Source organism: Duganella sacchari, from assembly GCF_900143065.1.
Classification (GTDB): Bacteria; Pseudomonadota; Gammaproteobacteria; order Burkholderiales; family Burkholderiaceae_D; genus Rugamonas; species Rugamonas sacchari.
The window spans coordinates 391,557-571,931 of the sequence record NZ_FRCX01000004.1; the positions used below are offsets into that span (position 1 = coordinate 391,557).

Consider the following 180,375-nt stretch of genomic DNA (forward strand, 5'->3'; position numbering starts at 1 on the left):
CCGGCGTGGCGGTCGCCGGTGCGGTGTCAGATACTGGCGCAGGCGCTGGAGCGGTCACCATATCCGGCAGGCGCAGGCGCTTGAAGCCAGCCGTCGGCGCTGCAGCTTGTGCCTGCACTGGCGGCGGCGCGGTGCCGATGATCTTGAGATTGGCGGTCACGGAGACGCCCGAGTTATCCCAGGTCAGTTCGAACGCGCCATTGTCCTTGCGTTTGCGTTTGGCCGCATCGATCATCTTCTTGAGGCCAAAGTGACCCGATTCGTTGAACACCACAATGCTGCGGCCTTCTGGTGTGATGGCGGTAATGCGCGCGCCGGGCACACCTTGCGGGTTAGGCCACGCCATGTGCACCCAAGGCTGCGGCTGGCCGCGCCAGCGCAGGGCCTGGCCATCGATCTCGATGGTGAACTCGGTGGCGCTGACAGCACCCAGCGCCTGCAGGTCGAAGCTGGTCTGGCCTTCGCCGCCGCTGGAGGCCGCGGCATTGGCGACACCGTTGGCCGCCAGTGGCGCTACCCAGCCCGGGAAACTGGCGACGACAGGCGGCGCCAGATTGATGCCCATGTTGGCCCAGGTCTTGGTGCTCAGCGTGTCGCCACGGCGTACCACCAGTGGGCCGATGGTGGTGTTGAAGAATTTGGCGATGGCGCCGTCCGGTCCAAACACCGTGCCGATTTCCGCATTGCTGGCTTCCGCGCGCGATTCGGTGGCGAAGGGATATTTGGTCGCCAGCGTCTGACGGAACGGTTGCAGCACCTGCGCTGCCCACACCTTGTTGATTTCCGCCTCGGTAGGCTGCACGATCACGGCGAACGATTGTATCAATGGACGCACCAGCAGCGGACGGATGGCGGCTTTCTGCGCGTCGGTCATCCCGGTCAGCATTTGTTCATCGACGTATTTCAGTGCGTCCGCCAGTTCGGAGCCGCTGCCATCCAGCGTTTGCTGCATCAGCTGCTTGGCGCCAGGGCCTGGGTCGCCCTGGTTCTTGATCTGATTGAAGCGGCCGCGCAGCTTGGCCAGTTGGTCCATATAGCCACGCATCAGCGACGCATCCTTATCCTTGGCGACCACCAGTTTCGCCACGCCCGAGAATTCGCGGCCGACCGGGCCAAGCGGCATCGCGGCGTTCTGTACGCCGCCAGTGTTCACGTTGACGTTGATCTGCGATGGCTTCTGGCGCAGGATGGTTTCCTTGAACCAGCCGGTGACGCCGCGCTGCGCACGTTGCAGGCCAGCGTCCAGCAGCGACGGGTTGTCCCACGAGGTCTGTTCGTAGACGGTGTTCATCAACTTGTTCAGCGGCGAGACTTGTGGATCGCCGAGACGGTTCATGGCGCCCGCTGCCTGGTCAAAGTTGGACAGGTCCTTGACGGTCACGCCCTGGACGAATTTCTGCCATTCGCGTGCGTAGTCGTTTTTATACAGGTCCACCAGTGCCTTCTGGATTTGCTCTGGGCTGCCTTCCAGCGTCAGGTCATCCTTGGACGAGGTTTTCAGCACCCAGTCGGCGCTTTGCAGTTCTCGGTTGGCGGCTTCGCGGAACGCGTCCTGCACAAAGCCCTGCCATGCGGCGCGCGTGAAGCTGCCCGGTACGGCGTAGCTGCCCAGCACCAGTTCCTTGTCCTGATCGCCGACGATGGAGGCCACCGTCACGGCCGGGAAGCGGGTTGCCGCACGTGCTTTGACGTCGGCGTAGACGCGTTCGCGCGCCGGCATGCCACGCACCACGCGGCGCAGGTTGTCGCGGGTCTGGTCAACCAGTGCCAGGCGCGAATCGATCTGCGGCCAGGAGGTATCGTTGATCTGCGCCAGGTAGAAGGAAATCATGCGTTCGGCGCTGCGTATCATCTGCTCGCGCGACATGGTGCCACGGTTGGTGTCGAGCCACACACGCCAGAAGCGCGTCAGCTGATCGTTCAGATGGCCCGCTTCGGCGCGCGACTTATCGCTCAGCATCAGGTAGGTCTTGAGCGCGTTGTAAGCGTCTTCCGCGTCGGTTGGCGACGCATCCTTGAATTGCTGGGCGCTGTTATTGATGGCCGCCGCTGCTTCGGCCTGCGTTGCGTTGGCGGGCGCCACGTTGCCGACCGAGGCGGCCGATACCGGTTTCGCCATCGGCTGCAGTTGGCCCGCGTTGTTGTTGACTTCCGCCAGGAAGGCCTCCAGCGTCTGGCTCACCGGCTTGAGCATGACTTCACGCACGCCGTTGAAATACTCTTCGCGCAGCTTGCGGTCCAGCAGCGTGCCCTGGTACAGGCCCAGGCTCAGCGACAGTGGGCGGTTCTGCTCATACTTGTCCAGCTGTTCGATGCGGTCCTGCAGGATCTCCAGCGCAGCAAAGCGCGATTGCAGGTCCATGGATTTCTCCTGCACCTTGATGGCCTGGTCGAGGTCAGCCTGAACGTTGGCCACCAGCTGGCGGTTGTTCATGTACGACCAGCTCCAGCCGGCCAGGGCCAGGCCGGCCAGCGCCACGGCGCCAAAGAAGGCGGCGTAGCGCACGCGCAGCTTGGCCGGACTGGCGTATTGCGCCACCAGGTCCTTGTCGGCAAAGATCACTTTGCGGAACAGGTTAAGCAGGAAGTAGCCTTGCTGCTGGTGGGCTTCTTCGTGATCGGCAGGCTTCAGTTGCAGATCGAAGCGCTGTGCCACGCGTTGCGACGAGGCAGAGACGGATTCGCCTTCCTGCAGCGCGCTGGTGAAGTAGAAGCCACGGAACACGGGCTTGAACTGGAATGGGTTCTCTTCAAACATCGTGGCGATAAAGGTGCGCAGCGACGGTTTGATGGAGCTGAACTCCAGCGGGAAGGTGAAGACGCCAGGCGGCATGCGCTCGCGCCATTGCAGCGCCATGTTGGCGGCGCTCAGGTCTTTCAGGCCCTCGTACAGTTCATCGAAGCGGGCGTCGAACTGGCTCAGGACTTCTTCGCTGGTGGTGCTGCGGCTGTAGGGCAGGGTAGCGCCCCACACCTTGTCGCGTTCACCGCGTTCGCTGTCGTGGAAGAATTCGTTGAAGCCGTTAATCAGGTCGGCCTTGGTGAACAGCACATACACCGGCGCATGCACTTCCAGCCGCTCGGTCAGCTCCTGCACGCGCTGGCGCAGGTTCTTGGCCAGGTTGATGGCGAACTCCGGCCGGTTGCGGGTCAGCTCGGCCACGCTCACGGCGATGATGATGCCGTTGATCGGCGCCTTCTTGCGGTATTTTTTCAGCAGGTCGAGGAAGCCGAACCACTCGCCGCGGTCTTCATCGACCACCGAATAGCGGCCAGCCGTATCGAGCAGGATGCCGTCAGTGGTGAAGAACCAGTCGCAGTTACGCGTGCCGCCAACGCCTTGAATGATTTTGCTGTCGGCGAAAGGGAACTGCAGGCCGGAGTTGGCCACCGCCGTGCTCTTGCCGGCGGCCGGGTTCCCGATAATCATGTACCACGGCAGCTCATACAGCGCGGCATTGCCGGAGGTCTGGCCCAGTTTGGAATTCTTGATGGTGCCGATTGCGTCGAGCATGCGCGTGCGCAGCGCTTCGGTTTCCTGGCGCTGGGCCGGATCGGCCTTCACCGGTTTGGACGCCTGCTGCTCGAGCATGTCGCCCAGTTTGCCGGCGGCGCGCTGGCGTTTGCGGTAGCGCCAGTACCAGACGATGGCGCCAAAGGCCAGTGTAATCGCCAGGACGGTCCAGGGCACGGAGGCGGGCCATTGCAGCAGCGCGGCTGTAATGAACAGCAGTGCGGCAAAGGCCAGCCAGCCAATGACAATCAGCGTGCGGCGTTGGGTCAGGAAGAGCCAGAATTTTTGCATCATGATAGGACTCGGTTGCTTGGAGTAGTCAGGCCGCCAACGCCGGGCGTAATAGCGCGGCGTAGCGGCGGTAAGGATCTTCGTTACTTATGCAGAGCACAGGACCGCCGCGGTCCTGTACTTCCGCATCCGCCACTGCGAGGGCGGTTAACCAGGTGACGGCGCCACAGCTGCCGCAGCTGCTGCCGATGCTGATGACGTCTGCGCCGGGATCGAGCTGCGGTGCGGCAGCGGTGACCACGTGCATGAGTTCTGTGACACGGCTGGTGCGGTGGCCCGTGTCGGCGGTGACCAGGGTGACGGCCGCGCCGTCCAGCCGGGCGTTGTGCAGCGCCTGTTCGGCGGCTTGCGCCAGGCTGGTGTCGGTGTCGCGTTTGGCGTCGTCGGCGGATGCACTGCGGCGGCCGCTGGCGATGGTCTGCAATATGCTGCCGCTGTCATCGCGGCCGGTGATCAGGCTGGCGTGGGCGGCGTCGGCCAGCAGCAGCCCCGCTGCGCCTTCGCCGGGAATGCGGCCTTGCGGATGCGTGGCAGAGAACAGGCCATTCTGCGCCGACAGGCTTGCGATGCTGTTCTCGCTCAGATGGGAGGCGGCGGCAAGCACGATGGCCAGGCAAGGGTGCTGGCTGTCGCCGCAATGGCCCAGCAGTTTCGACAGCGCCGGGCCGGCGTCGTCCGCATCACTTGCTGGCGCTGGCGCCGCAAGACGCTGCTGTGGCCAGCCCGCCTGCACGGCGACAGTGCGCAGCCATTGATCGGCAATCTCGCGCTGTGGCGCGGTCCACTCCGCAGGCCAGACTGCCAGCAACTGCAAGGATGGCGGTACGGGCACCGGCACTGCGTTCGGCGGCAGGCGGCCCTGCTGGCGTTCGTGTTCCTGTTGCAGCCATGGCGCCACATACATATGGCTGGCCGCCTGCGCTGCCAGTTCGCTGACCGCGCTGGTGGCAGCATCGAGCGCGCGCCATTGTGCGGTGTCGAAGTGCGGGTTTGCCAGTTGCAGTTTGTCGCGCCAGGCTTCCAGGTCGTGGCGCAGTGCGTCTTCGTCGATATCGCGCAGGCGTGCGCTCATGACGGGATAGCCGTCGTCGTCCTGCAGTTCGCTGTCGAGGTTAGGGCGGGCCTGATTGCCGGCCAGGGCGGCGCGCAGCTCGTCAACCGATGCGCCGTGCGGCACGCGGATGGCGCTGGCGGCGATGCTCAATGCTGCCGGCAGCGGTGCGGCTTCCGGCGCGGCATCGATGGATGGCGTGGCGGCAGCGGTGGCGCCCGCCGTTGCCGGCATGCTGATACGCGCCCAGGCCTTGCGGCCCAGCCATAAAGTGGTGAGTAACACCAGCGGCAGCACCAGCATGTACAAGGCCAGTTCGCTGGTCGCGGGCATGCGGTTGGTCTCGCGCCAATACCAGATCGCGCCACCCCAGCTGATGCCGAAGGCGGCGCCGGCCAATGCCAGTTTGCGCAGCCAGTTCATTATTTATTCCCTTGTTTGTGCATGACACCGGGCTGACGCAGCTCCGTGTGTCCGAAGTCCATCATCTTCCAGCGGCCGCCCCAGGTCAGGCCCAGCGACTCCGCCACTTCGCCATACAGCTGGTAGCCGCGCATGGCCCATGGATCGCGTTCGGAAATCACCAGTTTGCCGTCGCGCAGGAAGGCGCAGTCGGCGGCCAGGCCGTATTGGTGCCAACTCTGGAACGCGGCGGCATTGGTCACGCCGGAACCCATGGCCGCCAGCGTGTTCTGGCGCTCGGGGCTGCGGTAGCCTTCCAGCAGCGCCATGTCGTAGCCGTATTTTTCTTTCATGATGCGGAAGGCCATCAGCAGGCGCTGGGCGTAAGCGCTGTCCAGCATGGCCCAGTCACGGCTTGCGGTCGACAGCATTGGACGTTCCAGCTGCACTTCGGCGGTGGTAAACACCAGCGGCGGCAAGGCCGGCGGCGGCACCAGCTGTTCGCCTTGCAGCAGACCGGCGACCTGGGTATTGACCTCGCGCGTGGAGGTTTCGTAAGCGCTCAGCGTCGGTTTGCCGGCCAACAGCAGGGCCAGCAGCGGCGGGATGCACAGCAGCGCCAGGCCGCCGAGGCAGAATAAATAATGGTCGGACCAGAATGCGCGCAGGCCGCCCATCGATGCGCGACCGCTGCGCGCAAGCGCGCCCATGTCTTCGCGGCGGCGATGGGCCAGCCGCCCCAGCGTGTGCTGCAGGCGAGTGCCGGCGCCAGCCAGTGCGGCTGCCACAAACTCACGGCCGGATGGGAAGAGCAGCATCCAGCTGATGAGGCAGGCGAGCAGGAAATATAGGGTTACCGCCAGTAGGAACACGTCGACCTCGATTAATACTAATGTCTAAAAAGCATTGCTCTGGAGTATATATTAGAGTTCTGACAATCCGCGCACGATTGAATTGCCGAGTTGTGCGGCATGTTTTTCTTGAATGTCGTAAAGTCATGCGAAATTTACAAGGGAGCTTATTTTGCAACGTGAAGATGAACGCCCGTCGCCCAGCGGCCGTCCCAGTCTCCTGTCGACGGAGCCTGCGGCGGAGGCTGGGCGCAGCGGCATTCTGGATGGGCTGGAGCGCAAACCTGCCGCTGCTGCGGTGGGCAAAGCGGCGCCCAGGAAGACGGCTGCCATGGTGGCTGTCGCCGGTGTTGGCGTGCTGGGTCTGGCAATTGCCGCTGTGGCGCTGTGGCCAAGCACAACGCCAGAACCCGAATTGACGCTACCTGTCGCGGCGGCCACGCCGTCAGCGTCCAAGTCTGATACGGCCGTCACCGTCGCTGCTCCCGCTGCGGTGGCGCCCGCCGCCACCATTGTGGACGACACGGCAGCGTTGAGTCCTGCCGTGGACAACTCACGCACACTCAAGCAGATATTGAACGACACCCCGGCCAAGCCGCAGCATGATGAGTTGACGGCGGCGTTCGATCATCCGCATGTCGCGCAAGCCAAGCCCAAGCCGCCTGCGAAAAAACCGGTGCAGGTGGCGAAAAAGGCTGAACATCCCGCCAAGAAGCCTGCCCCCGCCGACAATGACGTCACGCTGCTGGCTGCGCTGATGGCGCATGTGCAATCCAACCGCCAGTCCAAGGAAACCTCGTCGCCCGCTTACCAGCTCAAACAATGCAAACGCATGAACGAAGCCGGTGCGACGCAATGCCGTGAACATTTGTGCTCGACCAGCGCGCGCAACGAGCCCGAATGCAAACAGCAGCCTGTGGCGGTGAAGACAGCGTCGGAATCATGAGCACGGCGTTGATCGAGCAGGTCACCACAGCGCTGGCGCAGTTTTCCAGTGCTACCCGCCTGTATGCGCTGGCACTGGAGGCCGGCGACGGCGACCTGGGTTCGGGGGGCTTGCTGGTTGAAGCATTTTCCGCAGATGACAGCGTGCAGGGCGTCGGCCCGCGCGATGTGATCGTCCTGTCCACCAACGCCATGGTCGACCTGCCGTCGTTGATGGGCCAGCGGGCGGGGCTGACCGCCAGCCTGGCCGATGGCAGCCGCACCACGTTTTATGGCGAAATCACGCAGGTGGCAATGCTGGGCAGCGAAGGCGGCCTGGCGCGCTTTCGCCTGCGCCTGACGCCATGGCTGTGGCGCTTGAGCCAGGTCCGCAACAGCCGCGTATGGCAGGACAAGACCGTTATTGAAATCGTTGACGACGTCTTCAACACCTACGCGCCGCTGGCGCAGTGGCGCTGGAGCGAAGAAGCGACGCCGTTCATGGCCGATGCGGTGGCGCGCAGCTACTGCTGCCAGTATCGCGAATCCGACCTGGAATTTGTCCAGCGTCTGCTGACCGAAGAAGGCCTGGCCTGGCGCTACGAACAACTGGAAGACAGCGTCGGCGTGGTGCTGTTTGCCGACAGTAGCCAGGAAAGCGCAACGCCGGAAGACGCCAGCAGCAAGGCTGGCGGGGGCATCCGCTTCCATGGCGTACGCGCTGGCGAGGCGGCAGACACAGTGCAGGTATTGCAAGCGCGCCGCATGGTCGCGGCGTCGGTCAGCACCTTGCTGAGCTATGACTACAAAGCCAAGCGCGCGGTCAGCGCCAGCGCGCCGTCCAGCCTGAGCGCGGGCAAGCTGCCGCCGCTGGAAAGTTATGATGTGCCGGGCCAGTACAGCTACGCCAATAGCGCGCAGGCGCAGCGCTATGCCGAGATTCAGATGCAGGGCAGGGAGGCGGCCGCGCAGCTGTGGCGCGGCCGTTCCACGGTTCGCACCATGCAGGCTGGCACGCGATTCACGCTGACGCAGGGACCATTGTCGCTGGGCGGCGATGCGCCGCCAAACAGCGCGCCGGCCTACGTGCTGCTGCGCGTGCGCAGTGTGGGCATCAACAACCTGCCGTCGCCCGCGCAGCAGGCGCTGGCCGAGTTGTTTGGCCCGATTCCGGAACTGCTGGAAGAAACCGTGGCCGCGCCATCGGACGACTTCCCGCTAACCATCGCCCAAGCGCGCAAAACCGGTTATGCCAACAGCTTTGACGCGGTGGCCGCCGATGTGGTCTGGCGTCCGCAACTGCCCGGCAGCGATGGCCGCAGCCATCCGAAGCCGACCGCGCGTGGCACCCAAAGCGCCATCGTGATCGGCGCCGATGGCGCGGCACAGGCGGCGGGTGCGGATGAACTGTATTGCGACAAGCTCGGCCGCGTACGCATCCGCTATCACTGGCAGGACAATGGCGACGCCACGTGCTGGGTGCGCGTGGCGCAGCGCTCGGCCGGCGGCGGCATGGGCAGCCAGTTCTTGCCGCGCATCGGTCAGGAAGTGCTGGTGCAGTTTATCGAGAACGACATTGACCGGCCCATCATCATCGGCGCGCTGTACAACGGCCAGGGCGAAGGCGGCGTCACGCCCACGCCCGCTGGCAAGACCAGCGAAGCCAACGCCGCCCAGCCGTTCAATCCGGCCGGTGACCAGTCGCCATCGGCCCAAGGCAATCTGGCCGGTGGCAATGGTCCGCTGTGGCACGGCGCATCGACCGATACGGCGGGACATCGCAATGCCGCCGCGCAGTGGGGCGTGCGCAGCAAGGAGTTTGGCGGCATCGGCTACAACCAGCTGCTGTTCGATGACACCGATACGCAAGGCCGCGTACAGCTGCGTTCCACGCACGCCGCCAGCGAACTGAGTCTGGGCCACTTGATCCACAGCGCTGATAACTATCGTGGCAGCTTGCGAGGACAGGGCGCCGAACTGCGCACCGACACATATGGCGCAGTGCGCGGCGGTGCCGGTCTGCTGATTAGCAGCTACAAAATCAATCATGGTGCCGATGCACGCGATCCTGCGGGCGACAACGCGGCGGGGATTGCGATGCTCAAGCAGGTCGCCAAGATCGGCGAAACTTTCAGCGACGCCGGCAAAACCCACCAAACCGTCGCCCTGGCAGGACACATCGGCGCGGCCAAAGCCAATGCCAGCAAGCTCGATGAAAATACGGCGCCGCTGAAAGCCATGCTGACCGCCGTTTCGGGCATGGTCGGCAACAAGAATCTGGACACGGCACGTGCCGATGTGGGTGAGAAAAAGACAGCGCCAGGCGACGATCAGCTGCCACATGCCAGTTCTCCCATCATTGCGATCAGTGGCAAGAGCGGCATCGGCGTGACCTCTGGCGCGGCGGTGCAGTTGTCGAACGGTGAAGCGATCGCGCTGGTGAGCGGCAACGACAGCCAGTTCGTGACCGGCGGCCAGTTGCGCGCGCAGACCGGCCAGGCCATTGGCGTGCTGGGTGGCGCAATGGCGCCTGGCGAAAACGGTTTGGGCCTGCAGCTTGTCGCTGCCAAGGACACCGTTGACATCCAGGCGCAGGCCGACCAGATGAAGCTGCAGGCACGCGATGACATCAAGATCACCAGCGCCAACGCTGAGATGGATTGGGCGGCGGCCAAGCGCATTACGCTGTCGACAGCGGGTGGCGCCAATATCACGATTGATGGCGGCAATATCACGGTGCAGTGCCCGGGCACGTTGACGATCCACGCAGCCAAGAAGAGTTTTTCCGGACCGGAGCGCCAACCATATCCGATGCCTGCGATGCCGAATAGTATCTGCGTCGAATGTCTCAAGAAATCGCTGGCGGCCGCGCCAGCATTTACCTCGGTGGAGTGAGCATGATGATCGACGCTTATGTTCCTTCATTGTTAGCTGAGTTGCCCCGACGGGCTGCACAGGCCATGCCTGGTCAGCAGCTCTATCTGCTGATCGACGGTGTGTTTTTGCCCGGCTTCTATCGCCGGGTTGGCGCAGTCGTGCCGCACGACGCACTGGCGCTGCTATTTGACGTTTTACCGGGCAGCACGGATCAGGTGCTCGCAGTCTCTCCATTTCTGGTCAGATATTCTGCGGACCTGCCGAGGCTGCATGTCTTGCTAGAACAATGCAGTGGCTGGCCCATGTTGAGCGTGATCCAGACGACGGAGACATTGCCCCAGCTGAAAACCAGGCTGGCTGTGTGGTGCGTCATTCAGGCAGATGGCCAACGATTTAACTTCCGCTTCCCTGACACGCGCCGCTTGCCTGGCATATTTCAGGCCTTGAGGGAGGAGCAGCGGGCGCAGATGGCTGGTCCGGCAACGCGCTGGTCGTATGTGGACCGAAGCGGGCAATGGCAAGAGTTGGCCGTGACGGGTAAAGCGCTCGCCGCGCCTGGCGATAAGCCTGAGCTAGAGATGCAACAGTTTGGCGACATGGTCGGCGATAGCGAACCAGATGAAATGCTGTTGCGCCTCAGCGACCGCGGCCGCAACTGGGAATTCAGTCTCTCGCAGCAGCATGCGGTGGTCTTGCAAGCGCTTGCCATTGCAGATAGCGCTGGTCTGGAGACTGACCTGCGGCTGGAATGGTGCGAGGCCTGCCTGGACGACGCCCGCCAGGCCGCTCATCCGCTTAGCGGCGAAAGGCTGGCACGCTGGCGTGATGCCCAGGTGTTGACCTGATCGAATGGAATGGAAATGACGATGAAACAGCGGTTTATGGCCCGGTGCTGCAGTGCGATGGTGATGTGTTTGCTCTCCCTGCCTGCATTGGTGGCTTGCGCGAAAAATACAGTGCCCGTCAGCGTGCACGGCGTGAATTACAGCGGCGACGATTTCAGCTATGTCGTGATCGACCCGGCAAATGACAAGAATGCGGCTGGCGGTGAAACGATAGGACCCTACGCGGCAGGCGGCACCATGTGCTGCTACGACCTGCCGACCAAATGGCGCAGCGGCATCCAGATCAAGGTGAAAGCCAAGCACTGGTTAGCCGAGAAGGCGAATGGCGATATCCCTGAAATTGCAGAGACCAGGCTGCTTGATGTACCGGCCTATGTCGATGGCAAGCCCGGCGAGCTGTGGGTGCTGCGTATGGCAGATGGTCAGCTCGGCATCGTTTCAAGCGACTACCAGCCAGACCATGCCAAGTGGCCGGGCAAGATCAAAGGCTGGCCAGTGCCGTCATTGGCGTATCAACGTGCACAGATGGATTTACATATCCAGCAAGAAGAAGGCGCTGTACAGCTGAACGAGAATTTTTTGAGAGACATGCGCAAAGACCCGCTTGTAGTGGCGACACGGGTATGGAATTACTCAACGAAGCGTGATCCCCAGTCTATTGCCGGTTTTAGCGGCCCGGAAGATAAAGCATATCAGGCTTATCTGTTGAAGGATTTTGAGGCAGCCTATGCCCGTGCGCAGAAAAATCTTAAAGAGCTGAAGGAGCGTCGTCCATGAGCGCTATTTTAATTCCGCCTATCCCTGAGACCTTCGTCAAAGCTGATGCGATGAAGGGCTTTTTCGATGACCTGGAGGAGCGGGATATTCGTAAAAAGCACGAAGTCAGAGAGCAGCCGATTCTCGGTGTGCCGGGCGAATCCTGCAAGACCAATCTGTTTTTTGGTTTCTTTTTTGATGGGACCAAAAACAATTACGTGCAGGCGGAGGCGGGGCAAAACCATTCGAACGTGGCGCGGTTGTACGACTGCTACCCGGGACTGAGTGTTCCTGGCGTGCTGCCGGCCAGCACGGACTGGACCTATAACGCCGCGCGTTATCAGCACTTCTTCAAAGTCTACGTTCCCGGCGTTGCATCGCCGTTCAAGGAAATCAATGACAGTGGAACGGGTCTGGAACTGACGCGGGGTGCTGCGATGGGGTACCGTGGCGAGTCGCGCATCATATGGGGGCTGCTGCAGGCCATCAATAACGTGCACCGCTATTTTCTCAAGACGCCGCTGTTATCGCCGTCGGAAACACTGTCTCTGGTCTACCGCCTCGACATGACCAAAGAGCATCGCCGTTACATGGGCAAACAAAGCCAGCGCGCTGGTTTGTTCAGCCGCTCGGACCGCAACGAAGAAAAGGATGAAAAAACGCGCCTGGAATTTGAGAAAGTGTTGAAACGCCTGCATGCGGCAGTGAAGCAGCATTGGCCGGACAAGAAGACCGGCAAGCCTGCAAAAATCGACCCGGCGCAAGTCAAGAAAATCTATATTTCCATTTTTGGCTTCTCCCGTGGGGCGACGCAGGCGCGCGCTTTTACCAATTGGCTCATGGCGGTATGCCGCTTGGATGCGAAGCTTGCTGGCCGTACCGGCATGAGCCTGGGCGGGTTTGACGTGCAGTTCGATTTTCTGGGGCTGTTTGATACGGTAGCGTCGGTGGGCGCTGGCAATACCATGGGCAACAGTATCCTCGGACGTTTTTTTGACGGTCACGGCGGCTGGGCTGATGCGGAAGAAAGCTTGCGGATACCGGAAGGCATTCGTTGTGTGCATCTGGTCGCCGCGCATGAAATCCGGCGTAGCTTCCCGCTCGACTCTATTTCGGTGGGACAGACTACCCCGCCTAACAGTGAAGAGATTGTGCTGCCTGGCGTTCACTCGGATATTGGTTGTGGCTACTGTCCGCTGGAGCAGGGACGGGGAACCGATCCCTCCGGCGCGGATATGCTGACCCGGGTGCCCCTGCTGTATATGTACCGCGAGGCGAGGCTGGCTGGTGTGCCGCTCAAGCTTGAGCTGGCGAGTCCGGCGGTGAAAAAGAAATTCAAGATCATGCCTTCGACGATCAAGGCATTGAATAGCTACCTGGCCAACTGTCAGGTCAAGAGCGGCACGCTCACGGCGATTATGCGGGAGCAAGCGAAGAACCACATCTTGTATCACAAAACCCGTCGGCCTACCGGAAAAATGCCGTTGGAATCGACCGCCAGCTTTGGCCGTGCGACTAACTTCGACAAGAATGATCTGCACAGCGCGAATCTGGAGCTGGAGGCAGAGATAGGGAAATTCGAGGAGTGGCTGAAAGAGGAAGGAAAAGGGTTTAAACCACGTGCGCAGGAGCCCGGTTTCGATAACGAGCATAAAAGCGAATGGGAAGAGATCGCTACCTGGTGGAGCAGCGCGCCGCCGGTGCCCCAAACGACATTGGACTTCTTTGATAACTATGTCCATGACTCACGTGCATGGTTCAAGTTGACCGGCGACTACCCGGACAATGAACCTGAGCTTGAGGAAAACCTGAAGAAATGGGCCGCACAGTTGCGCAGAGTCGCCGAGTACAACGAGAGGAAAGCAAAAGCTGCGGCGCTCAATGAGGAGCGCATGACCAAGCTGTACGGGAAAAACTCGGGTATGCAGCAGCCGCCATTTGTACCTATGAAGGATAATCTCGACGACAACAAGCGCCAGGCTGCGCTGGAATATGATCGCACCGGGAAAATTCCGCGCATGAAAACGGATGGCCGCGAACCGTATGAAAGCTGGGGACTGTCGCCGCTGGCGGGCTATCTGCGCTTCCGGAAAGTATATGCAGGACGCGACAGCGTGCTGATTTCCGAAGTACATCAGGAAGAAGATAAGCAGGTTGCGTAATCTGCATCGACTTCGCATGGTCGCGCGCACGACGGGTATTTTTCCACCGTGCCAGGTGCCGACCGGGCAAGCTGACCGTGCCCAGGAAGATTAAATGCTGGCGTAAATGCCCCGCGCGCTGAGCAGCGCCGGGGCATGGGAAGGATCAGGCTTGCTTAGTGGCTGACCGCTTGCTCCAGCAGTTCAGGATCCTTGATGGTCGAACCTGGGTTCGCCAGCTCGGCCTTCATCTTGTCGCGGTCCAGTTCTTTTTCCCAGTTCGACACGACCATCGCTGCGACGCCGTTGCCGACGAAGTTGGTCAGGGCGCGGCACTCGGACATGAAGCGGTCGATACCCAGGATCAGCGCCATGCCGGCCACTGGAATATCCGGTACCACGTGCAGCGTGGCCGCCAGCGTGATGAAGCCGGCGCCGGTGATGCCTGATGCGCCTTTCGAGGTCAGCATTGCCACGCCCAGAATAGTCAGCTCTTGCAGCAGGGTCAGTTCGGTGTTGGTGGCTTGCGCCACGAACAGCGCGGCCATGGTCATGTAGATGTTGGTGCCGTCCAGGTTGAACGAGTAGCCGGTGGGGACCACCAGGCCGACCACCGATTTCGAGCAGCCCAGGCGCTCCAGTTTGTTCATCAGCGAAGGCAGGGCCGATTCCGACGAGCTGGTGCCCAGCACGATCAGCAGTTCTTCCTTGATGTAGCTGATGAAGCGGAAGATCGAGAAGCCGGTCAGGCGCGCCACGGTGCCCAGCACCACGATCACGAAGATGCCGCAGGTCAGGTAGAAGCAGCCCATCAGGCTGGCCAGCGGTTTCAGCGAGGCGATGCCGTATTTGCCGATGGTGAAGGCCATAGCGCCAAAGGCGCCGATCGGGGCCACTTTCATGATGATGTTCACGACGCCAAAGATGGCGTGCGAAGCGTCGTCGATCAGCTTGACCAGCGGCTTGCCGCGCTCACCGAGCAGGGAGATGGCAAAGCCGAACAGGATCGCGATGAGCAGCACTTGCAAGATGTCGCCTTTGGCAAACGCGTCCACTACCGTATTCGGGATGATGTTCATCAGGAAGTCGGTGGTGGTCAGCGGGTGCGCCTTGGTGGTGTACTGCTCGATGGACTTGGCGTCCAGCGTGGCGGCGGTGGCGTTGAAGCCGGCGCCTGGCTTGGCGATATTGGCCACGAACAGGCCGATCACCAGTGCGAAGGTGGAGATCACTTCAAAATACAGCAGCGCCTTGCCGCCGACGCGGCCGATTTTCTTCACGTCCTGCATGCCGGCGATGCCAGAGACCACGGTGCAGAAGATCACCGGTGCAATAATCATCTTGATCAGCTTGATGAAGCCGTCGCCGAAGGGTTTCATGGCGACGCCGCTGTCCGGGTAGAACACGCCGAGCAGGATGCCGCAGGCGATGGCGAAGAGTACCTGTACGTACAGGACTTTATAGAATGGTTTTTTCACGGGGTCTCCTCGTGTTTCGGGTGAGGAGTGCATAATCGCTCAGGGCGAGAGATATCACTATTGTGGAAAGCCGCAAATCACGGCCAGTGATATCTCTGCTGGCTAAGGGATACTACGTACCATCCGGGGTCAGTTCTTGCAATCCAACACGAGCTCAGCCGTAGTGGGCGCTACGGCTGAGCTCGTGTTGGATTGCAAGAACTGACCCCGGATTGGTTTATTGGGCGACCCAGCCGCCGTCCATATTCCAGGCCACGCCGCGTACCTGTTTGGCGGCGTCGGAGCACAGGAACACGGCCAGTGCGCCCAGCTCTTCCGGGGTGACGAAGTCGCCTGACGGTTGTTTGTCCGCCAACAGTGCCTTTTTGGCCTGCTCGTTGCTGATGCCGTCGCGCGCGGCGCGGTCGTCCACCTGTTTTTGCACTAACGGTGTCAGCACGAAGCCGGGGCAGATGGCGTTGACGGTGACGCCGGTGGTGGCGGTTTCCAGCGCGTTGGCCTTGGTCAGGCCGAGCAGGCCGTGCTTGGCGGCGACATAGGCGGATTTGCCGGCCGAGGCCACCAGGCCGTGGGTCGATGCCAGGTTGATGATGCGGCCCCAGTTGTTGGCGCGCATGCGTGGCAGCACCAGGCGCGAGGTGTGGAAGGCCGAGGTCAGGTTGATGGCGATAATCGCATCCCACTTTTCGACCGGGAATTCTTCCACATTGGCGACGTACTGGATGCCAGCGTTATTGACCAGCACATCGACGCCGCCGAACTTGTCGCCGGCGAACTGGATCATGGCTTCGATCTCGGCCGGCTTGGTCATGTCGGCGTTGTGATACGCCACCTGCACGCCGTATTCCCGGGCCAGATCCGCCTGCAGCTGCTCGATTTCCCCGGCATCGCCAAAACCGTTCAACAACACATTGGCGCCTTCGGCCGCCAGCGAGCGGGCGATGCCCAGACCGATGCCGGAAGTCGAACCGGTTACCAGCGCGGTTTTGCCGCTCAAAGTCTTGTTTGCCATACTGTCCTCTATAGGGTTGGTGATTGAAGGCGCGCTGCGCTACACTTCGGTAGGATTTTGTCACAACGCGGTAAAATGGTACTTCTGAACATCATTACATAAAAACCATTGAGGAAGCCGCATGCTCGAAGCAAAAATAAAGTCTGTTCAATGCCTGTCGCTGGCGGGCTTGCATCGCATGTCCTACAAAGAATGGGGAGATGAGAGCAACCCGAATGCGCTGGTCTGCGTCCACGGCGTGACCCGCGTGGCGGATGACTTCGACAACATGGCCCGCGCGCTCGCCAACGATTACCGTGTGATTTGCCCGGACATCGTCGGCCGCGGCCGCTCGGACTGGTTGAAAAATCCGCAACTGTACCGCATTCCCCAATACGTGAGCGATATCGTAACCCTGTTGGCGCGCGTGCTGCCAGACGCCGAAAGTCAGAAGGTGGACTGGTTCGGCACCTCGATGGGCGGCCTGATCGGGATGGGCCTGGCGTCGTTGCCGGGCAACCCGATCCGCAAGCTGGTCCTCAACGATATCGGCCCGGTGCTGGCGCCGATGGCGATGCAGCGCATTGGCGATTACATCGGCCAGGACTTGCGGTTTGAAACGTTCGAGGCCGGCGCCAAGTTCATCCGCGACGTCTCGCTGTCCTTCGGCGAACACACCGAGGCCGAGTGGCACAAGCTGGCCACCGACGTGCTGCGCCAGGACAAGGATGGCAAATGGGTGCGCCATTACGATATGGGCCTGGCGCTGCCGTTCCGTTCGGCCACGCCGGAGTCGGCCGATGCTGACCAGGCCATGCTGTGGGCCGCGTATGACGCGATCACCTGCCCGACGCTGCTGGTGCGCGGCGCCGAGTCCGACCTGCTGTCGCCGGAAACGGCCAAACTGATGACGGAGCGCGGCCCGAAAGCCACGCTGGTGGAAATTCCGAGCGTGGGCCACGCGCCGACCTTCATCCACGACGATCAAATCGCGATAGCAAAGCAATTCCTGTTAGGTTAAGAAGAGTATGGAAATCAAACGACTGTATGTAGGCAAGCGCCTGTCCGAGGTGGCTATTCACAACAACACCGTGTACCTGGCCGGCCAGATCCCGGACGACTACTCGCTCGACATCCGCGGCCAGACGCGCCAGGTGCTGGGGCACGTGGACCGTCTGCTGGCCGAATCGGGCAGCGACAAGACCTGCATCCTGAGCTGCACGATCTACGTCAAGGACATGGCCGACTTCCCCGGTATGAACGAGGAGTGGGACGCCTGGGTGCCGCAAGGCCACACGCCGCCGCGCGCCACCGTGGAAGCCAAGTTGTTCGATCCCCAAGTGCTGGTCGAAATCGTCGTCGTCGCCGCACAGCGTTAGGAGCACCATGGTTTCCACCACTGCGCTTAACAGCGCAACGTCGGAGCAGCTGGTTCACGGGCTGTCACCGGATGACAGCGCGCGCATGCTGGCGGCGCTGGAATTCGCCGACGCCGCGTATGCCGGCAAGACCGCCAGCAGCGGCCAGCCGGCAGCGGAGTTTGCGGCTGGCGTGGCCGGCACGCTGGCTTCGCTGAATACCGATGTCGAGACCCGCATCGCGGGCCTGATGTTTGAACTCACCCTGCTGGAACCTGAACTGGCGCCGATGATCGAGCCACGTTTCGGCGCGGGCGTGAATGATCTGGTGGCTGGCGTGCGTCAGCTGATCCGTCTGCGCGAGCTGACGCAGGCGCAGAACGCACCTGCGGCACGTGGCCGCAATGCCCAGCAACTGGCGGTGGCGCAGGTTGAAACCCTGCGCAAGATGCTGCTGGCGATGGCCTCCGATATGCGTGTGGTGCTGGTGCGCCTGGCCTCGTGCGTGACGTCCTTGCGCTATTTTGCCGACATCAAGCTGTTTGACGATATGACGTGCGCCTATGGGCGCGAAACGCTGGACCTGTATGCGCCGCTGGCCAACCGCCTGGGGATCTGGCAGCTCAAGTGGGAGCTGGAGGATTTGTCGTTCCGCTTCATCGAGCCGGAAACGTACAAGCGCATCGCCAAGATGCTGGAAGAGAAGCGCGTGATGCGCGAGGGCTTCGTCACCAGCGCCATCGAGCGTCTGCAATCGGAAATGGCGGCCGCCGGCATTCAGGCCGAGGTGTTTGGCCGGCCCAAGCACATCTACTCCATCTGGAGCAAGATGAAGGGCAAGGAGCTGGACTTCACCGACCTGTACGACGTGCGCGCGTTCCGCGTGATCGTTGCCGACGTCAAGACCTGCTACACGGTGCTGGGCGTGGTCCACAATATCTGGACGCCGATTCCGAAAGAGTTCGACGACTACATTTCGCGTCCCAAGGCGAACGGCTACCAGTCGCTGCACACGGTGGTGACGGCGGAAGACGGCCGCCCGCTGGAGGTGCAGATCCGCACCCAGGAAATGCACAGCTTTGCCGAATACGGCGTGGCAGCGCACTGGCGCTACAAGGAAACGGGTGGTTCCACCTTCACCGCGCAGCAGTACGATGAAAAAATCGCCTGGCTGCGCCAGCTGCTGGCGTGGAAGACTGACGTGGCGGATGTCGTGGTCGGCCAGGAAGAACAGCAGCGCGAATGGGTCGAGAAGCTCAAGGCTGCCGCGCTGGACGACCGCATCTTCGTACTGACGCCGCAAGCGCGCGTGATCGAGCTGCCGGTCGGCGCGACGCCGGTGGACTTTGCTTACCATCTGCATAGCGACGTTGGCCACCGCTGCCGCGGCGCGCGTGTCGATGGTGTGATGGTGCCCCTGAATACGCCGCTGAAAAACGGCCAGACCTGCGAAATCATCACCGCCAAAGGTGCGCCTGGTACGGCCGGACCATCGCGTGACTGGCTCGGTGACGATTACACGGTGGCGACGCGCACGCGTTCCAAGATCCGTGCATGGTTCCACGCCATCGACATGCAGGAAACGCTGTCGCATGGCCGTGCCGTGGTGGAGAAGACCTTGCAGCGCGAGGGCAAGACCGCCGTCAATCTGGAAGCGCTGGCCAATAAGCTGGGCTTTGCCAAGGTCGATGATCTGTTCCTCTCGGTTGGCAAGGATGAATTCAGCCTGCGCGCGATTGAGAATGCGCTGCACGACAGCGGTGAACCGCAGGAGCCGGCGGACGAGGTCTTCCTCGGCAAGAGCCGCGCTTCCAGCGTGGAGCAGGGCGCCAAGTCGGGCGTGCTGGTGGTGGGGACCGATGGGCTGATGACGCAGCTGGCCAAGTGCTGCAAGCCGGCGCCGCCGGATGGCATCGTCGGCTTTGTCACGCGCGGCAAGGGCGTGTCGATCCACCGCGCGACGTGCAAGAACTTCGCCGAAATGCGCGCCAAGGCGCCGGAGCGGGTGATCGTCACCGAGTGGGGACGTGCCGGTTCGGATACGGTCTATCCGGTCGATATCTTCATCCTGGCAAATGACCGCCAGGGCCTGCTGCGCGATATCTCCGAGATTTTCTCGCGCGAGAAGATCAACGTGATCGGCGTGAACACGCAGTCGGCGAAAGGTTTTGCACGCATGACCTTCACCGCCGAAATCGGCGCGACGGCGCAACTGCATAAAGCGCTGCTCTCCATCTCCGAAGTCACCGGCGTGCAGGAAGCGCGCCGTGCATAGGGCCTGCGTATGACGGTACTCGAAACACCACGTCTGTCGCTGGTGCCGTTTAACGATAGCCATTTGGCGGGTCTGGCGGAGCTGAACAGCGATCCTGAGGTGATGCGCTACATCGGCGCCGGCCTGCCATTTACGGTAGCGGAAAGCCAGGCCATGATCGACCGCGTGAAAGCGCGCTGGATCGAGCATGGTTATTCCTGGTGGGCGGTACTACGTAAAAGTGACGGCATGCTGATCGGCGCTGCCACCTTGCAGCCGCTGGAGGGCGTTACCGGCGCGGCACCCGAAATCGGCTGGCGCTTCCGGCGCGACAGCTGGGGGCAGGGCTATGCCACCGAGGCCGCACGTCGCGTGGTGGCGTATGCGCAGCAACTGCGCATACCGCAATTGCTGGCGGTTGCACATCCGGATAACACCGCCTCCACGGCGGTGATGCAGCGGCTGGGGATGCGCTATCGGGGCATCGAAACGCACTACAAGGTTCCCTGCGCAACCTACGAGATCGAGATCTGAACCTGGCGTTTGCTGATCACGCCAACGACGACTTGCTCCAATCAATTATGTGCCATTAGCGCCGCCTGGACTGACGGACGCTCTGCCACGCGCTTGTGCCAGGCAGCGACGGCTGGCCATTGTTCCAGACTGATTTCGAAGAAGGCAAACCAGCCCAATACCGTGTACAGGTAAGCGTCTGCGATGGTGAAGGCGTCGCCCATGACATGCTTGTGGTGTTGCAGTGCGCTCATACGGCGCAGCAGGCGCTCACGGAATATGGCCTGGGCGGCTTCCGGCAATGCCTGGTTGAACAGCGGCGCAACGCCCGCGTGGATTTCACTGGTGATGAAGTTGAGTGTCTCTTGCAGGCGCACGCGTTGCCAGCTGCCTGGCGGCGGCGCCAGTTTTGCCTCCGGCTTCAGATCCGCCAGATACTGAACGATGGCCACGCCTTCGGCCAGTACTTCACCATTGTCCAGTTCCAGTGCTGCGACGTAGCCTTTCGGGTTGATGTCGCGGAAGTCGCGGCCATCGGCGGTGCGCTTGGTCTGGTTGTCCACCTTGATTAATGCGTGTGGCAGGTCGAGCTCTTTGAGTACGATCAGCGGCGAGAGCGAGCAGGTATGTGGTGCGTAATAGAGCTTCATTGGCGACTCCGGGATAGTGAGGAGCTGCCACTGTATGCGGCACGCCGATGCGCTGTAAAATTAATGCTCCAGAAACGAGCTATCAGTTTTTCTAATGATGAATTTGACCCATTGGCGTCTGCTGGTTGCGGTAGCGGGCGTCGGCAATATTTCGCGGGCGGCGGAGCAGGTCGGCATCACGCAATCGGGCGCGAGCCAGGCGATTACGCAGATTGAGTCTGCGCTGGGCAGCAAGCTGTTTGTGCGCGAGCGGCGCGAGGTCAGCGTGACTGCCTTGGGCGAGCAGGTGCTGCAGCATGCGCGCGCCATGCTGGCGCAGCTTGATGCGATCCGCGCGCTGGCTGACAATGCGCAAGGACTGCACGCAGGGCGTATCCGTCTGGCGTCTTTCCCGTCCGTGCTGGCGACAGTGCTGCCGCAGATGGCGCAAGCGTTTCAACGGCGCCATCCCGGCATCGCGGTAGTGGCGCTGGAAGGCACGGACACAGAGGTGGAAACCTGGCTGGCGGAAGATACGATAGAACTGGGCGTGGTGCTGAATCCCGCGCCTGAACGTGAGGCCGTTATCGTCGGCCGCGATGCATGGGTTGCGTTGCTGCCGTCCAATCATCCATTAAGCCGACGCTCCAGTGAGCAGGGCGTGGCGCTGAGCGAGCTGGCCGCTGAGCCGTTTGTGCTGGCCACGGGCGGTTGCGACGTCCACGCGCGAGCGCTCGCAGAGGATGCCGGCGTGACGCTTTCCGATATCCGCGTAACGGTGCGCGACCTGTTGAGCGCAGCGGTGCTGGTGCGCGAGGGCATGGGCGTGTCCGTGGTTCCCGAATCCGCGTTGCCGGAGGACCAGCGTAGATTGCGCGTGATGCAGCTGCAACCACGCGTGTATCGCGAATTTGGCCTGGTGTGTTCGCGGTCTGGCCGTGCGTCGGCTGCAGTGCAGGCCTTCCTGCGCGAGTTATGAGGCAATCGTTTTTGCGATACCCGCTGCAATCGCTTGCGCCAGCAGGTGGATGTGGTAGCCATCCACGAAGCCGTGATGCGCCTGCACCGACATATTCATCGTCAGCTTGCCGTCGTCGCGCGCATCGCTGAAACGGCCCCAGGCCAGCGATGGGATATCGTAGGACTTGTGTTCGTAGATAGGATGCTCGATTGACGACAGCTTCAGCCACGGCATGCAGGTGATGTGGATGTTGCGGCGTTGATCGTACTCGCTCAGTTTAGCGGTGGTGTTGACGATTTTCTCGCTGGCTTCGGCGAACTCCTTGGCTGCTACGCTGCGGGCGATGAACTCTTTCAGATCTTCGGTCATTTCAAAGCGCGCAAAGTTCAGGTTCTGATCCTGGTTGAGCACTGTGTACGAAGCCCAGAAGTCGTCGATCTTGATTACCTCACCCTTGTGGATGCGGTACATGAAATTGTCGATGCCCTGTAGCGCGTGCAGCACGTGATACAGGAAGAAGTGAAATGGCGGCAGGCCATGCTGCTTGCAGTAAGGCCGGAATTCCGGCACTTCCAGCTCAAAGCTCAGGTTGACGAGAGGGTTTTCGAACGATGCGAAAGCATCGTAGCGGTCACGGCGTTTTTCAAAGTTCTGCATGATGGTGAGGCGTTAATTCTTGCTACGTTGAAGGATGGTGCGTGCCGCTTTCGCGGCGGTGAGGTTAATTTTCTGTCTCGCCCAGCGGGTCATGTGCGTCCTTGTGGGGCGACTTCCGCTTGCAGGGTGATGTGGTCGATGCCGTGTTTTTCCAGCAGCATGGCCTTGATGGCGCGCAGGATGTCGGGCCAGTGTTTCAGGTCGGTGATTTCAACGTGGCCTATCAGTGCGGGCTGGCCGGGCGACATGTCCCACACGTGCAGGTCATGGACCGAGCACACGCCTTCGATCTGTTCCAGGTCTGCGCCGACTTGAAGGTAGTTGATTTCCTCGGGCACGCCGCCCATCAGGAAATGATAGGACTCGCGCAGTACGCCGACGGTTGAATGCAGGATCAGCGCTGCCACGAACAGGGAGAGCAGCGGATCGATCTGCATCCAGCCGGTGTAGTAGATCACGGCGCCGGACACCAGTGCGGCCACGGAGCCGAGCAGGTCACCCAGCACATTGACCAGGGCGGCGCGGGTGTTCATATTGCTCTCGCCACGCGACAGCAGCCAGGCCAGTAGCAGGTTAATCACCAGGCCGATGCCGGCCACAATAAATACGGTGGCGCCGTGCACTTGTTCCGGATGCGAGAAGCGGCTGATGGCTTCGTAGGCAATCCATGCCACCAGCACCATCAGCACCAGGCTGTTGACAAACGCTGCCAGCGCTTCCGCGCGGCCAAAGCCGAACGAGTGGCGCGCGGAAGGTGGGCGTTTGGCGATCAGTTGCGCCAGCAGGGCCAGGCCCAGCGCGGCGGCGTCCGTCACCATGTGGCCGGCGTCGGAAATCAGTGCCAGCGAATTGGACATGAAGCCGGTTACCACTTCCACAATCGCAAAGCCCAGCGTGAGTACCAGCGACCAGGCCAGCACGGACTGGCTGCGCTGCACGGTGTAGTGCTTGTAGTGGGCGTCGCCTGCGCGGTGTTCGTGCAGGTGGGCGGAAGGCGACGATGGTGCGGTGGTGTCTGCTTGCATGGGCGTGATCGAGAATGGGATTAGCGTTAGTTTAATGCAAGCCAGAAACGCCTGCGTTTCAGCCTCATAGCGGAATTTGAAATGTTTCCTTTCATTACCCTTGTTTTTCTTCCGGGCGCTCTCTATAATGCTGGTCTTCGGGCGGTTAGTTCAGCTGGTTAGAATACTTGGTCGACATCCAAGGGGTCGGGGATTCGAATTCCTCACCGCCCACCAGAATACGCAGTAAAGCAGTACAATTTAAGGCAGTACCCACGGGCGGTTAGTTCAGCTGGTTAGAATACTTGGTCGACATCCAAGGGGTCGGGGATTCGAATTCCTCACCGCCCACCAGACATCTGTAAGAGCGAGAAAGGCAATCACGGTTATGACACCGCGAACTACTACCAAGTTTTGGGAGTGACGCTAGTCAACGGGATTCTTTTGCTTGTCAAAAAGAGAAAAACGCGGCTAGCCCGCGTTTTTTTTCGTCCGCATTTTTTAAACTACTTTTTTAATCACCGGCCCGCGCGCCGACATGGAGATCACAATGATTTCAGTTCGCCTTCCTGATGGTTCTGCCCGTGAATTTGACGGCCCAGTCACCGTTGCTCAAGTGGCGTCCAGCATTGCTACCAGCCTGGGCAAGGCTGCGCTGGCTGGCAAAGTCGACGGCAAAGTGGTGGATACTTCCTACCTGATCGACAAGAATGTCGATCTGGCCATCGTCACCGATAAAGATCCGGAAGGTCTGGACGTGATCCGTCACTCGACCGCCCACTTGCTGGCGTACGCAGTGAAAGAACTGTTCCCGGACGCGCAAGTCACCATCGGCCCAGTCATCGAAAATGGCTTCTATTACGACTTCTCGTACAAGCGTCCGTTCACGCCTGACGATCTGGTGGCGATTGAAAAGAAAATGGCCGAGCTGGCCAAGAAGGACGAGCCAGTCACCCGCAAAGTGCTGCCGCGCGATGAGGCGGTGGCCTACTTCAAATCGATCGGCGAAGCCTACAAGGCTGAAATCATTGCATCGATCCCCGCGGATCAGGATGTGTCGCTGTACAGCGAAGGCGGCTTCACCGACCTGTGCCGCGGCCCACACGTGCCATCGACCGGCAAGCTGAAGGTATTCAAGCTCATGAAGCTGGCCGGTGCTTACTGGCGCGGCGACAGCAAGAACGAAATGCTGCAGCGCGTGTACGGCACCGCCTGGGCGAAGAAAGAAGACCAGGAGCAGTACCTGTTCCAGCTGGAAGAGGCGGAAAAGCGCGACCACCGCAAGCTGGGCAAGCAGCTGGACTTCTTCCACTTCCAGGACGAGGCGCCAGGCCTGGTGTTCTGGCATCCGAAAGGCTGGACCATCTGGCAGCAGGTTGAGCAGTACATGCGCAACAAGTACCAGGTCAATGGCTATCAGGAAGTCAAGGCGCCGCAGATTCTGGACTCCAGCCTGTGGGGCAAGACCGGCCACTGGGATAACTACCGCGAAAACATGTTCGTGACCGAGTCGGAAAACCGCTCGTACGCGCTGAAGCCGATGAACTGCCCGGGCCACGTGCAGATCTTCAACAGCAATATGCGTTCGTACCGCGACCTGCCGTTGCGCTACGGCGAGTTCGGCCAATGCCACCGCAATGAGCCGTCGGGCGCGCTGCACGGCATCATGCGCGTGCGTGGCTTCACCCAGGATGATGGTCACATCTTCTGCACCGAAGAGCAGATCGAGCCGGAAGTCGTGTCTTTCCATACGCAAGCGATGGAAGTCTACAAGGATTTCCATTTCCATAATATCGACGTCAAGCTGGCGCTGCGTCCGGACAACCGCATCGGTACCGATGAGGTCTGGGATGAGGCGGAAGAGGCGCTGCGTTCCGGCCTGCGTGCCTGTGGCGTAACCTGGACCGAGCTGCCGGGCGAGGGCGCGTTCTACGGTCCGAAGATCGAGTACCACCTCAAGGATTCGCTGGGCCGCCCGTGGCAGGTCGGCACCATGCAGGTTGACTTCTTCATGCCGGAGCGTCTGGGCGCCGAGTATGTTGCGGCCGACAATAGCCGTAAAGTGCCGGTCATGCTGCACCGCGCCATCGTTGGTTCGATGGAGCGTTTCATCGGCATCCTGATCGAAAACTATGCGGGCGCGCTGCCGGCCTGGCTGGCGCCGGTGCAGGTTTCGGTGCTGAACATCTCGGATGCGCAGGCGGAATATGTGCAACAAGTGGCTGAAAAGCTGCGCCGCTGCGGGTTCCGCGTACAGACCGATTTGCGCAACGAGAAAATAAACTATAAAATACGTGAACATTCCGTCCAAAAACTGCCTTACATTCTGGTTGTGGGTGATAAAGAACGGGATGCCAACACCGTCGCCGTGCGGGCACGGGGCAATGTCGATCTGGGCGTCATGTCCGTCGATGCCCTGATAGAGCGACTTCAGCAAGACGTCGCCACCAAGGCCTGATCGCACTGGCATTCATTAGATTTTAAAAGGAATCACCATAGCTACTGACAAGTCGCATCGCATCAATGGCGAAATCACTGCCCCTGAAATGCGTTTAAGTGGGGTCGATAACGAGCCTCTCGGTATCGTGAGTTTGGCCGAAGCCTTCCGCCTGGCGGAAGCGGCGGACGTCGACCTGGTCGAGATCGCACCTACCGCGGTCCCACCGGTCTGCCGTCTGATGGACTACGGCAAGTTCAAGTATTCGGAGCAGAAGAAGGCTCACGAAGCGAAATTGAAGCAGAAGGTCATCTCCGTGAAGGAAGTCAAATTCCGTCCGGGTACTGATGATGGCGACTACAATATCAAGCTGCGTAACCTCATCAAGTTCCTGGAAGACGGTGACAAGACCAAGATCACCTTGCGCTTCCGTGGCCGCGAGATGGCGCACCAGGATATTGGTTTCCGTATGCTGGAACGCCTGAAAGCCGATCTGGAGCCGCATGGCCAGGTCGAGCAGTTCCCGAAAATGGAAGGCCGCCAGATGATTATGGTGCTGGCACCGAAGAAAAAGAAGTAAATTGCTATAGTGGCAATCAAAAAAAGGGCGCAACAGTGCCCTTTTTTGTTTTTCTGGGCTATAATTGTCGGCTGTAGTAAATGTAGTGGACTCGCATCCGCTGCACAAACAAGTGAGAGCAGGCATCTAAGAGCGACGTAGTGTTGCCACCTGTAATCCTGTTTAATAGGAGCTGTCCGAGAGGACAGAATATCTATGCCAAAAATGAAAACCAAGAGCTCCGCGAAAAAACGTTTTCGCGTGCGTCCAGGTGGTACCGTTAAATCGGGTATGGCTTTCAAACGCCACATCCTGACCAAGAAGACGACGAAGAACAAGCGTCAACTGCGCGGCACCCGTAACATCGATGCGACCGACGTCCAGCGCGTCTACGCTATGATGCCATCCGCTTAATCTCACACTCAATTAAGGAGCTAATATGCCTCGAGTAAAACGTGGGGTTACTGCGCGTGCCCGTCATAAAAAAGTACTGAATCTTGCCAAAGGCTACCGCGGTCGTCGTAGCAAGGTATACCGTATTGCCAAGCAAGCAGTGATGCGCGCTGGCCAGTACGCATACCGTGACCGTCGTAACAAGAAGCGCGTCTTCCGCCGCCTGTGGATCGCCCGTATTAACGCTGCTTCCCGTGAGCACGGCGTTACCTACAGCGTATTCATGAACGGTCTGAAGAAAGCTGCTATCGAACTGGACCGTAAAGTCCTGGCCGATATGGCTGTTATGGACAAGCCAGCATTCGCTGCGATTGTCAACGTCGTGAAAGCTAAAATCGCTGCTTAATGCATTGATTTAAGATTCGCTATGCCGGCAACGGCATACGTTAGGAACGGGGCAAAGGTGTGAACCTGTGCCCCGTTTTTGATTCAAGGATAAGAAAAACGCATGGACTCCCTGGAACAACTCGTTGCCTCTGCAGTGCTGGATTTCGACGCGGCCAAAGATGACGCCGCCGCACTGGAAAACGCCAAAGCCAAATACCTGGGCAAGACCGGCCAGATTACCGAATTGATGAAGGGCCTGGGCAAGCTCGAGCCTGAGGCCAAGAAGGCGCAGGGTGCGCTGATCAACGCCGCCAAGCAGCAGATCGAAGCCGCGCTGAATGCGCGCCGTGATGCGCTGGCCGAAGCCCAGTTGCAAGTCCGCTTGAATGCCGAGGCGATTGACGTCTCGCTGCCTGGCCGCGGCCGCGCCGGCGGTGGCATCCACCCGGTGATGCGTACCTGGGAGCGCGTGGAAGAGATCTTCCGCTCGATCGGTTTCGACGTGGCCGACGGCCCGGAAATCGAAAACGACTGGACCAACTTCACCGCGCTGAACAGCCCGGAAAACCATCCTGCGCGTTCGATGCAGGATACCTTCTACGTGGACGGTAACGACAGCGAAGGCAAACCGCTGCTGCTGCGCACCCACACCTCGCCGATGCAGGTGCGCTACGCGCGCAGCCACACGCCGCCGATCAAGGTGATCGCACCAGGCCGCACCTACCGCGTGGACAGCGATGCCACCCACTCGCCAATGTTCCACCAGGTTGAAGGCCTGTGGATCGCCGAGAACATCAGCTTTGCCGACCTCAAGGGCGTGTACCTGAACTTCGTCAAAGCCTTCTTCGAGACCGACGACCTGCAAGTGCGTTTCCGTCCGTCCTACTTCCCGTTCACCGAACCATCGGCCGAAATCGACATCGCGTTTGGCAGTGGTCCGCTCAAAGGCCGCTGGCTGGAAGTGTCTGGCTCAGGCCAGGTGCACCCATCGGTGGTGCGCAATTTCGGCCTGGATCCGGAAAAGTACATTGGTTTCGCGTTCGGCTCCGGCCTGGAGCGCCTGACCATGCTGCGCTACGGGATCAACGACCTGCGCCTGTTCTACGAAGGTGATCTGCGTTTCCTGAAGCAGTTCAATTAATTCGGCCCCGATAACAAGAAAGTTCGAACGAATATGCAATTCTCCGAAAACTGGCTCCGTACCATGGTCGATCCGAAGATGACTTCGGATGAACTGGCCCATCTGCTGACGATGTCCGGCCTGGAAGTGGAAGAAGTGGAAGCTGTCGCGCCGCCGTTCTCCAACGTGGTGGTTGGCCACGTGCGCGAAATGATGAAGCACCCGAATGCGGACCGCCTGAACGTCTGCCAGGTCGACGTCGGCACCGGCACCTTGCTCAACATCGTCTGCGGCGCGCCGAATGTGCGCCCGGGCCTGAAGGTGGTGTGCGCCATGGCTGGCGCCGTGCTGCCGCCAGGCGCCGATGGCAAGCCGTTTGAAATCAAGGTGGGCCAGCTGCGCGGCGTCGAGTCGCAAGGCATGCTGTGCTCGGCCAAGGAACTGAAACTGTCGGAAGAGGGCAGCGGCCTGCTGGAACTGCCGGACGACGCGCCGATCGGCAAGAACTTCCGCGACTACTACGCGCTGAACGATCTCAAGTTCACCATCAAGCTGACCCCGAACAAGGCGGACTGCCTGTCGGTACTGGGCGTGGCGCGTGAAGTGTCGGCGCTGACAGGCGTGACGCTGACGGCGCCGACCTTCCGTGCGGTGACGGTCAACAGCGATGAAAAACTGCCGGTGAAAATCTCGGCGCCGGACCTGTGCGGCCGTTTCTCGGGCCGTGTGATCCGCAACCTGAATGCCAAGGCCGTCACCCCGGACTGGATGAAGCAGCGCCTCGAGCGCAGCGGCCAGCGTTCGGTGTCGGCGCTGGTGGACATCTCCAACTACGTCATGCTGGAGTTGGGCCGTCCGACCCACGTGTTCGATCTGGCCAAGATCCACGGCGGCCTGGACGTGCGCTGGGGTCGCAAGGGCGAATCGCTCAAGCTGTTGAACGGTAACACCATCGAGATCGATGAGTGGGTTGGTGTGATCGCCGACGACCAGGAAATCGAATCGCTGGCCGGCATCATGGGCGGCGATGCCACGGCCGTGTCGCTGGACACCGAAAACATCTATCTGGAAGCAGCGTTCTGGTGGCCAAATGCCATCCAGGGCCGTGCCCGCAAGTACAACTTCTCGACCGACGCAGCGCACCGCTTCGAGCGTGGCGTGGACTATGCCACCACCGTGGAGCATATCGAGCGCATTACCGCACTGCTGATCGAAATTTGCGGCACCGCGACGACGCAAGTGGGTCCGGTGGACGACCAGATTGTCAATCTGCCTCAGCCTCAGCCAGTCAAGCTGCGCACCGCGCGTGCGCAGAAGGTGATCGGCGTGGCGCTGGACGACCAGGTCATCGCGGACATCTTTACCCGTCTGGCGCTGCCGTTCACGCTGGAAGACGGCGTGTTCAGCGTGAACGCACCCTCGTACCGCTTCGACATCGAAATCGAGGAAGACCTGATCGAGGAAGTGGCGCGTGTCTACGGCTTCGAGAACATCCCGACCGTGGCGCCTGTGGCGGCCAACACCATGATTATCGCGCCGGAAAACACCCGTTCGCTGTTCGCGGTGCGCCACCAGCTGGCCGATCTGGGCTATCAGGAAGTGGTCAACATGAGCTTCGTGGAAGCGGCATGGGAAGCGGACTTTGGCGGCAACACCAATCCGATCAAGCTGCAGAACCCGATCGCCAGCCAGCTGAGCGTGATGCGTTCGACGCTGGTCGGCAGCCTGGTGGCCAATGTGCGTTACAACCTGAACCGCAAGACCAGCCGCGTACGCGCGTTTGAAATCGGCGCGACCTATCACCGTGACGACAGCGTGGCCGATGGCGCGCTGACCGTGGCCGGTTACCACCAGCCTAAGCGCGTGGCAGGCATTGCCTACGGTCCGGTGGCGGACGAGCAGTGGGGCCAGGCCACCCGTGCCGTGGACTTCTTTGACGTCAAGGCCGACCTGGAGAATCTGTTCGCGCCAGTACAGCTGCGTTTCGTGAAGGCGGAACACCCGGCGCTGCACCCTGGCCGCTCGGCCCACGTGCTGCTGGACGGCAAGGTCATCGGCTTTATCGGCGAGCTGCACCCGCGCTGGCTGCAGAAATACGAGCTGCCAAACGCCCCCGTTGTGTTTGAAGTTGAGGCGATTGCCTTGCAGCAACGGCCTGTGCCAAAATATGACGAAATTTCCAAGTTCCCGGGCGCCACCCGTGACCTGGCTGTGGTCGTCAAGCAGGCGGTCCCAGCACAGGATTTGCTGGATGCGTTTAATGCCGCTGTGCAAGCAAGTCCGCAAGGCAAGATTGTGCAAGCCATTGTTTTGTTTGACGAATATCGTGGTAAAGGGTTGGAGGCGGACGAAAAATCGCTTGCTTTCCGCTTTAGCTTGCAAGATACTCAAAACACGCTGCAAGACGATGTAGTGGAAGCTGTGATGGCTGCCGCCGGCGACGCTGCGAAGCAAAAACATGGTGCTCGCCTGCGTTCTTAAGCGTTGCATTTTTGACTAATCGGGAGTCCGGCCTGTGCCGGACTTGTTCATTTTTGATATAAGGCAGGGCTGGAAAATTAATAACAACGACGTTGATTCCGCCGTACTCCAATCCGCATTGGCTGCCGATCTGCACCGGGCCATGCAGGTTGCCAAAGTGCGCCAGGATGCGGAAAAAGATTTGCCGACGCTGACCAAGGCAGAGCTGGCCGAACTGTTGTTCGAGCAAGTCGGTCTGAATAAGCGTGAGGCCAAGGACATGGTGGAAACCTTCTTTGACGAAATCCGCAACGCGCTCGAGCGCGGCGAGGCCGTCAAACTGTCCGGTTTCGGTAATTTCCAGCTGCGCGACAAGCCGCAGCGCCCGGGCCGGAATCCGAAGACGGGCGAAGAAATCCCGATCACGGCGCGCCGCGTCGTGACCTTCCACGCCAGTCAAAAACTCAAGGGCATGGTAGAAGAGAGCAATCCGATGGCGCGCGCCGCCTGAACGGGAGCTAAGCAGCGATGAACGATCGACTCGCCAAGTCCGAACTGGTCGTCTTGCCGCCGATTCCAGCCAAACGCTATTTCACCATCGGTGAGGTCAGCGAGCTGTGCGGCGTCAAGCCGCATGTGTTGCGTTACTGGGAGCAGGAATTCACCCAGCTCAAGCCGGTCAAACGCCGCGGCAACCGCCGCTATTACCAGCATCATGAAGTGCTGCTGATCCGCCGTATCCGTGAGCTGCTGTATGAACAGGGCTTCACCATCAGCGGTGCACGCAACAAACTCGATAGCCGTGCTTACGACGGCGCCGCCGCGGAGTATGATGGTGGAGCAGTCAACGGAGTGGATGCGGTAGCCGTTGAACCTCCGCTGGACCGCGAAATGATACGCAGCGAGTTACTGGCCATCCTGGGGTTGCTTAAGCAGGACTGAAGAGCGACAGCAGAGGCGCGCACCGCAGGCGCAAAGCGCGGTCCGGGAATTGATTGCTGCTATACTTTCAATGTTATTCGATTATCAGCGACGCTGATGCACGGTGGCGGATAGCCCGCTATGTACGGGCACGACGAGAGGAAACAATGATACGCGTTGCCATTTGTGACGACCATCAAATTGTAAGAGCAGGCTTTAAACAGATTTTTTCATCGTCGGATGATTTCGACGTCGTGGCGGAAGCCGGTACCGGCCGTGAAGCGCTGGATATCGCCCGCCGCGAAATTTGCGACGTGCTGCTGCTCGATATCGCTATGCCTGATCAGAGCGGTATCGACACGTTGCGCACCATACGCCAGGGCCAGCCGGATTTGCCGGTGCTGATCCTGTCCGGCTACCCAGCCCAGCAGTACGCGCTGAATCTGTTCAAGATGGGCGCCAACGGTTATCTGAACAAGGAATGTGAAGCGGATGAGCTGATGACTGCCGTGCGGACCGTGTATCAGGGGCGCCGCTATGTGAGCTCGCAAGTGGGCGAACTGCTGGCGCAGAGCTTTGACCGCGATCCAAACACGGCGCTGCATACTGAGTTGTCGGACCGCGAGTTCCAGGTCTTCCTGCGTCTGGCGCGCGGTGCGACGGTGTCGGACATCGGTGTGGCGCTGTCGCTGAGCATCAAAACGGTGTCAACTTACCGCACCCGTATCATGGAGAAAATGGGGATGCAGTCCAATTCGGACCTGACCTATTACGCCATGAAAAACAATCTTCTTGACTAGCAACACGCGCGCACGCTTGCGGTGCGCGCAAACGCGAAAAAATTCCTTCCAGTCTATAATTGCTTAGTCTGGGCGCATCCCCGCCCGGAAACTATAGTGAAGGAAACGGATGTATTTCACCGTCCAGACAGCGACGCATCATCGTTTGCCGCTGTACAAGACCGTCTTGTGCGTGACGTGCGCGCTGCTGTTGATCGTCAACGGTTTCAGCCTGTTCCACAATCTGCAAGCGCTGCGCGGCGCGCAAGTTCTGCTGAGCCAGACTGCGCGCGTGGCTGACCGTCTTCAATATCTCAATGTGCTGGTGCTTGATGCGGAAAGCAGCATGCGCAGCTATTTTCTGTCCGGCCGTGATTCCTACCTGGGACCGACCCGCACCGCGCTGGCCGATAGCGAAACCGAATTCAAGGAACTGGAAAAACTGCTGGCGGATAATCCGTCGCAGCTCAAGAACCTGACCCAGCTGCACACGCTGGTGCGCCGCCGCCTCAGCATCATGAGCCAGGCGATTGATGTCTACCGTGACGGCGGCCTGGCTGAAATCGTCAAGATCGCCCAGCTCAGCGACGACCGTGCCAGCATGGACGAAATCCGTCTGCTGGTAGTCATCATGGAGCAGGAGCAGAATGAAACGTTGAATGCGCGCAGCTCGATGTTTTACCAGGAATACCAGAAGGCGGTGTGGCTGGGCGTGAGCATCAATGCGCTGGCGATCCTGGTGCTGATCATGTTTTATCAGCTGGTGCGGCGCAGCTTTGCGCACCGCGCTGCAGTCGAGCATGCGCTGCAAAGCGCCAACGAGAATCTGGAATCGACCGTGGAGCAGCGTACCGAACAGCTGTCGGTGCTGTCGCGCCATCTCATCAGCATCAGCGAAGAAGAAAAGGTGCGTCTGTCGCGCGAGCTGCACGATGAACTGGGTGCCAACCTGACGTCGATCGGCATGGATATCGGCGCTGTCACCAAGCAGTTGCGCGATAGCCACCCGGAGCTGGCCGAGCAGCTCAAGCGCGCCCGCGCCACGCTGGTGGAGACAGTGGAGATGAAGCGCCGCATCGTCGAGAATCTGCGCCCCAGTCTGCTGGACAACCTGGGCCTGTGTGCAGCCATTGAAAGTTATTGCGAAGAGTTCAGCCGCCTGTCGCAGGTGCGCTGCGATTGCAGTGTGGCGGCGGAAATTGAACATGCGGCCCGTACCTCGGGTGGCGATCTGGCGATTGCGCTGTTCCGCATCGTGCAGGAGTCGCTGACCAATATCCGCAAATACGCCAAGGCCAGCCGCGTCACCGTCACGCTGGCCCGCAATGGCGATGGCCTGATGCTGCGGATTATTGATGATGGTATCGGCATTTCGTCCGACAACATCGTCAAGCCCATGTCGCATGGTTTGCTGGGCATGCGGGAACGTGCCTTGCTGCTGGGCGGCAGCATGAATATCCGTCGTGGCCGCAACGATATGGGGACATGTATCGAGGTGGCGATACCGCTGCGCGGCGCGACTTCCGGAGCAGCAGCACCCATCCCGGCGCTGCCGCCTGCCATCAGCGACGTGATTAGCAGCGTGCTACATCCACCCGCAGACGATCAAACTCCGTCTTCGCCACCTTATAGCACTCACCCGCATAATCCTCCAAGCCTGAGCGATCAAGCACAGTGATATTGCCGCGGCGGTAGGTAATCAGGCCTTCGTCCTGCAGCTTGCCGGCGGCGGCGGTAATGCTTTCGCGGCGCACGCCCAGCATAATCGAGATCATTTCCTGCGTGACTTTCAGGGCGTTCGATGGCGAGCGGTCCAGGCGGTCCAGCAGCCAGCGGCACAGCTTTTGTTCGATCGAGCTGTGGCGGCCGCCCACGGCGTTCTGCGCCATCTGCGCGAACAGCGCGGTGTTGTAGCGCATCAGCAGCGCGGGCAGGGCGCCACCCTTGCTGAACGCTTCGCGCAGATGCTGGGCCTTCATGCGGTAGCCATAGCCGGCGGCTTGCACCACCGCGCTGCACATGGCGCGCTCGCCTTCAAACAGCGACACGCCCACCACGCCTTCATGACCTACCACAGCAATCTCGGTGGTGGCGCCGTCTTCCATCACATACAGCAGCGAGACGATCGCCGAGGTCGGGAAGTGGACGTACTCCATCGTGGTGCCGAATTCAAACAGCTCTTTGCCAAACGGCAGTTGCACCAGCTCCAGGTGTGGGAACAAGGATTCCAGGACGTCGCGCGGCAGGGCTGACAGCAGTTCGTTCTGCTGGGCGCCGCTATAGGTAACCGCAGGCCGGGCCGCAACTTTATTGGCGTTTTTCCTGGTGGTTGCGATGACTTCGGTAGTGTTCATGGTGATCCTCACAAGCTAGTTACGTGTTGGTGTAACTTTATGAGGATTGTTAGTTTGCGAACATAAGAGCAGGGGACGCGGAAATGTAGGCATGGACCATGCACGCTTGTAGTCCTGGTCCTACACGGGCCACTGTCTTTATCGGAGAGGTAGCGGCATAATTGCATAAACCCCGACAAGGTGGCGCACGATTATGCACATACTGGTAGTGGAAGATGATGTGGTGTTGGCCGACGGTCTGCGCCGCGTACTGGGCAGCCATGGCATGGCGGTGGAGGTGGTCGCCAACGGCACGCAAGCGGACCAGCTGCTGCAACGCGCCGTGGCAGCGGAGGTCGTGGTGCTGGATATCGGCTTGCCCGGCCTGGACGGCTTTGAAGTGGTGCGCCGACTGCGTGCGCGCGGTAGCGCCGTGCCGGTGCTGCTGCTGACCGCGCGCGACGCCATCGAGGACCGCGTGCGTGGCCTGGAACTGGGCGCCGACGATTATCTGGTCAAGCCGTTTGCGACTGCGGAACTAGTGGCGCGCGTCAAGGCGCTGGCGCGGCGCCATGCGCCTCGTCCTACAGGACTGGCGCTGGGCAAGCTGTCGCTGGATGTGGATGCCAGGCGCGCGCGGGTAGGCGACAAGGTGACCGAATTGTCGGTGCGCGAGTGGGCCGTATTGGAATATCTCCTACAGCATGCGGCGCGCGTGGTGTCCAAACAGCAGATCATCGACGCCATCCTGCCGTGGGGCGATGACATCACGCCCAACGCGGTGGAAGTGTATATCTCGCGCCTGCGGCTCAAGATTGCCGATGCCGGCGTTTCTATCCGCACCATCCGCGGCTTTGGCTACATGCTGGAGCTGACTGCATGAGCAGCGTGCGGCTACGCCTGCTTAAATGGCTGATACCGCCGATCCTGCTCATGAACCTGGGCGCCGGCGCGCTGGCCTACATGCTGGCGCCACCGCATCTGCGCGAGGCCGTGCTGCGCACACTGGTGCTGGTGGAGGTGGTGTTTGCGCTGGCGTGCGTGGGCCTGATCTGGTTCTCGGTCACTAACGGCTTGCGTCCGCTGAATCGTCTGAGCGCCGGCCTGCATGCGCGCGCTGCCGACGATCTCGCGCCCATCGCTGTCGGCGAAGTGCCTCACGAACTGGAAGCCGTCGTCTCCGCGTTCAACGACCTGCTGGCGAGGGTGGGCGAGGGCGCGCGGGCGCGGCAGGACTTTCTGGCCAACGTCGCCCATCAGTTACGTACGCCGCTGGCGGGCCTCAAGACGCAGCTGGAATGGCTGCGGGCGCGGCACGGCGAACCGGACACCGCACAATCGCTGGCGTTGATGCTGTCGGCGACCGAGCGCATGATACGGCAAACCAATCAGCTGCTGGCGCTGGCCCGCGCCGAACCGCAGCACTTCGAAAAGGCCAGGCTGGAGCCGCTGGCGCTGGATGCGCTGGTGGCTGACGCGGTGCAGGCCTTTGTCGATCAGGCCACGCTGAAAAACATCGACATCGGCTTTGACCTGCAGCCGGCGGTCGTCACGGGGGACCGCTTCCTGCTGCGCGACCTCATCGACAATCTCATCGATAACGCCATCAGCTACACGCCGTCGCATGGTGCGGTCACCGTCACCGTGCGGCCGGGCTGGCTCACCGTGGAAGACAATGGCCCCGGCATTCCGGCCGGCAAGCGCGAGCAGGTGTTCAGCCGCTACGTCCGGCTGGACGAGCGCACCCACGGCAGCGGCCTGGGGCTGGCGATCGTACGCGACATCGCCATGGTCCACGGCGCCCGGTTGACGCTGGGCGATGGCGCAGACGGCCGTGGCGCCCTGTTCTGCGTGAAATTTTCCTGAATTTGTGCGCTTGTCAGCGGTTTGTCAGGATTTCCTCAGGGAAATGCAAGCAAACGTGGTTACACTGTTCCTCATAGGCTAAAAAACCGGGAGCAAGCCATGCAGCGACGCATTCAGCAGGGTTTCACACTGATTGAAGTCATGATAACCGTGGCGATCGTCGGCATCCTGCTGGCGGTGGCGATTCCGGCCTACAGCGATTACACCACGCGTGGCCGGCTCAGCGAAGCCTTCACCGCGCTGGGCGGCGCGCAGACCGCCGCCGAGCAGTACTGGTCGAATAATCGCACCTACGTCAGCTTCGACACCTCGCCCAGCTTCCCGGCCCGCACCCCAAACTTTACCTACGCCCTGAGCAATGCCACCGCTTCAACCTACACCCTCACGGCCACCGGCACCGCCAAGGCGAATGGTTTTGTCTTCACCATCAACGAAAGCGGCACCCATGCCACGACCGGCAGCCCGGCGGGCTGGGGAACCAACGCCAACTGCTGGGTGGACCATAAAGGTGGAGCATGTTCCAATTAAGACTAGGCGCTGACCGCAGCAAAGGCTTTACGCTGATTGAACTGCTGGTCACCATCACCATCTTTGGCATCATGCTGGCCATCGGCATCCCGAACGCCAGCAACTGGCTGCTGACCAACCGCGCACGCGGCGCCAGCGAGTTCTATGCGGAAGGCTTCAGCATGGCGCGGCGCCAGGCGGTATCGCACAATTCGTTCAGCCGCATCTCGCTCACGCCCAACGTCAATTCGGGGCAGATGGACTGGCAGGTGGACATCTGCTTCGTCGGCGCCAACACCACGTGTGCGCCGGGCGACAATACGTGGTCAACGACCAGCGCCGCTGCCGCCAATGATCCGCAGGGCGCTGCCGGCTTCCGTTCGGTGTTCCGCGCGGCCGACGCGCTGCCGTCGTCGGAAGTGCTGCAGCCAACCACGCTACCGGCCGGGGCGTCACAGGTCTACTACACAGCGACAGGCTGGGTCGATACCACGTTCGGCGCCAACCTCACGCAACTGCGTCTGGACCCGTCAACCCAGTACGCCAGCCAGGTGCCGGTGGTGGCGCTGGTTGTCACGCTGGCCGGCATGGCGACCAAATGCGATCCCTCGCTGCCCGCCACCGATAACCGTGCCTGCCCACCATGAAAACCCGCATACAACGCCAACGCCGCCAGCACGGCATCGCACTGCTGGAAGCCATGCTGGCCATTGTCATCCTCGGCATCGGCTTGCTGGGGACTGTGGGCTTGCAGGCGCGCGCCTACGCGGCGCTGTCGGATGCTGGCATGCGTGCGGAAGCCACGCTGGCGACCGAAAAGCTGATTGGTGTCATCAACGCCGACCTGCCCAATGCGACCTCCTACAATCTGGCGGAGAGCGGGACGCCGAATGCGCTGCTGCTGCCGTGGGCGAACGAAACCAAGGCCGCCATTCCGGGCGCGTTGCTGTCGGTGCAGGTACAGGACCAGCCGGCGCTGAACCGCTATCAGGTCGATATTTCCATCCGCTGGCAGCGCAAGGCGCGCAGCGAAATCAATCGCCACCGGGTCACTTCCTACATCGCGCGCTGACATGGATACCTTGGCAAAACATCGTAACAGCGGCTTCTCGCTGGTGGAACTGATGGTCAGCGTGGTGATCGGCATGCTGGCGCTGCTGTTTGCCACGCGCCTGGTCATCAGTGGCGAAACCAATAAAGACGCCGCAGTGGGCGGCGGCGACTCCATGCAGAACGGTATGCTGGCGATGTTCTCGCTGAGCGGCGACGCCAGTACCGCCGGCTGGGGCCTCAACGACCGCACAGTCGCCGGCTGCAATACCACCTTCAGCGACCAGCGCGGCTATGCGCTGCTCAGCGTGAAGCGCGACGCCACGGATATCACGCCGTTGGCCGCCGTCGTGATCCAGTCGAACAATGCGGCGCCGGATGTGATCTCGTTTAACAGCGGCAGCTCCAATGCCGGCGTGGGCTCCATCCTGATGACGGCGGATTACGGCGGCGAGAGTTATGTGGTGGGCGCGCAAGGCTCGCCGTATGGCTACAACAATGGCGATGTGCTGGTGGTGGCGCCGCAGTCGCCTGACCGTCCCTGCACCGTGATGCAGATGGCGGGCTTTAATCCGGCAACGGGCCACAGTGCGGAAATGCTGCTCAACACGGGGGGCGCGTATCGCTACAATCCCGCCGCCAGCATGGCGCAGGCCTACGCCAAGAACGTCACCTTCCTGTACAACCTGGGGCAGCCGAACCTGCTGCACTTCCATACCTGGTCGGTGCAGAACGGCATCCTGCGCCTGCGTGCCACCGACCTGGCAGGTTCGGAACAGAATGGCGCCTCGGTGAGCGACAACATCGTTTCAATCAAGGCGCAATACGGTTTTGATACGCGCGCGCTGGCCAATTACGACCCCAACCCGGCCGGTAACGGCACGCAGATGCTGCCAACCACCAACGGCGGCATGCAGCTCACGCGCTGGAGCCCGACCATGATCGACGCCGACGGCGATGGCGTGGTGGGCGGCCCGGGCGATTATCAGCGTATCGCAGCGGTGCGGATTGCCGTGGTGGCGCGCAGTAAAACGGTCGAGAAGCCCAATCTGGCGGGACAGTGTACTGCGACCGGCACGCTGCCTACCGTGTTCTCCACCAGTGTGCCGAATGGCGTGGCGGCGGTGCCGGTGCAGGTGAACGTGGCGGTCGCCGGCGATGCGGTCAGCTGGAAGTGCTATCGCTACCGCGTGTTCGAGACCATCGTCCCCATCCTGAATTCCCAATACCGGCCATGATGATGCGCGCCCACATCCTCCGTCGCCAGCGCGGCATCGCCTTGCCCATCATGCTCATCATGCTGGCGGTAATGATGGTCAGCAGTATCTACCTGCTCAAGTCCAGCACCTCGACCACGCTGACCACCTCCAACCTGGCGTATGAGGCGGCGCTGACCAAGGCTGCGGATGCGGGCCTGCACGCGGGCTTCACCTACCTGCGCACCATCCCCAACAAGAATGTGCTGCTGACCGACCAGGCGGCGGCCGGCTACGTGGCGACGCTGGCGCAAAACTGGACCGTCAGTAATCCTAACTTCTGGCTGGGCGCCATTACCTTGCCGGCCGATGCGGACGGCAACCGGGTGCAGTACGTGATCCACCGCATGTGCGCCTTCACCGGGGCTTACGACAACCCGACCAACCGCTGCCAGACCACCGCGCCCCGCCCCGGCACCACCGGCCCGCGCGCACTTGGCGAAACGCTCAAGATCGACGCCTCCAACCTGGCCAGTGCGGCCCAAATCCATTACGTCGTAACGGCGCGCGTGTTTGGTCCGCGCGGCGGCAATGTGGTGACGCAGGCCGTCATCATGAAAGGCCCTTGAGGATTCATCATGAAGAAGCTACTTTCCTTGCTGGCGCTGTTGATCGCTTTGCCGGTGCTGGCCGCGCCTACCCAGATCGCCCAGGTACCGCTGCTGAATATCACCGGCACGGGCACCGTCAAGCCCAATCTGATGCTGTTGTTCGATAACTCCGGATCGATGGACCAGACCTACACGCCGGACTACGTCAACGACAACCTATGCCGCAGCAATGTCTCGCTGCAGGCCGGCGTCATGGCCTGCAATGTGGGGCATCCACCGTTCATGAGTCCCGACTTCAACAAGCAGTACTACAATCCGGCGATACACTACCAGGTGCCGATCAGGTCCGACGGCACCTTCTATCCCGAGCAGAATGCCGCCAACACCTCCAACTGGACGGTGGTCAGCAATGACGGTTTTGGCGCGCGCCGCGCAGACCTGTTTGGCAACACGGGCAGCAACAACATCAATCTGGTGACCGGTTTTCCAGACCTGAAGTGGTGTACCTCCAGCAGTGCCAGCTCCTGCCAGTTCAATACCTCGACTTACAGCTACCCCGACGCGACGTACAAGACGCCAATCGATATCACCACCGGCCCTTACTACTACACCATCGGCGTCGGCCAGTTCTGTGTGGACGACACCATGAAGAACTGCAAATCGACGTCGATCGGCGCGGCCGCACCCAGTGGCTTTCCGGTGCCGGTGAAGGTGCGCTGGTGCAGCGACAAACTGCTGACGCAATGCCAGGGCAAGCGGGTCGGCAGCTTTATCTATCCCGGCTACTCGTCGCCCTCCGGCGCCATCGCTTCGTATGGCACGATTGCGATTGGCGCCTCGTCCAGCGCCACGTCGCTGAGCATCACCAATATTGCGATTGCCGAATCGGGCGGCAGCGTCAACATCACCAGCGGCAGCATGACCGCCACCACCGGTACCAATACCACGCTGAAGCAGCAGACGCTGGCCAGCACTGTCGCCGCCAACATCATCGCGCGCAGCACCACCAACCAATACTACGCTTGCGTGAAAACGCCTACCGGGCAAGCCACCGTGCCGGCGTGCAGCGTGTTCGGGATTACGCTATCGGCCGATAACATCGTCGCGGTGGTGCCGGTGACCTGTACCGGTTCCAAGAGCCTGACCAACTGCGTCACGGTCAACGACAACTCGCGCGCCGGCTGGGGTTTTACGGTGACGGCCACCACCGCGCGCGTGGCGCCTGCCTATCTCACGTTCACCGGAACTACCGCCAGCAGCGGCTCGCCAGCGCTGGGGACGACCAGGTATGTCGCCAGCAGCACGACCACCTTGTTCAACAGCCTGACGCTGGGCCAGAGCAAATCCGCCGCCAACGTCGCCACCCTGGTAGCGAACCAGATCGGCACCGGCGGCACCTACAAAGCCTACGTCACCGGTAACAGCAACTGCGTCATCACGCTGCCGGCCAACAGCGTGTGCATCGTGGATAGCGGCGCCGCAACCAATACGGGCGCCATCACGATCGCCAGTGTGACTTCCGCCGGTACATTAAGCTACACGGCGACAGCTGCCGCGATGGACACCATTTCCACCACCACGGCTTCCTTGTCCGCAGGCTCCGGCGCACCCAATCCGTTTGTGCGCGTGAATATCGTCAGCGGCCAGACCTATCCGAAATCCGTAGACCGCATTGACTGCGCTGGCGCCGCCTGTACCTATGCCGAAGAGATGAACAACTTCGCCAACTGGTATGTGTACTACAAGAGTCGCCTGCAAATGATGAAGACCTCATTGGGCATTGCGTTTTCGCCGATTACCGCCAACTACAAGGTGGGCTACGTCAAGCTCTCCAATGCGGGCGCCGGCGCCGCGATGGACCTGAAGCCAGCCGACTTCACCGGCAGCGCGCGCTCGACCTGGTACACCACGCTGTACAACACGACGACATCCGGCTCCACGCCGATCCGCACCGCGATGGACAATGTCGGCCGCATGTTCGCCAACCTGTCGCCGTATAACTACGCGGCAGGGCAGGAAGTGGTGCAGTTCCCGTGCCAGCCCAACTTCATGATACTGACCACGGACGGCTACTGGAACGGCAGCAGCACCAGCAATGTCGTCAACAACGACAACGTGGAGAATGCGGCGCGCTTCTGCACCATCTCGTCCGGCTGCGTGGACCCGCGTGCGCAAAGCCAGCCGTCGATTTCCGACGTCGCACTGCACTGGTACAACGGCGGTTCCAGCACCACCACCATCTCGCTGCGGCCCGCGCTGGAACCCGATATGACCAAGCCCGGCTCCGTCCCCGCAGCCAACGGCGAAAACACGCACCTGCATATGAACACCTACACGCTGGGCCTGGGCGTGGACGGTGTGATGACATATGAGCCCAACTACGACACCGCGCCCAGGTCAGGGGGCGATTTCTACAACCTGATTACCCAGGTGCCGACGGGATGTCCGTGGAACAGTGGTGGCGCCTACGTCTGGCCCGACCCGGACGTCACCAATACCGCCAGCACGGTGCAGGAGCGTGTCGACGACCTGTGGCATGCCGCCATCAATGGCCACGGAAAATACTTCAGCGCACAGGACCCGAAAGACGTGGTGAACGGCCTGCGTGAGGCGCTGTCCAATATGCAGGTGCGTACCGGCGCGGCGGCGGCCGCGGCGACATCGACACCGAACATCACGCTGACCGACAATGACATTTTCTCCGCCACCTTCACCACGGTGCGCTGGTATGGCGAACTGACCGACCGCAAGATCGACACCACCACCGGCGCGGTGATTCAGAATCCGGCCTGGAGCACCAGCAGCACCGTCGGCAAAGCCATCGCCACACGCAAGATTCTGATGATGCAGTCCTCGCAGGCGCCGGGAACGGCGCCCGTGAACTTCTCGTTTGGCGTAATGGACGGCGCCACCCAGGCCTGGTTCGCCAACAAATGCAGCATCCTGGCGCAATGCACGCTGTTGTCCGCCGCCGACAAGGCGACCGTGAACAACGGCGTCAACATGGTCAACTGGCTGCGCGGCGTGCAGGATTATGCGGACGACAACCTGTTCCGCGCGTACAGCACCACGACCGATTCCACCGGCGCCACGGTGCCCATCGTGATCGGCGATATCGCCTCATCCAAACCTGCCTATCTGCGCGAACCCCACAATAACTACCCCGACCTGGCGTACACCGATTACAAAACCGCTTACGCCAACCGCCCTGGCACAGTGTTTGTCGCGGCCAACGACGGCATGCTGCACGCGTTCGACGGCGCCACTGGTAACGAGCGCTGGGCCTACGTGCCGCGCATCGTGATGAGCAAACTGGCGGCGCTGGCCAGCACCACCTACGGCACCAACCACCAGTTCACTGCAGACGGCTCGCCGGAAGTCGCAGACGTCAAGATCAACGGCGCCTGGCGCACCATGCTGGTCGGCGGCCTGAATGCCGGTGGCCGCGGCTACTATGCGCTGGATGTCACCGACCCCACCGCGCCCAAGGTGATGTGGGAACTGTGCGCCGATGCCGCCGTCTGCCCGCAGCACCATGAAGATGAACTGGGGCTGAGCTTCGGCAACCCGCAATTCGGCATCTGGCAGGGCAAATGGGTGGTGTTCCTCACCTCGGGCTACAACAACATCCCCGGCACGGACGGCGTGAGCACCGGCTCCGGCACCGGCATGCTGTTCATCGTCGAAGCGGCGACCGGCAATGTGCTGGCGCGTGCCAAAACCAATTCCGGCGATACCACTACGCCATCGGGGCTGGCGAAGATTACCGCCATCAGCAGCGATCCGCTCGCCGACGCCACGGTGACCTACATTTATGGCGGCGATGTACTGGGCCAGATGTGGCGTTTCGACCTGACCGCTACCACGGGCGCGGTCACGGTGCTGAAAATGGGCGACGCCGGCATCACCAAGCCCATCACTACGCGGCCGGATGTGACACTGTGCGGCGTGCCGGTCACCACCACCGACGCTTCCGGCGTCTCGACCACGCGCACCACGGCCACGCGCGTCGTGGTGTTCGGCACGGGGCGGCTGCTGGACGTGCCGGATACCTCCAACACCGCAGTGCAAAGCCTGTTCGGCCTGAAAGACAGCGGCACTGCGCTGGGCACCATCCCGAGCTCCAACCTGGTGCAGCAGATACTCAGCGTACAAGGCTCGTCCAGCAATGTGGTGACCTATGCCGTCACCAGCAACCCGGTCGACCTGAGTCAGAAGGACGGCTGGTACTTCAACTGGAACCTGAATCCAGGCGAACGCATGAACCTCGACCCGCAGATCGTCAGCGGCGTGGTGAATGTGATTACCAATATCCCGTCGTCCTCGTCGGCGTGTTCGGTGGGCGGCACCAGCAATCTGTACCAGGTGGACGTCTGCACGGGGCAGGGCGTGAATGGCGACCCGGCCGGCACCACGCTGTCCAGCACCTCAGCAGCGGTGGGCTTCATCATCGTGCGCCTGCCAAGCGGCCAGTTGAAACTGATTACCACCTTCGCCGACGGCAGCAACGCCACCAGCCGCACCAAGGAACTGGATACGGCAGAGGCGCACCGGGTCGGATGGCGTCGTATTAAAGGAGAATAACGGGTATAATCGAGGGTTTGCAGAACCGCCTTAGATCGCCAACAAATGGTCAACGATAACGAAAATGTAACCCCCGATAATAACGACGACGTATCAGCCTCCGCCAGCGCCAAGACGCCGGCCCTGATCGCGCGCGAAGTCGCACGCCGCCGCACCTTCGGCATCATCTCCCACCCGGATGCGGGTAAAACCACGCTGACCGAAAAGCTGCTGCTGTTCTCGGGCGCGATCCAGATGGCGGGTACCGTCAAGGCCCGTAAATCCGGCCGTCATGCGACCTCGGACTGGATGGAGATCGAGAAGCAGCGCGGCATTTCGGTGGCATCGTCGGTGATGCAGTTCGAATTCCGCGACCACGTGGTCAACCTGCTGGACACCCCGGGCCACCAGGACTTCTCGGAAGACACCTACCGCGTGCTGACTGCCGTCGACTCGGCGCTCATGGTGATCGACGCCGCCAAAGGTGTGGAAGCGCAGACCATCAAGCTGCTCGACGTCTGCCGCATGCGCAACACGCCGATCGTCACCTTCATGAACAAGATGGACCGCGAAACCCGCGATCCGCTGGAACTGCTGGACGAGCTGGAGTCGGTGCTGAAGATCCAATGCGCGCCCGTGACCTGGCCAATCGGCATGGGTAAAAACTTCCGCGGTGTGTACCACCTGCTCAACGACACCATCATGCTGTTCAAGGCCGGTGAAGAGCGGGCCGACGGCGCGTTTGAAATCATCGAAGGTATCGACAATCCACGCCTGCAGGAGATGTTCCCGCTGGAGATGGACCAGCTGCGCATGGAAGTCGAACTGGTAAAAGGTGCTTCGCATCCGTTTGACCTGCAAGAATTCCTGGCTGGTGTGCAGACGCCGGTGTTCTTCGGTTCCGCGATCAACAACTTCGGCGTGCGCGAGATCCTGTCGGCGCTGGTGGACTGGGCGCCTGCGCCGCGCGAACGCGATGCGACCGTGCGTGCCGTCGATCCAAAGGAAGAGCCGTTCACCGGTTTCGTGTTCAAGATCCAGGCCAATATGGACCCGGCGCACCGCGACCGTATCGCCTTCCTGCGCGTGTGCTCGGGCCGATTCGAGCGCGGCATGAAGGTCAAGCACCTGCGTCTGGGCCGTGAAGTGAAGGTTTCCTCGGTGGTGACCTTCATGGCGTCGACGCGCGAGCAAGTGGAAGAGGCATACGCGGGCGACATCATCGGCCTGCCTAACCACGGCAATATGCAGATCGGCGACTCGTTCTCCGAAGGCGAAATGCTGACCTTCACCGGTATTCCATTCTTCGCGCCGGACTTCTTCCGCCAGGTACGCATCCGCAACCCGCTGAAAATCAAACAGCTGCACAAAGGTCTGCAGCAGCTGGGCGAAGAGGGCGCGGTACAGGTCTTCAAGCCGGTGCAGGGTGGTGAGCTGGTACTGGGCGCGGTCGGCGTGCTGCAGTTCGAAGTGGTCGCCAGCCGCCTGCTGAACGAATACGGGGTTGATGCCGTATTCGAAGGCACCAGCATCAGCAGCGCGCGCTGGGTATCGAGCGACGACAAGAAAGCCTTGTCCGACTTCGAAGACCAGCTGGGTCACAACGTCGCCTACGATGCAGCGGGCAACCTGGCCTACCTGGCCACGTCCAGCGTCAACTTGCGCCTGACGCAAGAACGCTGGCCGAAGCTGCAATTCCACGCCACCCGCGAACACTCCGCCAAGCTGTAAACACTCCGGGGTCAGGTCCGTCATTTCTACACGAGCTCGAGCGTAGTCACGCTTTACGGCTCAGCTTGTGTAGAAATGACGGACCTGACCCCGGATTTTTATGATTTTGGTGCGGCGGGCTGGTCTTTCTGGTGGGTGACGGGCGTGCCGGCATCTTCCAGTGGGGCGACGAAGTTGGCTTGTACCAGCATCAATTTGCCGTGCTTGCCGGCAGCGGGATCGAAGCGGTATTCGGTGATGCCGCAGTTGGGCACGTCGCCGGCGCGGTCGATGGCAAGAATGGCGTCTTCATCCAGCCGTTCCAGCAGGTAGCGAAAGCAGTTCACGATCACTTGGTGGGCGACGATGAGTACGCGTTCGCCGCGATATTCGCGGGTGATGGTGTCTATTACGCTGCGTAGACGCAAGATGACGTCGCACCAGCTTTCGCCACCTGGCGGCCGGAAGTAGAATTTGCCGACGTGGGCGCGCTGCTCGGCCAGCTCCGGGTATTTGTCGCGGATACCCAGCGGTGTCAGGCGGTCGAGGATGCCGAATTCTTTCTCGCGCAGGCGCTCGTCTGCGGCCACGGCGGTCAGTTGACTGCGATCCAGCCGGTCCAGCACAGCCTGGGCGGTGGTGCGGGCGCGCACATAGGGTGAAAACAGGATGACGCTGGGCTGGTCGTCTGGCCCCAGGCCGTGGAACCAGTCGCTCATGGCGGCGGCCTGGCGTTTGCCGAGGTCGGATAGCGGCACGTCAACATCGCGGTCGGCTATGTCGATCAGGAACTGTTGACTGGCTTCGGCCACCTCCCGCGCTACATTGCCAGCGCTTTGTCCGTGGCGAACCAGCCACAGCTGTTGTGGCCATTTTTGTTCCATCAGCCCAGTCTCCTTAAATCAAGCTCTACCCAGACGGGCGCGTGGTCGCTGGGTTTTTCCCGGCCTCGTATTTCGCGGTCGACTTCGGCCGCTTTCAGGGCGGGCGTTAGCGATGGACTGAGCAATAAATGATCGATGCGCAGGCCTGCGTCACGGCCATAGGCATTGCGGAAATAATCCCAGAAGGTGTAAATCTTTTCGTCCGGATGCATGGTGCGCAGCGCGTCGCACCAGCCTTGTGCCAGCAGCCGGTGAAAACCCTCACGCGTCTCTGGCCGGAATAATGCATCATCCACCCAGCGTTCGGGTTTATAGACGTCGCGTTCGCTCGGCATGACGTTGAAGTCACCACAAAGTATGGTTGGCGTTCCGCTTTGGAGTAATTTGTCAGCGTGAATAATCAGCCGTTCAAACCATTTAAGTTTGTAATCAAATTTGGGCCCGGGCGCGGGATTGCCATTCGGTAGATATAATCCGCCGATTAATATGCCGTTAATCGTCGCTTCAATATACCGGCTTTGAAGGTCTTCCGGATCGCCGGGAAGGCCGCGCCCGGTTTCTATTGGCAGTTGACCCCGCGCCAGAATGGCGACGCCATTCCAGCTCTTTTGTCCATGCCAGATGGCCTGATAACCTATATCGTTAATCGCTGCCTCGGGAAATTTTTCCTGGGGCGCTTTTAATTCCTGAAGGCAGACGACATCCGGCTGAGTCTCGGTCAGCCATTGCAAAAGGGCAGGGAGGCGGGCGCCTATGCCGTTGATATTGAAAGTAGCGATACGCATACAGCAAGTGTACCGCGACCTGGATTGATGCACCTCAAGCATCTCACTCCACAGTGCGTTGGCGTACGCCAGCCCCTGCATTCAAGCCAGGAATTGGCGCGTTCCCGCCAATCTTTGGTCTGTTACAAAATCTTCGCTTGACAGCGCAGCTGTATGAGTCTACTGTATTAATCAACTAATACACAGATACAACCATCATGGCTACTCATGTTGCTTCCTTGTTTTCAATAGTGACCGGTTCATCCGATCCTATCTACCGGCAATTAATCGAGCAGGTGCGTCGATTGATCGCGGCCGCCGTATTAAAGCCCGGTGATGTATTGCCGTCAGTGCGCGATGTGGCGCTGGCATTGGCTGTCAATCCAATGACTGTTTCCAAGGCATATAACATGATGGAGACAGAGGGATTATTAAGCCGCGCACGCGGTATCGGCATGCTGGTGGCGAATGGTAAAACATCTGCTCACCAACAGCTGGAGCGGGAAGCCTTATTAAGACCGACGCTGGAACGCGCTGCTGCGGAAGCACGGCAACTGGAATTGAATACTGAAACTGTCATGGCGCTGTTTGCGAAAATCCTGGGAGAGAGTAAATGAAACCATCCGTCGTTGAAGTGACAAATCTGCATAAAGCTTTCGGCAGCCAGCAAGTATTACAAGGCGTTAATTGGAATATTGAATCCGGCAAGGTGATTGGATTACTCGGCCGTAATGGCGCCGGTAAATCGACTTTATTGGAATGCCTGCTGGGTTTGCGTGAAGCGGATGTCGGCAGCAGCAGATTATTGGGTGAACCGGTCAGTGGATTAAGCGAGGCGGCCCGCGCCAATATCGGTTATGTACCGCAAAAATCCGAGCTGTTTGAGTGGTTGACGCCAATGCAACTCCTGGCGTATTTCAAGGCCCTGTACCCGCGCTGGAATCACGCCAAGGTGGAGGGACTGATGCAGCGCTGGGGTTTTGCCGGTGAATCCGCGCATAAGCAAATCAGCAAGCTTTCGGGCGGCGAGAAACAGCGCCTGTCCATCATCCGGGCGCTGGCGCATGATCCAAAATTGCTGGTCCTGGACGAACCCGTCGCCAGTCTCGACCCGGTGGGCCGCCGCGACTTCTTGCAGGAGCTGGTCAGCGATGTGATTGAGCGCGACACCACCGTGGTGTTCTCCACCCACATTTTGTCCGACCTGGAACGCGTGGCCCTGGATGTGGCATTTTTGCAAGGTGGCAAGATTGTCTTGCAAGGTGCGCTGGATGAATTGCTGGAAGGTAAAAATCTGAGTCTGGAAGACCTGTTTGTCGAGGTGACCAAATGAACGCCGTGGAAACCCAGTTGCTGTCGCAAATGCTGCTGGACCATTGCCAGGGACGCATGATGAAGCGTCTGAGCTGGGGCCTGGTGCTGTGCGCCGCTGGCGTACTCGGCGCGAGCCATTACCTCGAGGCGCCTGTGTTCGGCAATGTGCTGTTTCTGGTGCTGATCTGCGGTCTGGGTTATCTGTGGTGCGGCTCTTTCCTTAAAAGCGCGATACAGCAGAATCGGCCGGCGAACGCGGTGCTGGTGCCGGGCCTGCGTGCCAATCTGATGCGTTTGACGGCGCTGCTGTACATCGCCTGTACCCTGGCCACTGGTGCGCTGGGCTGGCTGTTGCTGGGGCATCCGGGTTATGTGCTGCTGACTGGCGCCGCTCTGGGCGTCTACAGCCTGTTTACAAGCCGCTACGCCTGGCTGAATACGCTGCCGTCGTTCATCATGATTATTTTCTTTTCGATCAATAACCGTAACGCCACGATACTCGATGTCATCACCGGTCTGATGGGGGAGCCGCTGTTGACGTTCCTGGGCGTCATCGTGCTGACATGGCTGGGCTGGCTCGGGCTGCAGGCGGCTTTTCCGCAAGGCGGTGACAAGCACTGGCGCTGGCTGAGCTGTCAGGCCCGGCAGCGGGCAATGAACCGTGGCGAACTCCTGAACAGCGAACCCGGCGCCGGTATCCGCTGGCTGGCCTGGCTGCGTGGCCCCTATAACGCCGCGCTGCGCGCTGATAGCCGCAAGGGAGCTGATCAGGGACGCCAGATGGCGCATACGCTGGGAACATCGGCGCATGATGGCGTGACCATCGCCTATGTCATCCTTAGTGCCGTGGTGATGGCGATGTTTGCCCACCACTGGGCGGCGTCGAAAGATCCGGTCTTCATGCTGGTGATTTGCATGACCATGCAAGGTGTGCTGATGCAGAGCGCGCTGGTCTACATCAGCAGCATCATCAATCGTGCCGGCCGTTACGGGACTGAACAGAGTCTGTATCTGTTGACGCCGGCCGCGCCGGCGCCGGCAGGGTGCAACCGTAGCCTGATGCGTATCCTGCTGTTCCGTACGCTGCGCTTGTGGTTGTTGTGCTCGCTCGGGATTGTGGTCATCGATATCGCCGCGCAAGGCAGGCTGGAAGTGCGCGGCACCACCTATCTGCTGGCCATGATGATGCTGCCGCTGACCGGTCTGGTGCTGCGCAATTACGCTACCGCGCGGCGCCAGTCCACCGACTGGCTGGCAATTATCGGCACGACGATGATGATTTTCCTGTATGTCGCCCTGGCCTTGTTCGCGCAAGATCATCCGGGATTGCCGTTGTTCTGGGTGGGGAGTGCGGTGGGCGTGGCGGCGCTGGTGGGCCTGCGTCTGCGCTGGCAGCATGTGATGCAGTTGCCGCCAGTGTTGCCGGTGGGCCGTCTCGTGGCTTAATTGGTTTGCAGGACCAGGCCCAGCGTGACGACCGGTTCGCTGGCGCCACGCGTGATGCGGCTGCCCCAGGTGGCGTCGATTTGCAGATGGTCCGGTATCAGCGCATGCGCGATGCCGAACTGGTAGCGGGCGCCGTTGCGCTGTTGGCCGAAAACCTCGGCGCTCAGCGTGTTGCGCTCATCGAGCTTGAACGCGGCGCCGGCGCCCCAGGTGGCATTGACCTTGTGCGTTGCGTGTCCACGTTGCACGCCGGCGTTCAGGTGCAGCAGCACACCATCGTCCAGCAGCGAAAAGCTGAGCGGCACGTTCGCCGAGAGATCGCCGTCAAGCCCACGGCCGGCGCGGAACTGATGGGCCAGCACCAGGCCCAGCCCCCAGCCGCCCGCCTCCAACGGCTTGAACACGGTCTTGGCCTGTAAGCGGCCATAGTGGGTGGTGCGCTTGTCCTCTTCCGACCAGGCGCCGCCGGCGGCGAGTTCCCAGCTGCCGCCGACATTGCAGGCCGGCGTGGCCCAATACTGTTCAAGCTGATCTGCGCGCAGCGCGTAAGTCTCCAGCTGGCACTGGCCGGGCGCGACGATGGCGGCGTCGTCCACTGTCATCGGGCGGCCGGCGTGGGTGGGCTGGGAGATAACAGCCAGCGCGCATGCGCCAGCCACACCAGCCGCTGTGCGCGGCCGGAGCAGGATGTTCAGCAAGGTCATCGGATCGGCAGTTGTTCTTGTATGGCCGCTACTGTAGCGTCCCCAGATGAAACGGTGATGACAGCATTACTTGGCTGCGGTGGCCAGCGGCTTGCCTTTGTCCACCACATACACGCCCACCAGCTTCATCGGGCCCTTGCCGGTATTGACGGCGTCGTGGATGGTGCCCGCCGGGATGATGAAGGAATCGCCGGCCTTCAGGCGGCGCGGGTCTTCGCCTTCGATGAGCAGCTCGCCTTCGCCTTCCAGCACGTAGCTGATTTCATCGCCGGGATGCGAGTGGCGTCCCGCCGCAACGCCCACATCCAGTTCCACCCTTGCGACGACCGCCTCGCGGCCTGGGATGGAGACATCGGCTTTCTGGATCACGGTACGGCGGATGCCGCCCGTTTGCGCCAGTGCGCTACCGGCGACGAGAAGCAGCAGGACAAGCTTGAGCAGTTTCATGGCGCATCCCTTCTGGTGGTTAGTTCTGCGTGCGGCGGCCCAGCCATAAAGCGTCGGCAATCGCGCCTGCCCAGCAAAGCAGGCAGACCAGCGACGCCAGATTGGTGAGCGGGTTGTCGATCCCGGAAGCGTGTATGCGTTCGGTGATGGCGATGGGATCGAAAGGCAGCTTACCGTTGTTGAGCTCGGCCAGCAACTGGTCGGTCAGGCGCAGCACGCTGCCGATCAGGTAAAACACGGCCACAGCGGCCGGCGCCAGGAACAGCAGGCCGCGCTTGCCGCGCCGTGGCTGCAAGGCCAGATGGCCCAGGCCGGGAAAGATCAGCGCGGATATCAAGGCTGCCTTGGTCGATGCTTGCATATTGCTCCTGTTGTTACTTTGTGTCAGTTGACCAAGCGCAAGATTGCGCCTTAGCGGCCAGCGTAGATTACAACATCTTTGCAGCCAGGGGGAATCATGCGTGCTTGGATCGTCAGTGTGATGGTGTGCTGTGCAGCGCAAGCGGCGCCCGGCGAGAAGGATGCGATGGCGCTGGCCGAGAAAGGCGCGCAATTCGTGCGCGCCCATGGCAAGGCGCAGATGATCGCGCGGATTAACAGCCGCGACCCGGAGTTCAACCAGGGCGCGCTGTATCTGGCGATGCGCGATCTGAACGGCATCACGGTGGCCCATCCGACCACGGCGCTGATCGGCAAGAACCTGCTGGAAGTGCCCGATGCGGACGGCAAGTTGTTCCGCCAGGAGATGCTGGCGCTGGCCCGCGGCCCGGGCCATGGCTGGGTCGATTACAAGTTCCGCAATCCGGAGTCGGGCAAGGTCGAGGCCAAGCGCACCTATGTGCTGCGGGTGGATGACATTGCGCTGGAAGCCGGGATCTACAAGCATTGAGCGGCCGTGCAGACTATGCTGAGCAAACTGAAAATCGGTCCCAAGCTGCTGCTGGCGCCAGGCGTGGTGCTGATCCTGTTGATCGTGCTGTCAACCGGCGCCTATCTGGGCCTGCTGCGCCAGAACCAGTCGCTGGACAATATGGTGCAGCAGCGCGCCGTGCGTCTGAAAGCGGCGGCCGACCTGGTGGCGGGCGCGCACAAGGCGCATACCGAAATCTACCAGCTGCTTACGTGGATCAACGCCAGCTTTTCGACGCCGCGTGTGGATGCGCTGGTGCGCGACCTCCATCTGCGCCATGCGGGGTTGGACCGCCAGTTCGCGCAGCTGGAGATGGCCACCCAGTCCGATCCCGCCGAGCGCCGCTTCGTGGCGCAATCGCAAGCAGCGCACACGCTGTATGTGAAGGCAATGGAGGATGTGATCGAGCTGGCGATGGTCGATCAGTCGATGGCTGCCAACGCCATGTCCAAGGCCGAGCGGGCGTTTGACGTGGTGGCGCAGCGGCTGGAAGAGCTGTCGCGGCTGGAGCAGTCCCTGAGCGAACGCGCTTACGCGGATGCGGAGATGGATTTCCGCATCCTGTCGACCTGGATGCCGATTGTGGTGGCGCTGTCGATTGCCCTGTCGCTGCTGGTGACGATGGCGGTGCGTAACGCCATGCTCAAGGAAGTACGCGAGATCGGTGCGACGGCGGTCGATCTGGCCGAGGGCAACCTGACCGTCCGCCAGCGCGTGTACGGCCGTGATGAAATCGCCGAAACCTCGCGCGCGCTCGACACCAGCATCCGCAACCTGAACACCACGCTGAAGACCATCCTGGCGTCGGCGCAGTCGATCGACCATGCCTCGCGCGAGATCGCCCAGGGCAACTCGGTGCTGACGCGCCGCACCCGCAGGCAAGCCGGCTCGCTGGAGGACGCGGATGCAGCGATGCAGCTGATGAGCGGACAACTGGCGCAGACCGCATCGCATGCCGAACTGGCGGGCCAGCTGGCGCACTGCGCCAACAGTTTCGCTGCGCGTGGCGGCAGCGTGGTGCAGCGGCTGGTGGTGACCATGGCATCGATACGCGGCAGTTCGCGTCGGGTGGTGGAAGTCGTCGGCGTGATCGATGGCCTGGCGGTGCAGACGCATATGCTGGCCCTGAGCGCGGCGGTGGAAGCGGCGCGCGCGGGGGAACATGGCCATGGGCTTGCCGTGGTCGCGGGCGAAGTGCGCTCGCTGGCACAACGCTCGGCGTCGGCAGCGCAGGAGATCAAGGCGCTGATGAGCGAGTCGGCGGTGGCCATCGATAGCGGCACGCGCTCGGTGGAAGAGGCGGGCGACAACGTGGCGGAAATCGTGGCCACCGTGCGGCAGGTGGGCGAGATCATCGGCCAGATCGGCGCCAGCAGCGGCGAGCAGACGCAAGGTGTGCTGGGCATGCAGCAGGCCATCGTCAGCATGGATCAGATCACCCAGCAGAACCTGGCGCTGGTCCAGCAAGCCGCCGCCGCCGCGAGCAGCCTGCAACGGCAGGCCGCTTATCTGTCCGAAGCCGTCGCCATCTTCAAACTGGACGAAGGCGCCGAGCCGCCCGACACCAGCCGTCCCGCCGGCAGTCCCCGCGTGGTGCGCCTGCGGCTGGCCTCCGTGCGTACCTAAGCGGTGGCAGCGCGCCAGCGGTCGCCGGTTTTCTGGATGTAGTGGGCGTAGAAGTAACCCCATGGCATGGCAAGCGGGATGATGATGGCGACCGAGCATTCGATCAAGTTGCCCATGGTGGCTTCATCCATGGTGCCGCTTTGCCACGCGGGCAGGGCGACGATCAGCAGCCAGATGGTTTTCCAGGTCAGTTCCCACATCAGCACCGGCAGCATTTGCAGCGGGTAGCGGATGCCGATGACGCACAGCAGGCTAAAGGCCGCCAGCATGCATTTGACCACGCCTTGCGACAGGCCCCACGGTTCGGCGTGATGCAGCACGCTTGGCCATACCACCAGCGCCAGACCCAGCGCGATAATCAGATAGACAGCTCTCAGCGAATACAGGCGAAACAGCGATACGTGTGGCATGGTCAGGCTCCTCTGGTTGATGTTGATATTATTCGACTTCTTTCAGGACTTTCTCGATGCTGGCCACACGGGCCTTGAGGTCAGCCAGTGCGGCTGCGGTTTCTGCTTGCGTGGCGACGGCTTTCTCCGCCAGTTCGCGGTAGGATTCCTCGTTGTCGTAGCGGATGCGCGCCTGCTTCATGGCGGCCAGATAGCGCATGCCGAAGATCAGCAGCACGGTCGCCAGCGGCAGGCCGATCGTCAAAAGGTAGATATGTTCAGACATGATGACCTTCAGTTCTCAGAGTTGTTAGACAGGGTTTTCGCTGCCGCCGCGATCATCTCCGGGGTCAGCTCGATGCCGAAATCGGCCACTTCAAAGTAATTCAGCGCCTTGCCGTCGTCCGACAGCTCCATCTGACTCGTGACCAGGCCAGCCTCCTCCAGCTTCTGCAAATGCAGGTGCAGCAAGGGACGGCTCAGATTCAGCTCACGGGCCAGTTGGCTGACGTAGTTGCGGCCACCCGTGGACAGCGCCGCCACCACCCGCAAGCGGTGTGGGTTCGACAGCGCCGCCAGCGTCGCCAGCAATCGATCACCAGTGAGATGTTTTGATTTCATATGTAAAGAATATCTGACAGGTGTAAGCGAGTCAAACACTTTTTGATAAAAATAAAATAAAATAAAAAAAGCCCGGCGCATGGCCGGGCTTTGGGGCTAGGAGAGGCTAGCTTATTCGTAGTCGCTCATCGGTGCGCAGCCGCAGAACAGGTTACGGTCGCCGTAGACGTTGTCGGCACGGCCGACTGGCGGCCAGTACTTCTGCTTGCGCAGCGATGGCACCGGGTAGGCCGCCACTTCACGCGAGTACTTGCGGTCCCAGACATCGGCAGTCAGCACTTCCGCAGTGTGCGGTGCGAACTTGAGCGGGTTGTCCAGCTTGTCGAATTCGCCGCTTTCCACTTTGGCGATCTCGCCGCGAATCGCGATCATGGCGTCGATGAAGCGGTCCATCTCGACCTTCGATTCCGACTCGGTCGGCTCGATCATCAGCGTGCCCGGTACCGGGAACGACATGGTCGGTGCGTGGAAGCCGAAGTCCATCAGGCGCTTGGCCACGTCTTCGTTCGAGATGCCGGTGACATCCTGCAGCGGACGCAGGTCGATGATGCACTCGTGCGCCACCAGGCCATCGTGGCCCGCGTACAGCACAGGGAAATGCGGCGACAGGCGGCGCGCAATGTAGTTGGCGTTCAGGATTGCGGTTTCGGTTGCTGCGGTCAGGCCTTCCGCGCCCATCATGGCAATGTACATCCACGAGATAGGCAGGATCGACGCCGAACCGTATGGTGCGGCCGATACCGAACCGATGCCGGCGTCGTCGCGGATGTAGCCGGTCGAACGCTGGTTCGGCAGGAACTTGGCCAGGTGCGCGCCAACGCCGATCGGACCTACGCCCGGACCGCCGCCGCCGTGCGGGATGCAGAAGGTTTTGTGCAGGTTCAGGTGCGAGACGTCGCCGCCGAACGCGCCCGGTGCAGCTACGCCGACCAGTGCATTCATGTTGGCGCCGTCGACGTAGACCTGGCCGCCGTGGCTGTGGACGATCTCGCACAGTTCACGGATGCCTTCTTCAAACACGCCGTGGGTCGAAGGGTAGGTGACCATGACGCAGGCCAGGTTCTTCGAGTGCTGTTCCGCTTTGGCTTTCAGGTCCGCCAGGTCCACGTTGCCGTTGGCGTCGCAGGCGGTAACCACCACCTGCATGCCAACCATCGAAGCCGATGCCGGATTGGTGCCGTGCGCCGACGATGGAATCAGGCAGATGTTGCGGTGGCCTTCGCCACGCGACTGGTGGTAGGCCTGGATTACCAGCAGGCCGGCGTATTCGCCTTGCGAACCGGCGTTAGGCTGCAGCGAAATGGCGGCGTAGCCGGTGACAGCGCACAGCATCTCTTCCAGCGAGGAGATCATCTCGCGGTAGCCCACGGTTTGCGCTTCCGGCGCGAACGGGTGGATGGTCGAGAATTCCGGCCAGGTGACTGGAATCATTTCGCTGGTGGCGTTCAGCTTCATGGTGCACGAACCCAGCGGGATCATGGTGCGGTCCAGCGCCAGGTCCTTGTCGGCCAGCGAGCGCAGGTAGCGCAGCATCTCGGTTTCCGAGTGGTAGCGGTTGAATACCGGGTGGCTCAGGTACGCGGAAGTACGGGCCAGCGCATCCGGGAACGAACGCTCGACGACGGCTTCCACGGTGTCGAAGTCCGGGCCGTGGGCAGGGCCGCCGACCGGGTGCGAGAACACGGTCCACAGCAGCGCGATGTCTTCGCGGGTGGTGGTTTCGTCCAGCGATACGCCGACGTGGGTGGCGTCGATCACGCGCAGGTTGACGCCATGCGAGTGGGCCGATGCGTGCAGCTGTTCGGCGTTTTTCACCGACACGGTCAGGGTATCGAACCAGCTGTCGTTGGTGATGGTGTAGCCCAGGGTCTTCAGGTTCGACGCCAGCACGCCGGTCAGGCGGTGCACGCGCTTGGCGATCTGCTGCAGGCCTTTCGGGCCGTGGTAGACGGCGTACATCGACGCCATCACTGCCAGTAGTACCTGTGCGGTGCAGATGTTAGAGGTGGCTTTTTCGCGGCGGATGTGCTGCTCGCGGGTTTGCAGCGCCAGGCGGTAAGCCTTGTTGCCTTGCGCGTCGATAGTCACGCCTACCAGGCGGCCTGGCATCGAGCGTTTGAATTCGTCGCGGGTCGCCATGTAGCCGGCGTGCGGGCCGCCAAAGCCCAGCGGTACGCCGAAGCGTTGCGAGTTACCGACCACCACGTCCGCACCCCATTCGCCCGGTGGCGTCAGCATGGTCAGCGCCAGCAGGTCGGCGGCGGCAACCACCATCGCGCCCTTGGCCTTGATGGCTTCCACGTCGGCCTTGTAGTCGCGCACATTGCCGTTCACACCTGGATATTGCAGCAGCACGCCGAAGCAGTCGCCCACCGCAGCCAGTTCGGCCGGATGGAATACCTTGACGTCGATTTCCAGCGGCTTGGCGCGGGTCTGCACCACTTCCAGGGTCTGTGGCAGCACGTCGTCGGCAACGTAGAACACGTTCGATTTCGACTTGCTCACGCGCTGGATCAGCGTCATGGCTTCCGCAGCGGCAGTGCCTTCGTCCAGCATCGATGCGTTGGCGATGCCCATGCCGGTCAGGTCGGTGATGGTCTGCTGGAAGTTCAGGATAGCTTCCAGGCGGCCTTGCGAGATCTCTGGCTGGTACGGGGTGTACGCGGTGTACCAGGCCGGGTTTTCAAAGATGTTACGCAGGACGACGTTAGGCGTCAGCGTGTTGTAGTAGCCCTGGCCGATCAGCGACTTGAGCACCTTGTTTTTCGATGCGATCTTTTTCAGCTTGTTCAGCGCTTCGTTTTCCGGCATCGGCTGCGCGTAAGCGCCCAGCGGCAGGTCGGCCTTGTTGCGGATATTGGCAGGCACGATGGCGTCGATCAGGGCTGCGCGCGTGGCGTAGCCGAGTACCGACAGCATTTCCTGCTGTTCGGCGGCGTCAGGGCCGATGTGACGGGCGATGAAGGCGTCGCGCGCTTCGAGTTGGGTCAGGCTGGTGCGGGTCATGATTTGTCAGGGCTAGCGAGAGAGGGGAAAACAAAAAGGCCAGCGCAAGGCTGGCCTGATGGCGTGGATTAACCGCCGATGTTGTTGCCGTAGGCAGCTGCGTCCAGCAGGCCGTTGATCGCGGCAGCGTCGGCTGGCTTGATCTTGAACAGCCAGTTGGCGTAAGCGTCTTCGTTGATCGATTCCGGAGCATCGACCACGGCGTCGTTCACGGCCACGACTTCGCCCGCGATTGGCGCGTAGATGTCGCTGGCGGCTTTGACCGATTCCACGACAGCGGCGTCGTCGCCGGCGCCGTAGGTGGTGCCGACTTTTGGCAGCTCGACGAAGACGATATCGCCCAGTGCGTCCTGCGCGTACTCGGTGATGCCAACGGTGACAGTGCCGTCGGCTTCAGCGCGTACCCACTCGTGGGATTCGGTGTACTTCAGGTCTGCAGGAATGTTCATGTAAGGCTCCAAGGATCGAGAGGTGAAATATGTTGATTTATACGGCCAGGATTTTGCCGTTGCGTACGAACGGCAATTTAACCACAGACGCGGCCAGTTTCTTATCGCGGATTTCGACGTGGACGGTGTCGCCGACGTTGACGCCATTCGGCACGCGCGCCAGCGCAATCGCCTGCTGCATGGTCGGACTGAAGGTGCCGCTGGTGATTTCGCCGGTGGCGTCGGTGCCAGCCACCACCACTTTCTGGTGGGCGCGCAGCACGCCACCTTTTTCGCGCAAGATCAGGCCCACGAACTGGGCGTTCTGGCCCATGGCTTGCAGGGCTGCCTTGCCGATGAAGTCGCGCTCGGAGACCAGGTCGATGGTCCATGCCAGGCCGGCGTCCAGCGGGTTCACGGTTTCGTCCATGTCCTGGCCGTACAGGTTCATGCCGGCTTCCAGGCGCAGCGTGTCGCGCGCGCCCAGGCCTGCCGGTTTGACGCCGGCGGCGACCAGCGCGTTCCACAGGTTCTCGGCCTGTTCAGCGGCGACGCCGATTTCGAAACCATCTTCACCGGTATAGCCGGTGCGGGCGATCATCGCTTCGCCGAAGGTGGCGCTCTGTGCGAAGGCCACGTTGAACGGCTTCATGTCCGCCGTGCCTTCTTTCGATTCAGGGATCACTTGCCATACCTTGGCGCGGGCGTTCGGGCCTTGCACGGCGATCAGCGCCATGGCATTGTCGCCGTCGCGGCGCTGGGTGATGGTCAGGCCGCTGCTGGTGGCCTGGTTATGCGCCTGCATCCAGGCCACGTCTTTTTCGGCGGTGCCGGCGTTGACCACCAGGCGGAACCAGCTCTCGTTGATGAAGTAGACGATCAGGTCATCGATCACGAAGCCTTGCGGGTTCAGCATGCAGGAGTAGAGCGCCTTGCCCGATACCTGCAGCTTGTCGACGTTGTTGGCCAGCAGGCCGCGCAGGAAGGTGCGCACGTTGTCGCCCTTGATGTCGACCACGCACATATGGGCCACGTCGAACATGCCGACGTCGGTACGCACGGCATTGTGCTCTTCGATTTGGGAACCGTAGTTGACTGGCATATCCCAGCCGCCGAAATCGACCATGCGGGCGCCGGCAGCGCGGTGTGCGTTATTGAGGGGAGTAGCTTTGAGCGTCATGGTACGGTCCAAACGAAAAGGGGTTAACAGGGAATGACGATGATTCCATCATGTTGCAACCCCTCTGTCCTTGGTACCTGAGAGATAGCGGAACGGGGGATGTCCTCGTTTTCCGCACGCCCCTTCGGTGGATTGCTGCTGCAATCTCTCTCCAGAGTTTGAGCCACGTTTTTTATGGCCCCTTGACCGGTCCTTTTGCCTGAGAGTTTTTGGGTAGTGCCCCTTCGGCGGCAACGCTGGTTTGCCCTCTCCCGATCAAGACTCGGGAATATATGCCAGAAGGGCATGAAAGTCAATCTTGGCGCCTTGCGCACGAATGAAGCGGGGAAAACGGTAAAAACGACAATTTGCTAGAATTAATCACACTAATTGAGAGCCCACCGATGAGCCAAGACCAAACTACTTACGAGGGACATGCGTGGTTCACGTTGTCCGGTGATGTGAACAGCGACATGGTGCGCCGCGTGTTTGACGCGGTTGCGGACATGAGCGAAGACCGTATCACGACCGCCCATATCCTGATCCAGTCCAACGGCGGCTATGTCAGCGATGGCATCTGCCTGTACAACTACCTGAGCAAGCTGCCGATCAAGATTGTCACCTACAACGCCGGCGCCGTGGCGTCGATTGCCGTGATCCTGTTCCTGGCCGGGGCCGAGCGCTATGCCAGCGACACCGCGCGCTTCATGGTGCACAAGTCGCATGCCAGCGCGCCGCATGGCGCCCGTCCTGACGCGCTGCGCATTATCGTGGAAGGACTGCAGGCCGACGATGCGCGCACCGAGCAAATCCTGCGCAGCCATGTTCAGCTCAGTGATGAGCACTGGCGCGTGCATGAGTATTCCGACCTGCACCTGACGGCGGCGGAAGCGCTCAAGGTCGATCTGGTGAATGGGGTGGAGGACTTTGTGCCGCCAGCCGGCCAGCGCATCACCAATATCTGAAAACAAATGCGGCGCCACCAGGCGCCGCATGCACCGCCGAATGTCTACTTAGCGGTTGCCGGCCTTGTTGCCGTCATTTTTGTGGCTTTGACGGCCAGCTTCCACATGCTGCTCATGGGTGCCGCCCTGGGTGCCGGTACGCGAGCCGCTGGACGAACCGGCGTTGCCCGATTGCTTGTTGCTGCCCTGGTTGGAGCCCTGCTTGCTGCCGCTGCCACTATTGCTGTTGCTGCTGCCTTTTTGATTCGCGTTCATTTTGATTCCTTTACGAAAGTTAAAGAACGCCAGAAACGATTTAACGTTTCTGGTGACGCCATGATGCGTTTTCAGCAGCAGTCCAGCTATCGGAATACCCCCTGGTGGCGTGTAGGAGCATGGCTTGTCGGCCGGCGTTGCGGGAACTCGGCAAAATACACCAAAAATTGCACATACTTGGTTTTCATCCATTGCTTTATGGAAATGCAGTGTGAGAATGTGAGGGTACGCCTGATCTGACTCCGCAAGGCCGCCATGACTGCAACGCCGACAACCGCCGCACCGCCGACAACCGCCGCACCGCTGACCACGCCCAAGACGGTGTCGCCGCGGCATGCCTTGCTGGAGGAGTTGATCGGCATCGCCGTCAAGCACGCGGGCGACCAGTACCTGGACCTGGCCAACAAGCTGGCCGGCGCGTTGATTGACGCCACGGACGGCGACGCGCGGCTGATACAGCAGCGCCTCCGCGCCGGCAATCAGCTACGCAACCGCAACTATGCGTTCCTGCATCTGGCCACTACCGCGCTGGAAAAAGCGTTGCGGCGCGAGATCGCCGAGCTGGCGCCAGGCGTCAAAGGCAAGGCGCGCGCCGCCGCCGGGCCACTGTCGCTGGTGTCGCTGGAAGAGATGGACAGCAAGGTGGCCATGAGCGGCGTCAGCAAGCCATTTGAAGCGCTGTATGCGGATGCGCTACAGACGCTCAACGTGCGGCTGGCGTTTTTGCTGGACCGCGAGATCCTGCGCGTCAACCAGAACCCGTTCCGGCCGGAGGTATTTCTCTCTGCCTTGCAGCAGGCATGGACCGAGTTCGATACGGAGGAAGAGGCGGCCGGGCTGCTGCAGCCGCTGCTCAAGCCCGGCATGTTTATCGAGATCGGCCCGATGCTGGCGGCGCTGAGCCTGGCCTTGCAGACCAAGGGCGTGCTGCCGGGACCGGTGGAGGGCTACCAGCGCCGCAAATCGGATGGCGCCGCATCTCCTGCTGCCAGGTCGCGTACCAATCAGGCGGCGCTGGCGCAGCAGCTGCGCCAGTTCTTTGCGGCCAGTGATGTGGCGGGATCGGCGGCCGGGCAGATTGTCGACGGCATCGCCAGCGGCATGCTGCAGGGGGCCGACTTGACGATCCCGGATTTGCCCGCGTCCGCACTGACCGCAGACAGCCACTGGAAGCCGAATGCGGTAGCGCGCGCAACCGCTGTGTCGCCAGCCGGCGCCTGGGCGCAGGGGCCGGCGCAGGGCTTCCATACTGGCGCGGCGACCAATGAAGAGGTGCAGCGGCAGTCGCAGATCGGCGCCAGGCAGCCTTTGTTAGCCTATCTGGCGGACCTGCAAAAAGCGGCGCCGGCGCCTGGCCCGGGCAATGTGTTCTACCTGCCCAGTCTGAAGCAAAGCATGCCGCAGGGGAGCTTGTCGCGCACCGATGAGAGCACCATTGATCTGCTGTCGGCCGTGTTTGATACCGTGTTCCGCGACCAGAGCATTTCGCCGGAAATCCGCGAACTCATACGCTTCCTGCAGGTCCCTGTGTTGAAGGCGGCGCTGGTGGACAAGAACTTCTTCTTCCAGGAAGCGCATCCGGCCCGTCGCCTGCTGGAGCTGCTGTCGCGCATGGGCTGGGAGCAGCGCAAAGGCCCGGATGATCCGCTGTTCCAGGCCATGCAGCGCAGTGTTGACCGCGTGGGCCGCGATTACGACCACGAACTGTCGGTGTTCACCGAAGCGGTCAACGAGCTGGAAGCGCAGATTCAGGCCGAAGAAAAGGCCGCTGCCGCCGCGATAGCCGCGCCCATCGCGGCCGCGCTCAAGCAGGAAAAAATGGCGGAGTCGAACAAGCTGGCCAAAAACGCGGTGGCGCTGCGGATCGGTACGGGCGAAGTGATCGCCGTGGTGGAAGCCTTCCTCGAGCAGCGCTGGAGCGCCGTGCTGACCATCGCCTACAGCATTGAGGACGACAAGCCTGGCGCCGTCAACAACGCCACCCGAACCATGGATGACCTGATCTGGAGCGTGCGTCCCAAGATCAAGCCGGAGGAACGCAAGCAGCTCATCGCCAAATTGCCCGGCCTGCTCGCGACGCTGAATAAATGGCTGGATGTGATCAAGTGGCAGGATGCCGACCGGTTGCAGTTCTTTGCCGAGCTGGCCGAGTGCCACGCGTCCATCGTGCGGGCGCCGCTGGAGCTGTCGCCAGAACGCCAGGTGGAGATTGCCATGCAGGTCGCGCGGCAGGCGGCCGAGCGCCGGCTGGCACTGCAGGCCAGGGCGGAAGCGGAGGCGCAGTCACATAGCGAACAGGCGTCCGATCCCGGCGCTGAAGACGCCATCGTCGAAGTCGATGGCCTGGTACGCGGCATCTGGCTGGAATTCGCGCAGGACGATGGCAGTCAGCGCAAGGTCAAACTGGCGTGGATCAGTCCACGCCGCACGCTGTACATCTTCTCGACCGCCGCGCGGCAGGAGGCGTTCTCCATGTCCGGCGACGAGCTGGCCAGGCGCTTTGGCGAAGGCCGCGCGCAGGTGCTGCGTGCCGACGGCGTGGTGGCGGTGGCGCTGTCCCAGGCGCTGTCACGCGACGCCGGCAACGATGCGGACATGGCCGCCGTCGGCTAAGCCGCGGGTTGAGCCGCGTTTAGCGCACCGTCAGCAGTGCGCCACCCATCCCGATAAACACCAGTGCGCCGCTGCGGCCGGCCAGGCGGCGGCGCTTGGCACTGCTGGCGATATTACGCTTCAACCAGGACGCGCAGTTCACGTAGAAGAAGTGCGACAGCAGCGTGCAGGCAGTGAAAGTGGCGGTCAGCAGCAGGAAGCGCAGCGGATCGATATGGTCCGGCGGCATAAACTGCGGGAAGATCGCGGTGAAGAACAGGATCGCTTTCGGATTGCTGACGGCCACCAGCAGCCCGGCGCGGAAGGTGCTCAGGCGGCTTTCCTCCGCCGCTGGCTGCAGCGCCTGCGCTGCGCTCTGCTGGCCGGCGCTGCGCCACAGGCGGATGCCCAGATACACCAGATACGCGGCGCCGGCCAGCTTGAGCAGCCCGAACGCCAGCGCGGACGCCTTCAGCACCAATCCCAGTCCCGTCACCGCCGTCGTCGCAACGATGAACACGCCCAGCGCATTGCCGGCCGAGCTATAAAACGCGCGCCGCGCACCCTGGCTGGACGCGGTGGAGATCGCCATTAGCACGCCTGGCCCGGGACTGAAGGCGGCAGCCATGGAAACGGACAGGAATAGCAGCCAGGTCGAAAAGCTCATCTTGTACTCCAGAAAGTAAAGACTCAGTATGGTTTTAAACCAGTCAACGATAAATACTTTAATATTTACAATATCTTTAACTGGTAATTCATAATCATGGACAGGCTGCGCAGCATGGAGGTGTTTGTCGGCGTCGTGGAAGCGGGCAGTTTTACGGCGGCGGCCAGGGCGTTTGAGATGTCAGTGGTCATGGTGGGCAAGCATATCGCCGACCTGGAGCAGCGCCTCGGCGCGCGGCTGCTGAACCGCACCACGCGCCGTCAAAGCCTGACCGAAATCGGCGAACAGTATTGCGAGCAATGCCGCCAGATACTGGCCCACGTGCAGAGTGCGGAATCGGGCGCGCTGGCGATGCGCAGCAGTGCGCGCGGCAACTTGCGCATCAGTGCACCCGTGGCGTTTGGCAGCGCCTTGCTGGCGCCGCTGCTGCCGGCTTATATGGCGGCGCATCCAGAGGTCAGCGTGGACCTGGATCTCAGCGAGCGCATTTCCGATCTGGTGGAGGAGGGACTGGACGCCGCCATCCGCATCGGCCGGCTTGATGACTCGACCTTGATCGCGCGCCCGCTCAAGCCATATGGCATGGTGATCTGCGGTGCGCCGGCTTACCTGGCGCGCTGCGGCACGCCGGCCACGCCTGCCGATCTGGCGCAGCACCAGTGTCTGGATTTTCTGCATTGGCGCCGTGTGGTGCGCTGGCGCCTGGGACAGCCGGATGGCGCGCTGCCATCGCCGCAGCCGAGCCGCTTCCGCTCGAATAACGGCCAGGCGGTCAAGCAGATGGCCCTGAATGGCTTTGGTCTGGCGATGCTGCCCGAAATCGTCGTGGCTGAAGAGATCGCCCAAGGCCGGCTGGTGCCGCTGCTGCGCAACTACATGCCGCCGCTGCGGCCGTTGCATCTGATTTATCCGCGCGGTCGGCAGACCACACCCAAGCTCAGCACCTTTGTCGATTTCGTGGTGAAGAACTTCGGCCTGGCGTAATTACGGCGTACCGTTGGCGCCGTGCTGGACGTAGCCAGGGCGTTCCATCAGGCGCTGCGACCAGGTCTGCAGCGCGGGCAGCGCCGGCCGCGCGACAGGGGTGGACAGCCAGCGATTGAGCGACAGGCCGAGGACGATATCGGCCAGCGTAAAGGTGTCGCCGCATACGTAGGCGCCAGTAGCGGCAAGCTGCTGATCCAGCAGGGCCATCAGCCGGTTCCAGGTGTTGGTGCTGCTGGCGATCATGGCTGGATCCTGATGCTCGGCGCTGCCGCGAATTAAGGCCATGAAGGGATAGCGCCATGCGTTGTTCAGTTCCGTGGCTTGCCAATCCATCCATTTCTCCACCTGGGCGCGCGCCATGGGCTCGAGCGGCAGCAGGTCCGTGCGGCCGTGCTTGCCTACCAGGTAGCGGCAAATGGTGTTCGATTCCCATAGGGCCTGACCGTTATCGATAACGACCGGCACCAGGCCGTTGGGGTTCAGGCCAAGGAATTCCGGCGTGCCGGTCGGCTGGAAGCCGCCGCCGTACTGTTCCAGTTGATAGGCCTGGCCGGTTTCAGCACAAGTCCACAGCACCTTGCGCACATTGATCGAGGTTGATTTTCCAAGTAGGGTCAGCATGCGGGCAGTATGCCACGGCATGGCCAATCAGGTTATATTTCTTCTAGGTAAGGCTTCGCTATAATGCGCGCGTATGTGGTCTAATAGATGGTGCGGTGCAAAATAAGGAGCAGTATGTATTTTTGGTGGCATTGGTTAAGTGTAGTAGGCAGTCTTGCGGTGACCGGCCCGATCGGCGTCGCCATCGTAGTCTGGCTGCTGGCTGGCAAGTCCTGGCGCTTGACCGCCATCTGGGCGCTGCTGTTTGGCACCGGCATGGCGCTGGTCGTGATTACCAAAATGGCCTTCATCGGTTGGGGTGTCGGGGTTGCGTCAGTTGAGTTTGCCGGCTTTAGCGGCCATGCCATGCGCGCTGCTGCGGTCTTCCCGGTGGCCGGTTATCTGGCGACCCGGTCCTCGCCGGTGTGGATGCGCCAGTTGGGTACGTCGGCGGGCGTGCTGCTTGCCGTTCTGATCGCCATTTCGCGCGTGTATGTGCAAGCGCACTCGACATCCGAGTCCGTCACGGGTTGCTTGCTTGGCTTGCTGGTGGCTGCCGCCTTCATCTGGTATGCCAGCACCGAGCGCCACATGGCCCTGAGCCGCGTGCTGGTGGTGCTGTGTATTCCCGTGCTGCTGTTGGCGCCGACCGTCGAGCCGATTCCGGCCGAACAATGGATCACGCAGGCCGCATTGTATCTGTCCGGCCGCGACCAGCCCTTCACCCGGCAGATGTGGCACAACCCGCAGCAACAGCTGACGCAGCAGCACTGAGGGCCGTGCAACGTTGCACGCTTTCCGGCCTGATATGATGCGCAAAATGGTATTATTGTGAAATTTTACAGCCCACACACCAGATAACAACGTGCGTCTTTCTTCCATCAAATTGTCGGGATTTAAGTCTTTCGTTGATCCCACCAATTTTCAGGTGCCGGGTCAGCTGGTTGGCGTCGTAGGTCCCAACGGTTGCGGCAAATCGAACATTATCGATGCCGTGCGCTGGGTGCTGGGCGAATCAAAAGCGTCGGAGCTGCGTGGCGAATCCATGCAGGACGTGATCTTCAACGGCTCCACCAACCGCAAGCCCGCTGGCCGCGCGTCGGTGGAGCTGGTGTTCGATAACCATGCAGGCAAGGCAGCCGGCCAGTGGGGCCAGTACGCCGAGATCGCCGTCAAGCGCACGCTGACGCGCGATGGCACCTCCACCTACTACATCAACGGCCAGCCGGTGCGGCGCCGTGATATCCAGGACATCTTCCTTGGTACCGGCCTGGGGCCGCGCGCTTACGCGATTATCGGCCAGGGCATGATTTCGCGGATTATCGAATCGCGCCCTGAAGAGCTGCGCGTGTTCCTGGAAGAGGCGGCCGGCGTCTCGAAGTACAAGGAACGCCGCCGCGAAACGGAAAACCGGCTGCACGACACGCGCGAGAATCTGCTGCGCGTGGAAGACATCCTGCGCGAGCTGAATGCCAACCTGGAAAAGCTGGAAGGCCAGGCCGCCGTCGCCACCAAATTCCATCAGCTGCAGGCGGACCAGGAAGAGAAGCAAAAGCTGCTTTGGCTGCTGCGCAAGGTCGAGGCGGAGAACGAGCAAAAGAAGTATTTCCGCGAAGTCGAGCAGGCGCAGAACGATCTGGAAGAACAAACCGCCAAGCTGCGTAACGTCGAGCTGTCGCTGGAGCAGATGCGCCAGTCGCATTTTGCCGCCGGTGACCGTCTGCACACGGCGCAGGGTGCGCTGTACCAGACCAACGCCGAAATCGGCAGCCTGGAAGCGCAGATCAAATTCGTGGTGGAGTCGCGCAGCCGCCTGCAGGCGCAGCTGGCCGCACTGACCGCGCAGCGCGATCAATGGGAACGCCAGGCCAATGAATACGGCGAGCAGATTGCCGAAGCCGAGTTCTCGCTCGAAGAGCTGAGCGCGAAGGTCGAAGAGTCGGCCGTGATGGCCGAACAAAAAGCCGAATCGCTGCCGATGCTGGAACAGGCGTGGAAGGAAGCGCAGACCAGAAGCACCGAGTCGCGCGCCCGCATCATGCAGGCGCAGCAGCAGCTGGAGCTGGAGTCGGCCCATCAGCGCAACGCCAACAACATCCTGAATGGCCTGGCCGTGCGCCGCGAGCGCCTGATGCAGGAAAAGAGCGGCTTGAGCATGCCCGATAGCGCGCACCTGTCCAACCTGCGCTTGCAGCTGGAAGAAAAGCAGCAGGCGCTGGAAGAGCAGAGCTTCATGCTGGAAGAGGCGCTCGAGCAGCAGCCCCGCCTGGAGCAGGAGCGCCAGGAAGCGCAGCAGCAGGTCAATAGCGAAACCGCCGCCAACGCGCAACTGGAAGCGCGCTTGAATGCACTGCGCCAGTTGCAGGAACGCGTACAGACGCAAGGCAAGGTCACGCCGTGGCTGCAAAAGCATGAGCTGGAGTCGCTGCCGCGTTTGTGGCAGAAACTGAATATCGAAGCGGGCTGGGAACAGGCGCTGGAGTCGGTGCTGCGCGAGCGTACCTCTGCGCTGCAAATGTCGAACATCGAATGGGCCAAGGCTTTCTTCAGCGACGCGCCGCCTGCCAAGCTGGCGTTGTACGCACCATCCACCGCGGTGCCGCCAAATCCGGTGGAAGTGGCGGGCCTGAAGCCGTTCCTGAACCTGCTGAAGTTGAATGATCCGGGACTGCGGGGTTTGCTGCAGGACTGGCTGCACAACGTCTACACGGCGGACGATGCGGCGGAAGCGTTTGCCGACCGCGCCAAACTGCCGGCTGGCGCTTGCATCATCACGCGCCAGGGTCACGTCATCACGCCGGGCAGTGTGCGCTTCTATGCAGCCGACTCGGAACAGGACGGCATGCTGGGCCGCCAGCAGGAAATCGACAACATCACCAAGCAGCTGCGCGCGCAGCAGATGCTGGCCGACGAGGCGCGCGCGCGCTCGGTGCGCGCGGAAGCTGCGCTCAGTGAGCTGACCCGCCGTCTGACGGAATACCGCGCCAAGCTGCAAAGCCTGCAATCGTCGGTGCATACGCTGCAAATCGACGTGGTGAAACTGACCGAGATCGAGGCGCGCTTCAACCAGCGCAGCACGCAGATCGAAACCGACCTGGCCGAGATCACCGCGCAGGAAGAGGAGCAAACCCAGGTCAAGCTGGAGTCTGAGGAGAAGTTCGAACAGCTGGACATGGAACTCGGCAACCTGCAAGGCACGCACGAAGATGGCCAGACCGCGTTCATGGAAAAAGAGCAGCGTCTGGCCGATGCCCGCCAGGCCTTGCGCGATCTGGAACGCGCGGCGCAGGAAGTGCAGTTCGCTGAAAAGACCCAGCGCAGCAAGATCGAGGAATTCCGCCGCAATATCGCTACCGCTACCGCACAGGTGGCGCAGGTGACGGAAAGCCTGGAGGCCGGCCGCACGGAGCTGGAGAGCCTGGAGCAGGGCACGGCCAACGAAGGCTTGCAGGAACTGCTGGACCGTCGCACCAGCCAGGAAAAAGCACTGTCCGACGCGCGCCACGAGCTCGATCAGATTGCGCAGCAGCTGCGCATGTTCGAGGAAGGCCGTTTGTCGACCGAGCGCGCACTGCAACCGCAGCGCGACAAGATCATGGAGATGCAGCTCAAGGAGCAGGCCGCGCGCCTGAACCAGGAACAGTTTGCCGCCCAGCTGGCCGAAGTGCAGGCCGACGAAGCGGCGCTGGCCGAGAAGCTGCATCCGGACATGAAGGCCTCGTATCTGCAGGGCGAAGTCACGCGCCTGACCAATGCGATTTCGCTGCTGGGCGCCGTCAATCTGGCGGCGCTGGACGAACTGGCGACTGCTTCCGAGCGCAAGAACTTCCTCGATTCACAGAACGCCGACTTGCAGGAAGCGATCGCCACGCTGGAAGACGCCATCACCAGGATCGACAAGGAAACGCGCGATCTGCTGCAAGACACGTTTGACCGCGTCAACGGCCACTTCTCCGAACTGTTCCCGATCCTGTTCGGTGGCGGCCAGGCCAAGCTGATGATGACGGGCGACGAAATCCTGGACTCCGGCGTGCAGGTGATGGCGCAACCGCCTGGCAAAAAGAACGCCACCATTCACCTGCTGTCCGGCGGGGAGAAAGCGCTGACCGCGACGGCGCTGGTGTTCTCCATGTTCCGCCTGAACCCGGCGCCGTTCTGCCTGCTCGACGAGGTCGATGCGCCGCTGGACGACGCCAATACCGAACGATTCTGCCGTATGGTCAAGCGCATGTCCGACCAGACCCAATTCCTCTTCATCTCGCACAACAAGATTGCGATGGAGATGGCCAATCAACTCATCGGTGTGACGATGCAAGAGCAGGGTGTATCGCGCATCGTGGCGGTGGATATGGAATCCGCCGCAAACTTCGCTACCGAGGCACAAGCAGCATGAACGATCTTCAACTCAGCTTAATCGCAGCCGCCGGCGTGTTTGTCGCCGGCGTCTTCACGTACAACAAAATCCAGGAATACAAGGCCAAGAAGAGTGTCGAACGGGCCTTTTCCACCGACCATGACGATGTGCTCATGCGCAGCGGCGACGAACCGGTCGCCCGCCAGGAGCCCAGCTTTTCGCTCGATGGCAGCGCGCCCGGCCTGGCTGGCGGCGAAGCCAGTGCTGCTGCGTCGGCACTGAGCGCCGTTGCAGCGGAGTTCAGCACCGACGACGAGGCCGGCAAGCCGGCCAGCGACGACCAGCTGGCGGCCCGCGCCAACGCCGCATCGGCTGCCGCGGCGGAACAGGCCACGGCGCTGGTTGATCCGCTCATCGACTGCCTGCTGCCGCTGGCGCTGGAAGCCCCGGCGCGCGGCGACAAACTGCTGCCCATACTGCAAACCCTGCGCATGGTCGGCAACAAGCCGGTACACTACATCGGCATGGCCGTCAGCGGCGACTGGGAACCGATCGCGCATGGCGGCGTCTACACCCGGCTGCAGGGCGGCGTGCAGCTGGCCAGCCGCAGCACCGCGCTGAATGAACTGGAATATTCGGAACTGGTCACGCGCCTGCGCGCCATGGCCGACGAAATCGGCGCCGAGCCGGAAATCCCTGACATGATTGAAGTGATGGCCGAAGCGCGCAATCTGCACCGCTTCGTCGCCGGTCACGACGCACAGCTGGGCGTCAACCTGCAATCGAATGGTGCGCCTTGGTCCGTCAACACGCTGATCGGCGCGCTGGAGAAGCAGGGCTTCGACGTTCGTCCTGATGGCCGCTTCGTGATGCCGGATGGCGAGGGTGGCTTCCTGTTCTCGCTGTCCACCAACGTGACGCCGGCCGAGGAAACCACTGCGCGCCTGACGCTGCTGCTGGACGTGCCTTGCGTGGCGCCTGCGCGCGACGGCTTTGGCGCCATGGTGGCCTGCGCCAAGGCGCTGGTAGCGCGCCTGGATGCCACCATTGTCGATGACTACAATCAGCCGCTGTCCGATGCCGCGCTGACGGAAATCGCCAGCCAGGTGCAGGACTTCTACAACGAAATGAATGACGCCGACATTGCTGCCGGCTCCACCCGCGCATTGCGTCTGTTCAGCTAAGGTAAGGCAATGACGGAAGTAGACTTCAAAACGCGCATCGAACAACTCAGCGCGGAGCTGAACCGCCATTTGCACGCCTATCACGTGCTGGATGCGCCAACCATTCCCGATGCGGAATACGACAAGCTGTTCATTGAACTGCAAAAGCTGGAAGAGCAGCACCCCGGGCTGGCGCTGCCTGACTCGCCGACCAAGCGTGTTGGCGCGGCGCCGCTGCCGCAGTTCGAACAGGTCACCCACACGGTGCCGATGCTGTCGCTGAATAACGGCTTTAGCGACGAGGACATCGAGAACTTCGACCGCCGCGTGCGCGAAGGTCTGGATACCGCCGCGCTGGTCGAATATGCGGCGGAAGTGAAGTACGACGGCCTGGCGATCAATCTGCGCTACATCCACGGCGTACTGACGGAAGCGGCCACGCGCGGCGACGGTTACACGGGCGAAGATGTTACGACCAATATCCGCACCATCCGCAGCATTCCGCTGCGCCTGAAGACCGACAATCCGCCGGCCATTCTCGACGTGCGCGGTGAAGTGCTGATGTTCAAGCGCGATTTCGAGTCGATGAATGCGCGCCAGCGTGAGGCTGGACAGAAGGAATTCGTCAACCCGCGCAATGCGGCTGCGGGCAGCCTGCGCCAGCTGGATTCACGCATCACGGCGTCGCGCAAGCTGAGCTTCTTCGCTTACGGTATCGGTGCGCTGGAAGGCGCCGAGATGCCGCTATCGCATTCGGCGCTTCTGGACTGGTATCGCGAGCTTGGCCTGCCGGTCGCCAAGGAAGCCACGGTGGTGCGCGGTTACGATGGCATGATGGCTTACTACCAGCAGATCGGCGCCGCGCGTCCCTCCATGCCGTATGAGATCGATGGCGTGGTGTACAAGGCCAATCTGCTGCAAGACCAGCGAGCGCTGGGCTTCGTCTCGCGTGCGCCGCGCTTTGCGCTGGCGCACAAGTTCCCGGCCGAGGAAGCAACCACGGTGGTGCAGGCGATTGAAGTGCAGGTCGGCCGTACCGGCGCCATCACGCCAGTGGCGCGTCTGGCGTCCGTGTTTGTCGGCGGCGTCAACGTCACCAACGCCACGCTGCATAACGAGGACGAAGTGCGCCGCAAGGATGTACGCGTCGGCGACACGGTGATCGTGCGCCGCGCTGGCGATGTGATTCCAGAAGTGCTGGCCGTGGTGCTGGAGAAGCGCCCCGAATCGACGGTGGCCTACGAGCTGCCGAAGGCTTGCCCGGTGTGCGGCTCGCACGTGGTCCGCGAGGAAGGCGAGGCAATCGCACGCTGCTCCGGAGGCCTGTTCTGCTCCGCGCAGCGCAAGGAAGCAATCCGCCATTTCGCCGGCCGCCGCATGATGGACATTGAGGGTCTGGGCGACCGCTATATCGATAACCTGGTCGAGCATGGCCTGGTCAAGCGCGTGGCCGACCTGTATGCGCTCAAGCTGGAAGACCTGCTGGAGATGAAGCGCCTGGCCGATGAACGCGACGGCACCACGCCGGAGACGGTCGTGCAAGGCAAAATCGCCACCAAGTGGGCGGATAATCTGCTGGAAGCAATTGCCGCCAGCAAGAACCCGCCGCTGGAGCGCCTGTTGTTCGCATTGGGCATCCGCCACGTCGGTGAATCGACGGCCAAGACGCTGGCGGAATGGCTGGGTCGCTTCGACCTGATACGCCGCGTGCCAGCCGCTTTGCTGCGCGTGCTGCCCGATATCGGTGGCACGGTGGCGGAATCGATTGCGGACTTCTTCGCCGAGCCAAAGAATCAGGAAGCGATCGATGCGCTGCTGGCTGCCGGCGTGGCGCCGCAAGGCGAACATGCGCCAAGCGCCAAGCTGCGCGAGAAACTGGACGTCATCAAGCTGATGGCGGCGCTGGGAATTCCCAAGCTGACGGAGCCACGCAGCAAGCAGCTGGTGGAGCAGGAGGTTTCGCTGGAAGTGCTGGCGCACCTGCCGGTGTTCACTGTATTCAGTCTGCCGGCCGCAGTGGCGGAGTCGCTGGAACAATGGATGGCGCAGCCGGGCCACCGCGAGCAAGTCAAGGCGCTGCACAAGCTGCGCGAAGATCTGCTGGCGCAGTTACCGCAAACCGTGGCTGCGGAAGGCCATCTGACGGGCAAGACCTTTGTCCTGACGGGCACCTTGCCAACCATGGGCCGCGACCAGGCCGCCGCGTTGATTGAAGCGAAGGGCGGCAAGGTCTCCGGTTCGGTATCAAAGAAAACACATTACCTTGTCGCTGGCGCGGATGCGGGCAGCAAGCTGGCCAAGGCGCAGGAGCTAGAAGTGACGATTCTGGACGAAGCAGGACTGCTCGCACTACTCGAAGAAAAATAGTTATGCCAAAAATTCAAAAAGCAGTCTTTCCCGTGGCAGGCCTGGGCAGCCGTTTTCTGCCTGCCACCAAAGCGCAGCCTAAAGAGATGCTGCCTATCGTTGACAAGCCGCTGATTCAGTATGCGGTGGAGGAGGCAGTCGCCGCCGGCATCAATGAGATGGTGTTCATCACTGGCCGCAACAAGCGCGCGATCGAAGACCATTTCGACAAGGCCTATGAGCTGGAGTCGGAACTCGAAGCCGCCAACAAACAGCAGCTGCTGGAGCTGGTGCGCAACGTGATTCCCAAGCACGTCAACTGCATCTATATCCGCCAGTCGGAGCCCTTGGGCCTGGGCCATGCTGTGCTGTGCGCCCGTCCCGTAATTGGCGATGAACCGTTTGCCGTGTTGCTGGCGGACGATTTCATGGATACCGCCACGGGCGTCAAGCCGGTGCTGGCGCAGATGACCGACTTGTACGCATATGAGCGTTGCAGCCTGCTGGCAGTGCAGGAAGTGCCGCGTGAAGCGACGCGCCAGTATGGTATCGTCAGCGCCACCGGCTATCAGCCCAAGCTGGAACTGGTGCACGGTATCGTTGAAAAGCCCATGCCGGACAAAGCGCCATCGACGCTGGCCGTGGTGGGCCGATACGTACTGTCGGGCCGCATTTTCGACTATCTGGAACACCTGGGCAGCGGCGCCGGCGGCGAGATCCAGCTGACCGACGGTATCGCCGCGCTGATGAAGGACGAACGCGTGCTGGCCTACCGCTACGATGGCACACGCTACGACTGCGGCTCGAAGCTGGGCTACCTCAAGGCGACCACCGCGATGGGCCTCAAGCACGCAGAAACCGGCGACGAATATTGCCAGTTCCTGCGCGACATCCAGTGCCAGATTAAGGACTAAACATTATGGCGGTTCGTGAAATCCTGAAGATGGGCGACCCCCGCCTGCTGCGTGTGGCGGAACCTGTCACCGAGTTCGACACGCCCGCCATGCGCGAGCTGATTGCCGACATGTTCGACACCATGCACGCGGCCAATGGCGCCGGTCTGGCGGCGCCGCAGATCGGCGTCAACCTGCAGCTGGTGATCTATGGCTTCAAGCACAATCCGCGTTACCCTGAGGCGCCGCAAGTGCCGGAAACGGTATTAATCAATCCGGTGCTGACGCTGTTGTCGGAAGAGACGGAAGAAGCGTTTGAGGGTTGTCTGTCGGTGCCAGGCATGCGTGGCAGCGTACCGCGCTACACCAGGCTGCGTTACGAGGGCGTGGACCAGCACAATCAGCCGATCAGGCGCGATGTGGATGGCTTCCACGCGCGCGTGGTGCAGCATGAGGTGGACCATTTGCTGGGCAAGCTGTACCCGATGCGGATTAAGGACTTCTCCAAATTCGGTTTTACCGAGGTGATGTTCCCCGGCCTCGATCCCAACGACGACGACTGACATCATGAGCCAACAGCCGCCGCTGCAAAAAGCCGTACGGCCACGCGTAGGGCAGGTGCGCGGCGAATTCCAGCTCGGGACTTCGCGCATCAAACGCATCGGCATCAACCGCTGGCACTGGGGTGACATTTATCACTGGATGCTGACCATCAGCTGGCCGCAGTTCTTCCTGCTGATTGGTGCGCTGTACTTCTTCACCAACCTGGTATTTGCGCTGGCGTTTTATCTGGTACCGGGTTCGATCTCCAACGCGCGGCCGGGTTACTTCCCCGACTGCGTGTTCTTCTCGATCGAGACGCTGGCCACCGTGGGTTATGGCTTCATGAACCCCGGTTCCACCTATGGCCACGTGGTGGCTTCAACCGAGATTTTGCTGGGCATGGTGGAAGTGGCGGCCGTGACAGGCCTGCTGTTCGCTCGCTTCTCGCGGCCGACGTCACGCATCATGTTTTCCGAGGTTGCCGTGATTACGCCGTTTAATGGCGTGCCGACGCTGATGCTGCGCGCCGGGAACGAGCGCGCCAATCTGATACTGGAAGCCTCGGTGCGCGCTTCGCTGGTACGGCGCGAGACCACGCTCGAAGGGCAGGTGTTCACGCGCTTCTACGATCTGACACTGGAACGCGAACATTCCGGCGTGTTCGCGCTGACCTGGACCATTCTGCACAAGATCGATGAATCCAGTCCGCTGTTCGGCAAGAGCCAGCAGGATTTGCAGAACGAAGGCACCACGCTGACGGTGGCGATTTCCGGCACCGACGATACGCTCAACGATTTCGTGCACGCACGCCAGACCTACGCGGCCGAGCATATCTACTTCAACCACCACTTTGCCGACATCATGTCCGACAAGCTGGAAGGCAATGTGCGTATCCTCGATTACAGCAAATTCCACGACATCTACCCGGACGGCAGCGGCGAAGGCCTGATGCCCGGCGCGGCACTCGCCCATCCGGGCTAATTGCCGAGCAGGTCGCGGGCGTTCAGCAGCGCATAGACGATATCGGGATTGTTGCGGAAGCAGCGGCGCAGCGCCGCCGGCAGCGCTTCATGCGTCTTGCGGCACAAGCCTGGTTGCTCGGCCAGCTTGATCGACAGGCCCATGACGGTGCTGACGCCGTGCACGCTGGGCGTGATGGTCAGCGTGATGCCCAGCAGCTCCTGCAAGCGCTGCTTGACGCGACCCAGATCTTCATACGTGGCGATCGACTCAATGCGCTCGATGAGCCGCTTCTCTTCCTCGCGCGTGAGTTGCAGCACGCGGATATCAGCGCCTTCGCGTTCCCATGTGTCGAGTAATTCGTCGCGTCCGCACACGCAGGCGCCGGGCGGGCACTCTTTGCGGATAGGGAAGGGCGGGCTTTGAGACATAGCCCGATTTTACTCCGATTTTAGGGGCGTTCCGCTGGTGTCTGCAGACGGTGTTGCAACAGTGCCAGCACGGCTGCCTCCTCGGGACGCAGCGCATGCAGGTCGTCTTTGAGCTGCTGTTGCGCGCGGCGGCTGAGCGTCTCGCGCATGGTGCCGTCAAGGTAAGACTCGATTACGGCGGGATGCACATAGCATTTGCGGCAGATGGTCGGCGTATTGCCGAGCCGTTTGGCGACCGACTCAATGGCCTGCACCACGTTCTTCTTGGCCTGTACCTCGGAGTCGTATTTTTCGTATTCCTGCAGCGCGACGGCGGCCAGCACCGTGCCGGCCCAGGTGCGGAAGTCCTTGGCGGTGTAGTCGGCGCCGGTAACGGTTTGCAGAAACGCGTTGACGTCGGCCGAATCGATGGCGTGCGGATTGCCTTCGTCGTCCTCGTACTGGAACAGTTCCTGGCCTGGCAGGTCGCGCACGCGGCGGATGATGCCGGCCAGCCGGCGGTCGTGCACTTCCACCGCATGATGTACGCCGCTCTTGCCGCGAAAGCGGAATTGCACCTTGCCGCCATCCAGCCGCACGTGGCGGTCGCGCAGCGTGGTGAGGCCGAAGGATTTGTTCTCGCGCGCGTACTCCTCATTCCCGATCCGCATCAGCGTCGCTTCCAGCAGGTAGACGATGGTGGCGAGCACCTTCTCGCGCGGCAGGCCGGGCTGGCGCAGCGCGCCATCGACGGCGCTGCGTATCGATGGCAGGGCCTTGCCGAAGCTGAGCATGCGGCCGTACTTGGCGTCGTCGCGATGCTCGCGCCAGCGCGGATGATAGCGGTACTGCTTGCGGCCGCGCGCGTCGCGGCCCGTGGCCTGCAGGTGGCCCAGTGGATGCTTGCAGATCCAGACATCGGTCCACGCCGGCGGAATCACCAGCGATTTGATGCGGGCCAGCGTGTCGTCGTCGGTGACGACCTTGCCATCGGCGTCCAGGTAGCGGAAGTGTTTTCCATGCAGGCGGCGGGCGATGCCTGGCTGGTCGTCGTGCACATAGCGCAGCCCCGCCAGCTTGGCGGCGATGGGGGCGGGCGTTGGGGAAGGGCAGGCCGCGGCGATGGCGGCGTGCGGGTCGCGTTTCATGGCTATCCTCGCTGATCGGGTCAGGAGCATGCTACGCCCGCGCGTGTCCGGACGATGTGCGCTAACGCACGCTTTGTGGCGGCGCTTCAGTCCATGCGCTTGAGGCGCTGGCCAACGATGCTCCACTTGCAGGCTTCACCGTCGACGGTGCCGGTCAGTACCCAGCCGGTGCCGATCTTCTCGACGCCGATTGCGCACTCCAGCTCCTTTGCCAGTTTTTCAGCCCAGCCTTTGGCGGCGCCTTGGCCTTTGAATAATTCGTGGCCGTCGTAGATCACGGTGGCGTCGAACACGGGGGCGGCAAATATGGTCATGATGGTCTTCCAAAAAAAGTAAGCCAGTATTGTGCCACGGCGCGCCGGCTGGGGGGCTGAACTTGTGCCGCCGTTAAGGATCTGGCAATATCCGCGTTCTTGAATTTCAGGCAAGGCGAAATGTGAAGCGGATACCAGCAGCACTGCTGGCAATGGCCCTGGCGGCGCACTGCGCGGCGGCGAGTATCAGCGACAGCGTGGAGCATGTGCGGGCGCTGCGCGCGCAGGCGGACAAATTCACCAATGCCGGTGCCACCACGGCCGATTTGCAGCATGCCGCATCCTTGCTGGAGGCTGCGCAGCGCTATCTGGCCGGGGACGAGATGGCCTCGGCGAGCCAGGCCTTGCAACTGGAGGCGTATAACAATCTGCTCCCGCTGTCGGCGGTCTACAGCCGCCAGGGGCGCAAGGAGCAAGCGCTGGCGGCGCTGGGTAAGGCAAGCATGCTGCTGTGGTATCCGGGTGTCGCCCAGATGCTGCGCAATCAAAGCCAGTTTGACGCTATCCGCAAGGAGCCGCGCTTCCAGGCTATGCTGGATGCGTCACTGACGCCGGACCGCGTATGGAAAGGCCTGGCCAGCGATCATCCCTACAAAGAAGCACTGACGGTGGAAGAGCGCATTGCGGGCCTGACGCAGTTCTGGACCGAGGCGCGGCATGGCTTTGTCTACTTCGACAAAGTGCCGGAGCTCGACTGGGGCCAGGTCTACCTGGATTACCTGCCCAAAGTGATAGCGGCGCGCACCACGCGCGATTACTACGCTGTCATGCGCCAGCTGGCGCCGTTGCTCAAGGATGGCCATAGCAATATCTGGGCGCCGGCAGAACTGGCGGATGAATTTTACGCCGTGCCACCAGTGCGCATGGCATTGGTGGAGGGACGCGTGCTGGTGGCTTTCGTTGACGATGCCATACTGCGCACCCGTGTACAGGTTGGCGATGAGTTGCTGGCCATTGATGGCATGCCGGTGCATGACTATGCGCGGCAGCGCGTCTCCCCGCTCATCAGCGCAGGCGCACCGCAGGACCGCGACTTCCAGATCTATACGGTAGACTTGCTGCGCGGCCGCGCTGCTGATGCTGTCGTCCTGCGCCTGCGCGCCGCCAATGGCGTGCAGCGGGAAGAGCAGATCGACCGCAACGGCAGCTACCACGCGCCCGAAGCGCCTGAGTTCAAAATGCTGGACAAAGGGATCGCCTATCTCCGCATCGAACACTTTAGCGACAACAGCGGCCTGAAGGCATTTGAAGCAGCGCTACCGCAGATCATGAAGGCGCGCGGATTGATCATCGACATGCGCCGCAATGGCGGCGGCGACGGCCAGATCGGCTATGAGATTCTGAGCTATCTGACACGCCAGCGGATTAAAGGAGCCGTCAGCCATATCCGTAGCGACGATACCTATAACCGTGCCAGAGGCGGCAACATGATGAACTGGACGCAGCTAGCCAATGGCGGCTATATGCAGCAGCACGACCATGTGTATGAAGGCCCTGTGGCCGTGCTTACAGGCCCACAGACGTATTCGGCCAGCGAGGACTTCGTGGTGGCGTTCAATGTCTTGCAGCGTGGCCTCACGTTGGGTGAGTCGACCGGCGGCAGCACCGGCCAGCCGCTTAACTTCACATTGCCGGGCGGCGGCGGTGCGCGCATCTGCATCAAGCGCGACCTGTTCCCGGACGGCCGCGAGTTTGTCGGTATCGGTGTGCCGCCGCAGATCGAAGTGAAACAAACGGTTGCGGGACTGCGCGCAGGCCGCGACCCAGTGCTGGAGCGCGCGCTGGCGGAACTGCGCCAGCGCAGCACGGTGGATTAAGCGATTGCGGCTGGCATCTCCATGCGCAAGCGTGGCGTGGCCCGGAAATCGTGGTTGGACAAGCTGTCCGGCACGGCGGCATGGTCAAGACAAATGCTGACCCGTGGGCAGTGGCGTAGCTGCGTCACAGGCACATGCGGCCCGCTACTGCCAAACAGCAGCTGATAGCTGGCATCACGCTTGTGCTCTCCCAGCAGCACTAAAATGGACGATTGGGCTGCGCGCAATACCCCCAGCCCCAGGCTGACGCCGTGTCGATATGGCACGCCGTTGGCGATGCGCGTGGCCTGGCTCAGGCGCACAATCCCGCCGGTCAGCCTGGTGCGCTGGCGTGGCTCGTTAAAACCGATATGGCTATTCCGGCCCACGCCATGCAGCGCACAGTCAATGCCGCCTAACTTGTAGAGATCTTCTTCGTACTGTTTAGGTGAAACAATCGCAGCTCCTTCATCGTCGTAAAAGTGGATGAAGCGGCCGATCCCCAACGGCTCGACCAGGTCACGCCGGAGCGTCAAGGCAAAACTGTCCGGATCGCTGGAAGGCATGTGCGCGTATTCGTCCATCTGCACGCAGATCACCCGCTGCCAGTCAATGCTGTTACGGTGCTGGTCCCTTAGTACGTCGAAGATGCCGACCATGGTGCGGCCGACCGAAGGCGTGAGGACGGCATAAGGTTTTTGTCGCAGTACGTCGGCGAGTTCGGAAACCAGGCGCGCCGCAACGGTCCTTGCCACTTCCTCGGTGTCAAAAATTTGGAGCGTGTGCTGGCCGGAGTGAAACCACGGCTTGAGCGCCGCGACATGGGGAAAAGTTTGAGCTGCGTGCATGCGTCTAGCCTCCCAATTGATTGGAATGGACATGTTCAAGGACCTGGCTGACAATCGCCGCCCCGATTTCTCCGTGCCACAAGGACAGGCCGTTGGACTCTCCTTGGAAACTGGGTTCGCCGTAAGTGCCGGCCATGGGGTAGCCGCTGGACAGGCCGAGCCCGTACACGCCTGCAATCGGCTGTGCCGCAGCATCAAGTACTCGGCTGCGGCCATCGACCATGGCGGCGCCCTGCTTGTCGGAATGCAGCGCGAATGGCTGGCCGTCGGCGCTGAACAGCGGCAGTGCGCGCGGCCGATAGCCAAGCGCTGCAACGATCAGGTCTGCCTCCTGGAGCAGGGTGTCCGCGTCGTGCTGGTTGCTGCGATTGAGCTGCAATAGCTGCAAACGCGGCTCGGGCGTGGCATCGCCCAAGTGCCAGTACTGGCGCACCAGGTGGCGAGCATCGCTGCGCATGCCGGCCAGTGGATACACCCTGCCGCTGCGCGGGCAGATGTCATCCGGGCCGAAGTCGCGGTAGCCTTCAGCGATGGCGACATCCGGGGTCTGATAGGTAATCCGGAATGGCCGGCGGTGCAACACAGAGACCTTGCCATCGCCTATATTCTGCGTGTCCCAGTGGCGCAGGCATACCAGCGCACTGGACATCGCGCTATGCGAGCCGCCCACCACGGCGATTCTGGGCCGTTTAATGCCAGCCAGCCGCTGTGACAGTAGGGCGGTGCCACCGTGCGACAGCAGGTCGCCTGACAGCACGGTTTTATCGGCAAAACGCGGCAGCAGCGCCTTGCCCGCTACGGTCGCGTGCTCCAGGTGCGGCAGCGACTGGGTTGCGCCGGTTGCCAGTATCAGGCTGCGGCTACGAATGGCATGGACTGCGCCACTGGTATCGTGGTATTCGGTGAGCCAGTCACCGGCTTTCTGCTGGCTCGCTTTAATTGCGCTGACACCGCCGATAAAGGGGTCATAGTGATTGGCCATCAACCAGCGGCGCAAATTGCCTCCCAGGTCGGTCATGAACTCCGCGACAGTTTGCAGTGCCACCGGCCCGCCGCGCTGTCGATTAAGCAGCGCACCGGGGCCATGCTCCAGCAGCTGCGTGAGTGGCGGTTCCGCATCGGCGGTGGCCGAGGTTAAAAAGCTGTCGGCAAAACTATCTGAACGAATAGCATAGCGTCCAAGTTCACCGGCGCCTATGCGTGGGCTATTGTCAAGAATCGCCAGGCCGGCATTGAGTAGCTCGGCCAGCCGGCGGTTGCTGCGTGCCGCGAGCAACAGGCCAATTCCAGCGGGACCGGCGCCGACAATGAGTGCGCCCAAGGTATGCATCATGATGTAACTCCGCAGCGGGGCCCTAGGTTGGCAGCAGTGATAGAGCGGGGGAATGGAGCAAGCGAGGTCAACGTAGTACTCCTCCTGGAAATGTCAAAAAATAATTTGAATTTAATAATATAAAAATGCAACTCTTTTGTAAACAAGGAAAGTTTTTTTTGACGAGCTGGCGTTGTTCCTGCGTCATGGGACGCTGGCGGCCGGGAGGGGGAGTTAATGCGGCTTGAAGAAGTTGCGGATGACGTTGTCCATTTCGCCGCTGCGCTTCATTTGCAGGATGGCGGCGTCAAACTGCCTGACGAAATCGGGTTTGAACGCATAGCGGCCGTTGTCACGGCTGGTGTAGCCGAGGTAGGCCTGATTGCTGCCGATCTGTATGGCTTCCGCCAGTTCGGCGTGGGCGCCGCCTTCATCGTATTTGTGTTCCGCCTTGAGCTGGTTGATGGTCCACTGGATGGAGACACGGTCATTGATGTAGCAGTCGGTGCGCTTCAAGCCTAGCTTGATGATGTTGGTTTCGCTGTCCTTGCCTTCCTCGATGCGCAGCTTGCGGGCCTGGACGGCCTTGTCGAACTCCTCGCCGCCGATGATGAAGCCGGCGTTGTTGCCGATGGTGAGGCCATAGAAGTCCTGCGGCCAGCGCTTGCGCGGTTTGGCGGCGATGACATCCTTGCGGCAGTAGGCGACCACGTGTTCCTCATACAGCGGCTGCGAATAAGGCCAGGTCCACGGCTCGTCCTTGACGTTCATGTAGGGCGGGTAGAGCGCAAAGCCGGTGCCTGATTTGAGCAGGGCCATGCCGCGCTTCCATGGCACGGTTTGTACCTCGATTTTATAGCCGTGCATATGGCCGAAGGCGGCGCGCACGATGTCGTAATACAGGCCAACCGGCTTGCCGTCTTTTTCGTAGGAGTAGGGCGGATAGCCGGCGTCGGCGTAAATGGTGACGGGAATATCGGCCCCTTGCGCTGTGGCGCATATCGCGGGGATGACCAAGGTAAGCCAGGATTTACGCACGCTGCTGTCTGAGATGGGGGGCGGAAGCGAAAACAGACCTATCCTAACATGATAGTCAGCGCGCCAGCCACTCCATCGCCTGCGCACTCAGATAGAGCAGCAGCCCTATCATGCCGCCCACCAGCGTGCCGTTGACGCGGATGAATTGCAGGTCTTTGCCGATATTCAGTTCGATCTGGCGTGACATGTCCTGGTTGTCCCAGGCCTTGACGGTATCGCTGATGTGGCGCGTGAGGAAGCTGGAAAACGCCGGCGCCAGTGTGCGCGCCATGCCGGCCAGGTGCTGGTTGAGCGACGCCCGGATATCGGGATGCGCCAGCAGTTCCTCGCTGAGCCAGGCGCTGGCTTGCTGTACGCCGGTGCTCAGGCGCGAGTCTTCGGCTGCAATGTCGGCGCGGATCCAGTCGCGCACGCTGATCCACAAGTCCTTGGTGTAGCGGTTAAAGGTCTCGCTGTCGCGCAGGTAGCGCTGGAACTCATCGCCCTTGGCGATAAAGGCGGGATCGGACTGCAGCCGCAGCACGAAGGCCTGCACCATCTCGTCAAACCGTGCGCGCAGCTTGTGGTCCTTGTCGGCGGCGACGTTTTCCATGATGTTGTTGAGCGTATTGGCGATCATGGTGGCGCCGTTCTCGCTGATCCAGCCGGTCGGCAGCACCAGCTCCATGGCGGCATGCTCGCGTTTGAGCCAGCTGGTAATCAGTTCCGCCATCACCTGGCGCGTGGCCGGGCGGTTCAACAGGCCAATCAGCGCGCGCATGCCGTCGTCCAGCAGCTCCTGGTGGCGGCCTTCCCTGGTCAGGCTGGCGATCACGGTGCCCAGCGAGGGCGCCATATCCAGTTTGCCGATGGCCGCGTGCAGCGCGTCGCGCAGCAGCTGCTGGATGCGCGCATCGTCGGCCGTGGCCAGGATTTCCGGCACCAGCCTGGCCAGTTGTGCGGCCAGGTAGTTGCGGTTGGCCGGCGTCTTGAGCCACTCGGCCACGTTGGTGGCGGGATCGGACTTGAGGATCACGGCGGCCAGCGATTCGGACTTGAGGAATTTGTCCTCGACAAAGCCGGCCAGGTTGTCGGCGATGCGGTTCTTGTTGTTGGGGATGATGGCCGTGTGGCGCGAGACGAACGGGATGGGGACTTTGCGGAACAGCGCCACGACGGCAAACCAGTCGGCCAGCGCGCCCACCATGGCCGCTTCCGCGATGGCGCGCACACCATCGATCCAGAAGCCGCGCGGCAGCAGCGAGGTGATGATGAACATGGCTGCCGCTGCCGCCAGCAGCGACAGGGCCAGACGCTTGGAACGTTGTAATTCCTTTTCTTTGTCCATGCGCTGATTATGGCATGGGCCGGCGTGCTGCTCTGTTAGCCGATCAACGGTATTTGTTGGAGTTCAGCTTGTCGAGCAGGCGCTTGAGTTCTTCTTCCATCATGGGCGACAGATTGATGAACTGGCAGCCGATCTGCACCTGCTCGCCCAGCAGGAAGGAGCGGAAGGTGCGCGACAGGCGTACTTCCAGGTCGGCGATCATCACCGAGTCCGGTCCCAGTTCCAGGCGCACGCGCTGCAGCTTTTTGCCCACATGCAGGCCGACCGCGTCGCGCGGTGCGGCGCGCATGCCGACGCCGCCAGCGGAGAAATCGTACAGCTGCAGCTCGTAGGGCTTGCCGTTCATGACGAAGGACGCCATGTAGTACACGCCCAGCGGCGTTTCCAGGCGCGTGGAAGCACGGCGGTTCAGCACATTGCACTTGAGCGGGAATTCCAGCGGCAGCATGGTCGGCTGCTCGGGCAGCGTGGACCAGGTGTCGGAAGACAGCTTGAACTGGATCTTGGACGAACGCATCCAGGCGACAAACACCGCGTCGCCCGGCGGCAGGAATTCGCCTTCATTGAGCTCCACCACAAAGTAGGGATTTTCCGGATCGACCGATTTGATCCGCGCCATTACCACATTGGTGGCGGACGACGGGTAAATGGAGACCGGCTCGCCGGAATCGGCAAGGAAAGTCAGGGCATCACCGATGTCATGTTCATCGGTCATGTCGTGCGGGTTCGAACCCGCCGCAATTGGCTCCACAGCGTCTTTTAGGGTGGGAGCCGGGCGACGAAATTCATTTGGTATTGGATCGTTCACGACGGCATATCTCTTTGATAATGACTTCTACAATGCGAGGTCGATCTACGCAGTTTACAGCGGATTCGCTATTTTGGCTTGCAAAAAGGCAAGAAAATTTAGGTACTTGTGGCTTAGAAGCGCTCATCCGGGCGCAAATAGCGCCATTGCCCCACGGGAAGATCACCCAGTTTCACTTTGCCGATGCGAACTCGTTTCAAACCAACAACTTTCAGGCCGACCATGTCGCACATGCGGCGGATCTGGCGCTTCTTGCCTTCGCGTAGCGTGAAGCTGAGCTGGTCGTCGTTTTGCCAGCGCACCTTGGCCGGCAACAGCGGCTTGCCATCCATCCACAGGCCGTGGTTCAGCTTTTTCAGGTCGCTGTCGGGCAGCTTGCCTGGTTTGGTGTATTCGACGCGCACCAGGTATTCCTTGTCGACGTCGGTGGTTTCGCCGATCAGGTGCTTGGCGACGCGGCCATCCTGTGTCAGCACCAGCAGGCCGACGGAGTCGATGTCCAGGCGGCCGGCCGGTACCAGCGAACGCAATTGCGTCGGATGGAACATTTCCGGTGACGGATCGTCGGGCCAGCGGTTTTCCGGCTTCACCAGCACCACGGCTGGCTGGTAGCCATCCTCGGCCTGGCCACTGACGTAGCCCATCGGTTTATTGATCAGGATGGTCACGCGCTTGGATTGCTCAGCGGCAGCCTGGCGTTCCACGGTGACTTTCTGGCTCGGGTAAATCTTGGTGCCGAGTTCGGAGACGACGTTGCCGTCGACGCGAACCCAGCCGCGCGCGATCCACTCGTCGGCTTCACGGCGCGAGCACAGGCCCAGTTCGGACATGCGTTTGGACAGGCGGAGTAATTCTTCAGACATGATGATGATGCTCGTATTGGATAAAAACAGTTTATACCTTGATGGCGTCCAGCAGATCGGTTTCCAGCTGGATCTGGTTGCGGGCGTTGCTGAGCGCCGCACCGTCGATGAGGAATACATCTTCCACGCGCTCGCCCAGGGTCATGACCTTGGCCGTGTGCAGGTTGATTTTGTACTTGGTCAGCACATTGGCGATCGAGTACAGCAGGCCGGTGCGGTCGTTGGCCGCGACCGACAGCAGGTAGTACTGGCCCCGTTCGTCCGGGCGCAGGTCCACCGTCGGCTGGATCGGGAAGGTGCGCGACAGGCGCGACAAGCGGCCTTTGCTGGGCGCGGGCAGGGCTTCCGGCGTGGTCAGCAGCGCGCACAGCTCGTGCTCGATGAGGCTGATGATGTCGCGGTAGTTCTTGGCGAAGTTCTGCTCGGTGACCAGGAAGGTGTCCAGCGCATAGCCGTGGCGCGTGGTGTGGATCTTGGCGTCCAGGATGGAGAAGTTCTTGCGGTCGAAATAGCTGCAGATGCGCGCGAACAGATCCGGCTGGTCCTTGATGTAGACGGCAATCTGCAAGCCCTCGCCGATCGGCGCCAGGCGGCATTTGACCACCGGCTGCTCGCTGTTGAAGCGCTCGTACAGCGCGCGCGTCTGCCAGGCGATGTCGGAGGCGTCGTGGCGCAGGAAATAGGCGACGTCGAGCTGCTTCCAGAACGCTTCGTGCGCGTCCGGCGCCAGACCGTACAGGCGCAGCGTGGCCAGGGCTTCCTGCTGGCGGTTGCGCAGCTCGTTGTCAGCGCTGTGCGGTTCGCCGCCCAGCACGCGCAGCGTGATCTTGTACAGGTCTTCGAGCAGCTTGGCTTTCCACGCGTTCCAGACTTTCGGGCTGGTGCCACGGATGTCGGCCACGGTCAGCAGGTACAGGCTGGTCAGGTGGCGCTCGTCGCCCACCAGCTTGGCAAAGGCCTGGATCACATCGGGATCGGACAGGTCCTGCTTTTGCGCGACCTGCGACATGGTCAGGTGGTTCTCGACCAGGAAGATCACCAGTTTGGTATCCTCGTCGCTCATGCCGTGTTCGCGGCAGAACTGTTCGGCGTCGGCCATGCCGAGCTTGGAATGGTCGCCGCCGCGGCCCTTGGCGATGTCATGGAATAGCGCGGCCAGGTATAGCACCCACGGCTGCGGCGAGTTGGCCATGAGCTGGCTGCAGAACGGGTATTCGTGCGCGTGCTCGGCCATGGTGAAGCGGCGCATATTGCGCACTACCATCAGGATGTGCTGGTCCACCGTGTAGACGTGGAACAGGTCGTGCTGCATCTGGCCAACGATCTTGCGGAAGTTGGGCAGGTAGCGGCCCAGGATGGACAGGTCGTTCATGCGGCGCAGCGCATGGATGATGCCGACCGGCGCCTGCATGATGCGCAGGAATAGCGAGCGGTTGACCGGATCGGCGCGGAACGCAGCATCGATCTGGAAGCGCTCGTGCCACAGCGCGCGGGTGGCGCGCGCCGTCATGCCCTTGAGCGAAGGGCGCTCGGTCATGAGCAGGAAAATTTCCAGCATGGCCGACGGATTCTTCTCGAAGGTGTCGTCGTCGGCAATGTCGATCAGGCCGTTGACGTCGTTGAAGCGCTCGTTGATGCGCACTGCTTCGCCGGATTTCGGGAACAATCGCTCTTCGATATTCTGCAGCAGGATGGTGTTGAGCTGGGTGACGGTCTTGGCGGCCCAGTAGTAGCGCTGCATCAGGTATTCGCTGGCGCGGCGCATGTGGACGCCGCTGCCGGTGGCGGTCAGGCCCAGCGATTCGGCAATCGCGGTCTGCACGTCAAACACCAGGCGGTCTTCGCGGCGGCCGGCGTGCAGGTGCAGGCGTACGCGGATGTCCTTGAAGGCGCGCTCTTTTTCCATGAGCTGCTTGGCTTCGGTCTGGGTAATCAGGCCGCTGGTGGCCAGCGTGCGCCACGAGTTGGCCAGGCCGGAGGCTTTGACCAGCCACAGGATCACCTGCAGGTCGCGCAGGCCGCCCGGGCTTTCCTTGCAGTTGGGCTCCAGGCTGAAGGCCGTGTCTTCGTACTTGGCGTGGCGCTGGCGCATCTCCAGCAGCTTGGCGTGGAAGAAGGCGCGCGGGTCCATGGCAGCCGCATAGCGCGCCTCCAGCTGCTGGAACAGTTGCTCGTCGCCGCAGATGATGCGCGCTTCAAGCAGGCTGGTCTGGACCGTGATATCGGCGGCGGATTCGGTCAGGCACTCGTCCACGGTGCGGATGCTGTGGCCGATTTCCAGGCCCAGGTCCCACAGCAGCTGCACCAGTTCTTCGAGTTTTTCCGTGGTGGCGGCGTCGGGCGACTGCTCCAGCAGGATCAGCAGGTCAACGTCGGAATACGGGAACAGCTCGCCGCGGCCGTAGCCGCCGACGCCAATCAGTGCCGTGTTTTCGGGCAGGCCGGCCGCGTGCCAGGCCGTGGTGAGGACGGCGTCGACGCTCTGGCGCAGGCTGCGCAGCAGCTTTTCCGGCTTGCCGTCTTCCTTGAAGGCGGCGATCACGACCTGACGGTCAGCCTTGAGCTGGCGCTTGAGCTGTTCGCGCAGTTCCTTCTTCATCACGGCCGTGTTCACGGCTTATGCTGCCTTGGCGGCGCCGCCGGTCACAAACGCGGGCGGCGGCGGGCTGCCGGCCGACAGCGTCAGCACTTCGTAGCCGGTGTCGGTCACCAGGATCATGTGTTCCCACTGGGCCGACAGGCTGCGGTCCTTGGTCTTGATGGTCCAGCCGTCGCCCATTTCGCGGATTTCGCGGCGGCCGGCGTTAATCATCGGCTCAATCGTGAAGATCATGCCGGTTTCCAGCTTGACGCCGGTGCCCGGACGGCCGTAGTGCAGCACTTGCGGCTCTTCGTGGAACACCTTGCCGATGCCGTGGCCGCAGAATTCGCGCACCACGCTGTAGCCGGCTTTTTCGGCATGCTGCTGGATGGCGTGGCCGATATCGCCCAGGAAGGCGCCCGGCTTGACTTGCTGGATGCCCAGCCACATGCATTCGTAGGTGACGTCGGACAGGCGCTTGGCCATGATCGACGGCTCGCCGATGAAGAACATGCGGCTGTTGTCGCCGTGGTAGCCATCCTTGATGACGGTGATGTCGAGGTTGACCACATCGCCGTTCTTGAGCACTTTATCGCCCGGGATGCCGTGGCAGATCACATCGTTGACCGAGGTGCAGATGGCTTTCGGGTAGGGCGTGTAGCCGGGCGGGCAATAGTTCAGCGGGGCCGGGATGGTGCCCTGGACGTTGACCATGTATTCGTGGCACAGGCGGTCCAGCTCGCCGGTGGTGACGCCCGGCTTGACGAAGGGGGTGATGTAGTCCAGCACTTCCGAGCCCAGGCGGCCGGCAACGCGCATGCCTTCGATATCTTCGGCGGTTTTGATGGAAATAGACATATTGGATCGCAATCTGCAAAGTAAACGGTGAACACGCCCGGCGCGCTCGCGGTGGGGCGAGCAGCGCGTGGCGTGCAATATGTCGAAATTATAAACGACGGCGGGGTGGTCGCGCAGGTGCTTATTCGGCGACGGCGGCCGCAGTCTTGCGGGCGCGGCGGCGGGCCTGCCAGCTCAGCAGGCCCAGGCCGGCCAGCAGCATGGCCCAGGTGTCGGCTTCCGGTACGGGGGCGGCGGGCTGCAGCAGGTCATCATCCGTGTCGAAATCATGGTGACGGCCGAATGCGCCATAGCGGCTGGCGTCGGCCGCTTCGGCCAGCTCTTCCTCCGTAAAAATCCCGGCAATCCGGTCCATGGCGTGTTGCTGATTGGCCTGACGCATTGCTTCGTCGGGCTGGTCCAGGGCGATGTCTTCGCGTGATGGCGCATCAATCAGGCCGAGGTCCGCCAGTGTGACCGGAGCGCCGAGTTCGGCGGCTTTTTCGTCGGTGCCGGAAGTGGCTGGTTTTCGGCGGTCTGCGGTTGCCGTGCCGGACGCGGTGCGGGTGATGCGGCTAACGTTGCCGCAGATGCGCGGCACCAGAATGCAATGTTCGCCTACACAGTAGACGGCGCCCGGTTCGTTGCGGCTTTCCGTCCATTTATCGCGCGTGACCGTCGCGCAGACGGAGGCCTTGCCGAAATGCATGTCGCGGATCGCCGTGTCGTACTGGTATTTGCCGGCGATATGGTCGCGTGTGATGCTGACTTTGTCATCAGACTGGCCTTCTTCCATGCGGCGCTTCAGCGTCGTGCGTACCGCGGCGGGAATGTCGGTATAGCGGTCGATGGCGGCAGCGGTGCTGCCGGTGTATGGGTTGCGGCCGGGATGATCCCAGGAGCAGTTGGGCTGGATGGCGGCGGCCAGTGTGACAGCTAGCAGTAAGGGCATGATTGATCTCTCAGGCTGAACGCTATCGCAGGGGTTGGGCGCGGCGAAAGTTAATTAATTGAAACTAAGGTATCCTGAATGATATTACATTTTTTGCAGCTATGGACATGCCGAGAGGAATTTATTTGTTCTATGCGTTATTTTGGTGCACCAGAATGTGGCGTGGGCGTCACGCTTTCAGCACGATAGCAGGGCGCTTCCATAGAGGGTAGTGCTTGATTAAGTGCCTGTTTATGAGGTAGAATCTCGGGTTGCTTGAATTTGGTTTAAGCAATGTTGTAATTTTCGTTAATTTAAACACGCGAATCCGATCGACAAGGGTGCCTGGCAATCGCTAAGGTGACTGGTCGGATTCCAGATCTAACCCTGGAGCAAAATTATGTCCGTAACTATGCGCGAAATGCTGGAAGCCGGTATCCACTTCGGCCACCAAACCCGTTTCTGGAACCCAAAGATGGCGCCGTTCATCTTCGGTCACCGCAACAAGATCCATATCATCAATCTGGAAAAGACGATGGCTATGTATCAAGAAGCGATGAAGCATGTTAAGCAAGTCGCCGCTTCCCGTGGCACCATCCTGATGGTGGGCACCAAGCGTCAAGCTCGCGATATCATTGCTGCCGAAGCCCAGCGCGCAGGCGTTCCTTATGTTGACCAGCGTTGGCTGGGCGGCATGCTGACCAACTTCAAAACCATCAAAACCTCGATCAAGCGTCTGAAAGACATGGAAGCCGCTGTGCAAGACGGTTCGGTAGAGAAGCTGTCGAAAAAAGAAGCGCTGATGTTCCAACGCGAAATCGTCAAGCTGCAAAAATCGATCGGCGGCATCAAAGACATGGGCGGCGTTCCTGACGCAATCTTCGTCGTTGACGTTGGCTACCATAAAGGCGCTATCACCGAAGCCGCTAAACTGGGCATCCCAGTCATCGGCGTGGTCGATACCAACCACTCGCCAGAAGGCGTGCAGTACGTTATCCCTGGTAACGACGACTCCTCGAAAGCAATCACGCTGTACGCCCGTGGCGTTGCAGATGCGATCCTGGAAGGCCGTGCAGCTGCTGGTGCTGACGTAGTCGAGGCGATCAAAACCGCAGCCGGCGACGAATACGTCGAAGTCAGCGAACAGGCTTAATCGTTCCTGATAGGCTGTAAGGAAAAAGGGGTGGCCAACAGCTCCCCCTTTTTTTTAACGTAAATGGTTGGAGCGAAGTTAATCAACTCGCCGCTCACCATCCCACCGAATTCCGAATTACCGAATTAACAGGAGAAACACATGGCAGCGATTACTGCAGCAATGGTAGGCGAACTGCGCGCGAAAACTGACGCGCCGATGATGGAATGCAAAAAAGCACTGACCGAAGCCGAAGGCGATCTGGCCCGTGCGGAAGAGATCCTGCGCGTCAAGCTGGGCGGCAAGGCATCGAAAGCGTCGGCACGTATCACCGCTGAAGGCGTGGTAGCGACCTACATCGCTGGCGGCGTCGGCGCGCTGGTGGAAGTGAACTCGGAAACCGACTTCGTTGCGAAAAACGACGATTTCCTGGCCCTGTCGAACACCGCCGCCAAGCTGGTGGCTGAACACAATCCAGCCACCGTTGAAGCCCTGCTGGCCCTGCCAGCTGGCAACGGCCAGACCCTGGACGAAGTGCGCTCGGCCCTGATCGGCAAGATCGGCGAGAACATGACCATCCGCCGCTTCCAGCGCTTTGAAACCACCGGCAAACTGGCATCGTACCTGCACGGCACCCGTATCGGCGTGATCGTCGAGTTCGAAGGCGCGGACGAGCAGGTTGGTAAAGATGTGGCAATGCACATCGCTGCAATGAAACCAGTGTCGCTGTCGGCTGACCAGGTACCTGCAGAACTGATCGAAAAAGAGCGTTCGGTAGCAAAACTGAAAGCCGATGAAGATGCAGCTGCTGCCATCGCCGCCGGCAAACCAGCCCAGCCTGCCGACATCGTCGCCAAGCGTCTGGAAGGTTCGGTACAGAAGTACCTGAAAGAAGTATCGCTGCTGAACCAGGCATTCGTGAAGAACGACAAACAGTCGATCGAACAGATGCTGAAAGAAAAATCGACCACCATCAAAGCCTTCACCATGTACGTGGTAGGCGAAGGTATCGAGAAGAAAGTAGACGACTTCGCAGCTGAAGTGGCCGCTCAAATGGCCGCTAACAAAGCGTAATCAAGAAAACGGGCCGAGAGGCCCGTTTTTTTAAGCCCGCAGCAGTGCCCGGCGTTGGGCGAGGTATCATAAGCGCCGGCAAGCCTCACCCCGTACAACCCAATCAATAGGAGCCCCGTCTCATGTCCAAACCAGCCTACAAGCGCGTACTCCTCAAGTTATCCGGCGAAGCCCTGATGGGGGATGATCCTTACGGCATCAACCGTGGCACGATCGAGCGGATGGTGGCCGATGTGGCCGAAGTCGCGAAACTGGGCGTGGAACTGGCGATCGTCATTGGCGGCGGCAATATCTTCCGTGGCGTCGCGCCCGGTGCGCAGGGCATGGACCGCGCCACCGCCGACTACATGGGTATGCTGGCCACCGTGATGAACGCGCTGGCCCTGGCCGACGCCATGCGCCATGTCGGCATTACCGCGCGTGTGATGTCCGCCATCGGCATCGAGCAGGTCGTCGAGCCATATGTGCGCCCGAAAGCGCTGCAGTACCTGGAAGAAGGCAAGGTCGTGGTGTTTGCGGCCGGCACCGGCAACCCGTTCTTCACCACCGACACCGCTGCCTCGCTGCGCGGTTCGGAAGTGAGTGCGGAGATCGTGCTGAAAGCCACCAAGGTGGATGGCGTGTACACTGCCGATCCAAAGAAAGACCCGAACGCCACGCTGTATCGCTCGATCACTTTCGACGAAGCGATCGCCAAGCACCTGCAAGTCATGGACGCCACCGCCTTCGCGCTGTGCCGCGACCAGAAACTGCCGATCAAGGTGTTCTCCATCACCAAGCCGGGCGCGCTGATGCGCGTCATCATGGGCGAGGATGAAGGTACACTGGTTCACGTTTAATCTAGAAATAACAGGAGAGCAGCAATGTCTGTAGCTGACGTTAAAAAGAGTGCCCAAGACCGCATGACCAAATCGCTGGAAACCCTGCGTGGTGACCTGGCCAAAGTCCGTACCGGCCGCGCCCACACCGGCATCCTCGATCACGTGATGGTGGATTACTACGGTAACCCGACCCCGATCAACCAGGTGGCCAACCTGACCCTGGTCGATGCGCGTACCATCGGTGTGCAGCCATTCGAGAAAAAGATGGCAGCCGCCATCGAGAAAGCCATCCGCGACGCCGACCTGGGCCTGAACCCGGCCGCCCAGGGCGACGTGATCCGCGTACCGACCCCGGCCCTGACCGAAGAGCGCCGCAAGGAAATGGTCAAGCTGGCCAAGGGCGAAGCGGAAGATGCCAAGGTTGCCGTGCGCAACATCCGCCGCGATGCCAATGAAGGCCTGAAAAAGCTGGTCAAGGATAAAGCCATCTCGGAAGACGACGAGCGTCGTGGCACCGATGAAGTGCAGAAGCTGACCGACAAGTTCATTGTCGACATCGACAAGATGGTGGGCGAGAAGGAAAAAGAGATCCTGACGGTTTAATCCCGTCGGCGCCAGCAGCTGACGCAGCACCCGGTCCGCAAGGGCCGGGTGCTGCGTCCGGTTGACTGGCGTCTTGTCTTTTTAAGCCACACCTGCAATACTTTATACTTTGGCACCAAAGTTTTCATGAAATATACGAGTTCGACTACCGAGGTACCAGACGCGCCTGCCGTGCCACGCCATGTGGCCATCATCATGGACGGCAACGGCCGCTGGGCCACCAAGCGCTTTCTGCCGCGCGTGGCAGGACACGTCAAAGGCGTGGAAGCCGTGCGTACCGTGGTTGAATCCTGCGCCCGCCGCGGCGTCGAGTACCTGACCCTGTTTGCCTTCAGCTCGGAAAACTGGCGTCGCCCGGAAGAAGAAGTGTCGCTGCTGATGCGCCTGTTCGTGACGGCGCTGGAACGCGAAGTCTCCAAACTGCACGCCAACAACATCCGCCTGCGCGTGGTGGGCGACCTCAGCCGCGCCGACGACAAGCTGCAAAGCATGATCGCCGCCGCCGAGCGCAAGACCGCCGCCAACACCCGCATGACGCTGACCGTGTGCTTCAACTACGGCGGCCGCTGGGACGTGATGCAGGCCGTCGGCCAGATGGTCAAAGCCCATCCTGGCGTGAGCGATTTCTCCGAAGAGCAGCTGGCGCCCCACCTGGCCATGGCCTATGCGCCCGAGCCCGACCTGTTCATCCGCACCGGCGGTGAGCAGCGCATCTCCAATTTCCTGCTGTGGCAGCTCGCTTACACCGAACTGTTCTTCACCGACACCTACTGGCCGGACTTTTCCGCCGGGTGTCTCGACGAGGCGATCGCCTCCTACCAGCACCGCGAACGGCGTTTTGGCCGCACCGGTGCGCAACTGGCTGAAAAGACAAGCTGATGCTGAAAACGAGGATTATTACCGCTGTGGTCTTGCTGGCGGTGCTGCTGCCGGTCCTGTTCTTCAACTATTTCCCTGCCTTTGCGCTGGTGGTGACGCTGTTTGTCGGCGCCGCCGTGTGGGAGGGCGCGCGCCTGTTTGGCCTCAGCGAGAGCAAGGCCCGCGTGGCCGGCTTCGTCGGCGGTATGCTGTTTGTCGCGCTGATGTATTCGGCCAAGCCGGGCGCCGTCAACGCGCTGTTTGGCGTGGCGGCGCTGCTGTGGATCATCCGCTATGCGCCGACGCTGGGCATGGGCCTGCCGCCACTCGGCGGCGCCGCCAACTGGTCGCTGGCGATCACGTTTACGTTTGCGCTGTTTGCCGCTTTCTTTGCGATCGTCGGCCTGTACCTGCATTCGCCGCTCTACCTGCTGTCGGTGATGGTGCTGGTGTGGATCGCCGATATTGGCGCCTACTTCTCCGGCAAGGCCTTCGGCAAGCGCAAGCTGGCGCCGTCCATCTCGCCGGGCAAGTCCTGGGAAGGCGCGATCGGCGGCGCGATTGCCGTGCTGGCACTGGCCGCGCTGTCGGTGGTGCTGGCCGATAGCGCCGCACCATGGCTGCAGGACACTTTCGCCTACAAGCTGCACGCGCGCTTCGGCTGGGGCCTGACGCTGCTGATCCTGGCGGTGATCGTGATGTTTTCGGTGATCGGCGACCTGTTTGAATCCCAACTCAAGCGCCGCGCCGGCATCAAGGACAGCAGCAACCTGCTGCCTGGCCACGGCGGCGTGCTTGACCGTGTGGACGCGTTGATCCCCGTGCTGCCGATGGCCGCGCTGGTCACGTCCTGGCTCTGAAAGTGGTTTAATCATGCAACGTATCACCGTATTAGGCGCCACTGGTTCGATCGGCGTATCCACGCTGGACGTGGTGGCGCGCCATCCCGGACGCTATTCCGTGTATGCCTTGTCGGCGCACAGCCGCGTGGAGGAACTGGCCGCGCAATGCGTGCAGTTCCGTCCCGCGCGCGCCGTGGTCGGCACGGCGGCGGCGGCCGACCGCCTGGCAGCGCTATTGCGCGCGGCCGGCGTCAAGACGGAAGTGGAGTGGGGCGAGCAGGCGCTGTGCAGCATCGCCAGCGCGGCGGAAACCGATAGCGTGATGGCGGCCATCGTCGGCGCCGCCGGCCTGGCGCCAACCCTGGCGGCGGCGCGCGCCGGCAAGAAGGTCCTGCTGGCCAACAAGGAAGCGCTGGTCATGTCCGGCCAGCTGTTCATGGACGCGGTTCACGCCTCCGGCGCCGTGCTGCTGCCGATCGACAGCGAACACAATGCCATTTTCCAGAGCATGCCGCAGTTCGGCGGCAAGATGCCAGAGGTGCGCGACGCCTCGGCCGGTATCGCCAAGATCCTGCTGACCGCGTCGGGCGGCCCGTTCCTGACGCGCGACGTCGCCACGCTGGACGCAGTAACGCCGGAGCAGGCGTGCAAGCATCCTAACTGGTCGATGGGCCGCAAGATTTCGGTGGACTCGGCCACCATGATGAACAAAGGCCTGGAGGTGATCGAGGCGCACTGGCTGTTTGGTGCCCCGGCCGACCGCATCGAAGTGGTGATCCATCCGCAGTCGGTGATCCATTCGATGGTGTCGTACACCGATGGATCGGTACTGGCGCAGCTGGGCAACCCCGACATGCGCACGCCGATCGCCCACGCGCTGGCCTACCCGGAGCGCATCGCCTCCGGCGTCGCCCAGCTGGACCTGACCCAGATGGCGGGCCTGCATTTCCACCAGCCGGACTTCGAACGCTTCCCGTGCCTGCAACTGGCGTTTGACGCGCTGCGCGCCGGCGGCACTGCGCCAGCCTTGCTGAACGCGGCCAACGAGGTGGCGGTACAGGCCTTCCTCGATTTGAAAATCGGCTTCCGCCAGATCGACCGCGTGATCGCCCACGTGGTGGACACGCTGCCGCATGGCGACGCCCACAGCATCGAGGCGGTGATGGCGCAGGACGCCGCTGCGCGCGCCGCCGCTGAAGCCTGCGTCGCCGGACTGGCCAAATGAACTTCCTGCAAACCCTGCTGGCATTTGCCGTTTGCCTGGGCTCCCTGATTATCTTCCATGAGCTGGGACACTATCTGGTAGCGCGCTGGTGCGGCGTGAAAGTGCTGCGCTTCTCGGTCGGCATGGGCAAGGTGGTGTGGTCGCGCCGCTTCGGCCCCGACCAGACCGAGTGGGCCATTTCCGCATTGCCGCTGGGCGGCTACGTCAAGATGCTGGATGCGCGCGAAGGCGAGCTGACTGGCTTGTCCGAAGCGGAAATGCAGCGCGAGTTCACGCGCCAGAATGTCTGGAAGCGCATCGCCATTGTGGCGGCCGGCCCGCTGGCCAATTTCCTGATCGCGATTGTGCTGTTCACCGGCCTGTATATGTACGGCGTCGAAGAACCAAGCAGCAAAATCAGCGTGGAGGCGGGAACCGCAGCGGCGCGGGCAGGACTGCATAGCGGCGACGTCGTCACCGCTGCCAATGGCCAGCCAGTGCATGGCTGGTCCGAACTGCGCTGGCAGTTCATTCAATCCGCTATCGACAAACATGATCTGCGCCTGGCCGTGGATCGCGCAGGGCAGGGCCGTGTCGCCGCCACGCTGCCGGCGTCCGCGCTGGCCGGCCTGGATCTGGAAGGCGATGTGCCGTCCCAGCTCGGGGTGGGCGTTGCACTGCCAGCGCCGGTGGTGCTGCGCGTGATGCCCGGCAGTCCGGCCGAACTCGCGGGCCTGCGCGAAGGCGACCTGCTGCTGGCGGCCGACGAGCAACCAGTAGCCGATGGCCGCGCTTTTATCACCGCCATCCAGGCGGCGCCCGGCAAAGCCGTGCAGGTGCTGCTGCAGCGCGCCGGCCAGCAGGTGACGGTCAGTGTGCTGCCGAAACCGGAACAGGCAAAGACCAGCAAAGGAACTGTAACAGTCGGTAAGATCGGCGCGGAAATCGCCAGCCGCCCGGATATGATCACCGTGCCCTCGGCGCCACTGGAGGCGGTAGGCAAAGGCGTGGTTCGCGTCTGGGACACATGTACGATGACGCTGAAGATGATCGGCAAAATGATCACCGGCGAAGCTTCGCTGAAGAACGTCACCGGCCCGATCACCATTGCCGATTACGCCGGCCAGACCGCACGCATGGGCGTAGCAAGCTATTTGAGCTTTATTGCGTTCATCAGTATTAGTCTGGGGGTAATGAATTTGCTGCCAATTCCCGTTCTAGACGGGGGGCATTTGCTGTATTATTCGCTGGAAGTTTTAACTGGGCGTTCTGTGCCGGAACGCGTCGGCGACATTGCGCAGCGTCTGGGCATGGGTTTGTTACTCACGCTGATGCTGCTGGCGGTGTTTAACGACGTCGCCCGGCTGCTGTAGCTGTACTGTGTAGTTCTCGTTGATTGAGCCATTGAACCCGATGAAATTATATTCTGACCGTATTACTTCAACTTCCTTGCGCCGTAGCCTGATCGGCGCCGCTGTCCTGGCACTGTGCAGCGGTAGCGCCATGGCGATCGATCCTTTCGTCATCAAAGATATCCGCGTCGAAGGGATCCAGCGTACAGAAGCCGGTACGGTCTTCAGCTACTTGCCGGTACGAGTCGGCGAAACCTTCAACGACGACAAATCCATCGCGGCCATCAAGGCCCTGTATGCCACCGGCTTCTTCAAGGATGTGAAGCTGGAAAAGGACGGCCAGGTGCTGGTGGTGCTGGTGGAAGAACGTCCGGCCATCGCCAAGGTGGAATTCACCGGCACCAAGGAATTTGAAAAAGACACGCTGGTCAAGGCGCTGAAAGACATCGGCGTCGGCGAAGCCAAGATTTTCGACAAGGCCTCGGTTGACCGCGCCGAACAGGAACTGAAGCGCCAGTATCTGTCGCACGGCCTGTATGGCGTCAAAGTCGTCACCACCGTCACGCCGATCGAGCGTAACCGCGTCAACATCACCTTTGCGGTGGACGAGGGCGAAGTCGCCAAGATCAAGCAGATCAACATTGTCGGCAACAAGGTGTTCTCGGATAAAGAGCTGAGGGAAAACCTGGCGCTGAATACCGGCGGCTGGTTCAGCTGGTACACCAAGGCCAACCAGTATTCCAAGACCAAGCTGACCGGCGACATCGAGTCGCTCAAGTCCTTCTATCTGAATCGCGGCTACATCGAGATGAATATCGATTCGACCCAGGTGTCGATCACGCCCGACAAGAAGGACATCTACATCACCATCAACATCACCGAGGGCGAGAAGTACAAGGTCTCGGACATCAAGTTTGAAGGCGAGACCTTCGGCCGCGAGGAAGAACTGCGCCAGCTGGTGCTGCTGAAGCGCGGCGCCACCTATTCGGGCGAGCTGCTGACCGCCACCAACAAGCTGATTTCGGATCGCCTGGGCACCTTTGGCTACGCCTTCGCCAACGTCAACGCCAATCCGGACATCGACCGCGATAAACGCGAAGTGGCGTTCACCTTCTTCATCGATCCGGGCAAGCGCGCTTACGTGCGTCACATGAACATCGCCGGTAACACCACCACCCGCGACGAAGTGATCCGCCGCGAATTCCGCCAGTTCGAATCGTCGTGGTACGACGCCAACAAGATCAAGCTGTCGCGCGACCGCGTCGACCGTCTGGGCTACTTCAAGGACGTCACCATCGACACGCCGGAAGCGCAGGGCACGTCCGACCAGGTCGACGTCAACCTGACCGTGACCGAGAAACCGACCGGTAACTTCCAGATCGGCGGCGCGTTCTCGCAGTCGGAGAAGTTCTCGTTCCAGGCAGCGATCCAGCAGGCCAACTTTGCCGGTTCGGGCACCACCGTGGGCCTGGAGCTGAACACCTCCAAGTACACGCGCACGATTTCGTTCTCGCAGACCGACCCGTACTACACCGATGACGGCGTCTCGCGCGGCTACGAGCTGTATCTGCGGACGCAGCAGCCGCCGGCGCTGAACATCGGTTCGTACACCATCAAGCAGCAGGGCGGCCGTATCAGCTACGGTGTGCCGTTCTCGGAAGTCGATACGGTGTTCTTCGGGATTGGTCTGGAACGTTCCAAGATCACCACCGACCAGACATCGCCAGTGCGCTTCCAGGATTACGTGAACACGATTAACGGCACCACCACCGGTGTCGGCACCGCCTCCACCAACGCCGTGCCGCTGACCGTCGCCTGGGCGCGCGACAGCCGTGACTCGGCACTGACCCCGACCGTCGGCCGCTACCAGCGCGCCAACCTCGAGATCGACCTGGTCGGCGCACAGAAATACTACCGCGCGGTGTACGAACACCAGTGGTACAAGCCGATTTACCAGAAGGTCACGCTGGCACTCAAGGGCGAGATCGACTACGGTCACGGCCTGGGTAACAGCAGCTATCCGGTGTTCAAGAACTTCTACGGCGGCGGTATCGGTTCGGTGCGCGGCTACCTGAGCTCCTCGCTGGGCGCGGTCGACTACCGTTACGGCGATGCGCTGGGTGGTGCTTCGCGCCTGATCGGTAACGCTGAACTGCAACTGCCATTCCCGGGTTCGGGCCAGGACCGCAGCTTGCGCTGGTTCGGCTTCCTGGACGGCGGCCAGGTTTATCAGGAAGGCGAAAAGATGCGCGCTTCGCAGCTGCGTTATTCGACCGGTCTGGGGATCAGCTGGATTTCGCCGGTCGGTCCGCTCAAGTTGAGTTATGCTAAGCCTTTGAACGCCAAGCAGGGTGACCGCCTGGAACGCTTCCAGTTCCAGATGGGCTCTGGCTTCTAATGTTTGATGGCATTAATTTTTACCTCGGAGAAATAAGTTGAAGACTGCATCCGCTACCATGACCAAATATCTTGCCGGGCTTGCATTGGGCTGGTGTGCATTGGCGCCGGTGCAGGCGCAGACTTCGGCCTCGCGCATTGCATGGATCAGTCCTGAGCGCATCTACAATGAGTCGAAGCTGGCCAAGCTGGCGGAAGAAAAGCTCAAGGAAGAGTTCAAGAACCGCGAAAAAGCCATGGCCGATATGGCCGGCCGCCTGAAGACGGCGTCGGAAAAGCTGGACAAGGATGCGCCGACGCTGAGCGAAGCCGACCGCGTCAAACGCCAGCGCGACGTGTTTGAGCTGGACAAGGAATACCAGCGCCGTCAGCGCGAGTTCCGCGAAGATGTCAGCCAGCGCACCAACGAAGAACGCCAGGCGATTTCGGAAAAAGCCACCAAAATCATCAAGCAGCTGGCAGGTGTCGAGGGCTTCGATATTGTGCTGCAGGACGCCGTCTGGGCCAGCAACCGTATCGACATCACCGACAAGGTGCTGGCGGCGCTGGATAAAGACAAATAAAACAAGGATCACCCGATGGGCACTCGACTAGGAGCATTGGTCGAACGCTTGGGCGGACAGCTGGTCGGCGACGAAAACCTGGAAGTCTCCGGGATCGCGCCGTTGGCTGATGCCGGCGTTTCGCACATCAGCTTTCTCAGCAACAGCAAGCTGCGCGCGCAGGCGCTGCAGAGCAAGGCGGCCGCACTGATCGTGTCGGCCGCGGACGACGATTTTATCGCCGCCGGCTATTACGGCGCCCGCATCGTGGTCCCGAATCCGTATGTGTATTTCGCCCGCGCGGCGCAGTATTTCGAATCGCTCACGGCCATCGTGCCGGCGCCCGGCATCCATGCCAGCGCGGTGGTGGCGGACAGCGCGCAGGTGGCGCCGACCGCGCACATTGGCGCGCGCGCAGTGGTGGAAGAGGGCGCCGTGATCGGCGAGGGCGTCGTCATCGGCGCCGGCTGCTACATCGGCCGCGAGGCGGTGATCGGCGAGGGCACGCAGTTGTTTGCCAACGTGACCTTCCATGCGCGCTGCCAGATCGGCAAGCGCGGCATCATCCACTCCGGTGCGGTGATCGGCACCGACGGCTTTGGCTTTGCCAACGAGGGCGGCGTCTACATCAAGATTCCGCAGACCGGCCGGGTGATGATCGGTGATGACGTCGATATCGGCGCCAACACCACCATCGACCGCGGCGCGCTGGCGGATACGATTATTGAAGATGGCGTCAAGCTGGATAACCAGATCCAGATTGGCCACAACTGCCATATCGGCGCACATACGGCAATGGCCGGCTGCGTTGGCGTGGCAGGCAGCGCGAAGATCGGCAAATACTGCACCTTTGGCGGCGCGGCCATGGTGCTGGGCCATCTGACCATTGTCGACAAGGTGCATGTGGGTTCGGGCAGCATGGTGTCGCGCTCGATTCTCGAGCCGGGCCAGTACACCGGCTTTTACCCGCTGGCGAAAAACGCCGACTGGGAGAAGTCGGCTGTCATCGTCCGCAATTTGTCGGCCATGCGCGATAAAATCCGCGCGCTTGAAAAAATCATTAAGACCAAAACAGAAGACGAATCATGACCACTACTGAAAACAAGACCATGGACATCTGCGAGATCAAGTCCTACCTGCCGCACCGCTATCCGCTGCTGCTGGTGGACCGCGTCATCTCGTACGAAGAGGGCAAGACCATCACCGCCATCAAGAACGTGACCGTCAATGAAGAATTCTTCAATGGCCACTTCCCGCACAAGCCAGTCATGCCTGGCGTGCTGATGATCGAGGCGATGGCGCAGACTGCAGCGCTGCTGTCGTTCAAGACCATGGGCATCAAGCCTGATGAGAATTCGGTGGTGTACTTCGTCGGTATCGACGGCGCGCGCTTCAAGCGTCCGGTAGGTCCTGGCGACCAGCTGAAAATGGACGTCGAGATCCTGCGCAATGCGCGCGGCATCTGGAAGTACAAGGCAGTGGGTTCGGTAGACGGCCAGGTGGCGGTTGAAGCGGAACTGATGTGCACCATTCGCAGCGCTTCGGACGCATCGCAGCCAGCCGCAGGCCAGTAATCATGAGTAAGATACACGCAACAGCAATCGTTGACAGCAAAGCGGAGCTGCACGAAAGCGTTGAGATCGGCCCATATTCGGTGATTGGTCCGAATGTGGTGATCGGTTCCGGCACGGTGGTCGGTCCGCACGTGGTCATCGAAGGCCACACCACCATCGGCAGCGACAACAAGTTCTTCCAGTTTTCGTCCATCGGCGCTGCGCCGCAGGACAAGAAATGGAAGGGCGAGCCGACCCGCCTGACCATCGGCGACCGCAACACCATCCGCGAATTCTGCACCTTCAACACCGGTACGGTGCAGGACAAGGGCGTGACCTCGCTCGGTAACGACAACTGGATCTCGGCCTACGTGCACCTGGCGCATGACTGCCAGGTCGGCAGCAACACGATCTTCTCGAACAATGCGCAGATCGCCGGCCACGTCGAGATCGGCGACTACGTCATCATGAGCGGCTTCGCCAATGTGCACCAGTTCTGCAAGATCGGCGCGCACGCGTTTGTCGGCATGAGCACGTCGCTGACGCAGGACGTGCCGCCGTTCGTGCTGTTGAACGGTAATCCGGCGGCGGCGCATGGCGTGAACATCGAGGGTCTGAAACGCCGCGGCTTTACGCGCGAGCAGATCAACGGCATCCGTTCGGCCTACAAGACCATCTACCGCTCCGGCCTGACGCTGGAAGAGGCCAAGGCGGCGCTGATCGCGGAAGAAGCGACCGTGCCGGCTGATGTGGCGCTGCATATGCGCGCCATGCGCGAGTTCCTCGATACGGCGACCCGTGGCATCGTCCGATAATATGGCGCCGGGCGCCCGCTTGCCTGTCGACGGGCGCGGGTTGTCCCTGGCGCTGGTGGCAGGCGAGCCGTCCGGCGATGTGCTGGCGGCTCGTTTGCTTTCCGGCCTGCGCCCGCACCTGCCGGATGCCTACTTCCACGGTATCGGCGGTCCTAACATGATGGCGCAGGGCTTCGAATCGCATTGGCCGATGGACAAGCTGACGGTGCGTGGCCTGCTGCCTGTGCTGATGCGCTACCGCGAACTCAAGGGCGTTCAGAACCAGTTGCGCGACCGCCTGCTGGCTGAACGGCCGGCGGTATTTATCGGCGCCGACTACCCCGGTTTCAACCTGGGACTGGAAGAGCAGCTGAAAGCCGCCGGCATCCCGACCATGCATTACATCGGCCCGCAGATCTGGGCCTGGCGTGGTGGGCGCATCAAGAAAATCCAGCGTGCAGTGTCGCATATGCTGGTGGTGTTCCCGTTTGAAGAAGCGATCTACCAGCAGGCCGGCGTACCGGTCAGCTATGTCGGCCATCCGCTGGCCGAGCTGATTCCTATGGCGCCGGATGCCGGCGCCGCGCGCCGCGCGCTGGGTCTGGCGGAGGACGCCAATGTGGTGGCCATCATGCCGGGCAGCCGCATGTCTGAACTGAAGTACAACACCGTGGCGTTTGTGCAGGCGGCCAGGCTGCTGCTGCAACGCGACCGCAGCTTGCGCTTCGTCGCGCCGATGGCGGGCGACAGGCAGAAAGCCTACTTCCAGGAGCTGGTGGCGCAGGCGGGCTTGCAGGATGTCGAGATCCAGCTGCTGGACGGCCAGTCGCACACGGCGATTGCGGCTGCGGAGGCGGTACTGGTGGCATCCGGCACGGCGTCGCTGGAAGTTGCGCTGTTCAAGAAGCCGATGGTGATTGCGTATAAGATGATGGAACTGGAGTGGCAGATCCTGCGCCATTTCGGCTATCAGCCCTGGATCGGTTTGCCGAACATCCTGGCGCGCGAATTCCTGGTGCCGGAGCTGCTGCAGCATGCGGCCAACGCAGAAGCGCTGGCGGAAGCCATGTGGAAGCAGCTTGACGATGCGCCGCATCGCCAGCGCCTGGTGCAGCGGTTCACCGATATGCACCACAGCCTGCTGCGCGACAGTGCGAAGGAAAGTGCAGCCGCCGTGCTGCAAGTGATAGAAAGAGCAAAGTGAAGAATCAACATCCCGGTCTGTTCGATGACCTGCCTGAATCGCCCGATGAAATCATCTGCGGCGTGGACGAGGCAGGGCGCGGGCCGCTGGCCGGCCCCGTGTTTGCGGCCGCCGTTATCCTCGACCCGCTGCGGCCTATCGATGGCCTGCGCGACTCCAAGAAGCTCAACGAAGCCAAGCGCGACATGCTGGCGCCGCTGATCAAGGCGCATGCGCTGGCATGGGCGATTGCCGAGGCATCGGAAGAGGAAATCGACCAGCACAACATCCTGCAGGCGTCGATGCTGGCGATGCGCCGCGCGGTCGAAGCGCTGAAGACCGTGCCCACGCTGGCCCTCATCGACGGCAACCGCTGCCCGGTCATGAAGATCCAGAGCATCGCCATCGTTGGCGGCGACGACAAGGTGGAAGCTATTTCGGCGGCCTCGATCCTGGCCAAGACCGCACGCGACGCTGCACTGGTGGCGCTGCATGCCCAATATCCGCAGTACTGCTTTGACCAGCACAAGGGCTACGGCACGGCGCTGCATCTGGCGCGCCTGCGCGAGCATGGACCTTCGCCGGTGCACCGCCGCTCGTTCGCGCCGGTGCGCGCCTTGCTGGAGGTGCGCCTGTGAAGACGATTACCTCGCGCGACAACGCGCAATACAAGGAACTGGCCAAGCTGGCCGGCAGCCAGCAGGCGCGCCGCAAGGCCGGCCGCACGCTGCTGGACGGTGTGCATCTGTGCCAGGCGTTCTTGCAGCTGCGCGGCGTGCCGGAGCAGTGTGTGGTCAGCGAAAGCGCGCTGCACAATCCCGAAGTGATGGAGATTGTCGGCCAGCTGGAGTCGCAGCGCGCGCACGTGCTGGCGCTGCCGGATGCGCTGTACAACGGCGTCAGCCAGGTCGAACACGGCGTCGGCGTGATGTTCCTGATCGAGACGCCGGAACGCGCGGTGACCGCGCCGGTGAGCGTATCGGCCGTGCTGCTGGACGGTGTGCAGGACCCCGGCAATGTCGGCTCCATCCTGCGCAGCGCAGCGGCGGCGGGTATCAGGCAGGTGTATTGCAGCGCCGGGACGGCGTTCTGCTGGTCGCCGAAAGTGCTGCGTGCGGCCATGGGTGCGCACTTCGTGCTGGATATTTTTGAAAACGTCGATCTCGCGGGGCTGGTGCGCGCGGCCAAGGTGCCGACGCTGGCGACCAGCGGCTATGCGACGCAGCGCTTGTACGACGTCGATCTGCGCCAGCCGGTCGCGTGGCTGTTTGGCCACGAAGGGCAGGGGGTGGCGGACGATCTGCTGTCCATGGCCACGCACCAGGTAGTGATTCCGCACCTGGGCCAGGTGGAATCGCTGAACGTCGCCGCCTGTGCGGCAGTATGCTTTTTCGAACAAGTAAGGCAGAATCAGACGTAAGCACACACGGGAGCCGTCATGGATATCGCGCAGTTGCACTTTCTGGTAGCCGAAGGGGATCAGGTTCAACGGCACGCACTGGCTGATATCCTGGTTCATCTTGGCGTCGGACGGATCACGCAGGCGCCTGACGGCCACACGGCGCTGCGCCACTTCAGCGCCGGTATCACGCCGGTGGTGGACATCGCCATCATCGACCTCGCCCTGCCGGGCATGGATGCGCTGGAGCTGATACGCCGCCTGGGCGAAGCGCGCTGCAAGGCTGGCATCATCATCGTTGGCGCGCAGACCAATGCGGTGCTGTTTTCGGTGGAAACCATGGCGCTGGCCTACGGCGTCAACGTGCTGGGCGCGATTGGCAAGCCGGTCATCGGCAGCCGTCTTGAAGCGTTCATCGGCAATTATCTTCAACCGGCGCAGCCGCACGGCGCGGGCGGCAGGGCGCCGGCCCTGTCGTTTGCCGAAGTCGGACAGGGGTTGCAGTCGCGCGAATTCGATCCCTTCTTCCAGCCCAAAATCGAACTGGAGACAGGGCAGGTCAAGGGCCTGGAGATGTTTGCGCGCTGGCGGCATCCGCTGTACGGCGTGCTCGGGCCGGCGTCCTTCATGCCGGCACTGGAAGAAGCACGGCGTGTCGATTTCCTCGACTGGACCATGATCGAGAAGTCGGCCGCGGCCTGCCGCGCACTGCACGACCAGGGCATACCGATTTCGTTTTCCATCAACGTCGACCAGACCACGCTGGCGCATCCGCAGTTCATGGAGCAGGTCGCGGCCTGTCTGGAGCGGCATCGCATCATGGCGGACTACATTACCTTCGAGATGACGGAATCGGCGGTGCTGACCACCGACCCGCACTTCCTCGAACGCCTGCTACGCCTGCGCATGAAAGGCTTTGGTCTGGCGATCGACGACTACGGTACGGCGCGCAGCAATCTGCAGCTGCTGGCGCGCATTCCGTTCTCCGAGCTCAAGATCGACCGCAGCTTTGTCGATGGCGCTTCCAAGCGCGCCGCGATTGGCACCGTGCTGCGCTCCTGTCTGGGCCTGGCCCGCAGCCTGGATCGCCGCTCGGTGGCGGTCGGCGTCGAGACCAAACAGGACTGGGATTTCCTGCAAGGACTGGGCTGTACCTACGCGCAGGGCTACTACATCGCCAAGCCGATGCCGGTTGAAGAGTTCCCGGACTGGCTCGCGGACTGGCAGCACTTCTTCTGAGCGCGATCAAATACACGCCGCTGTAACGCACGCACACTCGTTGCCTGCCTTCCCGCCGGGAGGGCGCCACAAACGAGGTGCGACATGGCTAAACGTAAAACCAACGGCGGCGCAGAAGACAGCGCCGGGTCCATCCTGAGCACGGTGGCCGGACCGTCAGTGCCGCCACATCCGACGCGGCTTGAACCGCCCGCCACCGGCACCAGCACGGAAACCGTGGCATCGCCAAAGGTTGGCGACGGCCAGCCGGCCATCGGCGAGAACGCCTTGAACCGTCCGCTGGACCGCGTTCGTGTCGACGATAGCGCGCGCGAGCTGACCACCAACCAGGCGGTGCCCGTGGCGGACAATCAGAACTCGCTGAAAGCGGGACTGCGTGGCCCAACGCTGATGGAAGACTTCATCCTGCGCGAAAAGATCACGCACTTCGACCATGAACGCATCCCGGAACGGGTGGTGCACGCACGTGGCTCGGCCGCACATGGCTATTTTGAAAGCTACGAGGACCTGGGCGATCTCACACGCGCCGCGCCGTTCACGGCGGCCGGCAAGCGCACCCCGGTGTTTGTACGTTTCTCGACGGTGGCCGGCGAGCGTGGTTCCGCCGACACGGTGCGCGATGTACGCGGCTTTGCCGTCAAGTTCTATACCGATAAAGGCAACTGGGACCTGGTCGGAAACAATATGCCCGTGTTCTTCATCCAGGATGCGATGAAGTTCCCGGACCTGATCCACGCCGTCAAACCCGAACCGCACAACGGCATGCCGCAGGCGGCCAGCGCGCATGACACGTTCTGGGACTTTGCTTCGCTGAGTCCCGAAATCGCGCACATGCTGCTGTGGCACACCTCCGACCGCGCCATCCCGCGCAGCTACCGCATGATGCAGGGCTTCGGCGTGCATACTTTCCGGCTCGTGAACGCGCAAGGCGTATCGGTATTCTGCAAATTCCACTGGTCGCCGATGGCGGGTACGCATTCGCTGGTGTGGGACGAGGCGGCGCGCATCACCGGCGCCGACCCGGACTTCCACCGCCGCGATCTGTGGGAGGCCATCGATAGCGGCCAGTTTCCGGAGTGGGAGCTGGGCCTGCAGATCTTCACGGAGGATCAGGTGGCGAAGTTCCCGTTTGATATTCTCGATCCGACCAAGATCGTGCCGGAAGAGATGGTGGCGGTGCGTACGGTGGGCAAGATGGTCTTGAATCGTAACCCGGATAATTTCTTCGCCGAGACCGAGCAGGTGGCGTTTTGCGCCGCGCATGTGGTGCCGGGCGTGGACTTCAGCGATGATCCGCTGCTGCAAGGGCGGCTGCATTCGTATATCGACACGCAGATCAGCCGTCTCGGCGGGGCGAACTTCCACGAAATTCCGATCAACACCCCGGTCGCGCAGATGCACAATAATCAGCGCGATGGCATGCACCGCCAGGCGATCAACCGCGGACGCGTCAACTACGAGCCCAACTCCCTGGCGGGTGGCTGCCCATTTCAGGCGGGCGCGCGCGGTTTTGTCAGCTTCCCTGAGCCGCAGCATGGCAGCAAGGTGCGCGGCAAGCCGGAGCTGTTTGCCGATCACTATTCGCAGGCACGCTTATTCTGGATCAGCCAGAGTCTGACGGAGCAGCGTCACATCATCGCCGCATTCCGTTTCGAGCTGACGCGCGTGCAGACACCGGCCGTGCGGCAGCGCGTGCTGGCCTTGCTGGCCAATATCGATGAGGTGCTGGTCGCCAGCGTGGCGGAAGGGCTGGGCATGTCGGTGCCGCCGCCATTGCCGCCAGCGACCGACCGGCCACCGTACGACTATCCGCCATCGCCAGGCCTGTCCCTGTTTGCCCGGCCGGGCAGCATGGGCATCCGTACGCGGCGCGTGGCGCTGCTGGTCGGCGCCAATACGGATCTGGCGCAAGCGCGCAGCCTGTATGCCTCGCTGCTGGATGACGGCGCCGTACCCCGCCTGATCGGCGAGCGTATTGGCCCGGTTGTCGAGATTAGCCTGGAAACCGCACCGTCGGTGCTGTGGGATGGCGTGATCGTGCCGGATGCTATGCCCGCCGTGGGAGACGTCACGGTGTTTGAATTCCTCAAACTGCAATACCGTCATGGTAAGCCGCTACTGGCATTGGGCAACGGTGCGGAGCTGCTCAAGGCCGCCCGGATTCCGCACACGCTGCCGCATGGTGTGCCCGATCCGGGTGTGATTGTCGCTGCAGCGGTGGATGCAATGGAGGCTCTGGCCAGCGTCAAGGCGGTGCTGGCGCAGCACCGCGTATATGCGCGCGAGACTGATCCGCCGCGCGTTTAGCCTGGCGTTAGTCCGCGCGGTAGCTCTCGCGGACTTTCACCAGCAGCATCTCCAGCGCGCTGCGGTCGTACCAGCGGCCTGCCGCCATCACGCCAACGGGTTTGCGCAGCGTCGACAGGTCGTCGAGCGGATTCTGGTCGCTGAGCAGCAGGTCTGCGCGGTATCCCACCTTGATCTGGCCGAACGGCACGCCGCCTTTGGTGCGCGCGATAAAGGCGCCGGGCGCGCGCGTGGCGGTAGTCAGCGCCTGATAGCGGCTCAACTGCGAGCGTTCCAGCTCGGCCAGATTGTCGTGCAGTGAAAAGCCGGGCGTCAGGCCCGGAATCGTCGGCGCATCGGTGCCGGATAGCAGTTCGACGCCGCTGTCCGCCATCGCTTTCGCGAGTTTGCGTTCAAACGCCAGCTTGGCTTCCAGCCGCGCGCTCTTGCTGCCGTAGCTGCTGCGGCGCCATGCCTGCCGATCCGTCCACGACACATACGCCGCCTCGCGCGCGCCCAGGTAGCGCCGCAGCGCGTCGGGACGGCCCATCTGGTCTGCCAGCGTTTTATAGGTGATGAGGTCTGCCGTCACGGCGGCGTTGTACTGGCGGACCAGCGCCACGGCTTGCGGAATGCGCGATTCATCCGGGGGCGTGTCTGTCTCCTGCGCGCCGGCCGGCGTGAAGTAGGTATAGAAGAATTCCTCCAGATGCGCGACCATGACCTGGCCTTGCGCCAGTTGCCGCTCCAGCCGCACGGCCGTAACGCCATGGCCGACCAGCGGCAGCGCGTATTGGCGGCTGGTGTTGGCCAGTGCGCTATAGACTTCCTGCGACAGGCCGACATAGACCTTGATGAAGTCGTAGCGATTGGCGGCCGCCAGTTCGACTGCGGCGCGCGCCTGTGAGGGCGTTTTCAGCACCACGCCGTTGTAGTCCGGCGTGCCGTCCACCATCAGGCTCGCATACACGTGCGGTCCGGGCAGGTCGCCGCGTTCGATGGCAGGGATGATGCTGTCAACCAGATTGGCGCGCGCACCGCCCATGTTGAGCAGCGTGGTCACGCCGTTGGCCAGGTACACGGCCAGGTCGCCACGTGTTTCAGCGTGAGTGTGCATATCGGCCAGGCCGGGCGACAGCCAGCGCGTGCCGTAGCCATCGACGACCTTGGCGCCGGCGGGAACCGGCAGCGCTTCGCCGATGGCGGTGATACGGCCATCGGTCACCAGCACTGTCTGGTCGGTCAGCACGCGCTCGCTGTCCATCGGCACGACGTTCATGCGGACGAAGGCGGTGGTCTCCGCGCGCGCCACGCCATGCGTGGCCATTGCCAGGATGGCCGATGCCGCAAGCAGGCGCGCGACGAAACGCATCAGTATTCGCGCCGGTCCGGTTTAATCTCTTGCAGGATGGTGGTCGAGATCTCTTCAATCGACTTGGTGGTCGATGACAGCCAGCGGATGCCTTCGCGCTTCATCATCAGTTCCGCCTCGTTGACTTCATAGCGGCAGTTTTCCAGCGATGCGTACTTGCTGCCCGCGCGGCGTTCATTGCGGATTTCGCTCAGGCGCTCCGGCGTAATCGTCAGGCCAAAGATCTTGGATTTGAATTCGTACAGCGACGATGGCAGCCTGCCGCGCTCGAAGTCGTCCGGGATCAGCGGGTAGTTGGCCGCCTTGATCCCATACTGCATGGCCAGATACAGGCTGGTTGGTGTTTTGCCGGAGCGCGACACACCGACCAGTATCACGTCGGCCGAGGCCAGGTTCTTGTGCGACTGGCCATCGTCATGCGCCAGCGAGAAATTGATTGCCTCGATGCGGTTCTTGTATTCCTCGCTGTCGACGATGTTGTGCGAGCGGCCAATGGTGTGGGTCGATGGCACGCCAAGTTCTTGTTCCAGTGGGGCAACAAACGTCTGGAACATGTCCATATACATGCCCTTGCATAGACGAATGATATCGGACAACTCCGTCTTGACCAGCGTGGAAAAGATGATGGGACGTTGACCGTCGGTCGCAAATGCCTCGTTAATCTTGCGCACGGCGTCGTGCGCCTTGTCCAGCGTATCGATGAAGGGCAGGCGCACCTGGCGGAAACGCAGCTCGAACTGGGTCAGCACCGAGTGACCAAAGGTTTCCGCCGTAATGCCGGTGCCATCCGAAACAAAAAATACGGTACGGGCCGCGGAAGGCAGAGGTTGTCGTTGTTCTTGTGTCATGTAGAGGAAGCTATCTTATATTGTGAATCGTCAATTCTCGCCGCAGGCTGTAGAATAATCGCCAATGGTTAGATTGTGCTGCACGACGAACAGAATAACAAGAAACAAGTCTGCGCCTCGCTGGAAGATTTCTATCATCAAAAAGGTGTAATTATGTCCAACGCAGCATTGAAGGAGCAGAGTAACGACGCGGTATACGTTGCCTCATTTGAACACTTGCGCATGACGGATGTTGAATCCGTCGGCGGCAAGAACGCCTCCCTGGGCGAAATGATCAGCCAACTGGCAGGTGCCGGTGTGCGTGTGCCTGGTGGTTTTGCCACCACCGCACAGGCTTTCCGTGACTTCCTGTCGCACAGCGTGGACGGCGGCAAATCGCTGGCCGACCGTATCGCTGACCGCCTCGCGGATCTGAACATCGACGACGTGCGCTCGCTGGCGCAAGCCGGCGCCGAGATCCGTCAGTGGATCGTCGAGACCCCATTCCAGCCTCGTCTGGAACAGGAGATCAAGACCTACTACGATCAACTGGTGGCCGACTCGTCGACCGAAATGTCGTTTGCCGTGCGCTCCTCGGCAACTGCAGAAGATTTGCCGGACGCTTCGTTCGCCGGCCAGCAGGAGACTTTCCTGAACGTGGTCGGCATCGACAACGTGCTGGACGCGATGAAACACGTCTTCGCCTCGCTGTACAACGACCGCGCGATTTCCTACCGCGTGCACAAAGGCTTCACCCATGCGGAAGTGGCGCTGTCGGCTGGCGTGCAGCGCATGGTGCGCTCGGACCTGGGCGCAGCGGGCGTGATGTTCACCATCGATACCGAATCCGGTTTCAAGGACGTGGTGTTTGTGACCTCGAGCTATGGCCTGGGTGAGACGGTGGTGCAGGGCGCGGTCAATCCGGACGAGTTCTATGTCCACAAGCCGATGCTGGAAAAGGGCAAGTCGCCTGTCATCCGCCGCAATATCGGTTCGAAACTGATCAAGATGGAATTCACGGCCGAAGCCAAGGCTGGCCGTTCGGTGAAGACGGTCGACGTGCCGGTCGAGCTGCGCAACCGCTACTCGCTGAACGATGAAGAAGTGGTGGAGCTGGCCAAGTACGCGGTCATCATCGAAAACCACTATGGCCGTGCTATGGACATCGAGTGGGGCAAGGATGGCCGTGACGGCAAGTTGTACATCCTGCAGGCGCGTCCTGAAACCGTGAAGTCGCAACAGAAACCGACCGACGTGCAGCAGCGCTTCAAGCTGAAATCGTCGGGCACCGTGCTGGCGTCGGGCCGCGCGATTGGCCAGAAGATTGGCGCCGGTCCGGTCCGCGTGATTAGCGACCCATCGGAAATGGAACGTGTGCAGCCAGGCGACGTGCTGGTGGCCGACATGACCGACCCTAACTGGGAACCGGTCATGAAGCGCGCATCGGCGATCGTCACCAACCGTGGCGGCCGTACCTGCCACGCGGCGATCATCGCGCGTGAACTGGGCGTGCCTGCGGTAGTGGGCTGCGGCGACGCGACTGACGTGCTGAAAGACGGCACCTTCGTTACCGTGTCCTGCGCTGAAGGCGATGAAGGCAAGATCTACGACGGCCTGCTGGAAACTGAAATTTCGGAAGTCTCGCGCGGCGAGCTGCCCAAGCTGCCAACCAAGATCATGCTGAACGTGGGTAACCCGCAGCTGGCGTTTGACTTCCAGGCCGTGCCTAACGCTGGTGTGGGTCTGGCGCGTCTGGAGTTCATCATCAATAACAATATCGGCGTCCACCCGAAAGCGATTCTCGAGTACCCGAACATTGATGCGGACCTCAAGAAGGCAGTGGAGTCGGTCGCGCGCGGCCACGCTTCGCCGAAAGCCTTCTACGTCGACAAGCTGGCGGAAGGCATTGCCACCATCGCTGCGGCGTTCTGGCCGAAACCAGTGATCGTGCGTCTGTCGGACTTCAAGTCCAACGAGTACAAGAAGCTGATCGGCGGTTCGCGCTACGAGCCGGATGAAGAAAACCCGATGCTGGGCTTCCGCGGCGCGGCACGTTACCTGGCGGCCGATTTCGCCGGCGCCTTCGAAATGGAATGCGCAGCGATGAAGCGCGTGCGTAACGACATGGGCCTGACCAACGTCGAGATCATGGTGCCGTTCGTGCGGACGCTGGGCCAGGCCGAGAAGGTAGTCGACCTGCTGGGCAAGAACGGTCTGGTACGCGGCGAAAATGGTCTGCGTCTGATCATGATGTGCGAAGTGCCGTCCAACGCGATTCTGGCCGAGCGCTTCCTGGAGCACTTCGATGGCTTCTCGATCGGTTCCAACGACCTGACCCAGCTGACCCTGGGCCTGGACCGCGATTCCGGCATGGCGCTGCTGGCGGCGGACTTCGACGAGCGTGACGATGCCGTGAAAGCGCTGCTGTCGCAGGCGATCCAGGCTTGCCGCGCGCAGGGCAAGTACATCGGCATCTGCGGCCAGGGCCCTTCGGACCACCCTGACTTTGCAGCGTGGCTGATGGAGCAGGGTATCGAATCGATGTCGCTGAATCCGGACTCGGTGATCGATACCTGGCAGAAGCTGGCGTCCCTGCAAAAGTAATTGAGGCATTGACGTAAGCTGAAATTGGTATAGACTGCAGTTATCGAATTTAGTAGCAAAAAACTCTATCAATACCATTTGTTCAGCAGTAAAAACCCTCGCAGCCCACACCGGGACGCGGGGGTTTTTGCATTTTGTTTCATCGAAAGGAGCCCATCATGGCTGACTGGAGTTACTGGCTGGCTGGCGCCGGCTTGACCGTCATACTCGAACTGTTCAGCGGAACATTTTATCTGCTGATGATTGCGATAGGCCTGGCGGCCGGCGCTGGCGCGGCGGCGATCGGCTTCGGCGAAGCGGTGCAGCTGCTGGTGGCCGCCGTGGTCGGCGTAATCGCCACCGTGGCCTTGCGCCGCAGCCGCTACGGCAGGCAGCAGCAACGCGTGCAGGCCGAGCGCGACCCCAACGTCAATCTGGATATCGGCCAGACCGTGCATGTGCCGGCATGGCAGAACGGCGCAGCGCGCGTGATGTATCGCGGCGCGCTGTGGGATGTAGAACTTGCGCCTGGCGGCACCGCGACGCCGGGGCAGTACACGATACGCGAAGTTCGCGGCAGCCGCCTGATTGTGGCGGCTTAAGATCAACCAACGGAGAACCATATGGACATCAGCATCGGCAATGTCACCTTCATTCTGTTTATTCTGGCTTTAGTGTTTGTTTTCAAGACCATCAACGTGGTGCCGCAGCAGCACGCGTGGGTGGTGGAGCGGCTCGGTAAATATCACGCCACGCTGGGGCCTGGCCTCAATATCGTGATTCCGTTTGTCGACCGCATCGCCTACAAGCACGTGCTGAAGGAGATTCCGCTCGATGTGCCGCCGCAGGTCTGCATCACCAAGGACAATACGCAGCTGCAGGTGGACGGCATCCTGTACTTCCAGATCACCGATGCCATGCGCGCCTCGTATGGCTCATCGAACTACATCGCGGCGATTACCCAGCTGGCGCAAACCACGCTGCGTTCCGTGATCGGCCGCATGGAACTGGACAAGACGTTTGAGGAGCGTGAGCACATCAACACCGCGATTGTGAATGCGATTGACGAATCGGCCTCGAACTGGGGCGTGAAGGTGCTGCGCTACGAGATCAAGGACCTGACGCCGCCGAAGGAAATCCTGCATGCGATGCAGGCGCAGATTACGGCCGAGCGTGAGAAACGCGCGCTGATCGCGGCGTCGGAAGGCCGCAAGCAGGAGCAGATCAACATTGCCAGCGGCGAGCGTGAAGCGCAGATTGCGCGTTCGGAGGGTGACAAGCAGGCGGCGATCAACCGCGCACAGGGCCAGGCCGCCGCCATCGTCGCGCTGGCGGAAGCGAATGCGTCGGCGCTGCGCCAGGTGGGGGCGGCACTGCGCGAGCCTGGCGGCGACGAGGCCATGAACCTCAAGGTGGCAGAACAATACGTGAACGCCTTCGGCCAGCTTGCCAAGACCAACAATTCGATTATCATTCCGGCCAATCTGGGCGACATGAGCGGCTTGATCGCCACGGCCATGCAGGTCGTGAAGACACAAAACAAAATCATCAAGGAGTAATTATGGGTACTTGGGCGGTAGACGCCTTCGGCAACGACTACGCGCAGGACTGGGCGGACGATTTGCACGAGACGAACAATCTGGATGCGGTCGAGGACACGCTGAACACCGTGCTGGAGAGCGGCGACTACCTGGAAGCGCCGTTTGCCGCTGAGGCCCTGGTCGCCATCGAAGTGCTGGCGCGCCTGCAAGGCAAGGGCGGGCCGCGCACGGAAGACAGTGCTTCGCTAGACGAATGGGTAGACGCGCGCAAAGCCAAAGCCAAGCCGCGCACCGACCTGGCGCAGAAAGCAGTGCGGGCGCTGGAGCGCATCCTGTCGCCGGAAAGCGAGCTGCGTCAGCTGTGGGAAGAGAGCGAGCACTACAACGACTGGCTCGCCGCCGTCGAAGACCTCCGCGCCCGCCTCTAAGTTCGGGGTCAGTGCCGACATTCGGACATTTCGCAATCGAAATGTCCGAATGTCGGCACTGACCCCGAACTGCGTATGGTACTTACTGCTTGCGGCGGCGGGCAGTGAAGCCAACCAGGGCCAGGCCGGCCAGCAGCATGGCGTAGGTTTCCGGTTCCGGTACGGCGGTGGTCAGCGAAACGTGATCCAGCGAGGTGCCCAGGCTGTCGCTGGTGCCGATGGCCTTGAATTTCAGTGCTTCCAGGCTGCCGTTACCGATCAGGGTGTAGCTGCGGGTTTCCCAGCCGCCGGCCAGCGAGTTGTTGATCGAGGCGACGAGATTGCCGCCCCAGCTCACTTCCAGGCCTTGCGACGAAGTCGGCACGCCTGCGCGGTCCTGGAACTGGAAGCTCAGCGTGTAGGTTTTGCCCAGCACGGTGCTGACCGACTGGCTCATCCAGCTGTTGGCGGTGGTGTCCAGTTCGACGAAGTTCACGCCGTTCGATGCGGTGCCGGCAACGTTGTTGCGCAGTTCGATGCCGTAGGCGCCGCCGGTCCAGCCGGTCAGGTTGCTGTAGATGTTCCAGGTGCCTGCCGCTTGCGCATTCTGCTCAAAGCTGCCGTTGGTCAGCAGTTCTACCGGCGCGGCGTGGGCGACGCCACCCGCCAGCAGGGCGGCGACAGCGAAAGATTTGATCAGTTTGGTGGCGTTCATGGCAAGATTCCCGTTAATTGATTATTGGTAATTTTAATTTCTCAAAAGACATGCAAATCTTATCTCGACCAGGCTGCTTACGGCCAGAGACATTTGTCACTTTCTGATGTGTTGTACCATTCGGGTATGAACCTGAACCAGCAAATCGATCATCTCCAGACCTTTCTGCACCAGCACCAGCGCGTGCTGGTACTGACCGGCGCCGGCCTGAGTACGGCGTCCGGCATTCCCGATTACCGTGACAAGGACGGCGTGCGGCGCGGCCGTAACCCGATCCAGGGACCGGATTTCCGCAAGTCCGAGGCGGTGCGGCGCCGTTACTGGGCGCGCAGCATGGCCGGCTATCCGACGCTGGCGGGCGCTGCGCCGAATGTGGCGCACCATGCGCTGGCGGCGCTCGAGCAGGCGGGCCGCATCCACAGCGTCATCACGCAAAACGTCGACGGCCTGCATCAGCGCGCCGGCAGCCACAAGCTGATTGAGCTGCATGGGAATATCCATGGCGTGGTGTGTCTGGATTGCCGCACCGTCCATCCGCGCGCCGAGATCCAGCACTGGCTGGCGCAGGCGAACCCGGAACTGGTGCCGACCGGCCCGGCTGGCGAGGTAGTGCCGGAAGCGCGTCCCGACGGCGATGCGGAAGTGGAGCTTGATGAATTCCAGGATTTCCAGCTGCCTTACTGCGCAGCCTGCGGCGGCACCCTGCAGCCGGACGTGATCTTCTTTGGCGATAACATCCCGCCGCAGCGCACGGCGGCAGCGTTGCAATGGGCCGAGGAGGCCGATGCGGTGCTGGTGGTCGGTTCCTCGCTCATGGTGTTTTCCGGCTACCGCTTTGCCAAACTGGCGGCGCAGGCAAACAAGCCGATCGCGGCCATCAACCTGGGCAAAACCCGGGCGGATGACCTGATCGGCTTGAAGGTTGAGGCTGCGGCAGTGGATGTGTTGCCGTTGCTCCTGTAGTTAATTCCGTTGCAGCATGGAGCGGATGATGGCTTCCTTGGCCAGCACGTAGTCATGGCCAGCCAGCACGAAGTTGGTGTTGGGCTGGATCACCTTGATGTTGATGAATACCATGTCGCTGGTCTCCGCGTATGAGCCCACCACGATTGCTTGCGCATTATGGCTGTTGGCCACTTCGCCGATCTCACGGGTCAGCATCAGCTCGCCCTGGTTGCGTTTCAGGTAGACGCTGTTGCGCAGCTTCATCTCCAGCATGGCCAGGCCGCCTTGCGCCATGCGCGTGGAAATCTGTTCGGATACCAGGCGCCCCAGCGTGGTGGTCTGTTCAAGCGCGTCGATATTGACCACGGTGGCGACGATCAGCGGCTTGTCGGCCACCAGCTTGCCGCTCAGCTGCTGCAGTAGCGCGTCGGCGGCCTTGTAGTTGGCGTTGATGAACTGGTTGGACGAAATGGTCGAGTAGTTGCCTTCTTCCTGTTTCGGATTCGAGGAACAGGCAGCCAGCAGCAGCGGCGTGGCCAGCACGGCGGTGCGCAATACGGTCTTCAGCATTACAGGTCTCCGCGTACCTGGAAGGTACGGGTCAGTTTAGGTTCTTCGGGCTGGGGATCGACGATGCCGTACAGGAAGCGGTCGCTGTCGGCCACATAATAGGCCGAGGTGTTGCGTGCCAGATAGCGGTACTGGTCGGACACCGAGACGGTAATGATGATTTCGGTTTTAGGTGTGTCGCCTGGCGCGAACTGGGCGTTGATCCAGTTATGGCCATCCACTGCACCAGCTCCGGCAGCCACATTGAACAGCACTGGCGCTTCCACTGCGCTGAGCAGCCAGACGCCGGCGCCGATCGCCGCCAGTTCGCCGTGGTAGCGGTATTGCGGACGGTTGACTGCAAACGTGACTGCCTGCACATCCATGTCGACCTTGAGCGAGCCGGCCGGCGTCCGCGAGACCACATAGCCATCATTGACCAGCGAGGTGGTCAGCTGAGCCGCCAGCGCGCGCTGGAATGGGTTGGGATCCTTGGCTTCATTGATGTAGACCGGGCGCGGCGGGCTCTTCTTGAGCTCGGCCGCCACGCGTTTCTCGATATTGTCGGCAATGACGCCCCAGTGATACGCCGCCTGCAGCTTGGCTTGCTTGGTAGTGGGGAAATTGGCGGCCAGCGGCGTCGGCGTATAGCGCGCCGCACATCCTGCCAGCAGGATGCCGGCTGCCAGAGCTATTGCAGTTTTCAGCGCCATAATTGCCTCGTCGTCAAAAGTACACTGTCCAGATCGCGGCCACACGCAAGCCACGAATGTAAAATCGTTGTTCTCCCAGTTTAGCATGGATGTTTCTAATTAGAAATTCTCCACCCAATAAAAAACCCGGTGCAAGACCGGGTTTTGTACAGGGCGCGCAACAGTTTTAGCGGCGGTGGGTTTTCATGGCTTGCGCCACTTCGCGCTTGCCGTCGCGATCTTTCTCGGTAGCACGTTTGTCGTGCATCTTTTTGCCCTTGGCCAGGCCGATTTCACATTTCACGCGGCCGCCCTTGAAATGCAGGTTGAGCGGGACCAGCGTATAGCCGGCGCGCGTGACTTTACCGATCAGCTTGTCGATTTGCTCGCGGTGCAGCAGCAGTTTGCGGGTGCGCACCATGTCCGGCGTGATGTGCGTGGAGGCGGTCGGCAGGGCGCTGATGTGGGCGCCAAACAGGAACAGCTCGTCGCCCTTGATGGTGACGTAGGCTTCCTTGATCTGGACCTTGTTATCGCGGATGGCCTTGACTTCCCAGCCTTCCAGCACGATGCCCGCTTCAAAGCGGTCTTCAATGAAATAGTCAAAAAAGGCTTTTTTGTTATCAGCTATGGTCATGTGTTCGTATCGGTTAAACTACTGCTGCGCGCGCAAAAGCGCGAATAATTCAACATCATAGCAAATGGTTAGACAATGGCAGTAGTGCACAAATCAGTTTTACTCGGTTACAGCGCCCAACAAATGTTCGATCTGGTCGCTGCGATCGAGGATTATCCGAAATTTCTGCCATGGTGCGGTGGTGTGGAGATCAAGGAGCGCAGCGAGGATACCGTGGTGGCCAGCGTTGGCATCAATTACCACGGCGTCAAGCAGAGCTTTACTACCTCCAACCAGAATACCGTGCCGACCGAGATCAAGATGAAGCTGGTGGACGGTCCTTTCAAGTGTCTGGACGGCGTGTGGACCTTCAAGGCCTTGCGCGAGGATGCGTGCAAGATCGACCTGGACCTGCATTACGAGTTTTCCAGCGCCTTGCTGGCCAAGCTGGTGGGACCGGTGTTTGGCATGATCGCCAACAGTATGGTGGACTCCTTCTGCAAACGGGCGGAAACGGTCTATGGCAACTGAGGCCTTTACGATACAGGTGTGCTACGCCAGCGACGCGCTGCAGTTCCTGCGCGACTTGCAGGTACCGGCCGGCACCACGATCGAACAAGCCATCGCCCTGAGCGGCGTGCAGCAGGAGGTGCCGGGCCTGAACCTGAGCGAATTACAGGTCGGCATCTACGCCAAGAAGAAAACGCTGGACACCGTGGTGCGGGAACACGACCGCATCGAACTCTATCGCCCGCTGATCGCCGACCCCAAAAACGCCCGCCGCCGGCGTAAATCTGCACCGGTGGAGCCGGCCGCCTGAGCACTGCCGCCTTAACGTAAATGCTGCAGTAGAAACGCGCGCGTGGCGGGCTGGCGAAAGAATTCTGTGTGCCACACTTCGTTTTGCTTTTGTTCCGCAGTGCCAAAGCTGAGTAGGTGGGCGTCGTCGGGCGTGGCCTGCGGCAGCAGCACGTTGGCGTAGGGGACGATCAGGTCGCTGGCGCTGTCCATGAGGGTGTGACTGAGCAGGGCGCCCGTGCGTTCCAGTGCTGAGTGGCCGTAGTCGAAGTTGGCGCGTGCATAGTAGCTGCTGGCGCTGGTAAGCAGCGTGGCGCCGTGGTCGAGTTTGCCGATGAGTTCGGAGCCGCTGGCCAGCGCCTGTATGCTGGGACGGCCGAAACCCAGCGACAGCACCATGCGCGCCAGACCGATCACCACATCCAGCGCCATGCCGCTGCTGAAGGACGCCAGCAAAGCCGCCGCATTCAGAAACTGTTGAATTTCATCGGGCGACGCCAGCGGCGAACCTTGATTGGCCGCCGCCACGAACATCACGGTACCGATTTTGCCGAAGCGTCCGCTACGCGCCTGGACGATGTCGGGCATGGCTTGCGTCAGCAGTGATCGGACCACCAGACCACCACGGCTATGGCACAGGATGTCGACCTCCCACGCCACGTCCTGCGGCAGCAGCGACAGCAAATCCAGGGCGTTGCGTTGCGGCGTCTTGGCGATGGTCCAATGGTCGTAGCCGAACACGCGGCCTTCGTAGCGCTCCAGCAGCGGCTGCAGATCGACGTCCGCAAACGCACCTTCGATAGAGCTGAACACGCCGTGTACCAGCAGCAGTACCTTGTGCCCGCGCGACGCGGCCAGTTCCTCCGGCGTGGCGGCGACGCCGTAACCATGGCGCAGTGACAGCAAACGCTCTGGCTTGTTGTGCTCCTCGATCTTTTCGATCATCGACTGGGTCATGTGCTCGCCGGTCCGCAGCGTGGCCTGGACGATCCAGTCCCAGCCTTGCGGCGCCAGCGTGGCCGGGCCGGCCGCCGGAAACACAAACTGTACACAGCCATTATCCTTGTGGCGGACGATGTGCAGCTCGCCATCGGCAATGTGCGCGACGGGCAGCGGTGGCGTGCCGATCAGCGGCTCCAGGCCTGGCGGCGCCGACAGCAAGGCGTGATCCGCTAGCGCATCATCCATGGCACGGTGGAGTTCGGCTTGCTTGGCGGGCGTCAGATTCATGCTGCTAGTGTACCGCTATCCCCTTGGCGGCTTGACACTGTTGCAAACCGGCTTGGCTGACCTCATTCGCGCTTACCGCAGTGCATCAATGTGCGATACACTCGCCATTACTAGTTGCCAAGAGTCCGTGATGAGACGCAACCGCTTGTTTCTGCTGGCCAGTTTGTGGTGCAGCCTGCCCTTGGCGGAGGCGGGCGGCGATTGCCCGTCCATGACCCGTGTCGGTTTCAGCGACCTGGGGTACACCTCGTATCGCGAAAACGGCCGTATCAGCGGCATTGCGGTGGACGTCGTCAATGAACTGGCGCGGCGTTCCGGCTGCAAATTCGAATTCCATTGGTATCCACGCCAGCGCCTGTTTGTCGAGCTGCAGGCCGGACGCATCGACATGGCGATGGGCGCCTTCCGCACGCCGGAACGCGATGCCTATGCGCGCCATTTGCCTTACGCCTATCTGCAATATGATTTGATATTGCGGGATGCGTCGGGACAGAGCTACGCCAGCCTCAGTGACTTCGTCGAGCGCGGCACGGGGCGGCTCAACATCACGCGTGGCCTGGTCTACGATTCAGCGATCGAGACGCAACTGGCGCGGCTGGCCACTGCCGGCCGCCTGGAGCTGGTGAATGACTTTGAAACGGTGTTCGGCAAACTGGAAATGGGCCGTGCCGATGGTACGGTCGCTACCGCCGCCATCTATGCCAAATACCTGCAGCATCCGCGCCTGAAAGACAGCGTGACGGTCATTCCGATTGCGGAAGCTGCGCCGCGCTTCACCGGCATTTATGTCTCGAAGAAGAACATCAGTCCCGAGGTGCGGCTGCGTTATGCAAGCGCACTCAAGACGATGGTCGCCGATCAATATGTGGCTGGCCTGTACGGCCGTTATATAGACGAAGCCACCATCAAACGCACTTTCCGCCTGGGCGCTGCGCCATTGCAGGCAGCGCTGTCCACATCTGATTAAGCAAGGAGCTTTTCTGACTCAGCCCGATTACAGCAGGTATGACGACGCCGCATTGCGCCAGGCGCTGCGGACGATTGATAAAGACCGTTTCCCCGAGCGCGTCGTGCAGATAGAGGAACGTCTGGCCGAGTTGGCGGCGGCGCCATCGCCATCCCCCATGTCCGCGCCAGTTGCGCCACCATCGTCATATCGCCCGGTGTTGCGCCGTGCCGGTCTGGTCATGCTGGTGCTGGGCGCTGTTGATCTGGGCCTCGCTGTCTGGCAGTTCATGCAAAGCGGCGGTACGACCTTCGGGCTGAATTACGGTGCGCTGATTAGCGCTGTGCTGCTGTTGTCCGGTGGCCTGGCGGTCAGCGAATTCCTGCGCTGGATCGGCTGGCTGGTGCTGCCGGGCGCGGTGCTGGCACTGGTGACTGTGTTTGCGCAGCCGCTTGATCTGAGCCTGGTCCAGTTACGGCAAGCCCCGGCCAACTATCTCACATCCGTGGTGCCGACGGTGCTGTCGCTGGTGGCGCTGCTGTGGTTATTGCGCGAACTCGGTAGCGCGCCGCTGATGCAGGCACGCGCTATCGAAGGCCGCAAGCTGCGCAATATACGGGTGCCGCAAGCACTGGGCGTCTTGCTGGCGCTGGGCGGCGCCACTGTCCTTGTGGTTGCATTGAACGGCGACCGTGCGCAGCACGCGCTGGCACTGGCCAGCCAGCACGGTGGCAAGCAGTTACACTACCATCTGCGCTCCATCAATGTAATCAAGAGCGATGGCCCCACGCGCGTCGCTTCGGTGGTGACCGTTTGGGATGACAAATCGGTAGGCTACCTGCAGGTCAACTGGCAAGAGTAGCCTTTGATGCTGCCCGCAGCTTAACGCGAGCAGCAGCCGTTGACGTCTACCGTTCTCGCTTCCAGCTTGACCTTGACGCTGGCGGCCGGCGCGGCGCCAGCCGAATCAGCCAGGGTGACGAGGTATTCACCAGCTGCGATCTTCCAGGTTTTGCTGGCGCTGTCGTACACACCCAGCAAACGCGGATCGATTTGCACGGTGGCGTCGCCGCTGGCGCCAGCTTTCAGATCCTGCTTGCTCCAGCCACCGAGGCGCTTGGGCGCTTCCCAGCCGCCCGCTACTGATGATACATAGACCTGGCCGACGGCCTTGCCATCACGTTTGCCGGTGTTCTTGATGCTGAAGCGGACTTCAATGCCATTGCCGGCCGGTTTGGCGCTCAGGCCTTCATACGCAAAGCTGGAGTAGGACAGGCCGTAACCAAATGCGAACAGCGGCTTGTGGCCTTTGAGGTCAAACCACTTGTAGCCAACGGCGGCGCCTTCGATGTTGTAGTCCGTGCTTGCCTTCTCGATGATGTTTTCATCCTTGGTTTTGGCATCGCCATCGAGCACAGGGCGTGGCAGCTGCGTCAGCGAGGCCGGGAAGGTGACTGGCAGGCGGCCGGACGGATTCACGTCGCCATTCAGAACGCGGGCAATCGCCGCACCACCGCTGGTGCCCGGATACCAGGCCTCCAGCACCGCGCCGACATTGTTCAGCCATGGCATCACCACCGGTCCGCCGGTTTGCAGCACCACCACGGTTTTCGGATTGGCCTTGGCCACCGCTTCGATCAGCGCGTCCTGTCTGTTCGGCAGATTCAAGTCCTCGGCGTCCACACTCTCGCCCATCCACTGATTACCGAAGACGATGACGACATCGCTGCCGGCAGCCAGCCTGGCGGCCGCCGCAACATCCTTGCCGTCGTTATAAGCCAGTTTGGCTTTGGTGAGCCTGGCCAGTTCGCCCATCGGCGAGGAGCGGTGATACACCATAGGACCAGGGAAGTGCTTGGGTCCTTCGTTCGGTACCGGAGAACCGCCAACCGGATACACCTGCGCCGAGCCGCCGCCCGACAGCACGCCGACATCCGCATGCCCGCCGATGATGGCGATACTGCGCACGCTTGAGGCCAGCGGCAACAGGCCGTTATAGTTCTTCAGCAGGACGATGGCTTCTTCCGCGTCGGCCTGGGTGATCCTGGCGTGCGCCGCGAAGTCGATGCCCGCATCTGCGGAGGCAGGCTTGGTGACTGGATGCTCCACCAGGCCGTTGGCAAACATGGTGCGCGTGATGCGTTTCACCATGTCGTTCAGGCGCGTTTCCGGCACGTGACGATTGATGACCGCTTCCTTCAGCGGGTGATTGAAGTAGTCCGATTTGTCGAACGGGTAGCCTGACTGCTGATCCAGGCCGCGCAGCGCTGCCGGAATGGTGGAGTGCGTCGCACCCCAGTCGGACATGACGTAACCCGGATACTTCCAGTCCTGCTTCAGCACCTGGTTAAGCAGGTAGTCGTTCTCGCAAGCGTAGTCGCCGTTGACGCGGTTGTAGGCGCACATCACCGAGCCAGGCTGGCCGCGTTCAATCGCGAACTGCATGGCCAGCAGGTCGGACATGCGGCCGGCCTGGTCGTCGATCTTGACGTTGATGTGATTGCGGTTGGTTTCCTGGTCGTTGAAGGCGTAGTGCTTAACCGTAGAAATAATATGGTTCGACTGGATGCCGCGTATCTGCTCGCCGACCATGACGCCGGCCAGCAGCGGATCTTCGCCGGCATATTCGAAGTTGCGGCCATTGCGCGGTTCGCGCAGCAGGTTCACGCCGCCCGCGAGCTGGATGTTGAAGCCGGAACTGCGCGACTCGCTACCGATCATGGCGCCGCCGGCAAAGGCGACGGCCGGATTCCAGGTCGCAGCGGTGGCAATGCCAGATGGCAGGGAGGTACGTTCATACGGTTTCCTGGACACGGCCTGGGTGGCGACGCCCACACCTGCATCCGACTGCCATTGCGGCGGCAGGCCAAGGCGCGGAATGCCCGGCACATAACCGGCCGAATCGGGACGGCCTTCTTTCGGCGGTTCGAATTTCTTTGGTGCGAATTCGGTCGAGAAGTAGGCAAACACGGTCTGGATTTTCTCGTCCAGCGTCATCGCCTGAACCAGCTGGTCGGCGCGTACGTCCGGTGACAGCGCGGGATTGAGCCAGGGTTGACTGGCGTCCGCAGCGTGTGCGCCGCCAGTCAACATGAGAGGATAAGCCAGTGCCAGCGACAAGCAGAGACGCTTCTTCATACGATTACCGTGTCCTTGTAGTTATGGTGAGCGCGGAATGAAAACCTCCAGCGCATAAGTTTTGCCCACAACGATACCGGTGATACGCGATGTAGTCAAACGTTTACCATCGCAATGCAACTGGATTTTATCGACGTCCGCACGTTGTATGGACACATTGAAGGTCGCGTGGCGGAACTGGCGTACCACCTTGATGCCGTCCCAGTGCGAAGGCAGCTGCGGTTTGACGGACAAGCCGTCAGCACAACCCTTTAACCCGCACAGTCCCTCGACAAAACACAGGTAGGCCCATGACACGGTACCGGTGTTGAACAGCTGGCTGGAACGTCCTGCCGTACGCGGATACTCACGCCAGGCGCCGCGATAATAGTTGGGGATAAAAACGGGAAGTTGGCCACGTTGAAGGTAATCGATTTCTTCCGGCCCTGGCAGCATCTTGCGCAGCAGCGCATAGGCGCGATCGCTCTCGCCGATGGCGTACAGGCTGTAGATGTAGAAGATGGCTGCGTGGTTGTACACCGCGCCGTTTTCCGCCGAACCGGGATGCTTTTGCGTGACGCGGCCAACGTCGTCGCGCATGGCGCTGTAGGGTGGTGCGAACATCTGCACGCCGTAGGGCGTCACCAACTGCTGTTCGACCTGCGCGAGCATGGAGGCGCGCTGGCCGGTATTCGCTGCGCCGCCCAGAATGGCCCAGGCCTGCGGGTTGAGCCAGATGCGGCCTTCCTGGTCTTTACGGACGCCGAAAGTGACGTTGTCGTCGGTGATGCCGCGCGCGTACCAGTCGCCGTCCCACAGATATTCGTTGGCGGCGCGATTGACGGCACGTGCGCCAGCGCGGAAGTGCTTTGCGCTTTCGGCCAGCGAAGAACTGGCGCCGGTGGTTTCGCAAATCTCCGCCCACAGATTGAGGGCGTAAGCGGTGGCCACCGTCAGCCAGCCGGAGACGCCGCGCCCTTTGTAGCCGACCATGTTCATCGGGTCGCACCAGTCGCCCTGGGCGATGTAGCTCAGGCCTCGCTTGTCGCGCGCCTGCAGCAGCCAGTCCATGGCGCTGCTCACGCGTTCCGAGACGGTGAGGGCAACGCCGCTGTCCGCGCCGATGACGTCTTCATTGAGGATGTCGTAATCGGCGGTTTCGTTGAGATAGACCTTGAGCGCAACCGGCAGCCAGACGCAATGGTCGGTATGCGGCACCTGGTTGATGTATTTGAGTTCTGCGCCTTCCGCCAGCAGTATCCCGTCCGGCATGGCGCCGCTGGCTTCCTGCTGCGACAGCGCGTGCAGGAAGGCCTTGCGCATGACGCTGGGCTTGATGAAGCTCATGCCCATATTGTCCTGCAGGTAGTTGCGGGTTTGCGGATCGGTGCTCAGGCGATTGACGTCGCCGTGATAGAACACCTGGCGCGGTAGCCAGTGGTTGACGAAGTTGTCCAGGTCCGCGTCCGGTGTTTCGATGTGCAGGCATCCACGGCCGCTGGCGATGTAGTCCGCATAGTCCTTCGCTGTGGCCGCGAAGGCGTCGGCGCTCAGGTATCTGGCGCGGATGGCTTTGATTTCGGCGTCATCGAACGCGGGGCCGAACAGGAAGCGATAGTCGCGCGTTTCGCCGGCGGACAGCGACAGGCGGTATTGCACGGCGGCGGTTGGCGTCTCGTAGCGCGCGTCGCTGCCGCTCAGGTGTTGCGCCTGCACGCCGGACGGCTGGTGCAGGCCGCCTTCGCCTTCAAACGCGCTTTGCCGCGCATCCCATGCGTCGGGCGTTTGCTCGCACAGGAAGTAAGTCTGGTCCTTGAAGTCCTTTTGTTTGAAGTAGTCGGCGACTTTCTGATACGGCGTAACGCTGCTGGCGACGATGCCGCCCAGATCCGCGCGGTACTCGCCTGACTGGTTCATCCACGACATATACCCGATGGGGAAGTAGGGGTAGACGCTGATCTTGCGCGTTCGGCCGGACAGGTTGGTGACGCGCAGTGACCACAGTTCGACGACATCCCTGGATGGCAGGCCCAAGGTCAGTTCCATGCGTATGCCCAGATGCTCGACGGTCCACTGGAGATCGCTTTTACCGACCGAGAAGGTGAAGTGGTCGACTGGCGCGCGTACCGGTTCATATGGCGCGGAGAACAGCTCGCCCGTCTCTTCATCCTTGAGGTAGAAGAAGCGGCCCGGATGGTGTGCGTAATAGTTCTGCTCCGGCTGCATGAAAGTTTTGGCTTCCAGGTTGGGCGCGTGCGCGTACTTGGCAGGCTCCGGCTGCATGAACTGCGCGGTGGCGTAACCACGGCAGGTCATCTGTATCATCATCTGCTGATTCCACAGGAAGCCGGCTGCTTGTGGCATGGCTGTGGCGCTGGTCAGCTGGTAGCGGTCGCCGTTGTGGGTGGGGCGTAGCATGGGGGTGTCTCCGTCAGGATTGGCGGGCTTGCAGATCGGACTGGATCTGCAGCAGTTTGTGGTTATCCAGGTTGTAAGTGAACATCACCGCCACCGCGAGCAGGGCGAAGGCGGCGGGAATCAGCGACATCAGCCACACAATGCCTGCTTGCGAAACGGCTGTTTGAGCGGCGTTGGCGACGTATCCCAGCCGGGTGAAGATGCCGCCGATGACCGCAACCGCAATCGCGGTGCCCAGCTTTTGCGAGAAGGTAGCGGCGGCAAAGGTCATCGCGGTGGCGCGCCGGCCGGTGCGCCATTCGTTATAGTCGGCGGTGTCGGCGTACATCGAGAAAGCCAGCGGCGACTTCGGGCCGAGCGCCAGGCCCATGCCGATCTGCAGCGCGAACATCAGCCAGATCTGGTCCTTCTGCACAAAGAAGAAGGCGGTCGAAAGCAGGGAGGTAATCGTCATCAGCAGGATGAGCAGCTTCTTCTTGTCGATGAAGCGTGTCAGTACGGGCGTCAGTGCGGCGCCTGCGGCTGCGGCCAGCATGTAGGCGGGAACAAAACCGGCCATCAGATCCGGCCGCTCGACCACGTACTTGAAGTAGTAGGCGGCGCTGCTGGTGCGCAGGGTGACGGTAATCATGATGATCAGCGCGAGGAAGAACAGCGCGATCCACGGGCGGTTGTGCGACAGGTCGTACAGGTCTCGCCTGACGCTGGTTCTCTGACCGGCCGGCGGCGCGATGCGTTCGCGGGTGTTGAAGAAGGTCAGCACGAACAGCGTGCACGCCAGCACGCTCCACGCCAGCATGGTCAATTGCCAGCCCAGTTTATCGTTGCCGTCGCCCAGCTGGTGCACCAGCCATGGCGTCGCCGCCGTCACCAGCGTGCCGCCGGCAAATGCAAAGATGAAGCGCAAGCCATTGAGGGTAGAGCGCTCCTGCGCGTCGGCGGACAGCACGCCGGACAAGGCGTTGTATGGAATGTTGATGCAGGTATAGCACACCATCATGCACAGATAGCTGCCATAGGCCCAGAGGATTTTGCCGTCGTCGGACAGGTTGGGCGTGGTGTAGGTGAGGACGGCGGCGCATGCGAGCGGCAACGGCAACCAGACCAGGTAAGGGCGGAATTTGCCCCAGCGCGTGCTGGTGCGATCCGCGATGGCGCCGATCAGCGGGTCGGTGAAGGCGTTGAGGAGTTTGATGGTGAACATCATCGACGCGGCAGCAGCGGCGGAAATGCCAAACACGTCGGTGTAGTAAATCAGCAGGAAGGTGGCGATGTTGGTCCAATAAAAATTGAAGCCCATGTCGGCCACGCCGTAGCTGATTTTTTCACGCCAGGTCAGATGCTGGTTCACGTTGGACTTGATAGCGGTAACTGCAGCGTCAGGTCTTGAGAATCTGCTGCACCAGCTCTGCGGGCGGGCTGGAAATATCCAGCACGATGCCGGCTTCGTCGTCGTGCAGCGGTTCCAGTGTGGCCAGCTGGCTATCAAGCAGCGTCGCCGGCATGTAGTGGCCCTGGCGTGCCGCCATGCGTTCCGCAATCAGCTCGCGTGGGCCGGCCAGGTGGGCGAAACGCAGCTCTGGATCGGCGCTGCGCAGCAGGTCGCGGTAACGGCGCTTCAATGCGGAGCAGGATAACACCAGTCCTGTCCCCTGGATGCGCGCGCTGCGGATCTCGCGATGCAGCGTCCATAGCCAGTCGGCACGGTCGGTGTCGGTGAGCGGCATGCCGGCGGCCATCTTGGCGATGTTGGCGGTGGAGTGGTAAGCATCGCCTTCGAGAAAGGGGACGCCGAACGCCTGCGCCAATTGCCTGCCGATCGCGCTTTTGCCGCATCCGCTGACGCCCATCACGACCCAGCGTGGCTGCCTGGTTTGTACAGTTTTTAGCATAAATTTGTTAGCGCTAACAATGGTGGCCATTGTTAGACCGCTGTGGCATTTTGTAAAGAACAATCGATGCTGCGGTGCAGCAGTCGCGGGGTTTATGCGCTTTCGCGCGCCATCAGCGTGAAGCCGAGATCGATCTGACGATGGGCTGGCTGCTCGCCTTTGATGACAGAGCGCAGCAGTGTGGCAGCTTCAAAGCCGATGCGGTAGCGCGGCGTGCCGATCGTGGTCAGCGACGGGTTCATCCATGCCGACGCCGGCAGATCATTAAAGCCGCAGACGGCCAGCTGCGACGGCACTGCGATACCACGGCGCTGGCATTGGTAGATGGCGCCGTGCGCGAGGTCGTCATTGCAGCAGAAGATGGCGTCGCAATCCGGCGCCTGGGCCAGCATGCGGCCCAGCAGCTCTGCGCCCAGTGCAATGGTGGACGGCTCGCCCACCATCACCTCCAGCTTGATGTCGGCCAGGCCCGCATCCACCATGGCCTTGCGGTAGCCCTCGGCGCGGCGCAGCGTGCGCTCATCGAGTTGTGCGCCGATGAAGCCGATGCGCTTGTGGCCCTTGTCCAGCAGGTAGCGCGTCATCGCGTGGCCGGCCTGGAATTGCGAGAAACCCACGGACAGGCGCTCGGGATCGGCCGACATATCCATCATGGACACCACGGGCATGCGGTTGGCGGCCAGAATCTGCTGCACGCGCGGGCTGTGGGTCAGGCCCGACAGCAGCATGCCGTCGGGATTGGACTGCAGGTAGGTGGCGATGAGTTTTTCTTCTTCGCGGTCGGAGTAGCGGGTGTTGCCAATCAGGATCTGGTAGTCGTCGGCGTCCAGCGCATCCTGTATGCCGGCCAGCACTTCGGTGAAGACGGCGTTGGACAGGGACGGTACCAGTACTGCGATCACCTTGGATTGCGACGAGGCCAGTGCGCGGGCGGCGCGGTTGGGGACATAGCCCAGCTCATCCACGGCTTGCTGCACGCGGTCGCGCAAGGCTTGCGACACCATGTCCGGCTGGCTGATGGCGCGTGAAGCGGTCATGGTGGCGACGCCGGCGCGCTGCGCCACCATCGCCAGCGTGATACGGCCGCTAGCACGGCTCTTCCCCGCTTGAATCTTGGTCATGGATGAAACCGGGTGATATTGATAGCGATATCATACGGCACCCCGGTCAAAAGTAAGAGGGCCTATTTGCAATCAGCCAACACTTTTTGTGTCTTTTTGCGCAAATCCTCGCGTTCCTGATCGTTCATATAGCCGCGCTCACCGTTCTTGTCATAGGTGCTCAGGCGCAGCCCCTGGTCGAGTGCCTGCTGGTTCTGGCGCGCGGCGTCACAATTGGCGGCAATGTCAGCCTTGCGCTGGGTGTCAGCGGCGGCGCGTTGCTGGGCGTCGGCAGCTTCGGTCTTGCGCTTGTTGAAGTCGGCATTGCGGTCAGCTAGCGTGGGCGCGGGCCGGGTAGCTGGCATGTCTGCTGCAGGTTCGAGGTCTATTGCGTTGGGATTGAAGAGCGGCTTACCGGGAGCTTTAAGGATCCGCTTTTCTGGCACATTAGGCGGCGGCGGGCGATCGGAAAGTTGTTTAACGCCTTTGTCGTCAATCCACACGTATTGCGCCAAGGCTAATGGGGAAATTGCCAGCAGCCCGGCAATCAACAATGTATTGCGGTGGTTCATAAAAAGGCGCTCCAGTAAGGCATGCACCGATTTCGCCACTATTCATGGCGGCTGTCAACTGGAGCACCAGCGGCTTTACGACTGTTTTTTACGGCGAGCCATGAAGCCGACCAGGCCCAGGCCGCCCAACAGCATGCCATAGGTTGCTGGCTCCGGTACCGGGCTGACAGTAATCGAGCCATGGTAGTTGTGGAGGTTGTCGGCAAGCACTTGGGTGCCGTTCAGAACCAGCGTGAATGGCGAGCCCGAGGTGATGGTGAAGCCTCCGACGCTGAAATAGCCTGGAATGTTGGCAGCGTAAGCGGTGTTCTGGTTGTTCAGCGTGGCGGAGGTGATATCCACCAGGTTGCTGTGGTAAGACAGAACCACATTGTAGGTGCCGGAAGCCAAACCGTTGAAGGTGATAGTGTCGGAGCCGCCAGAAAGCAGAGTACCTGCTCCTGAAAAGTCGAACGTATTACCCAGCGAAATATTGAAAGACTGGTCATCAGCACTGGCGGAGAAGGCAGCACTGGTGAGCAAAACAGCAGCAAGCAGTTTCAGTTTCATCGTAGAACCCCTAAACATAACGTTATGGTGACCGGCAGATGCAGCTACCGGGCTGTTTTTTGCCTCGAAGGGCAAGCTAAGATAGCAATAATCTTAAATTGGCGTTAAAACAACACCAATTCCGCGTGGCAAAATTTAACAATTGTTTTGGTGGTGGCGCACGCTCCAACCTATGCGATTGAAATTCTAGTATAAATATTTTAACTTTTGCACTAAAACTGTTGTATGGGTGTGTAAATTTTGGTTTGTTTTATGATGAAAGTAGTTAGTGCTGAAGCCTTCCAGGCTTATGACGAGGGTTCGATTCCCTTCATTCGCCCTAAACATTGAATTTCAGATTCATCCATCATGGCTGTTCCAACTTTCAGGAGGCCAATATGCCGCTATATCAAGTCCGGTACCGTGGTGATAAAGAGCTGACGATTAACTCTTCTAGCATTCTGCGCGAAGAGCAGATCGTCGAAAATGTGCTGGTCGAGGAGGGCATCATTCCGCGCGTGCTGGAAGACCGGGTGCGTGGCGAAGCTCAAGGTGCTGGACAGAGTCTGAAAGAGTTAATTGCTGCGAATAATCTTGCTCCGATGGCGTACACGGAAGACGAGAGCGAGCCGATCACCATTGCGTGATGCTTATCTACTAGCTTGGAGCTGCCCTCAGGCGGTTTTTTTTGTCCTAAGTCTTTGCGCGGTGACAAGGACTGGCTTGAAAAAACGTGCGTAGTCGCTGACGAAACATGGCCTGGTGGGCTACGCGCCTTGCAGTTTCCACCGCTACTCCACCCGGCCCCGTATTATGGCTGGACAAGTTTCAGGTTGTTGCAGACAAACATCAGCGCTTCCTGTATAATGCCGCTTTGCGCCTATAGGAAAATGCTATGCGTCTACTCCAAAAAGCACTCACATTCGATGACGTGCTGCTCGTCCCAGCGTACTCCAACGTTTTGCCCGCGGATACGTCCCTCAAAACCCGTCTGACTCGCAATATCAGCCTGAACATCCCTCTGCTGTCGGCAGCAATGGATACGGTCACCGAGGCCCGCCTGGCAATCGCCATGGCACAAGAGGGCGGTATTGGTATCATTCACAAAAACCTGAATCCGAAAGATCAGGCCCGTGAGGTAGCGCGCGTCAAGCGCTTCGAGGCTGGTGTGCTGCGTGACCCGATCACGATTCCGCCGACCATGAAAATCCGCGACGTCATCAAGCTGACCGAGCAATATGGCATTTCCGGCTTCCCGGTCGTGGAAGGCAAAGAAGTCGTCGGCATCATCACCAACCGCGACCTGCGTTTCGAGCAAGAGCTGGATGCCGAAGTGCGCGCCAAGATGACGCCACGCGAAAAGCTGGTGTACGTCAAGGAAGACGCCGACACCACCGAAGCCAAGCGCCTGATGAACAAGCACCGCCTGGAGCGCGTGCTGGTAGTCAACGACGCGTTTGAGCTGCGTGGCCTGATTACCGTCAAAGACATCCAGAAATCGCACGAGCACCCCCTGGCCTCGAAAGACTCGCAAGGCAAGCTGCTGGTCGGCGCCGCAGTGGGCGTCGGCGCCAAGGATGAAGAGCGGATCGACCTGCTGGTCGCCGCCGGCGTGGACGTGCTGGTGGTCGATACCGCCCATGGCCACTCGCAAGGCATCCTGGACCGCGTGAAATGGATCAAGACCAAGTACCCGCACGTGGACGTCATCGGCGGCAATATCGCTACCGCTGCCGCCGCCAAAGCGCTGGTCGAATACGGCGCGGACGCGGTCAAGGTCGGTATCGGCCCAGGCTCGATCTGCACCACCCGTATCGTCGCTGGCGTGGGCGTACCGCAGATCACCGCGATCTCCAACGTGGCCGAAGCACTGGAAGGCACCGGCGTGCCATGTATCGCTGACGGCGGTATCCGCTTCTCGGGCGATATCTCGAAAGCGCTGGCGGCTGGCGCCTCGACCGTGATGATGGGTTCGATGTTTGCCGGTACCGAAGAGGCGCCAGGCGAAGTGATCCTGTACCAGGGCCGTTCGTACAAGTCCTACCGCGGCATGGGCTCGCTGGGCGCGATGTCGGATGGTTCGGCCGACCGCTACTTCCAGGACGCCACCATGAAGGCCGACAAGTTCGTGCCGGAAGGGATCGAAGGCCGCGTGGCTTACAAAGGCTCGGTGCTGGCGATTATCTTCCAGCTGGTCGGCGGCGTGCGCCAGTCGATGGGCTACTGCGGCTGCGCCACCATCGAAGAACTGCGCAACAAGGCAGAGTTCGTCGAGATCACCTCGGCCGGCATGCGCGAATCGCACGTCCATGACGTACAAATCACCAAGGAAGCGCCGAACTACCGTTCGGGCGACTAAACAGTCCTTGCAACGCCGGCCGCCGTGGCCGGCGTTTTTCTTTTCTTTACCTCTTCAGTACATTCCATGCACTCTAAAATCCTCATTCTCGATTTCGGTTCCCAAGTGACCCAGCTGATCGCGCGCCGCGTGCGCGACTCCGGCGTGTTCTCGGAAGTGTATCCGTATGACGTCAGCGACGAATTCGTGCGCAACTACGGCGCCGCCGGCGTGATCCTGTCGGGCAGCCACAGCTCCACGCTGGAAGGCGACGCACCGCGCGCACCAGACGCCGTCTTCGAACTGGGCGTGCCAGTGCTGGGTATCTGCTACGGCATGCAAACCATGGCGGCGCAGCTGGGCGGCAAAGTGGAAAACGGCAAAGTGCGCGAGTTCGGCTACGCGGAAGTGCGCGCGCGCAACCACACCAAGCTGCTGGACGGCATCAACGACTTCGTGACCGCAGAAGGCCACGGCATGCAGAAGGTCTGGATGAGCCACGGCGACAAGGTGCTGGACATGCCGCCAGGCTTCGTGCTGATGGGCGACACGCCGTCGTGCCCGATCGCCGCCATGGCCAACGAAGAGAAACACTTCTACGGCGTGCAGTGGCACCCGGAAGTCACCCACACCGTGCAAGGCAAAGTCATGCTGAGCCGCTTCGTGCACGAAATCTGCGGCTGCAAGTCGGACTGGAATATGCCGGACTACATCACCGAAGCGGTCGAGAAGATCCGCGCGCAAGTGGGTAAGGATGAAGTGATCCTGGGCCTGTCGGGCGGCGTCGATTCGTCGGTGGCGGCAGCGCTGATCCACCGCGCAATTGGTGACCAGCTGACCTGCGTGTTCGTCGACCACGGCCTGCTGCGCCTGAACGAAGGCCAGATGGTGATGGACATGTTCTCCAAAAACCTGGGCGTGAAAGTGATCCGCGTGGATGCGGAAGACCAGTTCATGGGCCACCTCGCGGGCGTTACCGATCCCGAGCAGAAGCGTAAAATCATCGGCCGCGAATTCGTCGAAGTGTTTGATAAGGAATCGGGCAAGCTGGTGAATGCCAAATGGCTGGCGCAAGGCACCATCTATCCGGACGTGATCGAGTCGGCTGGCAAAGGCAAGAAAGGCCAGACCATCAAGTCGCACCACAACGTCGGCGGCCTGCCGGAGCACATGAAACTGTCGCTGCTGGAACCGCTGCGTGAGCTGTTCAAGGACGAAGTGCGCAAGCTGGGCGTGGCGCTCGGTCTGCCGCATGACATGGTCTACCGTCATCCATTCCCAGGCCCGGGCCTGGGCGTGCGTATCCTGGGCGAAGTGAAGAAGGAATACGCCGACCTGCTGCGCCAGGCCGACGCCATCTTCATCGAAGAACTGCGCAACACGCCATACGAGTTCGTGGCCGGCCAGGCAGTCGATGCCGACAACCTGCCGAAGAACTGGTACGAAGCGACCTCGCAAGCGTTTGCCGTGTTCCTGCCGGTGAAGTCGGTGGGCGTGATGGGCGATGGCCGTACTTATGAGTACGTGGTCGCACTGCGCGCAGTACAGACGCAAGACTTCATGACCGCCCACTGGGCGCACCTGCCGCACGCGCTGCTGGGCAAGGTAAGCAACCGCATCATTAATGAAGTCCGCGGACTCAACCGTGTCGTGTATGACATCAGCGGCAAACCGCCTGCGACGATTGAGTGGGAATGATTTGCTAGCTGGTAGCGGCTGGCGCTGCCTGGCAAACGGATGAGACTAAGCCCCTGATTTTCAGGGGCTTTTTCTTTTTGAGTCGACGCTGCCTGGCAGATTCAAGCAAGCGATAGCAAGGATTTTTGATGGTCATCATGATGGCATGGTTTTCCTCGGTGATGATCTCAGGCAAGGAATACCATCATCTGCCGCTGAGCTCGTGATGGTATCTATGTTGGTATATTTCCCTGTAACTGTATGATTTTAAAAGAGTTTTCTTGGTTCCGCATAGTGTTCGTTCGCTGATGGTATTTTGCGCGAACTTTAGCTGGCTGTGCAAGGTCTAATCTTTGATCGAAAGTCTCTAAGTAACTGACATTTATAGAGATTTCTTATTTCAATGGTATACGACTGGAGACTAAAATGCTGACTGATACAAGGCTAAAGAACCTGAAGCCGCGGGATCGCCTTTACAAAATCGCCGACAGGATGGTCTGTATGTCGCGGTGCTACCCAGCGGCGGGGTGTCGTTTCGATTCAACTACCGAGTCAATGGCCGACAGGAGACTGTGACCTTGGGCCGGTATGGCGTGGGTGGCATGACCTTGGCGGAAGCGCGTACGGCGCTTGCCGAGGCACGCAAGACCCTGAACAGCGGCGAGTCGCCGGCGCGCACCAAGACCGAGCGGATCCAGCAGAGAAAAGCGGAGGAGTCCTTTGCTGTGTGGGCGGAACGCTGGCTGGAAAAGTACAAGATGGCGGAGTCGACGCGCGGCATGCGGCGCTGGACTTATGAACACGATCTGAAGAAACCGTTTGGTGCGCTACTCCTGTCGGAAATTACCGAGCAGCGCTTACGTGAATTGTGTGACCGCGTTGTGGAACGCAAGGCGCCAGCGGTGGCTGTGCATGCACGTGAAATTGTCCTCCAGGTGTTCAGATATGCTGACTCGCGCGGTGTGAGGCATCCGAATCCTGCACTAGGTGTGCGGCCAGTATCGATAGCGACGTTTGCGCCGCGCGACCGCACACTCTCGCCAAACGAAATCCGATGGTTTTACAAATATTTGGAACGTATCCAAAGCGCACCCACCATCAAACTGGCCTGCAAAATGCTGTTATTGAGGTTGGTGCGCAAGTCCGAGTTGACCGATGCGACTTGGGATGAAATAGATTTTGAACGTGCCCTCTGGACGATACCTGGCGCACGAATGAAACGGCGAAATCCTCATAAGGTCTATCTGCCTCACCAAGCAATGGAGATTCTAGTTGCGTTCAAGACTTGTGCAGGCGGGTCGCGCTTCATACTGCCGAATCGTTATGATATCGACCGGCCGATGAACGGTGTGAGCTTGAATGGGGTGTTGACCAAGGTCGTCGAGACTGCTATCTGCGCGTGCACACCTACGACAGCTACGGCCGTCCGGACACGACTACGCAGACGCTGACCGGCGGTGCCTATATAAGCCAGGTAGTGTATGACGACTGGGGCAGGGCGGTCGCGCAGAAATATACCGGCGCTGGCAAGACCAAGCAGTTCGACCTGCGCTACAACAAGAATGACTATCTGAGTGCGGTCGAGCGCGGCGGGCTCAAGCTGTGGAGCGTGAGCAAGCAGGATGCGGCCAACCGGCCGACCGAGCTGGCACTGGGCAATGGTCTGACCCAGGTGCTGGGCTACGACCCGGGATCGGGCCGCCTGACCAGCGACCAGGTCAAAACCGCCGCCAGCGCGCTGCGGCTGGACCAGAGCTATGCCTATGATGGCCTGGGCAGTGTGGTCATGCGTACCCAGTACTGGGACACGCACGGCTTTATGGAAGGATTCACATATGACGGCCTGAATCGCCTGGAGACCAGCAAGATTGGTGAGGCGACGCAAACTTTCAAGTACAACGCCAATGGCAGCCTGCGCAGCAAGACCGGCATTGGTAGCGGAGATTATGTGTATCCGCAAGCGCTCGAGCAGCGCCCGCATGCGGTGAGCAGCATTCCGGGCTACGCCAGCTTCAAGTATGACGACAACGGCAACCTGACGTCAGCGGGCAGCCAGTCGATCGAGTGGACCAGCTTTGACATGCCAAGGCTGATCAAGAAGGGCGACTACAGCAGCAGCTTTGTCTATGGTTCAGAGTACCAGCGAGTACGGCAGGACCGTGGCGACGGGCTGTCGATCGTGTATGCCGGTGCGCAGGAAGTGGAGCTGCAAAACGGTACGGTGAGCAAGGTACGTACCTACTGGCCGCAGGGCATTGGCTTTGAGGTTGATGTGGCGGACAAGCCGGTGCAGCTGGTGTGGACGCACAAGGACCGGCTGGGCAGCCCGGTGGCGTTGACGGGCGATGATGGCCAGATCATCGAGCAGCTTGCGTATGACGCCTGGGGCAAGCGCCGCTCGGCGGTGGACAACACCACGCCAGACACGGTCGATGGCGTGACGGACCACCGCGGCTTCACGGACCACGAAATGCTGGACCAGCTGGACCTCGTGCACATGAATGGACGTGTGTACGATCCGTATACGGCCAAGTTCCTGTCTGGCGATCCGCTCGTTCAAGACCCGATGAATGGGCAGAGTTATAATCGGTACAGCTATGTGCTGAATAATCCGACGAACCTGACGGATCCGACCGGTTTCCAAGCTTTTGACCCGAATCTCCCATGTGGAGGAAGATCCCCATGTCAAAGTGATAACTACTATGATCCTAACAGCATAAATTCTCCAAAACCTAAAAACGGAGAAAAAAGCACCGTCCCACCGCCAAATTCGGTCAACAAAGGTAGCGATCCAAAGAATAAGGGCAATTCGGCAAACAAGAATGAGATCGAAAAAACGGACCCTAACATTCCAACAGTAGTCATTAAAGGTGAAAAGCAACATAACGTAGCCATTGTTTTTGGCGGTAAATCGCCTGGAAATCCTTTTGGTCACGTGGCATTAGCCATTGAGGGGCAAGGAATAACTTCTTTTGGTACAGGAACCGCTCCACGGAGTAGCTTGACTGACTACCTTAATAAGCAAAGTAAGTATCGCTCGACTACGGTCTACATCATGAAACGGACAAATAGCCAAATCGAGAAAATTTCAGACTCATTACGTTCAATGGAGAATGTCCCCCTCCCAGACGTTATAAATCATCCTGACCAAGCATACGATACATGCGCGAGTCGCTGCAATGAGGCGTTATCTAAGGGCGGGCTATTCGAACCTAGAGATCCAATTGGATCGTTCTTGTTCGGGACGCGCTCGAATATGCCGACGAGCACCGCCGACATCGGTCGAGAAAATGCGTCGGAGATAGTTAGAATTCCGCAAGGTCAGACCGCGCCTTCGAGTCTTTCAATTTTCAATCCTGCTAAAGATGACTAAATATTTTTTGACGCTGGTATCAATATTCATTCTTGGACTCATAGGATATGCGGTGAAGGAGGTTGTGAGTGGACATGAGCTAAATGATTATCCAGAATGGTCTGTTCTTCAAGTAGCTCTTCCGAAGGGAATAAGCGATGGCGAAAAGGCCAGGATAATCAGTCCTGCAGATCAGGATAATCGAGTCGTTCTGCTCGTGCGAGCTAAGTGCAGTCCAAAAATCGTCGCGATCTTACTTAATCCTCGAAACGGTTATAAACAACTACCGGATGATGTTCCGGCTATAGATAGTGATGTATTGGATAAAGTGCGTGGTATAAAAGGTGTGCCTTCCGATGTATTTTTGAAATTGAAGAATTTCGAATCGCTGCGTTGCGATTGAATTTATAAGGATTCGGCAAAAGCGGATTCCAGGACCATTCGCGCAGATCACCAGGTGACCCATTGCGGGGCATCGTGCAGGAGTTCCATGATTACGGAACGATTGGCCTCATGGGAGCAGACGAACAAAAAAGGTGGAAGCAAGAGGGGGATGGCGTACAAGACTTTATAGACAAGTATCAAAGCGATAAAGAATTTGCAGATGAAGTTGACCATGCCATGGGACAAGCTCTAGGCAAGATGTACACAAATAATCAGGATGGATGGCTCAAAGCTTTTATAGGTGATACCACTCGTAAGGTTGAAGAGGGGCGGCGCGGCCGATTCGCTACTAAAGGCGGCGTGTTAGGGCAATAGTACGATAGGGTTTTTTATATTTGAAAAATTTAGAATTAAATACGCAATATTTTTTTGTGGCTATTGTTGCGTCTACATATTTAACATTGAAGTTATGTAATTATCGTTTTTTATACGCGATTGTTATTCTTGGTTTGTATTTTTTTGGAGGGGTTGGTTTCTTTCCCTTTAAAACATTAGGGCAAAGATCTATCGGAATAGGCGTTTTTTTTAGGTGCTCTGATGGGGCTGGTTTTATATATGCAGCGCTATATATAAAGCGATTTTGCATGCCGCGAAAACTGCCGGCGTGGTCTTTGTGATAGGGCCGATTAGCAGGTCAACGATGTACAACCGTTGTAGTCTTCATGGGGGCTGGCGCTCCCCCCGTACCATGCCACATTCCTGATGCGGCAACGGCCACTCCTGCGGCGCGGCGCTTACTTTTTGTTCTTGTCCTGCCCCGTCGCATTGGCAGTAGCTGCGGTAATATGGTGACGTGTATCGGCATATGCACCTGTGAGCAGAAGAAGGATGCTGCCGCTGCCGCCGCAGAGAAAAGGGCGCCATCCGAAGCGCCGCCACGGGTTTAATGACAGGCTTTCGCCAGCAGCGTTTGGGCGAAGGCATTTTGAACGGCTCGGGGGTGTCTAACAGACTGGTGTCGATTCGCTTTGCTATTTATCTTGCCGATCATAAGGAGCGCAATAGTCCGAAACCAAAGCAGCGGAAATTGACTGATGACGAAAATTTTGCAAGGCACCAGCTCAAATAGATTTTCGTCGGAGCATAACCTATACCACTCAGCCCTAAGGTTTCCCTTTACTAGTTGGAGGCGTGGAAGCTGGGTCAGCGATAGCGGGTTAACTTTTCACGCAAATGAACAAGCGGCGCATTAGCTGTCGGTCTGCGGCGGCAGGCGGGCGATAAACGGTGCTGTCGTCGGTGTGTACCGTATCGCCAGACACTGTCTCGATTCATAAGAGCTTTGTTCGGACAGAAGCTGCTGGCTGCCCACTTCAAGCATGAGACGGTCGTGGATGGTGGCTGTCTGACTGGCCTGATCGTACAGGGCAAGGAAATACCGAGTGCTCATCAGTACCTCGCCGCCATAGCTTCCGCGTAACTCGTCGGTGTCGCTAAGCGGGTAACCCAGTTTGTCGACGCCTGCGACAAGATAGCCAAGCTCCATTTCGCGTTCTTGCAGCGGCCGGACCAGTTGGTCGACGACCCACTGCTTTGCGGTGGGCAGCACGGAAAACAGCCCGTCACGTTCAATCACCGCCTGCAGCACGGGCTGTTCAAAGTCGGTGCTGTTGTCGTAGACGTAGACTGCATCAGCGATTTCGGCAGCCAGAGGAAGAAGTGCCAGTGTTCGGTGGTAGCGCTCACGTACTTTTTCGGGGGCAACAAAATGACCGGTAGTGGTTTGCGTTGTATAGCGAAGCTTGACGCGGGCCACATTGGTTTCCGGGTTGTCGGTCGTAATGAAGGTCAGGAACAGCCGGTAGCCTTGTTCCTTGAGCAGTAGCATTTCACTGATTCGCGACGGGTGAGACATGACTGTCTCAAAGGCAAAATTCTGTTTTTGCCCGATGGCTTCCGCACGCACGCGGATGGCTGCGCGCTGTGCCGCTGCATCCCGCGCATCCTGATCGGGAAAATCACCTTCCAGGTCTTTTGCGACCTGGTCTGGGTTGATAAAGTGTGCGGGCAGGGGGTACACGCCGCGTACGGTGGCCAAGCCGGTTTTCTTAATCTCGTCAATCAGGGAGGTCTTGCCGGAGCCGTTGGGGCCGGCGAACACCACGGCATGCAGGTCGAGATGCGGTGCTTCGTCTTGTGCAGGCATAGAAAAAAACGCGGCGAGCCGCGTTTTCAAAAAAGGTTATTTCGTACGAGAGAGTTGCCGACTGGCGTAACTCGCCACATCGGAGGTTGTCGCCGTACTGATGTCGCGCTGCGGCCCACGTTGTGCACGTTCTTTAATGCCTAGCAGGGTTTGTTCCATATTGCCGACGATCGCCCGGTCCCAGACTTGTACGGTCGCACCGAGAAAGGGGGATTCTCCCCTCAGTGTAGTGGGGGCGCTAAACCGATCCAGCGTACCTCGCAATTTAAGCTTCATGATTTTCTCCAGCTCGATTTCTCATTATAGCTCATACCTCTGGACAGTGCGTATCGCCCCAGAGTTGCCGCTTGCTCACCTGTTCTTCCGCCCCTGTGAATGAGGGAAACTTTCAATTGGAAAATTATCATTTGTACCTGCTGGCTATGCAATGGATACATGGGCAATTTTCAACTCAGCTCGACAGATACTCGATTTTTCGCTGACGCGTTGGATCGACGTATTGCCGCAGACCCGCTTAGCTTTTTATTCCAAAACTCGTACTGTGAAAAACCTTGACTGAAGGTTGCGTCAGTGTTTTAGAATCCGGGGGATATGGATTTCTGAAATTTCAATTAGGAAATTAGAATGCCTTTGTGATAATATTGTTTGCTCTGTACTACGCCACGCTTGCTTGTCCACACGCAGTTGCGCTGTGGAGAACTGATTCAGATAAATAATCTCAATGCGCCTTTTCCTACGCTCCTACGCCTTTATTTTAGCTATTGTTCATGCCTGTGTATTGAAATGCAAGTCCAGAAGGGCTTCTTACCAGGTGCTATTCAGTGGACTACTCCTGCTCATATTCAATCATACGGTATCGGCTCAGACCTATGGTTGGGTGACGTTTAGCGGCTTGTCTGTCACCCGCGAAGCTGGCGTGGCTGACGCTAGCGGCGCAATGCAGGCTGGCTTGCGTGCTTCTTTAAGTGCGCGCAAAGGAGATGCAGTCAGCCAGATTGATATGCTCGAAGGCGCGAAGGTGCTGGCGACGCAGAACTGCGCGGTCTATACCTGCGCGTGCACACCTACGACAGCTACGGACGTCCGGACACCACCACACAGACGCTGACCGGCGGTGCTTATATAAGCCAGGTGGTGTATGACGACTGGGGCAGGGCGATCGCGCAGAAATATACCAGCGCCGGCAGGACCAAGCAGTTCGACCTGCGCTACAACAAGAATGGCTATCTGAGTGCGGTCGAGCGCGGCGGGCAGAAGCTGTGGAATGTGAGCAAGCAGGACGCGGCCAACCGGCCGACCGAGCTGGCACTGGGCAATGGTCTGACCCAGGTGCTGGGCTACGACCCGGGATCGGGCCGTCTGACCAGCGACCAGGTCAAGACTGCCGCCAGCGCGCTGCGGCTGGACCAGAGCTATGCCTATGATGGCCTGGGCAGTGTGGTCATGCGTACCCAGTACTGGGACATGAACGGCTTTATCGAAGGGTTCACATATGACGGCCTGAATCGTCTGGAGACCAGCAAGATTGGTGGGGCGACGCAAACCTTCAAATATAACGCCAATGGCAGCCTGCGCAGCAAGAGCGGGGTTGGTAGCGGGGACTACGTGTATCCGCAAGCGCTCGAGCAGCGGCCGCATGCGGTGAGCAGCATTCCGGGCTACGCCAGCTTCAAGTATGACGACAACGGCAACCTGACGTCGGCGGGCAGCCAGTCGATCGAGTGGACCAGCTTTGACATGCCAAGGCTGATCAAGAAGGGCGACTACAGCAGCAGCTTTGTCTATGGTTCGGAGTACCAGCGGGTGCGGCAGGACCGTGGCGATGGGCTGTCGATCGTGTATGCCGGCGCGCAGGAAGTGGAGCTGCAAAACGGTACGGTGAGCAAGGTGCGTACCTACTGGCCAATGGGGATCGGCTTCGAAGTTGATGTGGCGGACAAGCCGGTGCAGCTGGTGTGGACGCACAAGGACCGGCTGGGCAGCCCGGTGGCGTTGACGGGCGACGATGGCCAGATCATCGAGCAGCTCGCGTATGACGCCTGGGGCAAGCGCCGCTCGGCGGTGGACAACACTACGCCCGACACGGTCGATGGTGTGACGGACCACCGCGGCTTTACGGGCCACGAAATGCTGGACCAGCTGGACCTGGTGCACATGAATGGACGTGTGTACGATCCGTACACGGCCAAGTTCTTGTCGGGCGATCCGCTCGTTCAAGACCCAATGAACGGACAGAACTATAATAGATATAGCTATGTGCTCAACAACCCGACGAACCTGACGGACCCGACAGGGTTCGCACTTGATTGCTCACTTCAGGCATTTTGTAATAATCAAGCCTGGGCAGCTTTTGAAAAAGGAATGGATAAAGCTAATTCCGTTTATCAAAAAGCGAGTGATGAATTTAAAGCTGCGGTTGACCAAGCCAATAGCTATTTCAAGCAACGCAATTCGAAAAATACGGAGAGTCAACACCGAGCCAGCCTGCTGGTCAGGGGACAAGTTCGGCAGACAAAGGAGTAATCGGTAAGGCATGGGACGTAGTGAAAGGTACTGCAATCGGCCTTATCGAGAATGCAGCGGCAGACGCACATGATTTACCAATGGGAGGCCGTGGCCGAGAGCTTGGGTTGGATATGCCGACGCCAAGAGAGACGTGTGGAGGATGTGACTATAAGCCCGGCCAAGTATTGCCGGTCCCTGCAAATGCTGAGCAGGAACTAGGTAGGGATTTAGCGCCTGCGGTCTCGATAATCATTAGTGGGGTACGCAGACCAAGTCTGTCCGGTTTGTCATTCGGTCAGATGCGGACGGCATTGGAAACTGCGCAGGAGACATATAAAGGTAGTACAGCCATCGGTCATGCACTTTCGAAACACGCGGGACGTAACCCTCAGATATGGGGGCGAATTTCTGGCTCCATGAAAACTTGGAATGATCAGGGAATGAAGCAATTCAGGGAGATCATCCGTGCCCCGGGCGAATTCCAAGAGAAAGTCTACGATGGGCTGAAATTCCTTGAGAAGCGGCTGGAGGACGGTCGAGGTGTCCGGCTCAATATGGACTCGACATTCAAAGGCTTTATTGATTGAGGAGAAGCATGAAAAATTCTTTTGAAATCGTATTCGAAAACGTTTCTATGTTGAGGATTGGTGAGCTCGTTGGTGAACTGCTCTCCCATGCAGATGAAACCGAGTATATAGAATTTTCCGATGACGCCCAAGTTGGAGATGGCAAGGCGATCACTCCAGATCTGTTGACCGCTAGGCTGTTAAGTGAGCCGGAGTTGACGGCGACGATTCGTGTAAGACGCTTTGCCACAACTGCTGCGACTATTGATCTTGTTCTGATAAGAGTGATCAAGTATGACGATGTTGTTGATCTTGAAATGAGTTTCGATATTGATGAAAATGAAAATGAAAATGAAAATGAAAATGAAAATGAAAATGAAAATGAAAATGAAAAGCCAACCACAATCATGCATGCTCTGCATGAGTACGCCCTGACAATCGCAAATTTGTTTTCAACGGGTGATGTGTACGGTGGAATGGAGCCAGCTGCTGATTTTGCTACCAGATATTTTACTAATCATCTACCCGGCCCTCTCCCATTTGATAGAAATTAGATTCGGCAAACAGTGGGGGGCATCTTGGCCCGCACGGACTGGTCACAGTCGCAATCATCGAGTCTAAAAGGCAGGTTCTCCTCGGCCGACAGTCCATCATAGCGCTCGCATCAATTCCAACAGCCAGCCAGCTGGCCGGCACATAATCGAGCAAGCTCAACGTCCAACCGCATTCGTTGATCAGGCTGACCGCGACCGGCGCCGGCGGGCGCTGGTGCAAATCGCACTTGCAGCAGCCCGGGCGCGACCGGCGACCGCGCAGCCGGCGAACCCAGTAACCTATGCTGTACTGGATAGTCTTCTTGTAGGGAGAAGGCGCGCTGCAACAGATCGCTTGCTCGCAGTGTGCAACCCGCTCTTGCCAAACCGCTTCGTCTGTCGTCTTTTATTGCTGAGGCTTTACGGCGATCAAAACGTCCGAAAATGGCGGGTTGGTGCGGTGTAAAATGCGGTATGGGTGTAAGTCTTTGATTTTAAAAGGTGGAATACGGCCTGCAAAGCCGTATTGCCGTCTGTATTACTGCCAGACCACCACGCGTCAATTTGAAGATGGTATTTCGGATGGTACCGAGTTTTTCAAGGTAGTAAAGATGCATATAAATCAGCCGGTTAGAGTGTTCATCGATAATCGAGTGGGAATGACGAGTCCGCTATAACTCGCTTGCAATGAAAATCACGGAACTTGCGGAACTCAGGCGCATAGCGTGCCACTCAACAGCGTAGCGCGCTATGCTGTTATGATCCATATGCAGATTTATGGAAGGACCAGCATGCATCAGGTGAACAATAATATGGATAGAAAATGTGGCGTGTGCAAGGACGCTAACCTGGATTTTGACTTTGCGTTTGCATATCAGCCGATAGTGGATCTGGCACGACGGGCTATTTTTGCGCATGAAGCGCTGGTTCGAGGGGTGGATGGTGCGTCGGCCGCAAGCGTGCTGAGTCTCGTCAACGAGAGCAACCGTTATGCATTTGACCAGCGTTGCCGCGTCAAGGCCATTGAGGGCGCTGCTCGCTTAGGCATGCAAGAAAAGCTGTCGATTAACTTCTTGCCCAATGCGGTGTATAAACCCGAAGCCTGTATTCAAAACACTTTTAGCGCAGCGCAGCGCGCCGGCTTCCCGCTATCCCAAATTATCTTTGAGGTAACAGAAGGCGAAGAAGTGCTTGATCGCGCGCACCTGGTCAATATCTTTTACGAATACCGCCGCTTTGGTTTCAGCACGGCAATCGATGATTTCGGCGCAGGCTATTCGGGACTGGGCCTGCTGACTGAATTTCAGCCAGATATTATCAAGCTCGATATGGGGCTGGTGCGGGGAATAGAACGTCATCCGGCAAAACAGGCTGTACTTGACGGTGTTTTAATGGTGTGCAAGCGGCTCGGCGTCACGGTGCTCGCTGAAGGCGTTGAAACCGTTGCAGAACGCGACTATCTGTTTGCTGCAGGCGTATCGTTGATGCAGGGCTATCTATTCTGTCGACCAGCGTTTGAAAGCCTGGGCGTGGTTGATTCCGGCGCCTGGATTGATACTTCCCAGCGGCCCGGTGATCGTTCGTAGCACTGCAGTTGGGCTTTAGTTAGTAGTGCATCAAGCCATAACGTGCGTTGGATATGAAGAGGAATCTGATTGGATGCCGCGCTATCTGCCATCACCTTTGAGTAGGAAACGAATCGCCCGGAATGCGAGCCTCAAAGGTCTGGAGCCGCTTGGCGGTAGCCATGAAACTGTCTAATCAATTGGACGCAAGACGGTACGAAGATGCTTCTGGGGCGGTAAAAACTGCCAGGGCAGACTCCGCTTCGCTATCTGCTGCTTGATCCACATGGGTGACTGGTGCGATTAACGCAACCAGCTGACGAAGCACAGGGTGCGGTGTTAGACGCTATCTGCCCTGGGAAACGACAGAGCCCTCTTACGCAGACAGGCGCTCGCCCAGCGCAATCGACAAATACGCTGTCCAGCTTTCGGGACTACTAAAGACTGAGGCGGCCAAATCACGCAAGCAGCGGCGCACTTTGAAACAGCTTCATGAAGAACTAAAGAAGTTGGGCTTTGAAGGGGCCTACGACCGGGTTGCAGCGTTCGCCAGCTAAGCTATAAAGGAAGGGGGAGCGAGCTCCCCTTCCTTTCAATAGCGGTGGCGGCACGAAATAATAATTAATTCCTCATCATGCACTTCGTAGACTAGCCGCTTAGTTTCGTCAATTCTCCTCGGTTGCAAGCCCCGGGCTGAATCTGCAGAGCTCAGCCAATGGCGTCATCAAGGACTTCGCCAACTGAATCAGTGTATCGCAACGGGCTGGCTGCGCAGACAATCATTTCCTGCTGCGCGTTTTCAGACGGCGCCAGCCCAGTACCAGCCCGGTCACACTCAACATGGCGCCCAGTACGCACAGCGATGCCACCATGACGTCCCACACCGGGCGGGCGCGCACTACAGCGGCAAAGTCCAGCTGATGCAAGCCGTTGAATAGCCAACGGTTCCATTGGCTGTTGCGGTCGGCGTATTCAACCAGCTTCCCCTGTGCCGGATCGGCGTAGAGGGTAGTCTGGTCGGCCGACTGGAATTGCACGCGCAGCACGGGGAATGCCCGCTCCGTGTGATGGCTGTAGTAATAGTTGTCGGCGCTGGTGATTATTTCGGCAGCCAGTAGCGGCGTTTCGGGACGCGTGGCGCGCAGGGCGTGCAGCAGCACTTCCTGGGGAATGGCCGGCAATACGGCACCGCTATTGGCGTCGAGCAGGCTACGGCTTGTACGATCTAACGCGCTGAAATACAGCTTGCCATCGATGCGGCGCCACTCCAGTTCCAGCAGATCCACATGCACGCGGCCCACATGCGCAGGCGACACCGACAGATCATCGCGCGTCAGCGGTCCGCCCGCGAACGCCAGCCGGTCTTGCGCGGTGATGCCTGGCGACGACAGCCAGTCAAACGGCGTGACCGACAGCCAGCCACTGAATAACCAGGTCAGCGTCAGCGTGCCCGCGCCAAGGCCCAGCCAGTGATGCCACGCCTGCCAGCCGCGATACGGCGAGCGCCGCCCGCCGGCGTAACGCTTACGCAAGCGCAGCCGCTGGATGCCCAGCACCATGCCGAGCATCACCAGCACGAACGCCGCGGCGGAAGTCCACATCACCACTTGCCGCCATGGCTGGCCGTAGGTGCGCAAGGGCGTGAAGTAGATCCAGTGAATCACCGAGCCGGCCCAGTTCCACGCGCGTTCGCTGCGCGTGGTGTCACGCACCAGTTCACCAGTGCGGCCGGAGACATACAGCACGCTGCCTGCCGCATCGTCGGCTTCCACGCGGTACAACGGCCGATGCATTTTGACCGAACCAAACGTCCACTGGTCCAGGTCCACGGTATCTACGGCCAAGGTCCTGGCGCCCGGCGCTGCGCTGGCGGCGGACGACCTGGCGATGTCGTCCGTCATCTGCAAGACTGTGCCGGTGTCGGCCCACACCGAGCGCCAGCGGCCCTCGGCCATGAAGTGATAGGCGGGCCGGCCCGCTACGCTATTCAGCTTGACGACGTCGGGAATGCCCGGCTGGCCAGTGGCCTGCCAGGCATTCCACGCGCTGACCTCGACTTGTTCGACATTAAGCGGCGCCAGCCATGCCATGCGCTCCTGTTCGGTCAGCGCAGGGTAGGGCACATACATCATGACGATGCCGGAGCCGAACCACAGCAGCACCAGCAAGCCGATGCCGATGCCAAGCCAGCGATGCAGCAGATGCAGCTGCCGTTTCCAGGAACCCATGGCGCGGACGATCAGTAGCGCCACTGAACCGTCAGCTCGCCGTGGCGGCGATCACCGAGCAGGTACTGGACATCGCTGTAGGAGGTGCTGGCATACAGCTTGTTGGTCAGATTGCGCAGGTTCAGCTGCACCAGCAGGTTGCGGCTGATGTTCCAGCCCAGCGAGGCGTCGATGGTGGCGTAGGAAGGCAGCACCTGCGAGTTGGCGTTGTCGATGAAACGTTCGCCGACGTAGCGCGCACCCAACGCCGCGCGCCAGACATCAGCACGGTAGTTGAGCCACAGATTGGCCGAGATCTTCGGCACGTCGGACGGACGATTGCCGGCGCGCGAGACATTGCCGCTTTCCAGCAGCTGGTCGAACTGGGCGTCAGTGTAGGCCGCGTTTGCTTCCAGGCGCCATGCCTGTGCCAGTTTCACGCTGGCGCTCAGTTCGGCGCCGCGCGACGATTGCGAACCGCCCTGGATCGACAATGCCGGATGGGCCGGGTCGCGCGTGATGATGTCATCCTTGCTGATGCGGTACAGCGCCGCAGTCCACTCCGCCTTGCCATTGGCCAGCGATTGCTTGACGCCGGTCTCCACCTGGCGCGAGCTGGTCAGCTTGTAGCGGCTGTTGGCCAGGTTCAGCGACAGCAAGCTGGTGACCGGATCGCTGCCGCTGCTGACCTGGCCGTACACCGAAGTATCGGCCGCCAGCTTCCATGTCAGACCCAGCCGCACCGCGTTCGAGTTCAGGCGCGAAGTGAAGCCGGCGGCGCCCAGCAGGCTGACGCGCTCCACCTTGTACTGGTCGTGACGCATACCCGCCAGCAGCAGCAAGCTGCTGGTGATGTCATAAGCGTCCTCGGCATAGAATGCGTTGGTGGTCGTATGGGTTCTGAAGTTAGGCAGCACCGGGTCCGGGCTATCAAACGTGCCGGGATTGAAGCCGGTCGGCGCCACGACCGAGGCGCCGCCGTAAGGCGAGTTATTGTTGTGCTGGAAGTTGATGCTGGCCGCTTCCCAGCCGGCCACGACGCGGTTGGCGCCCGCGTTCCAGCGCGCCTCCAGACGGTTGCCGGTCTGTTCCTGGTCGTGCTGGATGGCGATGTAGTCGCTGCGGTCCACTACCTTGGCTTGCGTGTCGTAGTAATAGTATTCGGCGTTGCGCCAGTTGCGATGCGCCTTCATGTAGGCCAGTTCGTTGCTGATCGTCAGCGCTGGCGTCATGCGCCAGGTCAGGCGCGCAACGGCCTTGTCGTCCGTGAAGGAGATATCCGCGTCGCCGACGTCGTAGTTCTGGTGGCGCAGTTCGCCGGCGATGCGGCCGTTGACCAGCGGCGTGCCGAAATAGCGCTGCGGCTTCTGCTCCAGATGGTCGAGCGACAGGTCGAGGTCGAGGTCATTCGTCAGCGCGTAGGTGAGGCTGCTCAGTACCTTGCCGTGGCGCGAATTGCCACGGTCGATGAAGCCGTCGCTGCGATCAGCGTAGGCATCGATGCGGAACGCGCCTTTTTCGCCGATGGCGCCGGTAGCACCGACGCCGCCGCGCAGCGCCTTGCCGTCGCCCACGCCTGCCATCGCTTCAAAGGTCGTGGCCCGTTGCGGCGCCTTGCGTACCGCATTGATGGTGGCGCCGGTGGTGCCGCTGCCATACACGATGGAGCCAGGACCACGCAGCACTTCGATGTATTCATAGCCCCATGGATCGGCCGGGTAGGTGGCCGTGCCCGAACCTACCTGTGGACGCTGGCCATTTTCCAGCAGCGCGATGGCGCCGTTGCCGCTGAAGCCGCGCGCGGAGTAGGCCACGCCGTTGCCCGGCGAGCTGATGTCGGTCAGGCCGGTGGTGCGGGTGACTGCATCCTTGACCAGCAGGTCGCCGCGCGCCTGCATGGTATCGGCGCTCAGCGTATCGAGGCTGGCGGGCAGTTCCATGGCAGTCAGGTTCAAACGGCTGGCCGTGGCGTTCTGGCGGGTCAGTCCCAGTCCTTCGTGCAGCGCTTCCGCTTGCACGGTCACAGTGGGCATGGATTCGGCCTGCTGGGCCAGGGCGCTGTGGGCGCACAGCAGGGCGACGGCGGCAACGACAGGGCGCAGGGAAGTGGTGTGGACTGGGCGGGATAGGATCATGAAAGCATCTCTGTACAGGTGATATGCCAGGCGCACGCCCACGGACGACACAGCGCGCCGCGCGCCCACGGCGAACGGCAGCGCGCACAGTCACGATGTGCGATTGCTGAAGCGATAAAAAGGAAAACGACGAACAACGCTCAGGCAAGGCCACACCCCGGGCTTTACCGTGCATCGTGACTGGCCGGTCTTCTGGCTCGCCATCATCCTTCCCTGATCTTGCCTTCCCGTGCGTGGCACAGTGGCGGTTGATCAAGGTCGTCAGGCTTACAGCAGCGGGGGCTGCGCCGGACTGGCGCGAAATGAAAATCTCGCGTGTCACCGGCTTCCCGTTTCACCCTCCGGCTGACAAGCCGGAGGGCACCATTCACGTATTGGCGCGTATTCTACATGCGAATAGCAGCATTGTCATACGATCCTTGCGGTGTAAGCAGTAGTGGTGGTGGCGGCGGGCGCTGGGAATTCCTGTAGCCTCAGGTATAATCCGCGCGTTGGTGCTCGCGGCGTCGTTCAAGCGCTGCAGTTCAACGGGAAGCAGGAGGGCCACGCAATCAGCGCTGCCTAACCTGCGCTGCCCCCGCAACGGTAAGTGGATGAATCAGCTGATTCCGCTTCCATCTAGGCCACTGAGCGTTTCGAACACGCGCTTGGGAAGGCGATGGAGGTTTGTCCACCAGCCCGGATACCGGCCAACGACTACGCCGGCACGCATGCGTGCCGGTCACATGCCCAAATATCGTCGGGGAAGACGGTGAGGGCTCACCACGAGTGCCGCTGACCCGTTTCGCCATCTCATTTATTCGCCAAGGAACTTCTATGCAAACCCGCAAAATCCCTGCCACCATTGTGACTGGCTTTCTGGGCAGCGGCAAAACCACGCTGCTGCGTCATTTGCTGACCAACGCGCAGGGCCGCCGCATTGCCGTCATCGTCAACGAGTTCGGTGAACTCGGCATCGACGGCGAATTGCTGCGCGGTTGCGGCATCGGTTGTGACGAGGAGGGCGAAGAAAACGGCCAGCTGTTTGAACTGGCCAACGGCTGCCTGTGCTGCACCGTGCAGGAAGAGTTTGCGCCGGTCATGGAGCAACTGGCAGCGCGCCGCGACCAGATCGACCATCTGGTGATCGAGACTTCCGGTCTGGCCCTGCCGAAACCGCTGGTGCAGGCGTTCCAGTGGCCGGCGCTGCGCAATGCCTTCACCGTCGATTCGGTGATCACCGTGGTCGACGCGCCAGCAGTGGCGGCAGGCCGCTTCGCCGATGATCCGGATGCGGTGGACGTGCAGCGCCGCGCGGACGACAACCTGGATCACGAGTCGCCGCTGGCGGAACTGTTTGAAGACCAGCTGGCCACCGCCGACCTGGTGGTGGTGAACAAGACCGATGGCATGGATGCCGCTACCCTGGCCGCCGTGGAAGCGACGGTCCGTGCCGAGACCCCGGCCGGTGTCAAGCTGGTGCATGCCCAGCATGGCCGCCTTGCACTCGACGTCCTGCTGGGGCTGGAGCGCGCGGTGGAAGATGTAATCGACGAGCGCAAGACCCACCACGACGAAGAGGAAGACCACGATCACGACGCGTTTGATTCGGTCTCGGTGACGCTGGAAGTGAGCGACCGCAACAAGCTGCTGACCGTGCTGACCAGTCTGGTGGAACGCCATGAAATCTACCGCGCCAAAGGCTTTGTCGCCTTGCCGGGCGCCGCCATGCGTCTGGTGGTGCAGGGCGTAGGCCAGCGTTTCGACAGCTACTTCGATCGCGCCTGGCGCGGCGACGAGGTGCGCGCCACGCGCATCGTGCTGATCGGCGACCATCTGGACGGTCCGGCGCTGCAGCAGGAAATCTCCGCAGGCCTGATGGCCTGAAGCACACCGCCGTAAGCAGCCATGCATCTTCTTTCGGCCCGGCCCGGTGGACACGTCGAGGATGACGGTCTTGGTGTCGTGCGCGTTGAGCAGACACCGGGTGATATCGTCATCCTCAGCGCGGCCGACACCACGCTGTCGCTGCTGGCCGATGTCGCATCCGGGCTGGATGCCAGTTTCCCCAGCATCCGCCTGGCCAACCTGATGTGGCTGCGCCAGCCGGCCAGTGTCGACCTGTATATGGACGACGTGCTGCAGCATGCCCGTGTGGTCATCATCGATCACATCGGTGCGCCGGGTGATTCGGCTTACCTGGTCGAGCAGGCGGTGGCGAAAGCGCAGGAGCGCGGCCAGTGGCTGGCCATGTTCTCCGGCGACATGAATGAAGATCTGCAACTGCTGTTGCGCAGTACCGCCGCGCAGGACGATTGCCGTCACCTGTGGCGCTGCCTGCGTGAAGGCGGGCGCGACAATGCGCAAAAATTCTTTGCGCTCATCGGCCATGCGGTGTTCGGCCTCGGCCAGCGTCCGGTCCCGGCCGTGCCGCTGCCGCCCGCACTGCTGTACCAGCCGTATAAACTGACCGGCCCGTGGCGGCCGGAAGCACCGGTGGCCTTGCTGGTGTTTTACCGCGCCCATCTGCTGGCCGGCAATACCGCGGTGTTCGACGACATGATGGCCGCCTTGCACGACGCCGGCATGAATCCCCTGGCGCTGGCGGTAGACTCCCTCAAGACACCCGCCAGCTATGCCATGCTGCAATCGCTGGCCCGCGAGCAGCAGGTGCAGGTAGTGCTTAACGCCACCAGCTTTGCGGTGTCCTCGCTGGATGGCGACGAGGAGCAACTGAGTCAGGCGCTGGCCGGCGACGCGCCGGTGCTGCAACTCATCACCGCCGGTTGCGGACAAGATCAATGGCAGGCGGACCCGCACGGCCTGACGCCACGCGACATGGCCATGCAGGTGGTGCTGCCGGAAGTCGATGGCCGCATCGGCACGCGCGCCATCAGCTTCAAGGGCTTGTCATGGCGTTGCGAACGCACCGAAATGGATATCGTGCGCTATCAGCCCGAGCCGGAACGTATCGCCTTCGTGGCCGAGATGGCGCGCCGCTGGTGCGTGCTGCGCAGCAAACCCAACGCCAGCAAGCGCGTGGCGCTGATCCTGGCCAACTATCCCAATGATGACGCCCGCCTGGCCAATGGCGTCGGCCTGGACACACCGGCGTCCACGGTGGCGATACTGGAAGCATTGCGCGAGGCCGGCTACGTAACCGGCGCGCTGCCTGAAGACGGCGATGCGCTGATGGCCACGTTGATCGGCGGCGTCACGAATGCACTGGACGCCAATGATGCCCGGCCAGCGTTGCAGAGCCTGTCCATGGACGACTACCTGGCAGACTTCCATGCCTTGCCGGCCGCCAGCCGCGATGCGGTCAACGCCTTGTGGGGCTTGCCCCAGCACGACCCGATGGTGCGGCAAGGGCGCTTCATGGTATCCGGCCGTCGCTATGGCAATGTCTTCGTCGGCAACCAGCCCGCGCGTGGGCGCGACCTGGATCTGGTGGCCAGCTACCACGACGCTGACCTGGTGCCGCCGCATAACTACCTGGCGTTCTACTTCTGGCTGCGCCGCGTCTATGCCGTGGACGCGGTGGTCCATGTCGGCAAGCATGGCAATCTGGAGTGGTTGCCGGGCAAAAGTGTGGCCTTGGGGGCGGACTGCTGGCCCGACGCCATTCTGGGGCCGTTGCCGCATCTGTATCCATTCATCGTCAATGATCCGGGTGAGGGCAGCCAGGCCAAGCGCCGCACCCAGGCCGTGATCATCGACCACCTGATGCCGGCGATGACGCGCGCCGAAACCTACGGTCCGCTGCAGGCGCTGGAACGGCAGATGGACGAATATTACGAGGCGCTGTCGCTGCATCCACGCCGGGCCAAAATGCTGCGCTCGGAGATCCTTGAACGTATTCTGAAAGAGAACCTGCATCAGGAACTGGGCTTCGCCAAACCGGCCGACGAGACGGCGCGCGAAGCGTTGCTGAGCCGGCTCGATGCCTACCTGTGTGAAATCAAGGAATCCCAGATCCGCGACGGCCTGCATACCCTGGGCAGCTCGCCGCAGGGACGGCAGCGTATCGACACCATGGTGGCGCTGGCGCGCTTCCCGGGCGGGAATCAGGCCGGACAGCTAAGCTTGCTGCAAGCCTTGTCCGAGGATCTGGGGCTGGACGGCTTCCAGCCGTTGAATCCCAACTGGGCGCAGCCTTGGCAGGGACCTAAGCCTCAAGCGTTGCAGCAGCTCAGCGATGACGTCTGGCGTCACGAAGGCCATACGCGCGAACGGCTGGAACTGCTGGCGGCGCAATTGACCGCTGCCGCGCTGGACGATGGCGCCACCGTGAATGTCGCCGTCTGGCCGCGCACCGCAGCGGTACTGCAGCGTATCCGCGAGACCCTGCAACCTCGCCTCGATGCCTGCGGTCCCAACGAGATGACCCAATTGCTGCGCGGCCTGGCGGGACGCTTTGTGCCGGCCGGCCCGAGCGGTGCGCCGTCGCGCGGCCGGCCGGACGTCTTGCCCACCGGCCGTAATTTCTATTCCGTCGATACGCGCGGCGTGCCGACGCCCACCGCCTATGCGATGGGCGTGGCGGCGGCCGACCTGGTGGTGGAGCGCCATCTGCAGGACCATGGCTGTTTTCCCGCCGCAGTCGGTTTGTCGATCTGGGGCACCAGTACCATGCGTACTGGCGGCGAGGATATCGCCCAGGCGTTTGCGCTGCTGGGCGTGCGGCCCAAATGGGCGCCCGGCAGCAACCGCGTGCTGGATATTGAAGTCCTGCCGATGTCCATTAAATGGCGTCCGCGCGTGGATGTGACGTTGCGCGTGTCCGGCTTCTTCCGCGACGCCTTCCCGAACGTGATCGACCTGTTTGACACCGCCGTGCGCGCCGTGGCGGCGATTTCGGAGGAAGACGAACCCGACGACATCAATCCCATCCGTGTGCGCGTGCGGCGCGAGGCGGCACAAGCGCAGGAGCAGGGCCTGTCGGCAGAAGATGCCGAGCGCCAGGCCAGCTGGCGGGTGTTCGGCCCACGTCCGGGCGGCTACGGCGCCGGTTTGCAGGAACTGCTCGGTGGACGCTGGAACGACGGCTCCGACCTGGCCCAAGCTTATCTGCGCGCAGGCGCCTACGCCTATGGTCAGGACGAGCATGGCAAGGCAGCGCGCGGCACTTTCGAGCAACGGCTGTCGTATATCGACACGGTGCTGCACAACCAGGACAACCGCGAGCACGACATCCTGGACTCCGACGATTACTACCAGTTCCAGGGCGGCATGGCGGTGGCTATTGAACAGTTGACCGGCACGCCCGCCACGCTCTACCACGGTGACTTCAGCGTGCCAGGTGCGCCGCGCGTCCGTACGCTGGGCGAGGAGCTGGCGCGTGTAGTGCGCTCGCGCGCGGTCAATCCGAAATGGCTGGAAGGCGTCAAGCGTCATGGTTACAAGGGCGCGTTTGAAATCGCCGCCACGGTGGACTATCTGTTTGCGTTCGACGCCACCACCGGCGTGGTCAGCGACCACCAATATGCAATGGTGGCGGACGCCTATCTGCATGATGACGCCACCCGGGCCTTCATGCAGCAGCATAATCCGCTGGCCTTGCGCAATGTCGGCGAGCGTTTGCTGGATGCCATGCAGCGGGGCATGTGGGCCGAACCGGGCGATCACCGGGAACGTATTGAAGAACACCTGCTGGCGTTGGAGCATCGGCTCGAAACGCTGGAGGATGTTGAAAGAGGAGATGTGCCATGACCGTTGTCCAAGCCGCCGCACCTGCGGTCTTTCCGTTCACCGCGCTGGTGGGGCAGTCCGAACTGCAGCGCGCGCTGCTGCTGACCGCAGTCGATCCCGGCATCGGTGGCGTGCTGATCAGCGGTCCGCGCGGCACGGCGAAGTCGACGGCGGCGCGCGCGCTGGCGGAACTGCTGCCAGGGGCCAAGGAAGCCGCACCGTTTGTGTCGCTGCCGCTGACCGCCAGCCTGGAGCAACTGGTCGGCAGCCTGAACGTCGAAGACGTGCTGCGCGATGGCAAGGTGCGGCTGTCGCCCGGTCTGGTGGCGCGCGCACACGGCGGTGTGCTGTACGTGGACGAAGTGAACCTGCTGCCCGACGCGCTGGTGGATGCGCTGCTGGACGTGGCCGCCAGTGGCGTGAACATCGTCGAGCGGGACGGCATCTCCCAGCAGCATGCTGCGCGCTTTGTGCTGGTCGGTACCATGAACCCGGAAGAGGGCGAGCTGCGGCCGCAACTGCTGGACCGCTTCGGCCTGGCAGTCACGCTGGAAAATCCTCGCGACCCTGTACCGCGCCAGGCCATCCTGCGCGCGCGGCTGCAATTTGACGAGGATGCGCAGGCGCTGATCGGCGCACACACACCGCAACTGGTCCAGCTCGGCGAGCAGCTGACGCGGGCACGCGCCGCTTTGGCCGGTCTGACATGGCCGGATGCGGTCCTGGCGCACGCAGCCCAAAAAGCGCTTGATGCTGGTGTGGACGGCGTGCGTGCCGACCTGGTCATGCTGCGCGCCGCCCGTGCGCTTGCAGCACTGGAAGGACGTAGCGCAGTGACGACAGCAGATGTCGATGCCGTAGCGGACCTGGCGCTGGCACACCGCCGCATGGAGTCCGCGGCCACGCCGCCTGGCGCCAGCCAGCGTCCCCAGCCTGCACCGTCCAACGGCAATCAACACCAGCCAGCGCCTGACGCACTGGCTGAGCCGGGCCGCGAACCCGAAGGCGACTGGGGCGCATTGCCGCCTCAGCCGGTTGCCACCACGCGTGTCGTCTCTACAGGAGCTTGGCCCGCAAAAAAAGCCTGAGCCACCCTGGCGCGCAGCCCCGGACAGGGGAGAGCGGCCAACGGTGGCGCACCTCCCCTGTGTCGCCTGCTCCGGCTGTCCGAAAGGCCGCCACGCACGCCCCACCATCAAGTTCAGCGATAGCCTGGGTGCGAACACTGGTCGCCAAAGGTCCACAGCCGCTGAGGCGCGAGCATCTGCGTCGCCAGCCAGCGCATGCCGTGGTGCCCGCATTGCACCTGATCCTGCTGGATACCTCGGGCTCGATGCGCCAGAACGGCCGACTGGCGCTGGCCAAGGGCTACGCAGCGCGGTTGATCGAACAAGCCGCGCGCGCTGGCGACGACGTCGGCATGCTGTCGTTTGGCGGCCAGGGTGTTGAAGTCACCGTGCCACCTGGCCCGGCACGCGCCGCAGGCGCCATGCGCGCACGCGAATGCGGCGGCGGCGGTGGAACACCATTGGTGCAGGCGCTGGCGGTGGCCGGGCAGTTGCTGGCAGTGTCAGCCAGGCGGGGCCGCAGGGAAACAGTGTTGTGGCTGCTGACGGATGGCCGCACGCTGGAGCAACCCGGCGCGCCTGCCGCCGCCGGGCACATCGTCATCATCGACTTCGATCATCGTGATCGGCCACTCGGACGTTGCGCGGCCTGGGCCGAGCGCTGGCCAGCCGAGCATCGGCTGGCTTAACTATTTCAAGGGCAATTGTCGTGCAAAAACTGATTCTGCTTCTTTCCGCGCTGTGCATTGCCGGTACGTCCACCGCTGCCATTACCGTCAAGGACGATGACGGCAATCCCGTCACCTTGCAAAAGCCGGCAAGGCGCGTGATTTCGATGGCGCCGCATGTGACCGAACTGCTGTTTGCAGCGGGCGGCGGTGAACGCATCGTCGGCGCGGTCACTTACAGCGACTACCCGGAAGCGGCCAAGAAGATCCCGCGCGTGGGCGATAACCGACAACTCGACATGGAGCGCGTGATTGCGATGAAGCCGGACCTGATCGTCGTCTGGATGCATAGCAGTTCGGAGCGCCAGCTCGATATGCTGCGCCAGCTCGGCATTCCGCTCTATCACAGTGAGCCGCCGACACTGGATGCCATCCCTGGCAGCATTGCCCGTCTTGGTCAGCTGCTGGGGACCGAAAAAGTGGCCGACGCTGCCGCTGACGACCTGCGCCAGAAGCTGGCGGCGTTGACCGCCAGGTATGCCCGCCGCTCGCCGGTTCGGCTGTTTTATCAGGTGTGGGACAAGCCGCTGTACACGCTCAATGGCACGCATATCGTCAGCGATGCCATCCGCGTGTGCGGCGGCGAGAACATCTTTGCGGATCTAAAAATGACTGCCCCTGTCGTCAGCGCCGAAGCGGTGCTGCAGCAGGATCCGGAAGCCATCTTCGGCACCAGCCAAAAGGATAACGGCGGCGTCAATCTGTGGCGGCAATACAGCACGATGACGGCGGTGCGCAACGATAATCTGTTCACGCTGAATGGCGAATTGCTCAACCGCGCAGGCCCGCGCATGATCGAAGGCACGGTGGCCTTGTGCGAGAAACTCGATATCGCCCGGCAGCATCGCAAGAATGGTGGCTAGGACACGCTATCCTGCGGACTCGTGATCCAGCTCCACCCACGCGCTGAGCGCCGCAACTCCACCAGTGACAGCGGCGCGACCTCGATGCGGGCATGCGCGGAGAGCGGGGCGCCGAGCGCATGGAGAATGGCCGCACGAATGACCGAGGCATGCGTCAGCGCGATGACGGTCCCGGACGTGTCAGGCAGTGCATCCAGCCATGCGCCGACCCGGGCGGCCAGCGCGCCAAAGGATTCGCCGCCATGCGGCGCCGTCTGCGGATCGCTGAGCCACGTTGCCAGGCTGTCCGGCTCGGCGGCCGCGAGATCGGCAAGGCCTTGTCCGGTCCAGCGGCCAAAATCAATTTCTGCCAATGCGGGCGCGATGGCGGCGTCGAGGTTGAGCAGGCGGGCAGTCTCGCCCACGCACACGGCGGTGCTGCGGAAGGCAGCCGCTGCCTGCATGGCTTCGATACGTGGGCGCCACGCCTGTGTCGCTTCAATGCCGCGTTCATCGAGTGCATCGTCGGACGGAAAGCGTCCGCTGCGCATTGCCGCCGTGGCTGCATGGCTGATGAGTAATAAGCGTAAGTGCATGAATCTCTTTCCGCCTAAGCGATGAATCAATTTCTGAAAGAATAGTGCGTATAATGCGGGCGTCGAGATACGGAAACCGGTGCAAGTCCGGTGCGGTCGTGCCACTGTAATCGCTGCTGTCCAACAGCCGAAAGCCAGACCCGAATCGAAGCAGCAACCCTTAATTTTATAGTGGGCACGTAACCCCGGGAGAATTTATTATGAACGTCGGCACCCTCAATCCAGCTCTGGAACCTGTCGTCAGCCCCATTCCTGTCAGCGAACTGTTGCCATGGCTGGTATTTGGCGGCCTGTTAATGCTGCTTGCCATCTATTTTGTCGGTGCCGAGCAAGGCGCCACCTCCCTGATTCCCGGCATGTATGTGCATGAGTTCGTGCACGATGGCCGCCATCTGCTCGGCTTCCCCTGCCACTGATCGGGAGCACAACATGGTCGGTAAGTTTTTAGTACGCGGCATGCTCGCGGGCGTTGTTGCGGGCGTGCTGGCGTTTGGCTTTGCCCGTTTCTATGGCGAGCCGCAGGTTGAGCAGGCGATTTCGCTGGAAGATCATGGCGCTGCTGCAGGCGGCCATTCCCATGGTCCAGCTGAAGCATCCGTCCACACCCATGAACATGAACACGAGCATGAAGAAGAGCTTGTGAGCCGGCCCACGCAGGCAGGCCTCGGTCTGCTCACCGGCGTGGTGGTGTTCGGCGCAGCGGTTGGCGGCTTGTTTGCGCTGGTGTTTGCCTATGCCCACGGCCGCGTCGGGCGGCTCGGCGCCAGGGCATTGTCCGCCTGGCTGGCATTGGCTGCGTTCACGACGCTGGTGCTTGTTCCGAATCTCAAGTACCCGGCCAATCCGCCCTCAGTGGGGATAGCCGAGAGCATCGGCTATCGCACCGGCCTGTTTTTCCTGATGATCGCCATTTCGATCACGGTCATGGTGTTTTCGCTCAAGGTACGCGGCGCGCTGGTTGCCCGGCTGGGCGCATGGAACGGATCGATTGCTGGAGGGGGCGTGTTTGTAGCGATCACCGCTGTCGTGCTCAATTTGCTGCCGGCACTGAACGAAGTGCCGTCGAACTTCCCTGCAGCGCTGTTGTGGGAATTCAGGCTTGCCGCAGTCGGTATGCAATTGCTCATGTGGACTGTGATCGGACTGCTGTTTGGCTGGCTGGTAGAGCGGGTTCAACGAGCAGCCAGCCGTTCAGCCTGACATTTGTTCATGCAGCGAAGGGAGGCCTCCGCCGCCTCCTGGCAAATCAACTCTTCAGTCCAAACCGGCATACTTATCCGCGCGTTCTGGCTGTGGCAGCGAGCCTGAAACGCCGTCTGAAAGCGCCGCAGCTTCCCCGTCTGTGCGCTGACGAACATTGCTACCATATTTCAATATGGAATGTCACTGGATATTGTTGTGTTTCTGCGTTATAATGACGTATATTTACAACATTCACCCCGATTGGGGCTGCTGCATCGGGCCATGCGCCCACCCCCTGCGTGGCTAAAAGTCCTGAGTCCCAGCTTCTTTTAGCACGTACATGACACTTTGGCACACCGGCTCTCCATTTGAGCCTCGCCGGTTACCCCGTGTTCCATCCTTCTCCGTCGCTTGCGCGCGCTTCTTTTGCGCCGTTGCATAACCGTCGGCGCAGGATTCGCTGATTCCCGTCGCCAGCCTGCGGCTCGCCGGGTTTCATTCCATTCGTCAAATCGAAGGAGACCACAACGTGGCAAAACAAATCATCATCGACCATGTATTCAAAGTATTCGGCGACCGGCCCGATGACGCACTGGCCCTGGTCCGCCAGGGCGCCAGCAAGCAGGACATCCTGGCCAGGACGGCATGCACCATCGGCGTGTTTGACGCCACGTTGACCATTGAAGCTGGTGAGATCTTCGTCATCATGGGCTTGTCCGGTTCGGGCAAGTCGACTCTGGTGCGGATGCTGAACCGTCTGATCGAGCCGACGGATGGCCGTATTCTCATCGACGGCAACGACATCAACACACTGCCCGACGCGCAGCTGCGCGCCTTGCGCCGCAAGGATATCAGCATGGTGTTCCAGTCATTCGCGCTGCTGCCGCAACTTACCGTACTGGACAACACCGCATTCGGCATGGAACTGGCAGGCATGCCCAAAGCCGAGCGCCACGCGCTTGCGCGCCAGGCGCTGGAGCAGGTAGGCCTTGCGGCTTATGCCAATAGCTATCCGGACGAACTGTCGGGCGGCATGCAGCAGCGCGTGGGACTGGCGCGTGCGCTGGCCTGCGATCCGTCCATCCTGCTCATGGATGAGGCGTTCTCGGCGCTGGACCCCATCATGCGCGTGGACATGCAGTCGGAGCTGTTGCGCCTGCAGCAGATCAAGCGCCGCACCATTGTCTTTATTTCGCACGACCTCGATGAAGCCATGCGTATCGGCGACCGGGTGGCGATCATGAAAGATGGCCATGTGGTGCAAGTGGGCACGCCGGAAGAAATCCTGCGCAAGCCGGCCAATGACTATGTCTGCAAGTTCGTGCGCGGGGTGGATGCCGCTGCGGTATTCAAGGCCAGCGACATTGCCCGCAAGAGCCAGATCGTGGTGTCGGAATCGCCGACCCGTGGCGCCCGGGCAGCGTTGTCGATGCTGGAAGAGCAGGACCGGAGCTATGCCTATGTCGTCGACACCAGGCGCAAGTTCCTTGGTCTGGTGTCGGCCGATTCGCTGCGCAATGCATTGGATGGCCACACGGGGCCGCTGGGTCTGCAGCACGCCTATCTGCCGGAAGTGCAGTCCATCCGCGCCAATGAAGCGGTGGCGGGGCTGTTCGGCCAGGTAGCGCAATTGCCTTACGCGGTGCCGGTGGTGGACGATGACGGCAGCTTCCACGGCGCCATCAGCCGGACCACCTTGCTGAAATTCCTCGACCGCGATACGCCACCGATTGCCGAACCACAAGCACAGAAAGGACACGCATGACTTCCAGTACCGTCAACACCGCAGCAACCGTTGCAGAACAAGCCGCCCCGGTCAATCCATGGCTGCCGACGCCGCCTGGCGACACCGCGTGGCTCGATGCCGCCAAGCCGGCCGAACACGCCAGCGGCGTTCCACTGTCGCACCTGTTTGACGGTGCGCTGCCGCTGGAATCCTGGATCAACCAGGGCCTGGGCTGGGTCGTTGAGCATTGCCGGCCATTCTTCCAGGCCGTGCGCCTGCCGATCGATGCCACGCTGAACGGCGTGGGCGAGGTGCTGATGGCGGCGCCATCGCTGATGGTGATTGCCATTATCGGCCTGCTGGCCTGGCAGTTTACGCGCGGTGCGCTTGCCGTCGGTACCGTACTGGCGCTGCTGGTTGTGGCGCTGCTGGGTGTCTGGCCGGAAGCGATGACCACGCTGTCGCTGGTACTGACGTCGCTTGCGTTCTGCCTGCTGATCGGCTTGCCGTTGGGGATTTTCCTGGCCAATAGCGACCGTGCACAAAACACCCTGCGTCCGCTGCTGGACGCCATGCAGACCACGCCGGCTTTTGTGTACCTGGTGCCGGTGGTGATGTTGTTCGGCATCGGCAACGCGCCCGGCGTGATCGTGACCATTGTCTTCGCCTTGCCGCCGCTGGTGCGCCTGACCAACCTCGGCATACGCCAGGTGCGTCCCGACCTGATTGAAGCGGCGCGTGCCTATGGCGCTTCGCCGTGGCAGTTGCTGACCCGCGTGCAGTTGCCGCTGGCCATGCCGTCGATTATGGCGGGCGTCAACCAGTCGCTGATGTTGTCGCTGTCGATGGTGGTGATCGCCTCCATGATCGCGGTGGGTGGCCTGGGGCAGATGGTGTTGCGCGGGATTGGCCGTCTGGATATGGGCCTGGCAACCGTCGGTGGCCTTGGCATCGTGCTGCTGGCCATCACGCTGGACCGCCTGACGCAAGCGATGGGACAGCCGCGCCGTGGCGTGCGTCACTGGTACCAGACCGGCCCGGCAGGCATCGTTTTGCGCCGGCTGCGTGGCAGTTCAGCGGGCGGCGCGGTGAGCACGCCTGCCGTGACACAATAAGAAGAAAGGATCGTAATGCAACGTATTGAACAATTTAAAACCACCTATAAAACGCATCGTAAATTCAAGTGGCTGGCAGCGCTGGCGCTGGCGGCGCTGACCTTGACCACCGGCCTGGCCATGGCGCAAACGCCGGATACCAGCCTGCCCGGCAAGGGCATCAAGGTGCAGGCGCTGCAAAGCTCACTGGCTGAAGAGAGCTTCCAGACCATGCTGGTCGAGCGCGCCCTGGAGAGGTTGGGTTATGCGCCGCAGCCGGTGAAGGAAGTGGAATATCCCACCGCGCACGTCGCCATCGCCAATGGTGACGCCACCTTCCTCGCAGTCCATTGGGACCCGCTGCACCAGAGCTACTATGACAATGCCGGCGGCGACGCCAAGCTGCTGCGCATCGGCGCGTATGCCGGTCCGGCGGCCCAGGGCTATCTGATCGACAAGGCCACGGCCGAAAAGTACAACATCAGCAATATCGACCAGTTGCGCGATCCTGGCCTGGCCAAGCTGTTTGACCATGATGGCGACGGCAAGGCTGACCTGACCGGTTGCAGCCCTGGCTGGGGCTGCGAGGCCATGATCGAAAACCATATGGACGCCTACAAGCTGCGCGCGACAGTCAAGCATGTGCAGGGCAGCTATGCCGCACTGATGGCGGATACCATCGGCCGCTACAAGCGCGGTGAGCCGATTTTGTACTACACGTGGACGCCGTACTGGGTGAGCGGGGTGCTGGTGCCGGGCAAGGATGTGGTCTGGCTGCAAGTGCCGTTCTCGTCAAATCCGCAGCATGCCAATACGCGGCTGGATGACGGCAGCGATTATGGCTTCCCGGTCGCCACCACACGCATCGTCGTCAATCGTGCCTGGGCCGAGCATAATCCGGCGGCGGTCAAGCTGTTTGAAGTCGTGCGCTTGCCGATTGCCGACATCAACGCGCAAAACCAGCGCATGCGTGATGGCGAAAGTACGCAGGCCGATATCGTGCGCCATACCGAGGGCTGGATCAAATACCACCAGCAGCTGTTTGATAGCTGGATTGCGCAGGCGCTGTCCGCTGCAACGCCGTGACGATTTACTAAACACGCTAAACAAGGCCGCTTTTCAGCGGCTTTTTCTTTTTCGCGGTACTCCGCGTTTATGCTTGGGACAAGCGATTGATGGAGACTGCATGATGACGCCCAAGAAAAGAATAAATGGTTTATCCCATTTGCTGCTGACGCTCTGTCTGGCAGGCGCGGTGAGTACGTCCAGCGCTGCCAATCCGATTGTGCCGGGTTGGTACGCCGATCCGGAAATCCGTATCTTTGACGGCCAATACTGGATCTATCCGACGTACTCCGCCGACTATGGCGCGCCGGACCGGTCGAAGCACTTCACGCCTGAACAGCAGCGCATGCGTGCACAGTCCCAGTTGATCTGGGAGCCCTACCTGAAAATCACCTTCTTCAACGCCTTCTCGTCGCCGGACCTGGTGCACTGGACCAAACATCCGCACGTGCTCGACGTGGAGAATGTGTCGTGGGCCGCCTACGCCGTATGGGCGCCGTCGGCGATTGAACATCAGGGCAGGTACTATCTGTTTTTTGGCGCCAACGACATCAAGAGCAACGACCAGCTTGGCGGCATTGGCGTGGCCGTGAGCGATAAGCCGGAAGGACCGTTCAAGGATGCGCTGGGAAGACCGTTGATCGGGCAGATCCACAATGGCGCCCAGCCGATCGACCAGATGGTGTTCAAGGATGACGACGGCCAGTTTTATCTGTACTACGGCGGCTGGAAGCACGCCAACGTGGTCAGGCTGGCGCCGGACCTGCTCAGCGTCGTGCCATTCGATGATGGCGCCAAGTTCAAGGAGATCACGCCGGACCCGGAGTACGTCGAAGGGCCGTTCATGGCCAAGCGCAAGGGCGTGTATTACTTCATGTGGTCGGAAGGAGGGTGGACCGGTCCCGATTACAGCGTGGCGTACGCGATGAGTTCATCGCCGCTCGGGCCTTTCAAGCGCGTTGGCAAAATCCTGCAGCAGGATAGCAAGGTGGCGCGCGGCGCGGGCCATCATTCGGTGGTCAACATCCCGGCCACGGATGACTGGTACATCGCCTACCACCGCCGGCCCCTCACGGAGACCGACGGCAATCATCGCGAACTGGCCATCGAGCATCTGTACTTCAACGAGGATGGCACGATACAGCCGGTTGTTATCACCACCGAAGGCGTCATGGAAAGACCGCTGGCGCGCTCTACGCACCGTTGACCGTGCCAGATAATGCCATCCAGCGCGGCATGCTCCGCGCCTAAGCTTTGCTCCAGTCGCCGCGAGCGCATCTGCGCTTGCGGGACGTCGTCGCAGGCGCGCCTGCGTTCATTATTGACATGACTGGAGACAAGCAATGCGTGCATTTCATATGAATCTGTTGACCTACAACGCCAACACACAATTCCCGCAAGGCCAGCTTGCTACCGCAAAACAACAGAATTTGCGCAATCAGATGACAGCGATCGGCGCACCGGCGTTTGACATTGCCGGCTTTACCGAGGTAGGTGTCGCCAATGCGGCCAATCCTGTGAACGTCCGAAACGCGCTGGATGATTTCGGTACGGCACTGGGGATTCCGCAGGCGGTTAACGGGGCGCGGCGCCACATGGCGGTGATCCGCTGCGGCAGGACTGCACTGGTCGACAGCAACGAGGTGGTAGCGCTGGTCATCAACGGCAATGCCGTCATCAACTACTACGATCTGATCTACTTTGACCGGGTCGGCCCCGCCAACGTGCTCACCAGCCGGACGGCGCCTGATGCCACAGCCAACCGCTATACCTCCGTGCTCAACATACCGAACGGTGCGATACCTGACTACCGCTACATTGTGCGGGTCAATTTCACCTTGAACGGCCACGTGTACGACATTGGTTTTGTACACAACCGGGCGCCCGGCAACGATCATGTAGCGGTAGTAATGCCGTGGATCAGAACGATGCTGGAACAGGGCGCGCTGGGCCTGTGCGGCGGTGACTTCAACACCAGTCCACCTGCTGGCATCGTCAATGGCAACGGCATACTGTTGCCGGCCAACGCGCATCACCAAAACGCCTATTACTCGCCGGGACTGACTACCGTGGCCAATCCATATGACTACTGGATCGGTGGCAACGCGGTGCTGAACGCGCCTGCCGGTGGCGGTGTCGCCAGCGCCGGCCGTACGGCACATCCACCGGCGCCTGGCGTTACCGGATCGGATCATTGTGGGGTGTGGATCAACATTGCCTGACCGAGGCCGCTGATCTGTTCGCAAGCTCTGCGGTGACAGGGCTTGTCTGCACCTACATGAAGACTATTTGCAGAAAAGTCACAGTTTACAAAAAAGACATCGTGGCTTGAAGGGCGCGTGCTATAGTTTCCTCCGAATTATCTAAACGGTAATTTTTTACGTTTTGCATGATTACCTAACATATCATTTGTCATGCCATCGCCGTCGCGGATGAACTCCGCAGGCTGCCCCAACGGAGTTGAAGAATGTCGCCAGAAAATCAGGTCGAGACGCTGTACGAAGTGGTGGTAAACGAAGAAGAGCAATATTCCATCTGGCCTGTGACCAAGGCCATTCCCGCAGGCTGGAGCACCGTAGGTGTGCAGGGCGCCAAGCAGCTTTGCCTGGATCACATCAATACTGTCTGGACCGACATGCGCCCGCTGTCGCTACGCCAGCAGATGGCCGCGACCCAGTAATTCCGCACCGACGGCCCACTTTACCAATTTATCCAGCCGGGACTCCGGCGCCCAAGCCTGAACGGTAGCGGCGCCTGGTCCGGTCTATGCCGTGCCCGGAAATATTCCGGTGCGCGTGAGGCGCCGTATTGCCCGAAAGTTGATGAGGTCCACCATGGAGCATCCACACCGTCCTGCTTTTGCCACGTTGCTCGAGTTGCTGTCTTTTCGCGCGTCGCCGCAATCCGGCAGTGCGGACAAGATGGCTTTCAGCTTTCTCGACGACGGCGAAAATGTCAGTGACACGCTGACATTTGCGCAACTGGACTGCCGCGCGCGCAGCCTGGCCGCGCAGTTGCAGCGGGTGTGTGCGCCGGGAGACCGGGTGCTGCTGGTTTATCCGCCTGGACTGGACTACATCGCCAGCTTCTTCGCCTGTGCCTACGCCGGTGTGATTGCGGTACCGGCGCTGCCACCGGCGAATGCGAAGACGCTGCCACGCTTGCTGCTGATGGCGGAGGATGCGCAGCCGGCAGTGGCGCTGACACTGTCGTCGATCGCCGCACGTGTGGAGCAGATGCAGGCCGGCAGCGACAACGTGTTGACCCGCTTGCGCTGGCTGGCTGGCGATGCGTTTGACGATGCGGCCGCGCAGTGGACGCCGCCATCCACCCAACCGTCGGACATCGCCTTCCTGCAGTACACCTCGGGTTCGACGGGCGCACCGAAGGGCGTCATGGTCAGCAACGCCAACATCCTGGCCAATGCGCACTTCATCGCGACCAGCTTCCCGTTCAGCGCTGGCGATACGGTGGTGTCCTGGCTGCCACCGCATCACGATATGGGCCTGGTCAGCATGATCCTGTGTCCTGTCTATGCCGGCTACCACAGCGTGCAGTTCCCACCCGCAGCGTTCCTGATGCGTCCTTACCGCTGGCTCAAGGCCGCCAGCGACTATCAGGCCCGCTTCATCGCCGCGCCCAACTTTGCCTTTGAACTGTGCGTGGACAAAATCACGGATGAGCAGAAGGCAGGGCTGAAACTGGATTTGCTCGAGTATGCGCTGAACGGCGCCGAGCCGGTACGTCCGGCGACCTTGCGCCGCTTTGCCGAGGCCTTTGCACCATGCGGGCTGCGTCCGGAGATCGTCTTGCCCGTGTTCGGGCTGGCCGAAGCGACGCTGTTCGTCACGGGCCAGTGCAAGCCCACACCACTGGCGCAGCGTGGCTTCTGCGCCGACAAGGCGGCGCTGGCGGCCGACCGTATCGAGGCCGCCGCCGGCGATGGTGTCGAATTCGTCTCGCTGGGCGCGGCGCGCATGGGCGGACATGAAGTATGCATCGTCGAACCGTCCGGCGGCGAAGCCTGCATCGAAAACGCCATCGGCGAGGTATGGGTACAAGGGCCTTCCGTCGCCCAGGGGTACTGGCGGCGCGAGGAGGCCACTGCGGCCACCTTCCACGCCAAGATACGCGGCAGGGAAGGGCAGTGGATGCGTACCGGCGACCTGGGTTTCCTGCGCGAGGGCCAGTTGTACATCGCGGGCCGCATCAAGGAAATGATGATCTTCAATGGGCGCAACATCTATCCACAGGACGTGGAGCGCACCATCGAATCGCAGGACCCTGCGTTCAGGACCAATGGCTGTGCGGTGTTTGCGCTGGAAGAACAGGCTGGAACACGGCTGGTGGTGGTGCAGGAGCTGGAGTCGCGCCGTGAGCCCGATCATGCGACGCTGGCGTCACGCCTGCGCGCGGAGCTGGGGGAACAGCATGAACTGTATGACGTCGCTGCGATCGTACTGGTGAAGGCAGGACGCATACCGCGTACCTCCAGCGGGAAAATCCAGCGGATCCGCTGCCGTGACCTGTTCCTGGGCGGTGAGCTGGACCTGCTGTGGCGCTGGGACGCACCTGTGAGCACTGTCGTCGCCGACATCACCATCGCCATGGGCGCGGATGAGCAGGCGCTGGCCGCCATCTGGTGCGAGGTGCTGGATCTGCCTTCGGTCGACATGCATGCAGATTTCTTTGCATTGGGTGGCCAGTCGCTGCTGGCGACGCGTGTACTGGCTGCGGTGCGCGAGCACATGGGCGTGGAACTGCCGCTGCGCGCGCTGTTTGATGCCCCCACCATCGCGGCCTTGGCAGATCGTATCGCCGCAGCGCGGCTTGCGCTGCCAGCCAGGTCCGAACCTGTGGCGGTGCGCGGTACAGGGCCAACGCTTTTGTCGTTTGCGCAGCAGCGCCTGTGGTTCCTGGAACAGTTCGAGAACGGCGCAGGCAATTACAATCTGTGTGGCGCACTGCGGCTGCGCGGCCCGCTGGATATCGGCTATCTGTCGCAAGCGCTGAACGGCGTCGTGGCGCGCCATGAAAGCCTGCGTACCACGTTCGGCACGGAGAACGGGCTGGCCGTACAGGTGATTGCGGCTGCCACGCCGCTGTCTTTGCCAGTGACCCATCTGGCTGCAGCGGCGGCCGAGGCACAACTCACCACACTGCTGACGCAGGAAGCGGCTGCAGCGTTCGATCTCGAACATGGCCCGCTGTTACGTGCCCGCCTTTTCATGCTGACGGACGACGAGCATGTGCTGGCCTTGTCCATGCATCACATCATCGCCGACGGCTGGTCGGTAGGCCTGCTGATCGACGAGATCGCACAGAATTATGCCGCCTGCGAGAGCGGCGCCAAACCCGCGTTGACCGCACTGGCCGTGCAGTATGCCGACTATGCGGCATGGCAGCGCGCCTGGTTCAGCGGTGATCGTCGGGCAAGCCAGTTGGATTACTGGCGCAGCCAACTGGCAGGCGCTCCCGCCTTGCTTGCCCTGCCAACCGACCGGCCACGCCCTGCACGTACCAGCTATGCAGGCGCGGTTCACCACTTCCATATCGACGCGGCGTGCTCCGCTGCCATCGCCGCACTGGGGCGTGTGCACGGCGCGACGTTGTTCATGACGCTGGCCGCAGCGTTTAATGTGCTGTTGGCCCGCTACGCCGGCCAGGACGATATCTGCATCGGCACGCCGGTCGCCAACCGCCCAAGGCGGGAATTTGAGCCGCTGATCGGCTTCTTCGTCAACACCACGGTATTGCGCACGCATGTGAATGCAGCTGCATCCTTCACTGAACTGCTTGGCCAGGTGCGCACAGCGGCGTTGGCCATGTACGCCCACCAGGATCTGCCATTCGACCAGCTGGTGGAGGCGCTGCGACCGGAACGTAGCTCCGGCCACGCACCCTTGTTCCAGGTGATGCTGTCGTTGCAGAATAGCCCCGCGAATGAAATCTCTGCCGGTGCATTGCGCATGCGACTTGAAACCGTCGACCGCGCGGCCTCGCAGTTTGACCTGACGCTGAATGTGCTGGAGCGGGACGACCAGCTGGAATGCACCTTTGAATATAGCACCGCGTTATTTGACGCTGCCCGTATCGAGCGCATGGCGCAGCACCTCGTGACGCTGCTGGCGGCGATTGTGGCAACGCCCACGCTACCGCTGGCCAGTCTTGCGATGTCCAGCGACGAAGAGCGGGCATGGCTCGCCAGCCTGAATCAGACCGTATTCGACTTTTGCGCACCACAGACCTTCCATCAATTATTCGAGGCACAAGTCATGCGTACGCCGGAAGCCCCGGCGTTGATCTGCGGCGGCGAGCGGTGGACGTATGCGCAACTGAACCGCCGGGCGAACCGGTTGGCACGTCATCTGCGCGATGTCGGCGTCGGCGCGGAAGTGCACGTGGCGCTGTTGCTGGATCGCTCTCCACAGATGATCGCTGCGATTCTGGCTGTGATGAAGGCGGGTGGCGCCTACGTACCGTTGGACCCGGACTGGCCAGAAGAACGCCTGTCATGGCTGTTGACGGATGCGGCACCGCTGCTGGTGTTGAGCATGACCGCGCTGCGTGGGCGGTTGCCGCGCGGCGGAATGGAAGTGTTGTGCATCGACGCCATGCAAGGCGCAATCGACGACAGCAACCTGCCCAGCGTTAGCCATGCCGGCAATGCCGTCTATATCATCTACACTTCCGGCTCCACCGGCCAGCCCAAAGGCGTGATTTCTACGCATGGTGCAGTGGCCAACCTGGCGCAATCGCATATCCGCGACATCTGCCGCCGGCACCAGCTAAAGCAGGCGCATACCAGCTTCAATGCACCCTATGTGTTCGATGCCTCGGTATCGGAATTGGCCATGCTACTGGATGGTCACACACTGCATGTGCTGCCGGACAGCATACGTCAGTCCCCACAGGCGCTGGCGGCTTATCTGGCGGCCCACGATTTGCAGCTGCTGGATACCACGCCGATGCAGTTGCGTTATCTGCTGGATCAGCAGGCAATATTGCCCAAGGTGGTTATGCTTGGCGGTGAGGCGATAGACCTCGTGCTGTGGCAACGGCTGCAAGCCATCCCGGACACGCGTTTCATCAACGCTTACGGGCCGACGGAAGCGACTGTTGACGCCACTTTGGCGGAGATCGACGAAACACATGCGCAGCCCTTGATCGGCACACCGGAAGCCAACGTGCAAGCCTGGATACTGGATGCGGCGTTGGATCTGGCGCCGTCCGGCGTTCCGGGCGAGCTGTATATCGCTGGTACAGGGCTGGCGCGCGGTTATCTAGGCCGCGCAGCACTTACCGCAGAACGCTTCCTGCCCAACCCATACGGCGCTCCGGGAGCCAGGATGTACCGCACTGGTGATCTGGCGCGCCATGCGCTGGATGGCAGCATCGTTTATCTGGGCCGCAGCGACGATCAGGTCAAGCTGCGTGGCTTCCGCGTCGAGCTGGGGGAAATCGAAGCTGCGCTCCGGCGTATCGAAACCGTGCGAGAAGTCGCCGTCGTGCTCAGGGATGAGCAACTGCTGGCCTATCTGGCCGCGCCAGCCACGTTGGATGCGGCTGTGCTGCGAGCGCAATTGGCGCGTCTATTGCCCTCGTATATGCTGCCCAGCCGCTTCATCGTGCTGGAGAACTTGCCGCTAACGCCTATCGGCAAGGTGGATCGCCGCGCAGTTCCTGAGCCATTGGTAGCAGCGGAAACAGATTACGCAGCGCCACGCAATGAGCGCGAAGCGTTGTTGGCCACCATCTGGCAAGATGTGCTGAAAATTGAACGCATTGGCATCCACGACGATTTCTTCGCCGTCGGTGGTCACTCCTTGCTGGCGGCCCAGCTGACTGCACGTATCCGCGCCGAGCTGCATTGCGAGCTGTCAGTGCGCGCCGTATTTGAAGCGCCGAGCGTGGCGCAACTGGCGGCGGTGCTGGATGCATCGCGGGAGGCGTCAACGTTCGCCATCAAGCGGCGCCCGGCGGACGCCGCACCGCCGCTGTCGTTTGGCCAGCAACGCCTGTGGTTCCTGGACCGGTTTGAAGAAGGCAGCACTGCCTACAATATGTCCGGAGCGGTGCGCCTGCGCGGTGAACTGGACCTGGCGGCATTGACGCGTGCCCTGAATGCGGTGGTGGCGCGTCACGAATCGCTGCGCGCCCGTTTTCAGGACGTGGACGGTAAGGCGATCCAGGAAATCGCTGCCGAACTGCTGATCGACCTGCCGCTGACCGACTTGTCTGCGATGCCCGACCGCGCAGTGCACAGACAGCGCATGATGCAGGAAGAATCGGAGCATCGTTTCGACCTGAGCCAAGGACCGTTGCTGCGCGCCCGGCTGCTGCGCATGGACGCACGCGAGCATCTGCTGATGCTGAACATGCACCATATCGTTTCCGACGGCTGGTCGGTGAGCGTGTTGATCTCCGATCTGGCCACGCTGTATGCGGCATTTAGCCAGCAATTGCCGTCGCCTTTGCCGGAATTGCCGATCCAGTATGCAGATTATGCCGCCTGGCAGCGCGCCCGGCTCGAAGGATCGATGGCGGAACGCCAGCTCGATTACTGGCGCAAGCAGCTCGCCGATGCTCCGGCCGCGCTGGAGCTGCCTGTCGATTATCCGCGTCCAACACTTCCTGCCTATCGCGGAGCGGTGGCGCATTTCCACATCGGCCGGGACACGCTTCAAGGCTTGCATACTCTGGCACGCAGTCAGCAGGCCAGCCTGTTCATGACCTTGTGCGCCGCATTGCAACTGCTGCTGTCACGTTATTCTGGACAGACGGACATCTGCATCGGCACGCCGGTTGCCGGCCGCGATCAACTGGAAACCCAACGCCTGATCGGCTTCTTCGTCAACACACTGGTGCTACGTACGCGCATCGACAGCAGCTGGAGCTTCGTGCAGCTGCTGGATCACCTACGTCAGACAGCGTTGGATGCCTACGCCAATCAGGACTTGCCGTTCGAACGCTTGATGGAAACGCTGCAGCCTGAGCGCCAGGTAAATCGCTCGCCGCTGTTCCAGGTGATGCTGGTGTTGTTGAATACGCAGGCGGAACGCCAGTCGCTGGCGGGGCTGGAAATGGAGGTGGTGACTGAGGACAGCCGCCGCTCGCAGTTTGACCTGACCCTCAATGTACAGGAAGAGCCGGATGGCCTGCGCTGCGCATTCGAGTACAACACAGACCTGTTCAGCGCCGCCACCATGGCACGTATGGGGCAACACTTTTCTCGCCTGCTGGCCACCGTTGCAGCTGACGGTAGTGCCAGCATCGGCAGTATTCGCCTGACCGGCGACGCGGAGCGCCATCATCTGCTGCATGCATTGAATGCGACAGCAAGCACGGCGCCGCTGGAGCAGGGCATCGCCGCGCTGTTCGAAGCACAGGTCACGCGTGCTCCCAATGCTATCGCAGCGGAGATGCCTGGCCCTGCGGGTAACGTCAGCATCACATACGCAGAACTGAATTCGCGCGCCAACCGTCTTGCACATCGCTTGCGCGAGCAGGGCGTCGGGCCGGACGTACTCGTGGCTGTCAGCGCAGCCCGCACGCTGGATACCCTGAGCGGCCTGCTGGCGATCCTGAAAGCTGGTGGCGCCTATCTTCCGTTGGACCCGGCGTATCCGCGGGAACGCCTGACATATATGATCGCCGACGCACACCCCAAGCTGCTGCTGACCTCCGCGGCGATGGCCGACAGTCTGCGTATCGAAGGACTACCGCAGCTGCTGATAGACGGCCAGGACGACGGCGGCGCCGACACCAACCTGTCACCGCAAGGCCACGCGGCCAATCTGGCCTATGTCATCTACACGTCAGGCTCCACGGGGCAGCCGAAGGGCGTGATGAATACCCGCGCGAATCTGGTCAATCACTTGTGGGCACACATTCGCACTTGTCGCCTGGCGCCTGGCGACCGTTTACTGCAATTCGCAACGCTCAACTTTGACGCCTCGGTAGAAGAAATTTTCCCGCCACTGATCGCGGGCGCCACGGTCGTGCTCCGGCCCGAGGAACTGATGGACGGTGCAGCGTTCACGGATTTTCTGTCGGACCATCGCATTTCCGTGGTTGATCTGCCAACCGCCTATTGGCACCAGTGGACCGATGACATGAGCGCTGGTGCGCTGCCGTTGCCCACCGATCTGCGCCTCGCCATCGTCGGCGGTGAAAAAGCGCAGCCAGAGCGGCTGGCCCAATGGCTGCATTTACGCGGCGTGGAACGCGTAAGATGGCTCAATACCTACGGCCCGACGGAAACCACGATCAGCGTTACCAGCCACGAATGTGCTGTAGATGCGCCACCTGGCCCCATCCCGATAGGTCGGCCGATGGCCAATGCGCAGGCGTACATACTGGACGCGGCACTTGAACCAGTACCACAGTGTGTTGCGGGCGAGCTGTATATCGGCGGTGCCGGACTGGCGCGCGGCTATCTGGCACGGCCAGGCCTGACCGCCGCAGCCTTCTTGCCTGACCCGCACGGTATCGCCGGCGCCCGCATGTACCGCACGGGAGACCTGGCACGCTGGAATATGGACGGCATGCTGGAATACCTCGGCCGCGTTGATCGCCAGGCGAAGATACGCGGCTTCCGCGTAGAGCCGGACGAAGTAGCAAGCGCATTGAATGCCTTGCCGCGGGTCGCTGCCGCCACTGTCATGGTGAGGGAAGACGAAGCCGGGCAGCCGCGTCTCATCGCCTACGTCGTAGCGCGCGCGGATAGTGGCGGCAAGGACGATGTTGCGCTACGGGCGGCGCTGGCGCTTACGCTGCCCGACTATATGCTGCCATCCCATATCATCTGGCTGGACGCCTTGCCGCTGACGGCCAGCGGCAAGATCGACCAGCATCGCTTGCCGGCGACGCTGGCAAGCCCGCAAAGTATTCTGGGAGATGATGCGTCACCACATCCGGGTGTGGAAAACCAGCTTGCGGCGATCTGGCAGGCTGTGTTGAAGACCGCCGCAGTCGGACGTCATGATAATTTTTTCCAGTTAGGCGGCGATTCCATTCTCAGCCTGCAGGTCGTCTCGCGCGCGCGTCAGGTGGGCTTGCAGTTCTCTCCGCGCGACCTGTTCCGCCAACCGACGGTGGCTGGACTGGCACCGCTGGTGCAAAGCGTGTCGTCCGTAGCCGCCACCGCGAGCGATGCGGTGGGTGATGTACCGCTGACGCCAGTCCAGCATTGGTTCTTCGAACAATCGCTGGCGAATGCCGCACATTTCAATCAATCCATTCTTCTGGACGCGCGTAGCGATGCGGGACGGTCTGTGCTGAATGCGGCGCTGAAGACGATTGTTCAACAACATGCCGGATTGCGCTTGCGTTTCGCCTGCGAGCAGGGAATCTGGCGCCAGCACTACGCCAAGGAAGTGCCCGAGCAGATACTGGAAGTGTTTTCACTACCGGACAACGCCGCAGTGGTCCGGCATGCCGCAATCATTCAGGCTGCATTGGACTTGCGGCGTGGGCCGCTATTCCGGGCGGTGCGTTATGAAACGCCAGACGGCGTGCGTTTGCTACTGGTTGCACATCACCTTGTAGTTGATGCGGTGTCCTGGCGGATCCTGCTCGCGGACTTGAATACCGCGTGTGCTCAAATGGTGCGTGGAGAGGCAATGCGCCTTCCGGCGATATCCAGTTCGTACAAGGACTGGGCGACCCGTCTGTTGCCCTACGCCGGTAGCACGGCAGTATCAGCAGAACTACCTTATTGGCAAAGGAGCGCTACGCTGGCCCCATTGCAGGTCGATGTCCCTGCAGGCGCCAACCTGGTATCCGATGCGGTCACGCTGGATCTGATTTTCAATGAAGTCAGTACTGCTGATCTGCTGTCCTCATTGCCAGCGCGCGGCGCCAGTGTGGAGGATGCGTTGCTGACTGCCCTGGCGCTGGCCTTCAACGAATGGCGTGGTCAAAGTGCATTGAGCATTCTGCTGGAAGGTCACGGTCGCGAGGATTTGTTCGATGGCGTGGACCTGTCGCGTACCGTCGGCTGGTTCACCGCGCTTTACCCGGTCACGCTATCGCTGTCCAGTCGTGCTTACGGCGACGCTTTGAGACAGGTCAAGGAGCAACTGCGCGCGGTGCCCGCAAAAGGCCTTGGCTATGGCCTGCTGCGTTACGTCACCGGCGCACCGGCACTTAGTACACAAGGCATACCGGCTGTCGCGTTCAACTATCTGGGCCAGGTGGGCGATATGCTCGACGGTGAGTGCGCTTACGTTCCTGCTGCTGCCTGGCAGGGAGCGGACAACGGCCCCACAAATGCGCGCGCGCACGAACTGGAAGTAGACGCGGTCATCATGGCGGGCCAACTCAAGATCTCGCTCTGTTACGGCAGCTTGCGCTTCCGCGCGGCGTCTATCCAGACGCTGGCGGATATGTTCGCACACCACCTGCAAGGCCTGATTGCTCACAACACGCACACGTCGGACAGCGCACACGCCAATGCGGCCGATTTCAACCTGGCGGGACTGGACCAGGATGAACTGGATGCGCTGCTGGACGATCTGGATGAGATGGAAAACTAAGGAATGTCGGGAACAGCCATGCAAACCAAGAGCAAACAAGTCGAAGATATCTATCCGCTTACGCCTGTACAGCATGGCATGCTGTTCCACACGTTGATGGAGCCCGGATCTGGCGTTTACATGGAGCAGATGCAGTGTACCCTGGGGCGCGAACTGGACGTGGCACTGTTTCAGCAGGCCTTGCAGGCATTGGTTCAACGTCATGCGGTGCTGCGTACCAGCCTGGCCTGGGAAAAGGTGAAATCACCAGTGCAGGTCGTGCATCGGTCATTGGCTGTGCCATTCCAGGTGCTGGACTGGAGCGACGATCCGGCAGAGCAGCGTGACGCGCGGATGGCGGCGTTTCTGGAAGAGGACCTGCGGCGCGGTTTCGATCTGGCGAAAGCGCCGCTACTGCGCTTCGCATTAATTCGAATGGATGACAGCAGCTGGGAATTCATATGGACCAGCCACCACATCCTGTATGACGGCTGGTCGCTGGCGCAGATGATGCAGGACCTGTTGACCATCTATGCAGCACTGAAAGAATCGCGGCACCCCATGCTACAGGCTGTGCGCCCATATCGCGATTTTGTCGCATGGTTAAAGCAACAGGACACGACATCCGCCGAACACTGGTGGCGCGAAGCGCTGGCGGGACTGGAGGCGCCAACGCCACTGTCGCTCGATGGCCGCTACCCTGGCCAGCATGGCTGCGGCGAGCGGACGGCACGGCTTGATAAAGCTGCTACCGGCGCTTTGAGTGCATGGGCGCGTGAGCGGGGCATCACCATGAACACGATAGTGCAGGGCGCATGGGCGATCATGCTGTCGCGTTATAGCCGCCAGAGCGACGTGGTATTTGGCGTTACCGTATCCGGCCGTCCGCCCGAACTCACCGGCGTGGAACACATGGTGGGCCTGTTTATCAATACGCTGCCGTTGCGTGTGCAGATCGCGGACGCACCATGTGCGGCCTGGCTCCAGACGCTGCAAGCACAGAATATGGAAATGCGCCAGTTTGAATTTGTCCCTCTGACGCAAATTCAAGGCTGGAGTTCCATTCCCAATGGCGTCGCCATGTTTGACAGCATGGTGGTATTCGAGAATTTCCCCATTGATGCATCGCTGCGGCAGGGCGCTTCTATCCTGCCCGTCGATGCGATCCGCGGCGCGGAACATACCAGCTATGCCTTGACGCTGGTGGCCACCCAAGCCGAAACGCTGGACGTCAAGCTGGTGTTCGACCGTCGCCGTTTTACCGACGTCACGATAGCGCAGATCAGCCAGCAGCTTGGCTGTCTGCTGCGGTTCATGGCGCAGGCGCCAGATGCGACCCTTTCGGCTTTATCGTGGACCACGGCCGAAGAGCGTCAACAGACGCTGGTCAGCTGGAACGACAATGCGTTACCGGATGTGGAACCACAGCCGGCGCATCGACTGTTCGAACAGTGGGTGGCGTCCTCGCCGCAGCAGGCAGCCATTATCTTCGATGGCACTAGCATCAGCTATGACGATCTGAATGTGCGCGCCGAGCGTATGGCCGGCCACCTCCGTGCGGCTGGTGTCGGGCCGGATGTCCTGGTGGGCATCTGCGCCGAGCGCACGCCTGATATGGTGGTGGCCATACTGGCTGTATTCAAAGCAGGTGGCGGCTATCTGCCGCT

The 180,375-nt window shown here is 61.0% G+C and carries 153 protein-coding genes, 2 tRNA genes and 4 riboswitches (1 of these 159 cut by a window edge); of the genes, 100 read left to right on the forward strand and 55 right to left on the reverse strand.

Going from position 1 to position 180,375, the window contains the following annotated elements; translation table 11 throughout:
* The 3 genes in view from tssM to BUA36_RS10870 are tightly spaced (at most 28 nt apart) and all read right to left on the reverse strand, a layout consistent with a single transcriptional unit that may run on beyond the window.
* Window positions 1-3,805: the 5' portion of a type VI secretion system membrane subunit TssM gene (gene tssM / locus BUA36_RS10860; protein ID WP_084560115.1), read on the reverse strand. 137 nt of this gene lie to the left of the window's left edge; only the first 3,805 of its 3,942 coding nucleotides appear in the window; its start codon is at window positions 3,803-3,805; its stop codon lies beyond the left edge, outside the window.
* Between the two features lie 28 nt (window positions 3,806-3,833).
* The gene (locus tag BUA36_RS10865; RefSeq protein ID WP_072784328.1) at window positions 3,834-5,279 is read right to left on the reverse strand and encodes a hypothetical protein; all 1,446 of its coding nucleotides are present in this window, start codon (window positions 5,277-5,279) and stop codon (window positions 3,834-3,836) included.
* Window positions 5,279-6,076, reverse strand: coding sequence for a M15 family metallopeptidase (locus tag BUA36_RS10870; RefSeq protein WP_072784330.1), 798 nt, complete (start codon window positions 6,074-6,076; stop codon window positions 5,279-5,281). The genes BUA36_RS10865 and BUA36_RS10870 overlap by 1 nt, the downstream gene beginning before the upstream one ends.
* A 205-nt stretch (window positions 6,077-6,281) precedes the next feature.
* Here BUA36_RS10870 and BUA36_RS10875 point away from each other — a divergent pair, with 205 nt between their 5' ends.
* The 5 genes from BUA36_RS10875 to BUA36_RS10895 are packed head-to-tail and all read left to right on the forward strand — an operon-like array spanning window position 6,282 to window position 13,673.
* Entirely contained in the window at window positions 6,282-7,055 is a 774-nt protein-coding gene (locus BUA36_RS10875; RefSeq protein ID WP_072784332.1) for a hypothetical protein, read from the forward strand.
* Window positions 7,052-9,928: a type VI secretion system Vgr family protein gene (locus BUA36_RS10880; RefSeq protein WP_072784335.1), complete on the forward strand. Its 2,877-nt coding sequence runs from the start codon at window positions 7,052-7,054 to the stop codon at window positions 9,926-9,928. The genes BUA36_RS10875 and BUA36_RS10880 overlap by 4 nt, the downstream gene beginning before the upstream one ends.
* A gap of 2 nt (window positions 9,929-9,930) precedes the next feature.
* Complete coding sequence (locus tag BUA36_RS10885) at window positions 9,931-10,755, forward strand: DUF4123 domain-containing protein (protein ID WP_072784338.1); 825 nt, start codon at window positions 9,931-9,933, stop codon at window positions 10,753-10,755.
* 15 nt (window positions 10,756-10,770) lie between these two features.
* Window positions 10,771-11,532, forward strand: a complete 762-nt coding sequence (locus BUA36_RS10890) for a DUF3304 domain-containing protein (protein WP_167544277.1) — start codon at window positions 10,771-10,773, stop codon at window positions 11,530-11,532.
* On the forward strand, window positions 11,529-13,673 hold the full coding sequence (locus tag BUA36_RS10895) for a T6SS phospholipase effector Tle1-like catalytic domain-containing protein (RefSeq protein WP_072784343.1): 2,145 nt from the start codon (window positions 11,529-11,531) through the stop codon (window positions 13,671-13,673). Before BUA36_RS10890 ends, BUA36_RS10895 begins: the two co-directional genes overlap by 4 nt.
* Window positions 13,674-13,828: 155 nt before the next feature.
* Here BUA36_RS10895 and BUA36_RS10900 read toward each other — a convergent pair whose 3' ends face one another.
* Together BUA36_RS10900 and BUA36_RS10905 are read right to left on the reverse strand one after the other, a co-directional pair.
* On the reverse strand, window positions 13,829-15,130 hold the full coding sequence (locus BUA36_RS10900; RefSeq protein ID WP_072784345.1) for a dicarboxylate/amino acid:cation symporter: 1,302 nt from the start codon (window positions 15,128-15,130) through the stop codon (window positions 13,829-13,831).
* Window positions 15,131-15,347: 217 nt separating this feature from the next.
* Window positions 15,348-16,142, reverse strand: coding sequence for a 3-hydroxybutyrate dehydrogenase (locus BUA36_RS10905; protein WP_072784347.1), 795 nt, complete (start codon window positions 16,140-16,142; stop codon window positions 15,348-15,350).
* Window positions 16,143-16,263: 121 nt separating this feature from the next.
* Here BUA36_RS10905 and BUA36_RS10910 point away from each other — a divergent pair, with 121 nt between their 5' ends.
* The 4 genes from BUA36_RS10910 to BUA36_RS10925 are packed head-to-tail and all read left to right on the forward strand — an operon-like array spanning window position 16,264 to window position 20,267.
* On the forward strand, window positions 16,264-17,142 hold the full coding sequence (locus BUA36_RS10910; RefSeq protein ID WP_072784349.1) for an alpha/beta fold hydrolase: 879 nt from the start codon (window positions 16,264-16,266) through the stop codon (window positions 17,140-17,142).
* A 7-nt stretch (window positions 17,143-17,149) separates the two neighbouring features.
* On the forward strand, window positions 17,150-17,500 hold the full coding sequence (locus BUA36_RS10915) for a RidA family protein (RefSeq protein ID WP_072784351.1): 351 nt from the start codon (window positions 17,150-17,152) through the stop codon (window positions 17,498-17,500).
* A gap of 7 nt (window positions 17,501-17,507) precedes the next feature.
* Window positions 17,508-19,754 (forward strand): RelA/SpoT family protein, encoded by a 2,247-nt coding sequence (locus BUA36_RS10920; protein ID WP_072784353.1) that lies wholly within the window; start codon window positions 17,508-17,510, stop codon window positions 19,752-19,754.
* Window positions 19,755-19,763: 9 nt separating this feature from the next.
* Complete coding sequence (locus tag BUA36_RS10925) at window positions 19,764-20,267, forward strand: GNAT family N-acetyltransferase (protein ID WP_072784355.1); 504 nt, start codon at window positions 19,764-19,766, stop codon at window positions 20,265-20,267.
* Between the two features lie 41 nt (window positions 20,268-20,308).
* Here BUA36_RS10925 and gstA read toward each other — a convergent pair whose 3' ends face one another.
* Window positions 20,309-20,896 carry a glutathione transferase GstA gene (gstA, locus tag BUA36_RS10930; RefSeq protein WP_072784357.1) on the reverse strand — a complete coding sequence of 196 codons (588 nt, stop codon included), beginning with the start codon at window positions 20,894-20,896 and terminating at the stop codon, window positions 20,309-20,311.
* Window positions 20,897-20,990: 94 nt separating this feature from the next.
* Here gstA and BUA36_RS10935 point away from each other — a divergent pair, with 94 nt between their 5' ends.
* Window positions 20,991-21,854 (forward strand): LysR family transcriptional regulator, encoded by an 864-nt coding sequence (locus BUA36_RS10935; protein ID WP_084560098.1) that lies wholly within the window; start codon window positions 20,991-20,993, stop codon window positions 21,852-21,854.
* Here BUA36_RS10935 and BUA36_RS10940 read toward each other — a convergent pair.
* Both BUA36_RS10940 and BUA36_RS10945 read right to left on the reverse strand, forming a co-directional pair.
* Entirely contained in the window at window positions 21,849-22,493 is a 645-nt protein-coding gene (locus BUA36_RS10940) for a CatA-like O-acetyltransferase (RefSeq protein WP_072784359.1), read from the reverse strand. The two genes, BUA36_RS10935 and BUA36_RS10940, sit on opposite strands and share 6 nt — an antisense overlap.
* A gap of 89 nt (window positions 22,494-22,582) precedes the next feature.
* The gene (locus BUA36_RS10945; protein ID WP_072784362.1) at window positions 22,583-23,518 is read right to left on the reverse strand and encodes a cation diffusion facilitator family transporter; all 936 of its coding nucleotides are present in this window, start codon (window positions 23,516-23,518) and stop codon (window positions 22,583-22,585) included.
* A gap of 139 nt (window positions 23,519-23,657) precedes the next feature.
* On the opposite strand from BUA36_RS10945, the gene BUA36_RS10950 reads away from it, so the two are divergent.
* The 12 genes from BUA36_RS10950 to BUA36_RS11005 all read left to right on the forward strand — a co-directional run bounded on the left by BUA36_RS10950 (window position 23,658) and on the right by BUA36_RS11005 (window position 34,231).
* A tRNA-Val gene (locus BUA36_RS10950) sits at window positions 23,658-23,734 on the forward strand.
* Between the two features lie 40 nt (window positions 23,735-23,774).
* Window positions 23,775-23,851 (forward strand) — tRNA-Val (locus tag BUA36_RS10955).
* 196 nt (window positions 23,852-24,047) lie between these two features.
* A complete protein-coding gene (gene thrS / locus BUA36_RS10960) occupies window positions 24,048-25,955 on the forward strand; it encodes a threonine--tRNA ligase (RefSeq protein WP_072784363.1) in 1,908 nt (635 codons plus the stop codon).
* 19 nt (window positions 25,956-25,974) lie between these two features.
* Window positions 25,975-26,514, forward strand: coding sequence for a translation initiation factor IF-3 (gene infC / locus BUA36_RS10965; protein WP_072784364.1), 540 nt, complete (start codon window positions 25,975-25,977; stop codon window positions 26,512-26,514).
* Window positions 26,515-26,709: 195 nt separating this feature from the next.
* Window positions 26,710-26,907 carry a 50S ribosomal protein L35 gene (gene rpmI / locus BUA36_RS10970; protein WP_056156036.1) on the forward strand — a complete coding sequence of 66 codons (198 nt, stop codon included), beginning with the start codon at window positions 26,710-26,712 and terminating at the stop codon, window positions 26,905-26,907.
* Window positions 26,908-26,932: 25 nt separating this feature from the next.
* A complete protein-coding gene (gene rplT, locus BUA36_RS10975; RefSeq protein WP_056156032.1) occupies window positions 26,933-27,292 on the forward strand; it encodes a 50S ribosomal protein L20 in 360 nt (119 codons plus the stop codon).
* 102 nt (window positions 27,293-27,394) lie between these two features.
* On the forward strand, window positions 27,395-28,414 hold the full coding sequence (gene pheS, locus BUA36_RS10980; RefSeq protein WP_072784365.1) for a phenylalanine--tRNA ligase subunit alpha: 1,020 nt from the start codon (window positions 27,395-27,397) through the stop codon (window positions 28,412-28,414).
* Window positions 28,415-28,447: 33 nt separating this feature from the next.
* On the forward strand, window positions 28,448-30,874 hold the full coding sequence (pheT, locus tag BUA36_RS10985) for a phenylalanine--tRNA ligase subunit beta (protein ID WP_072784366.1): 2,427 nt from the start codon (window positions 28,448-28,450) through the stop codon (window positions 30,872-30,874).
* A 142-nt stretch (window positions 30,875-31,016) separates the two neighbouring features.
* Entirely contained in the window at window positions 31,017-31,364 is a 348-nt protein-coding gene (locus BUA36_RS10990) for an integration host factor subunit alpha (protein WP_019919772.1), read from the forward strand.
* Window positions 31,365-31,381: 17 nt separating this feature from the next.
* Complete coding sequence (locus BUA36_RS10995; RefSeq protein WP_072784369.1) at window positions 31,382-31,795, forward strand: MerR family transcriptional regulator; 414 nt, start codon at window positions 31,382-31,384, stop codon at window positions 31,793-31,795.
* Window positions 31,796-31,941: 146 nt separating this feature from the next.
* Window positions 31,942-32,574, forward strand: coding sequence for a response regulator (locus BUA36_RS11000; RefSeq protein ID WP_072784372.1), 633 nt, complete (start codon window positions 31,942-31,944; stop codon window positions 32,572-32,574).
* A gap of 109 nt (window positions 32,575-32,683) precedes the next feature.
* A complete protein-coding gene (locus BUA36_RS11005; RefSeq protein WP_072784374.1) occupies window positions 32,684-34,231 on the forward strand; it encodes a CHASE3 domain-containing protein in 1,548 nt (515 codons plus the stop codon).
* Here the strand turns inward: BUA36_RS11005 and BUA36_RS11010 are convergent.
* Window positions 34,128-34,907: a Crp/Fnr family transcriptional regulator gene (locus tag BUA36_RS11010; RefSeq protein ID WP_072784376.1), complete on the reverse strand. Its 780-nt coding sequence runs from the start codon at window positions 34,905-34,907 to the stop codon at window positions 34,128-34,130. The genes BUA36_RS11005 and BUA36_RS11010 overlap by 104 nt on opposite strands.
* 193 nt (window positions 34,908-35,100) lie before the next feature.
* Between BUA36_RS11010 and BUA36_RS11015 the strand changes: the two genes are divergently transcribed.
* The 9 genes from BUA36_RS11015 to BUA36_RS11055 all read left to right on the forward strand — a co-directional run bounded on the left by BUA36_RS11015 (window position 35,101) and on the right by BUA36_RS11055 (window position 46,410).
* Window positions 35,101-35,769, forward strand: a complete 669-nt coding sequence (locus BUA36_RS11015; protein WP_072784379.1) for a response regulator transcription factor — start codon at window positions 35,101-35,103, stop codon at window positions 35,767-35,769.
* Window positions 35,766-36,752 carry a sensor histidine kinase gene (locus BUA36_RS11020; RefSeq protein ID WP_072784381.1) on the forward strand — a complete coding sequence of 329 codons (987 nt, stop codon included), beginning with the start codon at window positions 35,766-35,768 and terminating at the stop codon, window positions 36,750-36,752. The genes BUA36_RS11015 and BUA36_RS11020 overlap by 4 nt, the downstream gene beginning before the upstream one ends.
* A gap of 99 nt (window positions 36,753-36,851) precedes the next feature.
* A complete protein-coding gene (locus tag BUA36_RS11025) occupies window positions 36,852-37,280 on the forward strand; it encodes a type IV pilin protein (protein ID WP_072784383.1) in 429 nt (142 codons plus the stop codon).
* Complete coding sequence (locus BUA36_RS11030) at window positions 37,268-37,906, forward strand: pilus assembly FimT family protein (protein ID WP_072784385.1); 639 nt, start codon at window positions 37,268-37,270, stop codon at window positions 37,904-37,906. Before BUA36_RS11025 ends, BUA36_RS11030 begins: the two co-directional genes overlap by 13 nt.
* Window positions 37,903-38,331 (forward strand): type IV pilus modification PilV family protein, encoded by a 429-nt coding sequence (locus tag BUA36_RS11035; protein WP_072784388.1) that lies wholly within the window; start codon window positions 37,903-37,905, stop codon window positions 38,329-38,331. The genes BUA36_RS11030 and BUA36_RS11035 overlap by 4 nt, the downstream gene beginning before the upstream one ends.
* Before the next feature lies 1 nt (window position 38,332).
* Window positions 38,333-39,547, forward strand: coding sequence for a PilW family protein (locus tag BUA36_RS11040; protein ID WP_072784390.1), 1,215 nt, complete (start codon window positions 38,333-38,335; stop codon window positions 39,545-39,547).
* The gene (locus tag BUA36_RS11045) at window positions 39,544-40,134 is read left to right on the forward strand and encodes a pilus assembly PilX family protein (protein ID WP_229255671.1); all 591 of its coding nucleotides are present in this window, start codon (window positions 39,544-39,546) and stop codon (window positions 40,132-40,134) included. The genes BUA36_RS11040 and BUA36_RS11045 overlap by 4 nt, the downstream gene beginning before the upstream one ends.
* A 9-nt stretch (window positions 40,135-40,143) precedes the next feature.
* A complete protein-coding gene (locus BUA36_RS11050) occupies window positions 40,144-44,700 on the forward strand; it encodes a PilC/PilY family type IV pilus protein (RefSeq protein ID WP_072784391.1) in 4,557 nt (1,518 codons plus the stop codon).
* A 45-nt stretch (window positions 44,701-44,745) separates the two neighbouring features.
* Window positions 44,746-46,410, forward strand: coding sequence for a peptide chain release factor 3 (locus BUA36_RS11055; RefSeq protein ID WP_072784392.1), 1,665 nt, complete (start codon window positions 44,746-44,748; stop codon window positions 46,408-46,410).
* A 98-nt stretch (window positions 46,411-46,508) separates the two neighbouring features.
* Here the strand turns inward: BUA36_RS11055 and BUA36_RS11060 are convergent, their stop codons facing one another.
* Window positions 46,509-47,273, reverse strand: a complete 765-nt coding sequence (locus tag BUA36_RS11060) for a histidine phosphatase family protein (RefSeq protein ID WP_072784393.1) — start codon at window positions 47,271-47,273, stop codon at window positions 46,509-46,511.
* Window positions 47,273-48,058, reverse strand: coding sequence for an exodeoxyribonuclease III (gene xth, locus BUA36_RS11065; protein WP_072784657.1), 786 nt, complete (start codon window positions 48,056-48,058; stop codon window positions 47,273-47,275). Before xth ends, BUA36_RS11060 begins: the two co-directional genes overlap by 1 nt.
* A gap of 197 nt (window positions 48,059-48,255) precedes the next feature.
* Here xth and BUA36_RS11070 point away from each other — a divergent pair, with 197 nt between their 5' ends.
* Genes BUA36_RS11070 through BUA36_RS11080 form a run of 3 tightly spaced genes read left to right on the forward strand, consistent with a single transcriptional unit; the run spans window position 48,256 to window position 50,797 of the window.
* Window positions 48,256-48,654 (forward strand): GntR family transcriptional regulator, encoded by a 399-nt coding sequence (locus BUA36_RS11070; protein WP_072784394.1) that lies wholly within the window; start codon window positions 48,256-48,258, stop codon window positions 48,652-48,654.
* Entirely contained in the window at window positions 48,651-49,370 is a 720-nt protein-coding gene (locus BUA36_RS11075) for an ABC transporter ATP-binding protein (protein ID WP_072784395.1), read from the forward strand. The genes BUA36_RS11070 and BUA36_RS11075 overlap by 4 nt, the downstream gene beginning before the upstream one ends.
* On the forward strand, window positions 49,367-50,797 hold the full coding sequence (locus tag BUA36_RS11080) for a hypothetical protein (protein ID WP_072784396.1): 1,431 nt from the start codon (window positions 49,367-49,369) through the stop codon (window positions 50,795-50,797). Before BUA36_RS11075 ends, BUA36_RS11080 begins: the two co-directional genes overlap by 4 nt.
* Here BUA36_RS11080 and BUA36_RS11085 read toward each other — a convergent pair.
* From BUA36_RS11085 to BUA36_RS11095, 3 genes are all read right to left on the reverse strand, one after another.
* Window positions 50,794-51,501 carry a PA4824 family protein gene (locus BUA36_RS11085; protein WP_072784397.1) on the reverse strand — a complete coding sequence of 236 codons (708 nt, stop codon included), beginning with the start codon at window positions 51,499-51,501 and terminating at the stop codon, window positions 50,794-50,796. The genes BUA36_RS11080 and BUA36_RS11085 overlap by 4 nt on opposite strands.
* Before the next feature lie 66 nt (window positions 51,502-51,567).
* Window positions 51,568-51,948 carry a cupin domain-containing protein gene (locus BUA36_RS11090; RefSeq protein WP_072784399.1) on the reverse strand — a complete coding sequence of 127 codons (381 nt, stop codon included), beginning with the start codon at window positions 51,946-51,948 and terminating at the stop codon, window positions 51,568-51,570.
* A gap of 19 nt (window positions 51,949-51,967) precedes the next feature.
* A complete protein-coding gene (locus BUA36_RS11095; protein ID WP_072784400.1) occupies window positions 51,968-52,309 on the reverse strand; it encodes a hypothetical protein in 342 nt (113 codons plus the stop codon).
* Between the two features lie 96 nt (window positions 52,310-52,405).
* Here BUA36_RS11095 and BUA36_RS11100 point away from each other — a divergent pair, with 96 nt between their 5' ends.
* Window positions 52,406-52,837, forward strand: a complete 432-nt coding sequence (locus BUA36_RS11100) for a cache domain-containing protein (RefSeq protein WP_072784401.1) — start codon at window positions 52,406-52,408, stop codon at window positions 52,835-52,837.
* 15 nt (window positions 52,838-52,852) lie between these two features.
* A complete protein-coding gene (locus BUA36_RS11105; protein WP_072784402.1) occupies window positions 52,853-54,484 on the forward strand; it encodes a methyl-accepting chemotaxis protein in 1,632 nt (543 codons plus the stop codon).
* Here BUA36_RS11105 and BUA36_RS11110 read toward each other — a convergent pair.
* The 6 genes from BUA36_RS11110 to gcvT form a co-directional block, all read right to left on the reverse strand.
* The gene (locus BUA36_RS11110; protein WP_072784403.1) at window positions 54,481-54,894 is read right to left on the reverse strand and encodes a hypothetical protein; all 414 of its coding nucleotides are present in this window, start codon (window positions 54,892-54,894) and stop codon (window positions 54,481-54,483) included. The genes BUA36_RS11105 and BUA36_RS11110 overlap by 4 nt on opposite strands.
* Window positions 54,895-54,922: 28 nt before the next feature.
* Window positions 54,923-55,159: a hypothetical protein gene (locus BUA36_RS11115; RefSeq protein WP_072784404.1), complete on the reverse strand. Its 237-nt coding sequence runs from the start codon at window positions 55,157-55,159 to the stop codon at window positions 54,923-54,925.
* An 8-nt stretch (window positions 55,160-55,167) separates the two neighbouring features.
* Window positions 55,168-55,494: an ArsR/SmtB family transcription factor gene (locus BUA36_RS11120; protein ID WP_072784405.1), complete on the reverse strand. Its 327-nt coding sequence runs from the start codon at window positions 55,492-55,494 to the stop codon at window positions 55,168-55,170.
* A 111-nt stretch (window positions 55,495-55,605) separates the two neighbouring features.
* A complete protein-coding gene (gene gcvP, locus BUA36_RS11125) occupies window positions 55,606-58,500 on the reverse strand; it encodes an aminomethyl-transferring glycine dehydrogenase (RefSeq protein ID WP_072784406.1) in 2,895 nt (964 codons plus the stop codon).
* A gap of 68 nt (window positions 58,501-58,568) precedes the next feature.
* Entirely contained in the window at window positions 58,569-58,949 is a 381-nt protein-coding gene (gcvH, locus tag BUA36_RS11130; RefSeq protein WP_072784407.1) for a glycine cleavage system protein GcvH, read from the reverse strand.
* Between the two features lie 37 nt (window positions 58,950-58,986).
* Window positions 58,987-60,108, reverse strand: coding sequence for a glycine cleavage system aminomethyltransferase GcvT (gene gcvT / locus BUA36_RS11135; protein WP_072784659.1), 1,122 nt, complete (start codon window positions 60,106-60,108; stop codon window positions 58,987-58,989).
* Window positions 60,109-60,162: 54 nt separating this feature from the next.
* Window positions 60,163-60,273, reverse strand: a riboswitch (glycine riboswitch).
* 12 nt (window positions 60,274-60,285) lie between these two features.
* A riboswitch (glycine riboswitch) is annotated at window positions 60,286-60,372 on the reverse strand.
* Window positions 60,373-60,491: 119 nt separating this feature from the next.
* Here gcvT and BUA36_RS11140 point away from each other — a divergent pair.
* The gene (locus BUA36_RS11140; RefSeq protein ID WP_072784408.1) at window positions 60,492-61,052 is read left to right on the forward strand and encodes an ATP-dependent Clp protease proteolytic subunit; all 561 of its coding nucleotides are present in this window, start codon (window positions 60,492-60,494) and stop codon (window positions 61,050-61,052) included.
* A gap of 48 nt (window positions 61,053-61,100) precedes the next feature.
* On the opposite strand, the gene BUA36_RS11145 is transcribed toward BUA36_RS11140, so the two are convergent.
* Window positions 61,101-61,307: a hypothetical protein gene (locus BUA36_RS11145; RefSeq protein WP_072784411.1), complete on the reverse strand. Its 207-nt coding sequence runs from the start codon at window positions 61,305-61,307 to the stop codon at window positions 61,101-61,103.
* A 255-nt stretch (window positions 61,308-61,562) separates the two neighbouring features.
* Here BUA36_RS11145 and BUA36_RS11150 point away from each other — a divergent pair, with 255 nt between their 5' ends.
* Window positions 61,563-63,920 carry a DUF1631 family protein gene (locus tag BUA36_RS11150; protein ID WP_072784413.1) on the forward strand — a complete coding sequence of 786 codons (2,358 nt, stop codon included), beginning with the start codon at window positions 61,563-61,565 and terminating at the stop codon, window positions 63,918-63,920.
* A gap of 19 nt (window positions 63,921-63,939) precedes the next feature.
* Here BUA36_RS11150 and BUA36_RS11155 read toward each other — a convergent pair whose 3' ends face one another.
* Entirely contained in the window at window positions 63,940-64,566 is a 627-nt protein-coding gene (locus BUA36_RS11155) for a LysE family translocator (protein ID WP_072784415.1), read from the reverse strand.
* Window positions 64,567-64,662: 96 nt separating this feature from the next.
* Here BUA36_RS11155 and BUA36_RS11160 point away from each other — a divergent pair, with 96 nt between their 5' ends.
* Window positions 64,663-65,550: a LysR family transcriptional regulator gene (locus tag BUA36_RS11160; protein WP_072784417.1), complete on the forward strand. Its 888-nt coding sequence runs from the start codon at window positions 64,663-64,665 to the stop codon at window positions 65,548-65,550.
* Here the strand turns inward: BUA36_RS11160 and BUA36_RS11165 are convergent, their stop codons facing one another.
* The gene (locus tag BUA36_RS11165) at window positions 65,551-66,174 is read right to left on the reverse strand and encodes a glutathione S-transferase family protein (RefSeq protein ID WP_072784661.1); all 624 of its coding nucleotides are present in this window, start codon (window positions 66,172-66,174) and stop codon (window positions 65,551-65,553) included.
* Between the two features lie 159 nt (window positions 66,175-66,333).
* Between BUA36_RS11165 and BUA36_RS11170 the strand changes: the two genes are divergently transcribed.
* The 7 genes from BUA36_RS11170 to BUA36_RS11200 all read left to right on the forward strand — a co-directional run bounded on the left by BUA36_RS11170 (window position 66,334) and on the right by BUA36_RS11200 (window position 76,433).
* Window positions 66,334-66,927, forward strand: coding sequence for a phosphatase PAP2 family protein (locus tag BUA36_RS11170; RefSeq protein WP_229255672.1), 594 nt, complete (start codon window positions 66,334-66,336; stop codon window positions 66,925-66,927).
* Window positions 66,928-67,018: 91 nt separating this feature from the next.
* Window positions 67,019-70,546, forward strand: a complete 3,528-nt coding sequence (gene smc / locus BUA36_RS11175; RefSeq protein ID WP_072784420.1) for a chromosome segregation protein SMC — start codon at window positions 67,019-67,021, stop codon at window positions 70,544-70,546.
* Entirely contained in the window at window positions 70,543-71,691 is a 1,149-nt protein-coding gene (locus BUA36_RS11180) for a cell division protein ZipA C-terminal FtsZ-binding domain-containing protein (protein ID WP_072784421.1), read from the forward strand. The genes smc and BUA36_RS11180 overlap by 4 nt, the downstream gene beginning before the upstream one ends.
* 9 nt (window positions 71,692-71,700) lie before the next feature.
* Window positions 71,701-74,037 carry an NAD-dependent DNA ligase LigA gene (ligA, locus tag BUA36_RS11185; RefSeq protein WP_072784422.1) on the forward strand — a complete coding sequence of 779 codons (2,337 nt, stop codon included), beginning with the start codon at window positions 71,701-71,703 and terminating at the stop codon, window positions 74,035-74,037.
* A gap of 2 nt (window positions 74,038-74,039) precedes the next feature.
* Window positions 74,040-74,930, forward strand: coding sequence for a UTP--glucose-1-phosphate uridylyltransferase GalU (gene galU, locus BUA36_RS11190; RefSeq protein ID WP_072784423.1), 891 nt, complete (start codon window positions 74,040-74,042; stop codon window positions 74,928-74,930).
* A 5-nt stretch (window positions 74,931-74,935) separates the two neighbouring features.
* Entirely contained in the window at window positions 74,936-75,472 is a 537-nt protein-coding gene (gene def / locus BUA36_RS11195) for a peptide deformylase (RefSeq protein ID WP_072784424.1), read from the forward strand.
* Between the two features lie 4 nt (window positions 75,473-75,476).
* On the forward strand, window positions 75,477-76,433 hold the full coding sequence (locus BUA36_RS11200; protein WP_072784425.1) for an ion channel: 957 nt from the start codon (window positions 75,477-75,479) through the stop codon (window positions 76,431-76,433).
* On the opposite strand, the gene BUA36_RS11205 is transcribed toward BUA36_RS11200, so the two are convergent.
* The 3 genes from BUA36_RS11205 to BUA36_RS11215 form a co-directional block, all read right to left on the reverse strand.
* A complete protein-coding gene (locus tag BUA36_RS11205) occupies window positions 76,430-76,843 on the reverse strand; it encodes a hypothetical protein (protein ID WP_072784426.1) in 414 nt (137 codons plus the stop codon). The genes BUA36_RS11200 and BUA36_RS11205 overlap by 4 nt on opposite strands.
* A gap of 20 nt (window positions 76,844-76,863) precedes the next feature.
* Window positions 76,864-77,970, reverse strand: coding sequence for a DNA topoisomerase IB (locus tag BUA36_RS11210; RefSeq protein ID WP_072784427.1), 1,107 nt, complete (start codon window positions 77,968-77,970; stop codon window positions 76,864-76,866).
* An 86-nt stretch (window positions 77,971-78,056) separates the two neighbouring features.
* Window positions 78,057-78,284, reverse strand: coding sequence for a hypothetical protein (locus BUA36_RS11215; RefSeq protein ID WP_072784429.1), 228 nt, complete (start codon window positions 78,282-78,284; stop codon window positions 78,057-78,059).
* Between the two features lie 122 nt (window positions 78,285-78,406).
* Here BUA36_RS11215 and BUA36_RS11220 point away from each other — a divergent pair, with 122 nt between their 5' ends.
* Window positions 78,407-80,101 carry a S41 family peptidase gene (locus BUA36_RS11220; protein ID WP_139260479.1) on the forward strand — a complete coding sequence of 565 codons (1,695 nt, stop codon included), beginning with the start codon at window positions 78,407-78,409 and terminating at the stop codon, window positions 80,099-80,101.
* Here BUA36_RS11220 and BUA36_RS11225 read toward each other — a convergent pair.
* The 9 genes from BUA36_RS11225 to BUA36_RS11265 all read right to left on the reverse strand — a co-directional run bounded on the left by BUA36_RS11225 (window position 80,098) and on the right by BUA36_RS11265 (window position 90,646).
* Entirely contained in the window at window positions 80,098-80,928 is an 831-nt protein-coding gene (locus tag BUA36_RS11225; protein ID WP_072784433.1) for a 6-phosphogluconolactonase, read from the reverse strand. The two genes, BUA36_RS11220 and BUA36_RS11225, sit on opposite strands and share 4 nt — an antisense overlap.
* 4 nt (window positions 80,929-80,932) lie before the next feature.
* The gene (locus BUA36_RS30695) at window positions 80,933-82,261 is read right to left on the reverse strand and encodes a hypothetical protein (protein WP_072784436.1); all 1,329 of its coding nucleotides are present in this window, start codon (window positions 82,259-82,261) and stop codon (window positions 80,933-80,935) included.
* Window positions 82,262-82,474: 213 nt separating this feature from the next.
* Window positions 82,475-83,278, reverse strand: coding sequence for a substrate-binding periplasmic protein (locus BUA36_RS11235; RefSeq protein WP_072784439.1), 804 nt, complete (start codon window positions 83,276-83,278; stop codon window positions 82,475-82,477).
* Between the two features lie 55 nt (window positions 83,279-83,333).
* Entirely contained in the window at window positions 83,334-84,605 is a 1,272-nt protein-coding gene (locus tag BUA36_RS11240) for a DUF445 domain-containing protein (RefSeq protein WP_072784441.1), read from the reverse strand.
* Between the two features lie 43 nt (window positions 84,606-84,648).
* Window positions 84,649-85,320 (reverse strand): flagellar brake protein, encoded by a 672-nt coding sequence (locus tag BUA36_RS11245; RefSeq protein WP_072784443.1) that lies wholly within the window; start codon window positions 85,318-85,320, stop codon window positions 84,649-84,651.
* A gap of 206 nt (window positions 85,321-85,526) precedes the next feature.
* A complete protein-coding gene (locus BUA36_RS11250) occupies window positions 85,527-86,276 on the reverse strand; it encodes a pseudouridine synthase (protein ID WP_084560102.1) in 750 nt (249 codons plus the stop codon).
* Window positions 86,277-86,307: 31 nt separating this feature from the next.
* On the reverse strand, window positions 86,308-88,875 hold the full coding sequence (locus BUA36_RS11255; RefSeq protein WP_072784445.1) for a [protein-PII] uridylyltransferase: 2,568 nt from the start codon (window positions 88,873-88,875) through the stop codon (window positions 86,308-86,310).
* An 18-nt stretch (window positions 88,876-88,893) separates the two neighbouring features.
* Complete coding sequence (map, locus tag BUA36_RS11260) at window positions 88,894-89,715, reverse strand: type I methionyl aminopeptidase (protein ID WP_072784446.1); 822 nt, start codon at window positions 89,713-89,715, stop codon at window positions 88,894-88,896.
* Window positions 89,716-89,836: 121 nt separating this feature from the next.
* Entirely contained in the window at window positions 89,837-90,646 is an 810-nt protein-coding gene (locus BUA36_RS11265) for an MHFG family PEP-CTERM protein (protein ID WP_072784447.1), read from the reverse strand.
* Between the two features lie 379 nt (window positions 90,647-91,025).
* Here BUA36_RS11265 and rpsB point away from each other — a divergent pair, with 379 nt between their 5' ends.
* The 18 genes from rpsB (at window position 91,026) to BUA36_RS11355 (ending at window position 109,925) form a co-directional block, all read left to right on the forward strand.
* A complete protein-coding gene (gene rpsB / locus BUA36_RS11270) occupies window positions 91,026-91,778 on the forward strand; it encodes a 30S ribosomal protein S2 (protein ID WP_072784448.1) in 753 nt (250 codons plus the stop codon).
* A gap of 141 nt (window positions 91,779-91,919) precedes the next feature.
* Window positions 91,920-92,831, forward strand: coding sequence for a translation elongation factor Ts (gene tsf, locus BUA36_RS11275; protein ID WP_072784449.1), 912 nt, complete (start codon window positions 91,920-91,922; stop codon window positions 92,829-92,831).
* A 122-nt stretch (window positions 92,832-92,953) separates the two neighbouring features.
* The gene (gene pyrH / locus BUA36_RS11280) at window positions 92,954-93,670 is read left to right on the forward strand and encodes a UMP kinase (RefSeq protein ID WP_072784450.1); all 717 of its coding nucleotides are present in this window, start codon (window positions 92,954-92,956) and stop codon (window positions 93,668-93,670) included.
* 24 nt (window positions 93,671-93,694) lie between these two features.
* On the forward strand, window positions 93,695-94,255 hold the full coding sequence (gene frr, locus BUA36_RS11285; protein ID WP_072784451.1) for a ribosome recycling factor: 561 nt from the start codon (window positions 93,695-93,697) through the stop codon (window positions 94,253-94,255).
* A gap of 126 nt (window positions 94,256-94,381) precedes the next feature.
* Window positions 94,382-95,134 (forward strand): polyprenyl diphosphate synthase, encoded by a 753-nt coding sequence (uppS, locus tag BUA36_RS11290; RefSeq protein ID WP_072784452.1) that lies wholly within the window; start codon window positions 94,382-94,384, stop codon window positions 95,132-95,134.
* On the forward strand, window positions 95,134-95,973 hold the full coding sequence (locus BUA36_RS11295) for a phosphatidate cytidylyltransferase (RefSeq protein WP_072784453.1): 840 nt from the start codon (window positions 95,134-95,136) through the stop codon (window positions 95,971-95,973). Before uppS ends, BUA36_RS11295 begins: the two co-directional genes overlap by 1 nt.
* 13 nt (window positions 95,974-95,986) lie before the next feature.
* Window positions 95,987-97,180: a 1-deoxy-D-xylulose-5-phosphate reductoisomerase gene (gene ispC, locus BUA36_RS11300; protein WP_072784455.1), complete on the forward strand. Its 1,194-nt coding sequence runs from the start codon at window positions 95,987-95,989 to the stop codon at window positions 97,178-97,180.
* Window positions 97,177-98,532 carry an RIP metalloprotease RseP gene (gene rseP / locus BUA36_RS11305; protein ID WP_072784457.1) on the forward strand — a complete coding sequence of 452 codons (1,356 nt, stop codon included), beginning with the start codon at window positions 97,177-97,179 and terminating at the stop codon, window positions 98,530-98,532. The genes ispC and rseP overlap by 4 nt, the downstream gene beginning before the upstream one ends.
* Window positions 98,533-98,572: 40 nt before the next feature.
* The gene (gene bamA, locus BUA36_RS11310) at window positions 98,573-100,909 is read left to right on the forward strand and encodes an outer membrane protein assembly factor BamA (RefSeq protein WP_072784459.1); all 2,337 of its coding nucleotides are present in this window, start codon (window positions 98,573-98,575) and stop codon (window positions 100,907-100,909) included.
* A 58-nt stretch (window positions 100,910-100,967) separates the two neighbouring features.
* Entirely contained in the window at window positions 100,968-101,471 is a 504-nt protein-coding gene (locus BUA36_RS11315; protein WP_072784460.1) for an OmpH/Skp family outer membrane protein, read from the forward strand.
* A gap of 15 nt (window positions 101,472-101,486) precedes the next feature.
* Complete coding sequence (gene lpxD, locus BUA36_RS11320) at window positions 101,487-102,539, forward strand: UDP-3-O-(3-hydroxymyristoyl)glucosamine N-acyltransferase (RefSeq protein ID WP_072784461.1); 1,053 nt, start codon at window positions 101,487-101,489, stop codon at window positions 102,537-102,539.
* Complete coding sequence (fabZ, locus tag BUA36_RS11325; protein WP_072784462.1) at window positions 102,536-103,024, forward strand: 3-hydroxyacyl-ACP dehydratase FabZ; 489 nt, start codon at window positions 102,536-102,538, stop codon at window positions 103,022-103,024. The genes lpxD and fabZ overlap by 4 nt, the downstream gene beginning before the upstream one ends.
* Before the next feature lie 2 nt (window positions 103,025-103,026).
* On the forward strand, window positions 103,027-103,818 hold the full coding sequence (lpxA, locus tag BUA36_RS11330) for an acyl-ACP--UDP-N-acetylglucosamine O-acyltransferase (protein ID WP_072784463.1): 792 nt from the start codon (window positions 103,027-103,029) through the stop codon (window positions 103,816-103,818).
* Window position 103,819: 1 nt separating this feature from the next.
* On the forward strand, window positions 103,820-105,001 hold the full coding sequence (lpxB, locus tag BUA36_RS11335; protein WP_072784464.1) for a lipid-A-disaccharide synthase: 1,182 nt from the start codon (window positions 103,820-103,822) through the stop codon (window positions 104,999-105,001).
* Window positions 104,998-105,618 (forward strand): ribonuclease HII, encoded by a 621-nt coding sequence (rnhB, locus tag BUA36_RS11340; RefSeq protein WP_072784465.1) that lies wholly within the window; start codon window positions 104,998-105,000, stop codon window positions 105,616-105,618. Before lpxB ends, rnhB begins: the two co-directional genes overlap by 4 nt.
* On the forward strand, window positions 105,615-106,400 hold the full coding sequence (locus BUA36_RS11345) for a TrmH family RNA methyltransferase (RefSeq protein ID WP_072784466.1): 786 nt from the start codon (window positions 105,615-105,617) through the stop codon (window positions 106,398-106,400). Before rnhB ends, BUA36_RS11345 begins: the two co-directional genes overlap by 4 nt.
* Window positions 106,401-106,418: 18 nt before the next feature.
* Window positions 106,419-107,618 carry an EAL domain-containing response regulator gene (locus tag BUA36_RS11350; RefSeq protein ID WP_072784467.1) on the forward strand — a complete coding sequence of 400 codons (1,200 nt, stop codon included), beginning with the start codon at window positions 106,419-106,421 and terminating at the stop codon, window positions 107,616-107,618.
* An 84-nt stretch (window positions 107,619-107,702) separates the two neighbouring features.
* Window positions 107,703-109,925 (forward strand): catalase, encoded by a 2,223-nt coding sequence (locus BUA36_RS11355; protein WP_072784468.1) that lies wholly within the window; start codon window positions 107,703-107,705, stop codon window positions 109,923-109,925.
* A 7-nt stretch (window positions 109,926-109,932) separates the two neighbouring features.
* Here the strand turns inward: BUA36_RS11355 and BUA36_RS11360 are convergent, their stop codons facing one another.
* Window positions 109,933-111,276, reverse strand: coding sequence for an amidohydrolase family protein (locus tag BUA36_RS11360; RefSeq protein ID WP_072784470.1), 1,344 nt, complete (start codon window positions 111,274-111,276; stop codon window positions 109,933-109,935).
* Complete coding sequence (ppsR, locus tag BUA36_RS11365) at window positions 111,276-112,124, reverse strand: posphoenolpyruvate synthetase regulatory kinase/phosphorylase PpsR (RefSeq protein ID WP_072784472.1); 849 nt, start codon at window positions 112,122-112,124, stop codon at window positions 111,276-111,278. The genes BUA36_RS11360 and ppsR overlap by 1 nt, the downstream gene beginning before the upstream one ends.
* Window positions 112,125-112,277: 153 nt before the next feature.
* Here ppsR and ppsA point away from each other — a divergent pair, with 153 nt between their 5' ends.
* The 4 genes from ppsA to BUA36_RS11385 all read left to right on the forward strand — a co-directional run bounded on the left by ppsA (window position 112,278) and on the right by BUA36_RS11385 (window position 116,655).
* Window positions 112,278-114,707: a phosphoenolpyruvate synthase gene (ppsA, locus tag BUA36_RS11370; protein ID WP_072784665.1), complete on the forward strand. Its 2,430-nt coding sequence runs from the start codon at window positions 112,278-112,280 to the stop codon at window positions 114,705-114,707.
* 158 nt (window positions 114,708-114,865) lie between these two features.
* Window positions 114,866-115,288 (forward strand): NfeD family protein, encoded by a 423-nt coding sequence (locus tag BUA36_RS11375; RefSeq protein ID WP_072784474.1) that lies wholly within the window; start codon window positions 114,866-114,868, stop codon window positions 115,286-115,288.
* 21 nt (window positions 115,289-115,309) lie between these two features.
* On the forward strand, window positions 115,310-116,245 hold the full coding sequence (locus tag BUA36_RS11380) for an SPFH domain-containing protein (RefSeq protein WP_072784476.1): 936 nt from the start codon (window positions 115,310-115,312) through the stop codon (window positions 116,243-116,245).
* A gap of 2 nt (window positions 116,246-116,247) precedes the next feature.
* Window positions 116,248-116,655, forward strand: a complete 408-nt coding sequence (locus BUA36_RS11385; protein ID WP_072784479.1) for a DUF4259 domain-containing protein — start codon at window positions 116,248-116,250, stop codon at window positions 116,653-116,655.
* Between the two features lie 82 nt (window positions 116,656-116,737).
* On the opposite strand, the gene BUA36_RS11390 is transcribed toward BUA36_RS11385, so the two are convergent.
* Complete coding sequence (locus BUA36_RS11390) at window positions 116,738-117,349, reverse strand: PEP-CTERM sorting domain-containing protein (RefSeq protein ID WP_084560103.1); 612 nt, start codon at window positions 117,347-117,349, stop codon at window positions 116,738-116,740.
* A 126-nt stretch (window positions 117,350-117,475) separates the two neighbouring features.
* Here BUA36_RS11390 and BUA36_RS11395 point away from each other — a divergent pair, with 126 nt between their 5' ends.
* A complete protein-coding gene (locus BUA36_RS11395) occupies window positions 117,476-118,312 on the forward strand; it encodes an NAD-dependent protein deacetylase (protein ID WP_072784481.1) in 837 nt (278 codons plus the stop codon).
* On the opposite strand, the gene BUA36_RS11400 is transcribed toward BUA36_RS11395, so the two are convergent.
* From BUA36_RS11400 to smpB, 3 genes are all read right to left on the reverse strand, one after another.
* Window positions 118,313-118,864, reverse strand: coding sequence for a FlgO family outer membrane protein (locus tag BUA36_RS11400; protein ID WP_072784483.1), 552 nt, complete (start codon window positions 118,862-118,864; stop codon window positions 118,313-118,315). It lies immediately after the preceding gene.
* Window positions 118,864-119,556, reverse strand: a complete 693-nt coding sequence (locus BUA36_RS11405; protein ID WP_072784485.1) for a hypothetical protein — start codon at window positions 119,554-119,556, stop codon at window positions 118,864-118,866. Before BUA36_RS11405 ends, BUA36_RS11400 begins: the two co-directional genes overlap by 1 nt.
* A gap of 166 nt (window positions 119,557-119,722) precedes the next feature.
* Window positions 119,723-120,172, reverse strand: a complete 450-nt coding sequence (smpB, locus tag BUA36_RS11410; protein WP_072784488.1) for an SsrA-binding protein SmpB — start codon at window positions 120,170-120,172, stop codon at window positions 119,723-119,725.
* A gap of 75 nt (window positions 120,173-120,247) precedes the next feature.
* Here smpB and BUA36_RS11415 point away from each other — a divergent pair, with 75 nt between their 5' ends.
* Both BUA36_RS11415 and BUA36_RS11420 read left to right on the forward strand, forming a co-directional pair.
* Window positions 120,248-120,682, forward strand: a complete 435-nt coding sequence (locus tag BUA36_RS11415; RefSeq protein WP_072784491.1) for a type II toxin-antitoxin system RatA family toxin — start codon at window positions 120,248-120,250, stop codon at window positions 120,680-120,682.
* Window positions 120,672-120,971, forward strand: a complete 300-nt coding sequence (locus tag BUA36_RS11420; protein ID WP_072784493.1) for an RnfH family protein — start codon at window positions 120,672-120,674, stop codon at window positions 120,969-120,971. Before BUA36_RS11415 ends, BUA36_RS11420 begins: the two co-directional genes overlap by 11 nt.
* An 11-nt stretch (window positions 120,972-120,982) precedes the next feature.
* On the opposite strand, the gene BUA36_RS11425 is transcribed toward BUA36_RS11420, so the two are convergent.
* Window positions 120,983-122,179, reverse strand: coding sequence for a DUF7379 domain-containing protein (locus BUA36_RS11425; RefSeq protein WP_072784495.1), 1,197 nt, complete (start codon window positions 122,177-122,179; stop codon window positions 120,983-120,985).
* Between the two features lie 130 nt (window positions 122,180-122,309).
* On the opposite strand from BUA36_RS11425, the gene BUA36_RS11430 reads away from it, so the two are divergent.
* Complete coding sequence (locus BUA36_RS11430) at window positions 122,310-123,146, forward strand: substrate-binding periplasmic protein (RefSeq protein WP_072784497.1); 837 nt, start codon at window positions 122,310-122,312, stop codon at window positions 123,144-123,146.
* 103 nt (window positions 123,147-123,249) lie between these two features.
* Window positions 123,250-123,987, forward strand: coding sequence for a hypothetical protein (locus BUA36_RS11435; RefSeq protein WP_139260481.1), 738 nt, complete (start codon window positions 123,250-123,252; stop codon window positions 123,985-123,987).
* Between the two features lie 20 nt (window positions 123,988-124,007).
* On the opposite strand, the gene BUA36_RS11440 is transcribed toward BUA36_RS11435, so the two are convergent.
* From BUA36_RS11440 to BUA36_RS11470, 7 genes are all read right to left on the reverse strand, one after another.
* Entirely contained in the window at window positions 124,008-126,263 is a 2,256-nt protein-coding gene (locus BUA36_RS11440; protein ID WP_072784502.1) for a beta-glucosidase family protein, read from the reverse strand.
* A gap of 21 nt (window positions 126,264-126,284) precedes the next feature.
* Window positions 126,285-128,660 carry a GH36-type glycosyl hydrolase domain-containing protein gene (locus BUA36_RS11445; RefSeq protein WP_072784503.1) on the reverse strand — a complete coding sequence of 792 codons (2,376 nt, stop codon included), beginning with the start codon at window positions 128,658-128,660 and terminating at the stop codon, window positions 126,285-126,287.
* A gap of 13 nt (window positions 128,661-128,673) precedes the next feature.
* Window positions 128,674-130,011 (reverse strand): MFS transporter, encoded by a 1,338-nt coding sequence (locus BUA36_RS11450; protein ID WP_072784504.1) that lies wholly within the window; start codon window positions 130,009-130,011, stop codon window positions 128,674-128,676.
* A gap of 28 nt (window positions 130,012-130,039) precedes the next feature.
* Window positions 130,040-130,552: a gluconokinase gene (locus BUA36_RS11455; protein ID WP_229255673.1), complete on the reverse strand. Its 513-nt coding sequence runs from the start codon at window positions 130,550-130,552 to the stop codon at window positions 130,040-130,042.
* A gap of 92 nt (window positions 130,553-130,644) precedes the next feature.
* The gene (gene gntR / locus BUA36_RS11460) at window positions 130,645-131,673 is read right to left on the reverse strand and encodes an HTH-type transcriptional regulator GntR (protein ID WP_072784506.1); all 1,029 of its coding nucleotides are present in this window, start codon (window positions 131,671-131,673) and stop codon (window positions 130,645-130,647) included.
* 62 nt (window positions 131,674-131,735) lie between these two features.
* Window positions 131,736-132,224 carry a DUF4124 domain-containing protein gene (locus BUA36_RS11465; protein ID WP_072784507.1) on the reverse strand — a complete coding sequence of 163 codons (489 nt, stop codon included), beginning with the start codon at window positions 132,222-132,224 and terminating at the stop codon, window positions 131,736-131,738.
* 75 nt (window positions 132,225-132,299) lie between these two features.
* Window positions 132,300-132,791 (reverse strand): FxDxF family PEP-CTERM protein, encoded by a 492-nt coding sequence (locus BUA36_RS11470; protein WP_084560104.1) that lies wholly within the window; start codon window positions 132,789-132,791, stop codon window positions 132,300-132,302.
* A 359-nt stretch (window positions 132,792-133,150) separates the two neighbouring features.
* Here BUA36_RS11470 and BUA36_RS11475 point away from each other — a divergent pair, with 359 nt between their 5' ends.
* The 7 genes from BUA36_RS11475 to BUA36_RS11505 all read left to right on the forward strand — a co-directional run bounded on the left by BUA36_RS11475 (window position 133,151) and on the right by BUA36_RS11505 (window position 140,878).
* Window positions 133,151-133,399 (forward strand): hypothetical protein, encoded by a 249-nt coding sequence (locus BUA36_RS11475; RefSeq protein ID WP_072784509.1) that lies wholly within the window; start codon window positions 133,151-133,153, stop codon window positions 133,397-133,399.
* Window positions 133,400-133,647: 248 nt separating this feature from the next.
* Window positions 133,648-135,111 carry an IMP dehydrogenase gene (guaB, locus tag BUA36_RS11480; protein ID WP_072784510.1) on the forward strand — a complete coding sequence of 488 codons (1,464 nt, stop codon included), beginning with the start codon at window positions 133,648-133,650 and terminating at the stop codon, window positions 135,109-135,111.
* A gap of 66 nt (window positions 135,112-135,177) precedes the next feature.
* Entirely contained in the window at window positions 135,178-136,788 is a 1,611-nt protein-coding gene (gene guaA / locus BUA36_RS11485; protein WP_072784536.1) for a glutamine-hydrolyzing GMP synthase, read from the forward strand.
* A gap of 506 nt (window positions 136,789-137,294) precedes the next feature.
* A complete protein-coding gene (locus BUA36_RS11490) occupies window positions 137,295-138,218 on the forward strand; it encodes a tyrosine-type recombinase/integrase (RefSeq protein ID WP_229255674.1) in 924 nt (307 codons plus the stop codon).
* Window positions 138,167-140,140: an RHS repeat domain-containing protein gene (locus BUA36_RS11495; protein ID WP_072784541.1), complete on the forward strand. Its 1,974-nt coding sequence runs from the start codon at window positions 138,167-138,169 to the stop codon at window positions 140,138-140,140. The genes BUA36_RS11490 and BUA36_RS11495 overlap by 52 nt, the downstream gene beginning before the upstream one ends.
* Complete coding sequence (locus BUA36_RS30255; protein ID WP_139260483.1) at window positions 140,133-140,522, forward strand: hypothetical protein; 390 nt, start codon at window positions 140,133-140,135, stop codon at window positions 140,520-140,522. Before BUA36_RS11495 ends, BUA36_RS30255 begins: the two co-directional genes overlap by 8 nt.
* A gap of 110 nt (window positions 140,523-140,632) precedes the next feature.
* Entirely contained in the window at window positions 140,633-140,878 is a 246-nt protein-coding gene (locus tag BUA36_RS11505; protein WP_139260485.1) for a hypothetical protein, read from the forward strand.
* Between the two features lie 874 nt (window positions 140,879-141,752).
* Here the strand turns inward: BUA36_RS11505 and BUA36_RS11510 are convergent.
* Window positions 141,753-142,739 carry an ATPase gene (locus BUA36_RS11510; protein WP_139260487.1) on the reverse strand — a complete coding sequence of 329 codons (987 nt, stop codon included), beginning with the start codon at window positions 142,737-142,739 and terminating at the stop codon, window positions 141,753-141,755.
* 6 nt (window positions 142,740-142,745) lie between these two features.
* Entirely contained in the window at window positions 142,746-142,985 is a 240-nt protein-coding gene (locus tag BUA36_RS30700; RefSeq protein ID WP_072784558.1) for a hypothetical protein, read from the reverse strand.
* A 780-nt stretch (window positions 142,986-143,765) separates the two neighbouring features.
* Between BUA36_RS30700 and BUA36_RS11520 the strand changes: the two genes are divergently transcribed.
* From BUA36_RS11520 to BUA36_RS11530, 4 genes are all read left to right on the forward strand, one after another.
* Window positions 143,766-145,232 carry an RHS repeat domain-containing protein gene (locus BUA36_RS11520; protein ID WP_072784561.1) on the forward strand — a complete coding sequence of 489 codons (1,467 nt, stop codon included), beginning with the start codon at window positions 143,766-143,768 and terminating at the stop codon, window positions 145,230-145,232.
* A 20-nt stretch (window positions 145,233-145,252) separates the two neighbouring features.
* Window positions 145,253-145,801, forward strand: a complete 549-nt coding sequence (locus tag BUA36_RS30260; protein WP_139260489.1) for a tRNase toxin domain-containing protein — start codon at window positions 145,253-145,255, stop codon at window positions 145,799-145,801.
* A gap of 8 nt (window positions 145,802-145,809) precedes the next feature.
* Window positions 145,810-146,334, forward strand: a complete 525-nt coding sequence (locus tag BUA36_RS11525; RefSeq protein ID WP_072784565.1) for a Cdi1I family immunity protein — start codon at window positions 145,810-145,812, stop codon at window positions 146,332-146,334.
* 770 nt (window positions 146,335-147,104) lie between these two features.
* Window positions 147,105-147,899: an EAL domain-containing protein gene (locus BUA36_RS11530; protein WP_072784567.1), complete on the forward strand. Its 795-nt coding sequence runs from the start codon at window positions 147,105-147,107 to the stop codon at window positions 147,897-147,899.
* Window positions 147,900-148,470: 571 nt separating this feature from the next.
* On the opposite strand, the gene BUA36_RS11535 is transcribed toward BUA36_RS11530, so the two are convergent.
* The 3 genes from BUA36_RS11535 to BUA36_RS11545 all read right to left on the reverse strand — a co-directional run bounded on the left by BUA36_RS11535 (window position 148,471) and on the right by BUA36_RS11545 (window position 152,220).
* Window positions 148,471-148,563 carry a type II toxin-antitoxin system YoeB family toxin gene (locus tag BUA36_RS11535; protein WP_229255675.1) on the reverse strand — a complete coding sequence of 31 codons (93 nt, stop codon included), beginning with the start codon at window positions 148,561-148,563 and terminating at the stop codon, window positions 148,471-148,473.
* Window positions 148,564-148,657: 94 nt separating this feature from the next.
* Entirely contained in the window at window positions 148,658-150,130 is a 1,473-nt protein-coding gene (locus tag BUA36_RS11540) for a PepSY domain-containing protein (RefSeq protein ID WP_084560106.1), read from the reverse strand.
* On the reverse strand, window positions 150,118-152,220 hold the full coding sequence (locus BUA36_RS11545; protein ID WP_072784672.1) for a TonB-dependent receptor: 2,103 nt from the start codon (window positions 152,218-152,220) through the stop codon (window positions 150,118-150,120). The genes BUA36_RS11540 and BUA36_RS11545 overlap by 13 nt, the downstream gene beginning before the upstream one ends.
* 165 nt (window positions 152,221-152,385) lie before the next feature.
* Window positions 152,386-152,603: riboswitch (cobalamin riboswitch) on the reverse strand.
* A 92-nt stretch (window positions 152,604-152,695) separates the two neighbouring features.
* A riboswitch (cobalamin riboswitch) is annotated at window positions 152,696-152,928 on the forward strand.
* Between the two features lie 108 nt (window positions 152,929-153,036).
* On the opposite strand from BUA36_RS11545, the gene cobW reads away from it, so the two are divergent.
* The 5 genes from cobW (at window position 153,037) to BUA36_RS11570 (ending at window position 160,548) form a co-directional block, all read left to right on the forward strand.
* Window positions 153,037-154,086, forward strand: coding sequence for a cobalamin biosynthesis protein CobW (cobW, locus tag BUA36_RS11550; protein ID WP_072784569.1), 1,050 nt, complete (start codon window positions 153,037-153,039; stop codon window positions 154,084-154,086).
* A gap of 21 nt (window positions 154,087-154,107) precedes the next feature.
* On the forward strand, window positions 154,108-157,911 hold the full coding sequence (gene cobN / locus BUA36_RS11555) for a cobaltochelatase subunit CobN (protein WP_072784578.1): 3,804 nt from the start codon (window positions 154,108-154,110) through the stop codon (window positions 157,909-157,911).
* On the forward strand, window positions 157,908-158,978 hold the full coding sequence (locus tag BUA36_RS11560; protein WP_072784581.1) for a magnesium chelatase ATPase subunit I: 1,071 nt from the start codon (window positions 157,908-157,910) through the stop codon (window positions 158,976-158,978). Before cobN ends, BUA36_RS11560 begins: the two co-directional genes overlap by 4 nt.
* A gap of 128 nt (window positions 158,979-159,106) precedes the next feature.
* Entirely contained in the window at window positions 159,107-159,646 is a 540-nt protein-coding gene (locus BUA36_RS11565; RefSeq protein WP_229255676.1) for a vWA domain-containing protein, read from the forward strand.
* Window positions 159,647-159,666: 20 nt separating this feature from the next.
* A complete protein-coding gene (locus tag BUA36_RS11570; protein ID WP_072784585.1) occupies window positions 159,667-160,548 on the forward strand; it encodes a cobalamin-binding protein in 882 nt (293 codons plus the stop codon).
* On the opposite strand, the gene BUA36_RS11575 is transcribed toward BUA36_RS11570, so the two are convergent.
* Window positions 160,545-161,123 (reverse strand): histidine phosphatase family protein, encoded by a 579-nt coding sequence (locus tag BUA36_RS11575; RefSeq protein WP_072784587.1) that lies wholly within the window; start codon window positions 161,121-161,123, stop codon window positions 160,545-160,547. The genes BUA36_RS11570 and BUA36_RS11575 overlap by 4 nt on opposite strands.
* A 200-nt stretch (window positions 161,124-161,323) precedes the next feature.
* Between BUA36_RS11575 and BUA36_RS11580 the strand changes: the two genes are divergently transcribed.
* The 10 genes from BUA36_RS11580 to BUA36_RS11625 all read left to right on the forward strand — a co-directional run.
* Window positions 161,324-161,539 carry a CbtB domain-containing protein gene (locus BUA36_RS11580; RefSeq protein ID WP_072784589.1) on the forward strand — a complete coding sequence of 72 codons (216 nt, stop codon included), beginning with the start codon at window positions 161,324-161,326 and terminating at the stop codon, window positions 161,537-161,539.
* Between the two features lie 13 nt (window positions 161,540-161,552).
* On the forward strand, window positions 161,553-162,323 hold the full coding sequence (locus tag BUA36_RS11585; protein WP_072784591.1) for a CbtA family protein: 771 nt from the start codon (window positions 161,553-161,555) through the stop codon (window positions 162,321-162,323).
* 511 nt (window positions 162,324-162,834) lie between these two features.
* A complete protein-coding gene (gene proV, locus BUA36_RS11590; protein WP_072784593.1) occupies window positions 162,835-164,070 on the forward strand; it encodes a glycine betaine/L-proline ABC transporter ATP-binding protein ProV in 1,236 nt (411 codons plus the stop codon).
* Window positions 164,067-165,146: a glycine betaine/L-proline ABC transporter permease ProW gene (gene proW / locus BUA36_RS11595; protein ID WP_072784595.1), complete on the forward strand. Its 1,080-nt coding sequence runs from the start codon at window positions 164,067-164,069 to the stop codon at window positions 165,144-165,146. Before proV ends, proW begins: the two co-directional genes overlap by 4 nt.
* A 15-nt stretch (window positions 165,147-165,161) precedes the next feature.
* On the forward strand, window positions 165,162-166,211 hold the full coding sequence (gene proX, locus BUA36_RS11600) for a glycine betaine/L-proline ABC transporter substrate-binding protein ProX (RefSeq protein ID WP_072784598.1): 1,050 nt from the start codon (window positions 165,162-165,164) through the stop codon (window positions 166,209-166,211).
* Between the two features lie 100 nt (window positions 166,212-166,311).
* Window positions 166,312-167,397 carry a glycoside hydrolase family 43 protein gene (locus BUA36_RS11605; protein WP_229255677.1) on the forward strand — a complete coding sequence of 362 codons (1,086 nt, stop codon included), beginning with the start codon at window positions 166,312-166,314 and terminating at the stop codon, window positions 167,395-167,397.
* 136 nt (window positions 167,398-167,533) lie between these two features.
* On the forward strand, window positions 167,534-168,412 hold the full coding sequence (locus BUA36_RS11610; protein WP_139260491.1) for a hypothetical protein: 879 nt from the start codon (window positions 167,534-167,536) through the stop codon (window positions 168,410-168,412).
* A gap of 245 nt (window positions 168,413-168,657) precedes the next feature.
* Complete coding sequence (locus BUA36_RS11615; protein WP_072784602.1) at window positions 168,658-168,870, forward strand: MbtH family protein; 213 nt, start codon at window positions 168,658-168,660, stop codon at window positions 168,868-168,870.
* Window positions 168,871-169,024: 154 nt separating this feature from the next.
* Window positions 169,025-178,729, forward strand: a complete 9,705-nt coding sequence (locus BUA36_RS11620) for a non-ribosomal peptide synthetase (protein WP_072784604.1) — start codon at window positions 169,025-169,027, stop codon at window positions 178,727-178,729.
* An 18-nt stretch (window positions 178,730-178,747) separates the two neighbouring features.
* A partial coding sequence (locus BUA36_RS11625; RefSeq protein WP_167544278.1) for a condensation domain-containing protein occupies window positions 178,748-180,375 on the forward strand: 1,628 nt, incomplete at its 3' end.

What these genes read in the sequence shown, in the direction of transcription:
- BUA36_RS10865 (WP_072784328.1), bottom strand. Translation starts at nt 5,279, where the DNA reads ATGAACTGGCTGCGCAAACTGGCATTGGCCGGCGCCGCCTTCGGCATC.
- BUA36_RS10870 (WP_072784330.1), bottom strand. Translation starts at nt 6,076, where the DNA reads ATGCTGCTCTTCCCATCCGGCCGTGAGTTTGTGGCAGCCGCACTGGCT.
- BUA36_RS10880 (WP_072784335.1), top strand. Translation starts at nt 7,052, where the DNA reads ATGAGCACGGCGTTGATCGAGCAGGTCACCACAGCGCTGGCGCAGTTT.
- BUA36_RS10885 (WP_072784338.1), top strand. Translation starts at nt 9,931, where the DNA reads ATGATGATCGACGCTTATGTTCCTTCATTGTTAGCTGAGTTGCCCCGA.
- BUA36_RS10890 (WP_167544277.1), top strand. Translation starts at nt 10,771, where the DNA reads ATGACGATGAAACAGCGGTTTATGGCCCGGTGCTGCAGTGCGATGGTG.
- BUA36_RS10895 (WP_072784343.1), top strand. Translation starts at nt 11,529, where the DNA reads ATGAGCGCTATTTTAATTCCGCCTATCCCTGAGACCTTCGTCAAAGCT.
- BUA36_RS10905 (WP_072784347.1), bottom strand. Translation starts at nt 16,142, where the DNA reads ATGGCAAACAAGACTTTGAGCGGCAAAACCGCGCTGGTAACCGGTTCG.
- BUA36_RS10910 (WP_072784349.1), top strand. Translation starts at nt 16,264, where the DNA reads ATGCTCGAAGCAAAAATAAAGTCTGTTCAATGCCTGTCGCTGGCGGGC.
- BUA36_RS10915 (WP_072784351.1), top strand. Translation starts at nt 17,150, where the DNA reads ATGGAAATCAAACGACTGTATGTAGGCAAGCGCCTGTCCGAGGTGGCT.
- BUA36_RS10920 (WP_072784353.1), top strand. Translation starts at nt 17,508, where the DNA reads ATGGTTTCCACCACTGCGCTTAACAGCGCAACGTCGGAGCAGCTGGTT.
- BUA36_RS10925 (WP_072784355.1), top strand. Translation starts at nt 19,764, where the DNA reads ATGACGGTACTCGAAACACCACGTCTGTCGCTGGTGCCGTTTAACGAT.
- gstA (WP_072784357.1), bottom strand. Translation starts at nt 20,896, where the DNA reads ATGAAGCTCTATTACGCACCACATACCTGCTCGCTCTCGCCGCTGATC.
- BUA36_RS10935 (WP_084560098.1), top strand. Translation starts at nt 20,991, where the DNA reads ATGATGAATTTGACCCATTGGCGTCTGCTGGTTGCGGTAGCGGGCGTC.
- BUA36_RS10940 (WP_072784359.1), bottom strand. Translation starts at nt 22,493, where the DNA reads ATGCAGAACTTTGAAAAACGCCGTGACCGCTACGATGCTTTCGCATCG.
- BUA36_RS10945 (WP_072784362.1), bottom strand. Translation starts at nt 23,518, where the DNA reads ATGCAAGCAGACACCACCGCACCATCGTCGCCTTCCGCCCACCTGCAC.
- thrS (WP_072784363.1), top strand. Translation starts at nt 24,048, where the DNA reads ATGATTTCAGTTCGCCTTCCTGATGGTTCTGCCCGTGAATTTGACGGC.
- rpmI (WP_056156036.1), top strand. Translation starts at nt 26,710, where the DNA reads ATGCCAAAAATGAAAACCAAGAGCTCCGCGAAAAAACGTTTTCGCGTG.
- rplT (WP_056156032.1), top strand. Translation starts at nt 26,933, where the DNA reads ATGCCTCGAGTAAAACGTGGGGTTACTGCGCGTGCCCGTCATAAAAAA.
- pheS (WP_072784365.1), top strand. Translation starts at nt 27,395, where the DNA reads ATGGACTCCCTGGAACAACTCGTTGCCTCTGCAGTGCTGGATTTCGAC.
- pheT (WP_072784366.1), top strand. Translation starts at nt 28,448, where the DNA reads ATGCAATTCTCCGAAAACTGGCTCCGTACCATGGTCGATCCGAAGATG.
- BUA36_RS10990 (WP_019919772.1), top strand. Translation starts at nt 31,017, where the DNA reads ATGCAGGTTGCCAAAGTGCGCCAGGATGCGGAAAAAGATTTGCCGACG.
- BUA36_RS10995 (WP_072784369.1), top strand. Translation starts at nt 31,382, where the DNA reads ATGAACGATCGACTCGCCAAGTCCGAACTGGTCGTCTTGCCGCCGATT.
- BUA36_RS11000 (WP_072784372.1), top strand. Translation starts at nt 31,942, where the DNA reads ATGATACGCGTTGCCATTTGTGACGACCATCAAATTGTAAGAGCAGGC.
- BUA36_RS11005 (WP_072784374.1), top strand. Translation starts at nt 32,684, where the DNA reads ATGTATTTCACCGTCCAGACAGCGACGCATCATCGTTTGCCGCTGTAC.
- BUA36_RS11010 (WP_072784376.1), bottom strand. Translation starts at nt 34,907, where the DNA reads ATGAACACTACCGAAGTCATCGCAACCACCAGGAAAAACGCCAATAAA.
- BUA36_RS11015 (WP_072784379.1), top strand. Translation starts at nt 35,101, where the DNA reads ATGCACATACTGGTAGTGGAAGATGATGTGGTGTTGGCCGACGGTCTG.
- BUA36_RS11020 (WP_072784381.1), top strand. Translation starts at nt 35,766, where the DNA reads ATGAGCAGCGTGCGGCTACGCCTGCTTAAATGGCTGATACCGCCGATC.
- BUA36_RS11025 (WP_072784383.1), top strand. Translation starts at nt 36,852, where the DNA reads ATGCAGCGACGCATTCAGCAGGGTTTCACACTGATTGAAGTCATGATA.
- BUA36_RS11030 (WP_072784385.1), top strand. Translation starts at nt 37,268, where the DNA reads ATGTTCCAATTAAGACTAGGCGCTGACCGCAGCAAAGGCTTTACGCTG.
- BUA36_RS11035 (WP_072784388.1), top strand. Translation starts at nt 37,903, where the DNA reads ATGAAAACCCGCATACAACGCCAACGCCGCCAGCACGGCATCGCACTG.
- BUA36_RS11040 (WP_072784390.1), top strand. Translation starts at nt 38,333, where the DNA reads ATGGATACCTTGGCAAAACATCGTAACAGCGGCTTCTCGCTGGTGGAA.
- BUA36_RS11045 (WP_229255671.1), top strand. Translation starts at nt 39,544, where the DNA reads ATGATGATGCGCGCCCACATCCTCCGTCGCCAGCGCGGCATCGCCTTG.
- BUA36_RS11050 (WP_072784391.1), top strand. Translation starts at nt 40,144, where the DNA reads ATGAAGAAGCTACTTTCCTTGCTGGCGCTGTTGATCGCTTTGCCGGTG.
- BUA36_RS11055 (WP_072784392.1), top strand. Translation starts at nt 44,746, where the DNA reads ATGGTCAACGATAACGAAAATGTAACCCCCGATAATAACGACGACGTA.
- BUA36_RS11060 (WP_072784393.1), bottom strand. Translation starts at nt 47,273, where the DNA reads ATGGAACAAAAATGGCCACAACAGCTGTGGCTGGTTCGCCACGGACAA.
- xth (WP_072784657.1), bottom strand. Translation starts at nt 48,058, where the DNA reads ATGCGTATCGCTACTTTCAATATCAACGGCATAGGCGCCCGCCTCCCT.
- BUA36_RS11070 (WP_072784394.1), top strand. Translation starts at nt 48,256, where the DNA reads ATGGCTACTCATGTTGCTTCCTTGTTTTCAATAGTGACCGGTTCATCC.
- BUA36_RS11075 (WP_072784395.1), top strand. Translation starts at nt 48,651, where the DNA reads ATGAAACCATCCGTCGTTGAAGTGACAAATCTGCATAAAGCTTTCGGC.
- BUA36_RS11080 (WP_072784396.1), top strand. Translation starts at nt 49,367, where the DNA reads ATGAACGCCGTGGAAACCCAGTTGCTGTCGCAAATGCTGCTGGACCAT.
- BUA36_RS11085 (WP_072784397.1), bottom strand. Translation starts at nt 51,501, where the DNA reads ATGACCTTGCTGAACATCCTGCTCCGGCCGCGCACAGCGGCTGGTGTG.
- BUA36_RS11090 (WP_072784399.1), bottom strand. Translation starts at nt 51,948, where the DNA reads ATGAAACTGCTCAAGCTTGTCCTGCTGCTTCTCGTCGCCGGTAGCGCA.
- BUA36_RS11095 (WP_072784400.1), bottom strand. Translation starts at nt 52,309, where the DNA reads ATGCAAGCATCGACCAAGGCAGCCTTGATATCCGCGCTGATCTTTCCC.
- BUA36_RS11100 (WP_072784401.1), top strand. Translation starts at nt 52,406, where the DNA reads ATGCGTGCTTGGATCGTCAGTGTGATGGTGTGCTGTGCAGCGCAAGCG.
- BUA36_RS11105 (WP_072784402.1), top strand. Translation starts at nt 52,853, where the DNA reads ATGCTGAGCAAACTGAAAATCGGTCCCAAGCTGCTGCTGGCGCCAGGC.
- BUA36_RS11110 (WP_072784403.1), bottom strand. Translation starts at nt 54,894, where the DNA reads ATGCCACACGTATCGCTGTTTCGCCTGTATTCGCTGAGAGCTGTCTAT.
- BUA36_RS11115 (WP_072784404.1), bottom strand. Translation starts at nt 55,159, where the DNA reads ATGTCTGAACATATCTACCTTTTGACGATCGGCCTGCCGCTGGCGACC.
- BUA36_RS11120 (WP_072784405.1), bottom strand. Translation starts at nt 55,494, where the DNA reads ATGAAATCAAAACATCTCACTGGTGATCGATTGCTGGCGACGCTGGCG.
- gcvP (WP_072784406.1), bottom strand. Translation starts at nt 58,500, where the DNA reads ATGACCCGCACCAGCCTGACCCAACTCGAAGCGCGCGACGCCTTCATC.
- gcvH (WP_072784407.1), bottom strand. Translation starts at nt 58,949, where the DNA reads ATGAACATTCCTGCAGACCTGAAGTACACCGAATCCCACGAGTGGGTA.
- gcvT (WP_072784659.1), bottom strand. Translation starts at nt 60,108, where the DNA reads ATGACGCTCAAAGCTACTCCCCTCAATAACGCACACCGCGCTGCCGGC.
- BUA36_RS11140 (WP_072784408.1), top strand. Translation starts at nt 60,492, where the DNA reads ATGAGCCAAGACCAAACTACTTACGAGGGACATGCGTGGTTCACGTTG.
- BUA36_RS11145 (WP_072784411.1), bottom strand. Translation starts at nt 61,307, where the DNA reads ATGAACGCGAATCAAAAAGGCAGCAGCAACAGCAATAGTGGCAGCGGC.
- BUA36_RS11150 (WP_072784413.1), top strand. Translation starts at nt 61,563, where the DNA reads ATGACTGCAACGCCGACAACCGCCGCACCGCCGACAACCGCCGCACCG.
- BUA36_RS11155 (WP_072784415.1), bottom strand. Translation starts at nt 64,566, where the DNA reads ATGAGCTTTTCGACCTGGCTGCTATTCCTGTCCGTTTCCATGGCTGCC.
- BUA36_RS11160 (WP_072784417.1), top strand. Translation starts at nt 64,663, where the DNA reads ATGGACAGGCTGCGCAGCATGGAGGTGTTTGTCGGCGTCGTGGAAGCG.
- BUA36_RS11165 (WP_072784661.1), bottom strand. Translation starts at nt 66,174, where the DNA reads ATGCTGACCCTACTTGGAAAATCAACCTCGATCAATGTGCGCAAGGTG.
- BUA36_RS11180 (WP_072784421.1), top strand. Translation starts at nt 70,543, where the DNA reads ATGAACGATCTTCAACTCAGCTTAATCGCAGCCGCCGGCGTGTTTGTC.
- ligA (WP_072784422.1), top strand. Translation starts at nt 71,701, where the DNA reads ATGACGGAAGTAGACTTCAAAACGCGCATCGAACAACTCAGCGCGGAG.
- galU (WP_072784423.1), top strand. Translation starts at nt 74,040, where the DNA reads ATGCCAAAAATTCAAAAAGCAGTCTTTCCCGTGGCAGGCCTGGGCAGC.
- def (WP_072784424.1), top strand. Translation starts at nt 74,936, where the DNA reads ATGGCGGTTCGTGAAATCCTGAAGATGGGCGACCCCCGCCTGCTGCGT.
- BUA36_RS11200 (WP_072784425.1), top strand. Translation starts at nt 75,477, where the DNA reads ATGAGCCAACAGCCGCCGCTGCAAAAAGCCGTACGGCCACGCGTAGGG.
- BUA36_RS11205 (WP_072784426.1), bottom strand. Translation starts at nt 76,843, where the DNA reads ATGTCTCAAAGCCCGCCCTTCCCTATCCGCAAAGAGTGCCCGCCCGGC.
- BUA36_RS11210 (WP_072784427.1), bottom strand. Translation starts at nt 77,970, where the DNA reads ATGAAACGCGACCCGCACGCCGCCATCGCCGCGGCCTGCCCTTCCCCA.
- BUA36_RS11215 (WP_072784429.1), bottom strand. Translation starts at nt 78,284, where the DNA reads ATGACCATATTTGCCGCCCCCGTGTTCGACGCCACCGTGATCTACGAC.
- BUA36_RS11225 (WP_072784433.1), bottom strand. Translation starts at nt 80,928, where the DNA reads ATGCACGCAGCTCAAACTTTTCCCCATGTCGCGGCGCTCAAGCCGTGG.
- BUA36_RS30695 (WP_072784436.1), bottom strand. Translation starts at nt 82,261, where the DNA reads ATGATGCATACCTTGGGCGCACTCATTGTCGGCGCCGGTCCCGCTGGA.
- BUA36_RS11240 (WP_072784441.1), bottom strand. Translation starts at nt 84,605, where the DNA reads ATGGACAAAGAAAAGGAATTACAACGTTCCAAGCGTCTGGCCCTGTCG.
- BUA36_RS11245 (WP_072784443.1), bottom strand. Translation starts at nt 85,320, where the DNA reads ATGACCGATGAACATGACATCGGTGATGCCCTGACTTTCCTTGCCGAT.
- BUA36_RS11250 (WP_084560102.1), bottom strand. Translation starts at nt 86,276, where the DNA reads ATGTCTGAAGAATTACTCCGCCTGTCCAAACGCATGTCCGAACTGGGC.
- BUA36_RS11255 (WP_072784445.1), bottom strand. Translation starts at nt 88,875, where the DNA reads ATGAAGAAGGAACTGCGCGAACAGCTCAAGCGCCAGCTCAAGGCTGAC.
- map (WP_072784446.1), bottom strand. Translation starts at nt 89,715, where the DNA reads ATGTCTATTTCCATCAAAACCGCCGAAGATATCGAAGGCATGCGCGTT.
- BUA36_RS11265 (WP_072784447.1), bottom strand. Translation starts at nt 90,646, where the DNA reads ATGCCCTTACTGCTAGCTGTCACACTGGCCGCCGCCATCCAGCCCAAC.
- rpsB (WP_072784448.1), top strand. Translation starts at nt 91,026, where the DNA reads ATGTCCGTAACTATGCGCGAAATGCTGGAAGCCGGTATCCACTTCGGC.
- tsf (WP_072784449.1), top strand. Translation starts at nt 91,920, where the DNA reads ATGGCAGCGATTACTGCAGCAATGGTAGGCGAACTGCGCGCGAAAACT.
- pyrH (WP_072784450.1), top strand. Translation starts at nt 92,954, where the DNA reads ATGTCCAAACCAGCCTACAAGCGCGTACTCCTCAAGTTATCCGGCGAA.
- frr (WP_072784451.1), top strand. Translation starts at nt 93,695, where the DNA reads ATGTCTGTAGCTGACGTTAAAAAGAGTGCCCAAGACCGCATGACCAAA.
- uppS (WP_072784452.1), top strand. Translation starts at nt 94,382, where the DNA reads ATGAAATATACGAGTTCGACTACCGAGGTACCAGACGCGCCTGCCGTG.
- BUA36_RS11295 (WP_072784453.1), top strand. Translation starts at nt 95,134, where the DNA reads ATGCTGAAAACGAGGATTATTACCGCTGTGGTCTTGCTGGCGGTGCTG.
- ispC (WP_072784455.1), top strand. Translation starts at nt 95,987, where the DNA reads ATGCAACGTATCACCGTATTAGGCGCCACTGGTTCGATCGGCGTATCC.
- rseP (WP_072784457.1), top strand. Translation starts at nt 97,177, where the DNA reads ATGAACTTCCTGCAAACCCTGCTGGCATTTGCCGTTTGCCTGGGCTCC.
- bamA (WP_072784459.1), top strand. Translation starts at nt 98,573, where the DNA reads ATGAAATTATATTCTGACCGTATTACTTCAACTTCCTTGCGCCGTAGC.
- BUA36_RS11315 (WP_072784460.1), top strand. Translation starts at nt 100,968, where the DNA reads ATGACCAAATATCTTGCCGGGCTTGCATTGGGCTGGTGTGCATTGGCG.
- lpxD (WP_072784461.1), top strand. Translation starts at nt 101,487, where the DNA reads ATGGGCACTCGACTAGGAGCATTGGTCGAACGCTTGGGCGGACAGCTG.
- fabZ (WP_072784462.1), top strand. Translation starts at nt 102,536, where the DNA reads ATGACCACTACTGAAAACAAGACCATGGACATCTGCGAGATCAAGTCC.
- lpxA (WP_072784463.1), top strand. Translation starts at nt 103,027, where the DNA reads ATGAGTAAGATACACGCAACAGCAATCGTTGACAGCAAAGCGGAGCTG.
- lpxB (WP_072784464.1), top strand. Translation starts at nt 103,820, where the DNA reads ATGGCGCCGGGCGCCCGCTTGCCTGTCGACGGGCGCGGGTTGTCCCTG.
- BUA36_RS11350 (WP_072784467.1), top strand. Translation starts at nt 106,419, where the DNA reads ATGGATATCGCGCAGTTGCACTTTCTGGTAGCCGAAGGGGATCAGGTT.
- BUA36_RS11355 (WP_072784468.1), top strand. Translation starts at nt 107,703, where the DNA reads ATGGCTAAACGTAAAACCAACGGCGGCGCAGAAGACAGCGCCGGGTCC.
- BUA36_RS11360 (WP_072784470.1), bottom strand. Translation starts at nt 111,276, where the DNA reads ATGCGTTTCGTCGCGCGCCTGCTTGCGGCATCGGCCATCCTGGCAATG.
- ppsR (WP_072784472.1), bottom strand. Translation starts at nt 112,124, where the DNA reads ATGACACAAGAACAACGACAACCTCTGCCTTCCGCGGCCCGTACCGTA.
- ppsA (WP_072784665.1), top strand. Translation starts at nt 112,278, where the DNA reads ATGTCCAACGCAGCATTGAAGGAGCAGAGTAACGACGCGGTATACGTT.
- BUA36_RS11375 (WP_072784474.1), top strand. Translation starts at nt 114,866, where the DNA reads ATGGCTGACTGGAGTTACTGGCTGGCTGGCGCCGGCTTGACCGTCATA.
- BUA36_RS11380 (WP_072784476.1), top strand. Translation starts at nt 115,310, where the DNA reads ATGGACATCAGCATCGGCAATGTCACCTTCATTCTGTTTATTCTGGCT.
- BUA36_RS11385 (WP_072784479.1), top strand. Translation starts at nt 116,248, where the DNA reads ATGGGTACTTGGGCGGTAGACGCCTTCGGCAACGACTACGCGCAGGAC.
- BUA36_RS11390 (WP_084560103.1), bottom strand. Translation starts at nt 117,349, where the DNA reads ATGAACGCCACCAAACTGATCAAATCTTTCGCTGTCGCCGCCCTGCTG.
- BUA36_RS11395 (WP_072784481.1), top strand. Translation starts at nt 117,476, where the DNA reads ATGAACCTGAACCAGCAAATCGATCATCTCCAGACCTTTCTGCACCAG.
- BUA36_RS11400 (WP_072784483.1), bottom strand. Translation starts at nt 118,864, where the DNA reads ATGCTGAAGACCGTATTGCGCACCGCCGTGCTGGCCACGCCGCTGCTG.
- BUA36_RS11405 (WP_072784485.1), bottom strand. Translation starts at nt 119,556, where the DNA reads ATGGCGCTGAAAACTGCAATAGCTCTGGCAGCCGGCATCCTGCTGGCA.
- smpB (WP_072784488.1), bottom strand. Translation starts at nt 120,172, where the DNA reads ATGACCATAGCTGATAACAAAAAAGCCTTTTTTGACTATTTCATTGAA.
- BUA36_RS11415 (WP_072784491.1), top strand. Translation starts at nt 120,248, where the DNA reads ATGGCAGTAGTGCACAAATCAGTTTTACTCGGTTACAGCGCCCAACAA.
- BUA36_RS11420 (WP_072784493.1), top strand. Translation starts at nt 120,672, where the DNA reads ATGGCAACTGAGGCCTTTACGATACAGGTGTGCTACGCCAGCGACGCG.
- BUA36_RS11425 (WP_072784495.1), bottom strand. Translation starts at nt 122,179, where the DNA reads ATGAATCTGACGCCCGCCAAGCAAGCCGAACTCCACCGTGCCATGGAT.
- BUA36_RS11430 (WP_072784497.1), top strand. Translation starts at nt 122,310, where the DNA reads ATGAGACGCAACCGCTTGTTTCTGCTGGCCAGTTTGTGGTGCAGCCTG.
- BUA36_RS11440 (WP_072784502.1), bottom strand. Translation starts at nt 126,263, where the DNA reads ATGAAGAAGCGTCTCTGCTTGTCGCTGGCACTGGCTTATCCTCTCATG.
- BUA36_RS11445 (WP_072784503.1), bottom strand. Translation starts at nt 128,660, where the DNA reads ATGCTACGCCCCACCCACAACGGCGACCGCTACCAGCTGACCAGCGCC.
- BUA36_RS11455 (WP_229255673.1), bottom strand. Translation starts at nt 130,552, where the DNA reads ATGCTAAAAACTGTACAAACCAGGCAGCCACGCTGGGTCGTGATGGGC.
- gntR (WP_072784506.1), bottom strand. Translation starts at nt 131,673, where the DNA reads ATGACCAAGATTCAAGCGGGGAAGAGCCGTGCTAGCGGCCGTATCACG.
- BUA36_RS11465 (WP_072784507.1), bottom strand. Translation starts at nt 132,224, where the DNA reads ATGAACCACCGCAATACATTGTTGATTGCCGGGCTGCTGGCAATTTCC.
- BUA36_RS11470 (WP_084560104.1), bottom strand. Translation starts at nt 132,791, where the DNA reads ATGTTTAGGGGTTCTACGATGAAACTGAAACTGCTTGCTGCTGTTTTG.
- BUA36_RS11475 (WP_072784509.1), top strand. Translation starts at nt 133,151, where the DNA reads ATGCCGCTATATCAAGTCCGGTACCGTGGTGATAAAGAGCTGACGATT.
- guaB (WP_072784510.1), top strand. Translation starts at nt 133,648, where the DNA reads ATGCGTCTACTCCAAAAAGCACTCACATTCGATGACGTGCTGCTCGTC.
- guaA (WP_072784536.1), top strand. Translation starts at nt 135,178, where the DNA reads ATGCACTCTAAAATCCTCATTCTCGATTTCGGTTCCCAAGTGACCCAG.
- BUA36_RS30255 (WP_139260483.1), top strand. Translation starts at nt 140,133, where the DNA reads ATGACTAAATATTTTTTGACGCTGGTATCAATATTCATTCTTGGACTC.
- BUA36_RS11505 (WP_139260485.1), top strand. Translation starts at nt 140,633, where the DNA reads ATGGGAGCAGACGAACAAAAAAGGTGGAAGCAAGAGGGGGATGGCGTA.
- BUA36_RS30700 (WP_072784558.1), bottom strand. Translation starts at nt 142,985, where the DNA reads ATGAAGCTTAAATTGCGAGGTACGCTGGATCGGTTTAGCGCCCCCACT.
- BUA36_RS11525 (WP_072784565.1), top strand. Translation starts at nt 145,810, where the DNA reads ATGAAAAATTCTTTTGAAATCGTATTCGAAAACGTTTCTATGTTGAGG.
- BUA36_RS11530 (WP_072784567.1), top strand. Translation starts at nt 147,105, where the DNA reads ATGCATCAGGTGAACAATAATATGGATAGAAAATGTGGCGTGTGCAAG.
- BUA36_RS11545 (WP_072784672.1), bottom strand. Translation starts at nt 152,220, where the DNA reads ATGATCCTATCCCGCCCAGTCCACACCACTTCCCTGCGCCCTGTCGTT.
- cobW (WP_072784569.1), top strand. Translation starts at nt 153,037, where the DNA reads ATGCAAACCCGCAAAATCCCTGCCACCATTGTGACTGGCTTTCTGGGC.
- cobN (WP_072784578.1), top strand. Translation starts at nt 154,108, where the DNA reads ATGCATCTTCTTTCGGCCCGGCCCGGTGGACACGTCGAGGATGACGGT.
- BUA36_RS11560 (WP_072784581.1), top strand. Translation starts at nt 157,908, where the DNA reads ATGACCGTTGTCCAAGCCGCCGCACCTGCGGTCTTTCCGTTCACCGCG.
- BUA36_RS11575 (WP_072784587.1), bottom strand. Translation starts at nt 161,123, where the DNA reads ATGCACTTACGCTTATTACTCATCAGCCATGCAGCCACGGCGGCAATG.
- BUA36_RS11580 (WP_072784589.1), top strand. Translation starts at nt 161,324, where the DNA reads ATGAACGTCGGCACCCTCAATCCAGCTCTGGAACCTGTCGTCAGCCCC.
- BUA36_RS11585 (WP_072784591.1), top strand. Translation starts at nt 161,553, where the DNA reads ATGGTCGGTAAGTTTTTAGTACGCGGCATGCTCGCGGGCGTTGTTGCG.
- proW (WP_072784595.1), top strand. Translation starts at nt 164,067, where the DNA reads ATGACTTCCAGTACCGTCAACACCGCAGCAACCGTTGCAGAACAAGCC.
- proX (WP_072784598.1), top strand. Translation starts at nt 165,162, where the DNA reads ATGCAACGTATTGAACAATTTAAAACCACCTATAAAACGCATCGTAAA.
- BUA36_RS11605 (WP_229255677.1), top strand. Translation starts at nt 166,312, where the DNA reads ATGATGACGCCCAAGAAAAGAATAAATGGTTTATCCCATTTGCTGCTG.
- BUA36_RS11610 (WP_139260491.1), top strand. Translation starts at nt 167,534, where the DNA reads ATGCGTGCATTTCATATGAATCTGTTGACCTACAACGCCAACACACAA.
- BUA36_RS11615 (WP_072784602.1), top strand. Translation starts at nt 168,658, where the DNA reads ATGTCGCCAGAAAATCAGGTCGAGACGCTGTACGAAGTGGTGGTAAAC.
- BUA36_RS11620 (WP_072784604.1), top strand. Translation starts at nt 169,025, where the DNA reads ATGGAGCATCCACACCGTCCTGCTTTTGCCACGTTGCTCGAGTTGCTG.